General features: G+C 64.3%; 200 protein-coding genes and 3 pseudogenes (1 of these 203 running past the window's edge). 97 read left to right on the forward strand and 106 right to left on the reverse strand.

Annotation, left to right across the window (positions count from 1 at the left end; translation table 11 throughout):
• Positions 1 to 107: 107 nt before the first annotated feature.
• The 6 genes from AB870_RS02645 to AB870_RS02670 all read right to left on the reverse strand — a co-directional run bounded on the left by AB870_RS02645 (position 108) and on the right by AB870_RS02670 (position 5,425).
• Positions 108 to 1,595, reverse strand: a complete 1,488-nt coding sequence (locus AB870_RS02645; protein WP_047906826.1) for an RNA polymerase factor sigma-54 — start codon at positions 1,593 to 1,595, stop codon at positions 108 to 110.
• A gap of 93 nt (positions 1,596 to 1,688) precedes the next feature.
• A complete protein-coding gene (gene lptB, locus AB870_RS02650; RefSeq protein ID WP_047906827.1) occupies positions 1,689 to 2,492 on the reverse strand; it encodes an LPS export ABC transporter ATP-binding protein in 804 nt (267 codons plus the stop codon).
• A complete protein-coding gene (lptA, locus tag AB870_RS02655; protein WP_047906828.1) occupies positions 2,485 to 3,180 on the reverse strand; it encodes a lipopolysaccharide transport periplasmic protein LptA in 696 nt (231 codons plus the stop codon). The genes lptB and lptA overlap by 8 nt, the downstream gene beginning before the upstream one ends.
• Positions 3,177 to 3,854: an LPS export ABC transporter periplasmic protein LptC gene (gene lptC, locus AB870_RS02660; protein ID WP_047906829.1), complete on the reverse strand. Its 678-nt coding sequence runs from the start codon at positions 3,852 to 3,854 to the stop codon at positions 3,177 to 3,179. Before lptC ends, lptA begins: the two co-directional genes overlap by 4 nt.
• Positions 3,855 to 3,878: 24 nt before the next feature.
• A complete protein-coding gene (locus AB870_RS02665; protein WP_047906830.1) occupies positions 3,879 to 4,433 on the reverse strand; it encodes a KdsC family phosphatase in 555 nt (184 codons plus the stop codon).
• An 11-nt stretch (positions 4,434 to 4,444) separates the two neighbouring features.
• Positions 4,445 to 5,425: a KpsF/GutQ family sugar-phosphate isomerase gene (locus AB870_RS02670; protein ID WP_047906831.1), complete on the reverse strand. Its 981-nt coding sequence runs from the start codon at positions 5,423 to 5,425 to the stop codon at positions 4,445 to 4,447.
• Positions 5,426 to 5,625: 200 nt separating this feature from the next.
• Here AB870_RS02670 and AB870_RS02675 point away from each other — a divergent pair, with 200 nt between their 5' ends.
• The 7 genes from AB870_RS02675 (at position 5,626) to phnE (ending at position 13,254) form a co-directional block, all read left to right on the forward strand.
• Positions 5,626 to 7,608: a monovalent cation:proton antiporter family protein gene (locus tag AB870_RS02675; RefSeq protein ID WP_047906832.1), complete on the forward strand. Its 1,983-nt coding sequence runs from the start codon at positions 5,626 to 5,628 to the stop codon at positions 7,606 to 7,608.
• A gap of 48 nt (positions 7,609 to 7,656) precedes the next feature.
• Entirely contained in the window at positions 7,657 to 8,208 is a 552-nt protein-coding gene (locus tag AB870_RS02680) for an adenine phosphoribosyltransferase (protein WP_157112210.1), read from the forward strand.
• An 85-nt stretch (positions 8,209 to 8,293) separates the two neighbouring features.
• Positions 8,294 to 8,908, forward strand: a complete 615-nt coding sequence (locus AB870_RS02685) for a LysE family translocator (RefSeq protein ID WP_047906833.1) — start codon at positions 8,294 to 8,296, stop codon at positions 8,906 to 8,908.
• A 113-nt stretch (positions 8,909 to 9,021) separates the two neighbouring features.
• Positions 9,022 to 9,777: a DeoR/GlpR family DNA-binding transcription regulator gene (locus AB870_RS02690; protein WP_047906834.1), complete on the forward strand. Its 756-nt coding sequence runs from the start codon at positions 9,022 to 9,024 to the stop codon at positions 9,775 to 9,777.
• A 564-nt stretch (positions 9,778 to 10,341) separates the two neighbouring features.
• On the forward strand, positions 10,342 to 11,217 hold the full coding sequence (phnC, locus tag AB870_RS02695; protein WP_047906835.1) for a phosphonate ABC transporter ATP-binding protein: 876 nt from the start codon (positions 10,342 to 10,344) through the stop codon (positions 11,215 to 11,217).
• A 69-nt stretch (positions 11,218 to 11,286) separates the two neighbouring features.
• Positions 11,287 to 12,255, forward strand: a complete 969-nt coding sequence (gene phnD / locus AB870_RS02700; RefSeq protein WP_047906836.1) for a phosphonate ABC transporter substrate-binding protein — start codon at positions 11,287 to 11,289, stop codon at positions 12,253 to 12,255.
• Positions 12,256 to 12,447: 192 nt separating this feature from the next.
• A complete protein-coding gene (gene phnE, locus AB870_RS02705; protein WP_047908718.1) occupies positions 12,448 to 13,254 on the forward strand; it encodes a phosphonate ABC transporter, permease protein PhnE in 807 nt (268 codons plus the stop codon).
• A gap of 65 nt (positions 13,255 to 13,319) precedes the next feature.
• Here phnE and AB870_RS02710 read toward each other — a convergent pair whose 3' ends face one another.
• The 7 genes from AB870_RS02710 to phnG form a co-directional block, all read right to left on the reverse strand.
• The gene (locus tag AB870_RS02710) at positions 13,320 to 14,465 is read right to left on the reverse strand and encodes an alpha-D-ribose 1-methylphosphonate 5-triphosphate diphosphatase (RefSeq protein WP_047906837.1); all 1,146 of its coding nucleotides are present in this window, start codon (positions 14,463 to 14,465) and stop codon (positions 13,320 to 13,322) included.
• 16 nt (positions 14,466 to 14,481) lie between these two features.
• Positions 14,482 to 15,195 (reverse strand): phosphonate C-P lyase system protein PhnL, encoded by a 714-nt coding sequence (phnL, locus tag AB870_RS02715; RefSeq protein WP_047908719.1) that lies wholly within the window; start codon positions 15,193 to 15,195, stop codon positions 14,482 to 14,484.
• Between the two features lie 104 nt (positions 15,196 to 15,299).
• The gene (gene phnK, locus AB870_RS02720) at positions 15,300 to 16,073 is read right to left on the reverse strand and encodes a phosphonate C-P lyase system protein PhnK (RefSeq protein WP_047908720.1); all 774 of its coding nucleotides are present in this window, start codon (positions 16,071 to 16,073) and stop codon (positions 15,300 to 15,302) included.
• Between the two features lie 35 nt (positions 16,074 to 16,108).
• Positions 16,109 to 17,107: an alpha-D-ribose 1-methylphosphonate 5-phosphate C-P-lyase PhnJ gene (locus tag AB870_RS02725; RefSeq protein ID WP_084663254.1), complete on the reverse strand. Its 999-nt coding sequence runs from the start codon at positions 17,105 to 17,107 to the stop codon at positions 16,109 to 16,111.
• The gene (locus tag AB870_RS02730; RefSeq protein WP_047906838.1) at positions 17,104 to 18,387 is read right to left on the reverse strand and encodes a carbon-phosphorus lyase complex subunit; all 1,284 of its coding nucleotides are present in this window, start codon (positions 18,385 to 18,387) and stop codon (positions 17,104 to 17,106) included. The genes AB870_RS02725 and AB870_RS02730 overlap by 4 nt, the downstream gene beginning before the upstream one ends.
• Entirely contained in the window at positions 18,387 to 19,022 is a 636-nt protein-coding gene (gene phnH / locus AB870_RS02735) for a phosphonate C-P lyase system protein PhnH (RefSeq protein ID WP_047906839.1), read from the reverse strand. Before phnH ends, AB870_RS02730 begins: the two co-directional genes overlap by 1 nt.
• Position 19,023: 1 nt before the next feature.
• Positions 19,024 to 19,515 carry a phosphonate C-P lyase system protein PhnG gene (phnG, locus tag AB870_RS02740; RefSeq protein WP_047906840.1) on the reverse strand — a complete coding sequence of 164 codons (492 nt, stop codon included), beginning with the start codon at positions 19,513 to 19,515 and terminating at the stop codon, positions 19,024 to 19,026.
• 92 nt (positions 19,516 to 19,607) lie between these two features.
• On the opposite strand from phnG, the gene phnF reads away from it, so the two are divergent.
• The 3 genes from phnF to phnN are packed head-to-tail and all read left to right on the forward strand — an operon-like array spanning position 19,608 to position 21,696.
• Positions 19,608 to 20,369: a phosphonate metabolism transcriptional regulator PhnF gene (gene phnF, locus AB870_RS02745; RefSeq protein ID WP_047906841.1), complete on the forward strand. Its 762-nt coding sequence runs from the start codon at positions 19,608 to 19,610 to the stop codon at positions 20,367 to 20,369.
• Positions 20,366 to 21,127 (forward strand): DUF1045 domain-containing protein, encoded by a 762-nt coding sequence (locus AB870_RS02750; RefSeq protein WP_047906842.1) that lies wholly within the window; start codon positions 20,366 to 20,368, stop codon positions 21,125 to 21,127. The genes phnF and AB870_RS02750 overlap by 4 nt, the downstream gene beginning before the upstream one ends.
• A complete protein-coding gene (gene phnN, locus AB870_RS02755; protein WP_047906843.1) occupies positions 21,124 to 21,696 on the forward strand; it encodes a phosphonate metabolism protein/1,5-bisphosphokinase (PRPP-forming) PhnN in 573 nt (190 codons plus the stop codon). The genes AB870_RS02750 and phnN overlap by 4 nt, the downstream gene beginning before the upstream one ends.
• A 50-nt stretch (positions 21,697 to 21,746) precedes the next feature.
• Here phnN and AB870_RS02760 read toward each other — a convergent pair whose 3' ends face one another.
• Entirely contained in the window at positions 21,747 to 22,358 is a 612-nt protein-coding gene (locus AB870_RS02760) for a TetR/AcrR family transcriptional regulator (RefSeq protein ID WP_047906844.1), read from the reverse strand.
• Positions 22,359 to 22,382: 24 nt separating this feature from the next.
• Positions 22,383 to 22,922, reverse strand: a complete 540-nt coding sequence (locus AB870_RS02765; protein ID WP_047908722.1) for a dihydrofolate reductase family protein — start codon at positions 22,920 to 22,922, stop codon at positions 22,383 to 22,385.
• A 264-nt stretch (positions 22,923 to 23,186) separates the two neighbouring features.
• Between AB870_RS02765 and AB870_RS02770 the strand changes: the two genes are divergently transcribed.
• The 3 genes from AB870_RS02770 (at position 23,187) to purU (ending at position 27,665) form a co-directional block, all read left to right on the forward strand.
• Entirely contained in the window at positions 23,187 to 25,676 is a 2,490-nt protein-coding gene (locus AB870_RS02770) for a GcvT family protein (RefSeq protein ID WP_047906845.1), read from the forward strand.
• A 104-nt stretch (positions 25,677 to 25,780) separates the two neighbouring features.
• Positions 25,781 to 26,632, forward strand: a complete 852-nt coding sequence (locus AB870_RS02775; protein ID WP_047906846.1) for an NUDIX hydrolase — start codon at positions 25,781 to 25,783, stop codon at positions 26,630 to 26,632.
• Positions 26,633 to 26,792: 160 nt separating this feature from the next.
• On the forward strand, positions 26,793 to 27,665 hold the full coding sequence (purU, locus tag AB870_RS02780) for a formyltetrahydrofolate deformylase (protein ID WP_047906847.1): 873 nt from the start codon (positions 26,793 to 26,795) through the stop codon (positions 27,663 to 27,665).
• A gap of 114 nt (positions 27,666 to 27,779) precedes the next feature.
• Here the strand turns inward: purU and AB870_RS02785 are convergent, their stop codons facing one another.
• The 6 genes from AB870_RS02785 to AB870_RS02810 all read right to left on the reverse strand — a co-directional run bounded on the left by AB870_RS02785 (position 27,780) and on the right by AB870_RS02810 (position 35,332).
• Positions 27,780 to 29,150: an MFS transporter gene (locus AB870_RS02785; protein ID WP_047906848.1), complete on the reverse strand. Its 1,371-nt coding sequence runs from the start codon at positions 29,148 to 29,150 to the stop codon at positions 27,780 to 27,782.
• Between the two features lie 259 nt (positions 29,151 to 29,409).
• On the reverse strand, positions 29,410 to 29,901 hold the full coding sequence (locus tag AB870_RS02790; protein ID WP_084663256.1) for a DUF488 domain-containing protein: 492 nt from the start codon (positions 29,899 to 29,901) through the stop codon (positions 29,410 to 29,412).
• Between the two features lie 96 nt (positions 29,902 to 29,997).
• Complete coding sequence (locus tag AB870_RS02795; protein WP_047906849.1) at positions 29,998 to 31,131, reverse strand: 2-aminoethylphosphonate--pyruvate transaminase; 1,134 nt, start codon at positions 31,129 to 31,131, stop codon at positions 29,998 to 30,000.
• 134 nt (positions 31,132 to 31,265) lie between these two features.
• The gene (locus tag AB870_RS02800; RefSeq protein WP_084663258.1) at positions 31,266 to 33,080 is read right to left on the reverse strand and encodes a putative 2-aminoethylphosphonate ABC transporter permease subunit; all 1,815 of its coding nucleotides are present in this window, start codon (positions 33,078 to 33,080) and stop codon (positions 31,266 to 31,268) included.
• A gap of 5 nt (positions 33,081 to 33,085) precedes the next feature.
• Positions 33,086 to 34,180 (reverse strand): putative 2-aminoethylphosphonate ABC transporter ATP-binding protein, encoded by a 1,095-nt coding sequence (locus AB870_RS02805; RefSeq protein ID WP_157112211.1) that lies wholly within the window; start codon positions 34,178 to 34,180, stop codon positions 33,086 to 33,088.
• 111 nt (positions 34,181 to 34,291) lie between these two features.
• A complete protein-coding gene (locus AB870_RS02810; protein WP_047906851.1) occupies positions 34,292 to 35,332 on the reverse strand; it encodes a putative 2-aminoethylphosphonate ABC transporter substrate-binding protein in 1,041 nt (346 codons plus the stop codon).
• Between the two features lie 397 nt (positions 35,333 to 35,729).
• On the opposite strand from AB870_RS02810, the gene AB870_RS02815 reads away from it, so the two are divergent.
• From AB870_RS02815 to AB870_RS02835, 5 genes are all read left to right on the forward strand, one after another.
• Positions 35,730 to 36,446, forward strand: coding sequence for a phosphonate utilization associated transcriptional regulator (locus AB870_RS02815; RefSeq protein WP_047906852.1), 717 nt, complete (start codon positions 35,730 to 35,732; stop codon positions 36,444 to 36,446).
• A 112-nt stretch (positions 36,447 to 36,558) separates the two neighbouring features.
• Complete coding sequence (gene phnA / locus AB870_RS02820; protein ID WP_047906853.1) at positions 36,559 to 37,812, forward strand: phosphonoacetate hydrolase; 1,254 nt, start codon at positions 36,559 to 36,561, stop codon at positions 37,810 to 37,812.
• 101 nt (positions 37,813 to 37,913) lie between these two features.
• Positions 37,914 to 39,368: a phosphonoacetaldehyde dehydrogenase gene (phnY, locus tag AB870_RS02825; protein WP_047906854.1), complete on the forward strand. Its 1,455-nt coding sequence runs from the start codon at positions 37,914 to 37,916 to the stop codon at positions 39,366 to 39,368.
• 337 nt (positions 39,369 to 39,705) lie between these two features.
• Positions 39,706 to 41,523, forward strand: a complete 1,818-nt coding sequence (locus AB870_RS02830) for a Na/Pi cotransporter family protein (RefSeq protein WP_047906855.1) — start codon at positions 39,706 to 39,708, stop codon at positions 41,521 to 41,523.
• Positions 41,483 to 42,031, forward strand: coding sequence for a phosphonate degradation HD-domain oxygenase (locus tag AB870_RS02835; RefSeq protein WP_047908725.1), 549 nt, complete (start codon positions 41,483 to 41,485; stop codon positions 42,029 to 42,031). Before AB870_RS02830 ends, AB870_RS02835 begins: the two co-directional genes overlap by 41 nt.
• Positions 42,032 to 42,147: 116 nt before the next feature.
• Here the strand turns inward: AB870_RS02835 and AB870_RS02840 are convergent, their stop codons facing one another.
• The 5 genes from AB870_RS02840 to uvrA all read right to left on the reverse strand — a co-directional run bounded on the left by AB870_RS02840 (position 42,148) and on the right by uvrA (position 48,329).
• Positions 42,148 to 42,543, reverse strand: a complete 396-nt coding sequence (locus AB870_RS02840; protein WP_047906856.1) for a RidA family protein — start codon at positions 42,541 to 42,543, stop codon at positions 42,148 to 42,150.
• Positions 42,540 to 43,547 carry a threo-3-hydroxy-L-aspartate ammonia-lyase gene (locus AB870_RS02845; RefSeq protein ID WP_047906857.1) on the reverse strand — a complete coding sequence of 336 codons (1,008 nt, stop codon included), beginning with the start codon at positions 43,545 to 43,547 and terminating at the stop codon, positions 42,540 to 42,542. Before AB870_RS02845 ends, AB870_RS02840 begins: the two co-directional genes overlap by 4 nt.
• Positions 43,544 to 44,218: a helix-turn-helix transcriptional regulator gene (locus tag AB870_RS02850; RefSeq protein ID WP_047906858.1), complete on the reverse strand. Its 675-nt coding sequence runs from the start codon at positions 44,216 to 44,218 to the stop codon at positions 43,544 to 43,546. Before AB870_RS02850 ends, AB870_RS02845 begins: the two co-directional genes overlap by 4 nt.
• Before the next feature lie 117 nt (positions 44,219 to 44,335).
• Positions 44,336 to 45,364: an AI-2E family transporter gene (locus AB870_RS02855; protein ID WP_047906859.1), complete on the reverse strand. Its 1,029-nt coding sequence runs from the start codon at positions 45,362 to 45,364 to the stop codon at positions 44,336 to 44,338.
• Between the two features lie 100 nt (positions 45,365 to 45,464).
• Complete coding sequence (uvrA, locus tag AB870_RS02860) at positions 45,465 to 48,329, reverse strand: excinuclease ABC subunit UvrA (RefSeq protein WP_047906860.1); 2,865 nt, start codon at positions 48,327 to 48,329, stop codon at positions 45,465 to 45,467.
• Between the two features lie 501 nt (positions 48,330 to 48,830).
• Between uvrA and AB870_RS02865 the strand changes: the two genes are divergently transcribed.
• The 15 genes from AB870_RS02865 (at position 48,831) to AB870_RS02930 (ending at position 65,255) form a co-directional block, all read left to right on the forward strand.
• Positions 48,831 to 49,994 carry an MFS transporter gene (locus AB870_RS02865; RefSeq protein WP_047906861.1) on the forward strand — a complete coding sequence of 388 codons (1,164 nt, stop codon included), beginning with the start codon at positions 48,831 to 48,833 and terminating at the stop codon, positions 49,992 to 49,994.
• Positions 49,995 to 50,024: 30 nt separating this feature from the next.
• Positions 50,025 to 50,531, forward strand: a complete 507-nt coding sequence (locus tag AB870_RS02870) for a single-stranded DNA-binding protein (RefSeq protein WP_047906862.1) — start codon at positions 50,025 to 50,027, stop codon at positions 50,529 to 50,531.
• A 312-nt stretch (positions 50,532 to 50,843) separates the two neighbouring features.
• Positions 50,844 to 51,164, forward strand: coding sequence for a DUF4148 domain-containing protein (locus AB870_RS02875; RefSeq protein WP_047906863.1), 321 nt, complete (start codon positions 50,844 to 50,846; stop codon positions 51,162 to 51,164).
• A 153-nt stretch (positions 51,165 to 51,317) separates the two neighbouring features.
• On the forward strand, positions 51,318 to 52,631 hold the full coding sequence (locus AB870_RS02880) for a TolC family protein (RefSeq protein WP_047906864.1): 1,314 nt from the start codon (positions 51,318 to 51,320) through the stop codon (positions 52,629 to 52,631).
• Positions 52,632 to 52,640: 9 nt separating this feature from the next.
• Complete coding sequence (locus AB870_RS02885) at positions 52,641 to 53,909, forward strand: efflux RND transporter periplasmic adaptor subunit (protein ID WP_047906865.1); 1,269 nt, start codon at positions 52,641 to 52,643, stop codon at positions 53,907 to 53,909.
• Positions 53,910 to 53,925: 16 nt separating this feature from the next.
• Entirely contained in the window at positions 53,926 to 57,159 is a 3,234-nt protein-coding gene (locus AB870_RS02890) for an efflux RND transporter permease subunit (RefSeq protein WP_084663264.1), read from the forward strand.
• A gap of 9 nt (positions 57,160 to 57,168) precedes the next feature.
• Complete coding sequence (locus AB870_RS02895) at positions 57,169 to 57,852, forward strand: heavy metal response regulator transcription factor (RefSeq protein WP_047906866.1); 684 nt, start codon at positions 57,169 to 57,171, stop codon at positions 57,850 to 57,852.
• Positions 57,849 to 59,312, forward strand: a complete 1,464-nt coding sequence (locus AB870_RS02900; RefSeq protein WP_053059538.1) for a heavy metal sensor histidine kinase — start codon at positions 57,849 to 57,851, stop codon at positions 59,310 to 59,312. Before AB870_RS02895 ends, AB870_RS02900 begins: the two co-directional genes overlap by 4 nt.
• Positions 59,313 to 59,421: 109 nt before the next feature.
• Complete coding sequence (locus tag AB870_RS02905) at positions 59,422 to 60,108, forward strand: GntR family transcriptional regulator (RefSeq protein WP_047906867.1); 687 nt, start codon at positions 59,422 to 59,424, stop codon at positions 60,106 to 60,108.
• A 392-nt stretch (positions 60,109 to 60,500) separates the two neighbouring features.
• Positions 60,501 to 61,568 carry a TauD/TfdA family dioxygenase gene (locus tag AB870_RS02910; RefSeq protein WP_047906868.1) on the forward strand — a complete coding sequence of 356 codons (1,068 nt, stop codon included), beginning with the start codon at positions 60,501 to 60,503 and terminating at the stop codon, positions 61,566 to 61,568.
• A 67-nt stretch (positions 61,569 to 61,635) separates the two neighbouring features.
• The gene (locus tag AB870_RS02915; RefSeq protein ID WP_237170032.1) at positions 61,636 to 62,535 is read left to right on the forward strand and encodes an ABC transporter substrate-binding protein; all 900 of its coding nucleotides are present in this window, start codon (positions 61,636 to 61,638) and stop codon (positions 62,533 to 62,535) included.
• A 13-nt stretch (positions 62,536 to 62,548) separates the two neighbouring features.
• Positions 62,549 to 62,833, forward strand: a complete 285-nt coding sequence (locus tag AB870_RS26240) for a hypothetical protein (RefSeq protein ID WP_047906869.1) — start codon at positions 62,549 to 62,551, stop codon at positions 62,831 to 62,833.
• A gap of 48 nt (positions 62,834 to 62,881) precedes the next feature.
• Positions 62,882 to 63,688 (forward strand): amino acid ABC transporter permease, encoded by an 807-nt coding sequence (locus tag AB870_RS02920; RefSeq protein ID WP_197683853.1) that lies wholly within the window; start codon positions 62,882 to 62,884, stop codon positions 63,686 to 63,688.
• A 13-nt stretch (positions 63,689 to 63,701) separates the two neighbouring features.
• A complete protein-coding gene (locus tag AB870_RS02925; protein WP_047908729.1) occupies positions 63,702 to 64,445 on the forward strand; it encodes an amino acid ABC transporter ATP-binding protein in 744 nt (247 codons plus the stop codon).
• 111 nt (positions 64,446 to 64,556) lie between these two features.
• Positions 64,557 to 65,255 carry an HD domain-containing protein gene (locus AB870_RS02930; RefSeq protein ID WP_047906871.1) on the forward strand — a complete coding sequence of 233 codons (699 nt, stop codon included), beginning with the start codon at positions 64,557 to 64,559 and terminating at the stop codon, positions 65,253 to 65,255.
• A 10-nt stretch (positions 65,256 to 65,265) separates the two neighbouring features.
• On the opposite strand, the gene AB870_RS02935 is transcribed toward AB870_RS02930, so the two are convergent.
• The gene (locus AB870_RS02935) at positions 65,266 to 65,742 is read right to left on the reverse strand and encodes an Lrp/AsnC family transcriptional regulator (protein WP_047906872.1); all 477 of its coding nucleotides are present in this window, start codon (positions 65,740 to 65,742) and stop codon (positions 65,266 to 65,268) included.
• Positions 65,743 to 65,943: 201 nt separating this feature from the next.
• On the opposite strand from AB870_RS02935, the gene AB870_RS02940 reads away from it, so the two are divergent.
• Genes AB870_RS02940 through AB870_RS02950 form a run of 3 tightly spaced genes read left to right on the forward strand, consistent with a single transcriptional unit; the run spans position 65,944 to position 69,715 of the window.
• The gene (locus AB870_RS02940) at positions 65,944 to 67,218 is read left to right on the forward strand and encodes a Zn-dependent hydrolase (protein WP_047906873.1); all 1,275 of its coding nucleotides are present in this window, start codon (positions 65,944 to 65,946) and stop codon (positions 67,216 to 67,218) included.
• A 38-nt stretch (positions 67,219 to 67,256) separates the two neighbouring features.
• On the forward strand, positions 67,257 to 68,504 hold the full coding sequence (locus tag AB870_RS02945; protein WP_047906874.1) for a diaminopropionate ammonia-lyase: 1,248 nt from the start codon (positions 67,257 to 67,259) through the stop codon (positions 68,502 to 68,504).
• A 32-nt stretch (positions 68,505 to 68,536) separates the two neighbouring features.
• The gene (locus AB870_RS02950; RefSeq protein WP_047906875.1) at positions 68,537 to 69,715 is read left to right on the forward strand and encodes a M20 aminoacylase family protein; all 1,179 of its coding nucleotides are present in this window, start codon (positions 68,537 to 68,539) and stop codon (positions 69,713 to 69,715) included.
• A gap of 21 nt (positions 69,716 to 69,736) precedes the next feature.
• Here the strand turns inward: AB870_RS02950 and AB870_RS02955 are convergent, their stop codons facing one another.
• Complete coding sequence (locus AB870_RS02955; RefSeq protein ID WP_047906876.1) at positions 69,737 to 70,510, reverse strand: GntR family transcriptional regulator; 774 nt, start codon at positions 70,508 to 70,510, stop codon at positions 69,737 to 69,739.
• Positions 70,511 to 70,765: 255 nt separating this feature from the next.
• Here AB870_RS02955 and AB870_RS02960 point away from each other — a divergent pair, with 255 nt between their 5' ends.
• The gene (locus tag AB870_RS02960; protein ID WP_047906877.1) at positions 70,766 to 72,220 is read left to right on the forward strand and encodes a 2-hydroxymuconic semialdehyde dehydrogenase; all 1,455 of its coding nucleotides are present in this window, start codon (positions 70,766 to 70,768) and stop codon (positions 72,218 to 72,220) included.
• 95 nt (positions 72,221 to 72,315) lie between these two features.
• On the opposite strand, the gene AB870_RS02965 is transcribed toward AB870_RS02960, so the two are convergent.
• The 3 genes from AB870_RS02965 to AB870_RS02975 all read right to left on the reverse strand — a co-directional run bounded on the left by AB870_RS02965 (position 72,316) and on the right by AB870_RS02975 (position 76,252).
• On the reverse strand, positions 72,316 to 73,512 hold the full coding sequence (locus AB870_RS02965) for an aminotransferase-like domain-containing protein (RefSeq protein ID WP_047908730.1): 1,197 nt from the start codon (positions 73,510 to 73,512) through the stop codon (positions 72,316 to 72,318).
• Positions 73,513 to 73,682: 170 nt separating this feature from the next.
• Positions 73,683 to 75,182 carry an L-piperidine-6-carboxylate dehydrogenase gene (gene amaB, locus AB870_RS02970; RefSeq protein ID WP_047906878.1) on the reverse strand — a complete coding sequence of 500 codons (1,500 nt, stop codon included), beginning with the start codon at positions 75,180 to 75,182 and terminating at the stop codon, positions 73,683 to 73,685.
• Between the two features lie 44 nt (positions 75,183 to 75,226).
• On the reverse strand, positions 75,227 to 76,252 hold the full coding sequence (locus AB870_RS02975; protein ID WP_047906879.1) for a DUF1338 domain-containing protein: 1,026 nt from the start codon (positions 76,250 to 76,252) through the stop codon (positions 75,227 to 75,229).
• 175 nt (positions 76,253 to 76,427) lie between these two features.
• Here AB870_RS02975 and AB870_RS02980 point away from each other — a divergent pair, with 175 nt between their 5' ends.
• Positions 76,428 to 77,363: a LysR family transcriptional regulator gene (locus AB870_RS02980; RefSeq protein ID WP_047906880.1), complete on the forward strand. Its 936-nt coding sequence runs from the start codon at positions 76,428 to 76,430 to the stop codon at positions 77,361 to 77,363.
• Here AB870_RS02980 and AB870_RS02985 read toward each other — a convergent pair.
• Both AB870_RS02985 and AB870_RS02990 read right to left on the reverse strand, forming a co-directional pair.
• Positions 77,348 to 77,995, reverse strand: coding sequence for a YitT family protein (locus tag AB870_RS02985; protein ID WP_047906881.1), 648 nt, complete (start codon positions 77,993 to 77,995; stop codon positions 77,348 to 77,350). The two genes, AB870_RS02980 and AB870_RS02985, sit on opposite strands and share 16 nt — an antisense overlap.
• A 143-nt stretch (positions 77,996 to 78,138) precedes the next feature.
• Complete coding sequence (locus tag AB870_RS02990) at positions 78,139 to 79,236, reverse strand: branched-chain amino acid aminotransferase (protein WP_047906882.1); 1,098 nt, start codon at positions 79,234 to 79,236, stop codon at positions 78,139 to 78,141.
• Positions 79,237 to 79,685: 449 nt separating this feature from the next.
• Here AB870_RS02990 and AB870_RS02995 point away from each other — a divergent pair, with 449 nt between their 5' ends.
• Positions 79,686 to 80,048, forward strand: coding sequence for a hypothetical protein (locus AB870_RS02995; RefSeq protein WP_047906883.1), 363 nt, complete (start codon positions 79,686 to 79,688; stop codon positions 80,046 to 80,048).
• 33 nt (positions 80,049 to 80,081) lie between these two features.
• Here the strand turns inward: AB870_RS02995 and yfcF are convergent, their stop codons facing one another.
• The gene (yfcF, locus tag AB870_RS03000; protein ID WP_047906884.1) at positions 80,082 to 80,726 is read right to left on the reverse strand and encodes a glutathione transferase; all 645 of its coding nucleotides are present in this window, start codon (positions 80,724 to 80,726) and stop codon (positions 80,082 to 80,084) included.
• A 171-nt stretch (positions 80,727 to 80,897) separates the two neighbouring features.
• On the opposite strand from yfcF, the gene AB870_RS03005 reads away from it, so the two are divergent.
• From AB870_RS03005 to AB870_RS03030, 6 genes are all read left to right on the forward strand, one after another.
• A complete protein-coding gene (locus AB870_RS03005) occupies positions 80,898 to 81,806 on the forward strand; it encodes a LysR substrate-binding domain-containing protein (RefSeq protein ID WP_047906885.1) in 909 nt (302 codons plus the stop codon).
• A gap of 106 nt (positions 81,807 to 81,912) precedes the next feature.
• Positions 81,913 to 82,833: a LysR family transcriptional regulator gene (locus AB870_RS03010; RefSeq protein WP_047906886.1), complete on the forward strand. Its 921-nt coding sequence runs from the start codon at positions 81,913 to 81,915 to the stop codon at positions 82,831 to 82,833.
• Positions 82,834 to 83,127: 294 nt separating this feature from the next.
• Entirely contained in the window at positions 83,128 to 83,991 is an 864-nt protein-coding gene (locus tag AB870_RS03015) for a VOC family protein (protein ID WP_047906887.1), read from the forward strand.
• A 19-nt stretch (positions 83,992 to 84,010) separates the two neighbouring features.
• The gene (locus AB870_RS03020) at positions 84,011 to 84,733 is read left to right on the forward strand and encodes a class II aldolase/adducin family protein (protein WP_084663268.1); all 723 of its coding nucleotides are present in this window, start codon (positions 84,011 to 84,013) and stop codon (positions 84,731 to 84,733) included.
• 141 nt (positions 84,734 to 84,874) lie between these two features.
• Entirely contained in the window at positions 84,875 to 86,215 is a 1,341-nt protein-coding gene (locus AB870_RS03025) for an MFS transporter (protein ID WP_047906888.1), read from the forward strand.
• Positions 86,216 to 86,400: 185 nt separating this feature from the next.
• On the forward strand, positions 86,401 to 87,495 hold the full coding sequence (locus AB870_RS03030) for a porin (RefSeq protein WP_047908732.1): 1,095 nt from the start codon (positions 86,401 to 86,403) through the stop codon (positions 87,493 to 87,495).
• Between the two features lie 94 nt (positions 87,496 to 87,589).
• Here AB870_RS03030 and AB870_RS03035 read toward each other — a convergent pair.
• Positions 87,590 to 88,639, reverse strand: a pseudogene (locus tag AB870_RS03035) (aldo/keto reductase).
• A 345-nt stretch (positions 88,640 to 88,984) separates the two neighbouring features.
• On the opposite strand from AB870_RS03035, the gene AB870_RS03040 reads away from it, so the two are divergent.
• Positions 88,985 to 89,956, forward strand: coding sequence for an AraC family transcriptional regulator (locus AB870_RS03040; RefSeq protein ID WP_084663270.1), 972 nt, complete (start codon positions 88,985 to 88,987; stop codon positions 89,954 to 89,956).
• Positions 89,957 to 90,020: 64 nt separating this feature from the next.
• On the opposite strand, the gene ligD is transcribed toward AB870_RS03040, so the two are convergent.
• Positions 90,021 to 92,534, reverse strand: a complete 2,514-nt coding sequence (gene ligD / locus AB870_RS03045; RefSeq protein WP_047908734.1) for a DNA ligase D — start codon at positions 92,532 to 92,534, stop codon at positions 90,021 to 90,023.
• 8 nt (positions 92,535 to 92,542) lie between these two features.
• The gene (gene ku, locus AB870_RS03050) at positions 92,543 to 93,511 is read right to left on the reverse strand and encodes a non-homologous end joining protein Ku (RefSeq protein ID WP_047906889.1); all 969 of its coding nucleotides are present in this window, start codon (positions 93,509 to 93,511) and stop codon (positions 92,543 to 92,545) included.
• 314 nt (positions 93,512 to 93,825) lie between these two features.
• On the opposite strand from ku, the pseudogene AB870_RS03055 reads away from it, so the two are divergent.
• Together AB870_RS03055 and AB870_RS03060 are read left to right on the forward strand one after the other, a co-directional pair.
• Positions 93,826 to 94,356 (forward strand): annotated as a pseudogene (locus tag AB870_RS03055) (hypothetical protein); the annotation flags it as partial.
• Between the two features lie 262 nt (positions 94,357 to 94,618).
• Positions 94,619 to 94,870, forward strand: a complete 252-nt coding sequence (locus AB870_RS03060) for a zinc ribbon domain-containing protein (protein ID WP_064674755.1) — start codon at positions 94,619 to 94,621, stop codon at positions 94,868 to 94,870.
• Between the two features lie 37 nt (positions 94,871 to 94,907).
• Here AB870_RS03060 and AB870_RS03065 read toward each other — a convergent pair whose 3' ends face one another.
• The 6 genes from AB870_RS03065 to gtdA form a co-directional block, all read right to left on the reverse strand.
• Positions 94,908 to 95,816, reverse strand: a complete 909-nt coding sequence (locus AB870_RS03065) for a 2-hydroxyacid dehydrogenase (RefSeq protein ID WP_047908736.1) — start codon at positions 95,814 to 95,816, stop codon at positions 94,908 to 94,910.
• A gap of 164 nt (positions 95,817 to 95,980) precedes the next feature.
• A complete protein-coding gene (locus AB870_RS03070; RefSeq protein WP_047906891.1) occupies positions 95,981 to 97,324 on the reverse strand; it encodes an MFS transporter in 1,344 nt (447 codons plus the stop codon).
• 139 nt (positions 97,325 to 97,463) lie between these two features.
• Positions 97,464 to 98,687 (reverse strand): 3-hydroxybenzoate 6-monooxygenase, encoded by a 1,224-nt coding sequence (locus AB870_RS03075; RefSeq protein ID WP_047906892.1) that lies wholly within the window; start codon positions 98,685 to 98,687, stop codon positions 97,464 to 97,466.
• A 40-nt stretch (positions 98,688 to 98,727) separates the two neighbouring features.
• Positions 98,728 to 99,369 (reverse strand): maleylacetoacetate isomerase, encoded by a 642-nt coding sequence (gene maiA, locus AB870_RS03080; RefSeq protein ID WP_047906893.1) that lies wholly within the window; start codon positions 99,367 to 99,369, stop codon positions 98,728 to 98,730.
• A 9-nt stretch (positions 99,370 to 99,378) separates the two neighbouring features.
• On the reverse strand, positions 99,379 to 100,077 hold the full coding sequence (locus AB870_RS03085; protein ID WP_047906894.1) for a fumarylacetoacetate hydrolase family protein: 699 nt from the start codon (positions 100,075 to 100,077) through the stop codon (positions 99,379 to 99,381).
• Between the two features lie 107 nt (positions 100,078 to 100,184).
• Positions 100,185 to 101,222 (reverse strand): gentisate 1,2-dioxygenase, encoded by a 1,038-nt coding sequence (gtdA, locus tag AB870_RS03090; RefSeq protein WP_047906895.1) that lies wholly within the window; start codon positions 101,220 to 101,222, stop codon positions 100,185 to 100,187.
• A gap of 199 nt (positions 101,223 to 101,421) precedes the next feature.
• Here gtdA and AB870_RS03095 point away from each other — a divergent pair, with 199 nt between their 5' ends.
• The 3 genes from AB870_RS03095 (at position 101,422) to AB870_RS03105 (ending at position 104,134) form a co-directional block, all read left to right on the forward strand.
• Positions 101,422 to 102,372 (forward strand): LysR family transcriptional regulator, encoded by a 951-nt coding sequence (locus AB870_RS03095; protein WP_047906896.1) that lies wholly within the window; start codon positions 101,422 to 101,424, stop codon positions 102,370 to 102,372.
• 125 nt (positions 102,373 to 102,497) lie between these two features.
• Positions 102,498 to 103,079: a Holliday junction branch migration protein RuvA gene (gene ruvA / locus AB870_RS03100; RefSeq protein WP_047906897.1), complete on the forward strand. Its 582-nt coding sequence runs from the start codon at positions 102,498 to 102,500 to the stop codon at positions 103,077 to 103,079.
• Between the two features lie 146 nt (positions 103,080 to 103,225).
• Positions 103,226 to 104,134: a LysR family transcriptional regulator gene (locus AB870_RS03105; protein ID WP_047906898.1), complete on the forward strand. Its 909-nt coding sequence runs from the start codon at positions 103,226 to 103,228 to the stop codon at positions 104,132 to 104,134.
• Positions 104,135 to 104,142: 8 nt separating this feature from the next.
• Here the strand turns inward: AB870_RS03105 and AB870_RS03110 are convergent, their stop codons facing one another.
• The gene (locus AB870_RS03110) at positions 104,143 to 105,459 is read right to left on the reverse strand and encodes an MFS family transporter (RefSeq protein ID WP_047906899.1); all 1,317 of its coding nucleotides are present in this window, start codon (positions 105,457 to 105,459) and stop codon (positions 104,143 to 104,145) included.
• A 527-nt stretch (positions 105,460 to 105,986) separates the two neighbouring features.
• Here AB870_RS03110 and AB870_RS03115 point away from each other — a divergent pair.
• Positions 105,987 to 106,934, forward strand: a complete 948-nt coding sequence (locus tag AB870_RS03115; RefSeq protein WP_047906900.1) for a 2-hydroxyacid dehydrogenase — start codon at positions 105,987 to 105,989, stop codon at positions 106,932 to 106,934.
• 3 nt (positions 106,935 to 106,937) lie between these two features.
• The gene (locus tag AB870_RS03120; RefSeq protein ID WP_047906901.1) at positions 106,938 to 107,669 is read left to right on the forward strand and encodes a GntR family transcriptional regulator; all 732 of its coding nucleotides are present in this window, start codon (positions 106,938 to 106,940) and stop codon (positions 107,667 to 107,669) included.
• Between the two features lie 34 nt (positions 107,670 to 107,703).
• Here the strand turns inward: AB870_RS03120 and AB870_RS03125 are convergent, their stop codons facing one another.
• The 11 genes from AB870_RS03125 to AB870_RS03175 all read right to left on the reverse strand — a co-directional run bounded on the left by AB870_RS03125 (position 107,704) and on the right by AB870_RS03175 (position 120,289).
• Entirely contained in the window at positions 107,704 to 109,428 is a 1,725-nt protein-coding gene (locus AB870_RS03125) for an ABC transporter ATP-binding protein (RefSeq protein WP_047906902.1), read from the reverse strand.
• Between the two features lie 64 nt (positions 109,429 to 109,492).
• Complete coding sequence (locus tag AB870_RS03130) at positions 109,493 to 110,272, reverse strand: SDR family oxidoreductase (RefSeq protein WP_418303992.1); 780 nt, start codon at positions 110,270 to 110,272, stop codon at positions 109,493 to 109,495.
• A gap of 5 nt (positions 110,273 to 110,277) precedes the next feature.
• Positions 110,278 to 111,876: a class I adenylate-forming enzyme family protein gene (locus AB870_RS03135; RefSeq protein WP_084663272.1), complete on the reverse strand. Its 1,599-nt coding sequence runs from the start codon at positions 111,874 to 111,876 to the stop codon at positions 110,278 to 110,280.
• A 40-nt stretch (positions 111,877 to 111,916) separates the two neighbouring features.
• Positions 111,917 to 112,828, reverse strand: a complete 912-nt coding sequence (locus tag AB870_RS03140) for an ABC transporter permease (RefSeq protein ID WP_084663274.1) — start codon at positions 112,826 to 112,828, stop codon at positions 111,917 to 111,919.
• Positions 112,829 to 112,863: 35 nt separating this feature from the next.
• Positions 112,864 to 113,856 carry an ABC transporter permease gene (locus AB870_RS03145; RefSeq protein ID WP_047906904.1) on the reverse strand — a complete coding sequence of 331 codons (993 nt, stop codon included), beginning with the start codon at positions 113,854 to 113,856 and terminating at the stop codon, positions 112,864 to 112,866.
• Positions 113,857 to 113,869: 13 nt separating this feature from the next.
• A complete protein-coding gene (locus AB870_RS03150) occupies positions 113,870 to 115,519 on the reverse strand; it encodes an ABC transporter substrate-binding protein (protein ID WP_047906905.1) in 1,650 nt (549 codons plus the stop codon).
• 93 nt (positions 115,520 to 115,612) lie between these two features.
• Complete coding sequence (locus AB870_RS03155) at positions 115,613 to 116,053, reverse strand: PaaI family thioesterase (RefSeq protein ID WP_047906906.1); 441 nt, start codon at positions 116,051 to 116,053, stop codon at positions 115,613 to 115,615.
• Positions 116,050 to 117,066 carry a quinone oxidoreductase family protein gene (locus AB870_RS03160; RefSeq protein WP_047906907.1) on the reverse strand — a complete coding sequence of 339 codons (1,017 nt, stop codon included), beginning with the start codon at positions 117,064 to 117,066 and terminating at the stop codon, positions 116,050 to 116,052. Before AB870_RS03160 ends, AB870_RS03155 begins: the two co-directional genes overlap by 4 nt.
• Before the next feature lie 133 nt (positions 117,067 to 117,199).
• On the reverse strand, positions 117,200 to 118,306 hold the full coding sequence (locus AB870_RS03165) for a M14 family metallopeptidase (RefSeq protein WP_047906908.1): 1,107 nt from the start codon (positions 118,304 to 118,306) through the stop codon (positions 117,200 to 117,202).
• Entirely contained in the window at positions 118,303 to 119,163 is an 861-nt protein-coding gene (locus tag AB870_RS03170; protein ID WP_047906909.1) for a VOC family protein, read from the reverse strand. The genes AB870_RS03165 and AB870_RS03170 overlap by 4 nt, the downstream gene beginning before the upstream one ends.
• Positions 119,164 to 119,416: 253 nt before the next feature.
• Positions 119,417 to 120,289 (reverse strand): LysR family transcriptional regulator, encoded by an 873-nt coding sequence (locus AB870_RS03175; protein WP_047906910.1) that lies wholly within the window; start codon positions 120,287 to 120,289, stop codon positions 119,417 to 119,419.
• 194 nt (positions 120,290 to 120,483) lie between these two features.
• Here AB870_RS03175 and AB870_RS03180 point away from each other — a divergent pair, with 194 nt between their 5' ends.
• The 6 genes from AB870_RS03180 to AB870_RS03205 are packed head-to-tail and all read left to right on the forward strand — an operon-like array spanning position 120,484 to position 124,903.
• Positions 120,484 to 121,344 (forward strand): transporter substrate-binding domain-containing protein, encoded by an 861-nt coding sequence (locus tag AB870_RS03180; protein ID WP_047906911.1) that lies wholly within the window; start codon positions 120,484 to 120,486, stop codon positions 121,342 to 121,344.
• Positions 121,345 to 121,355: 11 nt separating this feature from the next.
• Complete coding sequence (locus AB870_RS03185) at positions 121,356 to 122,045, forward strand: amino acid ABC transporter permease (RefSeq protein WP_047906912.1); 690 nt, start codon at positions 121,356 to 121,358, stop codon at positions 122,043 to 122,045.
• Complete coding sequence (locus AB870_RS03190) at positions 122,035 to 122,748, forward strand: amino acid ABC transporter permease (protein ID WP_047906913.1); 714 nt, start codon at positions 122,035 to 122,037, stop codon at positions 122,746 to 122,748. The genes AB870_RS03185 and AB870_RS03190 overlap by 11 nt, the downstream gene beginning before the upstream one ends.
• The gene (locus tag AB870_RS03195) at positions 122,745 to 123,704 is read left to right on the forward strand and encodes an agmatinase (RefSeq protein ID WP_047906914.1); all 960 of its coding nucleotides are present in this window, start codon (positions 122,745 to 122,747) and stop codon (positions 123,702 to 123,704) included. Before AB870_RS03190 ends, AB870_RS03195 begins: the two co-directional genes overlap by 4 nt.
• On the forward strand, positions 123,701 to 124,447 hold the full coding sequence (locus tag AB870_RS03200) for an amino acid ABC transporter ATP-binding protein (protein ID WP_047906915.1): 747 nt from the start codon (positions 123,701 to 123,703) through the stop codon (positions 124,445 to 124,447). The genes AB870_RS03195 and AB870_RS03200 overlap by 4 nt, the downstream gene beginning before the upstream one ends.
• Positions 124,448 to 124,489: 42 nt before the next feature.
• Positions 124,490 to 124,903, forward strand: coding sequence for a RidA family protein (locus tag AB870_RS03205; RefSeq protein WP_174554712.1), 414 nt, complete (start codon positions 124,490 to 124,492; stop codon positions 124,901 to 124,903).
• Positions 124,904 to 124,954: 51 nt separating this feature from the next.
• Here AB870_RS03205 and AB870_RS26245 read toward each other — a convergent pair whose 3' ends face one another.
• The 3 genes from AB870_RS26245 to AB870_RS03220 form a co-directional block, all read right to left on the reverse strand.
• On the reverse strand, positions 124,955 to 125,545 hold the full coding sequence (locus AB870_RS26245) for a hypothetical protein (protein WP_157112213.1): 591 nt from the start codon (positions 125,543 to 125,545) through the stop codon (positions 124,955 to 124,957).
• A 287-nt stretch (positions 125,546 to 125,832) separates the two neighbouring features.
• Complete coding sequence (locus tag AB870_RS03215; RefSeq protein WP_047906918.1) at positions 125,833 to 126,159, reverse strand: winged helix-turn-helix transcriptional regulator; 327 nt, start codon at positions 126,157 to 126,159, stop codon at positions 125,833 to 125,835.
• A 134-nt stretch (positions 126,160 to 126,293) separates the two neighbouring features.
• The gene (locus tag AB870_RS03220; protein WP_047906919.1) at positions 126,294 to 127,025 is read right to left on the reverse strand and encodes an ABC transporter substrate-binding protein; all 732 of its coding nucleotides are present in this window, start codon (positions 127,023 to 127,025) and stop codon (positions 126,294 to 126,296) included.
• 403 nt (positions 127,026 to 127,428) lie between these two features.
• Between AB870_RS03220 and AB870_RS03230 the strand changes: the two genes are divergently transcribed.
• The gene (locus AB870_RS03230; protein ID WP_047906921.1) at positions 127,429 to 127,632 is read left to right on the forward strand and encodes a hypothetical protein; all 204 of its coding nucleotides are present in this window, start codon (positions 127,429 to 127,431) and stop codon (positions 127,630 to 127,632) included.
• Here AB870_RS03230 and AB870_RS03235 read toward each other — a convergent pair.
• Both AB870_RS03235 and AB870_RS03240 read right to left on the reverse strand, forming a co-directional pair.
• A complete protein-coding gene (locus tag AB870_RS03235; RefSeq protein WP_167362668.1) occupies positions 127,593 to 129,005 on the reverse strand; it encodes a mechanosensitive ion channel family protein in 1,413 nt (470 codons plus the stop codon). The genes AB870_RS03230 and AB870_RS03235 overlap by 40 nt on opposite strands.
• 486 nt (positions 129,006 to 129,491) lie before the next feature.
• Positions 129,492 to 130,472 carry a hypothetical protein gene (locus tag AB870_RS03240; RefSeq protein ID WP_335645727.1) on the reverse strand — a complete coding sequence of 327 codons (981 nt, stop codon included), beginning with the start codon at positions 130,470 to 130,472 and terminating at the stop codon, positions 129,492 to 129,494.
• Positions 130,473 to 130,704: 232 nt separating this feature from the next.
• On the opposite strand from AB870_RS03240, the gene AB870_RS03245 reads away from it, so the two are divergent.
• Positions 130,705 to 132,240: a sensor domain-containing diguanylate cyclase gene (locus AB870_RS03245; protein ID WP_053059540.1), complete on the forward strand. Its 1,536-nt coding sequence runs from the start codon at positions 130,705 to 130,707 to the stop codon at positions 132,238 to 132,240.
• Positions 132,225 to 133,637 carry a DUF2252 domain-containing protein gene (locus AB870_RS03250; protein ID WP_047906922.1) on the forward strand — a complete coding sequence of 471 codons (1,413 nt, stop codon included), beginning with the start codon at positions 132,225 to 132,227 and terminating at the stop codon, positions 133,635 to 133,637. The genes AB870_RS03245 and AB870_RS03250 overlap by 16 nt, the downstream gene beginning before the upstream one ends.
• A 78-nt stretch (positions 133,638 to 133,715) precedes the next feature.
• Here the strand turns inward: AB870_RS03250 and AB870_RS03255 are convergent, their stop codons facing one another.
• The gene (locus AB870_RS03255) at positions 133,716 to 134,087 is read right to left on the reverse strand and encodes a response regulator (RefSeq protein ID WP_084663280.1); all 372 of its coding nucleotides are present in this window, start codon (positions 134,085 to 134,087) and stop codon (positions 133,716 to 133,718) included.
• Between the two features lie 230 nt (positions 134,088 to 134,317).
• On the opposite strand from AB870_RS03255, the gene AB870_RS03260 reads away from it, so the two are divergent.
• On the forward strand, positions 134,318 to 135,106 hold the full coding sequence (locus tag AB870_RS03260) for a DUF2092 domain-containing protein (protein ID WP_047908742.1): 789 nt from the start codon (positions 134,318 to 134,320) through the stop codon (positions 135,104 to 135,106).
• Positions 135,107 to 135,110: 4 nt separating this feature from the next.
• Positions 135,111 to 135,629, forward strand: coding sequence for a hypothetical protein (locus tag AB870_RS27025; protein WP_047906924.1), 519 nt, complete (start codon positions 135,111 to 135,113; stop codon positions 135,627 to 135,629).
• A 53-nt stretch (positions 135,630 to 135,682) separates the two neighbouring features.
• Here AB870_RS27025 and AB870_RS03270 read toward each other — a convergent pair whose 3' ends face one another.
• Positions 135,683 to 137,596, reverse strand: coding sequence for a sensor histidine kinase (locus AB870_RS03270; protein ID WP_157112214.1), 1,914 nt, complete (start codon positions 137,594 to 137,596; stop codon positions 135,683 to 135,685).
• Between the two features lie 11 nt (positions 137,597 to 137,607).
• Positions 137,608 to 137,751 (reverse strand): hypothetical protein, encoded by a 144-nt coding sequence (locus AB870_RS26255; RefSeq protein ID WP_157112215.1) that lies wholly within the window; start codon positions 137,749 to 137,751, stop codon positions 137,608 to 137,610.
• Between the two features lie 523 nt (positions 137,752 to 138,274).
• Between AB870_RS26255 and AB870_RS03275 the strand changes: the two genes are divergently transcribed.
• The 3 genes from AB870_RS03275 (at position 138,275) to AB870_RS03285 (ending at position 142,164) form a co-directional block, all read left to right on the forward strand.
• Positions 138,275 to 139,378, forward strand: coding sequence for an HAD family hydrolase (locus tag AB870_RS03275; RefSeq protein WP_047906926.1), 1,104 nt, complete (start codon positions 138,275 to 138,277; stop codon positions 139,376 to 139,378).
• Between the two features lie 321 nt (positions 139,379 to 139,699).
• The gene (locus AB870_RS03280; protein ID WP_047906927.1) at positions 139,700 to 141,046 is read left to right on the forward strand and encodes an MFS transporter; all 1,347 of its coding nucleotides are present in this window, start codon (positions 139,700 to 139,702) and stop codon (positions 141,044 to 141,046) included.
• A 137-nt stretch (positions 141,047 to 141,183) separates the two neighbouring features.
• Positions 141,184 to 142,164, forward strand: coding sequence for a M14 family metallopeptidase (locus AB870_RS03285; protein ID WP_047906928.1), 981 nt, complete (start codon positions 141,184 to 141,186; stop codon positions 142,162 to 142,164).
• 28 nt (positions 142,165 to 142,192) lie between these two features.
• Here AB870_RS03285 and AB870_RS03290 read toward each other — a convergent pair whose 3' ends face one another.
• From AB870_RS03290 to AB870_RS03300, 3 genes are all read right to left on the reverse strand, one after another.
• On the reverse strand, positions 142,193 to 143,641 hold the full coding sequence (locus AB870_RS03290) for a GntP family permease (RefSeq protein WP_047906929.1): 1,449 nt from the start codon (positions 143,639 to 143,641) through the stop codon (positions 142,193 to 142,195).
• Positions 143,642 to 144,661: a patatin-like phospholipase family protein gene (locus tag AB870_RS03295; protein ID WP_047908743.1), complete on the reverse strand. Its 1,020-nt coding sequence runs from the start codon at positions 144,659 to 144,661 to the stop codon at positions 143,642 to 143,644.
• A 418-nt stretch (positions 144,662 to 145,079) separates the two neighbouring features.
• Entirely contained in the window at positions 145,080 to 145,508 is a 429-nt protein-coding gene (locus tag AB870_RS03300) for a winged helix-turn-helix transcriptional regulator (RefSeq protein WP_047906930.1), read from the reverse strand.
• Positions 145,509 to 145,663: 155 nt separating this feature from the next.
• On the opposite strand from AB870_RS03300, the gene AB870_RS03305 reads away from it, so the two are divergent.
• Positions 145,664 to 146,671 (forward strand): LLM class flavin-dependent oxidoreductase, encoded by a 1,008-nt coding sequence (locus AB870_RS03305; RefSeq protein WP_047906931.1) that lies wholly within the window; start codon positions 145,664 to 145,666, stop codon positions 146,669 to 146,671.
• Here AB870_RS03305 and AB870_RS03310 read toward each other — a convergent pair.
• On the reverse strand, positions 146,668 to 147,936 hold the full coding sequence (locus tag AB870_RS03310) for an NAD(P)/FAD-dependent oxidoreductase (RefSeq protein ID WP_047908744.1): 1,269 nt from the start codon (positions 147,934 to 147,936) through the stop codon (positions 146,668 to 146,670). The genes AB870_RS03305 and AB870_RS03310 overlap by 4 nt on opposite strands.
• A gap of 120 nt (positions 147,937 to 148,056) precedes the next feature.
• On the reverse strand, positions 148,057 to 148,890 hold the full coding sequence (locus tag AB870_RS03315) for an aldo/keto reductase (protein WP_047906932.1): 834 nt from the start codon (positions 148,888 to 148,890) through the stop codon (positions 148,057 to 148,059).
• Between the two features lie 596 nt (positions 148,891 to 149,486).
• Between AB870_RS03315 and AB870_RS03320 the strand changes: the two genes are divergently transcribed.
• The gene (locus AB870_RS03320; RefSeq protein WP_047906933.1) at positions 149,487 to 150,059 is read left to right on the forward strand and encodes a cytochrome b; all 573 of its coding nucleotides are present in this window, start codon (positions 149,487 to 149,489) and stop codon (positions 150,057 to 150,059) included.
• 21 nt (positions 150,060 to 150,080) lie between these two features.
• Here AB870_RS03320 and AB870_RS03325 read toward each other — a convergent pair whose 3' ends face one another.
• From AB870_RS03325 to AB870_RS03335, 3 genes are all read right to left on the reverse strand, one after another.
• Positions 150,081 to 152,348 (reverse strand): TonB-dependent receptor family protein, encoded by a 2,268-nt coding sequence (locus AB870_RS03325; RefSeq protein ID WP_084663284.1) that lies wholly within the window; start codon positions 152,346 to 152,348, stop codon positions 150,081 to 150,083.
• A gap of 299 nt (positions 152,349 to 152,647) precedes the next feature.
• On the reverse strand, positions 152,648 to 153,115 hold the full coding sequence (locus AB870_RS03330) for a DUF2946 family protein (protein WP_047906934.1): 468 nt from the start codon (positions 153,113 to 153,115) through the stop codon (positions 152,648 to 152,650).
• 270 nt (positions 153,116 to 153,385) lie between these two features.
• The gene (locus AB870_RS03335; RefSeq protein WP_084664057.1) at positions 153,386 to 154,090 is read right to left on the reverse strand and encodes an OmpW/AlkL family protein; all 705 of its coding nucleotides are present in this window, start codon (positions 154,088 to 154,090) and stop codon (positions 153,386 to 153,388) included.
• A gap of 241 nt (positions 154,091 to 154,331) precedes the next feature.
• On the opposite strand from AB870_RS03335, the gene AB870_RS03340 reads away from it, so the two are divergent.
• On the forward strand, positions 154,332 to 156,893 hold the full coding sequence (locus tag AB870_RS03340) for a penicillin-binding protein 1A (protein ID WP_418303993.1): 2,562 nt from the start codon (positions 154,332 to 154,334) through the stop codon (positions 156,891 to 156,893).
• Here AB870_RS03340 and AB870_RS26260 read toward each other — a convergent pair.
• Complete coding sequence (locus AB870_RS26260) at positions 156,814 to 157,290, reverse strand: hypothetical protein (RefSeq protein WP_157112217.1); 477 nt, start codon at positions 157,288 to 157,290, stop codon at positions 156,814 to 156,816. The genes AB870_RS03340 and AB870_RS26260 overlap by 80 nt on opposite strands.
• Before the next feature lie 61 nt (positions 157,291 to 157,351).
• On the opposite strand from AB870_RS26260, the gene AB870_RS03345 reads away from it, so the two are divergent.
• The 3 genes from AB870_RS03345 to AB870_RS03355 all read left to right on the forward strand — a co-directional run bounded on the left by AB870_RS03345 (position 157,352) and on the right by AB870_RS03355 (position 160,741).
• On the forward strand, positions 157,352 to 158,308 hold the full coding sequence (locus AB870_RS03345; RefSeq protein ID WP_237170034.1) for a LysR family transcriptional regulator: 957 nt from the start codon (positions 157,352 to 157,354) through the stop codon (positions 158,306 to 158,308).
• Positions 158,309 to 158,457: 149 nt separating this feature from the next.
• On the forward strand, positions 158,458 to 159,348 hold the full coding sequence (locus tag AB870_RS03350) for a class I SAM-dependent methyltransferase (RefSeq protein ID WP_047906936.1): 891 nt from the start codon (positions 158,458 to 158,460) through the stop codon (positions 159,346 to 159,348).
• 187 nt (positions 159,349 to 159,535) lie between these two features.
• Entirely contained in the window at positions 159,536 to 160,741 is a 1,206-nt protein-coding gene (locus tag AB870_RS03355) for an NAD-dependent formate dehydrogenase (RefSeq protein ID WP_047908748.1), read from the forward strand.
• A 207-nt stretch (positions 160,742 to 160,948) separates the two neighbouring features.
• Here the strand turns inward: AB870_RS03355 and AB870_RS03360 are convergent, their stop codons facing one another.
• Entirely contained in the window at positions 160,949 to 161,668 is a 720-nt protein-coding gene (locus tag AB870_RS03360) for a glutathione S-transferase N-terminal domain-containing protein (protein WP_047906937.1), read from the reverse strand.
• A gap of 491 nt (positions 161,669 to 162,159) precedes the next feature.
• On the opposite strand from AB870_RS03360, the gene AB870_RS03365 reads away from it, so the two are divergent.
• Positions 162,160 to 162,987, forward strand: coding sequence for an alpha/beta fold hydrolase (locus tag AB870_RS03365; protein ID WP_047906938.1), 828 nt, complete (start codon positions 162,160 to 162,162; stop codon positions 162,985 to 162,987).
• Positions 162,988 to 163,165: 178 nt separating this feature from the next.
• On the opposite strand, the gene AB870_RS03370 is transcribed toward AB870_RS03365, so the two are convergent.
• The 3 genes from AB870_RS03370 to hppD all read right to left on the reverse strand — a co-directional run bounded on the left by AB870_RS03370 (position 163,166) and on the right by hppD (position 167,162).
• Positions 163,166 to 164,362 carry an amino acid aminotransferase gene (locus tag AB870_RS03370; RefSeq protein WP_047906939.1) on the reverse strand — a complete coding sequence of 399 codons (1,197 nt, stop codon included), beginning with the start codon at positions 164,360 to 164,362 and terminating at the stop codon, positions 163,166 to 163,168.
• 180 nt (positions 164,363 to 164,542) lie between these two features.
• Complete coding sequence (locus tag AB870_RS03375; protein ID WP_047906940.1) at positions 164,543 to 165,928, reverse strand: amino acid permease; 1,386 nt, start codon at positions 165,926 to 165,928, stop codon at positions 164,543 to 164,545.
• 160 nt (positions 165,929 to 166,088) lie between these two features.
• Positions 166,089 to 167,162 (reverse strand): 4-hydroxyphenylpyruvate dioxygenase, encoded by a 1,074-nt coding sequence (gene hppD / locus AB870_RS03380; RefSeq protein WP_047906941.1) that lies wholly within the window; start codon positions 167,160 to 167,162, stop codon positions 166,089 to 166,091.
• A gap of 323 nt (positions 167,163 to 167,485) precedes the next feature.
• Here hppD and AB870_RS03385 point away from each other — a divergent pair, with 323 nt between their 5' ends.
• Complete coding sequence (locus tag AB870_RS03385; RefSeq protein WP_047906942.1) at positions 167,486 to 167,965, forward strand: Lrp/AsnC family transcriptional regulator; 480 nt, start codon at positions 167,486 to 167,488, stop codon at positions 167,963 to 167,965.
• Here the strand turns inward: AB870_RS03385 and AB870_RS03390 are convergent.
• Positions 167,936 to 169,246, reverse strand: coding sequence for an MFS transporter (locus tag AB870_RS03390; protein ID WP_237170035.1), 1,311 nt, complete (start codon positions 169,244 to 169,246; stop codon positions 167,936 to 167,938). The genes AB870_RS03385 and AB870_RS03390 overlap by 30 nt on opposite strands.
• A 528-nt stretch (positions 169,247 to 169,774) precedes the next feature.
• Here AB870_RS03390 and leuA point away from each other — a divergent pair.
• The gene (gene leuA / locus AB870_RS03395) at positions 169,775 to 171,487 is read left to right on the forward strand and encodes a 2-isopropylmalate synthase (protein WP_047906943.1); all 1,713 of its coding nucleotides are present in this window, start codon (positions 169,775 to 169,777) and stop codon (positions 171,485 to 171,487) included.
• A gap of 174 nt (positions 171,488 to 171,661) precedes the next feature.
• On the opposite strand, the gene pcaF is transcribed toward leuA, so the two are convergent.
• The 3 genes from pcaF to AB870_RS03410 form a co-directional block, all read right to left on the reverse strand.
• The gene (pcaF, locus tag AB870_RS03400) at positions 171,662 to 172,864 is read right to left on the reverse strand and encodes a 3-oxoadipyl-CoA thiolase (protein WP_047906944.1); all 1,203 of its coding nucleotides are present in this window, start codon (positions 172,862 to 172,864) and stop codon (positions 171,662 to 171,664) included.
• An 88-nt stretch (positions 172,865 to 172,952) separates the two neighbouring features.
• The gene (locus AB870_RS03405; protein ID WP_047906945.1) at positions 172,953 to 173,603 is read right to left on the reverse strand and encodes a 3-oxoacid CoA-transferase subunit B; all 651 of its coding nucleotides are present in this window, start codon (positions 173,601 to 173,603) and stop codon (positions 172,953 to 172,955) included.
• A gap of 24 nt (positions 173,604 to 173,627) precedes the next feature.
• Positions 173,628 to 174,305, reverse strand: coding sequence for a 3-oxoacid CoA-transferase subunit A (locus AB870_RS03410; RefSeq protein ID WP_047906946.1), 678 nt, complete (start codon positions 174,303 to 174,305; stop codon positions 173,628 to 173,630).
• 295 nt (positions 174,306 to 174,600) lie between these two features.
• Here AB870_RS03410 and AB870_RS03415 point away from each other — a divergent pair, with 295 nt between their 5' ends.
• Positions 174,601 to 175,419, forward strand: coding sequence for an IclR family transcriptional regulator (locus AB870_RS03415; RefSeq protein ID WP_237170036.1), 819 nt, complete (start codon positions 174,601 to 174,603; stop codon positions 175,417 to 175,419).
• Between the two features lie 114 nt (positions 175,420 to 175,533).
• On the opposite strand, the gene AB870_RS03420 is transcribed toward AB870_RS03415, so the two are convergent.
• The 3 genes from AB870_RS03420 to AB870_RS03430 all read right to left on the reverse strand — a co-directional run bounded on the left by AB870_RS03420 (position 175,534) and on the right by AB870_RS03430 (position 178,724).
• The gene (locus tag AB870_RS03420; protein ID WP_047906948.1) at positions 175,534 to 175,743 is read right to left on the reverse strand and encodes a DUF2783 domain-containing protein; all 210 of its coding nucleotides are present in this window, start codon (positions 175,741 to 175,743) and stop codon (positions 175,534 to 175,536) included.
• Between the two features lie 115 nt (positions 175,744 to 175,858).
• Positions 175,859 to 177,610 carry an FAD-dependent oxidoreductase gene (locus AB870_RS03425; RefSeq protein WP_047906949.1) on the reverse strand — a complete coding sequence of 584 codons (1,752 nt, stop codon included), beginning with the start codon at positions 177,608 to 177,610 and terminating at the stop codon, positions 175,859 to 175,861.
• Between the two features lie 154 nt (positions 177,611 to 177,764).
• Entirely contained in the window at positions 177,765 to 178,724 is a 960-nt protein-coding gene (locus AB870_RS03430; RefSeq protein WP_047906950.1) for an MBL fold metallo-hydrolase, read from the reverse strand.
• Between the two features lie 249 nt (positions 178,725 to 178,973).
• On the opposite strand from AB870_RS03430, the gene AB870_RS03435 reads away from it, so the two are divergent.
• The 3 genes from AB870_RS03435 to AB870_RS03445 all read left to right on the forward strand — a co-directional run bounded on the left by AB870_RS03435 (position 178,974) and on the right by AB870_RS03445 (position 182,434).
• A complete protein-coding gene (locus AB870_RS03435) occupies positions 178,974 to 179,813 on the forward strand; it encodes an IclR family transcriptional regulator (RefSeq protein WP_237170037.1) in 840 nt (279 codons plus the stop codon).
• A 70-nt stretch (positions 179,814 to 179,883) separates the two neighbouring features.
• Positions 179,884 to 180,753 carry an IclR family transcriptional regulator gene (locus AB870_RS03440; RefSeq protein ID WP_084663288.1) on the forward strand — a complete coding sequence of 290 codons (870 nt, stop codon included), beginning with the start codon at positions 179,884 to 179,886 and terminating at the stop codon, positions 180,751 to 180,753.
• Between the two features lie 343 nt (positions 180,754 to 181,096).
• Positions 181,097 to 182,434, forward strand: coding sequence for a histidine-type phosphatase (locus AB870_RS03445; RefSeq protein ID WP_053059543.1), 1,338 nt, complete (start codon positions 181,097 to 181,099; stop codon positions 182,432 to 182,434).
• Between the two features lie 70 nt (positions 182,435 to 182,504).
• Here the strand turns inward: AB870_RS03445 and AB870_RS03450 are convergent, their stop codons facing one another.
• Positions 182,505 to 182,885 (reverse strand): tautomerase family protein, encoded by a 381-nt coding sequence (locus AB870_RS03450; protein WP_047906952.1) that lies wholly within the window; start codon positions 182,883 to 182,885, stop codon positions 182,505 to 182,507.
• Positions 182,886 to 182,968: 83 nt separating this feature from the next.
• Here AB870_RS03450 and AB870_RS03455 point away from each other — a divergent pair, with 83 nt between their 5' ends.
• Entirely contained in the window at positions 182,969 to 183,826 is an 858-nt protein-coding gene (locus AB870_RS03455; RefSeq protein WP_047906953.1) for a LysR family transcriptional regulator, read from the forward strand.
• Between the two features lie 25 nt (positions 183,827 to 183,851).
• On the opposite strand, the gene AB870_RS03460 is transcribed toward AB870_RS03455, so the two are convergent.
• Complete coding sequence (locus AB870_RS03460) at positions 183,852 to 184,505, reverse strand: glutathione S-transferase family protein (RefSeq protein ID WP_047906954.1); 654 nt, start codon at positions 184,503 to 184,505, stop codon at positions 183,852 to 183,854.
• Positions 184,506 to 184,858: 353 nt separating this feature from the next.
• Between AB870_RS03460 and AB870_RS03465 the strand changes: the two genes are divergently transcribed.
• Together AB870_RS03465 and AB870_RS03470 are read left to right on the forward strand one after the other, a co-directional pair.
• On the forward strand, positions 184,859 to 185,779 hold the full coding sequence (locus tag AB870_RS03465; protein ID WP_064674757.1) for an alpha/beta hydrolase family protein: 921 nt from the start codon (positions 184,859 to 184,861) through the stop codon (positions 185,777 to 185,779).
• A gap of 29 nt (positions 185,780 to 185,808) precedes the next feature.
• On the forward strand, positions 185,809 to 186,336 hold the full coding sequence (locus tag AB870_RS03470; protein WP_084663290.1) for a MarR family winged helix-turn-helix transcriptional regulator: 528 nt from the start codon (positions 185,809 to 185,811) through the stop codon (positions 186,334 to 186,336).
• Here AB870_RS03470 and AB870_RS03475 read toward each other — a convergent pair.
• From AB870_RS03475 to AB870_RS03485, 3 genes are all read right to left on the reverse strand, one after another.
• Positions 186,330 to 186,779, reverse strand: a complete 450-nt coding sequence (locus AB870_RS03475; protein WP_064674758.1) for a hypothetical protein — start codon at positions 186,777 to 186,779, stop codon at positions 186,330 to 186,332. The genes AB870_RS03470 and AB870_RS03475 overlap by 7 nt on opposite strands.
• A 254-nt stretch (positions 186,780 to 187,033) precedes the next feature.
• Positions 187,034 to 188,413 carry an MFS transporter gene (locus AB870_RS03480; protein WP_047906955.1) on the reverse strand — a complete coding sequence of 460 codons (1,380 nt, stop codon included), beginning with the start codon at positions 188,411 to 188,413 and terminating at the stop codon, positions 187,034 to 187,036.
• Positions 188,414 to 188,740: 327 nt separating this feature from the next.
• A complete protein-coding gene (locus tag AB870_RS03485; RefSeq protein ID WP_047906956.1) occupies positions 188,741 to 190,288 on the reverse strand; it encodes a glucan biosynthesis protein G in 1,548 nt (515 codons plus the stop codon).
• A gap of 331 nt (positions 190,289 to 190,619) precedes the next feature.
• Between AB870_RS03485 and bglX the strand changes: the two genes are divergently transcribed.
• Positions 190,620 to 192,950, forward strand: a complete 2,331-nt coding sequence (gene bglX / locus AB870_RS03490; protein WP_157112429.1) for a beta-glucosidase BglX — start codon at positions 190,620 to 190,622, stop codon at positions 192,948 to 192,950.
• A 32-nt stretch (positions 192,951 to 192,982) separates the two neighbouring features.
• Here bglX and AB870_RS03495 read toward each other — a convergent pair whose 3' ends face one another.
• Complete coding sequence (locus AB870_RS03495; protein WP_047906958.1) at positions 192,983 to 193,894, reverse strand: LysR family transcriptional regulator; 912 nt, start codon at positions 193,892 to 193,894, stop codon at positions 192,983 to 192,985.
• Positions 193,895 to 193,988: 94 nt separating this feature from the next.
• Between AB870_RS03495 and AB870_RS03500 the strand changes: the two genes are divergently transcribed.
• A complete protein-coding gene (locus AB870_RS03500; RefSeq protein ID WP_047906959.1) occupies positions 193,989 to 195,098 on the forward strand; it encodes a tartrate dehydrogenase in 1,110 nt (369 codons plus the stop codon).
• Here the strand turns inward: AB870_RS03500 and AB870_RS03505 are convergent.
• On the reverse strand, positions 195,065 to 196,483 hold the full coding sequence (locus tag AB870_RS03505; protein ID WP_047906960.1) for an LLM class flavin-dependent oxidoreductase: 1,419 nt from the start codon (positions 196,481 to 196,483) through the stop codon (positions 195,065 to 195,067). The genes AB870_RS03500 and AB870_RS03505 overlap by 34 nt on opposite strands.
• Positions 196,484 to 196,696: 213 nt before the next feature.
• On the opposite strand from AB870_RS03505, the gene AB870_RS03510 reads away from it, so the two are divergent.
• The 3 genes from AB870_RS03510 to AB870_RS03520 all read left to right on the forward strand — a co-directional run bounded on the left by AB870_RS03510 (position 196,697) and on the right by AB870_RS03520 (position 198,678).
• Entirely contained in the window at positions 196,697 to 197,845 is a 1,149-nt protein-coding gene (locus AB870_RS03510) for an ABC transporter substrate-binding protein (RefSeq protein ID WP_084663294.1), read from the forward strand.
• Positions 197,846 to 198,100: 255 nt separating this feature from the next.
• On the forward strand, positions 198,101 to 198,397 hold the full coding sequence (locus AB870_RS03515; RefSeq protein ID WP_157112219.1) for a helix-turn-helix domain-containing protein: 297 nt from the start codon (positions 198,101 to 198,103) through the stop codon (positions 198,395 to 198,397).
• A 50-nt stretch (positions 198,398 to 198,447) separates the two neighbouring features.
• Positions 198,448 to 198,678, forward strand: a complete 231-nt coding sequence (locus tag AB870_RS03520; RefSeq protein WP_064674759.1) for a hypothetical protein — start codon at positions 198,448 to 198,450, stop codon at positions 198,676 to 198,678.
• Positions 198,679 to 198,730: 52 nt separating this feature from the next.
• On the opposite strand, the gene AB870_RS03525 is transcribed toward AB870_RS03520, so the two are convergent.
• Entirely contained in the window at positions 198,731 to 199,654 is a 924-nt protein-coding gene (locus tag AB870_RS03525; protein WP_047906962.1) for a LysR family transcriptional regulator, read from the reverse strand.
• A 114-nt stretch (positions 199,655 to 199,768) separates the two neighbouring features.
• Here AB870_RS03525 and AB870_RS03530 point away from each other — a divergent pair, with 114 nt between their 5' ends.
• The gene (locus AB870_RS03530; RefSeq protein WP_047906963.1) at positions 199,769 to 200,875 is read left to right on the forward strand and encodes an NADH:flavin oxidoreductase/NADH oxidase; all 1,107 of its coding nucleotides are present in this window, start codon (positions 199,769 to 199,771) and stop codon (positions 200,873 to 200,875) included.
• A 104-nt stretch (positions 200,876 to 200,979) separates the two neighbouring features.
• On the opposite strand, the gene AB870_RS03535 is transcribed toward AB870_RS03530, so the two are convergent.
• The 6 genes and pseudogenes from AB870_RS03535 to AB870_RS25465 all read right to left on the reverse strand — a co-directional run bounded on the left by AB870_RS03535 (position 200,980) and on the right by AB870_RS25465 (position 210,147).
• Positions 200,980 to 202,509 (reverse strand): gamma-glutamyl-gamma-aminobutyrate hydrolase family protein, encoded by a 1,530-nt coding sequence (locus tag AB870_RS03535; protein ID WP_167362669.1) that lies wholly within the window; start codon positions 202,507 to 202,509, stop codon positions 200,980 to 200,982.
• Between the two features lie 811 nt (positions 202,510 to 203,320).
• Complete coding sequence (locus AB870_RS03540) at positions 203,321 to 204,571, reverse strand: sensor domain-containing phosphodiesterase (protein WP_047906964.1); 1,251 nt, start codon at positions 204,569 to 204,571, stop codon at positions 203,321 to 203,323.
• A gap of 251 nt (positions 204,572 to 204,822) precedes the next feature.
• A complete protein-coding gene (locus AB870_RS03545; RefSeq protein ID WP_047906965.1) occupies positions 204,823 to 206,118 on the reverse strand; it encodes an MFS transporter in 1,296 nt (431 codons plus the stop codon).
• 231 nt (positions 206,119 to 206,349) lie between these two features.
• On the reverse strand, positions 206,350 to 207,678 hold the full coding sequence (locus tag AB870_RS03550; protein WP_047906966.1) for an MFS transporter: 1,329 nt from the start codon (positions 207,676 to 207,678) through the stop codon (positions 206,350 to 206,352).
• A gap of 67 nt (positions 207,679 to 207,745) precedes the next feature.
• Positions 207,746 to 209,341: pseudogene (locus tag AB870_RS03555) on the reverse strand (GMC family oxidoreductase); the annotation flags it as partial.
• A 7-nt stretch (positions 209,342 to 209,348) separates the two neighbouring features.
• A protein-coding gene (locus AB870_RS25465) for an IS5 family transposase (RefSeq protein WP_418303967.1) occupies positions 209,349 to 210,147 on the reverse strand; the annotation gives its coding sequence in 2 pieces (ribosomal slippage) (positions 209,349 to 209,877 and positions 209,876 to 210,147; 801 coding nt in all).
• A gap of 501 nt (positions 210,148 to 210,648) precedes the next feature.
• Here AB870_RS25465 and AB870_RS03570 point away from each other — a divergent pair.
• Positions 210,649 to 211,536: an IclR family transcriptional regulator gene (locus AB870_RS03570; protein ID WP_047906968.1), complete on the forward strand. Its 888-nt coding sequence runs from the start codon at positions 210,649 to 210,651 to the stop codon at positions 211,534 to 211,536.
• A gap of 4 nt (positions 211,537 to 211,540) precedes the next feature.
• On the opposite strand, the gene AB870_RS03575 is transcribed toward AB870_RS03570, so the two are convergent.
• Positions 211,541 to 212,329 carry an IclR family transcriptional regulator gene (locus AB870_RS03575; protein WP_047908758.1) on the reverse strand — a complete coding sequence of 263 codons (789 nt, stop codon included), beginning with the start codon at positions 212,327 to 212,329 and terminating at the stop codon, positions 211,541 to 211,543.
• Positions 212,330 to 212,565: 236 nt separating this feature from the next.
• Here AB870_RS03575 and AB870_RS03580 point away from each other — a divergent pair, with 236 nt between their 5' ends.
• Positions 212,566 to 213,552 carry an AAA family ATPase gene (locus AB870_RS03580; RefSeq protein WP_047906969.1) on the forward strand — a complete coding sequence of 329 codons (987 nt, stop codon included), beginning with the start codon at positions 212,566 to 212,568 and terminating at the stop codon, positions 213,550 to 213,552.
• On the forward strand, positions 213,549 to 215,300 hold the full coding sequence (locus tag AB870_RS03585; protein WP_047906970.1) for a cobaltochelatase CobT-related protein: 1,752 nt from the start codon (positions 213,549 to 213,551) through the stop codon (positions 215,298 to 215,300). Before AB870_RS03580 ends, AB870_RS03585 begins: the two co-directional genes overlap by 4 nt.
• Positions 215,301 to 215,313: 13 nt before the next feature.
• Here the strand turns inward: AB870_RS03585 and AB870_RS03590 are convergent, their stop codons facing one another.
• The 5 genes from AB870_RS03590 to AB870_RS03610 form a co-directional block, all read right to left on the reverse strand.
• Positions 215,314 to 216,081: a TSUP family transporter gene (locus tag AB870_RS03590; protein WP_047906971.1), complete on the reverse strand. Its 768-nt coding sequence runs from the start codon at positions 216,079 to 216,081 to the stop codon at positions 215,314 to 215,316.
• Positions 216,078 to 217,118 (reverse strand): phosphate acetyltransferase, encoded by a 1,041-nt coding sequence (gene pta / locus AB870_RS03595; protein ID WP_047906972.1) that lies wholly within the window; start codon positions 217,116 to 217,118, stop codon positions 216,078 to 216,080. The genes AB870_RS03590 and pta overlap by 4 nt, the downstream gene beginning before the upstream one ends.
• 77 nt (positions 217,119 to 217,195) lie before the next feature.
• A complete protein-coding gene (gene xsc, locus AB870_RS03600) occupies positions 217,196 to 219,028 on the reverse strand; it encodes a sulfoacetaldehyde acetyltransferase (RefSeq protein ID WP_418303983.1) in 1,833 nt (610 codons plus the stop codon).
• A gap of 234 nt (positions 219,029 to 219,262) precedes the next feature.
• Positions 219,263 to 219,652, reverse strand: a complete 390-nt coding sequence (locus AB870_RS03605; RefSeq protein ID WP_047906973.1) for a nuclear transport factor 2 family protein — start codon at positions 219,650 to 219,652, stop codon at positions 219,263 to 219,265.
• A 32-nt stretch (positions 219,653 to 219,684) separates the two neighbouring features.
• Positions 219,685 to 221,115, reverse strand: coding sequence for an NAD(P)/FAD-dependent oxidoreductase (locus AB870_RS03610; protein WP_047906974.1), 1,431 nt, complete (start codon positions 221,113 to 221,115; stop codon positions 219,685 to 219,687).
• A gap of 270 nt (positions 221,116 to 221,385) precedes the next feature.
• Between AB870_RS03610 and AB870_RS03615 the strand changes: the two genes are divergently transcribed.
• The 5 genes from AB870_RS03615 to AB870_RS03635 all read left to right on the forward strand — a co-directional run bounded on the left by AB870_RS03615 (position 221,386) and on the right by AB870_RS03635 (position 227,210).
• Positions 221,386 to 221,586: a DUF3311 domain-containing protein gene (locus AB870_RS03615; RefSeq protein WP_047906975.1), complete on the forward strand. Its 201-nt coding sequence runs from the start codon at positions 221,386 to 221,388 to the stop codon at positions 221,584 to 221,586.
• 54 nt (positions 221,587 to 221,640) lie between these two features.
• Positions 221,641 to 223,059 (forward strand): sodium:solute symporter family protein, encoded by a 1,419-nt coding sequence (locus AB870_RS03620; protein WP_047906976.1) that lies wholly within the window; start codon positions 221,641 to 221,643, stop codon positions 223,057 to 223,059.
• A gap of 26 nt (positions 223,060 to 223,085) precedes the next feature.
• Positions 223,086 to 224,753 carry an amidohydrolase gene (locus AB870_RS03625; protein ID WP_047906977.1) on the forward strand — a complete coding sequence of 556 codons (1,668 nt, stop codon included), beginning with the start codon at positions 223,086 to 223,088 and terminating at the stop codon, positions 224,751 to 224,753.
• Positions 224,750 to 225,748, forward strand: a complete 999-nt coding sequence (locus AB870_RS03630; protein ID WP_237170039.1) for a CobW family GTP-binding protein — start codon at positions 224,750 to 224,752, stop codon at positions 225,746 to 225,748. The genes AB870_RS03625 and AB870_RS03630 overlap by 4 nt, the downstream gene beginning before the upstream one ends.
• 337 nt (positions 225,749 to 226,085) lie before the next feature.
• A complete protein-coding gene (locus AB870_RS03635; protein WP_157112221.1) occupies positions 226,086 to 227,210 on the forward strand; it encodes a hypothetical protein in 1,125 nt (374 codons plus the stop codon).
• Between the two features lie 160 nt (positions 227,211 to 227,370).
• Here AB870_RS03635 and AB870_RS03640 read toward each other — a convergent pair whose 3' ends face one another.
• From AB870_RS03640 to AB870_RS03650, 3 genes are all read right to left on the reverse strand, one after another.
• Positions 227,371 to 228,774 carry an amino acid permease gene (locus tag AB870_RS03640; protein WP_047906979.1) on the reverse strand — a complete coding sequence of 468 codons (1,404 nt, stop codon included), beginning with the start codon at positions 228,772 to 228,774 and terminating at the stop codon, positions 227,371 to 227,373.
• Between the two features lie 205 nt (positions 228,775 to 228,979).
• The gene (locus AB870_RS03645; protein WP_047906980.1) at positions 228,980 to 229,795 is read right to left on the reverse strand and encodes an ABC transporter permease subunit; all 816 of its coding nucleotides are present in this window, start codon (positions 229,793 to 229,795) and stop codon (positions 228,980 to 228,982) included.
• A gap of 151 nt (positions 229,796 to 229,946) precedes the next feature.
• On the reverse strand, positions 229,947 to 230,686 hold the 3' portion of the coding sequence (locus tag AB870_RS03650) for a taurine ABC transporter ATP-binding protein (RefSeq protein ID WP_047906981.1). The gene runs 79 nt beyond the window's last position; 740 of the gene's 819 nt are visible here — the last part of the coding sequence; the start codon falls outside the window, past its right edge; the stop codon is at positions 229,947 to 229,949.

Below are 230,686 nucleotides of genomic sequence, written 5' to 3' on the forward strand. Positions count from 1 at the left end.
CAGTGTCGACGCTGACGCTGGCCGGCATGAGCGCGAGCCATTGACGTGACGCAATGTCGCACTGCGGCGTAATGCCCCAGCGGCCAACATGGCGCACCAGGACTGTCCTACAAAGATTTGCGCAAGTTCACTGCGGGAATTCGCATGGCCTCGCGGTATTTCGCGACCGTTCGCCGCGCCACCACAAAACCTTGCTCTGCCAGCAGTTCCGCGATTCGGCTATCGGAAAGGGGGCTCTGCGGGTCTTCTGCTCCTATGAGTTGCTTGATGAGTGCGCGGATAGCGGTCGATGACGCAGCGCCTCCGGCTTCCGTTGCCACGTGCGATCCGAAGAAGTACTTAAGCTCGAAGGTCCCAAATGGAGTGAGCATGTACTTACTCGTCGTCACCCGTGAAATCGTGGATTCATGTAAACCCAGCGTATCAGCAATCTCGCGTAAAACCAAGGGCCGCATGCCGATTTCGCCATGCGTGAAGAAGTTCTTTTGACGCTCGACAATGGCCTGCGCCACGCGCAGGATCGTATCGAAGCGTTGCTGGATGTTCTTGATAAGCCAGCGCGCTTCCTGCAACTGCTGTTGGAGGTTGCCCGTACCGGGATCGTTCCGGTTGTTTCGCAGGATCCGCGCGTACATTTCGTTGATGCGCAGACGCGGCATGACCTCCGGATTGAGCTCGGCCGTCCAGCCGCTGCCTTGTTTGCGCACGAGTACGTCGGGCACAACGTAGTCGGCCTGCGGCGCACCGTAAGCGGCCCCCGGGAACGGATCGAGCGAACGAATGAGCTGATGGGCGGCGCGCAGGCTGTCTTCGCTCACGCCCAGCAGGCGGCGCAGCCGGGTGTAGTCGCGCGCGGCGAGCAATTCCAGGTGATCGGTGACGATGCGAAGCGATAGGGTGCGCACGTTGCTTGCCGGCAGCCGCTGGAGTTGCAGACGCAGGCATTCGGCGGGGCTGCGCGCACCCACGCCCGCCGGGTCGAAACTTTGCAGCAGTGCCAGCGCGGCGTTGATCTCTTCGGTCTCGAGCGCCAGTTCCTCGGGCATTTCCGCCTGAATCTCGTCGAGCAGCGAGCCGAGATAGCCGTCTTCGTCGAGCGATTCGATCAGGAATTCGACCAGTGCGCGATCGCGCGGCCCCGCCTTGGTCAGGCGCAGCTGGGCCAGCAGGTGTTCACGCAGGTTGGGGTGATCGACGTGGAGTTGCGGGCGCGCATTGTCGTCGTCGTCCGACGCACTTCCCGAGCGGGCAAAGTCGTTCAGGCTCCAGTCGCTGCCGTTGTCCTGCGCGCTGTCGTCGAAGCGGGCTTCGCCGTCGAGTTCGCGGGTTTCGTCGCGGCCGTTGGCCGGCTCGGCGCTGTCGTTCGAGCTGCTCGACGGCGTGGTCCGCTCGCTGCGCAGCGACCCGTCGGTGCCGACACGTACCGAACCCGCGAGCCAATCGTCCTCGCGTTCGAGCATCGGGTTCTGCGTGAGGGCGTGCTCGACTTCCTGTTGAAGTTCGAGCGTCGACAGTTGCAACAACCGGATCGATTGCTGCAACTGCGGCGTGAGGGTCAGGTGCTGCGAGGTGCGGAGTTGAAGAGTCGGTTTCATAGCGGTCTCGCCTTCATTGTAGAGGCTTTGTCACGCCAACGGAACCGGCCTGGCCTCCTATCGGAGGCAGGGTTTACATGCGAAAAATTTGCTTTACATCCGGAAATTTTCGCCCAGATACACGCGGCGGACGCTTTCGTCGGCAACGATCTGGTCGGGCGTGCCGGCAGCGAGTACCGAGCCTTCGCTGATGATGTACGCATGGTCGCAGATGCCAAGCGTCTCGCGCACGTTGTGGTCGGTAATCAGGACACCGATGCCACGGTCCTTCAGGAAGCGCACGATCCGCTGGATTTCCAGCACGGCGATCGGGTCCACGCCCGCGAACGGTTCGTCGAGCAAAATAAAACGCGGCTGCGTGGCCAGCGCACGGGCGATCTCCACGCGACGACGCTCGCCGCCCGATAGCGACATGGCCGGATTCTCGCGCAGATGGCTGACCTGAAGCTCGTCGAGCAGCGATTCGATGCGGCGCTCGATCTCGTCGCGCTTGAGCGGCTTGCCTTGCGCATCCACCTGCAATTCGAGTACGGCGCGGATGTTGTCCTCGACCGTGAGCTTGCGGAACACCGACGCTTCCTGCGGCAGATACGACACGCCCATGCGAGCGCGCTCGTGAATCGGCAGCTCGCTGATGAGGTTGCCGTCGAGCTGGATCTCGCCGTCGTCGGCGGGCACGAGCCCCACGATCATGTAGAACGACGTCGTCTTGCCCGCGCCGTTCGGCCCGAGCAGTCCCACGACCTCGCCGCTTTTCACGTCGAGCGAGACATCCTTGACGACGGTGCGTGCGCCGTACTGCTTCTTGAGCGAGCGCACCACGAGCGCGCTCGGCTTGCCCGACGGGCCGGCGCCCGGATGGGCGGTCGAGGGGTTGCTGTTGGCAGAATTACTCACGCGGATTCCCGATGTTCTTGGAAGGCGACAGCGGCGGCAGATCCCCCTTGGGCGCCGCGGCCGGCTTGCTTGCGCCGGGCGGCGTGCCTTGCGTGCCGGTCGCGTTGCGCGGGGCCAGCGTGGCACGCACGCGGCCGTTCGGATTGTTGGGGTTGACCTGGTCCGGGCCGCTGTTGGCCGTGTAGACCTCATTGTAAGTGTCGTACGTGATGACGCTGCCATGAATCTCGTCGAGCACCTTCGTCCCGCCGGCCAGACGCTTGAGCGTGGCCTGCGTGGTGAGCGTGGCGACTTCGGTCTTGCCGTTGTAATAGATCGTCTGGCCCCAGCCGTCGATGTACTCGTCGAGACCGTCGCGCTTCTGGCGCATATAGGCGAGCGGGCCGCCCGGCTTGTAATACGCCGTGGCGTACTGGTAGCCCTCCGGATCCTGGGTCACTTCGACGCGATCGGCCTTGAGGAGAATCGTCCCCTTGGTCATCGTCACGTTGCCGGTGAAGATGTTGACCTGCTTGAGGTCGTCGTAGCTCATGTGATCCGACTCGATATTGAGCGGCTTGTCACGGTCGGCGCGTTCGGCGTGGGCGAGCGGCGAGGCCAGCGCGCCGAGCATGGCAAAGGCGGCCGCCAGCGCGCGCAGGGCACGCAGCGATAGGGATGCGGGTCGCAGGTGAAGGCGATCGGTCATGGGGTCTTGGAGCCCTGTTTGGTCGGAGGTGGCGCGCTCGGCGCGGTGGGCGCACCGGACTGGCCGGGCGGCGGCGGACGGTTTCCGCCCAGCTCCGCCGGCTGGATCGTGCCGTGGACATTGCCGAGCAATTGTACGGCGCGCGAGATGTTATTGAAAATCATGCCGTCGCCGTACATCACGGAGGCGCCGCGAAAGAGCTGCACCGGCTTTTCCGTGCGGACGATGTCTTCGTTCACGAGCACCTGGAAATGCTCCGAGAGCGCGCGCATTTCCGGATCGCGAGGCCCGGGCTGACGCACCACGACAGCATCGTCGTACAGATCGACGACCGACATGTCGGCGTTAAGCGTGCCGCGCTTGCTCGTCGCGGTCACTTCCGGCTGATCCGGCGTGAACGCGCGCACGGCGGGCATCGTCATGGCCGTTGTCTGATCGTCCTCGAAATGCGTCATGTGAACGGAGTTGACGCGGTACTGCGTCGTGCCGTTCGGCGACAACATGGAAATCACCATGTCGTCCGCATAGTAGTCGGGGATGTGTTGCTTCACGTACGGCGCGCGATCGGCGTCCGAGGGCAGCGTGCGTTGCACGAGCCAGTACGTGCCTGCCGCCAGACCCGCGAGCACGACGATGGCGATCAGCGAAGCCGGAGACACGCGTTGAATGGCCATAAGTGGATCGGCTCCCTCGGTGCGTCAGGCGAGCGCTTCGGCGAGCAGGGCGTCGTAACGACCCTGTGCGCGCAGCACGAAGTCGCACATCTCGCGCACAGCCCCTTCGCCGCCGCGCGTGCTCGCAATCCAGTGGCAACGCGCCTTGACTTCGGCGTGTGCGTTGGCCGGGCACGCCGCGAACCCCACGCGCGTGAGCACCGGCAGATCGGGCCAGTCGTCGCCGATATGGCCGCAGACGTCGGCCGTCGCGGACACCTTGGCGCACAGGTCTTCGAACGCGGCACGCTTGTCCTGTACGCCCTGATAGACGTGCGCCACGCGCAGGTCGGCGGCGCGTCTGGCGACGATGTCGGACTGACGTCCGGTAATGATCGCGGTGACGATGCCCGCTTCGGCGAGCAGCTTCAGGCCATGGCCGTCGAGCGAATCGAAGGTCTTGATGACTTCGCCTGCCGGGCCGTAGCGCAGACCGCCGTCGGTCAGCACGCCGTCGACATCGAACACCATCACACGCAGGCGCGCTGCGCGCGCAGTGGCGGCGGCAGCGTCGAAGAGGGTATTGCCGGGATGACTCATGGACAGGAAACTCACACGACCTTGGCGGCGAACAGGTCGTGGACGTTCAGCGCACCGACGAGGCGGTCGTTCTCGGTCACGAGCAGTTGCGTGATGCCGAAGCGCTCCATCAGTTCGGCGGCCTCGGCGGCAAGGTGGTCGGGGCCGATCGTGCGCGGGCCGGCCTTCATGACGTCGGCGAGCTTGAGCGAAGTGAAATCGAGCGTTCGCTTGAACAAACGGCGCAGATCGCCGTCGGTAAAGATACCCACGACGCGGTCGTCGGCGTCCACGATGGCGGTCATGCCGAGTCCCTTGGCGGTCATCTCGATGAGGGCTTCGGAGAGGCTGGCATTGCTGTTCACGCGCGGAATCGCGTCGCCCGTGCGCATCACGTCGCGAACGAAGGTCAGCAGACGTCGGCCGAGTGCGCCGCCCGGGTGCGAGCGGGCGAAGTCTTCGGCACCGAAGCCGCGGGCGTCGAGCAGGGTCACGGCGAGCGCATCGCCGAGTGCGAGCGCGGCCGTGGTGCTGGCCGTCGGAGCAAGACCCAGCGGGCAGGCTTCCTTTTCGACGTGCGCGTCGAGGTGCACGTCGGACAGGCGGCCCAGACTGGACGCGGCATTGCCGGTCATGGCGATGAGTTTGGCGCCGATGCGCTTGATCATCGGCAGGATACTCACCAGTTCGCCGGTTTCGCCGGAGTTCGACAGGGCGACGACGACGTCGTCGGCGGTGATCATGCCCAGATCGCCGTGGCTGGCTTCCGCCGGGTGGACGAAGAAGGCGGGCGTGCCGGTGCTGGCGAACGTGGCGGCAAGCTTGCGGCCGATGTGGCCGGACTTGCCCATCCCGGTGACGACGACTCGTCCCTTGCAGGCGAGCAGAAGCGAGACCGCTTCGAAGAAGCTGTCGTCGAGGTGCGCGGACACGCGTTCGATGGCGTCGGCTTCAATGCGCAACACCTCCCGGGCGACCTCTAGTGCCCGGCCTGGATTGATTTTCGCTATCATGCGCGGAGTATATCAAAACGGACGTGGCATCGAAGGACAGCCGCGCCACGCCTGGCCTTGCGCCTTTCGGGACATCGCCTGAAGCGTTCCGGTTTCCGTTCCCCGGCCCGCCGCCCGGACGTAATCTGGCACGGCCCTTGCATGACACTCGCAAGACAACGCACTTCGCCGACTCTGTATCAGGAAACCGACCTTAGCCGATGGCATCGCCGCTCGAACTCACTCTCGTTCTGTTGTTTGCCGCCTGTGTCGGGGTGGTGCTGTTTCGCATGCTTCATCTGCCGCCGATGCTCGGCTATCTCAGTGTGGGCATCGTCATCGGGCCGCACGCGCTGGGGCTGGCGTCGGATTCGCAGCGCGTGCAGTACCTCGCGGAGTTCGGCGTTGTCTTTCTGATGTTTTCCATCGGCATCGAATTTTCCCTGCCGAAGCTCAAAAGCATGCGCCGGGTGGTGCTCGGACTCGGCGTTTCCCAGGTATTGGGGACATTGCTCGTTGCGGTCGGGCTCGGTGCGCTCGTCAACCTGTTCTGGTCTTTTTCCTGGCAGGCATCGGTCGCGCTGGGCGGCGCACTGGCCATGTCCTCGACGGCCATCGTCACCAAGATGCTCGCCGAGCGGCTCGAACTCGAGACGGAGCATGGCCGCAACATCATGGGTGTGCTGCTGTTCCAGGATCTGGCGGTGGTGCCGTTGCTGATCGTGATCTCCGCGCTCGGGGGCAACTCGAAGGCGCTGGTGCTCGCGCTCTCGCTCGCCGCCCTCAAGATCACGGGCGCGCTCGCACTGCTGTTATGGCTCGGTCAGAAGCTGGTCGGGCGCTGGTTCCACATTGTGGCGGCGCGCCGCTCGCAAGAGCTCTTCATGCTCAACCTGCTCCTGCTCACGCTGGGCCTGGCCTACCTGACCGAGCATCTCGGGCTGTCGATGGCGCTGGGCGCGTTCATTGCGGGCATGCTGATCGCCGAGACGCCCTTCCGCCATCAGGTGGAAGACGACATCAAGCCGTTTCGCGACGTGCTGCTCGGCCTGTTCTTCATCACGACCGGCATGCTGCTCAATCCGGGCATCGTGCTCAAGCAGCCGCTTCTCGTGCTGCTGTTCTTCGTTGGGCCGCTCATCGTCAAATTCACGCTGATCGCCGGGCTGGCGCGCCTGTTCGGCAGCCCGCCGGGCACGGCCATCCGCACCGGGCTGGGGCTGGCGCAGGCCGGCGAATTCGGTTTCGTGCTGCTCAATCTCGTGATCGACCGCAATCTGCTCGACCCGTCGCTCTCCCAGGCGGTGCTCGCCGGCATGCTGCTCTCGATGCTGTGCGCGCCGTTTCTCATCATCAACGCCGATCGCATCGCACTGCGCTTCGTCGCCAACGAATGGATGATGCAGTCGTTGCAGATGACGAAGATCGCCACGCAGAGCATCAAGACATCGGGGCACGTCATTATTTGCGGCTACGGCCGATGCGGTCAGAACCTGGCGCGCATGCTCGAACAGGAGGGCATCGGCTACGTGGCGCTCGACCTCGACCCCGACCGCGTGATGGAAGCGGCAAGCTCGGGCGAAACGGTGGTGTTCGGCGACGCCGCCCGGCGCGAGGCGCTCATCGCGGCCGGGATTCACCGCGCCGCAGGGATCGTGGTGACGTACGACAGCACGCCGGCGGCGCTCAAGGTGCTCGCGCAGGTGCAGGCGCTGGAGCCGACGTTGCCCGTCGTCGTTCGGACCGTGGACGACACGCATATCGACGACCTTATCGCCGCGGGCGCGACCGAAGTCGTGCCGGAGATCGTGGAGGGCAGCCTGATGCTGGCGTCGCACGCGCTGGTGCTCATGGGCGTGCCGATGCGGCGCGTGTTGCGTCGCGTGGCGCAGGCGCGTAACGAACGCTATAGCCTCTTGCGCGGCTACTTCCATGGGTTGGACGACGAGGACGAAGGCGGCGAGCGCGAGCAGGTCCGTCTGCAATCGGTGCCGCTCACGCTCAACGCCGACGCCATCGGACGCACACTGGGCGAACTGCGGCTCGACAAGCTCGGGGTGACCGTGACCGCGATCCGCCGGCATGGCATTCGGGGCGTGGAGCCGGTCGCGGAGACGCGTCTGATGGCCGAGGACATCGTCGTGCTGCGCGGGCTGCCCGACAAGCTCGTCGAGGCCGAGGTGCGGCTGCTCGGACGCCACTAGCTGGCATAATGTGGCGTGTTCCCCATCAGCACCCCACGAAGGATCCCCGTGCAGATCGACGAGTCCCCTGCCGCCTATATCAAGAGCCAGATTCGCACCGTACCGGACTGGCCCGCCCCTGGCGTGCAGTTCCGCGACATCACCCCGTTGCTCAAGAACCCGCGTACCTTGCGGGTGCTCATCGATGTGTTCGTGCACCGCTATATGGCGCAGCGTCCCGATTACGTCGCGGGCCTCGACGCACGCGGCTTCATCCTCGGCTCGATCCTGGCGTACGAACTCAACATCGGCTTCATCCCCATTCGCAAGAAAGGCAAGCTGCCGTATCAGACGGTCACGGAGGAGTACGAACTGGAATATGGCAGTGCGACGGTCGAAATTCATGCCGACGCCTGCGGCCCGGGCGACCGTGTGTTGCTCATAGACGATCTGGTGGCCACGGGCGGCACGATGCTTGCCGGCAAAAAGCTGCTGGAGCGGCTCGGCGCGACGGTCATCGAAGGCGCGGCCATCGTCGACCTGCCGGAGCTTGGCGGTTCGCGCCTGATCCGCGACGCCGGTCTGGATCTATTCCTGCTGTGCTCGTTCGAAGGCCACTGAGTCCGGCCTCGCGCCGCGCCCATCCACCTCCCGGCCACTGCCGTTTTCCGGCGTCGGCGGCCGATTTTCCGAACCGGACACCCCGATGCCCAACCTCTGGCTCTTCTTGCTGACCTCGGTGGCGATCACGCTCGCGCCGGGGCCTGACAACATGCAGGTCATCGCGCGCGGCATCGCACAGGGGCGCCGGGCGGGGCTGGCCGCCGCGGCGGGTTTCACTTTCGGCTGTTTGTTCCATACGACGATTGCGGCAGTCGGTCTGGCCGCCGTGTTGCGTTCCTCGCCGTGGGCGTTCGAGGCGATCAAACTGGCGGGCGCCGCGTATCTCGTCTGGATCGGGGTCAGGGCGCTGCGCGCGCGGGGCGCGCTGGCAATGGCGAATGACGCCACGCCGCAACCGCTGTCCGCTGTGTTTCGGCAGAGTGTGTTCGCCAACATGCTCAACCCGAAGGTCACCCTGTTTTTCCTTGTGTTTCTCCCGCAGTTCGTGAGTGCCCACGCCGCTCACCCAGGCTGGCAGATGCTGCTTCTGGGCTGCGTGTTCATGGCGCAGACCATTGTCGTGTTCAGCGCGTATGGCTGGTTTGCCGGAGTGCTCGGGACGTGGCTCAAGCGCCGTCCCGGCGCGGGCCGCTGGCTTGATCGTGCGGCCGGCGCCATCTTCATCGGTCTGGGGTTGCGCGTCGCGCTTCAGGGATAAGCGCGCGTGAGTGCAGGGCGAAGGCGCGGGGGCGACGCCGTCGAGTCTTCGTTGCCGCATTTGCCCTCATGACTTCGCTCAGAAATTCGTGGTCCAACTGATATTGTCCGAACATGCTTGCCGAACAACGCCAACAATACGTGCTCGAACAACTTGCCAAGACCGGGGCGCTGGCGATCAGCGATCTGGTACGGGAGCTGGGTGTCTCGCGCGAGACCGTGCGACGCGACCTCAATACGCTTGCCGCTCGCGGGCTACTGCTCATGACGCACGGCGGGGCGCTGGCGGCCGATCGCAGCGAGCCCGACTGGACGCTGCGCGAGAATGTCAACGCCGTGGGCAAGCGCGCCATCGGCGTGCGCGCCGCGGAACTGGTGCCTGATGGCGCGTCGGTCATCATCGATTACGGCACGACCACGCGCGCGGTTGCGCAGGCCTTGCTCTCCAAGCATCGTTTGCGCATCTATACGAACGACTGGCAGATCGCGCGCCTGCTGGGGCGGCATCACGATAACCGGGTAACGCTGCTCGGTGGTGAGTTGCAGGACAACGAAGACGCCGTGCAAGGCTGGGACGCGATCAACCAGATTGCGCAATACCATGCGGATTTCGCTTTCATCGGGGTGGGCGGCGTGACGGAGGACGGCAGCATCACCGACTTCAACCGCGCGGCTGCCGAGTTGCGTGCGCGCATGCTGCTGTGCGCGAACGTCTCGGCCGTCGTCGCCGATCACACCAAGTTCGGTCGCGTGACACCCGTGCGTATCCGGCACTTCGAGGCTGCGCGCTATCTCATCAGCGACGCCGCGCCGCATAAGAGCATGCTCGCCCAACTGCGTGCGCGCGGCCCCGAACTGCTGATTGCCTGAGCTTTCTCCCGCCGCGTGCGGGCGGCCGCGCGACGGCGCCGCAATACCGGCGTCATGTCGTCAGGGGCCGCCACGGCACGCCACAGGTCGCCAAAACCTCCCCAATACTTCCCCAATACCTTCTGGCCGCAGCAGCGCCTCGTCTGTCAGGTCTCGTCGTCCGTACCTTTTGGCGAGCCTTGCGGCACAGTCTTTTCGACGCAGCTTCGCCTGCCCGCGGCTTCCCCACGCATTGCCGAAAAGATGTAGACAAAGTCGTCCCGAGGTGACCTGTGCGTCGTCGCGCAATTTCGTCGCCGCCGACCGTCACGTGCTCGCAACAAAGCGGAGCGTGTCATTCAGATTGCATCCAAATCGTTGACTTGATGAGGATTTTTGCCGCTCGGGAAAAAGCTCGTCGATTGTCACCGTGTTGTCATCCAGCCTTTCTAGACTGCGTTCACTTTTGGCACAAATTGCCACAAAACAGCTAGTCGAGCGATGCGGGCGGCGCCGGTCCCCATGGATGGGGCGTGCATCGCCGCGCATCGGAGCCGGCCGGCGATCTGGACTGACAGGTGAACCGTGGACGAAGCGATTCGAATCGAGCGACTGACCAAGACTTTCGGAAGCGGGCGCCGTGCGCTCGACGAAGTGGGGCTCAAAGTCATGCCGGGCGAAATGGTGGCCCTCATCGGGGCGTCGGGCTCGGGCAAATCGACGCTGATGCGTCATATCGCCGGCTTTGTCGCGGCCGACCAGCAGCCGGGCAGCATCGAGATTCTCGGCCGTCCGATTCAGCGCGATGGGCGCATCGTGCGCGAAGTGCGCCAGATCCGTCGCGATATCGGGTTCGTCTTCCAGCAATTCAACCTCGTCGGGCGTTTGCCGGTCATCACCAACGTGTTGACGGGGCTGCTCGCTCGTGTGCCGCTGTGGCGCAGCCTCATGTTTCGCTTCACGTCGGCGGAGCGTCAGGCTGCACTGGGCGCGCTGGCCGAAGTCGGTATCGCCGATCTGGCGTTTCAGCGCGCGAGCACGCTCTCGGGCGGTCAGCAGCAGCGTGCGGCACTGGCGCGCACGCTCGTGCAGGGGGCCAAGATCATTCTCGCGGACGAGCCGATTGCCTCGCTCGATCCCGAGTCCGCACGCAAGGTAATGGACATGCTCGCGCGCATGAATCGCGATCACAAGCTCACGGTCGTCGTCTCGTTGCATCAGGTGGACGTCGCCATGCGCTATTGCGTTCGCACGGTGGCGTTGCATCAGGGCCGTGTGGTGTACGACGGCCCGTCCTCGGCGCTCACGCCGGACTTGCTGCGCCGTTTGTATGGCGTGCAGGCGAGTGAGTTGCTGAACGAATCGTCCGACGCGCCGGAAGGGGCGACGGGGGACGCCAACGCGAAGCCGGCCGGGGCCGAAGCGCCGTTCCTCACCTCGATGTCCCTCAGCCTCACGTGATTCGCGCATCCCTTTTCCAAAACCTCATCCAAGCCTGCCAAGGCTTTATCTGACCAGGAGCACGCTCTCATGAAACTGTGGAAATCCCTGCTGGCCGGCGCGGCCATGATCGCCTCGGTCGCGGCGGCACACGCGCAGGAAATCAATTTCGGCATCATCTCGACGGACTCCAGCGCGGCACTGCGTCAGCGCTGGCAGCCCCTGATCGACGACATGGAGAAGCAGACCGGACTGAAGGTCACGCCGTTCTTCGCCACCGACTACGCCGGCGTGATCGAAGGCATGCGCTTTAACAAGGTCCAGTTGGCATGGATGGGCAATAAGGGCGCGATGGAAGCGGTCGATCGCTCGCAGGGCGAAGTCTTCGCGAAGATCATCTACGCCGATGGCACCGAAGGTTACTACTCGTTGCTGATCTCGAACGCATCGAGCCCATACAAGACGCTCGACGACGTGATCAAAAACGGCAAGAAGATCAACTTCGGTCTGGGCGATCCGACCTCGACGTCGGGCACGCTGGTGCCGGGCTACTACGTGTTCGCGAAGCACAACATCGATCCGCGCACGTACTTCAAGACGGCCCGCAGTTCGAACCATGGCGCCAATCTGATGGCGGTCATCAACAATCAGGTGGATGTCGCGACCAACAACACCGAAGAACTGAACAAGCTCGAAGCGACGCAGCCCGAGAAGGCCAAGCTCGTGCACGTGATCTGGAAATCGCCGCTGATTCCGTCGGATCCGCTGCTGTGGCGCAAGGACCTGCCGGACGGCACGAAGAAGAAGATTCGCGACTTCTTCCTTGCCTATGGTAAGGACGCGCACGAGAAGGAAGTGCTCAAGAACATCTACAACTACGGCGGCTTCCGTGCGTCGTCGGATGCTCAGCTTCTCCCGATCCGTCAGCTCGAACTGTTCAAGCAGAAGGTGCAGCTCGAACAGGACGCCAACGTCGATGCCGCCAAGAAGAAGACGCAACTGGCCGAGCTCGACAGCAAGCTCGCAGCGCTCGACAAGGAACTGAGCAAGACCAAGTAAGCGCCGGTATGCGCCGGCGGACGTGACGCAACGTCCCCGGCGCAATGCGCGGCAATCGTTGACGACATAGATTCCAGCGATGGCGGGTCCGGGACTTCGGGCCGCCATCTCCTCAGCGGTCCGATTTTCCACCGGCTTCCCGGGCATCGTTCACGGGCATCGGCCGAGCCGGTATGACTCGTGGTACTCGACATGAACACCAGCGCATCCATTACAGCCAACGACCGACTGCCGGGCGAGCCGCCCAAACGTTCGTGGCTTTCCCTGTTCGGTTGGGGCATCTTCTTTCTGGTCCTGGTGTGGTCGTGGGGCGGTGCCGACATGCGTCCGCTCGATCTGATTCGCGACTCCGGCAACATGAGCCAGTTCGCGCACGACTTCTTTCCTCCTGACTTTCGCGAATGGCGGGTGTACGTCCACGAAATGATCGTGACGATCCACATCGCCGTGTGGGGCACGGTGCTTGCGGTGCTGTGCTCGATTCCGATGGGGCTGCTGTCCGCGTCGAACATGGTGCCGGCATGGGTGTATCAGCCGGTGCGTCGCGTGATGGACGCCTGCCGCGCGATCAACGAAATGGTCTTCGCGATGCTCTTCATCGTCGCGGTGGGGCTTGGCCCGTTCGCTGGTGTTCTTGCGCTGTGGGTGCATACGACGGGCACGCTCTCGAAGCTGTTCGCCGAGGCGGTCGAAGCGATCGATCCGCGTCCGGTCGAAGGCGTGCGCGCCACGGGGGCGCGCGCCATCGACGAAATTCTGTACGGCGTGCTGCCGCAGGTCATGCCGCTGTGGATTTCGTACACGCTGTACCGTTTCGAGTCGAACGTGCGTTCGGCGTCGGTGGTCGGCATGGTCGGCGCCGGCGGGATCGGCGTGGTGCTCTACGAAGTGATTCGCAGCTTCCAGTACGCGCAGACGTGCGCCGTCATGGTCATCATGGTGATTGTGGTGACGTGCATCGACGTCTTCTCCGCACGCGTGCGCAAGATGGTGATCTGACGATTCGGATGTAACGAACGAAAAAAGGCCGGACGCGGCCTTTCTTCGTTCCACGAGGCCGCGCATCAGGCGATGCGCTGTCCCGTCATATACGTTTCGCGCGGAATGGGCGGCATGCCGGGGCGTACGGCAACGCGCACCATATCGGCACGCAGGCCCGGCCGGATGCCGCCGCGATCGGTCAGACCCACCGACTGCGCCGGATTCCACGACACCGTGCGCATGGCCTTCGACAGCGTCCAGCCGTGCGCCGCGTGATCGTTGTGCAACTGGAACGCCGCTTGCAACAGGCTCGCCGGCACGTAATCCGACGACAGAATGTCCAGCACATCCTCTCGCGCGAGTTCCGCTGCCGCCACATTACCCGAGTGCGAGCCGCCGCGCACCACGTTCGGCGCACCCATGATGACGCCGATCGACTTGTCGTGCGCCGCGCGCGCGGCAACGAGCGTCGTCGGAAATTCGGACAGTGCGACGCCGTCACGCCCGGCTTCTTCCACATGTTCGAGCGATGTGTCGTCGTGACTCGCGAGCGGCAGACCACGCTCGCGGCTCATCGCGACGATGGTGCGACGATGCGCAATGGCGTACTTCTCCTGCTGTGCTTTCAGGTCCGCGAGCATGGCGTCCCACTGCGCGTCCGGCACCTTGCCGTTGCGCTCATGGTATTGACGGTGCAGCACCGGGTCGTGCCACTGACGTTGTCCCGGCGTGTGATCCATCACCGATACGAGACGCAGCAGCGGGTGATCGCACATGTCGGCAAACGTATCGGCGGCGTCCTGCGTCGCGATTTCACAGCGCAGATGCAGGAAGTGGTCCGCACGGAAAAGACCGGCCGCAATGGTGTCGAGCAGCGCCTGCCCGCACTCGACCTGCACTTTGCGGCTGCGCAGGCCGGACGCGTCACGCTCGCCAATCACCAGCGAGTCGAACACGGTCGTGATGCCGGCGGCGGCGATCTGCGCGTCGTGGATCGCGAAAGCGGCGTGCGTATTCCAGTACACGCCCGGACGCGGCGCGAGGTGCTTCTCCAGATTGTCGGTATGCAGCTCCACCAGGCCCGGCACCAGATAGTCGCCCTCCCAGTCGATGGCCTCGGCCGCTTGCGTCGTGCCTTCCTCCACGGCGTAAATGAGGCCTTCGCGCACTTCGACCACGCCGTGGAAGGTCGTGTCGGGCGTGACGATGCGAGCGTTCTTGATAAGCATGGACAGACTCCGGGGATCAATGAGCGGGACGAAGCACGGGGCGCATCGCGAGCGTGCGCGTCGCCACTTCGTCGCGGGTGGCCTCGTCGTGGAAGATGCCGACGATGGCGCTGCCCGCGGCACGGGCTTCGGCAATCAGTTGCGCGACCACGGCGCGGTTGTGCGCGTCGAGCGACGCCGTCGGCTCGTCGAGCAGCAGCACGGGGGCGGTGGCGATCAGCCCGCGTGCGATGTTGATGCGCTGTTGCTCGCCACCGGAGAACGTCGCCGGTGCGAGCGTCCAGAGACGTTCGGGAATGTTCAGCCGTGCCAGCAGGTCGCGCGCGCGCCTGGCAGCCTCGGCGTCGCCATGCCCCAACCGGCGCAGCGGCTCCGCCACGATGTCCAGCGTGCTCACGCGCGGGATCACGCGCAGGAACTGGCTGACGTAGCCGAGTGTGGTGCGGCGCACGGCGAGCACTTCGCGCGCGCTCGCGGCGCTCAGGTCGACCCAGCGCCCGCCGCGTCCGGTCCGGGTGGCGTCGTGGCGAATCTCGATGCGTCCCTCACCCACGAGGTAGTTGCCGTAGAGGCAGCGCAGCAGCGTACTCTTGCCCGAGCCCGAGGGGCCGACGAGCGCAACGCACTCGCCGCGCCGTACCGTCAGATCGACACCTTCGAGTGCCGGAATGGCCACGCCGCCCTGCGCGTGCAGACGGAAAGTCTTGTGCAGGCCCTGAGCGCGCAGCATGACGTCGTCCTCGCGTGTGCCGAGGGTGAGCGCCGCGTCACAGGGCGAGGTGAACGTGGTGGACGTGGCGGAATTCGCGAACGAAGGGAGAAGAGTTCCGGAGTTCATACGGGCAGCACCGAGGAAACCAGCAATTGCGTGTAAGGATGTTGCGGATCGTCGAGTACCTGATCGGTGAGCCCGGTCTCGACCACGCGCCCCGCCTGCATCACGATCAGACGATGGGCGATGAGACGCGCCACCCCGATATCGTGCGTGACGATGATGGCGGCCAGATGAAGGCGCTCCACCAGCGAGCGCAGCAGATCGAGCAGGCGTGCCTGCACCGACACGTCGAGACCGGCGGTCGGCTCGTCCATGAACACCAGCCGCGGTTCCGTCACCAGATTTCGCGCAATTTGCAGACGCTGCTGCATGCCGCCGGAGAACGCGCCGGGCATCTCGTCCACCCGCGCGGGGTCGAGTTCGACCTGTGCCATCCAGTGACGCGCCTTCTCGCGAATGTCTCCGAAGTGACGCGCCCCGACCGCCATCAGCCGGTCCCCGATATTGCCTCCGGCGGATACGTTCATGCGCAGTCCGTCGCGCGGGTTCTGTTCGACGAATCCCCACTCGGTGCGCAGCAGGCGGCGCCTGTGCGCTTCGTCGAGTGCGCTCAGGTCGTGCAGCGTGCCGTCGATGCCGCGATAGTGGAGGGAGCCGGCATCGATCTCGTGACGCAGGGCCAGCGCGTTGAGCAACGTCGACTTGCCCGACCCGGATTCGCCCACGACACACACCACTTCGCCGGGCCAGAGATCGAACGTCACGTCGGCACAGCCGACCCGCTCGCCGTAATGCTTGCCAAGGCCCGTGACGCGCAGCAGCGGTGCGTCCATGGTTGCGGTACCTGGCGCTTTATCCGTCGCGGCGTTCATGTGCGCTCCCCGGGTGCCCGAGCGGGCGCTGCAGTCGTTACATGAGTCGTTGCATGCGCCGGTACGCGAGCAGGCGTACGCACCGGTGCGTGCGCCACGCCGGTCATGCCGGCCGAGGCGCGCTCGCCGCAGTAGTCGCTGTCCGAGCACACATACATGCGCGTGCCTTCGTCGTCGGTGATGACTTCGTCGAGAAAGCTCTCGGTCGCGCCGCACAGCGCGCAATGGGCGTCCCACTTCTGGATCTCGAACGGATGATCGTCGAAGTCGAGGCTCTGCACCGGCGTGTACGGCGGTATGGCATAGAGACGTCGTTCGCGTCCCGCGCCGAAGAGTTGCAGCGCCGGGTTCATATGCATCTTGGGATTGTCGAATTTCGGAATCGGTGAGGGCGACATCAGATAACGCCCGTTCACGATGACGGGGTAGTCGTAGGTCGTGGCGATGGCGCCGTGACGCACGATGTCTTCGTACAGACGCACGCGCATGAGGCCGTACTCACCGAGCGCGTGCAGCTTGCGCGACTCCGCGATGCGCGGCTCCAGGCGATACATCGGCTCGGGCATCGGCACCTGGTAGACTAGGATCTGGCCGTCGGTGAGCGCCGCTTCGGGTATGCGGTGACGTGTCTGGATAACGCTCGCCTGCGTCGTCTTCGTGGTGGTGGCGACCCCGGCCGTGCGCGCGAAGAAACGGCGAATGTTCACGGCGTTGGTCGTGTCGTCCGCGCCCTGGTCGATGACCTTGAGCCTGTCGCCGGCACCGATCACGGCGGCGGTGACCTGAATGCCGCCTGTGCCCCAGCCATAGGGCAGCGGCATTTCGCGGCTGCCGAACGGCACCTGATAGCCGGGAATCGCGACCGCCTTGAGCAGGCTGCGTCGAATCATGCGCTTGGTGTGCTCGTCGAGAAAGGCGAAGTTGTAGCCGTCTGCCGTCGTCGCGCCGGGCGCTGCGGGGTGGGGCGTGTCCTGCCATGTGGCGGCGTCGTTCATGCGGCCTCCTGAGTGGTCCGGACAGCAGGCGCGACGGCATCGCCTTCGGGCTGCATTCCGTATTTCGCGGCGTGCTCCGCGCGCAGACGGCGCACCAGTTCCAGCTCGGACTGGAAGTCGACGTAGTGCGGCAGCTTCAGGTGCTGCACGAAGCCCGAGGCTTCCACGTTGTCGCTGTGGTACAGCACGAATTCCTGTTGCTGGGCAGGCGAGTTGGCTTCGTCGCCCAGTTCCTTCGTGCGCAGCGCACGGTCGACCAGCGACATGGCCATCGCCTTGCGTTCGTTGTGACCGAAGGCCAGTCCGTAGCCCTGTGTGAACTGCGGCGGCGTCTGCCGATTGCCACCGAACTGCGTGACCATCTGGCATTCCGTCACGGCGATCTCGCCGATGTCGATGGCGAAGCCGAGTTCTTCGGGTTCGATTTCGATGCGCACCTGCCCGATGCGGATCTCGCCGGCAAAGGGGTGGTCGTTGCCGTAACCGCGTTGCGTCGAATAACCGAGCGCCAGCAGGAAACCCTCGTCGCCGCGGGCGAGGTTTTGCAGGCGGGCGGTGCGCGAAGCTGGTGTGAAGAGCGGCGAGTGCACGAGGTCGTGCGGTTCGGGATCGCTGCTGTCGGTGCACAGCGCTTCGAGCAGGCCGTCGCGCTTCATGATGTCGGTCACGCGCGTGGTAGCGGCAATGGGCGGAACGTCGGGAACGTCGGGAACGTCCGGGGCGCTGGCCTCGCTCGCGGACGGTGCCGCGTCTGCTGTCTGCTTCGCGGTGTCGGTCGCAACGTCCACCGCCGTCCGCGCCGCCGAGGCAGCTCCCGTTCCGCCGGCCGTACCGCGCATCTCGCCCGGGAGCGCCGTCCCCGGCATCTCACCCTCGGCCAGCAGGGCGAAGTCGAGCAGGCGTTGCGTGTAGTCGTACGTGGCGCCAAGCACCTGACCGCCCGGCACGTCCTTGAATGTCGCGGAGATGCGGCGCGACAGACGCATCTCCGCCGTATCGATGGGCCGGGTGGTGCCCAGCCGTGGCAGCGTCGTGCGATAGGCACGCAGCAGGAAGATCGCCTCGACGAGATCGCCCGCTGCCTGCTTGATCGCCAGCGCGGCAAGCGTTTCGTCGTACAACGCGCCTTCGCTCATCACGCGCGAGACGGCCAGACGCATCTGTTCCCGGATCTGGGTCACGGTCAGCGCAGGGATATCGGGATTGCCGCGTCGCGCCCTGGCGAGCAGATCCCACGATTGTTCGATGGCGCGCTCGCCACCTTTGACTGCGACGTACATCAGCAAACCTCCACGTGCGTGGTGCGCGGCAGCCCGAGCACCGAGTCGCCTGCGGCGATCAATAAATCGAGGCCGGCCGGAAAGCGCGGCGCGAGTGCGGCGCGCGCCTGCCAGAAGCCGGCGTCAAGCGCGCCGACCGTGACGTCCGCGTGCGTCTCGATGCCTGGGCCGCGCAGACGCAGACGCAGTCCGCCGTCACCCGCGTGGCCTTCGGCAAGGGTGGGCACATCGACGATCAACGTGGTGCTGTGTTCCGGCGACCCGGCAGTCCCGAACGCGAAGCGCTCGAGCGCCGGGCAGCGGGCGGGATCGGTGAGCAGTGCAAACTGCGCCGTCGCGAGTTCGGCTTCGCCACCGAGCAGCGGCGCACCGGTGTGAAAGCGCAGCGCGCTCGATACTTCGGTGAGCGGCGCTTGCAGCCATACTGGCGTGGTGGCGTCGGTCAGCGCGAGGAGCGTGGCGCGCGCGGCTACGCTCGCTTCGGCGCTGTGCGCGAGGCGTTTGCCGACGCTGCGCAGTTGGCCTGGGCGCGCGAGCGCATCGAGCACCGCGCGAAAGACGCCCTGGGCGTCGTGGACCGGATCGGCGAAACCGGGTTGCAACGCCGACCAGTCAGGCATCCGTGCCGTCGACATTTCAGGCCTCCCGGACCATGGTGAAGAACTCGACGCGGCTCGCGGCCGTGTCGGCGTCACGCTGCTCGGCGGCAGCCGTCAGGCGTTGCGAGATCGTGGCGAGCGCACCGGCGGCGAGCGCGCTGCGGTACAGCGGCATCTGCATGAGGGCATCCAGACGCGCCACGCGCACGGCGCGCTCGCTGTCGCGTCCGAGCACGTAGCCGGTGCCTATCACGCCGTCCTGCTGTCGCAGGGTGCAGCGCGTGACGGTCGTCTCGCCGAGGTTGAAACGCTCGCCGCTGCCGCCCACGCGGCCCTGCACCATCACGAGGCCGGTCTGCGGCGCGCGCAGCCAGACGAAGGGTGGCGCGTCGGGACAATGGGCGATGGCGTCGTCGAGTTCGTCGCGGGTGGCGCGCGCAAGCAACGCCAGCCACCTGGCACGCTCGGGCCGCGTCTGCCGGGCAGCGCCGTCCTCGTCACGCGTAGTGTCGGAAGATGTGATTCGCATGATTGTCTAGTCGTATAGACGTGTGTATGATCGCAATAATTTCGGCAAGCGGAATTCGCGACCTCATTACAACTTTCCGGGGTGTCAATTTGATGACAGCGCAACTCGAACGTGGCGCCGGCGTTGCGGTCTGGCGGCAAATTGCGCAGATTCTGGCGACGGAGATCGGTGAACGACGCTATGGCGAAGGCCTGCCGGACGATCGTCTGCCGAGCGAGACGGAGCTTGCGCAGCGTTTCGGCGTCAACCGCCACACCGTGCGCCGCGCGATTCTCGGACTTGCCGAGCAGGGCCTCGTGAACGTCGAGCATGGCCGCGGCACGTTCGTGCAGGCCGCAGCCATCGGCTACGTGATCGGGCGCCGTACCCGTTTCACCGAAAACCTCTCGCAGAACAATCTGAAGACGGCGCAGCGGATCGTCTCGGCCCATAAGGTCAAGGCGGAAGGCAGCGTCGCGCAGGCGCTCGGACTACGCGCGGGGGCATTCGTCTATCGCGTCGAACTGGCGCGTCGCAGTCTCGACGCCCAAGGCATCGAGTTGCCGCTGGCCTACAGCGAGAACTGGTTCTCCGCATCGCGCTTTCCCGACTTTCCCGACGTCTTCGAGCAGCACGAAACCATCAGTGCCGCGCTCGCCGTGTTCGGCGTGAAGGATTACACGCGTCGGGAAAGCCGCATTGGCGCACGCATGCCCGATGCCGACATTGCGCGTCATCTCGGGATCAATCGTCAGCAACCGGTGCTGAGTGTGGAGAGTACCGATGTGGACGAGGCGGGCAAGCCGATCAAGTACGGTATCGCCTATTTCCCGGCCGATCGCATGCAACTCGTGGTGCAGGGGGAAGCGCAATGACTGCCGGATCGGCGCAAGCGCGGTGGCGCGCGCTCGACCTTCGCAGCGCGCGCGTTGCCATCTACTACGCACCGCCCGCGGGCTCGTGCTGGTGGAATGAAGGTAGCCGCTGGCTCGGGCGCGACGCCGCCTCCGGCCGGGCGCTTCACGCGCCGAGCGTGCCGGGGCTTTCGCGTTCGCTGCACGATCTGACCGCCGAGCCGCGCCGCTACGGTCTGCACGCGACACTCAAGGCGCCGATGCGTCTCGCCCCGCACGCGCAGTTGAGTGATCTGTCGGAGATTGCGGCGACGTTGGCCGCGCGTCATGCGCCTTTCGATCTCGTCATGCACACGGACGTGATCGGCACCGAAAATGGCAAGCGCCCGGGTTTCGTCGCGTTGCGTCCCAAGGCGGGGCTGGCGGGTGAAAAGACCATCGACGCTTTTGCTGCCGAGTGCGTTGAAGCCTTCGAGGCCATGCGCGCGCCGTTGAACGAGGCGGAACTGGCGAAGCGAAATCCGCATCTGCTGACGTCGCGTCAGCGCGAGTTGCTCGACCGTTGGGGCTATCCGTACGTGTTCGACGAGTTCCGTTTTCACGTGACGCTGTCCGATCGCGTCGACGCCGCCGACGCGACCCTCATCGTCGACTGGTGGCAGCCTCGGGTGCAGGCGCTCGGCCCGATGCGCGTCGACGGGCTCGCCATCTTCGTGCAGCCCGCACCCGGCGAGGTCTTCCACTGCTTCGAGCGTTTTGCTTTCGGGAAAGCCGCATGAACCGCGCACGCCTGTATTACGTGATGGGGCCGTCGGGCGCGGGAAAGGACTCGCTGCTCGCTTACGCCCGAAGTCGGCTCGATGGTGCACGCGCCGACGCCGTGCCAGTGCTGTTTGCGCATCGCTACATCACGCGCGCGCCGTCGGAAGGGGAGAACCATATCGCGTTGTCGCACGCCGCGTTTGCGTTGCGGCATTCGCTCGGATGCTTCGCACTTGACTGGCACAGTCACGATTGCCGTTACGGAATCGGCATAGAGATCGACGCCTGGCTGGCCGCTGGCGCGAACGTCGTCGTGAACGGTTCGCGGGCGTTTCTCGGGCAAGCCGTGGCGCGCTACGGCGAGCGGTTGCATCTCGTGGAGATTCGCGTGGACCCCGTGGTGCGCGCGATGCGGCTGGCCAGTCGCGGACGCGAAACCGGCGAGGCGCTCGACAGACGTGTGGCGCACACCGTGTCGTGGATACCGCCCGAAGGGATCCCGCTCTCGGTGGTCGACAACAATGGCCCGCTCGAAGCGGCTGGCGACCGGCTCGTCGCCATACTGATGTCGCAGGCGCCGCACTGAGTCGCGAAGCGATCGCTTCTGCCGCCGGGGCGTGCGCGTAGCGCCGGCGATCAGGCGGTGCCCGGGAAGTTGCGGCCGGCGGGCGACCTCGGGGCCGCCAGTCCGTCCAGAAGACAGTCGAGCGCTTGCCGGTAGGCGCTATCGTCCGGTGCCGGCAACGCGCCGGCGTGGTCGTTGTGTGCAAACGGCAGGCCGCTGCCATGTGCATGATCGATGAGGATGTCCCGCCAAAGCTCGGGAGCCGTCGTCATGGCGCGCAACAAGCCGGTCAGACGGTCGGTGATCCGCCGCGTCACACCGGCAAACGCGCGGGGTGTCGCGAAAATGGCGAGGGTCAGTTGCGGATGGCGGCATACGGCGTCGTGATAGCGGATCAATATTTCCCGGATTTCCGCGCGGCACGTCAGGCCCGTCTCGATCCCCTCCAGCACGCTGGCATAGACCTCGTCCGAGACTGCACGCAACAGCCCGGCGTGATCGCCGATGTGGTGATACAGGCTCATGGGCGTGACGCCGAGCCGGGCGGCGAGCGCGCGCATGCTCAGTCCCCGTCCGCCCTCGCCCCCCTCGCTCTTTTCGTCGAGCAACGCGAGCGCCGTCGCGACGATCGCCTCTCGCGTGACGCCAGTGCCCTGCGCGGGTCTTCCACGCGGCCGTCTCATGCCATGGTCCTCATGCCACCGCCCTCATGCCGTCACCACGCGGTAAGTGGACTGCACCAACCCCGAAGGAAAGCAGCGGCTGGCGACGAGTTGCATGTCGATGTCCTTCGTCAACGCACCGAACAGTGGCTTTCCCGCGCCGATCAGCAGCGGCACCGTGGTGACGACGAGGTCGGCGATCAGTCCGTCGCGCAGAAACGACTGCACGGTTTGTCCCCCGTCGACATAGATCCGTTGGACGTTTTCCCGCGCGAGCGCGTCTAGCAGCGCACGAGGGGGCAGGTCGGAAAAGCGCACCTTGCCCTTGAGCGCTTCCGGCACAGGGGTGCCTGCCAGTTGCGTCGAGAGCACTGTCACGGGCAACTCGTATGTCCACGGTCCCATGGCGCGCACCTTCTCGTAAGTGCCGCGCCCCATCACGATCGCGTCCTTGTCGGCAATGAATGCGGCGTAACCGTGATCCTCGGCGGGATCGTCGCGTTGCAACAACCAGTCGATGTCGCCGTCGGGCCGGGCGATGTAGCCGTCCAGACTCGTGGCGATGAACACGTGGGCGGTCGTCATGATGTCCAATTTTATTTATACGTCGTATATTTTTTCGTAAACTCACGATGAAAGCAAGCCACAACAGGGCGGACGGAACCTTGGGAGCGGCGCAGGGCGAGATGAAGCGACATGGGTGTCACCCATGTGTCGTCGCTTCTCTGTTGCAATAAGTGTTGTTATGTTGCAAATTATTGCAATGGGCGTGAAGGTCGCGTAGTCTGGCGCCATCCCCCACGACAATTGCCCGGCGTTGGCCGGTGCGAGCCTTTTCGGAGCCAGTCCATGCCCTCAGCCATGCCCACCCATGCCCGCGTCGTCATCGTCGGCGGCGGTATCGTCGGTTGTTCCGTCGCGTATCACCTCGCCAAACTCGGCTGGTCGGACGTTGTCCTGCTGGAGCAGGGGCAACTGTCCTGCGGCACGACGTGGCACGCGGCCGGGCTCGTCGGACAATTGCGCTCGCAGGAAAGCATGACGAAGCTCATCCGCTATTCCACCAAGCTGTACAGCGAACTGGAAGCGGAGACGGGGCTGGGCACGGGGTGGAAGCAATGCGGCTCGCTGTCCGTGGCGCGCAGCCAGGAGCGCATGACACAACTCAAGCGCACGGCGGCCGTCGCGCGCGCTTACGGCGTGCAATGCGACGTGATTTCGCCGCGCGAGGCTGGCGAGTTGTGGCCAGTGATGCGCACCGACGATCTGGTCGGCGCGGTATGGCTGCCCGGCGACGGCAAGGCCAACCCCACGGATCTCACGCAGGCCCTGGCGCGAGGGGCGCGCAGCCGCGGCGTGCGCATCGCCGAGAACACGCGGATCACACAGATTCATACGGCGTCGCCCAACGGCATACCCACGGCGACGGGCGTGTCGTGGCGGAACAAGGCGGGCGAGAGCGGGCGCATCGACGCCGAGATCGTCGTGAACTGCGCGGGGCAGTGGGCCAAGGCCGTGGGGCGCATGTGCGGGGTTACCGTGCCGCTGCACTCGGCCGAGCACTATTACATCGTGACGGAACGTATCCCGGGTGTGCACACGGACCTGCCGGTCATGCGCGACCCGGACGGCTACATCTATTTCAAGGAAGAAGTCGGCGGTCTGGTGATGGGCGGCTTCGAGCCGAATGCGAAGCCGTGGGGCATGAACGGCATTCCGGAGAATTTCGAGTTTCAGTTGCTGCCCGACGACTGGGACCAGTTCGAAATCCTCATGGAGAACGCCCTCATCCGGGTGCCGGCACTGGAGACGGCGCAGATCCGGCAGTTCTACAACGGGCCGGAGTCGTTCACGCCGGATAACAACTTCATTCTCGGCGAAGCGCCCGAGTTGCGGAATTTCTACGTCGGCGCAGGCTTCAATTCGATGGGCATCGCGTCGGCGGGCGGCGCGGGCATGGCGCTCGCCGAGTGGATCGTCGCGGGCGAGCCGACGATGGATCTCTGGCCCGTGGACATCCGCCGCTTTGCCGGTTTCAACGGCAACGACACGTGGCTGCACGATCGTGTGAAGGAAACGCTCGGCCTGCATTACGCCATGCCGTGGCCGAACCGTGAACTGGATACCGCGCGGCCGTTCCGCCGCTCGCCGCTGTACGCAACGTTGCTCGACAAGGGGGCGTGCTTCGGCAGCAAGATGGGATGGGAGCGGCCGAATTTCTTCGCGCCGTCGCCCGCCGAGGCAAAGATCGAGTACAGCTTCGGGCAGCAGAACTGGCACGCGTGGAGTGCGGCGGAGCATCGCGCATGCCGCGAGGCGGTGGCGCTTTTCGACATGAGTTCGTTCTCGAAGCTGCTCATCAAGGGCCGTGACGCCGAACAGGTATTGCAGACCCTGTGCAGCAACGACGTTGCCGTCGCGCCGGGGCGCACCGTCTATACCGCCATGCTCAACGAACGCGGCGGCTACGAGTCGGACTTCACGCTCACGCGACTCGCTCCCGATCGATACCTCATGGTGACAGGCTCCGCGCAGGCGGTACGGGACATGGATTTTCTGGAGCGGCGCATCGCAAGCCTGCCCGGCGACCCACGCTGCACGGTGGTCGACGTGACCGGGCAATACGCCGTGCTCGCGCTCATGGGGCCGAACGCTCGTGCGCTGTTGCAGCAGGTCTCCAAGGCCGATTTCTCCAACGAGGCGTTCCCGTTTGGCTCAAGCCGGGAGATCGATCTCGGCTATGCGACGGTGCGCGCGACCCGTCTGACCTACGTGGGTGAACTTGGCTGGGAACTGTATGTGCCGGTCGAATTTGCGGTGGGCGTCTATGAGGCGCTGCATGCGGCAGGCGGGGCTTTCGGCCTGAAAGACGCGGGCTATTACGCGATCGATTCGTTGCGCATCGAGAAGGGCTATCGCGCATGGGGGCGGGAACTCACGCCGGACGTCAATCCGGTCGAAGCGGGGCTGACGTTCGCCTGCAAGCTCGCAAGCGATATCGCGTTCACCGGACGCACGGCCGTCGAACTCGCCAGATCGAAGGGGGCGAGGCGCCGGCTCGTGAGTGTGGCGCTGGACGGCGCGGGCGACCGGATGCTTTGGGGCGGCGAGGCTGTGCTGCGTGACGGACAGCCTGTCGGGTTCATCTCCTCGGCGGCGTTCGGTCATACCGTCGATGCGCCGGTGGGTCTCGCGTTCCTCACGAATCCGGACGGGCCGGTGACGCCCGAATACGTCGACGCGGGCCGCTATCAGGTCGACCTTGCAGGCGAACGACTCGACGCTCGCGTGCAGCTGCGCGCGTTGTACGACCCGAAAGGCGAGCGCGTGAAGGGGTAGGTCACAAAACCGCTGCCACGGCGAACTCGCCGCCGCTTCTGTAAAATGCCGCTTTTGCCTCGTTTTCGTGCGTCAGTGTCTGGCGCGCGTCCGGTCTTCGACGTATGTCTTTTGCCTGTATTGCGGCGGCACGCCGCTTCGACGACAGAGCGCATCTGCCGCTCGTGATCGGCTCGCAGCGTTATGGATGGATTCGCCGTAGCGATGTCGAGTCGCTGTGCCGCTGGCCCGACGTGTTCGAGATCAGCTCGCTCGCCGTGCGTATCCATCCGCGTCACGACACGTGCGACGCGCGCACGGCGGCGCTTGCGCCCGTGATCGAGACGCTCGCCGCCGAGGGGCGCATCACCGGGTGGCGCAACGAGCGTTACGCGATCCGCCAGCGTCTTTACGACGCGCCGCTCGCATGGATCGAACGCGCCGCCTCCCGCTTTTTCGGCACGCGTACGTTTGCCGTCCACGTGAACGGTTACGTGCCCGCCCGTTTCGTCGGTGAAGCGCCGAAGATGTGGATCGCGCGCCGCAGCGTGCTCAAGGCGACCGACCCCGGCTGCCTGGACAATGCGGCCGCGGGCGGGATCGGAAACGGCATCGGCGTGGGCGACACGCTCGTCAAGGAATGCTGGGAAGAAGCCGGCATCCCGGCGTATCTGGCCAACGAGGCGCGCCCGGGCCGTACGCTGCACATACTTGCGGAGATTCCGGAGGGTGTGCAGTCCGAGCAGATTTTCGTCTACGATCTCGCGCTGCCGCGCGGCTTCGTTCCCGAAAATCAGGACGGCGAGGCGAGCGCCCACTGGCTGTGCTCGGCGGGGAACGTACGCGACGTGATCGCGCGCGGCAAGATGACCGTCGACGCGAGCCTCGCGAGTCTCGATTTCCTGCTGCGCGAGGGGGCGATTCGCGCGAAGGACTGTGCGGGTATCGAGGCGCTGTTCAAGCCGGCGGACGAGTAAGCCCGGCATTTCGACGATGGGACGATGGGGCGGTGTGTCGCCCCGGCGCCCGGCGCCAGGCACCCGGCGAGTGCGCGAGCGAGCGTGTCCCGGGCCTGCCGACCGAGTTCATGAATTTCAACACTGCAACGACATTGCAAGCCTTTGCCCAGGAGCAACCATGGCACCGATCGAAAATAGCTACATCCTGAAGTTGTCCTGCCCGGACCGTCCCGGCATCGTCCACACGGTGGCCGGTTTCCTGGTCGAGCGCGGCGGCAACATTCTCGACTCGGCGCAATTCAACGATCGCTTCACGGGCGGCTTCTTCATGCGCGTGCATTTCCAGCAGTTGCCCGGCGAGAGCGATCTGGCGTCGTTGCAGCGCGATTTCGCGCCGTTGGCCGAGCAGTTCGAGATGCAATGGGAACTGGTCGACGCGTCCATCAAGCCGCGCGTCATGCTGATGGTCTCGAAGATCGGTCACTGCCTGAACGATCTGCTGTTCCGCTACAAGACCGGGCAACTGAACATCGAGATCCCGGCGATCGTCTCGAACCACAAGGATTTCTATCAACTGGCGGCGAGCTACAACATTCCGTTTCATCATCTGCCGCTGATGAATGCGACGCCCGCATCGAAGGCCGCGCAGGAAGCCAAGGTGTTCGAGCTGGTGCAGGAGAACAACATCGACCTCGTGGTGCTCGCGCGCTACATGCAGGTGCTCTCGAGCGACCTGTGCAAGAAGCTGGAAGGGCGCGCCATCAATATCCACCACTCGTTCCTGCCGAGCTTCAAGGGCGCGAAGCCCTACTATCAGGCGTTCGACCGTGGCGTGAAGCTGATCGGCGCGACGGCGCATTACGTGACGTCCGACCTCGACGAAGGCCCGATCATCGAGCAGGAAGTCGAACGTGTGGATCACACGATGGACCCGGAGCAACTGACGGCCATCGGTCGCGACGTCGAATGCGTGGCGCTCGCGCGCGCCGTGCGCTTCCATGCGGAGCACCGCATTCTGCTCAACGGTCACAAGACCGTGATTTTCCGCTGAACATGCGCTGATCGACAGGCCGGCGCCCGGGCGGTCCGCCAGGGCCGCCCGGCCGAGTCGGACCGCTCAGTCCCCCAGTCCCCCAGCCCCCCAGCCCCCCAGCCCCCCAGTCCGCTAAGTTCGCTGCGCCAGTTCGCTGCCTGCGTCGCGAGCGAGCCGCGCAATCGAGATCGTCGAACTCACGGCGATCAGCCCCACCACCAGGAAGGCCCACGGGAAGTCGGCGGCGGCGACATGGTCGCGCCCGTGCAGCCAGGAAGATGTCTGCAACACCGCCGCACCGATCGTGATGCCGAGCGTGAGCGACACCTGCTGTGCAACGCTGGCGAGGCTGGTGGCCTGGCTCATGCGATGGCCGGGCACGTCCGCATAGGAAATTGCGTTCAGACTCGTGAATTGCAGCGAGCGGAAGCAGCCGCCGAACAGCAGCGTGCCGAGAATCACCAGGTGCGACGTCTGGCCGGTGAAGAGTCCATAGCCGCCGATGGTTGCCGAAGCGATCAGCGCATTCGTCATCAGTACCCGGCGAAAGCCCCAGCGTCTGAGAATGCGCAGCGAGAGCGTCTTCATGAACATGGCGCCTGCCGCCGAGATGAAGGTCAGCGCGCCGGACTCCAACGGTGTCATGCCAAAGCCCAGTTGCAGCATCAGCGGTAGAAGAAATGGCGTTGCGCCCACGCCGATGCGGAACAACGTGCCGCCCGCGACACCGGCACGGAACGTGGGAATGCGAAAGAGATCGAGGCGCAGCAACGGGTGGTCGAGCCCCTTTGCGTGACGGAGATATGCCGCGAGCAAGGCCGCGCCGAGGGCGACGAGTCCGAGCGCGAGCGGCGTGGGGATCAGATGACGGCCGATGGTCGACAGCCCGAGCATCAGAATCGAGAGTCCGAACCCCGACAACAGGAAGCCCTTGACGTCGAGCGGCGGGACTTCGTCTTCATAGAGATCGGGGATGAATTTCGTCGCGAGAATGAAGCCGAGCACCCCGATGGGAATGTTGATGAAGAAGATCCAGCGCCAGTGCCAATAGGTCGTGATGAAACCGCCGAGCGGCGGCCCCAGGACCGGCCCGACCAGCGCGGGAATCGTGAGGTAGTTCAGCGCGCGCACCATGTCGCGCTTCTCGACGGACTTGAGCAGCGCGAGACGCCCGACGGGCACCATCATCGCGCCGCCCACGCCCTGCACGAATCGCGCGATCACCAGTTCGGGAAGATGGGTCGAGATGCCGCAGCAGATCGAGCCGAGGACGAACACGCCGATGGCGGTGCGAAAGACATTGCGTGTGCCGAAGCGATCGGCGATCCAGCCGCTCACCGGAATGAAGACGGCGAGGCTGATGAGGTACGTCGTGAGAGCGAGCTTGAGCGTGATCGGACTCTCGCCGAGATCCTGTGCGATCAGCGGCAGGGAAGTGGACAACACGGTGGAATCCATGTTCTCCATGAACAGCGCGCAAGCGACGATCAGTGGAACGAGCATGAGGCATGACGTTGCCGGCGCGGCAACGGAAGTAAGCAAAGCAGCGGGAAAAACGCGAGAGAACGGGCGCACAATGCCCGGCGCGTCATCGGCGTTCCGAAAACGCTCCCCGGTGTTATAGCAAATTTCGGCTTTGCCCGTCTCGCGCGCCGGCAAAGCGAGCCTCCGTGCGCTTTTTCGGCGTTATCCCGTCGCGACGCGTCGTTTTGAGAGATGGAATGCCGTGTCGATTCCCAATACAGGGTGATGGCCGATGCGCTCAGTGCGCCTGCAGAAAGTCACGGAGCACGTGCAGATGGGTATGCGCCTCGTCGTCTTCGAGGCGATGGGCGGCAGTGAGCAATGTCACCGGGCCCTCGGTCAGGCGCGTGCGCAGTTCTTGCAGCATGACGTTATGGCCGGCGTCGAGTTCGGCCAGTTCGGCAAGGAACCGGTGGCGAAATTCGTCGAATTGGTCGGGATGCTCGTGAAACCACTTGCGCAGCGGCGTGCTCGGCGTTACGTCCTTTGCCCAGAAGTCGATGTGCGCCTTGACCTTCGCGAGACCTCGCGGCCACAGGCGGTCGGCAAGCACGCGTTGTCCGTCCGCGGGCTCGGGGGTGTCGTACGCGCGTTTGAACCGAATGTCGACGTGCTTGCCGCCGCGCTGACTTCCGGGCTTTTCAGACGTTCGGGACTTTGCGGACTTTGCCGGCGCGGCGGCATTGGTTTTCGTCTGCGGTTTTGCGTCTGTGGCTTTCGATGACGGCATGAGGGACAGCCTCCGGAAGGGCAGCGCGCAGGGGCGCGACACCCGAGAGCTTACCGGAGGCAGCCGCGGCACGCGAGCGCCGCGCTCGGGCGATCGCTAGGCGGCGCGCGTGAGCGGCGCGACCTGACGGATGCCCAGCGAGGCCAGCGACTGCGAAATCGCCGTGACGACATTGCGCATTTCGTTGTCGTCGATGGCGCCGATGCATCCGACGCGGAACGTCTCGATCTGCGTGAGCTTGCCCGGATAGAGGATGTAACCGCGCTCGCGCACCGCTGCGTAGAACGCCTTGAAGTCGTACTTACTGTCGGCCGGGGCGTGGAATGTCACGATGACCGGCGCCTGCACCTCCGGGGCGAGGAACGGCCGGAACCCCAGTGAGGCCATACCGTCCACGAGCGTCCTGCAGTTTTTCCGGTAGCGCTCCCCGCGCACCGGTTGCCCCCCTTCGCGCAGGAATTGATCGACCGCGGCACGCAACGCCGCGACCACGTGCGTGGGCGGCGTGAAGCGCCACTGGGTCGTCTTCTGCATATAGACGTACTGATCGTGCAGATCCATCGCAAGCGAATGGCTGTTGCCGCCGCTCGCTTCGAGCACCGACTTTTTCGCGATGACGAATCCCATGCCCGGCACGCCTTCGAGGCATTTGCCGCTCGCCGCGATGAGGGCGTCGAACGGCATCGACCGGACATCGATCTCCACGGCGCCGAACGAACTCATCGCATCGACGATCAATCCCTTGCCGTGCTTCTGGCAGACACGCGCGATTTCCGCGAGCGGATTCAGAACGCCGGCGCCGGTCTCCAGATGCACCTGCGCCACGTGCGTGATCGACGGATCGCGCGTGAGCGCTTCGTCGATGGCCGCGGCGCCGGCAGCCTGATCCTCGGGAACGGGCAGGGCGACGGCCTCTCGTCCGAGATAGCGGCAGATTTTCAGAATGCGCTGGCAGTACGCACCGTTATCCGGCACGAGAATGCGGGCGTTACGCGGCGTGAGCGTGCCGATGGCCGCTTCGACCGAAAATGTGCCCGAGCCTTGCAGCGGCACGCAGACATAATCCGCGCCGCCATGCACGATGTCCACGAGGTCGCGGCACAGCGAGGCGGTGATCTGGTTGAACTGGGCGTCCCATGAACCCCAGTCGCGCAGCATGGCCTGTCGGGTGGCCGGCGACGTGGTGAGCGGGCCGGGGGTGAGCAGAATCGGTTCCTGACCGAGAATCATGACCGCCTCCTATCAAGCGGGGAATGAAGCGAAGGACTGAGCGAATGACGATGCAAACGAAATAGCGAATACAGGCGCGAACGGTTCCGGCGAAAGCATGGATGACTTCATCGGCTTCAACAGTGTCCTGGCCCTCAGTGGCCGTTGCGTGCCGGGGCGCCCTGCGTCGCCGACGGCCGCCGCCAGGCCTGCGTATAACGTTCCACCACGATCTGAACGCCGTGATAGAGCAGACACACGAGCATCGAAGTGAGCACGACGAGCGTGGCCATGGCGGCTGCCGGTCCGATGGAGCCGGTCTCATCCATGTTGACGATGGCGACCGAGGCGAGCGACGTATCGGCCGAGTAAAGGAAGACGACCGCCGAGACCGTCGTCATGGCGTTGACGAACAGGTACCGGCTGATGTCAATGATCGACGGCAGGCAGATCGGCGCGGACACTCGCCAGAACGTGCGGTAGAACGGCACCTTGAGCGACGCCGACACGTATTCGAATTCCGGGTCGATCTGCTTGAGTGCCGTCACTGCCGTGAGATGGCTCGACGAGTAGTAATGCACGACGTTGACGATCACCAGAATGGCGAGCGTGCCGTACAGGTTGTGCAGCGGATTCGCCTCGGAGACGAAGAAGAAGATATAACCGAGGCCCAGCACCAGCCCCGGCACGCCCATCGGCAGCACGGCCATCATGCGGATGAAGCCGCGCAGCCACACCATGCCGCGTGTCTTCTCAAGCAGATAGGCGATGACGAAGATGGCCGCCGTACCCCACACCGCGCACCAGAATGCCATCTGCAAGCTGTTCACGTACGAATCCACCGCACCGCTCTCGACGAGACCGAACCGGTAGTGGCCGAGCGACAGACTGAAGTTGTACGGCCAGAACTTCACGAACGACGCGTACACCGCCATCCCGAGGATGGCCAGCATGATGGCCGCCATGCCCCAGCACATTGCCGCCATGACCCAGTCGAACCCGCGCGCGGGTTTCGGCACGTAAGGCACGGCGCGCGCACTGAGCAACGCCTGCTGCTTGCGTTGCACGACCGAATCGACGAGATACGTGATGCCCACCGGCACCAGCAACACCAGACCGACGACCGCGCCCTTCGAAAAGTCCTGCTGACCGATCACCAGTTTGTAGATGTCGGTCGCGAGTACGTTGAAATCGCCGCCGATGACCTTCGGAATACCGAAATCGGAAATCGCATAGGTGAAGACGATCATCGCGGCACTGATAACCCCGTACTTCGCGCCCGGCAGCGTAATGGTGAAGAAGCGGCGCAGGGCGGGAGTGCCAAGGGCGTCGGCGGCTTCGTAGAGTCGTGCGTCCGTGAGTGAGAGCGCAGTGATCAGGATCATCAGCGCATGCGGGAACGTGGCGTTCACGAGCGACATCACGATGCCCAGCGGCCCGTAAATGTCCACGTCACCCATGAACGGACGCAGCAGCCCCTGATTGCCGAACCAGAAGATGAACGAGATGGCGGGCAGCAGCGTGGGACCGAGAATCGGAATCAGAGCGATGTTGCGCAGCAGGGTCTTGTGGCGGATGCAACTGCGCGTGAGGGCATACGCGAAAACGAAGGCGAGTGGCACGGTGATGCACGTCGTCACCATCGAAATCCACACGCTGTTCCAGATCGAGCCGAACAGCGCGGGCGAATGAAAGTACTCGCGGAAATGACGTAAGCCGACGAAGTGGCCGTCGTTATCCTGCACGCTCTTGACGAGAATCGCGGCCATCGGAGTGAGCAGAAACAGCACGCCGGCAGCCGCCGCGACGAGCAGCAGTGCCTGTGCGAGACGATCGGTCCAATGCGACGCAAGGCGCACCGGGCGCACCGCGCACGGCGGCGGACGGTCGGCCAGGCTCTGCGGCGCCTGTGCCGCTTGCGGCTGGGCGCCCTGCGCGGCGCTATCGAGTGTCGAGGATACGGAGCTCATCGTGACTACCCCTGACGGAAGACGCGCACGGCGGCGCTCGGCACGGCAAAGCGCAGCGCACCGCCGGTGGCCGGTTGCAGGGCCTGCATGTCCGCAGGCGAGAGGTCCGCATAAAGCGGGTGATCGCAGGCATGCATGCGCAGTGTCACGCGCGAGAACGCCCCGAGGAATTCGATCTTCTCCACGGCGCCGTCGAACACGTTCGCTTCGTCGTCGAGATCGTCGAGATCGCGCACGCGTACGTCTTCCGGGCGGAAGAAGACGCGAATGTCCTCGCCGGAACGGCAGCCGTTGAGCGTGCCGCAGGTGAGTTCGTACTGCCCCACGCGTACGCGCCCCGCGTCGCCCAGACGGGCGGGCAGGATGTTGGTCTTTCCGACGAAGTCCGCGACGAACGGCGTGGCCGGATGCTGATAAATTTCCCCCGGCGTTCCCACTTGCTCGATGACGCCCTGATTCATGACCACGATGCGATCGGCCATGGAAAGCGCCTCTTCCTGATCGTGGGTGACGAGGATCGTGGTGATTCCCAGGCGCTGTTGCAGGGCCCGGATCTCACTGCGCAATCGCACCCGGACGCGGGCGTCGAGCGCGGAGAGCGGTTCGTCGAGCAGCAGCAGACCAGGCGACGTCGCAAGCGCGCGCGCAATCGCAATGCGCTGTTGCTGCCCGCCTGAGAGCTGGCCTGGGAATTTGCCGCCCGCATCGGGCAGCCCGACCATGGCCAGCAGTTCGGCCACGCGCGCTTCCCGTTGCGCGCGTGGCACACGCCGGTTCGTCAGTCCGTAGGCGACGTTCTGCGCGACGCTCAGATTCGGAAACAGCGCGTACGACTGAAACACGATGCCGTAGTCGCGCTGCATGGGCGGCAGCAGGGAGATGTCTCTCCCGTTTTGCGACAGCGTACCCTGCGTCTGCGCTTCGAGCCCGGCAATGATGCGCAGCAACGTGGTCTTGCCGCAGCCCGACGGGCCGAGAAAGCAAAGCATTTCACCGCGCCGCACCGTGAGGTGAATGTCTTGCAGGACCACGGTGTTGTCGAACCGCTTGTGAATGCCGGCAAGTTTCAGATACGTGCTTTGATGCTGATCGTCGCTCATTCGGGGGACCTCCTGCATGTCGTTGCGTGGCGTGGCCGGACGCGACGCCGGTGGCCATCGCCCGGCGTCGCTCGAACGTCACTCGGACGTTCATCGGAAGTTAAGCGTTCTTCACTTCTTTTCCGATTTCGCGCCGTAACGCTTCTGCCACTCGGTCAGCACGGACTCCCGGCTCTTCGCGATCTCGGTGAAGTCGTTCTTCACGAGCAGATCGGGATAGTTCTCGGGAATCGTCTCGAACTTCTTTGCTACCCCCGGATATGCCACGATGGCCCAGTCCTTCGCGTACATCTGATTCGCTTCCTTGCTGACGAGCCAGTCCATGTAACGCTTGGCGGCGTCGAGCTTCCTGGTCGTCTTCACGATCCCCGCGGCTTCGATGTCGTAGCCGAGGCCTTCCTTGGGGAATACCAGGTCGATGGGGGCGCCGGCCGCCTTCGTGCGGTGCGCGTTGAATTCGAACGAGATGCCGATGGGATATTCGCCCGCGCCGGCGTCGCGGCACGGCTTGGAGCCCGAGTGCGTGTACTTGACGATGTTCTTGTCGAGCGCGTCCATGTACTTCCAGCCGCCCTCCTTGCCGAACATCTGAAGCCATGCGGTGACGTCGAGGAAGCCCGTGCCGGACGTGGCGGGGTTCGGCATCACGATCATCCCCTTGTAGACGGGCTTCGCGAGGTCTTCCCACGACGTGGGCTTCGGCAGGTTGCGCTTGGCCGCCTCGACCGTGTTGAAGCACACGGTCGCTCCCCACACGTCCAGACCGACCCATGACGGCGGGTTCGCCTTGTCGCTGTAGGCGCGTGTGAGCTGTTCGAAACCCTTCGGCGCGTATGGCGTGAGCAGACCTTCCTGCTTGATGAGTTCGAGACTCGACGCCGCGAGCCCGGCGATTACGTCGGCCTGCGGATTGGCCTTTTCAGCCAGCACCTTTGCCGTCACAACGCCGGTCGAGTCACGCACGTATTTGATCTCGATGTCCGGATTCGCTTTCTGGAACGCCTCGGCATACGGACGCATGACTTCCACTTCCCACGCGGTGTAGACGGTGAGCGTGGTCTTGGCGAGCGCGTGGCCGGCCTGCGCGGCGCAGACAAGTCCTGCGGCGAGGGCGGCGGCGGCACGCATGGCACGGCGCAAGGATGAATTCATGGATGGCTCCTGTGGGTCGCGATCACGGTCGCGTTGTGGGTACGGGCAAAGCCTTCTGTGAGGCGATCTGTTGCATGTTATTGGCAAATTATGTCGTTTTCTTGAAACCCTTGGTGTTTGTCATCTGGTCGTCAAATACCTCCAATAGTATGGAAATCGTTGATTCAGATAGGGTTTTGTCGTTGCCGCAACCGACTTACCCGAGCGTGTTGCAAAACCAGTCTGCAATGTCGGATGTGTTTTGTTGACAATCTACAAATTACTGTGCTTGAATGTCAACAACAAAAATAATCACGTGATGCCACAAATTGCCACGCGCCCATGCGATGACGGTTTGTCCCCCGATGTCACCGGCGTCGCGCGACTGCACCAGCGTCCAGAGATAAGGAAGACCGGTATGACCCCGAAGCCCACGTCGCCAACGGCAATCGAATTGTTGCAGAGCCAGTCGCTCACCACGCTCGTCCAGCACGAGATCGAGCGCCAGATCATGGCGGGCACGCTCACGCCCGGCACCAAGCTCAATGAGATCGAGGTGGCCGGTCGTCTCGGCGTGTCGCGCGGTCCGGTGCGCGAGGCATTCCGTGCGCTCGAAGAAGCGGGGCTGCTGCGTACCGAAAAGAATCGCGGCGTGTTCGTGCGGGTCATCTCGCTGGAAGAGGCCGAGGAAATTTATGCGCTGCGGGGTGTGCTCGACGAATACGTCGCCCGCACGCTGGCAGAGTCGATCACGTCCGAGCAGCTCATCCGGCTTCGCGAGTCGGTCGAGGCCATGCATCACGCGGTGGAGGCGGGCGACAGCGAGGCCTATTACCAGTTGAACCTCGCGTTTCACGACACGCTTGTCTCGATGGTCGGCAACCGCAAGCTGATGGATACCTACCGGCGTCTGGTCAAGGAGTTGAGCCTGTTTCGTCATGAAGCACTGACGGGCGATTCGTCGGCGCCGCCGAAGTCCGAGCGCGAACACCGGGACATCGTGAGCGCGATTGCGTCGCGCGACCCCGAGCGCGCGGCACAGGTCACGCGCGACCATCTGGTGCGCGGGCGCACGCGCATTCGCGAGATGCTGGCGCGCGCACCGGGCGCCGCAGCGCAGGCGAAGGCCGGCTGAGCGTTGAAGATTTTGCTTTGTTGAGATTACGGCCGTAAGCGCAGCATTCGCGGTGGCGAGAGATGCGCGACGTCTGCCCAGGTCACCCGAATAGTTCTTGAGGAGAATCGACGTGAATCAGCCCGCACAGATCCAAGTGAACGGCCGTCAATACCGCTTGCCGCAGCAGCCGACCGTCATCGTATGCGTCGACGGTTGCCAGTTCGAATACATCGAAGCCGCCGCTGCCGCCGGCGTCGCGCCTTATCTGAAGCGTCTGCTGGCCGAGGGCGCCGTGTTCAAGGGGGACTGCGTCGTGCCGTCCTTCACCAATCCGAACAACCTGTCGATCGTGACCGGCGCCCCCCCCGCCGTCCATGGCATCTGCGGCAACTACTTCTTCGACCCCGACGCCGACGGCGGTCGCGGCAAGGAAGTGCTGATGAACGATCCGGCCTACCTGCGCGCGGACACTGTGTTCGCCGCGGCTGCCGACGCCGGCGCCAGCCTTGCCGTCATCACGGCCAAGGACAAGTTGCGCAAGCTGCTGGGTTATCGCATGAAAGGGATCTGCTTTTCGTCGGAGAAGGCCGATCAGGTCACACTCGAAGAGAACGGCATCGAAGACGTGCTCGGCCTCGTGGGCATGCCGGTGCCCGACGTCTACAGCGCCGAACTCTCGGAGTTCGTATTTGCAGCGGGGGTGCGCCTGCTGGAGACGCGCCACATCGACCTGATGTACCTCTCGACCACCGATTACGTCCAGCACAAATGGGCGCCGGGCACCGAAGGCGCGAACGCTTTCTACGCGATGATGGACAAGTACCTTGCGCGCATGGACGAACTTGGCGCGGTCATCGGGCTCACGGCCGATCACGGCATGAACGCCAAACACGATCCGAAGACCGGCGAGCCCAACGTCATCTATTTGCAGGATCTGCTCGACGACTGGTTCGGCAAGGGCGTGGAGGCGGGCGGCGCGCGCGTGATCCTGCCGATCACCGATCCGTATGTGGTGCACCACGGCGCGCTCGGCTCGTACGCGACGATCTATCTGCCCGCGAACGCCGATCGCGACGCCATTCGCTCGCGCCTCGCGGCGCTGCCGGGCATCGAAGTCGTGCTCACCAATGCCGAAGCCTGCGCGCGCTTCGAACTGCCGCCCGACCGCGTGGGCGACCTCGTTGTCGTGAGCGATCAGTCGGTCGTGCTCGGCACGAGCGCCAGTCGCCACGATCTGTCGGGCCTGACGGTGCCGCTTCGCTCGCACGGCGGGATCTCGGAGCAGACCGTGCCGCTGCTCTTCAATCGCAAGACCGAGGGCATTCCGGGCAAGGCGCGGCTGCGCAACTTCGACATTCTCGACGTGGCGCTCAACCACGTTTGATGCCGGACCGAGCCAGATGAAGTAAGAGCCGGCGTCGCCCGAACCTTTTCGCGATGGCGACGCCCGGCCCCTGTCCAGTTGGAGACGCTGTGGAGAACCCCATGAACGCGCCGCACAAGTTGCATCCCGAGTTCCGCGCCGAAGCGCTTCGCATCGGTGGCGAAAAAGTGACCCGTGAACGGATCATCGAAGTGTTCAATCCGTATTCGGGCGATCTGGTCGGCACGGTGCCGAAGGCCTCGCTCGACGACGTGCGCCGGGCATTCTCGATTGCCAAGCAGTATCGATCGACGCTCACACGCTTCGAGCGAGCCAACATTCTGGACAAGGCCGCGGCGTTGCTGCGCGCGCGCACCGCCGAGGCCGCCGCCATCATCACGATGGAGTCGGGGCTGTGCAAGAAGGACGCCGTCTACGAAATCGGTCGTGTCGCAGACGTGCTCGGGTTCGCCGCCGGTGAAGCCCTCAAGGACGACGGGCAGGCGTTCTCGTGCGACCTCACGCCGCACGGCAAGAAGCGCCGCGTGGTCACGCAGCGCGAGCCGCTGCTGGGCGCGATCTCGGCCATCACGCCGTTCAATCACCCCATGAATCAGGTGGCGCACAAGGTGGCGCCGTCGATTGCGACGAACAACCGGATGGTGCTCAAGCCGTCCGAGAAGGTGCCGCTCTCGGCCTATTACCTTGCCGATACGCTGTACGAAGCGGGGCTGCCGCCGGAAATGCTGCAAGTCATCACGGGCGATCCGATGGAGATTGCCGACGAGATGATCACGAACGAGAACATCGACATGATCACGTTTACCGGGGGCGTGTCGATCGGCAAGTACATCGCGTCGAAGGCGGGCTACCGTCGTATCGTGCTGGAACTGGGCGGTAACGATCCGTTGATCGTGATGGAAGACGCGGATCTGGATCGCGCGTCGGACCTCGCCGTGCAGGGGTCGTACAAAAACTCCGGACAGCGCTGCACGGCTGTCAAGCGGATGCTCGTCCATCGCGACATCGCCGCGCAGTTCACCGAACTGGTCGTGGAGAAAACGCGCGCATGGAAGTACGGCGATCCCGCCGACGGCGCAAACGACATGGGCACGGTCATCGACGAGGCGGCCGCCCGCCTGTTCGAGGCGCGCGTGAACGAAGCCGTGGCACAGGGTGCACGCCTGCTCGTGGGCAATAAGCGCGAGGGCGCGCTGTATTCGCCGACGGTCATCGATCGCGTCGATCCGAAGATGACGGTCGTGCGGGAGGAGACCTTCGGCCCGGTGTCGCCGATCCTCACGTTCGGCAGCATCGACGAGGCCATCGCCATGTCCAACGGCACCGCCTTCGGCTTGTCCTCGGGGGTGTGTACGAACCGGCTCGACTATGTGACGCGCTTCACCAACGAGTTGCAGGTGGGCACGGTCAACGTCTGGGAGGTGCCGGGATATCGCATCGAACTGACGCCGTTCGGTGGCATCAAGGATTCGGGGCTCGGCTACAAGGAAGGTGTTCAGGAAGCGATGAAAAGCTTCACGAACACAAAGACCTTTACGCTGCCGTGGGGAATCTGAGCAAGATATCCACAGGCAAGGGGACGGACAACCCGCCACGCGAACCGGCCCGGACGGCACGGCCGGCGAACCTCCCGGGCGGTCTGTTCCCCTTGCGCAACAAGGCCTGACAGAATGTGCGCAAAAATTGTGACAAATTGATGACACGATTGTTGCGGTGATCGATTTGGTGTACGGTGTACCGATTGGGGATACGCATGACGCGCAGACTTCATACGCATCCCGACGCCAGTGTTGGACTGACGCGGGATGCCGGTTTGGCAAACCAGTGCGTGCGTCATGCGGGTGGCGCAATGCGCTGCCCGTCCCGTCGACAATAAGATCACGGAACACTGGCATGCTGACACTGCTCAACCTTCTCTCCGGCGTGGCGATGCTGATCTGGGGTACGCACATCGTGCGCACCGGGGTCCTGCGCGTCTACGGTGCCGATCTGCGGCGTATTCTGTCGCACAGCATCTCCAATCGTTTTCTCGCGTTCGCGGCGGGCGTACTCGTCACCGGCCTCGTGCAAAGCAGCAATGCGACGGCGCTCATCGTGTCGTCGTTCGGCGCGCAGGGGCTGATCGCTCTCGCTCCGGCGTTGTCCATCATGCTTGGCGCGGATGTCGGCACGGCGCTCATGGCGCGGATCCTGACGTTCGATCTGCACTGGCTCTCGCCGCTGCTGATTTTCTTCGGCGTTATCTTTTTCCTCTCGCGCAAGCAGACGCGCGCGGGTCAGCTCGGTCGCGTGTCCATCGGGCTGGGCCTCATCATCCTCGCATTGCAACTGATCGTCGGCGCGACCACACCGATGACCGAAGCCGCCGGTGTCAAGGTGCTGTTCGGCTCGCTCACGGGCGACGTGATGCTCGATACCCTCATCGGCGCGTTGTTCGCGATGGTGTCGTATTCGAGCCTCGCGGCGGTGCTGTTGACGGCAACGCTGGCGTCGTCCGGCGTGATTTCGCTCAAGGTGGCGCTGTGTCTCGTGATCGGGGCGAATCTGGGCAGCGGCATGCTGGCGATGCTCACCTCGGCGGGGCAGAATGCCGCCGGTCGCCGCGTGGTGTTCGGCAGCCTCCTTTTCAAGCTGATCGGCTGTCTGATCGTGCTGCCGTTCGTCGACTATGCGCCAATGCTCGTGAGCTGGCTCTCGGACGCCCCCGCGCAAGCCGTCGTCAACTTTCACGTGTTGTACAACCTGGTTCGCTGTGTGGTGTGCCTGGCGTTCACCGAGCCGATGGCTCGCCTGTGCGTGCGGCTGCTGGCGGAAAAGCCCGAGGCCGACGGCGTGACCCGGCCGCGTCATCTGGATGAAAGTGCGCTGGAGATGCCGTCGCTTGCGCTGGCCAACGCCACGCGCGAGACGCTGCGCATGGGCGACATCATCGAGCAGATGCTCAACGGACTGCTCTTCGTCATCAAGAGCAACGACGTGGCGCGCGCGAGAGAGACGCGCCGGCTCGACGACGACGTCGACCATCTCTATACCGCCGTGAAGATGTATCTCACGCGCGTGTCGCGCGAGAACCTCAGCGAACAGGACAGCCGCCGCTGGACGGACATCATTTCGCTCACCATCAATCTGGAACATGCGGGCGACATCATCGAGCGCATGGTCGTCGAAGTCGAAGAAAAGAAGATATCGCACAAGCTGTCGTTTTCCGAGGCCGGGTTGCAGGAGATTTGCGACATGCACGCGCGGCTGGTGACGAACCTGCAACTGGGCTTGTCCGTGTTCCTGAACACCGACCTCAAGAGCGCGCAGCGGCTAATGGCCGAGAAAGAGAGTTTCCGCGATCTCGAGCGCGCCTATTCGTACACCCACCTGAATCGTCTGGCGGGACAGTCGGTACAGAGTATCGAGACGAGCTCGCTGCATCTGGACATCATCAGCGACATGAAGCGTCTCAATTCGCTGTTCTGCTCCACGGCCTATCCGGTGCTCGACGATGCCGGCGCGCTGCGCAAGAGCCGCATGCGCGACAAGCCGAAGGACGGCAAGGACATGAAGGATCCGAAGGCGCCCAAGGAAAACAAGGCGTCGAAACTGGTGGCGCTTGCCGATGTCGCGACGGCCGCCGCCGGGGCCGCCTCAATTGCTCGCGACGACAACGAGAGTTCTCACGATGGCCCTGAGCCTGCCGGACATCCGCACCCTGTTCGATAAGTTCGGTTCGATCGCGTACAGCGGCGAACCCGTCACCCAACTGGAGCACGCGCTGCAAAGCGGCGCGCTTGCCGAGAGCGAGGGCGCCGACGAAGCGCTCGTCGCTGCCAGTTTTCTCCACGATCTCGGCCATCTGCTCAATCTTCAGGGCGAAACGCCCACCGAGCGCGGGATCGACGATCTGCATCAATACTACGCACTGCCTTTCCTCAGGCCGCTCTTCGGCGATGCGGTACTCGATCCCATCCGTCTTCACGTGGACGCGAAGCGTTGCCTGTGCGCGATCGACCCCGAGTACTACGGCAACCTGTCCGCGGACTCCGTGCGCAGTCTGGCGTTGCAGGGAGGCGTGTTCAGCGACGAGGAGGCGACGGCCTTTCTCGCTCGCGAGCACGCCCAGGCCGCGCTGCGCCTGCGTCGCTGGGACGACCGCGCGAAGATCGCGGGCATGCGCACGCCTTCGCTGGACCACTACATGAATGTGCTGGCGCGGGTAACGCTTCAGTAAATCTCGCGCGAGCGGCCGGACCCAATGGCAAGCCGCGCCAGGGCATTCGCTGCCCTGGCGCGGCTTCGTCGATTGCGCCGTGGTGTTGCGATTCGCGCAGTTGTGATTCGTGGCGGCTAGCCCGCCAGCGCGGTCGCCTCGATTTCCACGGCGACACCGTGGCTCAGCGCAGGCACCGGCACCACGCAACGCGCAGGTCTCGCATCGCCGGCCCAAGCGGCGTAGACCTCGTTGAACGGCCCCCAGTGATCGACGCTCGTGACATACACGCGAACCTGCACCAGGCGGCTGATGCCCGAGCCGCACGCGGTGAGAATCGCCGCGACGTTATCCAGCGCCTGCTTCGCCTGCACTTCGAACGGTGCGCCGCTCAGACGCTCACCCTCCGGCGTGATCGGCAACTGGCCCGAGACAAACACGAAGCCATTCGCGCAAACGCCGTGCGAATAGTGACCTCGCGGCGGCTGCATTGTCGGTACGTTGACCGATTCGATGCCACGTTCCTGCGTCATGCCACGTCTCCGAGAGTGAGTCTGGCGAACCGCGCGAGATCGACGTTGCCACCCGAAAGGACAATGCCGGCGCGCTTGCCGCGTACGTCGATCTTCCCATGCAGCACCGCCGCCGCGGCAAGGCAGCCTGTGGGCTCGACCACGATCTTCATGCGGCTGGCGAAGAACTGCATGGTGCTGACGAGTTCGTCGTCGGACACCGTGAGGATGTCGTCGACCAGCGAACGAATGACCGGGAACGTGTATTGGCCGAGATGCTGCGTCTGCGCGCCGTCCGCAATCGTGCGTGGCGTGTCGATGTGAACGACCTTGTCCGCACGGAAACTCTGCTGACCGTCGTTGCCCGCCTCGGGCTCCACGCCATAGATTTCGATGTTCGGATTCAGCGCGCGTGCGGCGACCGCGCTGCCTGAGAGCAGCCCGCCGCCACCCAGGCACACGACGAGAACGTCCAGTTCGCCCGCGTCCTCGATCAGTTCCTTTGCCGCCGTTCCCTGTCCGGCCATGACATGCGGATGATCGTAAGGCGGAATCAGCGTCATGCCGCGCTCGGTCGCCAGGCGGCTGGCCAGCATTTCGCGGTCTTCCTGATAGCGGTCGTACAGAATCACTTCTGCGCCGTAGCCGCGCGTGGCGTCGACCTTCATTTGCGGTGCGTCATGCGGCATGAGGATGACGGCCGGCACGCCCAGCTCACGTGCGGACAGGGCGATGGCCTGCGCATGGTTGCCCGACGAGAACGCCAGCACGCCCGCGCGCTTTTGCTCGGCAGTGAATTGCGAAATCGCGTTATAGGCGCCGCGGAATTTGAAGGCGCCCATGCGCTGGAAATTCTCCGCCTTGAAGAAGAGGCTCGCGCCGGCCATGGCGTCGGCGGTGCGCGACGTGAGTACGGGTGTGCGATGCGCCGCCTGGCGAATCCGGTCATGCGCGGCAACGACGTCGCCATACGTGATCGCCAGCGGGGTCTGGGGGGCGCAGGGAGGCTGCGTGGGGGTCGTCATGACGCACCTTTCGGGTCGGAGAGATAGGTGTACACGGTGGATCGCGCGACGCCCAGCGTGCGCGCGACTTCGGCATGCGCGTGACGCAGATCGAGCAGCCCGCGTGCTTCGATAAGACGGATCGCTTCGCGGCGTTGCCCGAGCGTGAGCGCCTGCGGCGTGGTGTTGCGCTGCGCCGCGAATTCGGCGATGAGCGGGGCGATGTCGTCCAGACGCCGATTGGAGAGCGTCTCTTTGACCGATGCCGGTGCCTGATTCGGAACGTTCACCAGTTGCTGAACGCTCGCTGCGGCAGCCGCCAGCATGGAGATGTCCATGTTCAGGCAAATGGCCGCCACGTACTCGCCGCTGCTGTTCTTCAGCCCGATGGACGTGCTCTTGGCCGGGCGCCCATCCGGAAACCGGTTTGCGTAGTTGGCGATGACTTCGGGAAAGGCCGGATCCGCAATACGCGCGAGCCCCATCTCCGTGACAGCGTCGCCCGGTTCGCGGCCCGACAGATTGTTGGCGATGGCCACGATGGCATGGTCGGGATTGGTCAGGTCGTGCAGCACCACTTCGACGAGTGGTGCGAACGTCTGGCCGAGCGCTTCGACGATTTTGCGCCCTTCACGCAGCAACAGCGTGTTCTCGTCGAGCTTGCCGGCGGCGGGAGTTTTTCCGGATTTCATGATTTTGACATTATGTCATTGGTCGACGAAATGTCAAATCGACGTCAAAGGTTACGCCCGGCGCCGGTCCGTCGCGAAAGGCGACTGCCGGCAGCGGGCGTTTGCGGCGGCTACGGCTCACACGAGCTGCTTTTCCGCCAGTTCGCTCCTGAGGTAGCCGTAATAGATGGGTGCGGCGATCAGTCCCGGCAATCCGAACGCGGCCTCCAGCACGATCATCGCCAGCAGCAATTCCCACGCGCGCGACTGAATCTGGGTGCCGACGATACGGGCGTTGAGGAAGTATTCGAGCTTGTGGATGACGATCAGAAAGACGAGCGCCGCAATCGCCACGTACAGCGACACCGACAGGCCGAGTACCACGATGAACGTGTTCGAGATCAGATTGCCCACGACCGGCAGCAGGCCGACCACGAACGTCACGACGATCATCGTCTTGCGCAGCGGCAGGTGAATGTCGAACAGTGGCAGAATGCCGATCAGAAAGATGCCGGTGAACAGCGTGTTGATCGCGGAGATCTTCACCTGCGCAAAGACGATGCGCCGGAAGGCGTCGCCGAACAACGTCACGCGACGTGTGAGGGCCGCGGCGAGCGGCCGCATGTGGTGCACGGGGCGCACCGACGACAGCGCCACGAGTGCGCCCAGCACCAATCCCACGACGATGTGCACCATTGCATTGAGCGCCTCCTTGCCGACGAGCGACATCTCCTGCGTGTGGTCTTTCAGAAAGCCCGTAATCGCCTGATGAATGTCTTCCCCGTCCGCGGGAAGCCGGTCGGTCACCCACATCGGCAGTTGCGAGCGCGCCTGCTCGACCGCTTCCATCATGCGGCCGTTGATGTGTTCGAGATGTCCTGCATCGCTGCGAAAGAAGGTGATGATGCCGAAGATCAGCGCGGTCATCAGCGCGACGATGAGCGCCGACAGGAGTGCCACGGCGACGAGCCGCGCGCGCTCGCTGGAAATGCGTAACTGCAGACGCGGCCCCAGCACGTGGACGAGCTGATAGACCACCATGCCCGCGAGTACCGCCGACAACAGGTGGATGCTAAGTATCAGCCAAAGGGCGCCGGCGGCGAAGACATAGCTTGCCAGTTCGACCCAGAAGTTGCGGTCCGGAGTCCAGCCAGAGCGCGGTTCCATGAGATGACGTCCTTAAAAAATCCTCGCGCCGCGGTGCGGCCGGCGAGGCACGAGCGGCGCTTCGCGAGCGCCCGCCCGGCTTCCCTTCTTGCCTTGCGTCTTACTTCCCGCGCGTGAGCAGCGGCGCGAGATACTTGCCGGTGAAGCTGGCCTTGCTCGCGGCGACCTGCTCGGGCGTGCCCTGTGCAATGATCTGCCCGCCGCCCGCACCGCCTTCCGGCCCGAGATCGATCACCCAATCCGCCGTTTTGATCACGTCGAGATTGTGTTCGATGATAACCACGGTGTTGCCCTGATCGCGCAACCGGTGAATCACCGTGAGCAGCAATTCAATGTCGTGGAAATGCAGGCCGGTGGTCGGTTCGTCAAGGATATACAACGTTCTGCCGGTATCGCGCTTGGACAGTTCCAGCGACAACTTCACGCGCTGTGCCTCGCCGCCCGAGAGGGTGGTGGCCGACTGGCCGAGACGGATATAACCGAGGCCGACATCGAGCAGTGTCTTGAGCTTGCGCGCCACGACCGGCACGGGCTTGAAGAACTCATGCGCCTGCTCGACCGTCATGTCGAGCACTTCCGAGATGTTGCGTCCCTTGTATTGGACTTCCAGCGTCTCGCGGTTGTAACGCTTGCCGTGGCAAACGTCGCACGGCACATACACGTCCGGAAGGAAGTGCATCTCGACCTTGATGACGCCATCGCCCTGACAGGCTTCGCAGCGTCCGCCCTTCACGTTGAACGAGAAACGGCCCGGATCGTAACCACGTTCCTTGGCTGTCGGCACGCCCGCGAACAGTTCGCGAATCGGGGTGAACAGTCCCGTATAGGTGGCGGGATTCGAGCGCGGCGTGCGACCGATAGGCGACTGGTCGACGTTGATGACCTTGTCGAAGTGCTCCAGCCCGTCGATCTGTTCGTACGGTGCCGGTTCGGCCGACGAGCCGTACAGATGGCGCGCCACGGCGTGATACAGCGTATCGTTGATGAGGGTCGACTTGCCCGAGCCGGAGACGCCCGTCACGCACGTGAGCAGACCGACCGGCAGGTCCAGATTGACGTGCCTGAGGTTGTTGCCCGTGGCATCGACGATGCGCAGATAGTCCTCGCCCGGCGCACGACGCTCGGCAGGGACTTCGATGCGGCGCGCGCCCGAGAGGTATTGGCCGGTCAACGATTGCGCCGACTTCTCGATCTGTTCCGGACTGCCCTGTGCAATCACCGTCCCGCCGTGAATGCCCGCGCCAAGCCCCATGTCGACGACGTAGTCGCTCGCGAGAATCATGTCTTCGTCATGCTCGACCACGATCACGGAGTTGCCGAGGTCGCGCAGATGCTTGAGCGTGCCGATCAGGCGATCGTTATCGCGCTGGTGCAGACCGATGGACGGCTCGTCGAGCACGTACATCACCCCCGTGAGACCCGAGCCGATCTGCGACGCCAGACGGATGCGCTGCGCTTCGCCGCCCGAGAGGGTGTCGGCGCTGCGCTCCAGCGAGAGGTAGTCGAGGCCGACGTTATTCAGGAACGTCAGGCGCGCCACGATTTCCTTCACGATCTTGTCGGCGATCTCGCGCTTCGATCCGTGCAGCACCAGTTCGTGGAAATAGCCAAGTGCCTCGCGCAGGGGCAGGTTTCCGATCTCGTAGATGGCACGGGCCTGCTTGTCCTCGCCCACCTTGACGAAACGCGCTTCGCGGCGCAGACGGCTGCCCTCGCAATCGGGGCACGCCCGATTGTTCTGATACTTGGCGAGTTCCTCGCGCACCGCGACCGAATCGGTTTCGCGATAGCGCCGCTCCAGATTCGGGATGATGCCTTCGAACGCGTGCGAGCGCACCGACGTGCGGCCTTTCTCGTTGACGTACGTGAACGGAATCTCCTGCTCGCCCGAGCCGTACAGCACGATCTTCTGGGTGTCTTCGGCGAGTTCTTCGAACGGGGTATCGACGTCGAAGTCGTAGAACGCCGCAAGGCTTTGCAGCATCTGGAAGTAAAACTGATTGCGCCGGTCCCAGCCCTTGATCGCGCCGGACGCAAGCGAGAGCGCCGGAAACGCGACCACGCGCTTCGGATCGAAGAACGTCATCTGACCCAGCCCGTCGCACGTCGGGCACGCCCCCATCGGGTTGTTGAACGAGAACAGGCGGGGTTCGAGTTCTTGTAACGAATACGAGCACACCGGGCAAGCGAATTTCGAGCTGAACACGTATTCCTTGTCGGTGTCCATTTCGAGCGCGACGGCGCGGCCGTCGGCCAGCCGCAGCGCTGTCTCGAACGATTCGGCCAGACGTTGCTTGAGATCGGCGCGCACCTTCACGCGATCGATGACCACGTCAATGGAGTGCTTCTCCGTCTTCTTGAGCTTGGGCAGGGCCTCGATGTCGTACACGCGCGCCGTGCCTTCGTTGGCGGCGCCGCCCCCCGAGCGGATGCGAAAGCGTACGAAGCCCTGCGCCTGCATCGACTCGAAGAGGTCCGCATGCTCGCCCTTGCGGTCGACGACGATCGGCGCAAGGATCATGAGCTTGGTGTCTTCGGGCAACGCGAGCACGGCGTCGACCATTTGCGAGACGCTTTGCGATTCGAGCGGCAGGCCGTGATCGGGGCAGTAGGGGGTGCCCACGCGTGCGTAGAGCAGCCGCAGGTAATCGTGAATTTCAGTGACTGTGCCGACGGTGGAGCGCGGGTTGTGCGACGTCGCCTTTTGCTCGATGGAGATCGCCGGCGACAGGCCTTCGATCAGATCGACGTCGGGCTTTTCCATCAGTTGCAGGAACTGACGGGCGTACGCCGACAGGCTTTCGACGTACCGGCGTTGACCTTCCGCGTAAAGCGTGTCGAAAGCGAGCGACGACTTGCCGGAACCCGACAGGCCGGTGATCACCACGAGCTGGTGGCGTGGCAAGTCGAGATTGACGTTCTTGAGGTTGTGGGTGCGAGCCCCACGAATACGGATGGTTTCCATTGACGGTTCCGGGTCGTCGCCGAGGAACCCGCGCGGCGAATTGTCGCGGGGCGGGCTCCGGTCCCCAAGCGCCTGAATTTCCCGGGACGTCGGGCTGCGCCGGCACGGCGGTGGCCGGGCATCGACGCGGCAGGCGGCGGGAGCGGTCGGGCGGGCCGCTGGGGGAAATCAGGGCGGCTAAACCTGCTAATATACCTAAGTTTGATTGCCGGGGCTGATCCCTGCTGACGAGCTGTCTCGGGCGGTTCGCCGGCAAGGAGGACAGATGGGGACGAACCGCCCGGTTTCCAGAGGCCGGCGCCCGCCCGTGGCCGTAGGACGGAAGACGGTTTTCGCATGCCTGCCGCCAAGTCCGCCGCGGCGGCCGGCGAACCGGACGTCCAGGCGCAATCATCAGACAATTCCGAAGCCGCACGCGCTTTTTCCATCTCTCAGGACGTAATGTCTACTGATTCCGTGACTTCCGCTTCTCCTGCCTCGACACGCGGCCGAGGTGGCCGCATGACCCCGCTAGAAGTGCGCGCCAGTGCGTCGCTCGCGGGGATTTTTGCACTGCGCATGCTCGGCCTGTTCCTCATCATGCCGGTATTTTCGGTCTTCGCGCAGACGCTTCCGGGGGGCAACAACACGTTCCTCGTCGGTCTGGCCATCGGCATTTACGGCCTGACGCAGTCCCTGCTGTACATCCCGTACGGATGGGCGTCCGACCGTCTGGGCCGCAAGCCGGTCATCGTTTTCGGGCTCATCGTGTTTGCCGTCGGCTCGCTGGTCGCGGCAATGGCGCACGACCTGACGTGGATCATCGTCGGCCGCGCGATTCAGGGGTCGGGGGCGATTTCGTCGGCCGTCATGGCTTGCGTGGCGGACCTGACGAGCGACGCAAACCGCACCAAGGCGATGGCGATGATCGGCGGCAGCATCGGCGTGTCGTTTGCCGTAGCGATCGTTTGCGCGCCCTTCCTGTATCAATGGCTCGGCATGAGCGGCCTGTTCTCGGCCATCGGCATTCTCGCGGTGCTGGCGATCTTCGTGGTGCTCTGGGTGGTGCCCACGCCGCCCGTTCAGGCCAAGTCAGGGCCCGCACCGTTCTCGGAAGTGCTGCATCACCCGGAACTGCTGCGGTTGAATTTCGGCGTGTTCGTGTTGCACGCGACGCAGACGGCGCTGTTCGTGGCGATGCCGCGCATGCTGGTTGCCGCCGGACTGCCGGTTGCCCAGCATTGGGAGGTGTATCTGCCGGTGATGGGGCTGTCGTTCGTGGCGATGGTGCCTGCGATCATTGCGGCGGAAAAGCGCGGCCGGATGAAGGCGGTGCTGCTCACGGCGATTGCGCTGGTGGCGGTGGCGCAGGTGGCGCTGGGCGGGTTGCCGCCGACGGTCGGCATGATTGCCGTGGTGCTGTTTGTCTACTTCCTCGGCTTTAACGTGCTCGAAGCGTCGCAGCCGTCGCTGGTGTCGAAACTGGCGCCGGGCCAGCGCAAGGGTGCCGCTGTCGGGGTGTACAACACGACCCAGGCGCTCGGTCTTTTCTGCGGTGGGGCGCTAGGGGGTTTTCTGATGACCCACTACGGTCAAAACGCAATCTTCCTGACGTGTGCGGTCGGCGCAGTCGTGTGGCTTATAATCGCCGCACCGATGAGGACGCCAGCGCCTCGTCAATCCTGATCGGATTTCAGCAATACCGGAGAAAGATTTATGGCATCAGTCAACAAAGTGATTCTGGTCGGCAATTTGGGCGCCGACCCCGAAGTCCGCTACATGCCGAGCGGCGATGCGGTTGCGAATATTCGTCTGGCCACGACCGACCGTTACAAGGACAAGCAGTCCGGCGAATTCAAGGAAATGACGGAATGGCACCGGGTGTCGTTCTTCGGTCGCCTTGCCGAAATCGTGAACGAGTACCTCAAGAAGGGTTCGTCGGTGTATATCGAAGGCCGTATCCGGACGCGCAAGTACCAGGCGCAGGACGGCACGGACCGTTACAGCACGGAAATCGTGGCTGACCAGATGCAGATGCTCGGTGGTCGTGGCGGTGACGGCGGCGGCGGTGGCGGTGGCTACTCGCGCGGCGGCGGCGACGAAGGCGGTGGCGGTGGAGGCGGTTACTCGCGTGGCGGCGGTGGCGGCGGTGGCCGTCAGCAAGCGCCGGCCAAGCAGTCCGGCGGCGGCTTCGACGACATGGACGACGACATCCCGTTCTGACGGACCCGTTTGCCGTCAACGCAAACCAGCCCCGGGGCCTTGCGCCGCCGGGGTTTTTTATTGTTCGTCGCCTGTGCGTTGGGATGGTGCCGCGCATGCTCGTGACCGCACCGGCGTATCTCGCGCGGGCGAGCGCCTCGTTCGCCCGCCGTCTGCCTGCCCGCGTCGCATCCCGCGGCGGGCTGTCCACCCACATGACAAAAATGTAATCCCGCGTTAATGCTGGCGTTGGTGAGCGCTCCTTACGATGGTACCCAACAGGCCTGGCAAGCCGGTTGTTTCCTTACCACTCTCAACATAAGGAGTACACAAATGCAAAAGCGCCTTCTTCTGTCTATCGCCGTGGGTGTGGGGCTGGTGATTTCAGCTTCCGTTCAGGCCACGGCGCGCTACGACAACAACCTGCCGATGTTCGAATCCGGCGCAGCGGCGAATCGCGCAGACATCGAAAAGCAGATCCGCGATGCGCACGCCAGCGGCGTTCCAGTCGTCTCCAATCTCAAGGCGCTGCAATCGTCCCAGTCGCCGTCGCGAAAGACGCGCGCGCAAGTTCGCGAAGAACTCGAAGCCGCCGCGCAACAGGGGCTGCTGAATCAACACGATACGGTGTACCCGCGCACCGCGACAAACTGACCGCCAGGCGCAACCCGGTTCGCCCGGATCAGCGCCGACTCTCCCGATTTTTCCGATCACGCGATGTCTGTCGCGTCACCTTGTCTCGCCCCGCCGGTCCGTCGGCCCGCAGTCAGGGCCGTCCCGGTTCGGGGACGAACTGGACATTTCGCCATGAAGAAGTTGATTGTCTCGCTATGTCTCGCGACCAGCGGCCTGAGCCCCATGGCCGCCCGCGCGCAGCCCGTTGCCGCCGCATCGGTGAAGCCCATCGGTGCCGAACCCGGACTCACGCTCGGACAAGCCATGCGGATCGCCCTGGAAAACAATACCGTGCTGCGTCTGGCACGGCGGGAAGTCGATGCACAAGCCGGCGCCCGGATTCAGGCGGGCGCGCGCCCCAATCCCGAGTTCTCCGTGGTGCAGGAAGATTTCCGCAGCACGTCGCGCACGACTACCGCACAGGTGACGCAACCGATCGAACTCGGGGCCAAGCGCCGCTACCGCATCGAAGCGAGTTCGGCCGCACAACGCGCGGCGATGTTCGATGCGCAGACGAGCGAAGCGACCGTGCGAAGCGAGGTGGTCACGCGGTATTTCGAGACGCTTGCGGCTACCGAACTCGTGGCGCTCGCCGACGAAACGGCGAAGATCGCCGAAGAAACGTTTGCGGCAGCGCAGCGCCGGGTACTGGCCGGGAAAGTCTCGCCCGTCGACGAAGGGCGCGCGCAAATCGCCGCCGACAACGCGGGGATCGAGCGCATGAGCGCACAAGCCGCGCTCACGCGCACACGCGCGCGCCTCGCGCAGTCGTTGGGCATCGGCGAAGCCGAGCTGCCGCGCGATCTGGCGGGGTCGCTGGAGACGCTTCCGCAAGTGCCTGGCTGGTCCTCGCTCGTCGCCGCGTTGGAGACGACTCCCACGTTGCAGTCGGCCAGCGAAGAAATCGTTCGACGCAGCGCCCTGGCGAAGCTCGAGAGCGCACAGCGTGTACCGGATGTGAGCGTCTCTTTGGGACTCAAACGAGTGAGCGACGGTGCACGCGTCGATAATCAGGCCGTCGTCGGACTCTCGATTCCCTTGCCGATCTTCGACACGCGCCGGGGCGCCACGATGGAAGCGGCCCAGCGTGCCGAAATGGCGCGCGACGCTTACCTGGGCGTGCGACAGCAACAACGGACCGCGTTGCAGGACGCGCACGCCGAATTCGTGTCGATGCGGGATGCAAGCGTGCGGCTGCGCGAGCAGATACTGCCGCAGGCACAGACCGCCTACGACGCCACGCGCCGGGGCTTTCTTCTGGGGAAATTCGGCTTTCTCGATGTGCTCGACGCACAGCGAACGCTCGCGCAGGCCCGCTCCCAATACATTGCCGCCGTCGCGCGGGTCTACAGCGCCTATGCATCGGTCAGCCTCGCTGTCGGTGGCTCGGTCGATGGTGTCGCGCTGCTGACGGCCGAAAAAATCACGCAACCGTCCATTCAATGAGGATCCACTTTGCCACGAGCCAAAACGAAATTTGCCATCGGCGCCGTCGTCGTCCTGTGTATCGGCGCGGGCGTGACGTTCATGCGCGCGGAACGCTCCGGTGCGTCGACGCAAAGCCGGCCGCCCGTTGTCGATGCGGCAGCGCGCACTAATCACGACGGCCATGTCGACACGGAAAAGGGCAATGCGAAGGCGGATGTCCCCGGCAGACCACACGATGAAGCGCAGAACGAGGCGCACGATGAAGCGGGCATCGTGAGCATGACACCCGCACAGGTGAGCGCTGCGGGTATCGACGTGAAGCCGGCCGGCATGGCCCGTATTGCAGAGCAGATGGAATTGCCCGGCGAGATCCGCTTCAACGAGGACCGGACGGGACATATCGTGCCGAGGGTGAGCGGCGTGATCGAGCGGGTCAATGTCAGTCTGGGACAGCAAGTGAAACGCGGCGAGGTACTCGCCGTAATCTCCAGCACGCAGGTATCCGAGCAGCGTGCCGAACTGCTCACCGCGCAGGAGCGGCGCGCCGTCGCGTGGAAGACGTTCGAGCGCGAGAAATCGCTTTGGGAGGAAAAGATCTCGGCGGAGCAGGATTTCATTCAGGCGCAGCAGGCGCTGCGCGAGGCCGATATCGCCGTGCGCAATGCAAGCCAGAAACTGGGCGCCGTGGGCGCGGACAAGGGCAGTGCCGGTGCGATGAGCCGGTTGGAACTGCGCGCGCCTTTCGACGGCACGGTGCTCGAGAAGCATGCCACGCAGGGAGAACTGGTGGCCGACACCGCCAATCTGTTCACGATCTCCGATCTTTCGACGGTCTGGGCCGAAATTGCGGTGCCGGCCCAGTCGCTGGGGGTGGTGCGCGTCGGCACGCCCGTTACCGTCGGTGCAACGGCTTTCGACTCGCAGGCAAAGGGAACCGTCGCGTATGTCGGCTCGCTGCTCGGTGAGCAGACGCGTACCGCCACGGCCCGCGTGACATTGCAAAACCCGGATCGCGTCTGGCGTCCCGGGGTATTCGTGAATGTCGTCGTGGGAACGAACGAAGCCCGTGTGCCGGTCGCCGTTTCGGCCGATGCGCTCCAGAACGTGCAGGGGCGCACGGTGGTCTTCGTCAGAACCGCCGACGGCTTCAGAGCGACGCCGGTCGAGACCGGTCGCAGGGATGGCGAATTCGTCGAGATCGTAAACGGCCTGCCGGCCAACACGCCTTATGCCGCGGCAAACAGCTTCATCCTCAAGGCGGAACTCGGCAAGAGCACCGCAGAGCATGGCCATTGAGACCGGAGAACGAAGCATGTTCGAACGCATCATTCAATTTTCCATAGGCCATCGCTGGCTGACGCTCGTCATCACGCTCGCCATTGCCGCTGCCGGTGTATTGGCCTATCAGCGGCTGCCGATCGATGCGGTGCCGGATATCACGAACGTTCAGGTGCAGATCAACACCAACGTGCCGGGATATTCGCCGCTGGAAGCCGAGCAGCGGGTCACGTTTCCGATCGAGTCCGCGATGGCGGGGTTGCCGGGGGTGACGCAGTCGCGCTCGATGTCACGTTACGGACTGTCGCAGGTCACCGTCATTTTCAAGGACGGCACCGACATCTATTTCGCGCGACAACTGGTCAGCGAACGCATCGCTCAGGCCAAGGAGAAACTGCCCGCCGGCATCAACCCGGAAATGGGACCGATCTCGACCGGGCTCGGCGAAATCTATCTGTGGACGGTGGAAGCCAGTGCCGATGCACGCAAGCCGGACAACACCCCATACACGCCAACGGATCTGCGGGAAATACAGGACTGGATCATCAAACCTCAGTTGCGCGGTGTTCCCGGCGTAACGGAAATCAATACGATTGGCGGCTATGCAAAGGAGTATCAGGTCGCGCCGGATCCCGCGCGGCTCGCTGCCTACGGGTTGACGCTCGCCGAAGTCGTGCGCGCGCTGGAGCGCAACAATGCGAACGTGGGCGCCGGCTACATCGAGCGTCGCGGAGAGCAGTATCTGATACGCGTGCCTGCGCAGGTGCGCGATACGGACGACATCGGCAACGTGGTACTCAACAACGTCAACGGCGTGCCCATCAAGGTCAGGGACGTCGCGCAGGTCGGCATTGGCCGCGAACTTCGCACAGGCGCGGCCACCGAGAACGGACGGGAAGTCGTGCTCGGCACCGTCTTCATGCTCATCGGTGAGAACAGCAGAACCGTCTCGCGCGCGGTGTCGGAGAAGATGGTGTCGATCAACAAGGGGTTGCCGCCGGGGGTCTCGGCGATTCCCGTCTACGACCGGACGACGCTCGTCGAAAAGGCGATTGCGACCGTCAGGAAGAATCTGCTGGAAGGCGCCGCGCTTGTCATTGCTGTCCTGTTCCTGTTTCTCGGCAATCTGCGCGCGGCATTGATCACGGCGCTGGTGATCCCGCTGGCCATGCTGATGACCTTCATCGGCATGGCGACCACCCGGGTGAGCGCGAATCTGATGAGTCTGGGGGCACTCGACTTCGGCATCATCGTCGATGGCGCCGTCGTGATCGTCGAGAACTGTATACGCCGGCTCGCCCATGCCCAGCAGGCGTTCGGGCGGCCGCTCACGCTGCGGGAAAGACTCGCGGAGGTCTTCGCCGCGGCACGGGAGGCGCGACGTCCGTTGCTTTTCGGGCAGGCCATCATCATGGTCGTGTACCTGCCGATCTTCGCGCTCACGGGCGTCGAGGGAAAGATGTTTCACCCGATGGCGATGACGGTGGTCATGGCGCTGGCCGCTGCCATGGCGCTGTCGGTCACGTTCATTCCGGCGGCCGTTGCGGCGTTCATCGGCCATCGCGTGTCGGAAAAGGAAAATCGCATGATGAGTCTGGCAAGGCGCGTGTACGAGCCGGCGCTCGACTGGGCGCTGTCGAACGGACGCGCCGTATTGCTGGGAGCCAGCGTGACGGTCGCGTTGACCTTTGCCCTGGCGACGCGGCTCGGCAGCGAATTCATGCCGAATCTGAACGAGGGCGATCTCTCCATTCAGGCGCTGCGCATTCCCGGCACGAGCCTGACGCAGTCGGTGCAAATGCAGCAGCAACTGGAGAAGGCGCTCGTGGCGCAGTTGCCCGAGGTGGAGCGCGTGTTCGCGCGCACCGGGACTGCGGAAGTCGCCTCCGATCCGATGCCGCCCAACATTTCCGACGGCTACATCATGCTCAAACCGAAAGACGCCTGGCCCGACCCGAAGAAAACGCGAGAGCAACTCATCGACGAGGTGACGCGTGTGGCCCGATCGATTCCCGGAAGCAACTACGAGTTCTCGCAGCCGATCCAGCTTCGCTTCAACGAGTTGATTTCCGGCGTACGAAGCGATGTGGCCGTCAAGGTATTCGGCGACGACATGAACGTGCTCAACGATGTGGCCGGGCGCATCGCCGCGCGTTTGCGGAGCATCGAAGGCGCGACGGAAGTGAAGGTCGAGCAGACGGCCGGCTTGCCGATGCTCACGATCAACGTCGACCGGGAAAAGATTGCCCGGTATGGCGTGAATGTTGCCGACGTGCAGGACACCGTGGCTGCCGCGCTGGGCGGACAGACGGCCGGCACGCTGTTCCAGGGCGACCGGCGCTTCAGTATCGTGGTGCGCCTGCCCGATACGTTGCGCGAGAACATCGATTCGATTCGCCGTCTGCCAATTGCCCTTGCACGTGCGCAAGCGGATACGGGAACGACTGCAACGGTGGCGGCAGGCAGTCGCACGAGCGCCCTCCCGGCGTTCATCCCGCTGTCCGAAGTCGCGACACTGGATCTGGCGCCCGGGCCCAACCAGATCAGTCGCGAGGACGGCAAGCGCCGTATCGTCGTAAGCGCGAACGTCCGGGGCCGCGATCTGGGGTCGTTCGTCGAGGCGGCGCGCGCCGAGGTGGAGAAGGTGAGTGTTCCGGCCGGATACTGGACTGCGTGGGGCGGCCAGTTCGAGCAGCTTCAGTCAGCATCGAACCGTCTGAAGGTCGTGGTGCCGGTCGCGCTCCTGCTGGTCTTCGGGCTGCTTTTCGCCATGTTCGGCAATCTGCGCGACGGGCTGGTGGTTTTCACCGGCATACCGTTTGCGCTCAGCGGCGGTCTGATCGCGCTGTGGTTGCGCGCAATGCCGCTCTCGATCACGGCGGCGGTGGGGTTCATCGCCTTGTCGGGTGTCGCGGTGCTTAACGGATTGGTGCTGATATCCTTCATTCGCAGTCTTCGCGAGAGCGGCCATGCGTTGGCGGACGCGGTCCGGGAGGGTGCGCTCGCGCGCCTTCGGCCGGTGCTCATGACGGCACTCGTCGCGTCGCTCGGCTTCGTGCCGATGGCGATCGCGACCGGCACCGGTGCGGAAGTTCAACGTCCGCTGGCCACGGTCGTCATCGGAGGCATCCTCTCGTCGACCGCCCTCACGCTATTGGTTCTTCCCGTGCTGTACCAGATGATTTGCCAGCGTCGTGCCGGGCAGCGGCGCCCGCGAGTGGCCGAATGGCAAGCCTGCGGGGCGAGCGAGCAAAGTTCCAATTCGTGAGAGCACAACATGCGCATCCTTGTCGTCGAAGACGAATTCAAAACCAGTCAATATCTGAAGAAAGGGCTTTCCGAGGCCGGGTATGTCGTCGATGTCGCGAACGACGGCATCGACGGCCTGCACATGGCCGTCGCAGGCACCTACGATCTCGTCATCCTCGACGTCATGCTGCCGGGCAAGGACGGTTGGGAGGTGCTCACGCAACTGCGCGCGCAGCACCACACCGCCGTGCTGTTTCTCACGGCGCGCGACGATCTCGGCGACCGCGTCAAGGGGCTCGACCTCGGGGCAGACGACTACATGACCAAGCCGTTCGCCTTCGCCGAACTGCTCGCGCGCGTGAGAACGATTCTGCGCCGCGGGCGCACGCGCGAACCGGACGTACTCAAGGTGGGCGATCTCGAACTGAATCTGCTCGGACACAAGGCGATACGTCAAGGCGTGAGCATCGCACTCACGGCAAAGGAGTTCTTGCTGCTCGCGCTGCTCATGCGGCGTCACGGGGAAATTCTGCCGAGAAGCCTGATTGCGTCGCAGGTCTGGGACGTCAACTTCGATAGCGATACGAACATCGTCGATGTGACGATGCGGCGCCTGCGCACGAAAATCGACGACGCCTTCGAGCCCAAGCTGATTCATACGGTTCGAGGCATGGGGTACGTGCTTGAGGTTCGCGGCGAGGTATCCTCATGAGCACGATGGACCACGCGCGGCGCACGCGTTCGTTGAGGGCGCGCCTCACGGGCCTCATCGCCGGATGCATCTTCGGTGTGCTGGCGCTCATGGCAACCTATCAATACTTCGCGCTGGCCGACCAGTTGCGCGCCCGCGCGAGACAGGACTTGCTGGCCACCGTCGCGGCGCTGCGCACCGAGCTGAACGGCGTCACGACGAAGCAACAGATCGGCGCGGACCCGCGTCGATGGTATGACGCGACGCACGGACACCAGAACCTCGATTTCGCGGTGCTCGACGCCAACGGTACGACGCTGATCGCGAGCCGTGGCTACCTCGCGCCGGCGACGTCGTTGTCTCACGTGGCGCACCAGCGCGTGCCGCGCGAGAACGACGTGCAAAAAGTACGTAATGCTTCGCTCGGCGTGCGGCTGAGATACATTGCCGCCGACGGTCTTGTCGGTGGCCGCGGCGAGCGTGTCACGATCGTCGTTCAACTCGACCCGCGGGAGCAGTTGAGCGTGCTTTCCGGCTTTGCACTGACCGCCATCGTGGCACTGACCATCGGCACGCTCATCGTCGGCGCGATGACGTACTGGCTCGTCACGATAGGCCTGCGGCCGCTGCGCACGCTGACGCGGGCCGCGGAACAGGTATCGAGCGAACGGCTGGGCGCACCGCTGACCGACGACGATACGCCGGCCGAACTCAAAGACCTGTCCCACGCGTTCAACCGGATGCTGGCGCGCCTGAACGATTCGTTCACGCGGCTCTCGCAATTCTCGTCCGACCTCGCGCACGACTTTCGGACGCCCATCTCGAACATGATGGGCGAGGCGCAGGTCGCGCTCACGCGTGAGCGCACGGCCGCCGAGTACAAGGCGATTCTGATTTCGAACATCGAGGAGTGCGAGCGGCTGTCGCACATGATTTCGTCGATGCTGTTCCTCGCCCGGGCGGAGTCTGCGCACACGGAACTCAGGAAGGAGGCGACTGCGCTGGAGGCAATCGCCGTGTCGCTGGCGGAGGATATGGCGCCGATGGCCGAGGAAGCGGGCGTGGCCATCGAGGTCGTCGGGCAGGCGACGGCAGCCGTCGACGGCGTGCTCGCGCGGCGCGCGCTCGCCAATGTCCTCGTCAACGCCATTCGTCACTCCCGGCCCGGCTCGGTCGTTTCCATGAGGTGCGCGTCGTCGCCCGAATGGACGGAGGTCGGCATTCGCAACGTCGGCGACGTGATTGCGCCGGAGCACTTGCCACGCATCTTCGACCGTCTTTACCGCGTCGATCCGTCGCGCCATACCGGTGGCGACTCGCGCGTCGGCGGTGCGGGGCTGGGGCTCGCCATCGTCAAATCCATCATGGCGCTCCATGCGGGGACTGTCAGTGCAAGCAGCGACGCCGTCGCCGGGACCACGTTCGTGCTCCGGTTCCCGACGGGCATGCCGCCGGGCCCGGCAGGGAATTCGCGATGTTGAGGAGCGGACCGTATCCCCGTGCCTGTCGCCTTGTCACAGAAACGTATACGGAATATTGAAATTGTATAATCGCCAGGTGATTCCCCCGGCCTTTGACCGACTCCCCTCCGTGACCCAATTCGCCAACGCCGACCCTGCAGCCACCGCCAAGCCGGCATCGCTATCGACCGCGGAGCGCGCCTACGAAGAAATTCGCCGGCAGATTCTGTCGGGCGAGTTGCCGGAGGGCGCACCGATTCGTCAGGACGAAATCGCAGCGCGAATCGGCGTGAGCAAGATACCGGTGCGCGAAGCGCTGATGCGTCTGCAATCCGAGGGCTGGGTCTCGCTCAGGCGCAACGCGGGCGCGTTCGTCACACCGCTCACGGTCAACGACTGCGTCGAGATGCTCGACATGCGCGTCGCGCTCGAATGCCGCGCGTTGGAGCTGGCCGTGCCCAACATGGCGCCGAGCGATCTGGCACTGGCCGAAGCATTGCTCAAGCGCTACGCGAAGGCGGACACGCCGCAATCGTGGAGCGATCTGAACCTCGCTTTCCATCAGGCGCTTTATGCACCGGCGAATCGACCGCGTCTGGTCGCAACCGCGCAGGCCGCGCAGGAGCGCATGGGGCGATTCCTGCGTGCCCACCTGTCCGCCGTCAACGATCATCAACGCTCGACCGACGAGCACATCGCCATCCATCGGGCATGCGCCGCCGGAGACACCAAAACCGCCGTGCGTCTGCTGCGCAAACACCTCGAACAAACGCAACGCGAAGTGATGGCGTTTTTCCGCCTGAGCGGGAAGATCTGAACTGAATTCGCCTCCCGGCTGCATCGATGCCATTCGCATCGTCTCGCGCAAAATCGTATACGAAAATAATAAATCATATACGGCCACATTTTTATTCGCGTATAGTCGATGTGACCGGGGTAATGGGTGCCCGGATATTCGGGCAGTCCCGCGTGGGCCTTTGGCCCGTCACTTGTCTCGCCTGTCGTCTGCCAGTGGGGCGCTGCATGCGCCCGTGCTGCGATGTAGAGCGCACCTCGGATGCCTTGCCGCTGTGTTGTTTTCCAGGGCTAGGACTTTCCCTGATCCGACGCAACCCCTGATTGCCGGCATCGAAAGACCGGGTGTAATGTATTTACATGTATATACAACAAAGACCGAACTACCAATCAACATCTGTCAGGAGGGTTTTCATGTCCGAGTCGAAGAGTCTTCAGGGCGCCGCCGTCTGGCGCGGTGCCGAAATGGTGAACAACGACCGTTGGGTCAAGACGTTCCCCGCCGTGGTGCTGAACCAGATCGATGCCGCGCTCGAACAGACGCGCAACGTCGAGTGGCGCAACGTCAATCGTCACAACTTCCCGCTGCCGGATGCGGGTGCGTTTTTCGACGATGTCCGCGAAGAACTCGAAAACGGTTCGGGCATGGTCAAGATTCGTGGACTGGACGTGAGCCGCTACAGCGCCGAAGAACTTCGTCGTATCTGGTACGCACTCGGCGCGCATCTGGGCACGCCGATGTTCCAGAACTGCCGCGGCGAAGTCATGCGGGAGATCAAGGACGAAGGCATGGGCGTGGGCGCCAGGCTCTATGGCGCCACGGTCGACAGCTCGGGCAAGCCATTCCTTTCGTCGGGTGCACGTACGCTCTCGCCGGGCCAACTGCGCTTTCATACCGATCGTTGCGACGTTGTCGGCCTGCTGTGCGTGCGTCAGGCGTCCGAAGGCGGCGTGAGCAAGCTGGCGAGCAGCGCCACCGTCTACAACGAGATGCTCAAGCGCCGTCCGGACCTGCACGCGCTGCTGTGCAAGCCGATTCCGCGCAGCCGCTTCGGCGAGGAGGCCGGTGGCGAGCACGTCGCCTACGACCTGCCGGTTTTCGGCGTGCGGGACGGCAAGCTGACGAGCCACTTCTCGCTCACCTATATTGAGAACGCCCAGATGCTGCCGGGCGTGCGCAAGCTCACCGATGCCGAGCACGAAGCGATCCAGATGCTCATGGCACTGGCCGAAGAGGAATGCTTCCAGATGCGCTTTGCGCCGGGCGACATCCAATTGCTGAACAACCACATCGTGTATCACGGCCGTACCGCCTTCGTGGACGACGCACAGACGGGGCAGGACCGCATGCTCATGCGTCTGTGGCTGTCGATGCCCAATTCCCGTGCGCTGCCGGAAGACCACGCCGTCCTGTGGGGCGACGTCGGTCCTGGCAGGCCGCACGGCGGTATCGCCCAGCCGGCCACCGCACTGCCTGTTTAACGTTGTGATGCACTGAAGCCGCGCGCCCCCGAAACCACAAACGCAAGACGCAAGGAGAGACTTCCCCATGAATCCGATCGAACGGCAAGACAAGAAACGCGCAAACCGCAAGACCCCCCGCCTGCGCACGCTGCTCATTGCGCTCGTGCTGGGCGGGCTCGGCCTTGGTGCCATGTCCACGGCCGCCACGGCCGCCCCCGATTACGGCAACTGCCAGGTCACCGGCACGCGCGGTTCGATCAAGCTCGAAACGGTGACGCCGGGCGCACTGTCGGTGCGTCCCGTGCTGCCTGCGCCGGGGTGGTGGAACGGCGATTCTCCCGACACCATCAAGGACGGCTTCGAGTACTGCATGGCCGCGAACATGGCCTTTCGTGCCGGTCTCGACCGCGTGATCGTGGTGAACCGCTCGTTCGCGCAAGTGGTGACGGGGCAGGCCAGGGGCTTCGACATCGCACTGAGCGAAATCACCGTCACCGACGAGCGCAAGAAGGTCGTCAACTTCACCGATCCGTACTTCAGTTCGGATCAGGGCGTGCTGGTGAAGGCGGGCACGAAGGTCGACAAGGACAGCATCAAGAAGATGCGTCTGGGTGTGAAGCAGGGCACCACGATCCTGCCGTATCTGACAGACAAGGTGAAGGTTGCCGAGCATCCGAAGGTCTACACCGACGCCGGGGCCATGTATGCCGCGCTGGCCGCCGGTCAGGTCGACGCCGTGCTGTACGACACGCCGAATGTGCTCTCCATCGCGAAGAAGTCGGAAGGCCGCTTCGAAGTCGTCGGCCGCTACGACACCAGCGAACAATGGGGCGGTCTCGTCAACAAGGATTCGCCGAACCTCGCCGCGTTCAACAAGCTGATCGCCGAGATGAAAAAGGACGGCACGTTCGACCGTCTGGCCACGCAATACCTTGTGCCGAGCCTTGGTGCCGATCCGGCGAAACTGCCCGTGTTGACGCCGTGAGGTCGCCAGGACCATGAGCCAATCCACTCAAAAGGCGCCGGGGGCGATCCTCGGCACCATGGGCCGCGAGCGTCGCCTGAACATCGGCGGCATGCCCTCGGCGCCCACGGTGCTGTGCCTGTGCGCGTTGCTGGGGGCGGCCATTGCCGTGGCCAGCGGTGTGTACACCATCGCCGCACTCCGTGAAGGGCTGCTCGCCAACCGGCTCGACGGCTGGTGGGTCCCCGCGGGCACCGTGCTGCTGGGTCTCGCCTCGCTGCTCGTGCTCCTGCCGCTCGCGCGCGCGTATGCGCGCTAACGGGATTTCAGGCGCGCCACGTCGCGTCGCGACATCGTCGCGGCACGCGTGGCGAAGTCGGAAGCCGGGGTGCAAAGCTGGATCGCGCTGGGCTATACGCTTGCGCAACTCATCGTCGTGCTCGCGTTGCAGTTCGTGCTGGCGAACAATCTGGCGGTGGCGAAGACGTTCTTCCTCGTACCGCTCATCGTCAAGACGTTCCCGCTCGTTCTCGACGCCTTCTGGGTGAACGTGAAGATCTTCCTGATCGCGGAAGTCTTCGTGCTGATCTGGGGGCTGGTCGTGGCGCTCGCGATGTTCGCACCGGGCAATGCCGGCAAGCCGTTGCGTTTCATTGCGACAGCCTATGTCGACATCTTCCGCGCGATGCCGGCCGTGCTGGTGATCTATCTGGTCGGCTTCGGCCTGCCGCTGACTGGCGTGCCGATCCTGAAAGACCTGTCGTTGACGACCTACGTCGTGATCGCGTTGACGCTGACCGTCGGCGCCTACGTGGCCGAGATCTACCGCGCCGGTATTCAGGGCGTGCACTGGTCGCAGGTCGCGGCGGCGCGCTCGCTCGGGCTGTCGTACACGCAGACGTTGCGCTTCGTGGTGTTGCCGCAGGGCATCCGGCAGATCATTCCGCCGCTGCTCAACGCGTTCATCGCGTTGCAAAAGGATACGGCGCTCGTGAACGTGGTCGGGGTGATCGACGCTTTCAACCAGTCGATGGTGATCGCGTCGAACCACTACAACCTGTCGGCGGCGACGACCGTGGCCATTCTGTTCATCATCATCTCGATTCCGCAGGTACGTTTCGTGGAGCGGATGGCAAAACGCGACCGTGCGCGCATGCGTGCCGGCGGCGCCTGAGGAGCGAACGACCATGTCATTCATCGAGATTCGCGACATTGCCAAGTCGTATGGCGACGTGCCGGTCATCAACGGTCTGGCGATGACGGTGGAGGAGCATCAGGTGGTGTGCCTGATCGGTCCGTCCGGTTCCGGCAAGTCGACGCTGTTGCGCTGTATCAACGGGCTGGAGCCCATCGACGCGGGAGAGATCCTCGTGCACGGTGAGCGCATCACCGGCCCGGGCGTCGACGTCAACTCGCTGCGCCGCGACATCGGCATCGTGTTCCAGGGATACAACCTGTTTCCGCATATGACCGTGCTGGAGAACGTGACGCTGGCGCCGATCCGTGTGCTGAAGCAACCCCGGCGTGAGGCGGAAGATCGCGCGATGGCTTTGCTGGAGCGCTTCAGCCTGGCGCACAAGGCGAACGAATACCCGGACCGCATGTCGGGCGGGCAGCAGCAACGCGTGGCCATCGTGCGGGCGCTGGCAATGGACCCGATGGTGTTGTTGCTCGACGAGATCACGTCGGCGCTCGATCCGGAACTGGTGTCCGAAGTGCTCAATATCGTGCGCGATCTGGCGCACGAGGGCATGACGATGCTGCTTGCCACGCACGAAATGGGCTTTGCGCGCGAAGTGGCGTCGAAGGTTTGCTTCCTGTGCGATGGTGCCGTTTGCGAGGAGGGGCCGCCGGAGCAGATTTTCGGCGATCCGCAGCAGGAGCGTACGCGCGCCTTCCTGCGCAGCATCCGTCAGGCGAAGCGCTTGTAATCCCAGGGTGCGCGACGATGGACAAGCCCCGCAGACCGGTGAGGTCTGCGGAGCTTGCGTCAGGTGCGCGGGTAAAATCGGGAGTTTCCATCGACCGCTCCCATCCGCCGCATGCTCGGAAAAGCCTTTTCCCCATACGAATCGACGATTACCGCGGTGCTCGACATGCTGGGCCTCGCCGCACAGGCCGACAGCGACGACGGCTCGCATGACTGGTCGCATCTGATTCGCGTATGGACGCTGGCCAAGGAGATCGCGGCGAGCGAAGCGCAGGGGGCGCATGGACCGGATACATCCGCCGTCGATCTGGAAATGCTCGCCGTTGCGACCCTGCTGCACGACTGTGTCGCAGTCGAGAAGAACGATCCGCGCCGTGCGCAGGCATCGCGCCTGTCGGCCGATAAAGCGCGACAGATCCTGCACGCGATGGGCTGGCCGGCCGGGCGTATCGATGCCACGGCACACGTCATCGAAGCGCACAGTTTTTCCGCCGGGATCGCGCCGCGATCGCGCGAAGCGGGGATTCTGCGCGACGCCGACCGGCTCGACGCCATCGGTGCCATCGGCATTGCCCGGACGTTCTACGTGGCGGGCCGGATGGGCTCGCGTCTCTATGATCCGATGGACCCGTTCGCGACGGATCGCTCGCTGGAAGATCGCCGCTTTGCGCTCGATCACTTCGAGGCGAAGCTCTTTCATCTGGCCGACGGCCTGACCACCCCCGCGAGCAAGGCCATTGCGCAACGGCGTGTGGCGACGATGCGCATGTTCGTCGACATGCTGCGCGAGGAAATCGGCGCGGTGTCCTGAGCGACGCGCGTCAGGGCGCAGCAACGGCATCGAGCGGCACTTCCAGCCCGACTTTCACGTTGCTCATCGCGACGAGCGTCTTGAAGCGTTTGACGTTGTTGCTCTCGAAGAAGAGGGTACGCGTGAGCGCCGTGTACTGCGCCATGTTCTGCACGACCATGATGACCACGAAGTCGCACTCGCCCGCGACGTAATAGCACTGCTGCACCTGCGGACAGGCGAGAAAGCTGCGTTTCATCGCGTCGAGCAAGTCGAGCCGCTCGTTTTCGACTTCCACTTCGGTGATGATCGTGAGCGGATAGCCTACCTGCGCCGGGTCGACCAGCGACACCGTCTTGCGGGTCACGCCTTCGTCGGCAAGCTTCTTCAATCGCCGATTCACAGCGGCGGATGACAGATTCACCTGTGTGCCCAGCGCATGCTGCGGTGTCGTCGCATCTTGTTGAATCGCGGCGAGCAAGGCGATGTCGTAGCTGCCGAGGCTCATGGTGCGCAATAAAAATTCGTTTGGAACGCCAAAAACGCGCAAATCGTACGCGCTTCCCGGAATATTATTCAGCCTGTCCGATGATACTCCCGCAGCGGCGACTTCCACGGTTTTCCTGCTGCGAGTCGTCGTCCGCCAAATCACTGTCCCTTTGTCCTCCCTCTGCTCTAACCCGATTCTGCAAGCACCACCGACTCGCTCATGTCCGACACGAAATCTCCCGCCCTCCGTCTGAACGGCCCTGTCCTGTTGCAACAATTGCGCGAACTCGGTGAGATTGGCGCCGACCCCGTCGCGGGCGGGCGGACTCGCGTGGCGCTTACGGACGACGAGAAGGCCGGCCGCGATCAGCTCGTCGCATGGATGCGAGAACTCGGTCTCGACGTGCAGATCGACCGCATCGGCAACATCTTCGGCACGCTGCCGTGCGCACCCGGGGCGAGAGACGCCGCCGGAGCGATGCCACGCCCGCTGATGATGGGCTCGCACATCGACACCGTCATCAACGCGGGCGCGCTCGACGGCTGCTATGGCGTACTCGGCGGCCTGGCTGTCGCGCGTGCGTTTCGCGACGCCGGTATCGTGCCGTCGCGCCCTATCACCGTGGTGGCGTTCACCAACGAGGAGGGCGCGCGCTTTCACCCCGACATGATGGGCTCGCTCGTGCACGCGGGCGGTTTGCCCCTTGACGAAGCGCTCGACGCCATCGGCACGGACGGCGCCCGTCTCGGCGACGAACTCGTGCGTATCGGCTACGCCGGGGAGATGGCGCCGGGCACGCTGGTGCCCCACGAATACCTCGAACTGCATATCGAACAAGGGCCGATTCTCGAGGCGGAAGGGCTGGAGATCGGGGTCGTGGAGAACTTGCAGGGCATCTCATGGCAGCAGATCACCGTGCAGGGCAACGCGAATCATGCGGGCACCACGCCGACGCGTCTACGCCACGATGCCGGTTACGTCGCGGCGGCCACCGTGGCCGAGCTGCGCCGCATTGCCGTGGAGTCGGGGACGACCCTTGCCACCGTCGGGACGATGCAGCTTGAGCCGGGCGTCATCAACGTCATCCCGCGCAAGGCAGTCTTTACCGTGGACATGCGCGATCCGGACGAGCAGCGCCTCACGCAGAGCGAGGCGCGCCTGGCCGATTTCCTGACGAAGACGGCCGCGCAGGAAGGCGTGCGCATATCGACGCAGCGCCTCGCGCGCTTCGAGCCGGTGATGTTCGACGCGGAACTGACCGCCGCCATCGAAGCCAGTGCGAAGCGCCTGGGCCTGTCGTACAAGCGCATGACATCCGGTGCCGGTCACGACGCGCAGATGATTGCGCGCATTGCGCCGGCAGCGATGATCTTCGTGCCGAGCCGTGGCGGCATCAGCCACAACCCGCGCGAACATACCGACGACGCGCAGCTCGTGCGCGGAGCCGAGGTGCTGCTCGACGTCGTTGCGCGACGTCTCGGCGCCGGGCAATGACGCCCCCTTGAACAATAGCAATACCCGGAGAGCCCCCCATGTTTTACGTCAATCCTCATGCCATGCGTGGGCCGTACCCGGCCGACCTTCAGACCATCATGAGCATCGCTCGTGCGCAGCAAAGCCGCGAATGGCTGTCGCATTGGGACGGGCTCGTCCCCGGCAGCACGCCGCTGCGCGCGCTGCCGGATCTGGCTGCCTCGCTTGGCGTGCGCAGCGTGCTGGTGAAGGATGAGGCCCTGCGCTCCGCGCTCGGCAGCTTCAAGGCGCTTGGTGCGCCGATTGCGCTGGTGCGTCTGCTGCTGCGCCGGTTCGAAGGGCACGGCTTCACGGCGCGCTCGCTGCTGAACGGAGAACATCGCGACGCGCTTGCCGCTGCGGGCTTCACCGTCGTCAGCGCGACGGACGGCAATCACGGACGCGCGTTGGCCGCCGCCGCGCAAAGCATCGGCTGCCGGTGCGTGATCGTCCTGCATGCGCAGGTGAGCGTCGAGCGTGAGCAGGCGATTGCCGCCTACGGCGCGCAGATCGTGCGCATCGCCGGTAACTATGACGACTCGGTCGAGGAAGCGGCGGCGCTTGCCGAGCGTAACGAGTGCAAGGGCTGGCACGTGGTTTCGGATACGTCCTACGATGGATACGAAATCATTCCGCGCGACGTGATGCAGGGTTACGCCGCCGTGGCGGCCGAAGTCTCCGAAGCGCTGGACGGCGATGCATCGCCAAAGGATGCGGCGTGTCCCATCACGCATGTCTTCCTGCAAGGCGGCGTGGGTGGTCTGGCGGCGGGGATCGTCAGCTACCTGTGGGAGCGTTGGGGCGTGTGGCGTCCGACGTTCGTCGTCGTCGAGCCGGAGCAGGCCGACTGCCTGTATCAGAGTGCGATGGCGGGGAAGGCCGCGTCGGCGTCCGGCGCCGTCGATTCCGTGATGGCCGGATTGGCGTGTGGCGAGACATCGCCGCTTGCATGGCGTTTCCTGCAACCGGCGGTGGACGCGTTCATGACCGTGACCGATGCCCAGGCTGTGGACGCGATGAAGCGGCTCGCGACCGGCACCGGCAACGATGTGCCGTTCGTCGCGGGAGAGTCGGGCGTTGCCGGGCTCGCCGGGCTGAGGCTTGCGGCGGCAACGCCTGCGATGGCCTCGGCGCTCGGCCTCACGTCCGGCTCGCGCGTGCTGCTCATCAACACCGAAGGGGCGACGGCGCCATCCGTCTACGCGGATCTCGTGGGGGAGTCGGCAACGTCCGTCACGCAACGCCAGCAGGCGTGGCTCGCACGCTAACGTCACGATCGATCTCGGCAAAGGGGCTACGTATGCTTCAGGACACCGCACAAGATAAATATTTCGCCGACGCGCTGACCGGTTGGCGGCACGCTTTCCATCGTCTGCCGGAGACAGGGTTCGAAGAGGTGTCGACGTCGCAATCGGTCGCGACGATTCTCGAAAGTCTGGGTCTGGACGTGCATCGCAACATCGGTGGCACCGGCATCGTGGCGAACCTGCGCGTGGGAGACGGCAATGGCGCGATCGGCATTCGTGCCGACATGGACGCGCTGCTGATCGCCGAACAGGCCCCGGGCCGCGAATACGCGTCGCAAGTGCCTGGCAAGATGCACGCCTGCGGCCACGATGGACATATGTCGATGGTGCTCGGCGCGGCAAGGTTGCTTGCCGAATCGCGCGACTTCAACGGCACCGTGCGCTTCATCTTCCAGCCCGCCGAGGAGCACGGTCGCGGCGCGAAAGCGATGATCGCCGACGGGCTGCTGACGCGCTTTCCCATCGATGCGATCTACGGCGTGCACAACATGCCTGGCATTCCGGCCGGGCGTATCGCCACGCGTGCCGGCGGCATCATGGCGAGCGAGGACAACTTCGTCATCCGGATTCGCGGCAAGGGAACACACGCGGCGCGGCCGCATATGGGCATCGATCCGCTGGTGATCGGCGCGCAGATCGTCGTGGCGCTTCAGACCGTGGTCTCGCGCAGCGTGGATCCCGGACTCTCGGCGGTGGTGTCGTGCACCGAGTTCGTGACCGACGGCATTCGCAATGCGATTCCGACGAACGTCGTCATCAAGGGCGATACGCGCAGCTATACGCCGGACGTCCAGCAACGGATCGAGACGCGCATGCGCGAGCTGTGCACGGGCGCCTGCGCCATGTACGGCGCACACTGCGAGTTCGAGTACACGCACGAGTTCGCGCCGACGATGAACTGGGCGGAAAACACGGCGCTTGCCGTGCGCGCCGCGAAGACAGTGGCGGGAGAGGCGATGGTGGACGCGGACGTGGCCCCGATGATGGCGTCCGAAGACTTCGGCGTGTTCTTGCAGCATGTGCCGGGCAACTTCGCGTTCATCGGCAACGGCAGCGGCGACGAGCCGGGAGCGATCCCGCTGCATAACGCCTGCTACGACTTCAACGATGCAATTCTGCCGCTCGGCGCGCGCTACTTCGCGCAGATCGCGCGCGACAGCCTGCCGCGTTGACGGACGGCGTGTCGCGCTGCACTAACGATCTGTGCGATCCGCGCGAACCGCGCGAACCGCGGCAAGCGGTACGGTCCCGGCGTTGACGACGGCGTCCGGCAGTTCGCGCACGGCTTCGAGCGTCTTGCGGATGTGCGCCGCGAGCAGGGCGGCGGCCTTATCGGCGTCGCGCGCGAGGCAGGCGTCGAAGATCGCCTGATGCTCTTTGTGCACGTCGCGCGGCACCGGCCGGTGCGTGATCGATAACCGCCGATAGCGCTCCGACTGGCGATAAAGAATCGCCAGGAAATGATGCAGCCAGCGCGACGGGCACGCGCGAATCAACACTTCATGAAACGCGCGGTTGCGGACTTCCCACTGTGCGAATGTGCCGCCGTCTCCGGGCTGGCCGCTTCCCTGATCGCCGAGCCGTTCTTCGGCCAGCGTGAGCAGGTGGAAGGCACTCGTCAGATCGGCTTCCCACGTGTCGTCCCCGAGGGCAATCGACTGGCGTAACGCTTCCGTCTCCAGTTGCACGCGCGTCTCGGTGATGTCGATGAAATCGGCCAGCGAAATGGGCGTGACCCGAAAGCCGCGATGACCATGCTGCACGACGAGCGCGTCGGCCACCAGTAGCGCCAGCGCCTCGCGCAATGTCCCCGCCCCAACGTCGTAACGATCTTTCAGATGCTCGACCCGCAGCTTCTCGCCGGGCGCGAGATGCCCGGCGACGATGTCGCTACGCAAACGCATGTAGGCGCTTTGCGCCAGCGTTGCATCGGCGCTCGGGGCGGAGGATCGGGGCGCACTGTGCATATTTCGGACGAATCGGAAGTGAAAGCGATTGACGGACGTGCCGGGATTATAAGCAGCTTCGTCGGGATTTTCGCAAAATTACCAAATAATCGATATAAATAAAAATTCTCGAGAAAATGTTGACGCGGGCCGGTTGCGGGATTTATCGTGTGCTCCGTGCCGACGTCGCGCGTGACAGAAACGAGCGAAACATGACGCAATGCCACGAAGCGCGACGTTGTCCCGCCTTCCATTCCGATATAACGAGCGTGAGACATGAAGCATTTCCAGAACTTCATCAATGGTGAGTGGGTATCGAGCGCCCGCACCTTCGAGAATCGCAACCCGGTCGACAACAGTCTTATCGGTCACGTGCATGAGGCCGGGCGCGCCGAAGTCGGCGCCGCCGTGCAAGCCGCGCGCGCCGCGCTCCACGGCCCATGGGGCAAGATGACGGTCGCGCAGCGCGTGGAACTGCTGCACGCGGTGGCCGATGGCATCAACCGCCGCTTCGACGATTTTCTGGCCGCCGAAATCGCGGACACGGGCAAGCCGTACAGCCTCGCGAGCCATCTCGACATCCCGCGCGGTGCCGCGAACTTCAAGGTGTTCGCCGACATGATCAAGAATGTGCCGACGGAGTCGTTTGCCATGACGACGCCCGACGGCGGCAACGCGCTGAACTACGGTGTGCGCACGCCGCGCGGTGTGATCGCCGTCGTCTGCCCGTGGAACCTGCCGCTGTTGCTGATGACGTGGAAGGTCGGCCCTGCGCTGGCGTTCGGCAACACCGTCGTCGTCAAGCCGTCGGAAGAAACGCCGGCGACGGCCACGCTACTCGGGGAAGTGATGAACGAAGTCGGCGTGCCGGCCGGGGTGTACAACGTTGTGCATGGCTTCGGTCCCGACTCGGCGGGTGCGTTCCTCACGGAACACCCGGGTGTGAATGGCATCACCTTCACCGGCGAGACGCGCACGGGCGAAGCCATCATGAAGGCGGCGGCCCACGGCGTGCGTCCCGTGTCGTTCGAGCTGGGCGGCAAGAACCCGGGCATCGTGTTTGCCGATGCGGACTTCGACAAGGCCGTTGCCGGCATTACGCGCTCGGCGTTCGATAACAGCGGTCAGGTGTGCCTCGGCACGGAACGCGTGTACGTGCAACGCCCGATCTTCGAGCGCTTCGTCGCGGCGCTCAAGGCACGTGCCGAAGCGCTGAAAATCGGCGATCCGTATGCCGAGGGGACGAACTTCGGTCCGCTCGTCTCGCAAGTCCATCGCGAGAAGGTGTTGTCGTACTACGAGAAGGCGCGCGAGGAAGGCGCGACAGTCGTGACCGGTGGCGGCGTGCCGGACATGCCGGCATCGATGAAGGAAGGCGCGTGGGTACAGCCGACGATCTGGACGGGACTACCGGAGACGGCATCGGTCATCCGCGAAGAGATCTTCGGCCCGTGCTGCCACATCGCCCCATTCGACACGGAAGAGGAAGCGATCGCAATGGCGAACGCCACACCTTACGGTCTGGCGGCCACAGTCTGGACCCAGGACGTGAGCCGGGCGCATCGCATGGGCGCGGCACTGGAAGTGGGCGTGTGCTGGATCAATGCCTGGTTTCTGCGCGATCTGCGTACCGCGTTCGGCGGCGCGAAGCAGTCGGGCATCGGCCGTGAAGGCGGTGTGCATTCGCTGGAGTTCTACACCGAGTTGCGCAACGTTTGCCTGAAGCTGTAAGCATCCAGCCAATAACAGGGTCTCGCCAGCCGTCGCTTTCGGGACGCTTGGCGAGGTCTTCGCCGTTGATGCGGTGCGTTTGCCTCGCTTGCGTATCACCTACCTGTCGCTTCCATCGCCCGCGCCAGACGCGCCACGCCTTCCTCGATCGCCGTCACGGCCGGCGCTGCAAACGACAGACGCAGCGACGCCTCGTCCGCCTGCTCGGCAAAGAACGCCGTTCCCGGCACGAACAGCACTTTCTCGGCAATCGCGTTGGGCAACAACTCGCTGGTTTTCACGGCAGCCAGCTGCGCCCATACGAACATGCCGCCTTGCGGCGCGTGGAACCGGATCGCGTCGCCTAGCCTGTCGCCGAGCGCAGCGCACATCGCTTCGCATTTGAGACGGTAGGCCTCGGTAATCTTCGGCAGGTGGCGTGTCAGCGACCCCTCGGCAAGATACTCGGCGGCGACGGCCTGCGTCCACGGCACACTGCACAGATCCACGGTCTGCTTGGCGACGACACAACGCCGTGCGATCTCCGGTGGCGCCACCGTCCAGCCCACACGCAACCCCGGCGCGACGATCTTCGACAGGCTGGAGAAGTGCACCACCCAATGGCGCGACCCGGGGACTTCCTCTGTCAGGCCGAGCATTGACGGCACCGGGTCTCCCGCAAAGCGCAGGTCGCCGTACGGATCGTCCTCGACGATCACAAAGCGGTATTCGACGGCCAGCTTCAGCAGTGCGATACGGCGCTCGCGCGACAGCGTCGCGCCCGTCGGGTTGGCGAACGTCGGCACCGTGTACAGCAGCTTCGGCACTGCAATCTTGCCCTCGCGCAGCAACCCACCCAGATGATCGACGTCCAGACCGTTCGCATCGACAGGCACCGTGACGATCTTCGCCTGTTGCAGACGCAGCGCCTGCAACGTCGCGGGATAGGCGGGCTGTTCGGTGACGACCACGTCGCCCGGCGCGACCATCACGCGCAGCAGCAGATCGAGGCCTTGTTGCGAACCCGTCGTCACCAGCAGTTCATCGGATGCGCACGGCGAACCGCGTTGCGCCATGAGGGCGATGAGCTGTGCCTTGAGTTCGGCAAGACCGTCGGTGGGGCCGTATTGCAGGCAGCGCGTGGGCAATGAGTAGGCGCGCGCCTGTGCGGCGGCCAGACCGTCGACGTCGAACAGGTCGCTCGCCGGATAACCGCCCGCGAACGAAATCATGCCCGGCTCGGACAGGTATTTGAACAGTTCGCGAATCGGCGAGCCTGCCGGATTGGCGAAGGGGGAAGTGAATGCGTACATGTGGGCCTCGCCATGCATAGCGTGACGTGAGTGTGCTGCCGGGGAAGCGGTTGCGCCGGGCGCGACGATGCGTCCGGTACCGGGACAATTTGCGGCGGCGCCGGGTGTCGTTCATCGTCGCGAAGGAAGACGTTGACGACGTTCGGCGCCGCGGCGCAGCTAGCGCGACTTCACTCGATGGAGAAGTCGATGCCTTGCGCGAGCGGCAGGGCAGAGGAGTAGTTCACGGTGTTGGTCGCACGGCGCATGTAGCCCTTCCACGCGTCGGAGCCCGACTCGCGGCCGCCGCCGGTTTCCTTTTCGCCACCGAACGCGCCGCCGATTTCCGCACCGCTCGGGCCGATGTTGACGTTCGCGATACCGCAATCGCTGCCGGCCGACGACGTGAAGCGCTCCGCTTCGCGCAGGTCGTTCGTGAACACGCACGACGACAGGCCGTGCGACGAGGCGTTGTTGGCGTCGATGGCCTGGGCGAAGTCGCTGTACTTGAGCACGTAGAGAATCGGTGCGAACGTTTCCGTGAGCACGACTTCCGTTTGCGACGGCATTTCGACGATTGCCGGCTTCACGTAAAAGCCGCCTTCGTTGCCCGCCACGGTGTGACGCTCGCCGCCCGTCACCTTGCCGCCCTCGGCGCGCGCCTGATCGAGGGCGTTCTGCATGCGCCTGAACGCGCCTTCGTCGATCAGCGGCCCCATTAGCGTGCCGCGCTCCAGCGGGTTGCCGATAGCGACCTTGCCGTACAACGTCTTCAGACGCTCGACCGTCTTGTCGTACACGCTCTCGTGTATGAACAGGCGGCGCAGCGTGGTGCAGCGCTGACCGGCGGTGCCCACGGCGGAGAACAGAATGCCGCGCAGGGCAAGTTCCGGATTGGCGCTTTCGGTCACGATGCCGGCGTTGTTGCCGCCGAGTTCGAGGATGGAGCGGCCGAAGCGGCGCGCGACTTCCACGCCGACCTTGCGGCCCATTTCCGTACTGCCCGTGGCGCTCACGATGGCCGAGCGCGGATCGGCGACGAGGGCTTCGCCAACGTCGCGACCGCCGATGACCAGCGCCGTCAGGCCTTGCGGTGCATCGCCGAATTCCGCGATGACTTCCTCCATCAGCCTGTTGACGGCCAGCGCGGTCAGCGGCGTCTTCTCCGAGGGCTTCCACACGACGGCATTGCCGCAGACGAGCGCGAGCGCAGCGTTCCACGACCACACGGCGACCGGAAAGTTGAAGGCGGAGATGACGGTGCAAACACCCATCGGATGCCACGTCTCGGCCATGCGGTGACCCGGGCGCTCCGAGGCGATCGTCAGACCGTACAACTGACGCGACAGGCCGACGGCGAAATCGCAGATGTCGATCATTTCCTGCACTTCGCCCAGACCTTCCTGGAGAATCTTGCCGGCTTCGAGCGTGACGAGCGCGCCCAGCGCTTGCTTGCGCTCGCGCAGCTTTTCGCCGAGCAGACGGACGAGTTCGCCGCGGCGCGGGGCCGGCACATTGCGCCATGCGGTGAAAGCGGTTTGCGCGCGTGCGAGCGCGGCCTGAGCGTCGGCCACCGAAGCGCTGGCTACGCGGCCGATCAGTTCGCCGTTGATCGGCGAATGCACGGCGATGTCGCCCGTCTCGGCCAGTTTGGCAATGCCCAGTTCGTTGAGGATGGAAGTCGCGTTCACGTGAGTACCTTTATGGAATTTGCTGAAAATCTGCGCGTTGGCCGTTACCTGGCGTTGGCCGTCATCTTGAAAATGCCTTGTGCGTTGCCTGCGTCGAAGCGCAGATCGAGCTTCCAGCAGCGCTTGGCGGTGTCGTACTCGCGATGGCGCGTGATGAATTCGTAGAACGAACCCGGCACGTCGCGCGTGACGATCTCGCCGTTCTTGCCGCGGAATTCGCGACGGACGGTGTCGGCGCGATACGCCGTCTGGAAAACGCGCCCCGAGCGCGAGCGCTCGACTTCGGGCTTCATGGGGCGTCCCTTGGCCTTCTCGGCCTCCGAGAGGGCGAAGACATCTTCCACGCGGTCCGTTGCATGGTTGAACGCGTTGCCTTCGGTCGAAATCCATGCCATTTCGGCCGATTCCGCGAGCAGCAGTTCGTAGTCGGCCTCGCTCGGAATGTCATGCTGACGAGCGAACGCGCCCACGATCACCGGCAGCAGTGCCTGCGCACTTTCGAGCGGCAGCGTCCCGTCGCGTTCCAGTTCCCACAACTGGCCGATGGCGGCCGGCGTCAGCGGGTCCTTCGACGTGCCGACCACGCGCGACACGGCTTGCTGGAACGTCTCGGAGAAGCGCTCCGGATGCAACTCGCTCACAAAGAACTGCGAGATTTCCTCCGGGCAGTCCTCATGCGCGTAGGCGCGCCCGGTCATGCCGAGGCGATCGAGCGGGTAACGGCCGTTCGGCCGGAAGCCGAGCGGGCGCAGAATCCGCGTGAAGGCGGCTTCGCCCGGCGGCAGCGCACCGTTGTGCTCCCAGCGCACGGTGCGCAGTGCTCCATGGTCGAAGTACACGCCGCCCCCGGCGGCAATCGCTTCTTCGGTATAGGTGCGGCCGTTTTGCGAGCGCTCCAGCAACCCTTCGAACAGGGCCATGTTCATCGCCTGCGCCAATTCGGCGCGGGTGACGCGGCCGAACTCGAAGTCGGCCAGGATCGACGGGGAATTGAGCGTGGCGAAAAGCACGCCGGTACGGGCCTTCCCGATCAGGGAAACCAGCAGCGACTCCACATTGGCATTGCGCATCGGTTTGTCTCGCAGGGTGGGCGCCGGTCTTGCGTGCCGGACGGCGCCGTGGGGTGTCGGGGCATGGCAGGCGCCATATCGCATCCGGCCATCTTGCAGTGACTGCATTATTGGAATGGATGCGGTTGGCGTAAAGCGAGATAAAATTGCCACTTGATGCGTTTTTGGAATCAACATGCGCAAATTCAAGACGCCGGGCACAGCAGCCCTATTGGCTTTCGAAGCCGCCGCCCGGCATGAAAGCTTCACCCATGCGGCGCGCGAGCTGTTCCTGACCGAGAGCGCCGTATCGCGGCAGATCGCCACGCTGGAGACGCAACTCGGCGTGCGCCTGTTCGTGCGCGCCAAGCAACGGGTGGTGCTCACGCGCGCCGGCCGGCTGTACGGCACGCAGGTGCGGCGCACGCTGGAGCAACTGGATCGCGACACGCTCGCCATCATGGCGCACGGCAGCGGCGGCGGTTATCTGGAGTTGGCGGTGCTGCCGACGTTTGCGTCGGAATGGTTGATTCCGAGAATGAAGGACTTCGACGCCCGGCATCCGGACGTGCGGGTGAACATGGGAGTCCACACCGACCTGTTCACCTTTGACGAAACGCACTTCGAAGCGGCGATCCACTTCGGCCAGCCGACATGGCCGGGCACGTCGTCGGATTATCTCTTCGGGGAAGAGGTGGTGCCGGTATGCCGGCCGTCGATCCTGAAGGGGCCGGTACGCACGGCCGCTGACTTGCTTGCGTATCCGTTGCTGCACTCGACCACGCGCCCGAGCGCCTGGACCCAATGGTTTGCCGAGCAGCATATCGAAGACCATCGCGCGTTGCAGGGCGTGCGCTACGAGCTGCATACGATGCTGATCGCCGGGGCCGCGGCGGGACTGGGCATCGCGCTGGTGCCGAAGTTCTTCGTCGAAGGGCAGTTGGCCACGCTGGGTCTCACGATTCCGTTCGACGTGAAGAGCGTGGCCGAGTCGGCCTACTACCTCGTCTACCCGACGGAGCTCACGCACGGGCAGCCCCTCAGCGTGTTCCGCGAGTGGCTGCTCGATCAGGCGAAGGCTTATCGGCCGACCTACCGTCCCGATTACCGCCCCGATCACCGGCCGGTATAGCGTCCCGGCTTGTGCCACGCCACGACCATGGCGCTCATGGCGACGGCCGACAGGGCCGACCAGGCGACACGGCCCGACGGCATGACGCTCAGCGATACGAGCAGAATCGTCGCATCGATGCACACCTGCGTGATGCCGGCATTGATGCCGCGCTCACGTTGCAGCCACAACGTGACGATGCCCGTACCGCCGACGCCCGCGCCGTGACGCGCCAGGGCCAGAATGCCCATGCCGCACAATGTCCCGCCCACAAACGCCGCGAACAATGGGTTGACGAAGGCGACGTTGAACGTTTGCGGCATGGTCGCAAGAGCGAAAGTAATGCCGAAGCTCGCGATCGTGGACTTGAGCGCGAAGCGCGCTCCCATCGTGAAATACGCGAACAGGAAGAACGGTATGTTCACCAGCGTGAAGATGGTGCCAACCGGTAGCGGAAAGACGTAAGAGGCGAGCAGTGCGATGCCTGCCACGCCGCCGGTGACCAATCCGGCAGCCTTGAGCAGCACCAGACCGACCACCACGAATGCCATGCCGATGACCATCGCATAGATGTCTTCGGGCACGGAGTGCGGAACGCCGATTGTGTCGGTTGCCGCAACGGCACCGGATACGGTGCCCGTGTCGTGTTTCATGATCTGTAAGTCAGGAACAACAAGACGGCGCGCCCCGACTCTCCTGATGTCGTGACGCGCCGCCGGAGATTTCCCGCGTCGCTGTCTCGGGCGACGCGCAGCTTCACAGCTTGTTATGTCGATGCAATGACGCCGGCGCGCAATTACGCGACGTGATGCACCCAGCCGAACGGATCGGCGACCTTGCCACGTTGAATGCCCGTGAGCTGGTCGCGGATACGCTTGGTGACCGGGCCTTCACCGCCATCGGCGATGTTGAATTCGCCGTTGGCGTGACGCACCTGACCGATCGCCGTGACGACCGCTGCGGTACCGCAGGCAAACGTTTCCTTCACGCGCCCGCTCGCGGCGTCGGCTTGCCATTGGGCGAATTCGTACGGCGCTTCGTTGACCGTGAGGCCTTCGCGACGCGCCAGTTCGATGATCGAGGCGCGGGTGATGCCCGGCAGGATCGTGCCCGAGAGCGGCGGCGTCTGGAGCGAGCCGTCGTCCATCACGAAGAACACGTTCATGCCGCCCAGCTCTTCGATCCAGCGGTGCTGCGCGGCGTCGAGGAACACGACCTGATCGCAGCCCTTGGCGCTGGCTTCCGTTTGGGCGATGAGGCTGGCCGCGTAGTTGCCGCCGCATTTGGCCGCGCCCGTGCCGCCCGGCGCGGCGCGCGTGTACTGGTCGGAGACCCACACGGTGACGGCCGACTTGCCGGCCTTGAAGTACGGCCCGACCGGGCAGGCGATCACGCAGAAAATGTACTCATGGGCGGCACGCACGCCCAGGAAGCTCTCCGAGGCGAACATGAACGGGCGGATGTAGAGGCTGCTGCCTTCCGAGCCGGGGATCCATGCGCGATCGATGTCGACCAGCTTTTCCACGGCTTCGAGGAACACGGCTTCCGGCAGGTCGGCCATCGACATGCGTTGAGCCGACTCGCGAAAACGTCGCGCGTTGGCCTGCGGACGGAACAGCGAGATCTTGCCGTCTTCGCCGCGATAGGCCTTCATGCCTTCGAAGATTTCCTGCGCGTAGTGCAGCACGGCGCACGCCGGGTCGATCTGGAACGGACGGCGGGCTTCCACCTTCGCATCGTGCCAGCCCTTGCCTTCGGTCCAGCGGATCGTGACCATGTGATCCGTGAATACGCGGCCGAACACCGGGTTGGCCAGTGCGGCGGTGATCTGGTCGGCGGGGGTGGGGTTGGCGTGCGGCTCCACGACAAAACGCAATGGGTTATCGGCGCTCATGTTTCTTCAGTGTCTCGGCAGAGGTGGCTTGAATCGTCAGTGCCGTTAACGTAAACGGCAAGGTGGCGATATTTTCCTCCTTTCGGGGCCTGCCTGTCGACTGAATTCACCGCTTCTCACGTCACGACGACCTTCTTCCGGCAACGGCGCCGAAAAATATCGAATATTGGGCGATTTTTGCGAGAATTGTGCGCGGTTGACCGAAATTTGCGTTGGCGGCCCGACCGTCATGGACGTGGCCGCGGCAGGGTAACAGTGTGTAAAAAAACATTTCCGCACACCGGGCGCACGGGACTCGACATTTAATATCGGAAGCGCATGATGTCGGGAGCGCTGCCGGTGGCGGCAACGCAAGCGGTATGCCGCCCGTGCCACGGAGTGCCGTTCGGTACTTTCCGGTGCCGGCGCCGGACGTTCCCACCCGATAAGCGCAAAGGGAGAGAAGACGCATGAAGTCGACAACGATTCGGATGTTGCGCGCTTACCTGCTCGTGGCTTCGCTGGGAGCCGTCTGTATCGATGCCTGCGTGGTGATCGCCATGCTCGTGTTCGACGTGCCGGAGCGCATCTTCACCTCGGCCGATTTCCGGATCGCGATGGCCGCCTCATTGCTGCTGTTGACGCTAGCTGCGCGATCGGCGGCCCAGGCGGCCTTCGAGGCGGCGCTCGCGAGCCGTCACGTCACGCTGGACGGCGAGTGCCGGCGAGGCAGGGTCGCCATGCGCGACGACTGCCCTCACCGGCTGCTGGTCCTGCTCCATGTCCGTATCCACGGCCAGCAACTGGCGATGAGCGGAGTGAGCGGAGCCTGAGCGCGGAGCCCGCTCAATGAGGCTCACACCCCATCACGCAAGGGGCGGGCGCGTCATTGCAATCCACGCTTGCACCGCCGGATGCAGGAACTGCCGGCGTGCGTACTCCGCGAGTGCGGGCGGCACGACATCGTCGTTGTACACCAGGCGATTGAGCATGACCGCGAGGTCGACGTCGGCAATGCACCACTTGTCGAAGAGCGACATGCGGCCGTCGGGCAGCAGGCTCTGCGCGATGGCGATCAGTTTGCTCGCGGCGGCGTAACCGGCATCGGTCAACGGTTTGTCGCTCGGACGGTAGAAAATCACCTGCGTCGACCGGTCTTCACGCAGGGCGCCCAGATCGCTGCGCAGCCATGCCTGGACTTGCCGGGCACGGGCGCGCTCGCGCACGCCGGCCGGATACACGGGAACGTCGGGCGAAATCGCTTCCAGATATTCGTCGATGGCCGACGACTCGGACAAGGTGAAATCGCCGTGCACAAGGGTCGGCACCCGGCGTGTAATCGACATGTCGGCGAAGCCGCTTTCGTGATGCGCGCCCTGATCGAGATCGACGGTGCGCAGATCGAACGGAATACCTTTCTCGCGCAGCGTGACGAAAACCGACAGGGCGTAAGGGCTGGTGAACTGTGCGTCGACGTAGAGCGTGAACGATGCGGGGACAGCGGCTGACACGGTGGACTCCTGTAGAGAAAACGCGAAAGGCGATACGCTTCGCGCACGCCTATCTTGCCGTACTCGCGCGGTGATAAGCTACTGCACAAATCGAAGGCGAGCCGTGAGTCATGCTCACAGCTTGCCGTCGCTGCGTCCACCGTCATCCGTCCCTGATTTCTCCCGCGTCCCATGACCTCCGAGCTCCGTGCCCGTCCGCCGCTGGCGAATCTCGAAACCGTTTGCCTGGTAGCGCGTCACGGCTCGTTCACGGCGGCCGCCGACGCCAGCGGTCTCACACACGGCGCGATCAGCCGCCGGATCGCCGCCGTCGAAAACTGGCTGGGTTGTGCGCTCTTCGAGCGCCACGCCCGGGGCGTGAGTCTGACGTGCGACGGGCAGCGGTTCCTGGGACGCATCGAACATGCGTTCGATGTGATCGATGCGGCGGCCGATCAGTGGCATCAGTCGCGCAAAGTGCCGGCCGTGCGGCTGAGCGTTGTGCCGTCGTTTGCCAAACTGTGGTTGCTGACACGGTTGCCATCGCTTGAAGCCGGTGAGCCGCACATCGACATTCAGGTCACGACAGAACATCGCAATGCCGACGTCGGTGCGGGCGAAGTCGACATTGCGCTGCGCTACGGGCGCGGCGGATGGGCCAGTGTCGATGCCGAGCCGTTGATGAGCGAGACGCTGTACCCCGTCGCATCGCCTGCCGTGGCGAGGCGCCTGAAAGGCGCGAGCGCGTCGGAGATGCTCGCCATGCCGTTGCTGCACGATTCCGACCTGACCGGCTGGCGCGCGTGGTGCGGCGCGCAGGGCGTGTCGCTGCGCCCGCGTGCGCGCGATCGTCGCTTCGAAGACTACACGGTCGTGCTCGCTGCCGCCGAAGCCGGGCTGGGCATCGCGCTTGCCCGTGCGCCGCTGGCGCATCACTGGATCGCACGCAGCGGTCTCGTGCGCTTGTCCGACTTCGAGGTCGCATGCCCGTTGCAGTATCACGTCGTGACGGCCAAGCGCGAGAAGCGTCCCGAGGTGCTCGAAGTGATCGCGCGTCTGCATGCCCGCGCCCGCGAGGATGCGCAAGGCGCGCGCACGTGAATACCACGAGCGCGACGGTATACATGGGCGGGGTTTCCCGCACTGCCCGCGCGGCGGCGCGTTGCCTAAAATGCGGGACGCTTTTGGCAGAACTGCACGGCTGGGGATGAACTTACGCTCGCTCGATCTGAATCTGTTGCTCGTGTTCGAGTCGCTGCTGCGCACGCGCAGCACGACGATCACGGCCGAGGAACTGAACCTCACGCAGTCGGCGGTGAGCAATGCGCTCAAGCGGCTGCGACTGGCGTTCGGAGATCCGCTGTTCGTCAAGACGCCGCAGGGCATGCTCCCGACCGACCTCGCCAGCTCGCTGGCGGGACCCGTCACCGAAGGCCTCGGACTGATCCGCGGCGCCATCGAAGCGCCGCAGGACTTCGTTCCCGCCAGGGCGCAGCGCACTTTCCGTCTGTATCTGAGCGATATCGGCCAGCTGATCTTCATGCCGAAGCTCATGGCCACGCTCGCGGTGGAGGCACCCGGCGTGCGCATCGTCACCGTCGACACCACGCCGCGCGAAGCGCAGAACGCCATGGCGATGGGCGACATCGATCTCACGCTCGGACTGTTCACGCGCTTCTCGGCGGGTTTTCATCAGCAGCGCCTGTTCCGCGAGCATTACGTCGCGCTCGTGCGTGAGGGTCATCCCACGATCCACGGCGAACTGACGGTCGAGAGTTTCCTCAACGCCGCGCATGCCGTCTATCGCCCGACGGCCGGACACCACGACGTTTTCGAGACGGCCGTCGAGCAGTGGTTCGCCCGCTCGGGCCATCAGCGCCACGTTGCGTTGCGCATGGCGCATTCGATGGGACTCTCCGCGCTCATCGCCGCGAGCGATCTGGTGGTGTGCGTGCCCACGCGCCTGGGCCGCGCTCTCAAGGTCAACGCCGGACTGCAAACATACGCGCTCCCGTTCGACGGTCCTGAGTTCGACATCTCGCAACTCTGGCACGAACGTTTTCACACCGACGCCGGCCATCGCTGGCTGCGCAACACGATCTTCCGCCTGTTCCACGGCGAAGACTGAGCCGCTTCGCCGGCTTGCCGCCCTCTCCGGCGCCCACGTCCGCCCGCCTGATGCGAGTGACGCACTGCCCGGCGCCATGCTGCATGCCTGATTCACGCCGTAAATACCGCGCATTTACGTAATTTGTTGGCGTCATGTGGCGCGCGTCCTTATCGTATCTCTCACGACACCGACGTCGTCGGGCTTAAGTCATGGAGCTTAAGTCACGGAGCTGAAGTCATCGGGCTGAAGTCATCGATCCGACGTCGCCGGACAACCGTCCGGAACACGAACAATATCCGCAGGAGACAAGCGGTGATCAATCTGCACGACATTCGTTACGTGCGGCTGGGCACGTGCGACCTCGAAGGTGCCACGCGTTATGCGCGCACCATTCTCGGGTTGCAGGAGGTGCGTCGCGAAGCCGGGCACGTATTCCTTCGCAGCGACAGCCGCGATCATTCGGTGTGCTACTTCGAAGGTGATCCGGCCGACCACACGGTGGCGTTCGACGTCGCCAGCGAAGCTCATTTCGATGCCGCCGCGGCTCAGCTCGACGCCATGCGCATCGAGTTTCGCCGCGGCACGCGCGACGAGGCCGACCTGCGTCGCGTGGGCGATTTCCTCACGTTTCGCGATCCCACGGGCAACCGGATCGAACTGGTGTTGCGTGCGGCGCAGACGGGACGCGGCTATCACGGCGAGCGCGATGCGGGCATCGATTCGTTTAGTCATGTGGGCCTGTGCACCACCGATGCACGTCGCGACGAAGCGTTCTGGACGAGCGTGTGCAACGCACGTGTGTCAGACCGCATCGGAGACGCACCGCTGCTGCGCATCGACGAAGTGCATCACAAGATCGCGCTGTTCCCGGCCAGGCGAGCGGGCATCCAGCACGTGAATTTTCAGGTGAACGGCATCGACGACCTGATGCGCTCGTGGTACTTCCTGCGCGAGCAGGGCGTGCCGATTCGCTTCGGCCCGGGGCGTCACCCGACGTCGCACGCGATGTTCCTGTACTTCGCCGGGCCGGACGGCATGGTCTACGAGTATTCGACGGGCGTGCGCACCATTGCGCCGGAAGACGAGGCGACCTATGTGCCGCGTCAGTTCCCGTTCGATCCGACCGGGTTCTGCATGTGGGGCGCCAAGCCCGAGATTCCCGAGTTTTCGTCCTGACCTGTCCGGCGGTATATCCATGAATCGAACCACGCTCGACGCTGCCGGCATTCCGACCTTCGCCGGCATCGACGACCTTGACCGTGCCGTGCGTGTCGCTGCCCGCACGCTCGCTCGCGCCGGGTTGGCGCACGCCTACGGGCATTGCAGCGCACGCATCGACGCCGGGCACTTCGTCGTCTGCGCGGCGCGTCCGATGGGACTGATCGGTGTCGGCGAGAGGGGTACCGTCGTGCCGATCGACGCACCGCTGCCCGACGGCGTGCTGGGCGAAGTTCGCCTGCATCAGCACATTTACCGCGCGCGTCCCGCGATTGGCGCCGTGGCGCGCACCATGCCGCCCCGGACGATGTCGCTCTCGACGCTGCGCCGTACGCCGCGCGCACTGCACGGCCCGGGAACCTACTTCGCTCCGGGCGTGCCGCTGTGGGACGACCCGCAACTGATCCGCTCCGACGAGCAGGCCGCTGCGGTCATCGACACGATGGGCACGAACGCCGCTGTCGTGATGCGGGGCAACGGTGCGGTCGTCGCCGCCGATACGCTCGAAGCGATGGTCGCCCTCACGTGGTACCTCGAAGATGCTGCACGTGTGGACCTCGACGTGCTCGCACTCGAAGCCACCATGCCCGCCGCCGTGCTCGACCCCGCCGAATGTGCGGCGCGCGCCACGCGTTCGGGCCGGATCATCGAACGCATGTGGGAGTACCTGTCGGCAGGCGATCCCGAAGTGCACACATGACATCAGCGTTTTCGATGTAACCGCCCCCGGCGCGCCCGGCGCGCACTCAACCGGCAGCGGAGTCGTTACAGAGCGTCGCATCCAAGACAGACGCCACGACCCGCCGCTCAGTCTGCGGTCGTGACCGCACAGGAGACAGACATGGAAATATCCGCCTTGATGAACCGCAGGGGCATTACGCCGTTTCAATGGCGTGTGATCGCCCTATGCTTTCTGATCGTCACACTGGACGGTTTCGACACCGCCGCCATCGGTTATCTCGCCCCGGCAATTCGCAGCGAATGGGCGATGGCGACGACGAGCCTCGGCACGGTGTTCGGCGCCGGACTTGGCGGCCTGATGCTCGGCTGCTTCATCTTCGGCCCGCTTGCCGACCGCATTGGTCGCAAGCGCGTGCTGATTCTCTCGGTGGTCCTGTTCGCGCTCGGCAGTATCGCGTCGGCGTACGTGCATAGCCCGACGGAGCTGGCCGTATTGCGCTTCATCACGGGCATCGGCCTCGGTGGCGCCATGCCCAACGCCATCACGCTCAGTTCGGAATACTGCGCCGAGCGCATGCGCTCGTTACTCGTGACGGCAACCTTCTGCGGTTTCACCCTGGGTTTCGCCGTTGGCGGCGAGATCGTTGCGCAGACGCTGCCGCACATCGGCTGGCGCGGCGTGCTGATCGCCGGTGGCGTGGTGCCGCTGCTGGTGGTGCCGGTCCTCATGCGCTGGCTGCCGGAGTCCATGCGCTATCTGGCGGCGCGAGGCGACCGTGGCGAGCAACTGCTGGCAATCGCGCGTCACATCGACCCGGCGCTCACACGTATCGACCCTGAAGCGGCGCCCGCGGGCGCGGCCAGCTCGGCGGTCGGCGGATTGTTCACGCGTCGCTACTTCGTGGGTACGCTGCTGCTCTGGGCGACGTACTTCTGCACGCTGTGCGCGTTCTATCTGCTGACGAGCTGGTTGCCGCTGATCGTCAAGGATTCGGGCTACACGCTCGCGGAAGCAGCGCGCATCGGCGCGATGCTGCCGCTCGGCGGCACGGTCGGCGCGGTGATGATCGGTTTCGCGATGGACCGCACGAGCCCGTACCGCGTGCTGGCCGCGTCTTATGTGATGGCGGGCATTGCGCTGTGCATTCTCGGGTCGGTCACGCATCAGGCGGGCTGGCTGATGGTCGTCGTCTTCCTCGCGGGCTTCGGTGTGGCGGGGTCGCAAACCGGTGCCAATGCCCTGACGGCCGCCTATTACCCGACCGCCTCGCGAGCCACTGGCGTGGCGTGGGCGCTCGGTGTGGGGCGTCTCGGTTCCATCCTGGGGTCGAGCCTCGGCGGTGTGCTCATCGCCACGGCGTCGAGCACCGCCCAGGCCTTCCAGATCGTGGCGGTCCCCGCATTTCTCGCAGCGGGTCTCATGCTGGTAATGCGCCGTCGCGTGGGGCGCAACGGTTCGCTCGACACGTCGGCGGCCAATCCGGCGCCCGGCACCGTCTGACAGAAACTCAAGGGCCAACGTCGCGCGTTGGCCCATGACGTACCCGCCGCAGCGCGCGTCCCCCGACGCCTCTGCAGCGGCGCTGCAAACTGACCGGCACAGGTCAGGCCACCACACGTATCCATGGAGACATCACCGTGACCCACAAGGGACTGCCGGCGCTCGCGCTGGCTGCCGGCCTCGCAATGGCCGCCACTTCCGCCTCGGCCCAGAGCGTGACGCTCTACGGCATTCTCGATACCGGCATCGAATACGTCTCGCATGCCGGCGCCAACAACAGTTCGCTGGTGCGCATGCCCGCCAACACGGGTTCGCTGCCCTCACGCTGGGGGGTGCGTGCAGACGAGGATCTGGGCGGCGGTCTGCGCGCGTTGTTCATGCTCGAGAACGGCTTCAACGTGCGCGCGGGCGATCTGAATCAGGGCGGACGGCTGTTCGGGCGTCAGGCGTGGGTCGGACTCTCGAATCAATACGGCACGCTGTCCATCGGCCGTCAGTACTCGATGACGTTCTGGGCGTTGGCGGACGCGGATATCCTCGGCCCGGATCTTTACGGCAGCGGCTCGCTCGACAGCTACATTCCCAATGCGCGCAGCGACAACACGATCGCCTACAAGGGCGTGTTTCAGGGCTTGAGCATCGGTGCCACTTACTCGTTCGGACGCGACAGCGGCGGAACCGGCAATTCGCCGGGGCAGGGCACTTGCGCCGGCCAGACGCCGGGCCAGATGACGGCATGCCGTCAGATCTCCGCGATGCTGAAATACGACACGGCGTGGTTCGGCGTGGCCGGTGCGTGGGACGAGCAGCGCGGCGGTGCCGGCGCGGCGGCGAACTTTTTCAACGGTGCGGCGGCGGTGCCGCTCACGAGTTCGTCGGACAAGGACACGCGCTGGCAGTTGAACGGCTATGTGAAGGGCGGCAACTGGAAGGCGGGCGCGGGCTGGCTGGGCCGCCGAGTGCAGACGGCGGCCGCCGCGGTGGCGGACGTCAATTCCGACATGTTCTACATCGGCGCGCTGTATCAGTTCACTCCGGCATTTGCCGTGGACGGCGAGGTCTTTCGCATGCTCAATGCGCGCCAGAATGCGCGTGCGACGATGGCGACGTTGCGCGGCACGTACTTCCTGTCGAAGCGCACGGCGGTGTACACGCAACTCGCCTGGCTGGGCAACAGCGAGCAGGCGGCCTATTCCGTCAGTTCCGGCGGCGCGGGCGGCTCCCCGACTCCGGGGACCAGCCAGTTGGGGGTGAACGTGGGCATGCGTCACACGTTCTGAGGCCGCACATTCCGGCAACTTGAGGTAACGCCGGCATGAATACGGCGCACCGTGATGGCGGTGCGCCGTTTGCCGCCGCCGGCGTGCGCGCCGCTTACAGCAGGCCGGCCTCGGCGAGTTGCGCGCGACGCGGGTCGCCCTGACGCGAGAGCATCCAGCCCGGATACTCGCTCGGCAATGCGCTGGCCGCGTTGATCGCCGAAAGCTCGCGCTCGCCTAGCGTGACGCGCGTGGCGGCGATGTTGTCATCGAGCTGATCGGCCCGCTTGGCGCCGATGATGACTGTCGAGACGACCGGCTGGGCGAGCAGCCAGGCCAGCGCGATCTGTGCGACCGACACCCCCTTTTCGGCGGCGATGCCGCGCATGACGTCGATCACGTCGTAGGCGCGCTCCACATTGACTGGCGGGAAGTCGAAGCTCTGGCGGCGTGCGCCGTCTTCGGACTGGCCGTCGCGTGTGTACTTGCCTGAGAGCAGACCGCCGGCGAGCGGACTCCATACCATCAGGCCGATATTTTCGCTGCGCAGCATCGGCACGATTTCGCGTTCCAGATCGCGTCCCGCAACGGTGTAGTACGCCTGAAGCGAGGCGAAGCTCGCCAGATTCAGACGCGCCGAAATGCCCAGGGCCTTGGCGATTTGCCACGCGGCCCAGTTCGAAACCCCGACGTAGCGCACGTGTCCCTGACGCACCAGCGTGTCGAGCGCGCCGAGCGTTTCTTCGATGGGGGTGGCCGGATCGAAGCCGTGGACCTGATACAGATCGATGTGATCGAGTTGCAGGCGTTTGAGGCTGGCCTTGATGCCGTCCATGATGTGATAGCGGGACAGACCGCGCGAGTTGCCGGTTTGGGCGCCGGTCACGCCGAAGACCTTCGTGGCGACGACCACGCTGTCGCGCGGCACCTTGAGGTTGCGCAACGCCTAACCGGTGAGGCTCTCCGACTGGCCTTCCGAATAGACGTCTGCCGTGTCGATGAAGTTGATTCCCGCGTCGAGTGCGCGGCCCACGAGGGCGTCGACATCGTTCTGCTGCAGTTGCCCGATCTTGCTCCACATATCGCCTTGTCCGCCGAAGGTCATCGTGCCGAGGCACAGTTCCGAGACGAAGAGGCCGGTGTTGCCGAGTTTCCGTTGTCGCATGGTATCGCTCCATTGAATTTGCCGCCCGTCGCAGGCCGCCGCCGTGGGGATGACGGCATGCACGGGATGGGAGGCATTATGCGCGCCGGGCTATCGGGCAAGCAGTACCCGTTCCTGCGCATTTCCTGCCTGATCCTGCAACCGGACGATCCGTGCCGTTCGTCAAGGGTGCGCCCGGTCGATTCTTGCCGGATTCTCCGGAATTCCTGCCTGTTCTTGCCCATCCTCTGCCGGAGGATCGGGCAATTTTTCCTGACAGGCGTATCCTGTGACCGATCGAGGCTGCGCCGTCGCCCCACGGCGCTCATGCGCAGCCGACCGGGTTCGAATTCAGGAGAGACCGTCATGCATCTCGTCAAGACATCGCCTCGCGAGGCGGCACCCGCGAAGGCGATCTCGCACGATCCGTCGCACGCGGCGCGTGCCGAGCTGGTGCAGTTGCTTGAGCGCGCGACGCGCGGTCTGGAGGGCACGTCGCCGACGGCGGTCGAGGGCCTGCTCGTGCATCGCGTGTCGCATCCGGGCGGGCCGAAGCCCGCGTTGCAGCAACCGGCGTTTGCGGTCATCGCACAGGGAGAGAAGCGTTTGCAGATCGGCGAGGAGCATTACGCCTACGATCCGATGCATTACCTCGTCTCGTCGGTGCATTTGCCGGTGGTGGCGCAGGTGTCGGGGGCAAGCGAGCAGTCGCCGTATCTGGGCATGCGGCTCGATCTGGTGGCCGACGACATTGCCTCGCTCATCGGCGACGAGCATCTGCCGCCGCCCGCCACGGCGCCGTGCGGGCGCGGCCTGTACGTCAATCGGCTCGATGCGGCGTTGCTCGATGCAGTGCTGCGTCTTCTGCGCCTGCTCGACACGCCGCGCGACATTCCGATTCTCGCGCCGATGATCAAGCGCGAGATCATCTACCGGCTGTTGATGAACGGACAAGGGGTGTTGCTACGTCAGATGGCGTTGCAGGACAGTCAGATGAACCGCATCGCGAACGCGGTGCGCTGGTTGCGCGAGCACTATGCCCAGCCATTGCGTGTACAGACGCTGGCGCAACAGGTGCACATGAGCGTGTCGTCGCTGCATCACCATTTCAAACTGGTGACGGCGATGAGTCCGTTGCAGTATCAGAAACAGTTGCGCTTGCAGGAAGCGCGACGCCTGATCTTCGCCGCCGACATCGCCGTGGCGGCCGCGGCGCAGGCGGTAGGCTACGAGAGCGCTTCCCAGTTCAGCCGCGAATACGCCCGCGTGTTCGGCGAAGCGCCGCTAAGAGACAAGCGACGCTGGCTACAGGATGGCGATGTGGCCACCAGGAGCTAAGCTCCGGTTCGCGGCATACCCGGTCATATCCGCTTCGTCCGTCGGTTGGCTCACGTGCGCTGCCTCAATCCCCCAGCCGGTCCAGCATCGCTTTCGTCACCCGTTGTTGCGCGGCCTTCCCGTAGTCCGCCCACGGGTCCTGCTTCAGGGCTTCGAGGCGCTCGACGGCGTTGCGCACGGTCCATGCGTCGGCACCGGGCAATGCGGACAATTCGTCCCAGTGCACCGGCATCGAGACGGCCATGCCTTCGCGCGCGCGGGCCGAGTAGGCGCACACTGTCGTCGCGCCGCGGTAATTGCGCAGATAGTCGATGAAGCACTTGCCCACGCGATGCTTCGGGCCCATCGTCGCCGTGAAGCGATCCGGGAAAACACGGGCCATGTGCTTTGCCACGGCTTGCGCGAATCCCTTGGCCATTTCCCACTCGTGGCGTCGCGCCAGCGGCGTCACCACATGCAGTCCCTTGCCGCCGCTGGTCTTGACGAAGCCGATCAGGCCCAGTTCGTCCAGCAGCCCGCGAAGGAGTTGCGCGCCTTCGACAATCTGCCTGAACGCGATGCCCTTGCCCGGGTCCAGGTCGAATATCACGCGGTCAGGGCGCTCGATCAGATCGCTGCGGGCATTCCACGTGTGGAATTCCATCGACCCCATTTGCACCGCGCCGACCAGACCCGTCGTGTCGTCGATCTGCATCAGCGGTTCGTGATCGGGGTCGAGCGACGCGTCGAGCCTGTGCACGCCGGCGATCGTCTTGGCCGCGTGCTTCTGGAAGAACATCTCACCGCCGATGCCCTCGGGCGCACGAAGGACCGCCACGGGACGGCCGGCGAGATGGGGAAGCATCCACGGGCTGACGGCGTTGTAGTACTCCGCCAACGCCGCCTTGGTCACGCCCGAATGGGTGTCCATCACGCGATCGCCGTGCGAAATCTTCACGGGCAGCGCAGACCGGGTTGTCGACGTCTGCGATTTGGCCTTGGGCATGGAGGGCGTCTCCTTTGAATTGGCGGACCCATTGCGGCGTATCTCCCGGCGAATGTCCTTCGCCGGCTTGTCCGTGCGCAAGGCGACGAACGAGGCCTGGCGCACATGGGCGTCGCGCGTCCACTCGGCGAAGCGGACTTCCGCGACGAGCGTCGGGCGCACCCAATGCACTGGCGCGCGACCGCCCGGGTGCGGCGCGGGGAATAACGGCGGGTTTGCCGTTTCGACGGCGTCGAGTTGCTTTCGCATGCGCAACAGCGCGCCGGTATCGAAGCCGGTGCCGACCTTGCCCGCGTAGCGCAGCGTCTTGCCGTCGCTGTCGTAATAGCCCAGCAGCAGCGCACCGAATCCGTGTCGCGCCCCCGCCGGTTCGGTGAATCCCACGATGACGAACTCCTGGCGCTGCGAACACTTCAGTTTGCGCCACGCGTCGCTTCGTGCACTGACGTAGGGCGAATCGTCGCGCTTGACCATGATGCCTTCGAGACCCGCCTCGCACGCACCATGCCACAGCGACACGAGCTCGCCAGTCACCGGCTGGAGCACGCGAACCGCATCCGTCTGCCTGCCTTCGAACAGGCACGCGAGCGTGGCCTGGCGCTCGCGCAGGGGCGTCTCGCGCAAGTCCTGTCCGTTGCACCAGGGCAGGTCGAAGACATAAATGACGATGTCGCTCTGCGCGTTTTCGTCGAACGCACGCTGCAATGCCTGAAAGTCCGGCAAGCCGTGTTCGTTCGCGACGACGGCTTCTCCGTCAAGCCACGCATTGGGCAGCCCTCGCTTGCGCAACGCGTCGACCGCGGGCCGAAAGCGATGTGTCCAGTCTTGTCCCGAGCGGGTGAAAATGCGAATGTCGTCGCCAGCAATGCGAATCAGAATGCGATAACCATCGAGTTTGAGCTCTGCATGCCACCCGTCGGACGTGGGTGCCTGATCGACGAGTGTCGCCAACATCGGACGCATGTCGTCGGGCGGCTTTGCCGAGGACTTGCGGGTGACGGCCAGCGGCTTCGCCTTCGCTTTTGCCTTCGTCCTTGGCGTAGCCCGCGGCGCTGGCGCGGCTTCGTCGTGCCGATGGATCAGCAGCCACTGCGGCTGGCGGGCCGGCTTGTCGGTGCGCACGAGCGTCCAGTGGCCTGTCAGGCGCTCGCCATGCAACGTGAACGACAACTTCCCGTTGGCGTAGTCGCGCTTCGCGTTGCCGTCGGGCGTCCACGTGCCGCTGTCCCAGATGTCGACGTGGCCCGCGCCGTAGTTGCCAGCGGGAATGTCGCCTTGGAAATCGGCGTACGCCAGCGGGTGATCTTCGACCTGCACGGCCAGACGCGGACGCGTCACGTCCGGGCTTGGCTGCTTCGGCAGCGCCCACGAGCGTAGCGTGCCGTCGAGTTCGAGGCGGAAGTCGTAGTGCAGGTGACTTGCGTCGTGACGTTGGATGACGTAGCGAAGCGACCGAGTGTTCGCGCCGCGCTTGCCGCGCGGCTCGGGCGTCGCATCGAAGTTGCGTTTGGCGTCGTAGGCGGCAAGCGGGTCGGCCGGCGTGCCGCGTCTTGTCTTCGCGGTGGCGGGCGGGTGCGTGGGGCGTCTGGGCATCGCCGTGCTCACTTTGACTTTGCGGACTTGCCAGTGGACTTGCCCGCTGACTTGGTGCCGGATTTACCGCCTCGTGCGGCAGTCTTCCTGGCAGCCGTCTTCCGGCTCGCCTGCTGCTTCGGCATCTTCTCTTCGACGTCCTCGGCAGCCTCCGCTCCTGCGGCTTCGCGCTTGCCCTTCGTTCCGAGGCTCTGCTTGAGCAGGGCCATCAGGTCGGAGACGTTCCCGCTGCTGGCGAGCTTCGGTGCGCTGGCTTCGATCTGCGCAATTTCGCGCGTCTGGCCCGACGCGATCTTGCGGTCGATGAGGGCCTTGAGGTCGTCCTGGAACGTGTCGTGATAATCGCCCGGCCGCCACGGTCCCGACATCTCGTCGATCAGCCGGATGGCCATGTCCAGCTCGCGCTCGCCGGGTGCCGCCAGCTTTTCGAGCTTCTCCTTGGTGAGCCCCACTTCGGCGGGGTCGCGCATCTCGTCCTGCCAGCGCAGCGTGTCGAGCACGAGTGCGTCGCCCGCCGGCGCGAGCACGGCAAGGTGCGCCCGCGTATGCATGACAACGCGCGCGATGCCGAGCTTGCCCGCCCTGATGAGCGCCGCGTGCAATAGCGCGTAGGCCTTGGCACCGCCGCGCTCGGGCACGAGGTAATACGGCGTGTCGAGATACATGAACGAGACGTCCGTCGCATCGACGAACGCGAGAATATCGACCGTTTGCGTTGCCGCCGGATTGGCCGTGCGGATCTCGTCGTCGCTGAGCACAACGTAGTTGCCCTTCTCGTACTCGTACCCGTGCACGATCTGGTCGCGCGGCACTTCCTTGCCGTTCTCCTTGTTGACGCGCTTATAGCCCACTGGCGACATCGTACGTTTGTCGAGCCAGTCGAGGTCGAGCTTGTGCGTCGTCGAAGCGGGAAACAGCGTAACCGGTACGTTGACCAGTCCGAAGCTGATGGCACCTTTCCATATCGCGCGAGCCATAGATGCTCCCAATGTGGCGTTCGATGCGTGGTGGAAGTTGACGTCCCGGGACACCGCAGTGTGTGGGCCACGAGTGGTCAGTATGTGCGGATTTGCCAGTATAGGCCGCACCCTTTGATGCGGCGACCCCGGATGCGGCGCAATTGCCGCATGTCGTTGCGATTCGTCGCATGCCGGGACGGTTCCCCGGCATTGATTTTCTCAATGTGTTCGTACGGTCCGTAAGGATTCCTTGATGAAACAAACCGGTGAACTCCTCATCCCATCTGGAAAGATCCGCGAAATTCACCCGAAACCAGTTCAGGGAGGTTGCGATGGCGATGATCGTGGCAGGGCGCTTTACAACGTTCGATCAGGCGAATCTCGTGGCCAGCCGGCTCTACGACCGCGCTTTCCGGCCGTCGGATGTATCCGTCTTTTTCCTCAATCCCACCGGCCAGCACGCCAAATTTCCGATGGGGGGCGACGTCGACGCCCACGCCGCAGCGCGTCCGGCAGGAAAGGGCGCCGCACAGGGCGTGATTGCCGGGGGCGCGTTCGGGCTGGCGTTGGGCGCGTTGCTGTTCGTCACCCTATGGCGATTCTGGCTCGTGCCGGTCGTCGGCATGATGGCGGGCGCGTATCTCGGGGCGTTTCTTGGCGCACTCGCCCGCATGCGAAGCCGCGAGCGGGTGCCGGCGCGCGAGGCAGGCATGAGAGACGCGGGCGTGATGCTTGCCACTCATGTGAGCGAGTCCACGGCAGACACGGCCATTGCCGTGCTGCGCGATGCGGGCGCCGCCGAGATCGAACGGGCCAATGGGGTATGGGAGGGCGGCGAATGGCGCGATTTCGATCCCGTCAAACGCGCCCATGATGTCAACGCCGAGCGCGCGGAGGATGCCCCCGAATTGCGGGCCGAGCCAACGGTAGGTGTCGCGGCGAACGACCGGGCGGCCGCGCCCGGCGAGCCGGTCGACGCCACGCGCAAAAGTCCGCGCCGCACCGACTGGCTGTAGCGTCGATCGCGACCCCCGGGTGTCCTCGCTACGGGGCCGGAATGCGCGGGACTTGAGGGCACCGTCCACGGACTCGCGTGCTTACACGATGAACGAAAAGGAGCCTGACATGTTGTCGATCCACACCGGTTTCGTCGTCTGTCCTACCTGCAAGACACGCTTTTCCGTCGTTGCCAGTGAGCCGACTGTACAGTCGCTCCATGACTATCTCCATTCGGATGCCGAAGTGAAGTGTCCGACTTGCGATACCGTGTTCGCGGCGGGAAGTGCCCGCAGCAGCATTGAGTTCGAGCCCGTCAACGACGGCGTGACGCTGTCGCCGTCGCCCGAGAGAAGTATCGACGGGCTCGACAATCACTGAGTCGCGGAGGCGGCGGTCGCGAGTCCGGAGCGGTCGTTCACAGCGGCGTCAACACGGCTTCGCCCGCCTGATACCGGCGCGTATTTTCCAGGAACATGGCAAGGGTCGCCGCTTCCGCCTCGGGCGAGCGGCCGGTGACGTGCGGACTCAGCACAATGTTCTGCAAATCGATGAGCGCGGCGGGCGGCGACGGTTCGCCTTCGTAGACGTCGAGACCCGCGCCTGCGATCACGCCGCGGCGCAAGGCATCGGCGAGCGCCGCGGTGTCCACGACACTGCCGCGGCCGAGATTCACCAGATAGCCGTGTTCGCCGAGGGCGCGCAGCACGTGCGCATCGATCATGTGATGCGATTCGGGACCGCCCGGCGCCGTCACGACGAGAATGTCGGCCCATTGTGCGAGCGACAGCACGTCGTCGAAGTACCGGTAATGCGCGGGCAGATCCTCACGACGATTGCGGTTGCGGTAACCGATCTGCATATCGAAGCCTTCGCCGCGTTTGGCGAATTGCCGCCCGACCGCCCCCAATCCCACGATCCCGAGCTTTTTGCCGGCAACCCCGGGTTGCATCGGGAGTGCGTCGCGCCACACACCCTTGCGGCAGGCCGCGTCGTATTCGGGGATGCGACGGATGACGGCGAGCAGCAATGCAAAGCCCTGATCGGCAACGGTCGGTGCATTGGCGCCCGCGCCGTTGACGGCAACGATGTTGCGCGCCCGCATGGCCGGCACGTCGAGATTCTCGTACCCCGCACCCAGCGCGCTGACCAGCTCGACATTGGGCAGGTGCGCGAGTTCGGCCGCGCTCATGCCGCGTGAGCCGTTGGTGAGTACGAAGCGCACGCGCTCGCCGTCCGGGCCCCAGCCCCGCGGTGTGGGATGGTGGCTTGGGCGGTAGATCACGTCGAACCGGGTTTGCAGTTCGGACAACTGCTCGGGGTGCATCGGGATAATGACCAGCAGGGGAGGCAGCGACACCTTCAATCTCCGTCAGGGGGAATGTGGATCGACGGCATCGGGCGCCGGGCAGGCGACACGCCTTCGCCGTCAGACCACACTCTATCCCGATCCGCGGTGGATTGCGCACCGGCCTGCGGATCCCCCCGGTCTCAGGCGGTCGCTTCGAGGGCGACGGCCGTTTGACGGCGGCGCAGACGTCCGAGGGTGAGCATGGTGAGACCCGCGAGCACGGCAGGCACACCGATGGCTGCGAACAGCGCCGGCATCGACCAGCCCATGGCCAGCATCGACGCCCCGCCCACCGACCCGACCACGGAGCCGAGACGCCCGACACCGTTGGCCCAGCTCACGCCGGTCGCGCGGCAGTCCGTCGGATAGAACTCGGCGGACAGCGCATTGGCCCCGACCTGACCGCCGGAGACGCAGAACCCGGCCCAGAACACGGCGACCGACGCGAGCACCGGCGAACTGGCCAGCGGGCCGACGGCGGCCACACATGCACCGGCCAGCACGTAGGCGGCCGCGAGCACGTAATGTGGGTTGAAGCGGTCCATCAACCAGCCGAGCACGATGGCGCCCAGCGTGCCGCCGACCTGGAACATGGCGGTGACGATGGCCGCGTTGCGCAGCGTGAGGCCGTTCGTGCGCAGCAGCGTCGGCAGCCAGCTCGAGAGCAGGTAGATGACGAGCAGGCTCATGAAGAACGTCACCCAGAACAGCAATGTGCCACCCAGCAGTTCCGGTTTGAACAGATGGCGCACCGGCGACGTCGCCCCCGGTTTGGCTGCCACGTTGAAGGTCGCGCCCCGCAGATCCTCATGCGGCGCGATGCGCTGGAGCGACGCCGCCACACGCTGCGGCGACTTACCTGCCATCACGAGGTAGCGCACCGATTCCGGCAGCGCCCGCATCAGAATCACACCGAGCACGATAGGCATGACGCCGCCCACGATCAGCACCGAGCGCCACCCGAACGCCTCGATCAGTCCGGCGGATGCCAGGCCGCCGAGCGCGGAGCCGAGCGTGAAGCCGCAGAACATCGTGGTGACGAGGAACGAGCGACGCGAGTCCGGGCAGTACTCGGAGGTCAGCGTAATCGCATTGGGCATGGCGCCGCCCAAACCCAGGCCTGTGAGAAAGCGCAGGGCGATGAGTTGCCACAACTCCACCGACCACGCCGATGCGAGACTCGCCGCGCCGAAGAACAACACCGAGAAGATGAGGATGGTCTTGCGACCCAGCTTGTCGGCGAGCGGCCCGAACAGGAACGCACCGGCCATCAGACCCGCCAGGCCTGCGCCGAACAGCGGGGCGAGGTGCGCGGGGGAGAGCGACCATTCGGCGCGGATGGCAGGGGCGATGAAGCCGATGGCGGCCGTGTCGAAGCCGTCGATCGCAACGATCAGGAAACAGAGCACGACGATCATCATCTGGAACGGCGAAATGCGATGCCGGTCGATGAACGCCGTCACGTTGATGGGACTGACTGGCATGGGGTGTCTCCTCAAAGGTGCCAGAAACCGCGCGACGGCATAAAAGCGTCGCGCGGCGGGGCCACTCGCGGTTGTTGTTTTGATTCCGCTGAATGGCTGATACGGGGAAATCCCGCGTTACGGTGAATCGATGAACCGGTTAGGCGCCGTTCAGCCACGGCGTTTGCGACAGGCAGTTCTCCGCGCGCCAGCCGTGCAGCCATTGCAGGGCGTCGTAGAACTGCGTTTGCGTGCGTCCCTGCCAAAGCGAATTGCGTACCCAGCGATCCACGCCCTTGGCGTGATAGACGCGCCCCATGTCACGTGCGCCGTACAGCACTCGCGCAGTGCGGGGGATACGGGTGTATTCGTAGCGACGGAACGCGTCGGTGAAGTCGCCGTTGGCTGCGGCGTACGCGGCGCCGAGCGTCACGGCGTCTTCCAGCGCCTGGCAGGCGCCCTGTGCGATGTATTGCGTCATCGGGTGCGCGGCGTCGCCGAGAATCGTCGCGCGACCGAAGCTCCACTGCTCGACCGGATCGCGGTCGGCGGTGGCCCAGCGTCGCCACGACGTCGGGCGGTCGAGCATCTGATGCGGCAGGGCGTCGATACCTTCGAAGTACGACAGCACTTCCTCCTTGCTGCCGTCGCGCACTCCCCAGACTTCCTGCTCGCGGCTGTGGAACGTCACCACAAGGTTGTACTGCTTGCCGCCGCGAAGCGGGTAGTGCACGAGGTGGCAGTGCGGCCCCGCCCATACGACCGGTGCGTTGACCTGCAAATCCTTCGGCATGTTCTCGACGTCGACCACCGCGCGATAGACGACATGGCCCGTCACGCGCGGTTCGTCGCCGATGAGTGCGGCGCGTACGGCGGATTTCACGCCGTCGCAGCCGATGACCGCATCGGCCGTATGGCGCTCGCCGTGCTGATCCGTGACCGTGACGCCGTTCGTGTCCTGATCGAGCGAGACGACGCGCGTCGCCGTGCGGAACCGGATCAGCGGGTTGCGCTGCACGGCTTCGAGAATCGACAGATGGATGTCCGCGCGGTGGATCACCGCGTACGGATTGCCGAAGCGCTCGCGATAGGGCGCGCCGACGTCGACTTCCGCGATGATGCTGATGCTGCGGTCGATGGCGTCGCGCAGCGTGATGTGGTCGGTGAACACCGAGCGCGCGCGTGCCGCTTCGCCAACGCCGAGCGCGTCGAGCGCGGCGAATGCGTTGGCGGCAAGCTGAATGCCTGCGCCGATTTCACCGATGGTTTCGGCCTGTTCCAGCAGCTCGATGTGCACGCCCCGGTTGGCGAGGGCGAGCGCCGCGGCCAGACCGCCGATGCCGCCGCCCACGACGAGCGCTTTGGGTTGATGGGATTGCGTCATGCTTGTCTCCTCGGGCACTTTCCGCCCTTGCTGCTCATACTTACGTCGTGTAGTCCGGTTGGCGGTTCGGCGCGGCCGCAACGAAGGCGGGATGCGTTTCCGCCCGGGCGTACACCGCCATCGCGCGCGGATACGCCGACAGGTCGCAGCCCATGCGCTGCGCGTTGGCGATCTGCGGAATCAGGCAGACGTCGGCGAGCGTCGGCGTATCGCCGAAGCACCATGCGCCATGGCCGTGCCGGGCGAGCAGACGCTCCACGGCGGCCATGCCCTCGGCCACCCAGTGGCGGTACCACGCGTCCTTCTGTTCGGCGGACAGTGCGAGCGGCCCCTGCAGATACTTCAGAATGCGCAGGTTGTTCACCGGGTGGATGTCGCAACTGATGAGCATCGCCAGTTCGAGCACGCGGGCGCGCGCTTCGATGTCCTGCGGCACCAGCCGCGTCTCGGGATACTTGCCGTCGAGATAGTCGATGATCGCGAGCGACTGGCCCAGCGAAAAGTCGCCGTCGACGATGGCGGGCACGGTGGCCGACGCGTTGACTTCGTCGACATACGGCTGCGCGCGGTGCTCGCCGGCACGGATGTTGACCGGCAGGGTGTCGAACGCGAGCCCCTTGAGTGCAAGCGCGATGCGTACGCGGTACGACGTCGAGCTATTGAAGAAGCTGTAGAGCTGCATGACCACGCCTCAGACCACGCGCACCGTAATCTCGCCGAGTCCTTCCACGGCCGTGACCATCGTCTCGCCCGCCTTGACCGGACCGACGCCTTCGGGCGTGCCGGTGTAGATCAGGTCGCCCGGTTCCAGACGGAAGAATTGCGACAGATACGACACTGTCTCGGCCACCGACCAGATCAGATGGGTGATGTCGCTCTTTTGCTTCTGCACGCCGTCCACCGTCAGCGAAATTCCGGCCTTCTCGATGTGACCGACGCTCGACACCGGGTGGATCGGGCCAATGGGTGCCGACGCATCGAAGGCTTTGCCGATTTCCCACGGACGGCCCATCTCGCGCATCTTCATTTGCAGGTCGCGCCGCGTCATGTCGAGGCCCACGGCGTAACCCCACACGTGTTCCAGCGCCTGGTCGAGCGGGATGTCCGAGCCTGCCTTGCCGATGACGGCGACCAGTTCGGCTTCGTAGTGATAGTTGTTCGTCTGCGCCGGATACGGCAATTCCAGCGTGTCGCCGTAAGCGACCGGCAGCACGGCGTCGGCCGGCTTGCAGAAGAAGAACGGCGGTTCGCGATCCGGATCGAAGCCCATTTCGCGGGCGTGAGCGGCATAGTTGCGGCCAACGCAATACACGCGGCGCACGGCGAACTGGTCGTTGCTGCCGACAACCGGAATGCCGACGACGGCGGGCGGAGTGAAGACGTAGGACATGGTGATTGACTCGTCGAATAAAAGTGAAGACGGTAGCCGCGCGCGCTGCCCGATTCCGGGCCCGGTACGCGTGGCGGATGTTTATCGTTCGCTCGGCGCGGGCAACTTCAGGCGCGCGACTCGCGCAGCAGATTCAGCGCCGCGAGTACGGGGCGGTCGGAGTAGCTGAACAGCACGGCATCGTCGAGCGCGGCAAGCTGGACCGGCGCCCACGACGGCACGACGAAGTGATCGCGCGGCTCGAACTGGAAGACGTCGTCGCCGATACGCACGGTGCCGCGGCCCTCGACGACCGAGAACACGGTGGCGTCGGTGCTGCGATAGGTCTTGCCCTGGAAGCCGGCGGGCAGGTATTGCATGAAGGTGGCCATCGTCGGCATCGGCCAGCCGCCGGTCGCGGGGTTGACGTAGCGCAGCTTGATACCGTCCCATGGGTCGAGTTCGCCGTTGCGGTACAGCGTGTCGAGCGCCTCGCGCGAGCGGGCATACGGATAGCTGAAGATCGGCGACGTCGGGTCGCTCACCTTGTGGTGTACCGGCAGCATGTTGTAGCCGTAGCGCGCGAAGCTGTCGCCTTCGGGGCGCTGCACGGGCTGCTGCGATTCGGGGTAGTTCTCGGCGAAGCCCGCGTCGAAGTACTGGACGAGCGGAATGTCGAGTCCGTCGAGCCAGACGACCGGCTCGCCGTCCACCGGATTGCCATGGTCGTGCCACGTCCACGACGGCGTGATGATGAAGTCTCCCGGGTGCATCGTGGTGCGCTCGCCGTTGACCGCCGTCCATGCGCCGCGGCCTTCCACGATGAAGCGCAGTGCCGATTGGGTATGACGGTGGCTCGGGGCGATCTCGCCCGGCAGAATCAATTGCAGTCCGGCATAGAGCGAGCCGGTGATGCTCGACGAGCCCGGGGTGCCCGGGTTTTGCAGGATCAGCACGCGCCGTACGGCTTCTTCGGCGCTGATGACGCGTCCCGCTTCCATGACCAGGGGCCGTACTTCGTTGTATTTCCAGATGGCGGGCACCACACGCGGGCGCGGCTGCGGCGGCACGAGGCTGTGGAGCGATTCCCACAGCGGGGCCATGTGATTGCGGCCAATGTGTTCGTAATAGGCAGCGCGCTCGGCGCTGGGGGCGCGGTCGGACATGCTTGTCTCCATGTTGGATGGGAGCCCGGTTCGCTTGTCTGGCAAGCGCAGCCTTGCGGGTATGCCGTGGCTTTCGGGTCTATGCATAGCGTTATACTCGGCGAGACATATTCTTTGAAATGAATTAATCATCGGATCCATACGAAAAAACGTATGGGTTGGGGGTTTCGGGGCGCCGTCGGGCGTTTGGAGAGCGTGTATGGATTGGACCCATCGTTTGCGTCTGCGCAACTTGCAGATGCTGCTGACCCTTGCGCAGACCGGCAACATGAGCCAGTCGGCGACCCTGCTCAACACGACGCAGCCCGGTTTGTCGAAGTGGCTCAAGGACCTGGAGGACGACATCGGCCTGCCGTTGTTCGAGCGTCAGGCGCGGGGCTTGCGTCCGACCTCGTACGGCGAGGCGTTGATCGAGCATGCGCGGCGCATCGAGGCCCAGCTCGACACGGCCCGCGACGATCTCGACGCCATGCGCGAGGGCGGTAGCGGTCTGGTGGCCATCGGCACGTCGGGCGCGTCGTCGGCGGATACCGTGCCGCTCGCCGTGCTGTTGCTGCTCCAACGCATGCCGCGTGTGCAGGCGCGCGTGGTCGAGAACACGATGGACCGGCTGATGAACCAGTTGGCGCATAGCGAAATCGATATCGTGGTTGGGCGCTCCGCACCGGAGTTGCAGGACCGGAACGTGCGCGCCGAGGCGTTATATCTGGAGCCGCTGCACTTTGTCGCACGCACGCGCCATCCGGTGTTTTCGCTCGCGAAAGTGGACTGGCCGGACATGCAGCGATACCGGTGGGTGGTCTGGCCGCGCGGCACACCGATTCGCAACGCGTTGGAGGCAGCGCTGGCCGAAGCGGGTTATCCGTTGCCGAACGACACAGTGGAATCGAATTCGACGATCCTCAACCTCACCCTGCTCAACAACAGCGACATGATCGGTCTGGCGTCGCACCGCACGGCCAGCCGGCTGCAGGCGCTCGGGGCACTGCGCATCGTGCCGCTGCGTCTGGCCGGCTTCGGCGGTGTTTCGATGTACTGGCGCGACGACGGCGCCAATCGCGCGGCGGTGACCGAAGCGCTCGAATGCCTGCGTTCCGCGGCGACCCGCTCGACCGGAGATCTGGTCGAAGGCGTCGAGGGCGAGGGCTGAGCCCACGACGCCGCCTCGTGAAGGAAGCGGCGACGCGGGCGCGCAAAGCCGCATCCCAAAGACCAAAGCACAACGGGCGGTTTGCTAAACTTGCCGCCTGTCGAAGTCACTCTCTCGGGGCGTCAATGATTGGCCGCATCTCCGGCACGCTGCTGGAAAAGAACCCGCCGCACATCCTGGTCGATTGCCAGGGCGTGGGGTACGAAATCTCGGTGCCGATGAGCACCTTTTTCAACCTGCCGAACGTCGGTGAGCGTGTCGCTCTGCTCACACAGTTCATTGTGCGCGAAGATGCGCAATTGCTCTTCGGCTTCGGCTCACAGGACGAGCGCAATACCTTCCGCGAGCTGCTCAAGATCTCGGGCGTTGGCGCGCGCACTGCGCTGGCGATTCTGTCGGGCATGAGCGTGAGCGACATCGCGCAGGCTGTCACGCTGCAGGAGTCGGGGCGTCTGACCAAGATCCCCGGCATCGGCAAGAAGACCGCCGAGCGCCTGCTGCTCGAACTCAAGGGCAAGGTCGGTGCGCAACTGGGCACGGTGGCAGGCGCGGCCGCACCGCATGACCACAGGAGCGACGTCGTCAACGCGCTGCTGGCGCTGGGCTACTCCGACAAGGAAGCGCTCGCAGCGGTCAAGACCGTGCCCGACGGTACGACCGTTTCCGACGGCATCAAACACGCGCTCAAGTCGCTCTCGAAGGCGTGAATGTCTCCGGCGCTCGTCACGTGAGGACGCCTGGCGGCCACGCCGGCGCCCGCGACGGGCATGGAGACCGAAAGCCAGGATCGAAGCCGGGAGGGAAACCGGGATGAAGACCCGGCCCGGAACAGAAACGAACGCGAGGTGATCGTATGCAACTGCGATGGCTGGAGGACTTTGTCGAACTGGCACGCACGCGCAGCTTCACGCGGGCGGCGGAGAACCGTTTCGTCACGCATCCGGCGTTCGGGCGTCGCATTCGTGCATTGGAAGAATGGGTTGGCACGCGTCTCGTCGAGCGCAGCAAACCGCTTGAGCTGACCGCGGCCGGCACGGTATTCCTCGACGCGGCCACCAACGCGCTCGACATTCTTCACAGTGCCCGCACGCAGTTGCAGGACGCGGCTCCCACGCTCGAAAACAATCTGAAGATCGCGACCGGGCGCACGCTTGCCGCCACATTCTTTCCGGATTGGTACGACGAGACGGTCTCGCGCATCGGCTTCTTCACCGCCACGCTGTCGACCGGCGGCGCGGAAGAGGCCATCTTGCGGCTCGCGGCCGGCGAAGTGGATTTGCTGATCGTCTATTCGAGCGCGCACACGCGGCTGCTCATCGATCAGGAACGTTTCGACTGGTTGAGCGTGGCGCGCGAAGTGCTGGTGCCCGTGAGTGGGCTGGACACCAGGGGGCGGGCGAAGTACCGGCTGGCGGGCGGACCGTCACCGATCCCGTGGCTTGCGTTCACGCGGACGCTGACGCTGCGCGCCGTGCTGGCCCGCCATCTGGCGGAGATGCCGAACCGTCCGATACTCAAGCCCGTTTATCAGGCCGATTCGTATGAGGCCATCCTGGCGATGGCGCGGCGCGGCGCGGGGATTGCGTGGTTGCCGCAGCGTCTGGTTGCCGACGACGTCTCGCGCGGCACCCTGGCCATCGTGGGTGGCAAGGACTGGCAGATCGGCTTCGACATTGCGCTCTACCGGCGGCGTCACCAGCCGCATCACGTGCTCGATGCCATCTGGCAAAGCGCACGCGCTGCCGCCGGTGACGACGCCTGAGCGCCGGATCAATGCTCGTGGTGCAGGTACTTCGCCTGACGCGGCAGGCGCAGGCTCACCAGGAACGCCAGCACCATCATGCCGGTGACGTACCAGTAGAACGTCGGCTCCATGCCGGCCTTCTTGAGACCCAGCGCAACGTATTCGGCGGAGCCGCCGAAAATGGCATTGGCCACGGCGTAGGCCAGACCGACGCCCAGCGCGCGCACTTCGATCGGGAACATCTCCGCCTTCACGATACCGCTGATCGACGTGTAGAAGCTCACGATAGCGAGCGCCAGACAAATCAGAACGACCGCCACGGCCGGACTTTGCACCGTCTTTAGCGCCGTGAGGATAGGCACTGTCGCAATCGCGCCGAGCGCACCGAACAACAGCATGTTGTTACGCCGGCCAATCTTGTCCGAAAGCATGCCGAAAACCGGCTGCATGCACATGTAGATGAACAGGCATCCCGTCATGATGTAGCTGGCCGTCTTGATCGGCATGCCTGCCGTGTTCACCAGATACTTCTGCATGTAGGTGGTGAACGTGTAGAAGATCAGCGAGCCACCGGCCGTGTAGCCGAGCACCGTGAAGAAGGCGGCCTTGTGATGACGGAACAGACCGGCGATCGACCCGGCGTCGCGGTTGGTACGGCTCGCCGCCGTGGACGTTTCATGCAGCGTACGACGCAGCATCAGCGCCACCACCGCGGTGATCGCCCCGACCACGAACGGAATACGCCAGCCCCACGCCTTGAGTTCGGACTCGTTGAGCAACTGCTGGAGAATCACGACCACCAGTACGGCCAGCAACTGACCGCCGATGAGCGTCACGTACTGGAACGACGAGAAGAACCCGCGGCGGCCCTTGAGCGCCACTTCGCTCATGTAGGTCGCCGTCGTGCCGTATTCGCCACCGACCGACAGCCCTTGCAGCAAACGGGCGAACAGCAGCAGTGCCGGTGCCCAGTTACCGATGCTGGCGTACGTCGGAAGGGCCGCGATCAGCAGCGAACCGAAGCACATCATCATCACGGAGATGACCATCGAGTTCTTGCGGCCGTTGCGGTCGGCGATACGGCCGAAGATCCAGCCCCCGATCGGACGCATGAGGAAGCCGGCGGCAAACACGCCCGCGGTGTTCAGCAACTGGGCCGTCGGGTCCGAACTGGGAAAGAACGCCGGCGCGAAGTAAATCGCGCAGAAGGCGTAGATGTAAAAGTCGAACCACTCGACCAGATTGCCCGACGAGGCGGCCACAATCGCGAAGACGCGCTTGCGGACTTCTTCGGGGGAGGGAGGGGTGCCGGTTGCGGCCTGGGATGTCGCTGTGTCTCTCATTTGTACTGACGATGGGGGCATCGCGTGAATAACTACGTTTGCAACATGACGCAGACGGCCCCGTTCACCTCATAAGCATTTCATATACGAAGGAACAAGCTATCGCGTCGCGGGGGCGGCCCAACTATAGCGGGTGCCGACGGCGCCAGACAATGCCTGCACGGCACATCGATTATTGTGAATATCGCAACAATCGACTGAATTGTTGCGTCGCAGCATGAGGATGAAGCCCGTACGGCGGACGTGTGCGGGCCGCCGGCGGGTGTTTTGCCGCGCGCGGCCGGACTTCGGAAATCCCGAATTATTTTTTCCGCCCGACGCTGCCTGACACCGCCCAAGGTCGCTTGACGCCGCTTGAAGCCGTTCGCGCCTCGCGCCTTATGCCCGGACGCTCGGTGCATTCCTGCCGCCCTTTCATAAGCTTTTCGATAACAAATACTTAGCCGGGCGCGAGGTGCCCGGTACGATGAGATGCCGCTCCCTCCTGAAGCCCTGGCGCCAAGGCGCGAGGCGCAATCTCCGAAGTCATGCAAGGCGATACGTTATTGATCAAGTCGGGCGGCGCAGCCGCGCTCACCGAATGGCAACACCATTTCGCGCGGCTGCTGCCCGGCCTGCGCGTCTACGGCTGGGACGATCCGTTCATCGACCCGCGCAGCGTCAAGTACGCGCTGGTCTATCAGCCCGATCACGGACGTCTCGCCCATTACCCCCGTCTCAAATTGATCTTGAGCGCCGCGGCAGGCGTCGATCACATCCTTGCCGACCCCGCATTGCCTGCCAACGTGCCCATCGTGCGCATGGTGACGGACGAGACGCGCGAGCGCATGAGCGACTTCGTGACGTTCGCCGCGCTGGCCATCGTGCGGGACATGCCTGCGCTCGTCGTTGCCCAGCGCGAAGGACACTGGGCCAACGAACTGACCGGGCGGCTCGCACGCGACACGCGCGTGAGCGTGCTCGGCCTGGGCGAGCTGGGCAGTGCCGTCGCCCGGCGCCTTCACGCGAACGGCTTTCGCGTGAACGGTTGGGCGCGCACGCCCAAGGCGCTCGCGGGTGTGAACGTCTTCGCCGGCGAAGATCAGTTCGATGCCCTCATCGCCCAGACCGACATTCTCGTCAATCTGCTGCCGGACACGCTCGCCACGCGTGGCATTCTCGGACGCAGGCTGTTCGCGCGATTACCGGCAGGCGCGAGCATCATCCAGGTCGGACGCGGCGCGCACCTTGACCGGCAGGCGCTGATCGATGCGCTCGACAGCGGCCGGCTGCGCTCGGCCGTCGTCGATGTCTTCGACGTGGAGCCATTGCCGCCGGAAGATGCGCTGCGTCGGCATCCGAAGGTGCTCGTCACGCCGCACATTGCGTCGACGGTCTCGTATGCGGCACGGGCGCGGCAGGTGGCCGACGTGCTCGGCGCGCACGCACGCGGCGCGCCGCTGCCGTTCGTCTACGACGCCATCCGGGGATACTGAGCCATGCCGGGCCCATCGCGCGATCCCGAAGACGCTGCCGCCCTCGCCCGGGGGGACGACGCCTACGAGCGCATCCGTCACGACGTGCTGACCTGCGTGATCATGCCGGGTGCCGTGGTGAGCGAAGCGGAATTGATGCGGCGATACGATATTGCGCGCACGAGTTGCCGGGTGGCACTCGTGCGGCTGGTACACGAGGGATTCGCACGCGCGATTCCGAGGCAGGGCTATCGCATCTCGCCGGTCACGCTGGCGGACGTCGAAGAAATTTTCACGCTACGGGCGCAACTCGAACCGATGGCCGCGCGGCTCGCTTGCGGCAACGTCGACACGGAACTGCTTCAGCGGCTCGATGAAGCGTGCGAGGCGCCGTTTGCGGACAAGCCCATCGATCATCAGATCGAGTGGTTCCTGCACACCAACCGCAAGTTCCACCTGACGATTGCGGCCGCAAGCGGCAACGCGCGGCTCTATCGCACACTCGCCGGCCTGATGGACGACATGGCGCGTCTGGTCTCGCTCGGCTTCGGCGTGCAGGGCGTGCGCCCGCGCATCGAGCACGACCACGAGAGCATCATCGGGGCGTTGGTAACGGGCAATGCGCCGCGCGCGGAAGCGCTCGCGCGGCAGCACATCGAAACGTTTCTCCAGCAAACGAAGGAGCACGTCTTCGCGAGTCTGTCGGCGTCGGGCACCTGGTTGCCGTATCTGTCGATTGCCGATCTGCGCAAGTAGATCGGCGGCCACGGGCATGCGCGCCATCGCGGTGTCACGTCATCATGCCGCTGTGAGCCCGCGGGGCTGCGTTGTCGTGCCTTGCCGGCGGCTGCGTCCGGCTGTCTCGACCACGGCCTGGAATCGCGTCGAGCAACGCGCGTGTGTAAGGATGCGACGGCGACCGGAAGATCCCCGCGGTGTCGCCGTACTCCACCACGCTGCCCGATTTCATGACGGCCAGCGAATCGCACAGTTGCGCTGCGATGCGCAAGTCGTGCGTGATGAAGATCATCGACAGTCCCAGCTCGGCTTTGAGCCGGGCAAGCAACCGCAGTACCTGTGCCTGCACCGAGACGTCAAGGGCAGACACCGGTTCGTCGGCGACGAGCACCTTCGGCCGCATGGCCAGTGCGCGAGCCAGGCCGATACGCTGACGCTGCCCGCCGGAGAATTCGTGCGGGAAGCGATCGAGTGCATCGGCGCTCAGGCCGACAAGCTCGAACAGTTCCCGCGCATGCGCGTGCGCCTGACGTGGCGGCTCGCCGCGCGCAATCGGTCCCTGCGTGACGATGTCCCCAACACGCCGGCGCGGATTGAGCGAACTGAACGGGTCCTGAAACACCATCTGAATATCGAGCGCCCGGCGACGCGCCCCGGCATCGAGCGACCCGGACGCCAGATCCGTGTCGCGGTAGAGAATGCGCCCGGCGTCGGGCGTCATCAGACGAAGGATCGAGCGCGCGAGCGTCGATTTCCCCGACCCGCTCTCGCCCACGATGCCCAACGTTTTTCCGCTACCCACATCGAGACTGACGTCGCGCAAGGCGGGCGTGTGCGCCTGCGCTTTCGCGCCAAGCCAGCCATGCTTCGCGTACGTCTTGCGCAGTTGTTCGACACGCAACACGGGAAGCACGGGGGGCACGGGCCCGGCGCCGCCGAAAGCCGCCGCGGGAGCCGCCGCCGTGGGGGCTCCCGCCCGCGACGCCGGCGGCAACGCCGGTACCGCTGCGATCAGGGTGCGCGTGTATTCGTGCGACGGGTGCGTCAGGATCGTCTGTGCGGCGCCTTGCTCGACGATCTCGCCGTGACGCATGACTGCGACACGGTCCGCGATCTCGGCCACGACGCCAAAGTCGTGCGTGATGAAGAGCACACCGGTCCCCTTGCGCTGCTGTAGCTCGCGAATGAGGGTGAGGATCTGTGCCTGCGTGGTGACGTCGAGCGCCGTGGTCGGCTCGTCGGCGATCAGCAGTTCGGGTTCGAGCGCGAGGGCCATTGCGATCATGGCGCGCTGACGCTGCCCGCCGGACAGTTCGTGCGGATAGCGTTTGGCGGCGTCGTTGGGCGACGGAATCTGCACGGCGTCCAGCCACTCCAGCGTGCGGGCCCGGATGGCGCTGCCCGGCAGTCGCGTATGCGTGCGGTAGACCTCGGCGATCTGGTCGCCGATCGTGCGCAGCGGGTTGAGGGCCGTCATGGGTTCCTGAAAGATCATGCCGATGCGTGAGCCCCGCCAGCGGCGGCGCTCGGCGTCGGGCAGCGCGAGCAGATTGCCCGCGCCTTCCCAGGCGATACGGCCGCCGCCGACGCGCACACCCGGCGGCAGCAGACCCAGCAGCGTACTGGCGGTCATCGATTTCCCCGAGCCGCTTTCCCCGACCATGCACAGGATTTCGCCACGCGCGAGCGAGAACGAGACGTCGTGAAGCGCATGCGCACGATCCGCATTGGGCGGCAGGTCGAGCGTGAGATGTTCGACGTCGAGAAGTGTCGTCATGATGGCTGTCCGTGGGTGTGGCAACGATTCGCAAAGAAAGAGGTGAGAGCGCGGGGTGGGCCGCTCAGAGGCGTTGCCCGCCGCTCGCGTCGATGGCTTGACCGGTGATCCAGCGTGCGGCGTCGCTGGCGAGAAACGCCACGATGTCCGCAATGTCGCGCGGCTCGCCAACGCGACCCAGCGCCACCGTCTGCGCTATCGCCCGGCTGGCGACCGGATCGCTCGCCCGCTCGTTCAGATCGGTGGCGGTCGCGCCCGGGAGCACCGCGTTGACGGTGATGCCGCGTGCCCCCAGGTCGGCGGCGAGCGACAGCGTCAACGCCTCCAGTCCGGCCTTCGCCGGCCCGTACACGCTCATCTCCGGATAGGCGGCGCGCGTGCCGATCGACGAGACATTCACGATGCGGGCGCCGTCCTTCAGATGCTTTAGCGCGTGCTGGATGAGGAAGAACGGCGACTTCAGATTGACTTGCAGCACCCGGTCGAAGTCCTCCGGTGTCACGGCATCGATGCGCGCGCGCAGTCCGACGCCGGCATTGTTCACGAGGATGTCGAACTGCGGCAGCAGATCGTGCGCGAGCAGCGCGCCGCTCAGGCGCTCGACGAGCAGCCGGGCGCCATCCGCAGACGACAGATCGGCCTGCAGGGCGAACGCCCGCGCCCCGCCGGCCACGAGTTGCGCGACGAGTGTTTCGGCATGCGTCGATGCGGTGTTGTAGTGCACGGCGACGGTGGCACCGCGCGCGGCGAGCGCCGTGGCGATGGCGCGCCCGATACCACGGCTCGCCCCGGTGACGAGCGCAATTTTCCCGTCGAGACGGATCGGGTCCCGAAATTCGGACAGCAGACTCATGATGCGATGGCTCCGGCAACGGAAGGGTGGTGGGGGCGGGCTGCGGTGTCCGGCCCGGTGTCTGCCGCGTCGCGCTGCCCGCTCCATCCCTGCGTGGCTTCGAGGGCACGGGCCCGTTGCAGCAGCGCGTGGCGATCGACCTTGTTGGTCCCTGCCCATGGCAGTTCGGTGACGAACGCCACGCGACGCGGATGTTGGTACGCCGGTCCGTTGGCCAACGCATGCTGCTTGAGGGCATCGACGCTCAGGGTGCTGCCGGGCTGACGGACGACGAATGCCACAGGCACGGCCGCGCGCTCCTCGTCGGGCAGCGGCACGACGCTGGCCTGACGTACTTCCGGATGTGCCTCCAGCAACTTCTCCACTTCGACCGGATAGATGTTCTCGCCGGCGCAGACGAACATGTCGTCGGCCCGTCCCACGAAGTAGAAAAAGCCGTCGGCGTCGCGACGCATCACATCGCCGCTGTAGTACCAGCCGTCGTCGAGCACTTGGGCCGACTTCTCAGGCAGCCGGTGGTACCCGCGCATGACCGCAGGATTGCGCATGCACAGCACGCCTTGATTGGCGTGCGGACCGTCGACGAGCTTGACTGCGCCGGGCGAGAGCGGGTACCCGAGGGCGAGCGGCGGCAGCGCGATGCCGTCCGGGTGCGGTCCGAAGATGCTCGGCCCGGCTTCCGTGGTTCCGTATCCATGATGGATGTGAGTCTCGGGAAATGCCGCCTGAATCCGGGCGAGCAACGCCATACTCATGGGCGCCGAGCCGAGCATCACGCGCTTGAGCGAGGAGACGTCGCGCCCGGCGAGGGTCTGCGGGTCCCTGACCAGACGCGCGAACATGGTCGGCACAGCGCTCAGCACGGTAATGCGGTATCGCTCCAGCGCGTCGACGTAGGACGTCACCTCGAACGACGGCAGGATCACCAGCGTGCCGTTCACCGAGAACGCACGCTTGGCCATGAACAGCCCGTTCATGTGGAACAGGGGCTGGGCGAGCAGATAGCGCTCGGCCGACGCGTCCTTCGGGCGCACGTACGTCGCCCCCAATGCCCAAAGCTGGCCGGCATGCGTGAGCGGCACTCCCTTCGGCTTACCGGTGGACCCCGACGTGTAGAGCATCTGGGCGACGTGGTCGTCGCCCGGCCGAATCGCCTCGAAACGGGCCGGGCGGATCTGCGTGGCAAACCCCTCAGGGCCCTCGTCGTCGAAGTCGATGACCGGCACGCGCGAGGCGAACGCGTCGCGCCGCGCCCCGTCGACGAACGCCAGCGAGATGCCCGCATCGTCGATCACGTAATCGAGAATGTCGCGCGACTGCTTGATGTTGATCGGCACCGCCACGTAACCGGCGCGCATGATGCCGAAATAGGCGATCAGATACTCGGCCCGGTTGAGCGATGCGATGGCCACGTGCGCGCCTTCCGGCAGGCCGCGCGCGCGCAATGCCGTTGCGACACCGTTCGCCAGACGATCGATGTCGGTGTGCGTGTAAGTGCGTGGATGGCTTTCGTCGCGCAAGTCGACGATGGCCGTCGTGTCGAGATTCAGCGACCGGTCGACGAGGTCGCCAAGGTTATGCCAGCGGTGAGTCATAGGTTCGGTAACACGTAAAGGTTCTTGGAGATCGCCGCGTTCAACGCTTGCGCAATGCCGGGTTCAGGGCATCGTTCATTCCGTCGCCAACGAGGTTCAGTGCGAGCACGGCGAGCATGATGGCGAGGCCCGGTTCGGCGCACAGGTACCAGGACGAGCGAATCAACGTGCGGCCTTCGCCGATCTGGCGTCCCCAACTGGCGATGTTCGGATCGCCCAGTCCGAGAAACGACACGACCGACTCGTAGAGGATCGCGCCGGCCACGACCAGCGTGCCCATCACGAGCACGGGCGGCAGGGCGTTCGGCAGGACTTCGCGCAAGGCGATGCGCCACGGCGAGAGCCCGACCGTACGGCACGCCTGCACGAACTCGCGGGACTTGAACGAGAGACACTCGGCACGCGTGAGCCGGGCAATGGCCGGCCACGACACGAGGGCCACGGCAATCACCGTGTTCTCGATGCGCGGACCCAGCATGGCAACGATGGTGAGTACGAAGACGACGTTCGGCACGATCTGGAACAGTTCGGTGACTCGCATGAGCACTTCGTCGATCCAACCGCCCCACCACGCCGCGACAGCCCCGATGGACACCCCGATGAGGGTGGCTGCCGCACTTGCCACGAGGCCGATGGCGAGGGTGGCGCGCGCGCCGTGTGCGAGCATGGCGGCGATGTCGCGGCCAAGGGCGTCGGTGCCCAGCGGGTACTGCCATTGCTCGAATGGCCAGATCTCCGGCGCGGCGACGATTCGCAGCGGGTCGCCCGGGTACCACCATCCGGCGCAAAGCGCGACGATGGCGATCAGCGCGAGCAGTAACGCGCCGGCCACGGCGCCTGCGTGGCGGGAGAATTGCTGCCATGCGCGGGCGCCACGCCTTGTGGCGCGCGGCAGGTCGGAAGCAGCGCTCGCGGCGAGCGCGTCGAGGGCGGATTCGGCAGAGGACGTCATAGGGAATGCCAGTTCATTACGGTCGGGCGCGGGCGTCACGACGCCTGGGTCCGAATGCGGGGGTCGACCCGCGTGTAGATCAGATCGACGGCGATGTTGGCAACGATCACCAGCGCGGAGCTGAGCAGGAGAAGTCCCAGCACCACCGGGTAGTTGCGGCTCATCACGCTGTCGAACAGCACGCCGCCGATGCCGGGCCAGCTGAACACGGCTTCGACGACGATGCTCCCGCCGAGCACCGTGCCCAGTTGCAGACCGAGCAGCGTGACGACCGGCAGCATCGCGTTGCGCACCATGTGCCGCGCGATGACGGCGCGGCGCGTGAGGCCCTTCGCCTGTGCGGTGCGCACGTGGTCCTGACGTGCGACTTCAAGCATGGAGGCGCGCATGACGCGAGCGTAGGTGGCGGCGTAAAAGAGGCCCAGCGTGAGCGCGGGAAGCGCGAGATGGTGCAACACGTCGAGCGACGCATGCCATGCACCGGCGATACCCGTGCCGTAGTCCATGCCGATGGTCGCCATGCCGCCGACGGGAAACCAGCCGAGCTTCACCGAGAACAGAATGATGAGCATGATGCCGAGCCAGAAGCTGGGCGCGGCGAAACACACCACGGCGGCCACGGACACGAGCGTGTCGCGCCACGTATTCACGTTCACGGCGGCGACGACGCCGGCGGCCACGCCGACGATCACGGCGATCAGCAGGCTGGCCAGCATCAAGACCAGCGTGGCCGGCATGTGCGCCATGATGACGTCGAAGACCGGCAGATTGTGGCGATACGAATAGCCGAGATCCAGGTGGATCACCGAGTCGATGTAATGCAGCAGTTGCTGCCACAGCGGCTTGTCCATGCCGTACGTCACGCGCAGACGTTCGATCAGCGCCGGATCGGTCACCTGCTGTTCGGCCGTCATCACGTCGAGCAGGGTGCCCGGTACCGACTGGATCAGGCAGAAGTTCATGACGATGACGCCGAGCAGCAGCGGCACTGCCTGAAGGACCCGGCGCAACAGCAGACGCGTCACCATGGCAGCCGTCTCCTCACGACGCGAGCCAGACGTCGGCCAGCGCGTCGCCCTGCACGTTGGCGCTGGTCGTCGCCTGACGCACGTTCACGCGCGAGAGCGTGAACGACTCCATCTCGACGAGCGGCACCAGCGGCACGTCGGTGGCGGCGAGCCGTGCGAAGTCGTGCGCGAGTGTCCGGCGCTTCGCGTTATCGGTCTCGACGGTGAGCTTGTCGACGAGCGCGTCCATCGCCGGGTTCGAGTAACCGGTCGCATTGCGGAACGCCGCGCCCTTGACGATGCCGTCGGTCGTGAAGAACTGCGTCACCACCGGCACCAGCTCCAGTGGCGCGGTGAAGTTCGAGACCGCGATGTCGTAGTCGTAATCGCTATAGATGCGTTTGAGGGCTGTGGCGCGGTCGAGCGAATCGAGCTTTACCGTGATGCCGATGTCCCGCAAGGCCTGCTTGAGGTACTGACCGAGCTTCGCGTTTTCTTCGAACCACGCGGCGGCGACCAGATTGACCGTGAAGCGCGAGCCGTTCTTGCGGGGCAGTCCGGCGGCGTCGAGCAGGGCGTTCGCCCTGGCGGGATCGAACGGGTATTTCGGTACATCGTCGGTGAAGAACAGCGCATTGGTGCGAAAGATCGGGGAGACGGCGGGCTTGCCGCGCCCGAAGTAAATGGTGTCGATGATGAACTTGCGGTCGATGGCGTGCAGGATCGCCTGACGCACTTCCCGGCGCTTCACATGCTCGCGCCGCTGATTGAATTCGACGGTGACGGTCCATGCCGCGTTCTCGTAACCCTTCGTCTCGACGGCAATCTTGCCGGTCTTCACGAGCCGGTCGATGTCGCGCGTGGGCACGGGATTGGAGAACGCCACCTGCAACTCGCCCGTCTCGAGCGCGGCCGAGCGCGATGCGGGATCGCTCCACCAGCGGATGACGAGTTTTTCGGGATACGGTTGCGCTGCGTTCCAGTAATGTTCGTTGCGCGTGTAAGCGACATGGCTGCCGCGCACCCACTGACCGTACTTCCACGGACCGGTGCCGACCGGCGCGTTGTTCAGCGGGTGGGTAATGATGTCCTTGCCCGCATACAGATGCTTCGGCACGACCACCTGGTACTGCCCGGCGAGAATCGATTTGAAAAAGAATTCCGGCACCGGGCTGGAGAATTCGAGCTTGACGGTGTGCGTGTCGGTTGCGCTCACGCGCTTGAGCGACTTGAGCGCGACGCCCGCGGCGATCGGTTTCCAGTGTTCCTGCACGTTGTAGACGACGTCGTCCGCCGTGAACGGTTTGCCGTCGTGCCACAGTACGTTCTTGCGCAACGACACGGTATACGTTCTGAAGTCGGCCGACGCGCGCACGTCGGTCGCCAGCACCGGCTGGAATGCGAGCTTCTCGTCGATCTTTAGCAGGCGTTCGAGAATTTTCGTCGACGTCATGAACGGACTGGAACCGCCGCCGCCCGGCACGAAGAGCGCCTGGGGTTCGAGCCCGCCCCAGCTTGCCACGAGCGTGCCGCCGCGACGCGGCGCGGCATCTGCGGCGAGAGCGCGCGTGGGCGACACCAGCCAACCGCCTGCGCCGGCGAGGGCGGTCGAGGTGGTGGCCAGTGCGCCGCAGGCGCTGCGATAGAGAAACTGACGACGGGACAGACCCCGGGACTTGCGCATAATGAACTCCGAAAAACCCGGCGCCCGCGCGATTTTCGCTGGCGCCTTCAATCTTCCAAGCGGTGACACGGATAGCCGGCGGTGGCCGACGGGTCAGGCGGCGGGCAAGGTTGCGTAGCTCGCTCTGCCGATGGCGACGAGCGCGCCTTGTGCGTTGAACAGATCGACGTCCGCCACACCGATGCTCTTGCCCAGCCGGCGCACGCGCGCGACCGCCCGAAGATCGGTATCGATTGCCGGGCGCAGATAGTCGACGCGAAAGTTGACCGTCGGCAGACCGCGCCCGACGAGCATGCCCACCGCGAAATCGCCGACCGTGTCGATCACGGCGGCGAGCGGGCCGCCATGCCACTGGCGTGTGCCTTTGCCGCGCTCGAACGATTCCTTGAAGGGGATGTCGACTTCGATGATCTGTGCGTCGTGATCGAGGGACGTGACGCGCATGCCCAGCCAGGCGATGAACGTGGAGTTGTCGAAGGCCTTCTGCACCTGTTCGACGCCAAGCGTTGCCGGGGTGTTGGGTGCCGTGCTCATGCGCCCACCAGTACCTTGCCGACGACCTGGCGGTTTTCGAGCGATGCCAGCGCCTGCGCGCCGTCTTCCAGCGGCCATTTTCTGTCGATCAGCACACGCAGCTTGCCGCTGGCCACCAGATCGAGGAGTTCATGCAGGTCTTCGCGTTCCCAGCCGTTCGAGCCGCGAATCTGCAGCTCGAACGTCCAGATGAAACGCAAGTCCTCTTTCGGGTCGAAACCGGCCGTCGCACCGCAGGTGAGCACGCGTCCGCCCTGGCGCAGGGTGCGCAGCGAACGGGTCCACGTGTCGCCGCCGGTGAAGTTCACTACCACGTCAACGCCACCGTTGTTGGCCGCCCCGCGCCGGCGCGCCGCCTTGCCGTAGCGCGTGCGCACCACCTCGACGAAGTCTTCCTCGGTGTAGTAAATGATGTCGTCGGCCCCCAGCTCGCGCAGGCGTTCGCCCTTCTCGCGCGAACCGGCGCAGGCGACGACCTCCGCCCCGGCCAGCTTGGCGAGTTGCACGGCGCACACGCCCACGCCGCCGCTGGCGCCGAGAATCAGCACGCGCTCACCTGCCTTGATCTGGCCAATGCGCTGCATCATGCGCAGCGCAGTGCCGTAGGCGACCGGCAACGCCGCGGCATCGTCGAACGACACGCTGTCCGGCAGGCGCACCAGTTGATGCTCCGGCACGCGGCAGAATTCGGCCAGACCGCCGTGTGTCGTTTCGCCGACGAGACCGCCCGTTACGCGGTTGATCGGATCGACCAGCACGCGCTCGCCGACGGACCAGCCTTTTACGCCGGGACCGATGCTGGCGATCTCGCCTGCGACGTCCAGTCCGATGATGACCGGGAACGGCAGCTTGATGCCGGGCATGCCGCGACGCGTGAAAACGTCGTGATAGTTCAGCGACGAAGCGCGCACACGCAGCACGACCTCGCCTTCGCCCGCAACGGGATCGGGGAAGTCGGTTTCGAGTTTCAGGGCGCTGTTGTCGCCGTGTTCACGCAATACGATGGCTTTCATTTCGGGTCGAGAGTCGATTTCGGAATGAGCGCGCCCCTCGGGCAGACGCCGATCCTTGTTAAAAAGCGGAAAGAGGTGTGTCGTTCCGGACGCCGGGGTGCGCGAGGCCAATGGACTCGCGCGCCCCGCGTGTCTATGCGCGCGTGGCGAGTCCTTGCAGCGCCTGCGCGGTGATCTGCAAACCATGCGTGAGCACACTGTTGCGCCACACGGAAGAGACCGGCACGAAGGCATCGAGCACGTCGGCGCGCAACTGCGCGTCGCGCACGGCGTCGGGATGTACCCGGGCGCGTGAGCGCAGCCATTGATCGAGCCGGTTGGCCAGACTGGCGTTTGCGCCGCGCGTGCCGAATTCGACCACCGCGCCGATGACCGGGCGTCCCTTCGCAAACTGCTCCACGCCCCGGAACACGAGCCCCTGATAATCGGGGCGTTGCAGCCCGTGCGGACGTTGATCGAGTACGCGCTGCGCGCCCCACCAGCGAACGGCCTCGCGCTGTTCGTCGCTGCCCTCGGCGTTAAAGCACAGGAAGAACGGCGCGCCGTACTCTCCGATACCCGTATGCCAGTCGATCAGGCCGATACGCTGCGCTTGCGACAGCTCGCGCTCGACGATCGTCTGCAATGTGAGGTTGGACCATTCGCGCGCGCGTCCACCGTAGATGAGCCCGTCGGCGTGTGTGTACTGGCCGCTGGCCAGCGTATTGAACAGTGCGTCGGGGCCATGCTCCGCGCGAAAGGCGTCGATGGCGAGCGAGCTCTGTGCCAGCCCCTCGGTCGTCCATTCGGCGGGAATCAAATGGTCGTGCAGCGACGCGTAATGCGGATTGACCGGATGCGGCCGATCATGGTCGATGAAGTTGCGATTCAGGTCGACGTTGTTCTCGGTGGTGCGCGTGGTGTGCGCGAAACCGTAAGGATTGATCGCGTGTACGAAGGTCACGGCGACGTCGGGCGGCAGTGTCCCGGCGGCATGCGCGAGCCATGCCGTCTGCACGGCGGAGCCTGCACCGCCTTCGAGGCCGTGCGTGCCGCTGATCGCCAGCAACTGGTGCGGTGCATGCGCCGCGCCGAGCCGGGCGACGTCCACGCTGAGTTCGCCGCCATCCGGCGCCTTGGCGCTCGGGTGTACGTATGACGTCAGCGTCGCGCCGGCGCGGTCGGCGGCGGCGCGAAAGCGTTGTCGTGCGTGCGCATAGTCGACGCCGAATACCTGCCACCAGGTCGGTTGCCCGCTCATGCCGCCTCCCCTTCGACGAACTGAAGCGCCACGTGAAAGCCATACGCGGCCGTCACGAGCACCGAGCCGTCGTCGAGCGTCGTCCACGGCACACCGTTCTCGCGCAGCGTGGCTTGCGTCTGGGTGAGGGAGCGCGTGCGCAGGATCAACGCGACGCTGCGCTCGCTGCCGTCGTCCGTCGTCTCGACGTTGCCGAAGCGCCGTGCTGCTTCTCGCGGCGTGACGAAGTGAACGCGGGCGCGCCCGGCCGCGAACGAATACCCTTCGTCCCCCGTGGCGGTGAGGATGCCAGGGCCGAAGACACGGTCGTAGAGCGCGGCGGTCGCCGCCGGGTTCGGCGACGCGATCACGAAGCCCACGATGTCCGTCGTGCCGTTCGGATGATCGCGCCATTCGTCGCGCCAGACGTGCTCGGGTGTGAAGTGATGGCAGAAAAACGTGCGGCCGTTGCGCACGAGTTCGCTGGCCAGTCGCACGGTGCGAAAGCGTGCGTTCTGCGTGGTGCCGTCGGGCAGACGTACCGGGCGGAAGAACTCGGCCGGCGTTTCCACGCCGATGCCCCGTGCCTGCAAGGCTGTGAACAGCCCGTGCGAATCCTGCGTCTTGAAAACCAGCCCGGTCAGTCCGGGCGGCGCTTGCGTGACGTCCGGCCGCGCGGTGGACTTGCCTGCCTCGTAGCCGAGCAATTCAAGATAGTTTTCGCCGAAGATCGCCAGATGGTTGCTCGTGCCCAGCGAATGATGACCACGCTCGGTCAGCGCGAAGCCCAGGCGGCGGTACGTATCGACGGACGCTTCGAGTTCGCCCTTGACGTTGATGACGACGTGATCGAGAACCGGTGCGGGGAGCTGGCTCATACCTGATCTCCAATGCGTTGACGTTGGGACGAAACGATCGAAGCAGGGGACACGAACGAGGGCAAGGCGGTGACGAACACCCTTGAAACAGAACGGCTGGACACGACAGCTCCCGGCAGAAAAAGGACGACTTGCCCATTCTAGAAGCGTGCCGGCGTGAGTCCAACTGATGCTTTTTGCTTTGCTTAGTGCCACACGTGCGGTTGTGAGGCGCTCACGAGCCGCGAGCGATTCCCGGGCGGTACGTCCCGTCTCATTCTTGCGGATGGAACTGCGCCAGCAGGTCCAGAAACAGGTCGAGCGCGCGTGTCCTTGGCCGTGACGCTTCCGTGATCGCACTGATCGCGTTCTCATATTCGGGCCCCGACGGCACCCGTGCCAGCGCATGACGTTTCGCAAACGACGCGGCGTAATATCGCGGCAGCAGCCCGACGTAGTGGCCCGAGAGCACCAGCATGGCCACCGCCTCCAGGCCCGACGCCGTCGGGCCTCGCGTCAGTCCCAGCGTATTGAGCGCCTCGTGCACGAACGGCTGCGTGCGGTAGACGAGCGGCAACGTCGAGGCTTGCGCAAGGCGATGCCGCGCCACGTACAACTGGTGACGCTCGATGAACAGCGGCTGGTAGTGAAAACCGGCCTCGCGCCGGTACATTCCGCGTATCGCAATCTGCACACGACGCTCACGCAAGGCCAGATCCAGCTCGTTGAACGTCATCACCGTGAGTTCGACCTTGACGTCGGGCGCCTGCGTCTTGAGCGCGTCGAGCGCCTCGGGGATGTGGCATCCCACGTCGGACAGAATGTGCTCGACCATCCCGATGGAGAGCGTGCCCGAAAGGACGCCGCGCACGGCATCGATCTCCGGACGGATTCGCTCCAGCGACTTCAGTGCGTCGCGCGCCAGTTCCAGCGCGACTTTGCCCGCATGCGTGAGCACGAACCCGGACGGGCCGCGTTCGCACAGTCGTGTGCCCAGCGTCTGCTCGACCTCGCGGATGTGCCGGCTGATCGATGCCTTCGACATGTTCAACTGCTTCTCCGCGGCCGCAAAACCGCTGGCCTGCGCCACCGCACAGAAGATGCGCAACGAGCGCAAATCGCGTTCGCTGAAATCCCGATTCGCCATGGCCTTTCCCCTGCCGTCCCGGCACGGATCGTTTGCCGATCGCGCCTCACAAAAGGTTTCGTTTTTTGAAACCATACCAATAAAAAAATCATTTTTCATGATCTTTTTGCCCGCATACATTGGATTGCAGAGGCGCCACACACCGGTACGTGCCGGACGCGCCCGTCAGACAACCCCGAAACGCGAGGCGAGCAATGAAGACCTGGACCAGACGATCCTTTGTAAAGGCGGCGCTTGCATCGAGCGCCGCATTGACGCTGCCGGCCGTGCCGACATTGGCCTTCGCCGAAGGCGGCACGCTTGCCGACATCAAAAAGCGCGGCAAGCTGACAGTCGGCACCGAAGCGGCGTACGAGCCGTTCGAATTCGTCGAAAACGGTCAGGTGGTCGGGTATGGGCACGACGTGCTCCAACTGATGGCCGCCAGGCTTGGCGTCAGGCTCGAACAGATGAATCTGCCGTTTCAGGGCCTGCTGCCCGGCCTGATGTCGCACAAGTTCGACTTCGTGGCGACGAGCGTGGGTATCACGCCGGAGCGCGCCAGGCGCTTTGCCTTCAGCCAGCCGGTCGGTGTCGTACGTTCGGTGCTGATGGTGCGTGTGGACGAGACCGCGATCAAAAGCGACATGGACATCGCCGGCAAGACCATCGGCACGCAGATGGGATCGTCGTCGCAGCCGGTGGCGGACGAATTCGAGAAGGAGCTGAAGGCGAAGACGGGCAAGGGTTACGCAGGCACGCGTCTGTTCCAGGCATATCCGGATGTCTCGAACGCGCTCGCCAACAAGACCATCGACGTGGCGCTGATGCCGTCGAACATCGCTGCCGTGCAGATGCGCAAGCAACCGAACGTGTTCCGCATCGCCGGTTCGATCGGCCAGCCGAAGCTGCTCGCGTGGGTCGCGAATCCGAACGACCTCGAAATCCGCAAGTTCATCAACGACTCGCTCGACGAGTTCCGCGCCAACGGCAAGCTCGCGGCGCTGCAGCAAAAGTGGTTCGGCGCACCGATGGACACGCCGCGAGAGAACTACCTGCCGCAAGGCGCGATTTGACGGCCGCCGCCATGTTCGATGCACTGGGGATGGGAGCGATGAGCGGCGTGATCGAACCGTTTCTCGAAGGTGTCGTGTCGGGGACGGCCACCACGCTGGCGGCCTCGGCAGGTGCCTTCGCGATCGGACTGGGTCTGGGGATCGTGCTGCTGCTTGCACGTATCTCGCCGTTCGCGCCACTGCGCTCGCTCGTGGTGCTGTGGGTCAGCCTGATTCGCGGCACCCCCGCGCTGATTCACATGCTGATCGCCTACTACATGGTCCCGGCGATGTTCGATATCTCGATCTCGCCGGTCACCGCGGGCGTGGCGGCGCTGGCCTGCAACACCAGTGCCTACATCGTCGAGATTCTGCGCGGCGCGCTCGGCACGATCTCGTACGGACAGCGCTGCGCGGCGTACGCGATGGGCATGCGCGGCGCGCAGGTCTGGCGCCACGTGCTGTTGCCGCAGGTCATCTACCGCGCGATTCCGCCGCTCACCAGCGAATTCACGATCCTGCTCAAGGCGTCGTCGCTGATGTCGATCATTGCCGTACCCGAGCTGGCCACCGTCGCGCGCAACGCCACATTGCAGACGGACTTGCCGCTGCAGGTCTTCGCGATCACGGCAGCGGTGTACTTCGTGCTTCTGTTCTGTATTTCGGCCGCGTCGCGCGTGTGCGAGCGCCGCGTCTCCAGGATGCTGCCCCATGGCCATTGATTTCTCCGTCGTCAGGGAAGCCATTCCCGTCTTGCTCGAAGGCCTGCGCGTCACGGCCGTCGTGAGCCTCATCGGCATACCCATCGGTGTGGTGATCGGGATTGCCGGCGCTTACGCAGCACAGTCGCGCACGCTGTTGCGGCCGGTGGCGCTGGCTTACGTCGAACTGGTACGCAACATTCCGTACCTGATCCTCGTCTACCTGTCGTTCTTCGGGCTGCCGAAGCTGGGCATCGGCGCGTCGGCCATGGCGGTAGCCGTGGGGTGCACGGCGTTCTACACCGGTGGCTATTTCTGCGAAATCCTGCGCGCGGCGTTGCGCAGCGTGGCGCGCGGGCAGACACACGCGGCGCTATCGCTGGGCATGACGTATTGGCAGACACAGCGCCACGTCGTCGCGCCGCAACTGTTCGGCTTTCTCATCCCGCCGACGACGAGCCTCGTCATCATGATGTTCAAGGACTCCGCCATCTTTTCGGTGATGAGCCTGCCGGAGATGACCTATCAGAGCAATCTGCTCACGGCAAACACTTTCGCTTACGTCGAAGTGCTCGGCACGACGGCGTTGATCTACTGGCTCAGCAGCGTGTTGCTGGCCGGTGTTGGGCGACGTCTGGAAACCGTTGTCGGGCGACGTACCCGCACACCTGACGTCGTGCCCCTCACGACACTCTCCGCCAAAGGAAAAGGACAACTCTCATGACGACTTACACCGTCGCACCGCGCACCGGGCATCCGACATTGCTGTACTCGGAGCTCGATCTCGACATCGACAATCTCAAGGCCGACATCGCCGTGCTCGGCATGCCCTACGGCGCGCCTTACGCGGCGTCCGATTTCAGCAACGATCAGACGAACGCACCGTCCGCGATTCGACAGGCGACGGACCGCGTCGTGCGCCGCCCGGAGCACTACGACTTCGATATCGACGGCCCGCTCCTGCAAGGGCGCAACGATATCCGCTTCGTCGATTGCGGCGACATCGTTCCCGATCTGTCGAAGCCGGGCGAGCATTACGCCCGCGCCGAAGCCGCCGTGCGCCGCATTGCCGCGGGCGGCGCGATGTCCATCGTGCTGGGCGGCGACCACGGCATTACCACGCCGGTGCTGCGCGGCCTGGACCAGAAGGGACCGATCACCCTCGTGCACATCGACGCCCATCTGGACTGGCGCGACGAAGTGAATGGCGTGCGTGAAGGACTGTCGAGCCCGATCCGGCGCGCCTCCGAGATGGCGCACGTCGATCGCATCATTCAGATCGGTCTGCGCGCGCAGGGCAGCGGGCGTCCCGCGGACCTCGCCGCGGCGCGCGAATACGGCGCGGAGCTGGTCACCGCGTACGAATTGCACGACATCGGCATGGACGCCGTGCTCGACCGGATTCCCGACGGCGGCAACTACTACCTGACCATCGACGCGGACGGTCTGGATCCGTCGACCATGCCGGCGGTTGCGGGTCCGGCGCCCGGCGGCGTGACCTTCGTGCAGGCGCGCAAGCTGATTCACGGGCTGGTGCGCAAGGGGCGCGTCGTCGGTATGGACATCGTCGAAATTCAGCCGGAGAAGGACGACGCCAACCTGATTTCCTGCGTGACGGCAGGCCGTCTCATCCTCAACCTGATCGGCGCGTCGATCCGCGCGGGACACTTCGACAAATGAGCACTGCGCAACCCATCATCGAGATCCGCGGCGTCGATAAATGGTACGGCGCGCACCACGTGCTCAAGCAATGCTCCACGCATGTCGGCAAGGGCGAAATCGTGGTGGTGTGCGGGCCGTCCGGCTCGGGCAAGTCGACACTCATCAAGACTGTCAATGCGCTGGAGCCGTTTCAGAAGGGCGACGTCGTCGTGGCGGGAACGTCGCTGAGCGCGAAGTCGACGGACCTGCCGAAGCTGCGCAGCAAGGTCGGCATGGTCTTTCAGCACTTCGAGCTGTTTCCGCATCTCGATCTGACGCGCAATCTCACCCTCGCGCAACAGATCGTGCTCGGGCGCGACGCCGGCGCCGCGCGCACCAAGGCGCGGGCCTTGCTCGATCGCGTCGGCCTGTCCGCGCACGCGCACAAATATCCCGGCCAGTTGTCCGGCGGTCAGCAGCAGCGTGTCGCCATTGCGCGGGCGCTCTCGATGGACCCCATGGCGATGTTGTTCGACGAGCCGACGTCCGCGCTCGACCCGGAAATGGTCAACGAAGTCCTCGACGTGATGGTCGCGCTCGCGCGCGAGGGCATGACGATGATGGTCGTCACGCACGAAATGGGTTTCGCGCGACGCGTGGCGCATCGCGTCGTTTTCATGGAGGACGGTGCGATTGTCGAGGACACTCCGACCGACGTGTTCTTCAACGAGGCCGCCAGCCCGGCCGCCCAACGTTTTCTCTCGAAGATCCTCGCACACTGAGCGAGGCCCTCCGATTTCACCGAGACTCGACACCGAAACATCATGACGCACACCCAAATTCGCAAGTTCAATACCCGCGATACCTACCCGGAGCAAAAGCTCGACAACGACTTGTGTCAGGCAGTGATCGCCGGCAACACCATTTATCTGCGTGGCCAGATCGGTCAGGACCTCGACACGCGCGAGTCGATCGGTATCGGCGACGTCACCGCGCAGACCGAAAGGGCGATGGCGAACGTGAAGATGCTGCTCGACGAATGCGGCAGCCAGCTCGCCGACATCTGCAAGGTCACGGTCTACATCGTGGATCCGCGTTATCGCGAGGCGGTCTACAACGTGATGGGGCGCTGGCTCAAAGGCGTGTTCCCTGTGTCGACGGGCATCGTGGTGCAGGCGCTGGCGCGCCCGGAATGGTTGGTGGAGATCGATGTAACGGCAGTGAAGCCGGCGGCATAAGCGCCATCGGAAGGCGGCAAATCGCCGGCCATCGTCATTTCGTCCTGCCGATCAGAAGCGGCGCTTGACGTACACGGTTGCGCCGAGATCCTTCTGGCGCAGAATCGGAATCTTCGCGCTCGCGGAGATCGTCCAGTCCTCTGTCTTCAGCGACAGGCCGCGTTTCGGATCGGAGCCGAGCTTGTCGTCGCTGTTGTTCCATTGGACAAGCGACAACTGGGGCGACCGGTTCGGTCCGATGCTCAGATAGCTGCGCGAAGTATTGGCGGCGGCCGCGGCGTCGGCCGCGGGTGTCGATTCGAGCCAGTTCGCAGGCCGGGTGTCGTCGCCGTGCACCGCACTGTTGACCGCCTCGATGCGCGTATAGAGGAACGCGTTCGTCTCGGTCGCCGTCATCCGGTCGACACGCTCGGGTGTCTCCGGACCCTCCCGGCCGAACGGGTACAGCGTCACCGGGACGGCCGGCACCGCTGCCACGGATACGGGGGGAGGCGGTGGCGGGACACGTACGGGTAGCGGTGACGGCCCAAGGTTGGCCATCATCATCCGTTCGGATGAACCCGAGTCGGCGCCCTCGGCAATCGCCACGCCGCTAAGCGTGACGACACAGGCGCCTATCATCCATTTGTTCAGGCACGTCATGGACATGCCTCCCGTGAAGGAATGGAAACGCTATTCCACTGGCCCCATTTTTACCTTCGTACGGCGCAATGCGTGACGCTTTCGAGCTTCGTAACACGAACCGTCTTGAGCGGTTTTCCTGCACCGTATGCAATTAGGAAGTGTAGTCAGTCATTTGCATACCGCTACCCCAATTTGTACCGGGGGGTGCCGCGTGCGGCTCACGCGTGTCGCACAGGCCCACCGGACGTGTGCTCCACGCGTGCATACCACGCATGACTTCGGGTATATCCCGACGGCTTGCGTAATCAAAGCTTCCCGTCGCGCGCCTTGAGCCAGAGTCCGAACGTTTTCACCACTTCGACCACCGGCCGCAGGCGTTCGCCGTCTTCCGACAACGCATATTCGACTTTGACCGGCGAGCCCGGATACACGGTGCGCCTGATAAGTCCCGCGTCTTCCAGTGCACGCAGGTCCAGCGTCAGCATGCGCTGTGAGATGCCGGGCACGTCGCGCCGCAAGTCGTTGAAACGCTTGGGACCGTCGAGCAGGCAGGAGACGAGGGGCAGACGCCAGCGTCCCCCCAGAATGCGCATCGATTCCTCCACGGAACAGCCCGACGGGTTCTCCTTCATGGCACGCTCACATCTTTAACAGTAAGTATATTTTTTATACTTACATGACATTTTAGTGCCCTCGTCACGCCGATCATGTCGAATATCGAGAATAGCTCGCATCGCTTTCGCAACGGGTGCGGCGATGCCGCCGCTCACGCCGCGGGTGCGACGCTAACGCCCGTAATCCCGTGGCGCTTCATCGCGTCCTCCACGAAACCTTCACGTTTCATGTCTTCCACGAATGCCTTTAGGTAGGCCGACGCAGCTTCGCCGCGCGTGATCGGCAGGCCCATGGCCTGACGGATTTCCATGAAACGTTCGTCCAGCAGGCGGTATCCGCTCAGATGCGCGATGTCCTGCTGCAACTGTTGCTTTACGCCCGCCGCCACTTCGCATCCGGTTTCGATGAACGTCTTGATGACGGCGGGCGACGTGGGCGCGCGAACGATTTGCGCGTGTTGCAGTTCGCGAGTGAGGAACAGGTCGTAAGCGCTGCCCTTGCCGACGACCACGCGCGTGCCGGCCTGGTCGACATCCGCGTTCGTTCCGACGGGTGAATTCTCGCGCACGAGGTAGAAGCCTTCGATGAGGAGATACGGTGCGGTGAAGCCGATCGTGGCGGCGCGGCGCGGGTCGATGGCGAAGAAGCCGACGTCGGCCTGTTCGTTCGTGATCGTCTCGACGGATTTCCCGGCGGCGTCGACCACGACCAGTTCCAGCGGCACGCCGAGACGTTTCGCTAACGCCCCGGCCAGATCGACCGAGATACCGATGGGCCGGGACTGGGCATCGGTGCCGGCGAGAATCGGGTTGCCAAGGTTGATGCATGCACGCAGCACGCCAGTCGGGGCAAACGCGGCAAGTGGGATCGAGTCGGGCGTCATGACGAAGGGTCAACAAGGAAAGAAGGGGCTGAGATGGAGAATACCGGCAATCCCGGGGGCGCGGGCGGGCACGATCGTTCGTCAACTGAACAATCCCAGAGCCCGGGTGGTCTCGATGGCTTCTCTGCGACTACGTACGCCAAGTTTGTCGAAGATCCGCTGCATGTACCACTTGACTGTTCCCTCGTTATCACGTTCCCCGCGCATCGGACGTGGCGGTCTGGCGGTACACCGCAGAAGTACTGCCGGCGCTCGCAGACGAGGACATCGCCAAAGGCGCGGGAGAAATGACGCTGGTGGCGCCGATTCCGGCGGCGGCCAACGCTGTTGCTCATGCCATTGGCGCACGGATTCGCGACCTTCCGGTGACGCCGGAGAAAATTCGCAAGGCGCTCAATCAATCATGAAAACAAAGACCCTGAAGCTGACGATCAACGGCAAAGTCTACGGGCCGACAGCGATCCCGGAGCATCTGATGATGGTGGACTATCTGCACGAGTACGCGCGCTTGCCCGGCGACGCTCTGGCCGTTGACTCCCCCTTTCCCAACAGCGACCGCGACGCGTGTCATGCTTTGGCATCGTGCGTCTCGCCCGGATCGCTCTGAGGCATTGCGGGCGCCGGCGCCCACCCTCCCGGCGCAATGACAACCGGCGCCTCCGGTTGCTCCTCGAAATGCGGCGACATGATTTGCACGCCGAATTCGTTGAAGACGTCCACAATCTGGCTATGAAGCTCGCTTAGCATGACGAGGCGTTGCACGGGGTTCACAGGGGCAACATGCAGGTCGTATTCGATGTAAAAGTCCGACAGGGCGCGCTGCAGGACCAAGGGCGCAGGGGATTGCGCCACGCTGCGCGTTCGTGCCGCTGCCAGACACAGCATGGCTTGCACCTGTCGCCATGGCGTGTCGTAACCGATCGTCACCGACGTGCTCACCAGGGCTGGCGCCTTGCCGTCGCGACTTGAATAGTTGTGCACAATGGCCCCGACGACCACCGCATTGGGTATCGTGACTTCTTCCTGCCTGACGTTCGTCAATTTGACCGACAGGGTGTCCACGCTGACCACCACACCCGCCGTATCGCCGATCTGCACCATGTCGCCCGCCTGGAACGCCCGGCTGTAAGTGACGACAATGCCGCTCATCAGTTGGTTGACGATGCCCGCCGAGCCCAGGGACACCATAAGACCGAGGAGCACACTCAACCCCTTGAACACGTCGCTTTGCGCACCGGGGAAATAGGGGTAAGCGAAGGTCAACGCGAGGGCCCACACGACGATGGCCACGATTCGGCGCGAAGCGTCTGCGGTGTCGGGATGCAAACCGGGTACGTTGAGGTGGCGCTGCTGGATTGCCGAGAAGACATTATTGATGAGATTGTGCAGCGCCCGTGTCAGAACAAAGATGACGGCGATCGCAATGAGCCCCGGGATTGCATTGACGATGCCCAGCGCGAATGTGTTGAGCAGGTTCCAGAGGAAGCCGCTGAGGCGCTCGCCCATCGGTTCCGACACTGGAAAGCGTTCCAGCACGTAAATAAGATAGACGTAGATCAGCGCGGCCACGAAGAAAAGGAAAAGCAGTTGCACGATCTGCCGTGCCAATTGGAATGCCGAGCCTGTCCAGTCGAACGTCTTTGAAGTACGACGAAGCAAGTGCGCTTCGACGGCATATTGGATGCGTTCCTGAAGGCGGCTTTGCAGCCGCCCGGCAGTCCACACGAGTATGACCAGCACCGCTGTCGCCAGCAGCGACAGAAGTATGCCGCGGATGATGTTAGGCCAGTGCAGTTGCGCCTGCCGGGCCGCTAACGCGACATCGAGCCGCGTCTGGGTTTCGCTTGCGATCACGTCAAACGGCCGGCTGTCGGCCTCGTCGACATCCCCTTCGAGCAGGGCAAAGAGAATGCGGTCGCCACGTCGGAAGACGATACCGCGATTTTGTCCCAGCGACCCCTGTACGGCCTGCGTGGGCAAACGCAGGATGCTCTCCGGCAAGCCGTCGAGTACCGCGTAGGAGCGCTCGGCGCGCTGCTGTGGTGTGGCCCCACCAAGCGAGGCGCGGAATGTCGCGATAGGGCGATCCATATATCGGAGGTCGGCGGCGGGTGCGTCCTGTGCGGCGCCCGGATGCGAAGCCTGAGCCGATGCAGTCGGAACGCCCGTGAGCATCAGCAGACATGCCAACAGCGACACCGACAGGCCTGCGAGCACGCCGCCCATTTTCCGGCCTAATGATCGCATCGTGCCGCTTCGCATTCTGACGGCAGAATTCGCGTGCGTAGCCATGCAGATCATCATGGATGCTCCTGATTGAAATACCACGGCGGACCCGACGCCATTCTCGCGCGAAGTGCGATGCCCCGGGGGGCAAATTGGTTGCCCTAAACCCCGATGGCGTGTGCGCGCGTCCGGCGCAAGACCGCGGGCCCGAGTCCATTTGACGGGCAGCGCGGTGGCAGCTCAGAAGCTCATGGCGAATCCGAAAGAGACGCCTTGCACGTTGCGTCCGAAGACGTAACGGGCCATGAGCCGCGTACGTGTGACAACCACGGGATACTTGCTGCTGTCCAGCTCCAGCCCAACCCCCAACGACGTCAGATTGTTGAAACCCAGAACGCCGGCGCTATCGCCGAAATACTGCGAATAGGCCGCCTCGAGCACGTAGCGCACCGGCCGGTCGAGCGCACGCAGGCCGGTCGGCGCACGCCAACGCGACCAGAGGCTCAATTGCTGAGCGTTGGCGTTACCCTGTACGCCCGCGGACGAGCTGCCGAAGCTGCGCAGATGAATGTTCGTCAGACGCAGTTCGACGTCGATCTCGTAGGCCTCGCGATAGTGCTCGAAGTCGAGCATGAGCGATCCGCCAAGGCCATAAGCGTTCAGCGCGCCATTCTTGAGAAATTGCGTATCGAGATCGGTCGCGCGGTCAAGCAGGGTTTCGCCGACGCGCAGGTCGCTCACGACCCGGCCCAGGCTGCCGTTCAAAATGGGGCGAAGCACCAATTCGTCTGCCAGACGGAAGTCCCATCCCACGCCGACCGTGGTGCTAAGCGTGTTCCACCGCACCGGAAGCGCCCGGGACTCGGAGCCGTCCGAGGCGATGAACGTCGGATCGTAACGACTGTAGGCGAGCGTGCCCTCCAGGTAGAGCGGAAACGAACGGCTGATCGTAAAGCCGCCGCCAAGCTGTGTCTGCCAGAAGCCGGGATTGCCCGTCGATCCGTTATTGATCGACAGCGAACTCGTGGTGACATCGGGCACGGTCGTGTAGCTCATGATCGCCAGCACGCTGTTCGCATGACTGCGCACGTCGGTGCCGACACGCAGCGGCGTGGTCTGGGCGAGCGCCGCAGGGGCGGCCACCGTCAGGCAGGACAGGGCGCCGAGCAGGGCAGGCCAGATGGCGGGTGGCCAGCGAAGATTGCGCCGGGTTCCACACACACGGGCGCGCTTACTCGTATGTCGTGTCGCCGCCATACTCCACTCGCGTCGTTGACGTTGCAGTGCACACTAGTCGCCGTGAGCCATTGTCGCGGCTGCCCCGCTCGTAGACCATCGGTGTCTGGGGCAACGGCATTGCCCGAACGGGCAATACCGTTGCCCCCATTCCCGATAGCCCGGCGCCGCGATTGCGAAAAGAATGAGGTCACGTTGCCATGGTGCGCACGGGAACATGAACTCGCCCCCTACTCCACATCCTCCATCGCGAACCGCCGGCCGCTGGTTCGGTGCGCTCGGCCTGACGGTCGTGGCCGCGGGTCTCGCCGTGGTCATCGTGGTTGGCGTGCGCGCGACGCTGCTGTATGAAGGCCGTGTCGCGGTGCGCGACGACGCGCGCGAGGCGAACCTGCGCGTGGCCAGGCTCGTGGCACGGGTGGTGGGCGATGACATCGCGACCTGCGCACTCGGACTCAATATGCTTGGCGCAGCCGGTCGTGGCGATCCGGGCGTACAGCTGTCGAACTGCCGGGCGAGGTTCGGTCAACCGGCAAGCGCGCAGGCCCGGACGGACGCTCAGGCGGTGGTCGTGGCCGAAACGGGTCAGGTCGTCTATGAAGCGCTGCCCTCAACAAGTTGCCTCGATCTTCCCTTCGTCCAGCGAATCGTCGACGCGCGGCGGCAAGGTGGCAGCGACACACTTTCAATCTCCACATCGCCGGCGTTGTGTCCGCAGAGCGCCGGGCGCGGTTTGTTGATAACGCACAGCATCCGGCGCGATGACGGTGCGTTCGCAGGTGTGGGCATCGTCACGATCGACGCTCGCTATTTCTCGCGCCTGTTCGCGGGACTCGCGCCGGGCACGCGGGGTGTCGTTTCGCTATTGCGTGGTGACGGCACGGCGCTGGTCAAGTCAACGGCGGCCGGCATATCCGTCGCGAGCGATGTGCCCGCCTCGGCGAGCATGGGCGCATCGACTTCGGCGGTCGCATCCGGGGAGTCCGCTGCAACCTCTGGAGCCGACGGCGAATTCCTTTACGTCAGGCAGCCGGTGCCGGGCTTGCCGATGCTGATCGAGATTCGGGCGCCCAGGAGCGAGATATATGTCAGATGGCGCGAGCGCGCGCTGTGGGTGGGAGGGCTGACGGCGGCACTCGGCGCGGCCTGTCTGATACTCGTCGTCCTGCTCCGGAAACAACGCCAGCGGCGCCATGCCGCCGAACTCGAACTACAGCGACTGGCGAGCACGGATCCGCTGACCGGGTTGGCCAATCGGCGCACACTGGACGAGGCTTATGACCGGGAGTGGCGTCGCTCGATACGCGAGCGCGTGCCGCTGTCGTTGCTGTTTATCGATGTGGACCATTTCAAGACATTCAACGACCGGTATGGCCACCCCGCAGGTGACGACGCACTGGTTGCCGTGAGCCATGCCATCGGGGAATCGATCCGGCGCCCCGGCGATTTTGCCGGGCGCTACGGCGGCGAGGAGTTCATGGTCGTGTTGCCGAATACGGAATCCCGCGGTGCCCGGGACGTTGCCGAGCGCGTACGTACGGCTGTGAGCTCGGCTGCGATCGTCCATGAGGGCACACCGCATGGCCACATAACGGTCAGCATCGGCGTTGCCTCTACCGGAGGGCTGCCGGCGGGCAAACCCGAAGTGCTGCTGCAAGCGGCGGATGAAGCCCTTTACGCGGCCAAGAGCGGCGGACGCAATCGCGTCTGCATTCATGTGAGCGCAGGAGGTGAGCCATGCCCGTTGATTTGACTTTGGAGCAGCGCAGGGCCGCAGGCAAGATGGCGCGTGAGCGCCTGGCGCGTTCTGCGCAGGCGGATGTCGGCAACGTGGACCGCGATCCCGTGACGTTGCTGCGACAGAACAGCGCTGGCCGGGTCGACGCGCTGGTGCCGCTGCGATTCGGACGGATGTCTGTTTCCCCTTTCACGTTCTATCGCGGCAGCGCCGTGCTTCAGGCGCACGATCTGGCGAGAACTGCCACGACAGGGTTCCATTTCCCCATCTGCGGCGATGCCCATCTGATGAATTTCGGCGGTTTCGCTACACCGGAGCGGCAACTCGTCTTCGATCTCAACGACTTCGACGAAGTCGCCCCCGGCCCATGGGAATGGGACCTCAAGCGGCTTTCGGCCAGTTTTGCCATTGCCGGCGAGCATATGGGCGTGGACCGGGGCACGATCAAGGATATCGTGACATCTGCCGTGCGCGAGTATTGCGAGCGGATGACCGAGTATGCAGGCTACAGCGCGCTCGATCTCTGGCACGAGATTGTGACGTTCGACCGGATGGCGGAAACCGCCGTAACAGGTGAGGGGCGGCGTCTGATTCGAAAGACGGCGGAGAAGGCTGCTGGCCGTTCGCACGAGGCGTTGCTCGGCAAGATGGCCAAGCGTGTGGATGGCAAGTGGATCCTTCAGGATGCCCCGCCTGCCCTGTTTCATCCGTCCGGTCCCAATTCATTGCTGGGCAACGCGAAGGCGTGGTCGGACACCAAGGCCTGGAAGGGGAAGCTCGCACAGGCCTTCGACGAGTATCTGGGCACGTTGCCGGTCGACAGGCGTGCGCTCATCGATCAATTTCAGCTTCAGGACATTGCGTTCAAGGTGGTCGGGGTCGGCAGCGTGGGCACGTTCTGTCTCGTCATGCTGTTCGTCGACGCTCACGGCAAGCCATTGTTCCTGCAAGTCAAGGAGGCGCGCGAATCGGTCGTATCCCGCTACTTCCCGACAGGCAAGGTCACGCACGAGGGGCTGCGTGTCGTTGCCGGCCAGCGCTTGCTGCAAGCCGCAAGCGATGCATTTCTTGGCTGGACGACCGGACCCAATGGCCGCAATTTCTACTTCCGTCAGCTGCGCGACATGAAAATATCGGCCGACGTTGAACGGATGAGCGACACGATTCTGTCGGGTTACGCGCGCATTTGCGGCTGGGCGCTCGCGCGGGCGCATGCGAAGTCGGGGGGCATGGCGGTCGAAATCTCGTCATATGCGGGCGATGGGAAGCGTCTGGCCGACGCGATGACCGAGTATGCGCTGGCTTACGCGACACAGAACGAGAAGGACTACGAGACTTTCATTCGCGCCTGCCGCTCGGGAAAGCTGGTCGCACGCAGTGACGAGGACATGGCCGCAGATTTTCGCGTATAGCGCCTATAGCACCTATAGCGCGTGCTGCGCAAACGGCATGCGCGCGTATCCATGCGCATGCCGGTCAGCCTGCAACGATCATGTTCGCTCCTGCGCGGCCCGCTCGATTGCCGACAACAGGTCGCTTCCCAGGAACGGTTTGGTCAGTAATTCGCGTCCGCCCGCACACCAGATCTCGTTTCGCGTAGCCTCGTTGCCGTATGCGGTAACGAATACGGCCGGCGGGCGAGGGTGCGGCAAGGTCTGATAGAACACCGGGCCGCGAAGTCCCGGAAGCTGCACGTCGACGACCATGCAATAGACCGTACGCAGGCATTCGGCGACCCCTTCGTCCTCCGCACTCGCGAAAGCGCGCGTGCGGTACCCGGAGATTCTCAGCAGGCGCTCGACCGCGCGACGCATCCCGGTGTCGTCCTCAAGAATCGCGATTAGCTTCCTTGACGTGGTCATAAGGCGGTCGTATCCATATGAGGATATTGTTCGTCGCAAATCGGAACGGACGCCATCGGGACTTGGGGCAATTCGGATTCCCCGTCGGGCAATTTGGGGCAATCGTCTTTGCTTTGTCCGCTCCACGCGCTACATTGATTTCAATGCGTTCACCGCCCACCGGTGCATCGACATACGGCATTTCACATCACCTTTCCGTCACGAGTATCGCTGCCAGTCGAGGAATGACAATGAGACGACAAGTGTTGGCAATTTCGGTGCTGCTAACGACATGTGTGGCATCGACCGCAACGATGGGGTGGGCGCAGCAGGGAACGCCCGAGCGTGCGTCATCTTCGCCGGCAAGCAACGTCGACCCCGATGCGGTTCAGGCGCTGCACACGATGGGAAGCTATCTGCAATCGCTCCAGCGATTTCGCGTGATGACGGATCTGACAGGCGAGCGTGTGCTGGCCGACGGGCAAAAGCTCCAGCACAACGCGCGGGCTACGCTCGAAATCGATCGACCGAATCGACTGCGCGCTGTCATGAAGAGTGCGCGTACGGAACGCGAGATATTCTTCAACGGAAAGGTCGCAACGCTGTTCTCACCGCAGCAGAAGTACTACGCCTCTGTACCGTTCGAGGGCACGGTCGGCCAGCTGGTCGAGGCGCTGCGAGCGCGATACGGCGTGGAGCTTCCGCTCGCCGACCTGTTCATGTGGGGTACCCCCGAGGCCCGGAATCAGACATTCGACTCGGCGATGTTTGCGGGACAGGATTATGTCGGGAACGATCTGTGCGATCACTACGCATTCCGGCAGCCGGGTATCGACTGGCAGATCTGGATCACTGGCGATGACAAGCCCCTGCCACGCAAGATCGTGGTGACACGCACCGACGACGACGCTCGTCCGCAGTCGGTGTCGCTATTGTCCTGGCAACCCGGCTTTTCCGTCAAGCCGTCGACTTTCGACTTCCGGCCGCCCGAGGGCGCGAAGCGGATCGAAGCCGTCAAATTGCCAGCCAACAAGGGGTGACCTCATGAAAACACGACTCTCCCCCCTGATCCGGTTTTGCGTGAGCGCAACGGCGACGGTGTGCCTTCTTGCCCCGGTGCCGCCATCGGAGGCCGCCGGCCGTGATGGCCGCGGGGCGCATGCGCGCGGCCACGGCGGCGGTAACGCCGGTCAGCACACCGCTCAGCGCCAGAATGCCGGCAATCGGCAACCCGACGCCCGCACGCGCAACGTGCGCAACACCAGCGTGAACAATGTGAATAACGTGAACAACGTCAACGTCAACCGCAATGTGAACGTGAATGTCGACAATCACGGCGGCTACTATCACGGAGGTTGGGACGACGACTATCATCCGGTCGCAACGGCTGCGGCGGTCACGGCTGCCGTAGGGGTAACGGCAGCCGTCGTGGGATCGGTGGTGCATTCGGTCCCTGCGAACTGCGTGCCCGTGAACTACCGCGGCATGATCTATCAGCAATGCGGCAACACGTGGTATCAACCCCAGGGAACCCAATTCATCGTGGTCAATCCGCCCTATTGAAACGTGCGCGGCCCGAGGGTTCGGGGACTGGCGGGGCTTGCCGTGCGACGAGATCAAACGTTTTCCGGCGCATCGGTGTGGCGAAGGGTGTGATCGGCACCGCTCGAGGCGAGCGGCAACCAGAGCGTGAATTCGGTCCCGCCGCCGGGGCGGGGGCGGGCAGAGATGTTGCCTTTATGGGCATCGGCGATCGAGCGCACGATCGAGAGTCCAAGTCCCGTGCCGCGTTCCTTGGTCGTGTAGAACGCTTCGAACAGGCGCTCGACGTTCGTGTCTTCGATGCCAACGCCGCGATCTGCGACGACAAGCTCGACGGCGTCCTCGACGAGGCGTGTCGTGACGGATAGTTCCCGGTCCTGCTGCTCGGCGTTCTCCATCGCATCCATGGCGTTGACGCACAGGTTCAGTAAGATTTGCTGCAACTGCACCTGGTCGGCGAGCACCTGAGCATCGCGTGTGCCGAAGGCCGTGCGAAGCACGATGCCGCGGCGTCGTGCTTCCGGGTGCACAAGTGATATCGCGCGCTCCAGCACGGCATCGAAGGCGACCGGTGTGAAGGTGATCGCCTGTTTTTGCAGCAAGGCGCGCAGACGCACAATCACGTCGTGCGTGCGAAGGGCGTCGCGCCTGACATCGGTCAGAATCTCCCGTAATTCGGAGGCGTTCGGACCTTCGCTCTGCATCATGAGGTCCGCCGCGTCGATGTTGCTCAGAATCGCGCCAAGCGGCTGGCCGATTTCGTGAGCGATGGACGCGCTCAACTCGCCCACGGTCGCAATGCGCGACGCGCGGGTGAGGTCGGCGCCGCGTTTCATGGCATCGAGTTCGGCACGGCGCCGCTCGCGGCGCTGATTGAGCATGGCCAGAATCGTGATGGCCTGAGCACCAATGACGAAAATCACCACGGCGATTTCCTTCCAGTACTCCCGATAAGGCGAATGAGGGGCGTTGAGCCACTTACAGTCGGGACCCAGCGCGCTTTCCGAGATGCCGAGCCTTCGCAGCACCGCGATGTTGGCCACGCACCGGGCAGGCAGTATGGGCAGCGTTGATGCTCCGACATCGGGACGCGTGGTGCCTGCGTCTGCCATTAGCATTCTCGCGGCGACCTCACCCGTGTTGCGGCCGTTCTCCGCAAGGTCGTACACGGCCCCCGCCGCGGCACCGTGTTCGATGTAGTTGGCATACCAGCCATATATAGGCACAGGTGCATCTCCTGCAATCTTGTCGATCAACTCGAACGGGAAGTAGCGCCGGCCCTCGTTATCGCGATACTGCGTGCCATAAAGCACGGCACTTGTGTGCTTGTCGAGCCGGGCGAGCCTCGTTCGGAGTTCCTGTGCCGACATGCCTTCCCATCGCTCGATGGCGGCCCATTTCCGCCCATTGACCGCGGCCGCTTCGACGATCTCGTCGGAGAATCGCCTGTCCATTTCGGCGCTGCCACCGATTACGACCAGGTGCGTGGCGCTCGGCTGTAGCGCACCGATGATGGCAAGTGTCTTCCCGACCTCGATTCGGTAAGGGATCATCACGAACGTCTGCGGGAACGCACTCGTCTTGCGCAGCCACGCTTCGGGCACGCTTGTCACAATGACCGGCGTGCCGGGCCAGATGGCTTCGTGGTGCGTACGGGCGAACTCCGCGGCGTAGTTGCCAATGGCAATCACGAGGTCGATACGCTGTCCCGCGTATTTCTTCCTGAGCAACGCGAAGAGCTCCGGGGTAAGGAGGTCGCCCCCAAATCGAAGCCCGTCCAACGTGTCGAGAAATGTTTCGGTGCCAAGCGGCAGCGCGGCGTTCAAGACGGTGCGGATGGCCTGCGTCTGCATCAATACGGCAGCCTGCATGGGGTCGCCACCGGTGAGAAGCACCACTTTCGGAGGTTCGGCGCTCCGCGCGTCAGGCGCGACGACGCCACATGTGACGACGACCGCCAGCGACACGGCGACTCGGAACGCTCGCATGAAGGCACCGTTCACAGCGTATTTGCGAAGGCGTGGCGAGACTCGGCACCGGCGCGCGTACCGGTGTTTCCGGCACGTGGCAATCCCGTCAACGACGTGGGGACCGAAGCGTCGTCGTCGACGATATGCACTACCGAATCACGGCTGAAGTTCATAGCTTCTCCGCATGGCACCGGACAGTTAAATTTCCCCCGAAATTGCGGTATTTCTGTGTAGGAATAATTCTTGTGAAGTAATAAAAATTACTTAGGCATACACGTTAATTGAGTATTTGTATTTCTAGATGAATTCGCGCAGAAATATCCCAGTTGTCCGAGCGTTTTCAATTGATAGCATCCTTCGGTGACTTCGTAAAGCCGGGATTCCAGTCATCCCTCGCCGATATTGATACGTGAGGCAACAAGCGATTGTCCGGGAGCCTGTTTCCCATTTGGCTTCATAGGCCGGAAATATTGCCCCGCAGGGGAATTGGCTTGCCCTAAATCCCTATGGCGCCGGCTTCTCGTCCGTGAGGAAAATGCGGGAAATCATATGGGAGCTACGACATCTTCATGAATAACTACACTGGGCATACCTGAACGCTTCCGACGTTACATGCCCTGAACCATCGAAAACCCCCGATCGTTCGGGACCAGTGCATGCAGCGGCTCATTGTGGTCTGAGTTGGCGAGGGAAACCATGCAATTTGAAACGAACGGCAGCGCGCCCCGGCGTCTGCATCATCTGTTGACACGATGGATTATCGGCGCCTGGATAGTCGCGATGATGGCGGCGTGTGCCAACCAGACGACGGCGCCAGTGCCCGATGCGAGCCGTAATACGCCCGCGGCGTACGCTACAGGGTCCTCGGCCTCAGTGTTGCCGTCGTGGCGGGACGGCAGCGCGCGCCATGCGATTCTGACGTTCATCGCGAACGTCACGCGCGAGGGTTCTGCAACGTTTGTACCGCCCGAAGCCCGGATTGCCGTATTCGATAACGACGGGACGCTCTGGAGCGAACAACCTGCCCCGTTCCAGTTGCTGTTCATGATCGATCGATTGAAAGCGGCCGCCCCGGCGCATCCCGAGTGGCAACGCAGTTCGGCGTTCAGGGCGTTAATGGCCCACGACGTTTCGGCGCTGTCAGAGCACAGAAAAGAACTGCTGCAAATGCTCTCTGTTGCAAATAGTTCAATGACGACGGATGAATACGATCAATCGATTCGCTCGTGGCTGACCAGCGCGACACATCCAACGCTTCACCGGCCGTATACGGAGCTTGTGTATCAGCCGCAACTTGAACTGCTTGATTTACTACGGGCAAATGGATTTCAGGTATGGATTGTCTCTGGCGGTACTGCGGAATTCATGCGCACGTGGGTCACCGAGGCTTACGGAATTCCGCCGGATCGAGTCGTCGGGACTCAGGAAAAGCTAACGTACGAGATGCGCAATGGGAAGGGCGTGCTGGTGCGCCACCCCGGTTTTGATTTTGTCGACGACGGCGCGGGCAAGCCGGTTGGAATTTTCCGTGCAATCGGCCGGAGGCCCATCCTCGCGTTCGGTAATTCCGACGGCGATCGGGAAATGCTTGAATACACAGCCACCGGACCCGGGCCGAGCCTCGCACTTCTCGTTCATCACGACGACGCCGAGCGTGAATTCGCTTACGACCGGAAATCGTCGTTGGCACGCCTCGACAAGGCGTGGAACGAAGCCGTTGAACGTGGATGGGTCGTCGTCAGCATGAAGCGGGATTGGGCGGCGATATATCCGATGCCGAAGTCTGCTTTGGCGAAATAACCCGGGAAAAGGTCCGGCGCGAAGTCAATCCCTCTGATCGAGCGCATGCCATCACCTGATCGCGGAAGAACAGGCCATATATATCCGACGGGATAAAGTGCAAGATATCGATGACGTAATAGGCGAGCAACCGGTGGCGTGGTTCGAGACACGAGTGCCGCCCCAATCAGCACCTGCACGTGCCGAATCGGCACGAAGCGGCATTTTCCGCCGCCTACACTCCGCTTCCTGAGACTGGCAGATGGTCCCGGCGCGCCGCCCTGGCGTTTGCGGGACGTCCATACATCGACTTTCAACGCCAGCGATCTAGAGGAGCACGGAATGACCGGTAACACCAAGCCCCACAACCCGTGGCGGGAAATCTGCGCCGCGAGTATCGGCAACGCACTCGAATTCTACGATCTGCTGATCTATGGCTACTTCGCCATCGTCATCGGTCAGTTGTTCTTTCCCGCGCACGACGCCACCACGTCGCTGCTGCTCTCCGTGGGCACGTTCGGCATTTCGTTCGTCACGCGCCCGCTCGGCTCGATCATTCTCGGCAGCTACGCCGACCGTGCCGGCCGTAAGGCATCGCTCACCGTGTCGATTGGCTTGATGATGGTCGGTACGGCCATGATCGCGTTTGCTCCGACCTACGAACAGATCGGCATTCTGTCGCCGCTGATGATCATCGTCGCGCGTATGCTGCAAGGCTTTTCGACCGGCGGCGAGTTCGGCGCCGCCACGGCATTCATGGTCGAGCACGCCGACGCCAAGCGTCGCGGCTTCTTCGCCAGCTGGCAGATGTCCACGCAAGGCCTGGCGACGGTGCTCGCCGCAGGTGTCTCGGCGCTGCTGAGCCTGTTGCTCACCGCCGATCAACTGAGCGCGTGGGGCTGGCGTGTCGCCTTCGCGGTGGGCCTGCTCATCGGTCCGGTCGGCCTGTACATTCGCCGCAATATCGACGAAACCGCCGACTTCAAGAAGCTCGGCGAAAAACAGCGCGAGAAGTCGCCGCTGCGCGAAGTCTTCGGGCGCGACCGCGTCAACATGTTGCTCGGCGCAGGCGTCGTGGCCGCTGCCACGGCATTCAACTACGTTCACAAGCTCTACATGCCGACGTACGCCGTCAAGCAACTGCATATCCCGGCGACGTCGTCGTTCATCGGCGCCGTCGTGACCGGCATGATGCTCATGATCGCCGCGCCGGTCGTGGGCCATCTGTCCGATCGCTTCGGCCGTATTCGCGTGATGCTGTGGGCGCTCGTCGCCGTGGGCGTGACGACGTATCCCCTGTTCGTGCTGCTCAACCGCCATCCGACATTCCAGACGTTGCTGATGGTGCAGGCGCTCGTGGGTCTGCTCATCGCCGTGAGCCTGGCACCCCTGCCCGCGCTGCTGGCCGACATCTTCCCGACGAGCAAGCGCGGCACGGGGCTGGCGCTGTCCTACAACTTCTCGGTGACGCTCTTCGGCGGCTTCGCCCCGCTGATCGTGACCTGGCTGATCGACGACACGCAGAACAAGCTCGCACCGAGCTTCTACGTGATGGCGACGGCCGTGCTCAGTATCGCCGCCGTGACGGCGCTCGCCCGCCGCGTGCGGGCCGGCAAGATCGCTGGCGTTACCGGCACTCCCGGCCCGGCCGGCACTACGCACGGCACGCCGCGCGCCACGAAGGCCTGATGACGGCCTGATGACGGCTGGAAGGCCGCCCGTTCCCAACCCCCATGCACTGATTCGAGCCGCAACGACGACGTCCGCATTTCCCCTTGCGCGACGTCGTCTCTTTTTTCCTGCGGCATCTCTGCGGAGCCTTATCCATGACCACGCTCGAAGCGATCCGCGCCGCCTTGCCGGCGTACCCCATCGAAGTCTCGTTTCCCGATATCACCCGCTGGCGCGAAGGCAATACGGGCGTCGACTATCTGCACACGTTCGATAGCGGCAAGCCCGGCAAGCACGTGATGATTCTCGCGCTCACTCACGGCAACGAAGTGAGCGGCGCCATCGCGGTCGATGCGCTGTTGTCTTCGGGGCTGCGGCCCGTGTCCGGACGCCTGTCGCTCGGTTTCGGCAACGTCGGGGCGTACGAGGCGTTCAGCGCGCAGAATGCCGACGCCACGCGCTTTCTCGACGAAGACATGAACCGCGTGTGGACGGTGTCGACGCTCGACGGCGACCGCCAGAGCCGCGAACTCACGCGTGCGCGCGTCATGCGCCCGTTCATCGATACGGTAGATCTACTGCTCGATATTCACTCGATGCACGAAGCGTCGGCGCCGCTGATGATGACCGGGCCGCTCGAAAAGGCGATTGCACTGGCAGCCGAACTGGGAACGCCGGAACACGTCATCATCGACAAGGGCCATGCCAACGGCACACGCCTGCGCGATTACGGCGGCTTCGGCGATCCGGCCAGTCCGAGGAATGCGCTGCTCATCGAAACGGGACAGCACTTTGCCGCAAGTGCGCGTGACGTAGCGCTCGACAGTACGGCTCGCTTCCTGCTGCATGCGGGGGTCGTGACCGAGGCAGCTGTCGCTGCGTTCCTCACGCAGACGCCGGTGCGCCAGAAATTCGTCGAAATCACGCAGCCGGTCGTGGCGCGCTCGATGGACTTCCGCTTCTCGCAGCCCTTCACCGGCCTGGAAGTCATCGAGAAGGCCGGCACCGAGATCGCGCGCGATGGCGACGAGGTAATCGTCACGCCGTACGACAACTGCGTGATCGTGCAGCCTTCGATGCGTCATCTGGGCGTGAACGTAACGATGATGCGGCTCGGCCGTTTGCTGGATCGCTGAGCGGGCCGGACGCGGCGTACCGCCGCGCTCAGAACGTCCCCAGCAGCGAGCCCACGACGATCACTGCAACGAGGGCGATCAGCGCGCTTACGATGCTCGTCATGACGATGTCGAGATAGCTCTCGCGGTGCGTACTGCCGCACACGGCCAGCAAGGTGACGACCGCGCCGTTGTGCGGCAGGCTATCGAGCGTGCCCGAGGCGATGACCGCCACGCGGTGCATGAGCGCGGGATCGATGCCGTGTTGTGCGGCGAGGCTGACGTAGGCGGGCCCGAGCGCGTCCAGCGCAATGGTTAGCCCGCCCGAGGCCGAGCCGGTGATGGCGGCCAGCAAATTCGCGGAGAGTGCGAGCGAGACGAGCGGCCCGCCGTCGATGGAGAGTACCCAGTCGCGCACCACTTCGAAGCCCGGCAGCGCGGCGATCACCCCGCCATAACCGACGAGACTTGCCGTACACATGATCGGCAACACGGACGCGTTGGCGCCAGCGTCCATGGTCTTGCGAAGCGCGGGCAGACGCCGCCATTGCAGCGCTACGAGTACGAGAATGGCGCTTGCCAGCGCCACGCAAACGCCCCATACGCCCGCCACGCTCTGCAACGTGATGCCGCCCCATTCCGGCTGCGCGAGGAAGCTGGCGTCCAGCCGTGGAAAAACGATCACGTTCATCACGAAATTGCCCGCGATCACGACGAGCAGCGGCAGGGCGGCGGTGACGATGCCGGGCAACACGTCGTTGCGATGGCCTTGTTCGATCTCCGCCGGATCGAACTCGCGCGCGACACTGGCGCGTTCGCGCACGACCGTCGGGTCGGGCGCCTTGTCCCAGACTTCCTGCTCGGCGTAACCGTGCCCGGCGTGACGCGCCTGTGCCTCGCGCCACGACAGCCACCACAGACCTGTGCCCAGCATGATCGCCGACGCCATCAATCCCAAACCCGGCGCGGCGAACGGCGTGGTGCCGAAGAAGGGCATCGGGATGGCGTTCTGAATGGCGGGCGTACCCGGCATGGCGGACATCGTGAAGGTCGACGTTCCCAGGGCGATGGCGGCGGGCATCAATCGTACCGGGATGTTCGCTTCGCGAAAGAGCGCGTGCGCCATCGGTGCGAGTACGAAGAACGCCACGAAAAGGCTGACGCCCCCGTACGTGACGAGCGTACCGCCAAGCACCACGGCGAACATGGCGCGCCGCGCACCGAGCTTGTCGGTCAGGAATGCGGCGATGGACCGGACTGCACCACTGTCTTCCATCAACTTGCCGAACAACGCACCGAGCAGGAACAAAGGGAAGAACTGAGCGACGAACCGCGCGGCGTTCTGCATGAACGTCTGGGTCCAGTGCGCGAGCATCGGCTCGCCCGAGAGCGCGGCCGCGAGCATGGCCGCGGCAGGGGCGAGCAACAGCACGCTCCACCCGCGATAGGCCAGCCAGACGAGAAGTGCGAGCCCGATCAGAATGCCGGCGAGCTCCATTCAGGGCGCCTCCTGCAACGGGTCGAGGTCAAGCGAGGAGCGATGGCCGAGGTCGGCGCCGTGGGCGTGGAGGAAAGCGTCCGCACAGCGGCGCCCCTCGTCGCGCAACATCACGAGGAAGTCCCATTCGGCCGAGAGCTTGGACGAGTAGCCGAGCGTCGTCATCAAGTCGCTCGCGATCCGGTGCATCCGCATTTGCGCCCAACGCCGGCCTTCGTCGCTGCCGGCGTCCACCACCTGACGCAGTACCGCGATCATCCGCAATTCCTTGAGCAGCGTGGCGTTGAACGAGACTTCGTTGACGCGGTTCAGAATCTCTCGCGCCGAGCGCGGCACTTCGTTGCGCTCGACCGGGTTCACCTGCACGAGGATGGTGTCGCACGACGCGGTCTCGCGCACCAGCGGCGTGATCGACGGATTGCCTGCGTAGCCACCGTCCCAATAGGGTTCGCCGTCGATGTCGATGGCGCGGTAGAGCATGGGCAGGCAGGCCGACGCGAGCAGGACATCCGGCGTGATCTCCGCGTTGCGGAACACGCGGCCGCGTCCCGTATGCACGTTCGTTGCGGTAATGAAGAGCTGGATGGGAGAGTCGTCGGAGGCGCTGGAAATGCCGTCGAAATCGATGTGATCGGCCAGCAAACGACGCAGCGGATTGAATTCGAGCGGGGCCAGATCATAGGGCGACACGACGCGTGCCGCCAGATCGAAAAACATGAAGAACGGTGAGTTATCGAGCGACCAGCGGCCAAGCACGATGTCGAGCGGGGTGCGTCGCAAGGGACTGAACCGCCCGGCGTGAGCCACGTCTCGCCAGAACTGTTCGAGCGCGCCGCGCGCGGCGTCGGGGCCGCCGCGGGCGTAGCCGGTAGCGAGTACGGCCGCGTTCATGGCCCCGGCGGACGTGCCGGAGATGCCTTCGATGTGGAAGGGCGCGTTGGCGGTGTCGTGGGAGATCGCTTCAAGCAGTCGGTCCAGCACGCCCCACGTGAACGCACCGTGCGCGCCGCCGCCTTGCAGCGCGAGGTCGACGGGGAGCGTAGTGCGACCGGTCGCGCTGGCGCGGGTCGACGCGCGAGTGGCGCGGGCGGTTTTGGCGCGGCCGACGGCGCTGGCAGTGCTGCCGGCGCGTGCGGGCCGATGCATCGACTTAGTCGGTCTGGTCGATTGCGTCGATTGCGCCCGTTGGGTGGATGGCGAGCGTGGCATGATCCCTCGGCGATGCGGCGTCACGCAGGTAAGCGCGGGCCGCGGGGGTCGTTACGAGAGTACGGTTGCAGCAGGTACGCAGTTTGCGCTGCAACATAACCACTGTCTCAGATAAATATGAATTGGGCAACCTCACGGGGAGCGAGGTTTTCGGATACGAACGCCCAGACCACAGGGTGGAACGCGGTACGCGCGAATCCGGTGGCGGCGGCCGCCACCCGGGCAAACGTCAGGCGGCGTGCGGAACCTGGGCGTTGTCGACATCGCTGGTATCGGCACCGCCCGCGCTGTCTTGCGACGGTTTGCCGCGACGCAAACTCAGCTGCGCGAGCACATCGGCGTGCTGATTGCCCCATCGGTACAGCATCTCGATCGGCTCGATGAACAACTCGCCGAGCGGGGTGAGCGAGTATTCGACCTTGGGCGGCACGACCGCGTAGACCTCGCGGTGGATCAGCCCGTCACGCTCAAGCTCGCGCAACGTTTGCGTAAGCATCTTCTTGGAGATCCCGGGCAACCGGCGTTGCAACTCACCGGTACGCGTCGTGCCGCACTGCAAGGCGTAGAGCACCATGCTCGTCCACTTCACGCTGAAGAGCTCCAGCACGCGACGCGGCACGCAGGTTTCCTCGAAGACGAAAGGTTCGGGTTTGCTCATGGTAACCAAATGGTGACTATTCAACTAAAAGGTGCCTACTGGGGGTTTTGACCCTTCGTCACTATACTTTGTGACGATAGTGCGCGTCACCCCACGAGCGTGAGCTTCCAGACATCGAACGGGGATTCGCCGCGCGCGAGCAAACGGAGAACCCAATGAGCAGTTTGTCGAAAACAGCCATCTCGATGCTGGATCTGGTGCCGGTGCGCGCCGGCGGTACGGTGGCTGAGGCCCTGAAGCAGTCCACCGAACTGGCCCAGCACGTCGAACGTCTGGGCTTCACGCGATTCTGGCTGGCAGAACACCACAATATGGATGGCATCGCGAGTTCCGCGACCTCGCTACTGATCGGTCATGTGGCAGGCAAGACGTCGCGCATTCGCGTGGGCTCGGGGGGCGTGATGCTGCCCAACCATCCGCCGTTGGTCATTGCAGAGCAATTCGGCACGCTCGCCGCCCTGTACCCGGGACGCATCGATCTCGGACTGGGGCGCGCACCGGGCGCCGATCAGGCGACAATGCGCGCGCTGCGCCGCGATCGTCTGGGCAGTGGCGACGACTTCCCCGAACAGGTCGCCGAACTGCGGGCATTGCTTGCACCGGCACAACCGGGGCAGCGACTCGTCGCCACTCCTGGTGCGGGAAGCGATATTCCCGTGTGGCTGCTCGGCTCATCGCTTTACTCTGCGCAACTCGCCGCGCATCTCGGCTTGCCGTACGCGTTCGCTTCGCACTTCGCGCCGCGTTTTCTGTTCGACGCGATCCGCATCTACCGTGAGCTTTTCCGTGCGTCGGCCGTCCTCGACAAGCCATACGTGATGGTCGGCGCACCGGTCATTGCCGCGCCAACGGATGAAGAGGCCGCGTTCCTCGCAACCTCGTCGCAGCAGAAAATCCTGGCGCTCATGCGCGGGCAAAGTCTCAAGCTGCAACCGCCGGTCAACGACATGGACGAACGCTGGGACCCCGCGGAGCAGCATTCCGTGGAAGCCTTCCTCGGGGTCGCCGTCGTGGGCGGGCCGGAGCGTATCAAGGCAGGTTTGTCGGATCTTGTCGAGCGCACGCAGGCCGACGAATTGATGCTCGTCACCGACATCTACGATCCGGCACTGCGCCTGCGCTCGTGCGACATTGTGGCGTCCGTCTGCCTGTCGTCGCGCTAACGGAACCGGCCGATGGAGAACGGCGAGAGGTCAAGTGTGGGCCGGTCGCCGTTCACGAGCCCGGCGATGGTGCGTCCGGTTGATGCGGCCGCTGTCAGCCCGACATGGCCGTGCCCGAAGGCATAGAAGGCGTTGGGCACCTTCGACGCCGCGCCGAGCACCGGCAGCGAGTCCGGCGTGCTTGGACGAAAACCTTGCCAGCGCGCACCGTCCACCGATTGCGTCGACTTCGCGCCTTGCACGGCCCCCGGAAACATCTTGTGAAGCTGCCGGATCAGCAGATCGGCGCGCCGCCAATTCGGCGGTGCCTGCAAACCTGCGAGTTCGACCGTGCCGGCACCGCGCAGACGGCCATTCATCGGCGTGGCAAACAATTTGCCCTCGGCCCACATCACCGGCCGTGACGGCATCTCGTCGGGCGTGGGAATCTCCACGTGATAGCCGCGCTCGGTATCGAAGACGATGCTGTCGCCGAGTTGCCGCACAAACGGCGCCGACCACGCGCCCGCCGCGACGACAACGGCGCTTGCTGCTTCGCGCCCCTTGTCCGTATGCACGGCAACGGCTCGTACACCGTTGGTTTCAATCGCCGTGGCCGAGGCATCGACGACACGACCGCCGCGCGCCACGACCTGAGTCGTCAGACGTGCCAGCAGCGCGCCGGGGTCGGACGTGTGCCCCGTCTCGCTGATGTAGCGCGCGCCGATGAAGTCGTTCGACAGCGTTGGCTCGAATTCGCGAAGCGCTCCCGCGTCCAGCGTTTCGATCTGCACGCCGTTCTCCCGGCGCAACGCCATTCCGCTTTCGTCGCCCGACATGCCGCTCTGGCTGGAATAGGCAATGAGATAACCCTTGCGTGTGACGAGATCGTTCGCGTTGGCGTCGTCGAGCAGCGGCTGATAGGCGTCGAGCGCCGGGCCGAGCAGGGCGCGCAGCGCGCGCGCCTGCGCGGAGACTCGTGCCGGTTGACTGGCCGCGACGAAGCGCAGGAGCCACGGCACCATGCGCGGAAGGTAACGCCAGCGCAGCACGAGAGGGCCGTCGGGTTGCATCAGCCAGCCAGGCACCTGCCAGAGCACGCCGGGCATGGCGATGGGCACGACCGAGGAACCGTTGATGCAACCGGCATTGCCAAGTGAGGCCGCCTGACGCGCCGACTGCCGGTCCACGACGGTGACGGTGTGTCCGGCACGCTGAAGATAGGCGGCGGTACACACGCCGACCAAACCGCCCCCGATAACGACGACGGGACGCGAATCGCTCATGAAGCCGTCCTGCAAGAAATCGAAAACGCCTAGTGTACTGCGGGACTGCGCCGTGCACATAAGGTGAGCGCTTGCATCATCGGCGAGCGCCTTCCCGGCGTGTCGTCGAACCCCTCGTCGTCAGATCATTTCCAGCGGACGTTTGCGAGACGGCGCTTCGAAGTGATGATCGAGCAGGGCAAGTTCTTCCGCCGTCAGTTCGATGTCGTGCGCAGCGCGATTGGCCCGCACGTGCGCTTCGGTCCCGGCCTTCGGAATCGCAATGACTCCGGGCCGGCTCAAGACCCAGGCGAGCGCGATCTGCAACGGTTCGACATGCCGTTTGCGGGCAATGTCGCCCAGCACGCCGGAAGTCGGCAGCCTGCCTTGCTCGATGGGCGAATAAGCCATCATCGGCAGCTTGCGTGCTGCGAGCCATGGCGCCAGATCGTATTCGGGGCCACGTCGCGACAGGTTGAACAGCACCTGATCGGTGGCGCACGCATCGCCGCCGTGCGTGTCGAACAATTCCTCCATGTCGTCCGTATCGAAATTGCTCACGCCCCACCGGCGAATCTTGCCGGCATCGATCAACGCTTCGAAGCCGGCAATCGTGTCTTCGAGCGGCACGTCGCCCCGCCAGTGCAACAGATAGAGATCGATGCGGTCGGTGCGCAGGCGCGAGAGACTTCGCTCGCACGCGGCAACCACACCGTGCTTCGAGGCGTTGTGGGGGTAGACCTTGCTCACGAGGAACACCTCGTCGCGCAGGCCGTCGAGCGCTTCGCCAACGAGACGTTCCGTCGCGCCCTCGCCATACATTTCGGCGGTATCGACCAGTGTCATGCCGAGCGACACGCCAAGACGCAACGCTGCGATTTCCTCGCGACGCCGCTCAGGCTTTTCGCCCATCATCCATGTGCCCTGACCGAGCACCGGTACGGTGTCGCCTTGAGGGAAAGTGTTGTTTCGCATGATCCGTCCTCCTGGATTTTTTGTGACCGATTTTGTGACCATTATCTGCCTGCATGTCGAGCGATGACCAGTGCGGTGAGGGTTGCACGCAACACTTCGAGGTGTGGTCCTATCTTTCGGATCGGATTCGTCCTAGACAGGGGGCAGACAACGCCGCTTTTGCATTCGTACCCCCGATCTCTCGGATAGTTCACAGACCTTTCGGCGAATTGCCGCGATAACCTGATTTCACCGATGCACATTGCGAATGTTGCTCCGCAGCGAGACGGCTCGGTGATGGCTCCCGCGATGTGCGTCGGGTCTTGGGAAGGCGGACGGAAATTAATTCGCTTCGAACGAAAAAAGAAAGCCCCGTGGGCGGGGCTTTAAAGGCCGACCGGCGGTGCGTCGGCCAAGGAGGTTCGTCGGTTGCGCATCAAGGAAGGGTCTTGCGCGTCGAGGCCATGTTGTCGACATTGCCGGGCCGCCCATGGGGAGGAGGAATCCGAATGTGGTGCGAAAGATGAGTAACAAAATGTGACGATTTGCGACCTTTTCGTGACATGGCGGTAACGCGATAATGGGGCACCCCAACACAGCAGAGGAGTGCCCCCGAGATGGTCAAAGCGATCAAGTTCCAATCCTTCGGCTCACCGATTACGGCCGTCGAGCGCTACGCGCCGCCGGCGATCTTCTTTCACTGGGCTGTTGCGCTGCTGATCGTGATCGCGTATGCGGCGGTGATCGCGAAGGGATACCTGCCAAAGGGAAGTGCGCCGCGGGCATTGTCCATGACGATCCATGAGTGGGCAGGGATTGCGGTGTTAATACTGGCCGTGCCGCGATTGTTGTGGCGTCTGGTCAGGGGGGCGCCGGGGGCGTTACCCGGTCAGGGATGGCCGGCGCGTTTCGGCTCGGCAGCGGTGCACTTGCTGCTTTATGTATTTCTGTTTGCGCAGCCGGTGCTGGGTTATCTCACGCTCAACGCCGGTGGGCACGGACTCACGATTCCGGGGCTTGACATGGCGTTGCCGCAGTTCATCGATAAGGACGACGAACTGCGCCGGTCGATCAAGGACATCCACGAAACGCTGGGAAGCGCGTTTTATTGGGTTATCGGGCTGCACGCGCTCGCGGCACTCTGGCATCACTACTTTCGACGCGACGATACGCTGCGTCGCATGCTCTGAGCTGCGTGCCCCCGTGCACTCCTAGAACGCGAACCGCATGCCCGCGAACACGCTGCGCCCGTCGCCGGGGTAGAACACCGCGGTGTTCGCGGTTCGGGCATCGGTCACGGTGCTGAAGTCGGATACGTAGCGCTTGTCCGTCAGGTTGCGAGCATCGACATAGAACGTTACACCGCGCTGAAGCAGATACGACGCCTGCAAGCCAATCAGCGTGTAGCCGGGAACGCGCATTGTGTTCGCATAGTCGACCCACGCACCGGTCGGTACCCAGTCGAGCGACGCGGCGATCTGGAAGCGATTCGTCAATGCGTAGCCCAGTGTGGTGCGCAACACGTGCGTCGGCACGCCCGCGATCCGGTTGTTGCCGTACTGCGGGTCGTCGCGGAAGCGGAAATCGCTGTAGTTCCAGAGTTGCGACAGCGTCACGCGATCGCCCGTGGCGACAATGTTCTTTAACAAATCGACCGAAGCGCCGACTTCGAGCCCTTGCAGCACCGTCTTGTTCGCGTTGAAGGTGGCGGCCGGGACATCGGGGTTCGTTGTGTACTGGAGCAACTGATCGCGCACGAGCGAGCGGTAGGCCGTCACGTCCCACGCCACCCGATCGAGCTTGCCGCGCGTGCCGGCTTCGATCGTCCAGGCGTGTTGCGACGCGAGTGGAACGAAGCGGGAAGTCGCGCCGAAGGTTTGAGAAAGATCGGTGAAATCGGGCACGTCGGCGCTGCGCGTGACATCGATGAACGCCTGAACGTCCTTGCGCGGTTCCCAGAGCAGACCGATTTTCGGATTCACACCCGAGTAGGCGGCGCTCGTCGAACGATAGTTGAGGTCGCCGGGCACGCCGCCATAGTCGATGTACTGACGTACGTCACGATAGGCTTTGGCGCCGACCATCAACCCGAGCGTCGGAAGGAAGAAGAGGCGATTCTCGAAATACGCCTCGTAGTTGTACGCGCTCTGACGCGAATCGAGCGTTTGCGCGCCACGGTTGCCATTCACGTTGACGTACTGATCGGCCTTCGTATTGCCGCCGAAGAAGCGCGCGCCGACGATCAGGTCGTTGCGCATGCCGGCGAGCGTCAGGTTGGCCGTGTAACGCGGTGCGACGCCGTATGTCCAGCCGTCCTGATCGATGACCTGAAAGATCGGGTGATACAGGCTCTTGTGAATGACCCACGAAGCGATGTCGAGCTGGCCGACGTCGAAACGGATCGTGGTGAGGTTGCCCAGCCGCTCGGTGCGCGTATTGCGCGCCTGATCGCCGGAGATGGCGGAGGCCGCGGCTTTCGTCGGATTGTTGAGGGCGTCGAACAGCGACAACGTGCCGGGCAGCTTCTGGTCGACGATGTACGCGCCAAAGAAGAAGCGCGTTTCGACGCGTGGCGAAAATTTGTAGCCGATGTTCGCGTTGATCTGGGCATAGTTGCCCTTGGCGTGATCCCGATAGCCGTCGGAACGATTCAGGGTGACGGTGGCAAGCGCGTCGAGCGGGCCGAAGATGCGCGACATCTGAGCGCTCGCCCGCACGGTGCCGAAGCTGCCGCCTTCGAGACGGAACTGATCGGGGGCCTCAGCCGTGTAGGCGGTCGGTGTGACGAAGTTCAAGGCACCGCCGAGCGTCGTCGAGCCGTAAGTCAGGCCGTTTCCGCCCTTGTAGATCTCGGTCGAGCGCAGACCGATCGGGTCGATCTGATAGTAGTCGCCGCTGCCGTCGGCCGAGTTGGTAGGAATGCCGTCCTGCAAGAGTTCGAGACCGCGCACGTGGTAGCCGCGCGCAATGCCCGAGCCTCGGATCGATACGCGCAGTTCCTGACCGTACCGGTTCTGCACGAATACGCCCGGGCTGTCCTTGAGCACGTCGCGCAGGTTGAACGCGTAGGTGTCGCGATACGCATCGGCATCGACGAAACCGACCGAACCGGCCGTCTGAAAGAGATTGGCTTTCTGCTCCTCGACGCTCGGCGACGTGAGTGATTCCGGCGGTGCGGTGACTGTCGTGGTTGGCAGTGTTGTGACCGGCGCGGCACTGCCCTGTGGTGCGGCCGGGAGATCTGCTTGAGCTACCCGCAACGCGGACACCGGGGCCGCGGATGCGGCCTCGGTCGCCGGCGAACGTGGCGGGGTCTCGGCGCGCCCGCCCGCGTGGGTGGCGGCATGTGTCGCGTCGACGGCAACGCTCAGGCCAGTCGAGGCGGGATCGTTAGTGAGTGCGTGTGCGGCGCTGCCCAGTGAAGCAAGGGCGAGCGCGATGGCCGTTTGCAACGGCTTCTGCGTGATGGAACGTGACATGAGTGTCTCTCTCGCGACCGCGCGACGGTCGCCTGATGATCGTGAGATGACGAACGCGACGCGTGCCATGCGGGCGTGGTGTCTTTCGGAACCTCGTGACGGACGGACGACGTCACATGGCGTCATACAGCGTCACGCGAAATCCGCATGATGTTCGTACGACACTGATAGGCGAGGCACGAAAGACGGTGCGAGCCAACGAAGCATGGTGCGTTCGACAGGAACCGCTGCATCGGCGAGCCAAGGCGGGCCGTGCTGGCGGTCAGGGGATCAGACGGCGAGAGAGGGCGGCGCGCGGGCTAAGGCGTCGGAGAAGCGGGCGCGCGGGAAATGCGACACCAACGCCGGGGGGCGGCATCGATGCGAGCCCGCGCGACGGGCGGGGGGGTATGGAAATCGGTAGTGACGAGCGGCTGGTGAGCCCACAGGGCACAGTAGCCGCACTTCTCCCAATGGCCGGCAGCGGCAAGGGAAGGGTCCCCGCCACCATGGCTGCTGTGATGCGCTGCGGGTTGCCCCTGGACTTGCGGGGCCTGCGCATCGTCGTGCCCGTCATGGCCGTCATGTGCCGGCTCGCGCCGGGCGTCGGCGCTCGGTGCGGTGTTTGTCCCCGCTGCGGCCTGAGTGCCCTGTACCGTGCAATAGACCGCGAACGGGTCTTCCTGCATGGCGGCTCGCCACTGCGCAATCGCAGGCATGAGCGCTGCCAGCAGGATCGCCATCAAGGCGATTCCGATTGCGACGCGATGCTGACGGAGCTTGCGCATGCCTTGACCGGTAAGAAGGAAGCGAGGCGCTCATGTCACGACGTCATGACGTCATCACGGAATCGCAAAATCGAGAAATCGAGAAATCGAGAAATCGAGAAATCGGATGCGAGCGAACCTCGGGGAACCAGGCATTGTAGGTGCTGTCGTCGCATTGCGTAAATGCTTTGCGTTCTCATGTAGGGAGGGCGCGACAATTTGACGCATCGATCCGTGTGAACAAAAAGGGAGCGCCACGGCCCCCCAGCGCGTGGCGCCCCGCACCGGATATCAGAACTTCATCCCAACACCGACGCCGACGATCAGCGGATCGATGTGCAGCGTGCCGAGATCGGTTCCGGCCAGCGAGGTATCCGTCTTCATCCAGATTTTCTTGATGTCGACGTTGAAGAACAGGTATTTGGTCATCTGAATGTCCACACCGGCTTGCAATGCCGGGCCGACGCTGTGGTTCCTGATTTCGATGGGCGTGCCGCCGGCGTTCAGATTGCTGTTCCAGAAGCGGGTGTAATTGATACCCGCACCCACGTAGGGACGCACCTTGCCGGCATGGTTGAAGTGGTACTGAAGCAGCAGGGTCGGCGGCAGCACATTCACACCGCCGAGATGCCCGAGGTTGGACGTGAGTTGATGGCGCGACATGCCGAGAATGAGTTCGACGCCCACGTTGTCGAGAATCATGTACGTGAAGTCGAGCTCGGGCACGATCGCGTTGTTCACCGTGACGCCGAGCGTAGGCAGCACGCTGCCGCTCGCATGCGAGTCGGGCATGATCCCGATGGCGCGAACGCGCGCAAGAATGTCGCCGGCATAGACGCCCTGCGCGCTGTTCTTGATGAAGCCGGGAGTTGTCGCTGTGTCAGGTGTGCCGCGAGAGGTCTGGGGCGGGGTCTGTGCGCAGGCAGAGCCGCTGAACACGGCGTTACCGGTGAGCAGTGCCGCTGCGATGGCCACGGCACCAAGGGAATGCTTCATGATGTTTTCCAAAGTCGTGAGTGAGCACGGCCGATGGTAGAAGCGCGTCGTGCCGACGCCTTTGATGCGCATCAAGAGCGAGAGAGTGCGAACCGCTGGTGCGACAAACTGTCGCGAACGCCGGATGGCGGCCCCGGTCGCCGCCGTCGCGCGAGTGAGCGGCGGGTTTTGGTAGGATGCGGACTTTGCCACGCTGTCCCTCATCGTGAAGCGCCCGATTTCGTCGCTGTTTTCCTCGCTCCTGCATGCCGCCGCTCAGGCGGGCCGGCATGGTCTGCGTCTTCTGCAATCGCTGCAGCCGTATGCCGTTCGGGTTGGGTATCACGTGCGGCATCCCACGCGTCGGGGTGTACTGATCGCTATCGCCGCGCTGCCGTGCCTGCTCGTCGGCTACACGCTCATCCTGATTCCGTTTACGCCGGGCATTCGCGATATCCGCCGCGCGAAGGTCGATCGGCCGGCGCAGGTGCTATCCGTGGATGGCAAACCGATTGCCGAATTCCGGCCGTCGAATCGCGAGTGGGTGTCGCTCAAGGACGTATCGCCCAATGTCGTCAAGGCGCTCATATCGACGGAAGATCACCGCTTTTACGAGCATCACGGCATCGATCTGAAGCGCACCGCGGGGGCGGCGCTGCACACGTTCTCCGGGGACCGTCAGGGCGGCTCGACCATCACTCAGCAACTCGCGCGCAATTTGTATCCGGACGATATCGGCCGCGCGCCCACGCTCACGCGCAAACTGAAGGAAGCGATTACCGCGCTCAAGATCGAGGCGCTCTACACCAAGCCGGAGATCCTCGAGACGTATCTGAATACCGTTCCGTTCCTGTACAACGCGTTCGGCATCGAGATGGCGGCGCGCACGTACTTCGACAAGTCGGCGGACCAGTTGGATGTCGTTGAAGCGGCCACGCTCGTCGGCATGCTCAAGGGCAACAGTTACTACAACCCCGTCATCAACCCGGAGCGCGCGCTGCAACGCCGCAACACGGTGCTCGCGCAGATGGTGAAGTTCGGCGATCTGGACGCATCGAAACTCGCCGCGCTGCAAAAGCGTCCCTTGCGCATCGACTTCGAGCGCCAGACCGAAGCGCCGGGACCCGCGCCGCACTTCGCGCAGCAATTGCGCAAATGGCTGATCGGCTGGGCCGATCGCAACGACTACAACATTTATTCCGACGGTCTGGTGGTGCACACCACCATCGACTCCCGCTTGCAGACGATGGCGACGCAGGCGCTCACGCGTCAGGCGAATCAACTGCAAGGTATTGCCGACGCGAACTGGTCGGCCCGAGGCGGATGGCGCGACAACACGGTCCTGGTACAGGCCTTCGTGCGGGAGTCGGCAGAGTATCGCAACGCGGTCGCAGGCGGCGAGGCGCCGGAGGCGGCAATGAAGCGTCTGTTCGCGGACAAGCCATTCATGCAGAACCTGCGCGAGACGAAGACGCGCTTGCAGGCAGGCTTCCTTGCCATCGATCCGCGCACGGGCGAGATTCGTGCGTGGGTCGGAAGCCGCGACTTCACGACCGACCCGTTCGATCACGTTCAGCAGGCGCGCCGTCAACCCGGATCGACGTTCAAACCATTCGTCTATGGTGCTGCCTTCGTCAAGGGACGCAAGCCGGACGACACCATCGTCGATCAGCCTGTGGAGATTCCCCTTGCGGGAGGCGAGATCTGGCGGCCGAGCGACGACACCGCACCGACCAACAAGCCGATGAAGCTGAGCGACGCGCTGGCGCAATCGCGCAATACCGTCACGGCGCAGTTGATGCAGGATGTCGGTCCCTCCCGGGTGGTCGGTCTGGCGCGGGCGATGGGCGTGCGAGAAAGCAGGCTCGACGCGGTGCCGTCGCTGGCGCTTGGCACCAGCCCTGTCTCGCTCAAGGAGATGGTGGCCGCGTACGGCACTATTGCGGACGGCGGCGAGTATCGTGAGCCGACGATGGTCACGGAGATCACCAACGGCGATGGCGAAGTGTTGGCGACGTTCTCGCCGGCGCGTCCCGAGCGGGCGCTCTCCGAGGCCGACGACTACACCTTGCTCGACACGATGCGCGGTGTCGTCAATCGCGGCACGGGCAACGCGATTCGCACGCGCTTCGGGATTCGCGCCGATGTTGCGGGCAAGACCGGCACGACGCAAAACAACACCGACGGCTGGTTCATTCTGATGCAGTCGCAGTTGGTCGCAGGTGCGTGGGTGGGCTTCAACGACAGCCGTATTACGTTGCGCAGCGATTATTGGGGACAGGGCGCGCACAGCGCATTGCCAATCGTCGGCGACGTCTTCTCACGGGCGCTGCGGGCCAGGGTGATCGACGGAAATGCGAAGTTCGAGGCGCCGGATAACCATCACTGGTACAGCGATTTATGGACGCGGGCCTCGGATTGGGTGACCGGCCTTTTTGCGAAGAAGCCGGAGCCCAGGCAGAAAGCGCAAGTGAAGCGCCAGGCGAGCGCGCCGGCACCGGCAAATGAGACCGGCGCGCAGAAAGCCGCGAACCCGGCCAACGCGTCGGCGCCCACCCCCGACACCGCCAGCGGCCCATTGCCCGTGCCGATCGCCTCGGCCGTACTGGCGCAGCCGGACGATGCGTCGCCGGCGAGTACACCGGCACCGCATGGGACTACGATTCCGGGGGTGCCGGGCGAGTGGAATGGGCCGGGGGGCGTGCCACCCGGCACGTCGATGCCCTCGGCCCCGACCGGCGGCGTCATCCTGTCGCCGCCGGTCCCATCACAGAATCCGCCGCAGAACCCACAGGTGTCCCCGGCACCCGCACCGGCACAGTAGAGGACCCGGCAAGCCGCGCATCAGGTGTCTCACCAAGCACCTCAACAATCGCCTCACCAAACGCCTCACCAAGCGCCTCACCAAGCACCTCAACAAACGCCTCAACAAACGCCTCAACAAACGCCTCAACAAACGCCTCAACAAACGCCTCAACAAACGCCTCAACAAACGCCTCAACAAGCACCTCAACAAGCACCTCAACAAACGCTTCACCAAGCGCCTCAACAAACGCCTCACCAGACACCTCACCAGGCACCCCACCAGGCGCTTCAACGCGCGCCTCACCAACCGGCAGGGCGATCCTCTCGGCGACGGCCACATCGACGGGGCCTTGGCGACTGCCGCACCCCACATCGCTGCCCGGCGCGCGCCGGGCGGGATTCCCCATAACAGTCATGCCGCATTCTCATGACTGGCTCGTCATCGCTTGCGCTATATTCATAAAGATATAGCGATGCATGAAATGCACTCGCCGCGGTATCGACGGCGCAAAGGGGGCGCGATCCATGTTCATCCGGCAGTTGAGCTATCTGGTGGCGCTCTCGCAGGCGCAGCATTTTCGGCGGGCGGCAGAGTTATGCAACGTTTCGCAGCCCACGCTCTCCGGCGCCATTCGCAGCATCGAGGAAGAATTCGGGCTGCCGATCGTGCGGCGTGGCCGTCGCTTCGAAGGGTTCACGCCGGAAGGCGAGCGCGTACTGGCGTGGGCGCGTCAGGTGCTGGCCGATTGCGAGGGCTTGCGTCAGGAGGCGAGTGCGAGCCGCCGCGAGGTCTCTGGATGCCTGCGTATCGGCGCCATTCCCACTGCTTTGCCGCTCGTGCCGTTGTTGACCGATGCGTGTCTTCGCGCATTCCCCGGCATGCGTCACGAGGTCTGCACGCTGTCCGCGACACAGGCTCTGCGACAACTCTCGGAACTCGATCTGGATGTGGGGTTGAGTTATCTCGACGATCCGCGTCTGCGCGAGTTCGAGACCATCTCCCTGTTCCGCGAGCGGTATGTGCTCATTGCACGCGACGAAACGGCATTGGCAGGACGCACTTCGCTCTCCTGGCATGAGGCCGCAAGGCTGCCGCTATGTCTGCTGACCGGCAACATGCAGTGCCGTCAGGGCATCGATGCGGCGCTGGCGCGCTCGGGAACCTCGGTGTCGCCACGCGTGGAGACGGACTCGCTCATGGCGCTTTACGCGCATGTGCGATGCGCGGGGCTGTACAGCATCGTGCCGCACAGCGTGTTGTGTCTTGCGGAGATGCGCGACGAACTGCATGCGGTGCCGTTGCAACCCGCGCTGTACCGCGAAATCGGCCTGATCCTGCATGAGCGGCAGCCGCGCTCCCCCTTGCTCGACGCGGCGGTGGTGGCGTTTCGCTCGGTCGATCTTCAATCCCGCCTCGACGCGCTGCTGCCGTAAAAATCGCTTGACCTAAAGTCGGCTTGAACTGGCAGACTGCATGATGTGCGCGACTGCCGGACGACTGCCGGATGGATGTCGGAACGTCATGGGGATCGAACGCCGTTCGTCCGGTGCGCACTTCGAACGTACCATCACGAGGTGTACCAATGACAGAACCCGTCAATCAAGATCAGGCCGAGCTATGGAACGGACGCTCGGGCAGCGCATGGGTAGACAATCGCGCGATGCTCGACCGGATGTTCGTGCCGCTTGCGGCGTTTCTCATCGATCGCGCGAATGAAGTGGCGCGACAGGTTCCCTCAGGCCGGGCGCTCGACGTGGGATGCGGCACCGGCGGCACCACGCTGGCGTTGTCGCAGGCCCTCGGCAACACCTGGCAAGTCACCGGGGCGGATATTTCCGCGCCGATGATTGCCGAGGCGCGGGCGCGTTCGTCGCCTCGGTCACCATCGTCACCTTCGTCGCATGGTGGCACGCCGATCGAATTCGTCCGTGCCGACGCGCAGACCCACGCGTTTCCCCCTGCCCATTTCGACCTCGCCGTCTCGCGACTTGGCGTGATGTTCTTCGACGACCCGGTCGCGGCCTTCGCCAACTTGCGCGCCGCCTGCCGTCCCGGCGCATGGCTGCATATGCTCGCGTGGCGCAGTCCCGCCGAAAATCCCTTCATGACGGTGGCCGAGCGCGCCGCGAAGCCGTTGTTGCCGGACCTTCCGGCGCGCCGGCCCGGTGCGCCGGGTCAGTTCGGTTTCGCGGAGCGAATGCGCGTCGAAGACATCATGGCATCGAGTGGGTGGACGAATGTCTCGTTGACGCCAGTCCATTTCGAGTGCTCGTTCGCACAGGCCGATTTGCGCGATTACGCGTCGCGCCTTGGGCCGGTGGGGCTGGCGCTGGCCGGGTTGGCGCCGGCCGAACGAGAGCGCGTCGTGGACCGGCTCGTCGAGGCTTACGCGCCGTTCGTTGCGAACGGCGAAGTCCGTTTCACCGCGGCGTGCTGGCACCTCTCGGCACGCGCGCCCGCCGCGAGCCGTTAGCCGTCAACCGTTAGCGGGCGGGTATCCGGGCGCCCTCGGGCGCGTTGATAGATTTCACCGATCAATCGATCGGCCGGAACGATTTTCCAGACGACACGCATACACCGATCATTGGCCTCAATGCAGCGACGCCGGCATGCGTCGCCCGGCAGACATCTTGCAAAACATCCTTCAGGAGCGAGACATCATGGCCAAGATTGTGTGTGTGCTTTACGACGACCCCGTTACCGGATATCCGAAGACCTACGCCCGCGACGATCTGCCGAAGATCGAGTGCTATCCCGACGGGCAGACGCTGCCTACCCCGCGCGCCATCGATTTCCGGGCGGGCGCCCTGCTCGGCAGCGTGTCGGGCGAGCTGGGTCTGCGCAAGTATCTTGAATCGAACGGCCACGAACTCGTGGTGACGTCGAGCAAGGACGGCGAGAACAGCGTGCTCGATCGCGAACTGGCCGACGCCGAGATCGTCATCTCGCAGCCGTTCTGGCCTGCTTACATGACAGCCGAGCGTATCAAGCGCGCGAAGCGGCTGAAGATGATCGTGACCGCCGGTATCGGCTCGGATCACACCGATCTGCAAGCCGCGATGGAACATGGCATCACCGTCGCGGAAGTTACGTACTGCAACAGCAACAGCGTGGCCGAGCACGTGATGATGACGACGCTTGCTCTCGTGCGGAACTATCTGCCGTCGTATCAGTGGGTGCTCAAAGGGGGCTGGAACATTGCCGACTGCGTCGAGCGTTCGTACGATCTGGAGGGCATGCATGTCGGCACGGTGGCGGCAGGGCGCATCGGGCTGCGCGTGCTGCGGCTGATGAAACCGTTCGGCACGCATCTGCATTACCTCGATCGTCATCGCCTGCCGGAATCGGTCGAGAAGGAGCTGAACCTCACGCACCACACCAGTCTCGAGAGCCTGGCAAAGGTTTGCGACGTAGTCACGCTGAACTGTCCGCTGCATCCGGAAACGGAACACATGATCAACGCCGACAGCCTGAAGCACTTCAAGCGCGGCGCCTATCTGATCAACACGGCGCGTGGCAAACTGTGCGATCGCGACGCCGTAGCGGCCGCGCTCGAAAGCGGTCAGCTCGCGGGGTATGGCGGCGACGTGTGGTTTCCGCAGCCGGCGCCGACCGATCATCCGTGGCGTCGCATGCCGCATCACGGCATGACGCCGCACATCTCAGGCACGAGCCTCTCGGCGCAAACGCGCTACGCCGCCGGCACACGCGAAATTCTGGAGTGCTATTTCGAGAATCGTCCGATCCGCAACGAATACCTTATCGTGCAGGGCGGCAAGCTCGCCGGTGTGGGGGCGCATTCATACAGCGCCGGTAACGCCACAGGCGGTTCGGAAGAGGCGGCGCGCTTCAAGCAGTCGGCCTGATGCCGACACGCACCATCGTCACCCGACTCACCGGACTCGCGTAGTTCTCGCGCCGGCCGGTTCCGGTTCCTGTTGTGCCCGCCGGGTCGTCGGTCCGACGTCCGGCGGGGTAGTGCCTCCTCGTGCAACATCGCGACCTCGGGCCGGCACATCTCGTCGATGTGCCGGCCATTTTTTCGACGCCGCCGAAATGGCTCCGCGCACCGCTCAGGCTGGACGCTTCGGAATGTCCAGCCCGCGCACGACCGCCGCCCGCGCGACGAATGCGCTCAGTGCGCGCTGCACGTTCTTGAAGCGGTCGAACTCGACCAGCTCGCCCGCTTCGTAAAAGCCGACGAGGTTGCGAATCCACGGGAACGTCGCGATGTCGGCGATGGTGTACTCGTCGCCCATGATCCATCGACGGTCGGCCAGACGCGCATCGAGCACGCCAAGCAGGCGCTTCGATTCGGCGACGTAACGATCGCGCGGACGCTTGTCTTCGTACTCCTTGCCGGCGAACTTATGGAAGAAGCCGAGTTGGCCGAACATCGGGCCGACGCCGCCCATCTGGAACATTACCCATTGCAGCGTTTCGTAACGTGCGGCCGGATCCGCGGGTAGCAGCTTGCCGGTCTTTTCCGCGAGATACCAGAGGATCGCGCCGGATTCGAACAACGGCAGCGGCTTGCCGCCTGGACCGTTCGGGTCGAGGATCGCCGGGATCTTGTTGTTCGGATTGAGCGACAGGAATTCCGGCGAGAACTGGTCGTCGGTCTGAAAGCTCACGAGGTGGACTTCGTACGGCAGCCCGATTTCTTCGAGCATGATCGATACCTTCACCCCATTGGGCGTAGGCAGCGAATACAGTTGCAGGCGCTCCGGATGCACGGCAGGCCATTTGCGCGTGATTGGAAACTGGGACAAATCGACGGATTGATCGGACATGGGGATCGACGCATTCGTGATTGAGCGGCCATCGTGCGCCGCGGGACGCTCAATATAACGCCAAGCGCGCCAACGTGCTGCGGACCGCCTCTGCAGTCCGGCCGCCAAAGGGCGAATGCCCCGCGCGCGCCCTGCGCGTGCTTCATGACAGACATGAGACGCCTTGCATGAATCTCGCTCAATTTCGCGTCAAGAAATCTCACCTTGCAACGGCGCTCATCGCGACCTTAAATTGAAAACCTTCGCTCGCGTGGCCTACTCGCCGACGCACGAAGTCTTCTCACGCTGTCCGGTCCGTAATTCGGCGCTTCGTCATGTTGCGCTCCGTCATGGGTCGCCGTGCTGGCGTCACGCGAACTTACGCCTCGCGTCGACGATGCCGTGACGTGGCATCCCGCGCCGCAACGCGGTCATGCCGTCAGTGGCGTCACGTTGCGACACCCGTCGCTACCGTTCTTAGGCCCCATCGCGCATTGCGCAAGGATCACACCATGAGCACGTTCAAGACGAAGGATGGCACCTCGATTTTCTACAAGGACTGGGGCAAGGGGCGCCCGGTGGTGTTCTCCCATGGCTGGCCGCTCAGTGCCGACGCCTGGGACGCACAAATGCTGTTTCTCGCGCAGCACGGCTACCGCGTGATCGCCCATGACCGCCGCGGTCACGGCCGCTCGGATCAGCCGGGTACCGGAAACGACATGGACACTTACGCCGACGATCTCGCCGCACTCGTCGAGCACCTCGATCTGAAGGACGCCACGTTCGTCGGGCATTCGACCGGCGGCGGCGAAGTCGTCCACTACCTCGGCCGTCATGGTACGGCGCGCGCGGCGCAGGCCGTGCTCATCGGCGCCGTGCCTCCCGTCATGGTGAAGTCGGAAAAGAATCCAAACGGCCTGCCGATCGGCGTATTCGACGAGATTCGCGCGAATGTCGTGGCCAATCGCTCGCAGTTCTATCGGGATCTGGCGGTGCCGTTCCATGGGTACAACCGACCGAGCGCAAAGCCGTCGCAGGGCGTGATCGATGCGTTCTGGTTGCAGGGCATGTGGGGGTCGCACCTCGGCCAGTATCTGTGCGTGAAAGAGTTCTCGGAAGTCGATTACACCGAGGATCTGAAGAAAATCGACGTGCCGACGCTCGTGCTGCATGGTGACGACGACCAGATCGTGCCCATCGACAATTCGGGCAAGCTCACTGCGCAGATCGTCAGGAACGCCACGCTGAAGGTGTACCCGGGCGGCTCGCACGGCATGTGCGTCGTCGAGGCCGACAAGGTGAACGCCGACCTGCTGGCGTTCCTGCGCGAGGCGTCGTGACACCGCCGAGCCGTTGGATGCGCAGCGCCTGAGCGCGCTGCACGCATGAAAAAGGGACGGCATGACCGTCCCTTCCGTCGCTTCCGTCCCTTCCCCCGCTTCCGTCGCTTTCCCCGCTTTTTTCACCCGCGCCGTTTCACGTCACGGCGTCCGGACGCGCTCGCCGGGCGCGAGACGCTCAGCCGTTGAGAACCTTGGCGATGCTGTCGGCCACGACAGCCACATTGCTCTCGTTGAGTCCCGCCACGCACATGCGTCCCGAGCGGATCAGGTACACACCGTGTGCTTCGCGCAACACGTCGACCTGGGCCGCCGAGAGCCCCGTGTACGTGAACATGCCGCGCTGTTCCAGATAACGCGAGAGCATGTTGTCCGGCACGCGACCGCGCAGACCTTCGTGGATCGCTCCCCGCATGCGGGTAATGCGCTGGCACATCGTGGAGAGTTCGTCTTCCCACGACTTGCGCAGTTCCGGCGTGCTCAACACCTTGGCGACGATCTTCGCGCCATGCGTCGGCGGGTTGCTGTAGTTCGAGCGCACGGCGCTCGTGAGCTGACCCAGCACGCGGTCGGCGGCTTCCGGCGACTCGCAGATGACCGACAGGCCGCCGCAGCGCTCGCCGTACAGCGAAAAGTTCTTCGAGAACGAGTTGGCGACGAATGCCGGCAGGCCCTGGCGCGCAAGTTCGCGAATCACGAAGGCGTCGGCTTCGATGCCCGAGCCGAAGCCCTGATAGGCCATGTCGACGAAGGGCAGCAACTCGCGCTGCTTGAGCACTTCGATGAGCTGCACCCATTGCGCGTCGTTCAGATCGACGCCGGTCGGGTTATGGCAGCACGCGTGCAGCAACACCACGCTGCGCGCCGGCAGCTTGTCGATGGCGTCGACCATCGCTTCGAACTGCAGGCCGCCCGTGGCTTCGTCGTAATACGGATACGTATTCACGGTGAAACCGGCACGCTCGAAGATGAAGCGATGGTTGTCCCACGTCGGATCGCTCACCCAGACCTGCGAGTTCGGGAAGTAACGCTTGATGAAATCGGCGCCGACCTTGAGCGCGCCCGAGCCGCCGAGCGTCTGCACCGTGGCGATGCTGCCGTTCTTGCGGGCCGGGGAGTCCTCGCCGAACACGAGGCCCTGGACTGCATCGCGGTAGTTGGCGAAGCCGGCCATCGGCAGGTACGGCTTCGGACCGACTTCGGCCAGCAGCAGCGCTTCGGCCTGACGGACCGCGTTCATGACCGGCAGACGGCCCGTGTCGTCGTAATAGATGCCGATGCTCAGGTTGACCTTGTTGGTGCGCGGGTCCTTCGCGAAATTCTCGTTCAGCGAGAGGATCGGGTCACCGGGGTAGGCATCGATATGTTCGAACATGGCAGTTCCTGAAAGACGAAAGAAAGTCGGTAGGGCGGACGTGTCGGTACATCGGTCGGCGCGAACGTCGCAAACGACCGATGATACCGCTAGTGCGGCACTGTCGGGTGGGCGCCGGATAAGCACCGGACAGCGGGGGCCCGGCGCCACATGGGGAGCGCGGATGTCGCGCCGATCGATTTACCGCGTTGCGCTGGCCGGCACCGGCGCGGCGCCGTTTTTCTGACGCAGACGATAGCCGATGCCGAGCACGGTCAGCCATACGGGAATCAGATAGACCGAGATGCGCAGGTCGGGAATCAGGTACATGATGACCAGAATGCCGGCGAGGAACGCGAGGCACAGGTAGTTCGTGAGCGGATAACCGAGGCTCCTGAAATAAGTGGTCTGACCCGCACGGGCCTTGGCACGGCGAAACGCCAGGTGAATCACGCTGATCATCGCCCAGTTGATGATGAGTGCCGAGACGACCAGCCCCATCAGCAGTTCGAACGCCTTGCCCGGCATGAAGTAATTAATGACCACGCACACGGCGGTTGCCGCTGCCGAGACCCCGAGGGCGGCGAGCGGAATGCCTCGCGCGTTGACCTTGAGCAGTGCCCGCGGGGCATTGCCCTGGCCGGCCAGGCCGTAAAGCATGCGGCTGTTGCAGTACACGCAACTGTTGTAGACGGACAGGGCGGCGGTCAGCACCACGGCGTTGAGTACGTGAGCGACGAAGTTGCTGTTCAACTCGTGGAAGATCAGCACGAACGGGCTGCCGCCGGTAACGACCTTCTCCCACGGATACAGCGAGAGCAGCACGCCGAGGGCGCCGACGTAGAAAATCAGAATACGGTAAATGACCTGGTTGGTCGCGCGCGGAATGGAGTGCGAAGGGTCGTCTGCTTCCGCCGCCGTAATGCCGACCAGTTCGAGTCCTCCGAAGGAGAACATGATGACGGCCATTGCCATCACGAGACCGGACACGCCATTCGGGAAGAAGCCGCCGTGTTGCCACAGATTGGCGACACCGGCTTCGGGGCCGGCGTTGCCCGAAAAGAGCAGATAGCCGCCGAAACCGATCATGCCGACGATGGCGGCGACCTTGACGATGGCGAACCAGAACTCCATTTCGCCGTACGACTTCACACTGGAGAGGTTGATCGCGTTGATGACGCCGAAGCACACGAGTGCGGAGACCCATGTGGGAATCGCGGGCCACCAGTACTGCACGTAGATGCCCACGGCGGAGAGCTCGGCCATCGAGACGAGCACGTAGAGCACCCAGTAGTTCCATCCCGAGACGAAGCCCGCGAACTGGCCGCAATACTTGTTGGCAAAGTAACTGAACGAGCCGGCGACGGGTTCGTCGACGACCATTTCACCGAGCTGTCGCATGATGAAGAACGCGACGATGCCCGCGATGGCGTAGCCCAGCAATACTGACGGGCCTGCGGTCTTGATGGTTTGGGCGATGCCTAGAAAGAGGCCGGTGCCGATCGCGCCACCCAGCGCGATCAATTGGATGTGACGATTCTTCAGGCCGCGGTGTAGCGAGCCGTCTTGTGCTGCATTGGTGGACATGTCCGTTCCTTACCCTATCTTCACCACGCGGCGCGCTTCTCTGTTTTCGTTCGATGGGAACGAACCGGAACCGTTTAGCCGCCACGGCGCGGCGCTTGTGACGCCGTCGCCGTGTCCTTTGGGACCGTCCGCACGAGCGGACGGTCATGTCTGCCCGAACTCAGACCTTGAGCGTGCCGCGCTCGATCTGGTCGCGCTCCAGCGATTCGAACAGCGCCTTGAAGTTGCCTTCGCCGAAACCATCGTCGCCTTCGCGTTGAATGAATTCGAAGAACACCGGCCCGAGCAGGGTCTTCGAGAAGATCTGCAACAGCAGGCGCGGCTTGCCGCCTTCGGTCGTGCCATCCACCAGAATGCCGCGCGACTTCAGTTCGCCCACCGGCTGACCATGACCGGGCAGACGGGTCTCGAGGCCCTGGTAGTAGAAGTCGTTCGGAGCCGTCATGAGTTCGACGCCTGCCATTTGCAGATTGTCGATGACCTGGATCAGGTTGTCGGTGAGGAAGGCGATGTGCTGAATTCCTTCGCCGTTGAAGGCCATCAGGAATTCCTCGATCTGGCCGCTGCCCTTGGCCGATTCCTCGTTCAGAGGAATGCGGATTTTACCATCGGGGGCGGTCATCGCCTTGGAAGTCAGGCCCGTGTATTCGCCCGAAATGTCGAAATAGCGAATCTCGCGGAAGTTGAACAGCTTCTCGTAGAAATTGGCCCAGTACGCCATACGGCCGCGATAGACGTTGTGCGTCAGGTGGTCGATCAGACGCAGGCCGTGGCCGACCGGATGGCGATCGACGCCTTCCACGTATTCGAAGTCGATGTCATAGATCGACTTGCCGTCTTCGAAGCGGTCGATCAGATACAGCGGCGCGCCGCCGATCCCCTTGATCGCCGGCAGACGCAATTCCATCGGGCCGGTCTCGATCTCGACGGGTTGCGCGCCGAGTTCCAGGGCGCGAGCGTAGGCCTTGTGCGAATCCTTCACGCGAAACGCCATGCCACAGGCGCTCGGGCCGTGTTCGGCGGCGAAGTAGGCCGCTTCGCTGTTCGGCTCGCGATTCACAATGAAGTTGATGTCGCCCTGACGGTACAGCAACACGTCCTTGGAGCGATGGCGTGCCACGAGGGTGAAGCCCATCTGTTCGAAAATGGGTTCGAGGACGTTCGGCGTGGGCGACGCGAATTCCACGAATTCGAAGCCCATCAATTGCATCGGATTTTCAAACAGGTCGGCCATGATCGTCTCGGCAGGTGAAGTGGTTTGCAGGGATGACAAATAGGGTCGACGCAAAGATTCGAAGAAAGTTGTCGCCGGGCATTCGAACAAGGCGCCGGAACGTGAAACAAAATTGTGCTCGACGTACCGGTGGGTCGGGAAATGCCGGCGAACGTGTTCCGTTGCCCGAAATTCATGCCGCGGCAATGGATTGCCACAACTTTGCGTCATTTCATGTGGGGCAGTGTAAGTGCGGCGACGCAAAATAGGATTTCGTAAGAGCGCTATGGAAACCCTAGGTTATGCACTAATATTTCTGAAGTTGTTTATATGAGGAAATTAAAGTGCAAAACATCGAGATCGATCGGATCGACATCCGTTTGCTGGGGATCTTGCAGTCCAACGGGCGCATTTCGAATCTGGAACTGGCCGAGGCGATCAAACTGTCGCCTGCACAGACGCTGCGCCGCCATCGCCGTCTGGAAGAGATGGGCGTCATCAAAGGCTACGACACCCGGCTCGATGCCCAGCGGCTGGGCTTCAGTGTCGTGGCGTTCGTTCACGTGACGATGGAGCGCGGCCATATCCGCGACCTGTCGAACTTCAAGGGACTGGTCGCGGAACTCGCGCAAATTCAGGAGTGTTTCTCCGTGACTGGCGACATCGATTATGTCCTCAAGGTGGTGGCACGCGATCTGAAGGCGTTGTCCGATTTTCTGCTCGACACGCTCATGCGCATTCCGGGTGTCAGCGCGGTGAAGTCGAGCGTTTGCCTCGATGAGATCAAGTGCACCTCAGCCGTGCCCCTGCAAGCCCTGGCATGATTGGCCGCCACGCGTCGCGAGCCAGGCGCACAGTACCGCCGCCGCGACCATTGCGCAGCCGGCCCATGGCGTGAGCGCAAGCGCATCGATATCGACGAGCGCGCCGCCCGCGCCCGCGCCAAGCGCTACGCCAACGTGCATGGCGGCCACGTTCACCCCCACGTTGGCATCGGCATCGTGCGGTGCCGAGCGAATCAAATGGTTCTGTACCACGGGCGAGATCGACCACGACAGCGATCCCCACACCATCATCGCGACGAGAAAAAACACGGTCTGCCATATGTCACCGTGATAGTGCAGCGCCGCCAGCGGCACGCTCATCATCGCAACGAAGAACAGCGCCGGACAGCCGAGGAGCGACGCGACGGGGCCAACGCGATCCGCCGCCCATCCGCCGAGCCACGCCCCCGCGACCCCGGCCACGCCGAACGCCAGGAACAGCAGACTCATCGTATGGGGCGATGGCGCGAACAGCGATTCCAGGTAAGGCACCAAATAGGCGAACAGCGTGAAGTGGCCGCCGAGCATTGCAATCGTCACGCCCTGCGCTGCGAGACGCCGCGGTTGCGCAAGAGCGCGAACGTAAGTCCGCAGCGTAAGCACCGCGCTCGGAGCGCTCGGCGGCAAGACGCGCCAGAGCACGAAGACAAGCGGCGCGCTGGCGAGGGCGATGGCCGCGAAAACGGCGCGCCAGCCGGCCCAGTGTTCGAGCGTCATGCCCAGCGGCACGCCGAGCACGAGCGAAGCGCTGATGCCCATGAAGATGATGCCGACGGCGCGCCCGTGATACTCGGGCGGTGTGATGTCGGTCGCCAGGCGAGAGCAGAGCAGCACGATGGTGGCGCAACTCGCGGCCATCGCAATGCGCGTGACAAACAGCGCGGCGTAATCCGGTGCCAGAGCCGCGGCGACGTTGCTCAACGCGAAGACCACGAGTGCCACGAGCAGCGCGCGCCGGCGCGAATGCCGCGAGAGCCATGCCGCCATCGTGAAGGCCCACAACGCGAACACGGCGGAGAAGATCGTCGTCAGCTGCCCTGCCGAGGCCGTCGAAACGTTCAGTCCCGTCGCGATGGCCGGGAGTATCCCGGTGCAGATGTTCTCGTCGATGCCGACGAGGAACACCGTCAGCGCAAGCCACCAGACCCGGCCCGTATGCGGGCGTTGGCGCGTGGCCGCGGGGTTCGCGCAGGCGGGCTTTGCCGCAGCGGCGGGCGCAGCAGACGAAGCGGAAGAAGGGGACGAAGGGGACGAAGGGGAAGAAGTCGGAACGGATGTCAAGGCGGTCTCCGATGTCGTGACATGTGCCGCGCGACACCGGGATTGGCGCCGACAGCCGAGCATGTCGATCCGTCGGGTTTCGGGACTGGCCCTTGGTTATCCCATAGGGCGACACGATATCGGAGACGCGCGCGCCGGACAAGTCCCGGGCGGACGGCGTGGGACGGCATGGGACGACATGCCCCGCGCAGCACAGGCATCGCGGACAGCAGATAGACGTCACCATCGCCATCCCATATCGTGGGAATGTCGCGAGGCGACACATCATGGTTGACAGCGCCCAAAAATCTGTGATTTCATGTGCCACATGATCACCGCGCACTTCTCCCTCTCGCTACGACTACTAGCCCGCTCCACCGGGCTTGGTCCGTTGCTGCGCGCGTGCATCGTCTGAATTCCTCACTGAAGCACCGCTGATTTTCCCCAGTTACGCCGACCTGAGCCCCGGTTCATCCAACCGGAGGTCGTAGCTTATCTGCGTCTGTGCGTCGTCCGGTTGACACTTTTGCTGACAATCGAGACACCGCCATGTTGAAAAACCCCGCTACGAAGTATCGTCCGTTCACCCCGGTCAACATTCCCGACCGACAGTGGCCGAGCCGCACCATCACGCGCGCACCGATCTGGATGAGTACCGATTTGCGCGACGGCAATCAGGCGCTCTTCGAGCCGATGGACGCGCAGCGCAAGATGCGCATGTTCAAGACGCTCGTCGCCATCGGCTTCAAGGAAATCGAAGTGGCGTTCCCCTCGGCCTCCGATACCGATTTCAACTTCGTGCGCGAACTGATCGAAGGCGGCCACATTCCCGATGACGTCACGATCGAAGTCCTCACGCAAGCGCGCGACGACCTCATCGAGCGCACGTTCGCGGCCCTCAAGGGTGCACCGCGCGCCATCGTCCACCTCTATAACGCCACCGCGCCCGAATTCCGCCGCATCGTCTTCAATCTCGATCAGCCGGGCGTGAAGGCCCTCGCCGTGTCGGCCGCGAAGACGATCAAGCGCTGCGCCGACGCCGCTCCGGAAACGCAATGGACGTTGCAATACAGCCCGGAAACGTTCACGGGCACCGAACTCGACTTCGCGAAGGAGGTGTGCGATGCCGTCTTCGACGTATGGCAACCGACGCCTGAGCGCAAGTGCATCGTCAACTTGCCGGCGACCGTCGAAATCGGCACCCCGAACTACTACGCCGACCAGATCGAGTGGATGCACCGCAACCTCGCGCGTCGCGATTCGCTGATTCTCTCCGTACACCCGCACAACGACCGCGGCACGGCGGTGGCCGCCGCGGAGCTGGCCGTGATGGCGGGTGCCGACCGTATCGAGGGCTGCCTCTTCGGGAACGGCGAGCGTACCGGCAATGTCGATCTCGTCACGCTCGGCCTGAACCTGTACACGCAAGGCGTGGATCCCGGCCTCGACTTCTCGAACATCAACGAAATCGCCCGCACGTCGGAAGAATGCACGCAACTGCCGGTGCACCCGCGTCACCCGTATGTCGGCGACCTCGTGTTCACCGCGTTCTCCGGCTCGCACCAGGACGCCATCAAGAAGGGCTTCGCCGCCCAGAAGGCGGACACGATCTGGGAAGTGCCGTACCTGCCCATCGATCCGAGCGATCTCGGCCGCACGTACGACTCGATCATTCGTGTCAACAGCCAGTCGGGCAAGGGCGGTATCGCGTATCTGCTGGAGCAGGCGTACGGCGTGCAGATGCCCCGTCGTCTGCAAGTCGACTTCAGCTCGGCCGTGCAGCGGCACACCGACGAGACAGGCGCGGAAGTCACTGCGTCGCAAATCTGGCAACTGTTCCAGAAGGAATACGTGGCGTCGACCGAGCCGGTCGCGTACGTCGGTCACTCGCTCTCGGAGCGCGACGGGCGTCAGCACATCGCCGTGACCATCGACATTCACGGCCAGCGCACGACGGTCTCCGGTGCCGGTAATGGCCCGCTCGACGCACTGATGAACGCCATGCGCACCCCGGTTCGCGTGCAGCACTACGAGGAGCGAGCCCTCACGCAAGGGGCCGACGCCCGCGCGATCGCCATCGCCGAAATGGCGGGCGAGACGATCGTGGGCAGCGCGTTCGGCGTGGGTATCGACGCCAATCTGACGACCGCCTCGATTCGTGCCGTCATCAGCGGTATCAACCGTGCTTACGCGCGCAGCGATGCCCAGACGCAAGGCAAGTTCTTCGATGCCGTGATGCGCGACGTGGCGAAGGCTGTCTGAGCCGTTCGAGCGTCGGGAAACAACAGAAAGAAACAGGAAGAAGGGAAGGAGACAGGGGCAGAGGCGTCCCGCACGGCACCGATCGTGCGCGCGGGACGCCGGGAGCAACGCGGCAGCGCTTACCGGTGTCTGCGCGGGCGCCCGGCCCCCGAAAACATCGGCGGAGTCGTTGTCTTACACCGCTTCGATGGCGATAGCGATGCCTTGGCCGACCCCAATGCACATCGTACACAGCGCGAAGCGTCCACCCGTGCGTTTCAACTGGTACATCGCCGTCGTGACCAGACGTGCGCCGCTCATGCCGAGCGGATGGCCCAGCGCAATGGCGCCGCCGTTCGGATTGACGCGCAGATCGTCGTCGGCCACGCCGAGTTGTCGCAATACGGCCAGGCCCTGGCTTGCAAAGGCCTCGTTGAGTTCGATGACATCGAACTGATCGAGGGTCATACCGAGCCGCGCGAGCAGTTTTTGCGTTGCGGGAGCCGGACCGATGCCCATGATGCGCGGTGCCACCCCTGCCGTTGCCATGCCCAATACCCGGGCACGCGGCGTCAGGCCATGGCGCGCCGCACTCGCCTCGTCTGCCAGCAGCAGAGCGCAGGCGCCGTCGTTGACGCCAGAAGCGTTACCGGCGGTCACGGTGCCATCAGGGCGTACCACGCCCTTCAGTCTGGCAAGCGCTTCCATGCTCGTTGCACGTGGATGTTCGTCGCGATCCACGAGGATCGCTTCGCCCTTCTTCTTGGCGATGGACACCGGTGTGATTTCTTCCGCCAGCGTGCCGTTCGCCTGTGCGCGCGCCGCCTTTTCCTGCGAACGCACGGCAAAGCGATCCTGATCTTCACGGCTGATGCCGAAATCGGTCGCCACGTTCTCGCCCGTCTCGGGCATCGAATCCACGCCGTACTGCGCCTTCATCAGCGGATTGACAAAGCGCCATCCGATGGTCGTGTCGAAAATTTCCGCCTGACGCGAAAACGCGCTCGCCGCCTTGCCCATCACGAATGGCGCGCGGCTCATGCTTTCCACGCCGCCGGCGATCATCAGGCCCGCTTCGCCCGCCTTGATGGCGCGCGCAGCCGTGCCGATGGCGTCCATGCCCGAGCCGCACAGGCGGTTGATGGTCGCACCGGGCACGTCTTGCGGCAGGCCCGCGAGCAGCGACGACATGCGCGCCACGTTGCGATTGTCTTCGCCCGCCTGATTGGCGCAGCCATAGATCACGTCGGCGACCTGCGTCCAGTCGACGTTGGCGTTGCGCGCCATGAGCGCCTTGAGCGGGATCGCGCCGAGATCGTCGGCACGCACCGACGACAGGGCGCCGCCGTAGCGGCCGATGGGGGTACGGATCGCGTCGCAGATAAAGACTTCACTCATTTGCCTACCTCATCGAAATCGAAAAATCGCCGGGCGCATCACAACATCGAAGGCGTCGGATGTCCCGGCGTGGGTGTCTTGTGCGGTGTCAGGCAACGGCCGGCGAGGGCAGCAGCGTCACACCGGTCACACGTTGCAGTTCGTCGAACGTGAGGCCTTCGACCATGTCGATGACGCGCAGGCCTTCGGGCGTGACGTCGATCACGGCGAGGTCGGTGTAGATGCGCGTAACGCAACCCACGCCGGTGAGCGGATACGTGCACTGTTCGACGATCTTGCTCTCGCCCTGCTTGGTCTGGTGTTCCATCATCACGAACACCTGCTTCGCGCCGCTGGCGAGGTCCATCGCACCGCCGACCGCGGGGATCGCGTCGGGGGCGCCGGTGTGCCAGTTGGCGAGATCGCCCGTTTTCGAGACCTGGAACGCGCCCAGCACGCAGAAGTCGAGGTGACCGCCGCGCATCATCGCGAACGAGTCGGCGTGGTGAAAGAACGCGCCGCCCGGTTTGAGCGTGACGGGTTGCTTGCCGGCGTTGATGAGGTCCTCGTCCTCTTCTCCCCTGGCGGGGGCCGGGCCCATGCCGATCACACCGTTCTCGCTCTGGAGAATGATTTCCTTTTCGGCGGGAAGATGATTGGCGACGGCGGTCGGCAGACCGATGCCGAGGTTCACGTAGGCGCCGTCGGGAATGTCCTGGGCGACGCGGGCGGCCATCTGGTCGCGGGTCAGTCGGTTCATGTCTTGCTCCGGTGCAGATGGGGATCAGGCGTGTGGGGTGCCGGGCACCGCGACCACGCGTTGAACGAAGATGCCGGGCGTGACCACGGCTTCCGGATCGAGCTCGCCCAGCTCGACGACTTCGCTGACCTGAACGATGGCGCACTTCGCCGCCGTGGCCATGATCGGGCCGAAGTTGCGAGCGGTCTTGCGGTACACGAGATTGCCCCAGCGATCGCCCTTGAGCGCCTTGATGAGCGCGAAGTCGGCGTGGATCGGCGATTCCAGCACGTACGATTTGCCGTCGATCACGCGTGTTTCCTTGCCTTCGGCGAGCAGCGTGCCGAAGCCGGTCGGCGTGAAGAAACCGCCAATGCCGGCGCCCGCGGCGCGAATGCGCTCGGCGAGGTTGCCCTGCGGTACCAGTTCCAGCTCGATCTTGCCGGCACGGTACAGGCCGTCGAACACCTGCGAGTCGGTCTGGCGCGGGAACGAGCAGATGATCTTGCGCACGCGTCCGGCCTTGAGCAGGGCCGCCAGGCCCGTCTCGCCATTGCCGGCGTTATTGTTGACGATGGTCAGGTCTCGAGCGCCTTGTTCGATGAGGGCGTCGATGAGCGCCGAGGGCATCCCGGCATTGCCGAAGCCGCCAATCATGATCGTCGCGCCGTCGTGAACGTCCGCGACCGCGCTGGCGAGCGAGTCGTAAATCTTGTTGATCACAGGTGCCTCCTGGGCATTTCCATCAAATCCGTAGGCTGACGGGTTGTACGCCCGCGCCCCTGAGCGCTGTCTCGCGGCGATCGCGTCTTGTCACGCAGCCTCGTCCGGTTCACAATGTTCTTATAGCGAACAAATATTCGCTATAAGAACAGCGTAAGCCTTACCTCGTCGGGCGTCAAGCGAGGGGTCTCCCGAAGCAAGGGGGCCGGGTATGTCGTGAGATCGTGCGTCTCGCACGGTAGTACCGGCGCTGCAAATCCATTACGCTTGCCGTTCACGCCAAGATTGCCGACCCATGCCTCACATGACCTCTGCGACGACCGACACGACCGAACCGACCGAACCGACCGACAAGAAGCCTGGCGACTCCTATGTGCAGTCGTTCGCGCGCGGGCTGGCGGTGGTCAAGGCGTTCAATGCCGCACGCCCGGCGCAGACTCTCTCGGAAGTTGCGCAGGCGTCTGGCCTCACGCGCGCCGGGGCGCGCCGCATTCTGCTTACACTCGAAGCACTGGGGTACGTGCGCAGCGAAGGGCGGCTGTTCCGTCTCACGCCGCGTATTCTGGATCTCGGGTTTTCCTACCTGACCTCGATGCCGCTGTGGAATCTGGCCGAACCGTTCATGGAAGCGCTGGTGCAGCAAGTGCAGGAGAGCAGTTCGGCGTCGGTGCTCGACGGCGATGACATCGTCTATGTGTTGCGTGTGCCCGTGCGCAAAGTGATGTCGATCAACCTGTCGATCGGCAGCCGGCTGCCCGCGTGGTGCACGTCGATGGGACGTGTCATGCTCTCGGCACTGCCGGACACCGAACTCGATGCCGCCCTTCGCCGTGCCGATCTGCGGGCGCACACCGGGCGTACGATCACGGACATCGGCACCCTGCGCACGCGCATTCTCGACGTGCGTGAGAAGGGATGGGCGCTGGTCGATCAGGAACTGGAAGAGGGACTGATTTCGATTGCCGCGCCGATTCGCAATCGCGCTGGCCAGGTGATTGCGGCGATGAACGTGAGCGGTCAGGCGAACCGGACATCCGCAGCCGAAATGGAGGCAAAGTTCCTCGCGCCGCTGCAACAGGCGGCGCAAAAGATCTCACAACTGGTGGTGGTGTAGTGCGTCGGTGACGCCGCGCGAGCGACGTCGCGACAAAGACGAAGGGGCGCCCGGTATCGAGCGCCCCTTCGTCGTTCGCGGGCGGCGTGGGCCGGCGGCGTGATGCGCCGACGGTCACTGCGCCGCGTTACCGAGTGCGCCGGCGCGGGCGAGACGAATCGCGGAAAGCAGCGTGTCGTGGTCGCCGACCTGATTGGCGAGCAGCAAGATCAGTTGTGCGTTGGCGGCCTGACTTTGTGCATCGTCGAGATCGCGATGCATGTCGATCAGCGCTTCGTAGAAATCGTCTGGGCGCGTCAGACGCGGTTGCGTATCGAGTGCCATGGGTATCTCCTTCCTGCGTAATCCGTGCGATAGCTAGCGGTGAACAAGTCTCGGTGAATCCCGGTGAATGCGAGGGAATCCCGGTCAGTCGTGGCAAGCGCGGCGTCGCCCGCGATCAGGCCGCACATTGCAGCGGTGCGACTTCCGGCACCGTGCGCCCCAGAGCGCGCTCGCGTGCGGCGGCAATCGCCTCGGCGTCGACGGCACGCCAGCGGGCGCATACGTGCTGGTCCGGGCGAATCAGATACACCGTGCCGGGCGCGGCGTCATAGCGCTGCGCCGCGAGGCCTTCCGTGTCGTGCCAGACAGCGTGCGTGTCATGCACGTCGAGCGCGGCTTCGGCATCCGGCGTGACGAAAATGGGGACGACCGGCACCGCGTCGTTGGCCAGCGCTTCGAGCGCGGTCAGCACCGGGGCGTCGAGCGAGGAGGGCGCACCGAACACCAGCGCGACGAAGCGGCCCCCCAGACGCGGCAGCAGCCAGCCCTCGCGAGCGTGGCGCGAGAGCGGGGCATCGACGCATGCGGCACCCGGCGTCATGCGCCCCGCGAAGGTATCGCGCTCCGCGGTGTTCAACGTCGACTCGTGCAGCACGGCCGGCACGGACAGACGTCCGCTATTGACGAGCTGACGTGCAAACGCGTGGTCGCGCGCGAGGGTAAGCACGGCGTCGCGGAACACGCGCGAGACCGGGCTCTTCGGCGTGATGAAATCGGTCGAGCGTGTGGAGTTGCGAATGTTCTCGTCGGCGGCGAATTCACGTTCGCGGGCGTAGGTGTCGAGCAGTGCGTCGGGGGCATGGCCCGCCAGAACGAGCGCAAGTTTCCACGCGAGGTTTTCCGCGTCCTGCACACCGCTGTTCGCGCCGCGTGCGCCGAACGGCGACACACCGTGCGCGGCGTCGCCGGCAAACAGTACGTGGCCGTGGCGGAAGTCGTCCATGCGCAGGCACGAGAACGTATAGACGCTCACCCATTCGAGCGTGAATTTCGCATCGGGGCCGAGCAACGCCTGCACGCGAGGAATGACACGCTCCGGCGCTTTCTCCGCGACCGGGTCGGCGTCCCATCCGAGCTGGAAGTCGATACGCCAGACGTCGTCCGGCTGGCGGTGCAGCAGCACCGACTGATTCGGATGGAACGGCGGATCGAACCAGAACCAGCGTTCGGCCGGGAAGTCCGCCGTCATCTTGACGTCGGCGATCAGGAAGCGATCCTTGAACGTGCGGCCGTGGCTGTCCACGCCGATGAGCTTGCGTACCGGACTGCGCGAACCGTCGGCCGCCACGACGTAGCGGGCGGTGGTCCGATATTCGCCATCGGGTGTCTCGACCGTGAGCGTGACGCTGGCGTCCGCCGCGCCGGGCGTGCCTTGCTGCGTAAGCCCGACGACCTTGTTCTTCCATCGGATCTCGATGTTCGGCAGTTGGCACGCACGCTCGAACAGATAGCCTTCGACGTAATACTGCTGAAGGTTGATGAACGCCGGGCGATGGTGCCCCGCTTCGGGCAGCAGATCGAAGTTGTAGACCTCCTGATCGCGCAGGAAAACGCGGCCCACATTCCAGCGCACGCCTTTTTCCACCATGCGCTCGCCGCAGCCCAGACGGTCGAAGATGTCGAGCGTGCGTTTGGCGAAACAGATCGCGCGCGAGCCGGTCGAGAGCGTGCAATCGTCGTCGAGAACGATCACGGATACGCCTTGCTGCGCGAGGTCGATGGCGGTGGCCAACCCGACCGGGCCGGCGCCGACCACGATGACCGGATGCACCGCCGGGGGCGTTGCCGCGCCGGACACGGCGCTCCCGGACTGTTCGGCACACGGCCGGTAATCGAACGTCAGGCGCTGGTAATCGATGCTGCTCATGCAAAGTCTCCATCGACGGCACCGTACCGGCGCGCGTGCATCGGCGGGTGACGTTTTTCTACTTCTGTTTTTGCTTTGTACTTGTCGTTGCCGGTGCGACGTCAGGCGTCGCGCCGGCGTTTCGCTACGACGAACCCTGTGCTCGCCGTCGCCCTCAGTCCTGAAGGGCGGCCCACATTTCCTTGTCGCGCTGCGCGGTCCAGATACGCGGATGCGTGATGCCGGCGGCCTCGTCGAACGCGCGCGTCACGTCGAACGGCAAACAGTGTTCGTAGATGAAGACGTGACCGAACTTCGGGTCCATCTTGCTGCGCGTGAGCGCCATCGCACCCTTGAGGTCGAGCTTCTGTTCGACGGCCTGTTTGCCGGCTTCGAACAGCGTCGTCACGAAATCCTTGGTATAGGCGAGTCCCTTGGCCACTTCCTCCGGCGTGGTCAGTGCGGGGCCACGGCCCGGCACGAGCTTCTCGGCACCCAGGGCGGCAAGCGCGTCGAGCGTGGCGGGCCATTCGGCGAGTTGTGCGTCACCGGTGTAGCAGGCGGCGTCGTACTCGACGAGGTCGCCCGAGAACAGCACCTTCTGCGACGGCAGCCACACCACCGTGTCGCCCTTCGTGTGGCCCGAACCGAGGTGCGCGATCTTGACTTCGAGCTTGCCGAGGAACAGCGTCATTTCCTTCTCGAACACGAGCGTCGGCCACGTGAGGCCCGGCACCGTTTCGACGCCCGCGAACAGGCGCGGAAAGCGTTCGATTTCCGACTTCATGTCGGCTTCGCCGCGCTCGACGATCATCTCGTACGTGCCGCGGCTGGCGATCACTTGCTGCGCACCTTCGGCGAAATAGGCGGACGCACCGAGCACGCGCACTGCGTGATAGTGCGAAAGCACGACGTACTTGATCGGCTTGTCGGTGATCGTGCGGATCTTGGCGATGAGGTCCTGCGCCATGGCGGGCGTGGCCGTTGTGTCGACGATCATTACGCCGTCGTCGCCGATGATGACGCCGGAGTTCGGATCGCCCTCGGCCGTATAGGCCCAGGCGTTTTCCGACAGTTGGGTGAACGTGACCTTCTTGGCTTCCAGGTCGGCTTGCGAGGCGAATGCTTTGGCCATGCTTGTCTCTCTCTTTTGTCTCGTCTGCGGGGAGGGTGCTGCGGGATGATGAGGGCATCTTACGAAACGCGCGGAATATTTGTCAATGACAAATCTGATTGTTATTTGCTAATGTTGCGGTGTTGTCGATCAGGACACCGTCTTGCTGCGGGTTAACCCTTTGACATTGGGCGAATCCACGGGAATCCGTGCGCCGACTTGTTTAAAATCTAGGCCATTTTTCCGAGGGAGCGTGTCTCCCAAGACTGCATGAACCGAATTCCGATGGACGGTAATGCCGGTGCGAATGACGCGAAGGGACAGCCCGGTCAGCCCGCTCGCGCCTCGCGCGGCGTGCAAAGCGTGGATGTCGCGGCGCGGGTGCTACAGGCGCTGGCGCGGGCGCGCCGCCCGCTGGGCCCGGGTGATCTCGCAACGCTCGCCGGGTTGCCGCCAGCGCAGGCGCACCCGTATCTCGTGAGTCTTACGCGGCTGGGGTTGCTCAAACGCGACCCGATGTCGGGCGATTACGCGCCGGGACCCATGACGCTGCGTCTCGCGCTGCTGCATCTCGAAAACGACCCGGCATACCGCGCCGCCGTGCCACGCGTGGTGACGTTCGCCCGCGAGACGGGGTTTTGCGTGGCCATCTGCACGAGCGCGCCTCAGGGGCCGGTCGTCGTGCATTTCGAGCGCGCGGCCTTTCCGTTGCATGTGAACCTGCACGTGGGGTCCGTGATGTCGCTCACCACCACCTCGACCGGACGCGCCTTTTGCGCCTTTACCCCAGGCGAGCGGTGGCCGCAGGCATGGCACGAGCAGATGCCGGATGTCGATGGCGAACGAAAGCGGTTCGACGCGCTGCTCGACGAGACGCGCGAGCATGGCTTGTCGCGCAGCGTGAATACGCCGAGTCCCTCGGTGAGCAGCCTGTGCGCACCGGTGTTCGACGCGAGCGGACGTCTGCGTCTGGCACTCACGGCCATCGGCCCGACGGCGGCGCTCGACGTAGCCTGGGACGGTGCGGCCGCCAATGCCCTGCGCGCCACGGCGAGCGCGATTGCGTCGCACATCGACGTGGCGGGCCACGACACGGAGCCGCTCGCATGAGCCCGTCGCAGCGTTATCGTGAAAACTTCTGGGCGAGCGCAGTGCCGGGCGGCGAAGATGAGGAGGACGCATGAGCGCGACGCACAACCGTAGCGAATCCGGCGTGGCGCGTGACGATAGCGTGAGCGCGAACGCCAAGCCGCAGCGTGGCATTCAGGCGCTCGAGAGCACCGGCGTGCTGCTGGAGGCATTGGTGGCGGCGGGGCGTCCGTTGCCCCTTAACGCGTTGGCGCGCGACGCCGGGATGGCGCCGGCGAAGGCCCATCCGCATTTGGTGAGTTTGCAACGAGCGGGCTTGTTGTCGCGAGACGCGAACGGCAATTTCGAAGCGGGCGGCCTGAGCCTGGCGTTGGGCCTGATGGCATTGCAACGCCTTTCGCCGACTGGCGAGGCCGAGCCGGAAATCCTCGCGCTCGCGCAGGCAACGGGACTGTCGGCGGCGATGGCCGTGCTCGGCCCGGTCGGCCCGACCGTCGTTCGTCTGGAGGAGGCGATGCGTCCGCAGCATGTGAGCTTGCGCATCGGCACCGTACTCTCGCTCGTGAACACGGCCATCGGACGCACGTTCGCGGCTTTCCTGCCGACGCCGGTCCTCGACGGCATGCTCGGGCAGGAGCCGGTTCGCATGGCGGGTCTGGGCGCGGAGGGGCACGCGGCGACGCCGCCCGCCGATTACGGCGTGCGCCTCACGGCGATTCGCGACCGGCGCTTCGATACCGCGCTGAGCAACCCGGTGCCCGGCATCGACACGATTGCCGTGCCGGTATTCGACCACACGGGCGAGGTCATCCTCGTACTCGCATTGATGGGCTCATCGGGCAGCTTCGAGACATCGTTCGACGCAGCGCCGTCGCAAGCCTTGCGTGCGGCCGCGCACCGGCTCTCGTGGCGTTTCGGCGCAGTGGGCCGAGCCCGCGGCATGGCTGACGAGTTGCGCTGACCGGGCGTCGTCGCGGTCCGGTGGGCGGCCATCGGGGAACGTCCGCGCGCATGGACGGCGGCGAGGGTGCCGATGCGTGGCCAAGCGACGTATTTCCACCACTTTTGCCATCGTGTTTAGGGAATGGCGGATGCGCACGGTAAGATGAACGTCAACGCTGTCCCCGTCACCCCGACCCGTTGCCATGACCGCTGCCATGCCCTGCGTGATGACTCGTGATTCCGTTCGATCCCTCGAAGTTGCAAACGCTCGTGAAGGCGCTGCCGTTCGCTCGCAGCGCATACGGCGTGGCGACGGGTGGCACAGACGAGTCGCGGCGTGGGCGGGCATTGCCGCGTTGAGTGTGCTGAGCGCCTGTACGACGCAGGGCCCGGCGCCCGCCGATCCCGCCAAACCGCCGGAATCGGCGGCCCGTATCGACGGCATGCCCGCGGACTGGACGCTCGTCTCCGCGGTGATCGTCAGCCGTCACGGCGTTCGCTCGCCAACCCATGCGCATCCTCCCCTGGACAAATTGAGCCCGGACGCCTGGCCGGGCTGGCCCGTGCCCGCAGGCTATCTGACGGCACGCGGCGGCTCGCTGGCCGAACGCATGGGGCGTTACTACGGCGATTGGCTGCGCGCGCGACGCGTGTTGCCTGACGGCGCATGCCCCGCCCCCGGCGTTGTGTACGGATGGGCCGACATCGATCAGCGCACGCGCGAGTCGGGGAATGCCTTGCTGCAAGGCATCGCCCCGGGGTGCGGCATGCGCACGTCGCATCAGGCCGATCTCACGACTTACGACGCGGTGTTCCAGCCGGTGGCCGCCGGCGACTGCCCGCTCGACCCGGGCGCGGCGCGCGGGGCGATCGAGGCGCGTCTGGCCCCGGACGGTGTCGCCGGACTGAACCGGCGCTATGCCGCATCGCTTGCCCGCATGGGCGAAGTGCTGGACTACGCGCATAGCCCCGCATGCGGCGCACCGGGCGGCTGCAAGCTGGAGGACGTGCCGACGCGTTTGCGTGTCGAGGGCGACGGCAGCGGCGTGACGTTGCGCGGTGCGTTGGGAAGTGCCGCGAAGGCGTCGGAAGTCTTCCTGTTGCAGTATGGCGAGGGGTTGCCCGACAACGCGGTCGCGTGGGGACGGATTCGTGACGACAAGGACTGGGCGCTGCTTCTGGCCGCTCACAACGCCCAGCGCGATCTGCTCAACAAGACCCCGTATCTGGCGACGACCAACGGCACACCGCTGTTGGCCACGGTGCTCGACGCGCTCACGCGCGCCGAGGCAGCCGGGGCGTCGCCGGCTGCGCCGGTGCGCGGCCCCGTCGTGCCTGCGGGCAATCGTGTCTACGTGCTCACGGGGCACGACACGAACATTGCCAATCTCGCGGGCATGCTCAAGCTCGACTGGCAACTGACCGGTCAGCCGGACAACACGCCGCCCGACGGCGCGCTCGTTTTCTCGCTGTGGCGCAACCCGGCAGGCGAGCCGTTCGTTCGCGTGGAGTTCGTGTATCAGTCGATGCATCAGTTACGGCATCTCACTGCGCTGTCGCTCGACGAGCCTGCCAGGCGCGAGACGCTGACACTCTCCGAATGCACCGGCGGGCCGGACGGGAAGGCTTGCCAATGGCCGGCGTTCGCGCAGCGCGCGAGGGCGGCGTTGTCGCCCGCCTGTCTGGAGGGCGTGAAGTAACATCCACGCGCAAGCGGCGCCGTTCGGCAGGCTTACCTCAGCCCTTCCTCAGGCCTTCCTCAGGCCTTCCTCAGGCGTATTGCGCGATCCCGTTGCCGAGCGACCAATTTTCTTTCTCGACCTCTACGAGACTCACAAATACGTCCTCCTGACGAAGGCCGGGACTGTCGGCGAGCCGCTCCGCGATCCGCCTGAACAGTGCTTTCTTCTGTTGCGTGGTGCGCGTGTTGTTTGCGGTGATCTGGATGAACACGAGGTCGTCGCTTCGACTGACGCCGAGATACGACGCGCCATAGCGGAAGTTCGCCGCGTCGTGCTCCGTCATCGCCATGAACTGGTCGTCTTCCGGCACGTTAAAGGTGTCGCGCATGGCGCCATACACGCCGTCGAAGATCGCCTGCCGGTACGCGGCCGTCTTCCCCGAGCGCAGTGAGATATGAACGAGTGGCATGGTGGTTTCTCCTCTTGTTGACCCGGTCGATCTTAACTATTCTGTTTGCTTATTTGCGGTTATTTCAACGATAAGCATCGGAAATGATTGAGCGCCCTCTCGACCTGGATGCGGTCAAAGCATTCGTCTGTGTTGCCGAACTCGGCAGTTTCACGCGTGCGGCGGAAGCCATGCAGACGACGCAGGCTGCCGTCAGTCTGAAGTTGAAGCGTCTCGAAGACAGGCTGGGGCTTCGTCTTGTCGAGAGAACGCCCCGGTACGTGGAGCTATCCGCGAAAGGGGTGACCTTTCTCGAGCACGCTCGCGAACTGCTCGATGCCCATGAGCGCGCACTGGGTGCGTTTGCCGGCGTTCGCCAGCGTCTGTCGATCGGTGTGAGCGATCACGTTGCCGGACCCGAACTGCCTGCGCTGATTGCGAGGATGAATGCGCAGGATCCGGAGTTGTCGATCGACGTGCGGATTGCGTCGTCGGGCGACCTGTTGCAGAGCTTCGACCGGCGTGAGCTGGATGCGGCGATTGTTCGCCTGCATGCCGGACGGGACGACGGCGAGATGCTTGCCGAGGAAAGCCTTGGCTGGTTTGCGTCGCCGCATTGGCAGCATCGCGCGAATGAACCGTTGCCGATTGCGACGCTTGCGGAGCCATGCGGGGTGCGCGTGATGGCAGGGCGGCTTCTCGATGCGGCCTCGGTACCGTGGCGCGAAGTCTTCGTGGGAGGCGGCGTGCCCACGGTGGCAGCGGCCGTGATGGCGGGCCTCGGCGTGGCAGCACTGGCGCCGCGCATGCTGCCGTTCGGCGCGCTCGACGTCGGCGAGAAACTCGGACTTCCCGAGATCCCGCGTCTGCCCGTGCTGCTGCACACACGCGTCAGAGAAGGACGCGCCCACGATGCCCTGGTGACGCTGTCGGCGGCGTTTCGGAGTGTGGTGAGAGGGTAGGACTGAGCCCTGCCGATTCCGCGGCTCACACCAGCGGCGCGACAAGTCCTTCCGTCTTGATCGCGCGCTGGACCGCAGGCCGCGCCAGCATCTGCTGCAAATACCGGCCGAGCACCGGCCGCTCGCGTGCCGGCTTCGCAAAATTTCGTGTCCAGCGGCAGAGCATGAACGCATAGGGATCGAGGATCGTGTATTGATCTCCCAGCATCCATGGACCGTTGTTCATCCTTAGGTGGGCTTCCAACAGGTCGAGCAATGCGCCGATCTTCGATTCGGCATGGGCCTGCACTTGCTTCGCGGCCTGCGTATCGCCCGTGTCCACCCACCGGTGCGGGTAAAAGTAGACGATCAGTGTCGATTGCAGCGTGTTTGTCAGCCACATGAGCCACTTGTAAAACTGAGCGCGTTCCGGCGTTGCCAGCGACGGAGCCAACCGGCTTTCGGGGTGGGCGTCTGCCAGATGCAGGCAAATGGCGGCCGCCTCATAAAGCACCATGTCGCCGTCGACCAGCACCGGAATCAAACCGTTCGGGTTCAAACGCAGATAGTCCGTGGACTTGTGTGCGTTTTGCTCGCGATCCACGAGCGCCATTTCGAAAGGCTCCCCGATTTCCTCGAGAACGATATGCGGCGCCATGCTCGCGTTGCTGGGGTAATAGAAGAGTTTCCTGGTGGTCATGTCAATCGCCGGTTCAAAGTTTCCGGATTTTCGGGGACACGACATCGGCATGATTTCCATGCCGACGCGATGCGTGACAATACCGCATCCGGCACCGATATGGCGAACGCCGTGAGAGGGCGTCTCACAACAGTCGTTAATGCCGGCATTCGACACCGAACCGTCCGGCCACGATGGTGGTTCCGCCATGAACCGCTCGCGCGCCCGCGCCTCTGCTCCCGTGGATGTCCTCTAATTTGGTTCGTGCGCGAAATAAACTGCGTCATATAATTCGTGTGCGAAATAAATATCAATGAACCCTTTCACTGACAGGCGCCCATTGCCCCCGGCATGCGTGTGCCGGGAGTTGTGTCATGCCATCGCTGGATGTCGAAATTGCCGCCGTCGACGGGTATCCGCTCGGCGCACATGTCTGGTACCCGGACGACTTGCCCGCCAGCGGCGTCGTGCTGATCCATCCGGCAACCGCCGTGCCCGAGCGGTTGTACTTCGCGTTCGCGCAATACGTTGCCCGGCGCGGGCTGATTGCGCTCACCTACAGCTATCGGGGTGTCGACGGATCGCGCCCGGCGTCGCTGCGAGGTTTCAAGGCCCGTATGCGCGACTGGGCCGATCTGGATGTCGAGGGCGTGACGCACTGGGCGTGCGAGCGTTATCCGGCGCTGCCGCTTTACGCCGTTGGTCACAGTTTCGGCGGCCACGCCATCGGGTTATGCGAAAGCTCGAATCTGTTGCGCGCTGCGGTGCAGATCGCCTCGCACGCCGGAGCCATGCGCGTTGTGGCGAACCGTCGCGAGCGCGCCAGAATCACCGTGCTCATGCACTGGATTGCTCCCCTGCTCGCCCGCGCGACGGGCTTCATGCCGGGCAGCCGTCTCGGCATAGGCGAAGATCTTCCCAAAGATGTGTTGCTCGAATGGAGCGCATGGACGCGCCTGTCGAATTATTTCTTCGACGACCCCACCCTGGACGCCGCATCCCGCTTCGCCCGCGTGCGCACGCCGATCCTCTCGTTGGGGTTCGACGACGACCTGTGGGCAACGCGTATGGGCATCGACATGCTGGTTGCGCGATTTCGCCGCGCGCCCGTGACGCGGCGTGAAATCCGTGCCGGTCTTTCGGAATCCGGGGCGATCGGGCATATGGGATACTTTCGCCAACGTTCCGGCGCGTTTCTCTGGCCGGAAACCGTCGACTGGCTACTGTCGACGGGCATGCGGAATGCCGCGGGCGTGGCTCCGGGTGCTGCCGCTCCATTGACATCGAACCATTGACATCGACTTCCACGGACTGACTCAACGGAATGCCTAAAACTCCTGCGTCCCTTCCGAAGACTGCGAGCAGATCGACGTCGAGCGCGACGCCCGGCAAGGGTGACAGGGGCGACGACGTCACCGCGGCGGAGGATCGCCGCCTGCTGTTCCTGCTGAACGTCGGCCAGCGGCGCGTACAGCAGTGGATCGACGCGCGCTCGGTGGACAGCGCGGGCGTGAGCGCCGCGCAGGCGGGTGTGCTCTTTTACTTGCTGCATCACGAAGATGCCCTCGTCGGCGAAGTCGGGGCGGCGTTGCAACTGTCCCCGTCGTCGATGACCGGGCTGGCGAACCGTATGGTCGCGGCAGGACTGCTCACGCGACGCGCCGACGCGGCAGACGGACGGGCCACGCGCTTGCGCGTGACGGCTGCCGGACACAAGGCCATCGTCCGCGCGCGCGACGTCCTCGCCGAACTCAACCCTCTGCTGCACGACGACTTCACCGAAGCGGAATTACGCGTCGTGGCGCGCTGGCTCGGCAACCTGCAAAAGCGCTTCCCCGCCGAGGGTCAGTGAATCGCGAGCGCGTTCGCCTGCGCGTTGGCGACGCCTGCCGTCACGTTCACGCCGATATTGCCCGACGCACCCATCAGCGCCCGGTCGCCGAGCGACGCATTCATCGCGCCGGTCACGCTCGCCGCATTGCGGATCGTCTGACGGGTATCGACGTAGAGGTGCGTGGCGTTTGCCAGCGCGATCTGATTCGATTGCACGTTGAGGGCCCCGGCCGCGACATTCACGCCGAAGTTGCCATGCACATCGCGCAGTGCGCCGGCGCCAAGCGTGGCGACGGCTGCCGGACGCCCCGTGAAGACCGCATCGCCGGCGATCGTTTGCCGGGTGGAGAGCTGGACGGCGTTGGCGTCGTCGGCAGAGGCAGCAGGGGCAGCGGGGGCAGTGAGGGCTGGAGCGCAGACAATGGCCAGCACCAAAGGGCTCAGCAAAGTGAGACGCGGCATGTTGGTCTTCCCCAGATCGTCCGTTGGGACGGATATCTGGATAACGGCGCCTGAGGCGCTCGGGTTGAATGATTTTTCGTGTGCCGCATTCGCGCCGGGCAACTGTTGCCGTGCCCCTGCACCGACGTGTGCTTCACAGAAAGCCGCAGTCGTTCCCGTGACTGCCGCGGCGCGAATTCTCGCATGACGGCAAGCGACTGTGCCGTCATGCGAATCGCAATATTTCGTACCCGAACCGATCTTGACGCGCGAGATTACGCAGGTTCTCCCGCGCCGTTCGCCAATCCTGCCGAATCGTTTCGCGACTGTGCTGCCGCCTGCTGTTGCACCGACGCCGATTTCTTGTGGTCGATGAGCAACACGGCGAGCACGGCGATGACGGCGGGAATCGCGATTGCCATAAAGTTTTGCTGCAACGGCAGCGACATGTTCACGAGCACACCGATCACGATGGGCGCGAGAATCGCACCGCTGCGTCCCACACCCGACGCCCATCCGATACCGGTGCCGCGCGCGGCCATCGGATAGAACTGGCCTGCATACGCGTATGTCACGATCTGGGTACCGATGGTCGACGCACCCGCCAGACCGACGAGCACGAAGAGCACCGGCGTGGGCACCTTCACACCGAGCAACGTGATGGAGACGGCGGCGAGCGCGTACATGCCGACCAGCACGTACTTGATGTTGAAGCGATCCGCGAGCCAGCCGCCGCCGATGGCGCCGAGCATCGCCCCGAAATTCAGCACCAGTACGAACGTGAGTGCCGAGCCGAGACTGTAGCCGGCCGTTGCCATGAGCTTGGCGAGCCACGAGCTGAGTGCGTAGACCATGAACAGACACATGAAAAACGCCACCCACAGCATCGCGGTACTCAGGCCGCGACCCTCCTGGAACAGGCGCGAGAGCGGCGCCGCCTGCTTGCGATCCGTGCTCGGCAGCGCGAACTGGTCGTTCGACTGCGCGACATACGTCGGGGAGAGTCGGCCGAGCACCTGTTTGAGCGTGTCGAGGCGTCCCGTGCGAATCAGGAACGGCATCGATTCCGGCAGCGCCTTCATCGCGAACGGCACGAGCAGCGCGGGCGCGCCCGCTGCGAGAAACACCGACTGCCATCCATACGATTCGATCAGTCCCTTGCCGAGCAACGCAGCGAGCATGCCGCCCACCGAGTACCCCGAGAACATGAGCGTGACGAGCGTGCCGCGCAGACGTCGCGGCGAGTACTCCGTCATCTGCGCGACGACGATGGGCATGACGCCGCCGATGCCGACACCGGCGAGAAAACGCGTAATGGAAAAACTGACGGGCTCATGTGTGAGACCCGCCGCGGCGGTGAATAGCGAGAACATCAGCACGCAGATGGCGATCGCTTTTCGACGGCCGATGCTGTCGGCCACCATGCCCATCACGATGGCCCCGAACATCATGCCGAACAGCGCGGAGCTGACCATGAAGCCGGCGCTGGTGGCGTCCACGTTCATCGCTTTCATGATCGACGGCAGTGCAATGCCCGCGACCGCGAGGTCGTAGCCGTCAAAGATGATGATGAGTGCGCACCAGAGCAGTATGCGCCCGTGATAGCCGTTCAGGCGCGCTTCGTCGGCCAGATGATGTACGTCGATATGTCGCATGCGGGTGTCTCCATAACGAATCCGCCCTCCGTCGAAACGCGGAGGGTTCTGATTTCTGTTGACCGACGCAAGCGGCACCGAGGCCGGGCTTCACCATCAAAGATGAAGCCAACCACCTCTATGGACGACGAAGGGTGGCTATTTATGCAATATTGTGCATGCAGTAAACGCGAAATGGCCGTCAACTGCAAGGCAAATTTGCGGTTGCTAGGGTTTTACATGAGAAAACGCCGCTCGTAAGTAATTGTTTAATTGCGGCGAACGACGATGCGGGAGAGGTGGAGTATGCGGCGGCAGATGCCGCCGCACGGGTAGGTTCAATGCAACTTATTGCCTGGTGACGGAGAGCGGCGGGAGTTGGTAGCTCCAGGTTTCGCTCACGGCCTTCCCGCCGGAGACGAGTGCGGCACGCAGTTCCACGACCTTGGCCGGGTCCTTGACCATGACGCGCAGGTTCAGGCGCATGCCGTGCGTGACCGGATTCGGTTGCAGCGTCTGTTCGATGATGCTGGCGTTACTGCTCACGCTCACCTGCGGTGTGACAGCGCCGGCGGGCAGACTCGCGAGCGGGCCGCCGTCGAAGTCGACGATCAGGCCGGTACTGCCGTCGAAATGACGAATCAGATTGGCCTGCGTGATCTCGCCCGCCGTGCGAAGCGTCTGCTTCACCCACGCCAGATTGCGCTCGACGATGCCTCGCTCGTTCATCGTCCAGCGAATGTTGTAGTCGGCCTGCAACGGCTGGCCTTTGGGCGGGAGTTGATCGGGCGTCCAGAATGCGCCGATGTTGTCGTTGGTCTCGTCCGGTGAGGGAATCTCGACCAGTTCCACGTGTCCCTTGCCCCAGTCGCCCTGCGGCTCGACCCATGCGCTCGGACGCAGATCGTAACGGTCCTTCAGATCTTCGTATTGCGAGAAATCGCGCCCGCGCTGGAGCAGCCCGAAGCCACGCGGGTTCGTCACCTGAAACTGGCTGATGGCGAGGTTGCGCGGATTGTTCAGCGGACGCCAGATCCATTCGCCGTTGCCCGCATGTATCGCCAGCCCGTTCGAATCGTGCAGCGCCGGACGGAAGTTGTACGGGTCGCGCTGCTGGTTCGGCCCGAACAGGAACATGCTGGTGAGCGGCGCGATCCCCAGCTTCGTCACCTTGTCGCGCATGAAAACGCGAGCCTGCACCTTGAGTACCGAGTCCTCCCCGGGCGTCAGGTCGAAGCGGTACGCACCGGTCGCGCGCTTCGAATCGAGCAGCGCGTAGAAGACGAGATGCTTGTCGCCGGCATTGGGCCGCTCGATCCAGAACTCGCGAAACGCCGGAAATTCCTCGGCAATCGGCAGACCGGTATCGATGGCGAGGCCGCGCGCCGACAGGCCGTAGATCTGGCCCTTGCCGATGACGCGGAAATAGCTCGCGCCGAGCACGCTCATGATTTCGTCGAGCTTGCCGGGTTCGTTGATGGGGTACAGCACGCGAAAGCCGGCATAGCCGAGATTGTGCGTCGCGCTGCGGTCGAGCTTGAGATCGCCGAAATCGAAGCGGTTGCTGTCGTACTTGATTTCGTCGATCTTCGCGTTGCTGCCGCTGCCGACGATCTCGTTGATCTTCACCGGCGTGCTGAACTGCATGCCCTGGTGGTAGAAACCGAGCTTGAACGCGGTGGGCTGATCGTTCCATTCGAACGCTTCGCGGCGCGGTTGAATCTTGATGTAATCGCCGAACTGCATCTTGGCGAATGCCGGCGTGAGGTTGCTCGCCGCAGCTTCGTAGGGTTTCTCGGAAAGCGCCTTGGCGCGGGCGGTCACATCGTCGAGGGAGAACGCATGGGCATGCGCGGCACCCAGCAGTGCCGCACCGGCCAGGAGCGTGGACACCATCGCGCGAGCGCGTCGTTGCCAGGACATGGCGGGGGAAAACAGAACCACGAATTTCTCCGGTAGTTGGGGGCTTGGCGGCGACGCTACGCGGTGCGTCCCGTTGGCTCAGCCTTGTGCGGACCGGACCCTTGGCACGTCACGGTTCCCGCGCAAAACGAAGCGAAATCGCTTACAAAATGCCAATTGTGGCAAAGTATCGCACTTCGCGTTACGCATTCCGCATTCTGCCCGGTCAGGTCTCGACGGGCGGGATCGCGTAACTCCAGTTGATACGGCGGGAGGTCGACTTCGGACGCCCCGTCGCGCCACATTGGATTGCCATCAAATGAGAATGTTCTCCGCACTGGCTCTCGCAGCCAGCCTCGTGGTAGCGCCGGCCTTTGCCGGCGCCGCTCAAGCCTCGGACAATGCCAGCGAGCGCGACGTTCCCGTCGCGATGCCTTCGGCGTGGGCCAAACAGCAGTTCATCGACGATCTCATCGCGCGCATGACGCTCGAAGAGAAGATCGGCCAGTTGCGTCTGATCAGCATTGGTGCGGAGATGCCGCAGCCGCAACTCATCAAGGAAATCGCCGCCGGTCGTGTCGGCGGCACGTTCAACTCTGTCACGCCCAGCGAGAACCGTCCGTTGCAGGACGCGGCCGTCCGGCAAAGCCGTCTGAAGATCCCGATCTTCTTCGCATACGACATCGTGCACGGTCATCGCACCGTGTTTCCGATCAGCCTTGGCCTCGCGTCGAGCTGGGATATGTCGGTGGTGAAGCAGGCTGCACGCGTGTCCGCCATCGAAGCCAGCGCCGACGGGCTCGACGCGACCTTCGCGCCGATGGTCGATATTTCACGCGACCCGCGCTGGGGGCGCACGTCGGAAGGCTTCGGCGAGGACCCCTATCTGGTCTCGCAAAGTGCGCGCGCCAGCGTGCAGGGTTTTCAGGGCACGTCGCCGGCCAACCCGGACAGTCTGACGGCGTTCGTAAAGCACTTCGCGCTGTATGGCGCGGTAGAGGGCGGTCGTGACTACAACGTCGTCGACATGAGTCCGATGCGCATGTATCAGGACTATCTGCCGCCGTATCGCGCCGGTATCGATGCCGGGGCCGGCGGCGTGCTGATTGCGCTGAACTCGGTCAACGGCACGCCCGCGACGTCCAACAAATGGCTGCTGCAAGACCTGCTGCGTGGCGAATGGGGCTTCAAGGGTGTCACCGTGAGCGATCACGGCGCCATCGAGGAACTGATGCGCCACGGCGTAGCGAAGGACGGTCGTGAAGCCGCCAGACTCGCCATCGAGGCCGGCGTCGACATGAGCATGGCCGATCAGCAGTACCTCAGGCAACTGCCCGATCTCGTGAAGTCGGGCGATGTGCCGATTCGCTACATCGACAACGCCGTGCGCGAAGTGCTCGGCGCGAAGTACGACATGGGGTTGTTCGCCGATCCCTATCGCCGCATCGGCCGTGCCGGAAACGATCCGGAGGACGTGAACGCCGAGAGCCGGCTGCATCGCGACGCCGCGCGCGACATTGCGCGCAAGTCGCTCGTGCTGCTCGAGAACCGTCACGACACGCTGCCGCTCAAGAAGGGCGGCAAGGTCGCCGTGATCGGCCCGCTCGCGGATTCGAAGCTCGACATGATGGGCAGCTGGTCGGCCGCAGGCAAGCAGGCGCAGGCCGTCTCGCTGCTGCAAGGGGTGCGCGACGTGCTCGGCACGACCGCGCAGGTGAGCTATGCGCGGGGCGCGAACATCACCGACGATACGCGCGTCGTGGAGTATCTCAACTTCCTCGACTGGGACAACCCGGAGGTCGTGCAGGACAAGCGTACGCCGCAACAGATGATCGACGAAGCGGTGCAGCTCGCGCGCAGCGCCGACACACTGATCGTTGCCGTGGGCGAATCGCGCGGCATGTCGCACGAAGCCTCGAGCCGTACGAGCCTGATGCTGCCGGGCAGTCAACTGGCGCTGTTGCAGGCGCTCAAGGCGACGGGCAAACCGTTGGTCGTCGTGCTCATGAACGGCCGCCCCCTGGATCTGAACTGGGCGAAGGCCAACGCCGACGCCCTGCTCGAGACCTGGTACGCGGGCACGGAAGGCGGTCACGCGATTGCAGACGTGCTGTTCGGCGACTACAACCCGTCTGGCAAGCTGCCGATTTCGTTCCCGCGCTCGATCGGTCAGATTCCCACCTATTACAACCAGTTGCGAATCGGCCGGCCGTTCACGCCGGGCAAACCGGCGAACTACACGTCGCAGTACTTCGAGGAAGACGCCGGCCCGTTGTATGCGTTCGGATACGGCCTGAGCTACACGACGTTCGATGTTTCGAAGGTCAGCCTCTCGGCCAAAACGATGACCGCGGGCGGCAAGCTCGACGCGAGCGTCACCGTGCGCAACACGGGCAAGCGCGAAGGCGAGACGGTCGTGCAGTTGTATTTGCAGGACGTGGCCGCATCGATCGTGCGTCCGGTCAAGGAACTCAAGGGGTTCCAGAAAGTGAGCCTCAAGCCGGGCGAATCGCGCACCGTGCATTTTGCCATCGACGGCAGCCTGCTCAAGTTCTACAACGCGAAGCTGCAATACGTGGCCGAGCCGGGCGAATTCAACGTGCAGATCGGGCTGGACTCGCAGCACGTCGAACAGGCGACGTTCACGCTTGAGTGACGTCGCCGCCGGTCGCGCCGCGTCGTATCGGTTCAGGCCTGCGTCTGAAATTCCCCGGCAAGGAATTCGACGCAGGCGCGCACTTTGGCCGACGATGCCACGCGCGACGGATACACCGCCCATACGTTGGCGGGCTGCGTGACGTCCGGCAGTACCTGCACCAGTTCTCCGCGCGCGATCAGTGCGCCCACATCCCACATCGAGCGCAGCACGATGCCCTGCGCGTCGAGCGCCCACTGCACGGCGACTTCGCCGTGGTTCGTCGAGAGCGGCCCTGTCACCTTGAGAGAGACTGCCTCGCCGCGTTGCTGCAATCGCCACATCCCGAACGGGTGGTCGCGCTCCTTGATGACAATGCAGGCATGCCCCGCCAGATCGCTCAACTGCCGCGGCGTGCCATGCGTTTTCAGATAAGCGGGGGACGCGCACAACACGCGATGGTTGTCCGCAAGCTTGCGCGCGATCAGATGCGGTGCGATGTCGTCGCCGATGCGCACGTCGAGGTCGTAGCCTTCCGCCGCCACGTCCACGATCCGGTCGAACAGATCCAGCCGCACATTGAGTTGCGGATGGCGCGCGCGCAGCCGCGACATGGCGGGGGCGACCACGTGACGCCCGAAGCCGAAGCTGCTCGACACGCGCAACGTGCCGCGCGGCACCTGACGCGTGCTCGACACGTCTTCCAGCAGATGATTCACGTCGTCGAGAATCTTCTCGGCCCAGGCGTAGACCCGTTCTCCGGCGTCCGTGATCGCCACGCGCCGCGTCGAGCGGTGCAGCAAGCGCGTGCCGAGGTCGGCTTCGAGCATGCCCACTCGCTTGCTCACGTAGGCGGGCGAGACACCCAGCGCCTCCGCGGCGGCCGAGAAACTGGCGCGACGCGCGACCTGACAGAACACGCGCAGATCGTCGAGATTCGGATGGACAGGAAGGGGTTTATTCACGATTCGTGGATAGTGGATTAACCGGTTGGGGGATTTTATCCGGGTTGGAATGGAATAACCTAGCGGCATCCCTCAAACGTCCAGGAGTCTGACCATGACCGAAACGGCCCAACGCGCGCAGCGTCCGTTCAAGATCGCCGTGATCCCCGGCGATGGCATTGGCAAGGAAGTGATGCCCGAAGGCCTGCGCGTGCTAGACGCCGCCAGCCGGCGCTTCGGCATTCCTCTGGAATACCGGCACATCGAGTGGGCCAGTTGCGATTACTACGCCACGCATGGGCAGATGATGCCGGACGACTGGAAGCAGCAGCTCGAAGGCGTGGACGCCATTCTCTTCGGCGCAGTCGGCTGGCCGCAGACCGTGCCCGATCACATCTCGCTGTGGGGCTCGCTGCTCAAATTCCGTCGCGAGTTCGATCAGTACATCAACCTGCGCCCGGCGCGTCTGTTCGACGGTGTGCCGTCGCCGCTGGCGAACCGCAAGGCGGGCGACATCGATTTCATGATCGTGCGCGAGAACACCGAAGGCGAATATTCGTCGGTCGGCGGTGTGATGTTCGAAGGCACGGAGCGCGAATTCGTCGTCCAGGAGTCGGTGTTTACGCGTCACGGGACGGAGCGCGTGTTGAAGTTCGCGTTCGATCTGGCACAGCAGCGCGAGCGCAAACATGTGACGGTCGCGACCAAGAGCAACGGCATTTCGATTTCCATGCCGTGGTGGGATAAACGCGCTGCCGAGACGGCCGCCCGGTATCCGGACATTACGTGGGACAAGCAGCACATCGATATTCTGTGCGCGCGCTTCGTGCTCAATCCGGATCGCTTCGACGTGGTCGTCGCGTCGAATCTGTTCGGCGACATTCTGTCGGACCTCGGCCCGGCGTGTACCGGCACCATCGGCATTGCGCCGTCGGGCAATCTGAATCCGGAAGGCAAGTTCCCATCGCTGTTCGAGCCGGTGCATGGCTCGGCGCCGGATATTGCCGGCAAGAACATCGCCAACCCGATCGGCATGATCTGGACCGCGGCCATGATGCTCGACTTCATCGGCCGCGGCGAACGGCGTACGCGCGACGCCCACGATGCAATCCTTGCCGCAATCACGCAGATCATCAAGGACGGTCCGCGCACCGGCGACATGGGCGGGCGCGCGAACACGACCGAAGTCGGTCAGGCGATTGCGGCCGCGGTGTCGGCAGGCTGAGTTCCCGGAATTGCACTGCCCGCCGCCCAGGCACCGTCGCGCGGCGCTCGCTCCTCGAAGTGACGATTGGGCACCGGCGGCACGCCGAGATTCTCCCGGAAGGTGCGTCCTTCGTACCGGGTACGAAACAGGCCGCGCCGCTGCAATTCCGGCACTACCCGATCCACGAATGAGGTAATACCCACGGGCGCGCTCGGAAACATGATGTTGAAGCCGTCGGCCGCACCGGTTTCGAACCAGTGCTGAAAGTCGTCGGCAATCGATTCGGGCGTGCCGACCAGCACGCGGTGCCCGCCGCCGGTGAAGCGCGTGTAAAGCTCGCGCACCGTCGGCCGCTCGCGGCGAATCCAGTCCACCAGCAGCTTCTGGCGGCTCTTGTGCGAGTTCGTCTCCGGCACGTGGTCCGGCAGCGGCACTCTGGCATCGAAGGGCAGCGCGCCGAGATCGATGCCAAGGCTTGCGTAGTTCATGAGCGCGTTAAGGACGACCGCCGGATCGCGATGCGACAGCAGGCTGTCGTAAATGTCCTCCGCTTCCGATTGTGTGCGCCCGACGATGGGCGAGACGCCCGGCAGAATGAAGATGTGCTCGGGTCTGCGGCCATACTTCAGCGCACGCGTTTTCACGTCCGCATAGAACGCGCGTGCCTCGTCGACGTCCTGTGCCGCCGTGTAGAGCAATTCCCCCGCGCGCGCCGCCAACTCGCGTCCGGCCTCGCTCGATCCCGCCTGCGCAATTACCGGCCAGCCCTGCACGGGGCGTGGCGCGCCCAACGGCCCCCGTACGCGGAAGTGCTTGCCGCGATGGTCCAGCGTGCGGATTCGCGACGGATCGGCCCATTGGCCGGTGACCTTGTCACGGGGGAAGGCGTCGTCGGCGTAGCTGTCCCAGAGACCGGTCACGACATCGTAGAACTCGTTCGCGCGTTCGTAGCGCACCGCGTGATCGACGTGGTCGTCGCGGTTGAAGTTCTGGCCGCCGCCGGTGGATGTCACCAGATTCCAGCCTGCACGTCCGCCCGAGAGATGATCGAGCGACGCAAACGCGCGCGCCACGTTGTATGGCTCGCTGTAGGTCGTGCTGACCGAGGCGACGAGGCCGATGTGCTGCGTCGCACCTGCCAGTCCGGCGAGCAGCACCACGGGGTCCCAGCGCGGTGCGCCAGGACTGTGGGCCAGCGCGACGGGGTCGGTCGAGACGAAGAGATTGTCGAAGAAGAACAGGGCGTCGAAGCAGCCGCGCTCCAGTTCCTGCGCGTAGTGACGATAGCGCGCGAATTGCGAATAGGCGTCGGTGTCGGTATCGGGGTGGCGCCAGCTGTCACCCTGTACGCCGGAGCCCGACATATAGGCACCCAGCCGAAGCTTGCGGGCAGATTGGCTCATGGGCTTGCTCTCGATCGATGTCGGTGGACGATCACGATAAGCGAGCCCTCCGCCTCGCGGCAAACAACGAAATTCGATAAGCAAACTCACATAAGCTAACGCGTGTTCGCCACGCTATGAATCGCATCAATCGATGGTTGGGGATCCCCGTAAGCCCGCCTAGACTGGCACATCCTCCACTTCTCCGGCCGCGCTTGCACGTGGCGACATGACATGACGACCTCTGCCTCCCATGCCGCTGTGCAGGAAAATCCCGTACTCGACGCGTTCATCGCCGCGTCCGCGATTGCCTTTGGGCTGTACGTCTCGCCGCCGTCTCGCGCGGCGATGGTGCGCGCCGCGTTGGCGCGCACGGCAAAACGCGATTTGCGCTCGCGCGCCCGGCAGCAGTGGCCGATGTGGCGTGCACGGCTGCGTCGCGGTGTCGCGGTGGCGCTGAGCGTGGCCGCGATCCTGCCGTTCGCGAGCAAGGCGGCGGACAAGCCGGTGCTCGTGGTCGGCGATCAGGCGTACAACGCGCAGAGCCTCTTCGAAGCCTCCGGCGCTTTGCACGACGCGCCGTATACCATCGCATGGAAGCAGTTCCCGGCGGGCACGCCGGTGATCGAAGCGGTGAATGCGGGCGCCCTCGATATCGGTCTGCAAGGCGATGGCCCGGTGCTGTTTCTCGCGGCGCAGGGCGCGCCCGTCAAGGTCATCGGCATCTATCGCGACAGCCCGGATAGCGTGGTGCTGCTCGCGGGGCCGCACACACAGATCAAGACCGTGGCCGACCTGAAGGGCAAGACGGTCGCGGTAACGCGGGGGGGATGGTCGCAGCAACTGGTGCAGGCCGCGCTCACGTCGGCCGGACTGCCGCTCGATGCGGTGAAGTATTCGTACCTCGCATCCGTCGATTCGGCCGCGGCGTTGCAAGCCGGGAAGGTCGATGCGACGGCGACTTGGGAGCCATACGTCACGCGGTTGCGTCAGGCCGGCGCGCAAACCGTGGTGACGGCGCGCGGCCTGATCGCGGCGCAGAGTTATCTGTCCACCACGCAGAAGGTCATCGACAGCAAGCGCGAGTTGCTGGGGGATTTCGTCCAGCGCTATCAGCGTGCGCGTGAATGGTCGCTGGCGGATGCGAAGCACATCGAGCGCTACGCGGACGTCTGGGCCGCGAAGTCGCGCGTCGATCCGAAGCTGGCGCATCAATGGTTCAGCACGTCGCGCATTCGCTACGAACCGTTGACGGACACGGCCATCGCCGAAGCGCAGAAGAGCGTCGACGACTTCGTCAAAACCGGCACGCTGACGAAGGGCTTCGACGTGCGCGGTCTCTTCGATACGTCGTTCAACAAGTTCACGCAGGCGGCGCGGTAGGTGAGTTGCATCGCGCACAATTAGCACGCAAGCCACCCTGGCGAATGACCCGCGAGAGCTACAATGCACGCCAACCGGCGGGCAGCCCGCCTCTCAGGGGAATTGCGTGTCAGCCAGTGCTCCCAGTGCGCCGTATCACGGCGCGCAAACCGTCAGCCGTCACGTCGTCATCGTCGTGTTCGACGGCGCTGAAGTCATCGACGTCTGCTGGCGTCGATGTGCACCGCCACGGACGTGTAGCACGGCCGTGTGTTCGTGCGCGACGGGGATCTCTGGACGTCGGGCGGCGTGACCACCGGCATCGACATGGCGCTCGGCATGATCGAAGCCGATCTCGGCCGCGAAGTCGCGATGGATATCGCCCGCGATCTGGCGTTGTTCGTGCTGCGCGGTGGCGCAGAGTCGCAGGTGAGCCGTTCGCTGGTGTTGCAGCAGGGCGCGACGTCGCCGGTGCGCGATGTCATCGCGTGGATCGAGAGCCATCTCGATGCCGACCTCAGTGTGGACGCATTGGCCGCCGTCGCCCGCATGAGTCCGCATGAGTCCGCATGAGTCCGCGCCATTGACAGGGCAACGACGTCGTGCGTCGGCGCGCCATACCGTTGCCCGATAGCGTCCAGAGTCTCGACGCATCGAGCCGAAATGCCGCGCTGGCATGCTTTGCCGACCAGTCGGCGACACCGAGCGCATGCGCAACGTCTATCGCGCGCTTCTCTCCGGCGAACCCTTCCACCAGCGCCAACGACAGCGGCAACGACGCACTGGCCCCGGTCGTCGTGACGATGCGCAAACCCGGCATCAGCGTAACGATTCCTGTCGAATTCCCGCAATGACAACGATGCCGCACTTCCTGCCGGCGGAGCCGTTGACGGGGCACCCGGTATCTCAGGCGCTCGCGCGCTGCAACACCTTCTCGCCGCCGAACGCACGCGGGCGCGGCGCATCGACGCGCTCGCGCAGCAAGGCGACCGCGCGTTGCGCGCGCGCCGAGAGCGGCCATTCCGCGCGATGGATCAACCACAGCGTGTCGACCACCGGCGGGCCGCAGTCCACGACACGGATGGCGTCCTGCGACGCGAACGCCTGCCGCGCGTACTGCGGGATGACGGTGAACCCAAGACCGCGCGCGACGTACTCGAGAATCAGGCTGATCTGGTTCGTGCAGCCCTTGCACGGCAGACTCTGCACCCCCGGATTGCCCGGAAAACGGCGGCTGAGCAAACGCGTCGACATGGCTTCGCTGTCCGGGTGTTCGATGAAGCCGATACGCTTCAGATCGTCCCACGTGTGGACATCTTCCCCGGCCGGCACCACCAGCTCCAGCGGCTCCTGCGTGAACGGCGTGGCTGTCAGTCGCGGATCGTCGGGACGCAACGTCACCAGCCCCAGTTCGAAGTGGTTCTGCAACACGCCTTCGAGCACTTCACGATCCGGCGCGAAACGATGTCGCACCGCCATCGCCGGATTGGCCTGCTGCATGTCGAGCAGGATCGGACACAAGTACAACCCGATGCTCCCCGGCGTGATGAGCGTGACGTTGCCGCACTCCTCGTTGGCATCCTCCAGACTGGAACGCAAGTGCCGGGCTGCGCACTCCACCTGTTCGCAGTAAATGAGCAATGCCTTCCCGGCGGGCGTGAGTTCGACGGCGCGCGGACGCCGCACGAGCAGCGTTCCGAACTCCTCTTCCAGATGTTTGATGTGCTGGCTCACGGCAGCCTGGGTGAGACCGAGATGGTCAGCCGTGCGCGTGAAGTTGCCCAGCTCGGCGAGCGTGGCGAAGGATTTGAGCCACTGAGGATTCACCATAATGAACTGTTATCGAATCGATAATTTGTAGATAGTTTCCATTATAGCGATGTGAGACTACCATGGCTCACGTCGATTGCCCCTGCGGCAACACCCTCCGAACCGAGAACCCTCATGTCTGCTCTGTTTTCCCCGTTTGAACTCAAAAGCGTCAAGCTTCGCAACCGCATCGCCATTCCGCCGATGTGCCAGTACAGCGCCGTCGACGGCCTGACCAACGACTGGCACTTCGCCCATTACGCCAGTCTGGCGCGCGGCGGGGCGGGACTGGTCATCGTCGAGGCGACTGCCGTCTCGCCCGAAGGCCGCATCACGCCGGGATGCACCGGTCTGTGGAGCGACGAACAGACGGCCGGTATGGCGCGCATTGCTGCGGCGATCAAGTCGCACGGCGCGGTGCCAGGCATCCAGATCGCCCACGCGGGCCGCAAGGCCAGCGCCAACCGCCCATGGGAAGGCGACGATCACATTGCCGAAGACGACCCGCGCGGCTGGCCGACGCTCTCGCCGTCCGCAGTCGCTTTCGGCGGCGACCTCGGCAAGGTGCCAAAGGCCATGACGCTCGACGATATCGCACGCGTGAAGGCCGACTTCGTGGCCGCAGCACGCCGTGCGCTTGCCGCTGGCTTCGAATGGCTGGAACTGCACTTTGCCCACGGTTATCTGGCGCAGAGTTTCTTCTCGCTGCACGCCAACCATCGCGAAGACAATTACGGTGGCGACCTTGCCGGCCGTAGCCGCTTCCTGCTCGAGACGCTGGCTGCCGTGCGCGAAGTGTGGCCGGAGCACCTGCCGCTCACCGCGCGTTTCGGCGTCATCGAATACGACGGCCGCGACGAAGAAACGCTGGCGGAATCGATCGCGCTCGCGCGTCAGATGCGCGAAGGCGGACTGGATCTGCTGAGCGTGAGCGTGGGCTTTTCGACACCGAATGCGAACATTCCCTGGGGTACGCCGTTCCTCGCACCGATTTCGGCGCGCGTGAAAAACGAAGCGGGTATTCCGGTCGCATCGGCCTGGGGCATCGACGACCCGGTCGTTGCGAACCGCATCGTGGCCGACGGCCAACTGGATCTCGTGATGGTCGGCCGCGCCCATCTGGCGAACCCGCACTGGCCGTACTTCGCTGCGCGCGAACTCGATGAGAAGCGCCCGACGTGGGTGCTGCCCGCGCCGTACGCCCACTGGCTTGCGCGCTATCGCGCGCCGCGCGCCGCCTAAGCCGCATGAAGTCAGCCCGACGAAGTCGGTCATAGCGTCTCCTGAAACGCAACGCCCCCGGACGTCGAAGAACGCCGGGGGCGTTGCGTTTGCGCTTGCGTTCGTCAGACGGCAGAGGCGGACGGGGGCTTGGCGCGAGGGCCTTTCAATTCGCCGATAACCGCTTGCTTTGCGCGGTGGGCTTGGGCGGCATCGGAGAAGATTTTCCAGAAAATCTGGTTGGCGGAAGACATCTGAAGGCTCTCACGGGGAGGGACAAAGCTCTTTGGCGCTCTGTACATGGGTTCTGTCCTGAAAAACTCCGGATGGAATTGCAGCATAAGGGCGGGCACTGCTCCGGCATGAGGGCTTTCAACCGCCTCGACCAGTCCTTCGTGTACGACAGAGGGTTTCAGATGCTCGACAAGCGACTGCGCGGATACGGGGATCGCCTGATGGTGCGACACCACGCTGGCGAGCGTCTCGCGCATGGCTTCGCCGTATATCCCATTTCGGCTGCCCGGCGTCAGATCGAAGTCTCGCTTGCCACGCTGACCTTCAACGTTTTGCCGCATTTTCGCGCCGAAGTACACATTGACCAACTGGAAGCCGCGGCAAATGGCCAACATTGGAATACCCCGATTCAGGGATTCGCGCAGTAGCGCCAACTCCAGCAGAGAACGCCGGTAGTCGCTCCCCGGCCGGGGGATCTCTTCCTCCTCGCCATACAAGGCTGAAGGAAGATCCTCACCGCCAGGCAGCACGATGGCATTGACGTTAGCGCTCAACGTTTTTGCCTTTGCCGTAATGCTGGTCAATTGCGCGAATGTCTCAGGGGCGTCGTCGACGATGCGCAGCAGGCGCTGGGCGATAGGGAGGTCGCCGGCCGCGCCCACTGCGACCCGCTGCCACACGATGTCAATCTCATGGTCGAATTTTCTACGATCGATCGAAGGCGAGCGCATGGCGATACGCAGCGGGATCATGTTGGCGACCTGGTCGAGCTTCACGAGGACCCTGGGAATCGATGTGCCGCGATCCTCGGGATCGATCAGCAGGACAGCCGTCGGCTTGGTTAATCCGACAGTCTTGCGAGAGTCGCAATCGACATCGAAATCCTGCAACACATCGAAGAACACCGAATTCTCCAGATGGCTGTTTCGAATCGACGAGCCGCTGACTTCGGCGTTCAGGAAATGGGTTCCGGCCATCGTGACAGTGTCAAATCGGGAGTCCAGAATTCGTGCGTTTTCAAAGCTCCCGATGACAAGGTCGCACCGTTCGAAACTGACGCCGTCGAGCGAAGCGCACGCCATCATGACTTCACGCATGATGCAGTCCTGGAACAGGCAGTTCTCGAACGAGGTGTTGATGAACGACACGTTCCTCAGATTGCATGCGACGAATTGGGTGTCCGAAAGATGCGACTCATCGAAAGCGCACCAGTCGATCGTGCAGTTGAAGAACTGCACGCCGCTGAGTCTCGCGTGCATCAGCGGTGTGTCGGCGTCAAGCGTGATGCATGACAATTGCGTCGAGAAGCCGGCCGCTGTCAGGCACGCTGCCACATCCAGAGGCGCGCCTTCGCCACGCTTGCTCGCATCCATGAGACACGACAGAAACTGCGTCTGCGATATTTGCGACATCTGCGACATCTGTGCTACGGCCGGCGGCGCTCTGCGAGCGCTCCCGGAGTGAGTCACGGATGTGGATGCCTGGCTTCGCGCACGCGCAACGCCATGCGAACAGACCCGGGGAAGGTGATGCCGCGTTTCGGCAAGGAGGGCGGACAGCGAGTCGTCGTCGACGTTCCGGGTAAAGGGTATCGGGGCCACCCGTGCCGCGCCGACTTGATGCTCCAACGTCCCGGCCGGTGGCGTGCCGGGCCTGCTCCCCAACCGGGTTTGCTGCGTGCCGGACGTCAGACGCTCCTTGAGTGCCCTCTCCTGCAACGGTGTCAGGTTCAGCGCTCGTGCGTCTGTGATAGTGCAATGCACGCTTTCGAACTCACGGCGAAGTTGTGTCGAAGCCGGTAAAGTGCGACGGGATTCCGGATGTACCGAGGGCGGGGGCGAGGCAATGGCAGGTTTTACGTCAACGAGGGTCGCAGCGATAGGCGATTCGAACGCCGGGGAGCGATCCGGCTGGAGGGGGGCAGAGAGCGAGGCGAGCTGGGCGCCTGTGATTTCGACGCTGGGCATTTTCACGACATTCCATAACGAGTATTCGGAGGTGCTGACAACCTTTGCGTTTTTGCGTTACGGCGCTTGCAACGCGGAAGTCTTTGATGACTCGCTCGTGAATGCTGTTCCTGCCCAGCGAAAAGATGTGACGATCGCGCGTCGTATGGTTGTGCAAAGTCACGAAGGTGAATCGGGGACGGTCATGTCCCGCCATTTCGAGCGGGAGTTCACCCAACGTGTCGAAGGGACGGCGAGGACGTGGCGACGATTGACAAGCCCTGCGTCACCAGTTGATATCCACGCAAAGCACATGAAGCCCCTGCCTGGCGGGCGACGCGATAGAGGCTGTCACGCACAGATGCGCTTCATTGATCGAGAGATACGGGGACGTGAAATGCACTTCGCCCGGTGCGCGCATTGCCTCGATGAAGTACGGGCGCCGTGCCCAGTTCGCCCCCTCCGAATGCAACAGCGGACGGAAGCGCTTGGCGCGCTGCGACGAGTGGCTGTGCGGCAGCACGTTGTCGCCGATCTGGCGTCCGGCGGCGTCGAGCAGGAAACATCGCGCCGCATCGGGCAGCGCGAGCAGGTCGTGCGTCGCGTGACGGATGTCCTGCCCCTGCGCGAGGCGCGCCGCCGCCGCTTCGATACCTGCGATATACGGCGCCAGTCGCGCATGTTGCGCGCGCTCGCGCTCCACGAGTTGCGTGCGAAGCGCGGTCGACAGCGCGTCCATCCGTTCGGCAGCGACCTTCGGGGGCACGGGGTCGAAATCCGGCGCCGCGAAATACTGGCCCTGCACGAAATCGACGTTGCATTCCAGCGCGATCAGCGCTTCGCGCTCGGCCGTGAGGCCGCCCATCATCACGAGTTGGCCCGATTCGTGCAGCAGTGAGACGAGGCCCGGCAGCACCCGCGCGAGATGCGTTTGCTCTGTGGCCTGCGCCAGAATGCCGCGATCGAGCACCACGATGTCCGGTCGCAGATCCCACACGCGATCGATGTTCGAATGCTTCGCGCCGAAGCCGCCCAACGCGATCAGAAAGCCTGCCTTGCGCAGACTGCCGACGATGGCGCCGAAACGTGGCGTGTCGCCGCCGGCCTGCTCGGGCACTTCGAGTACCACGCGCTGTGGCGACAGGCCGGTGGCCTTGAGCGTGGCGATGAGCGCATCGCCGTACACCGTGTCCATCAGCGCGGCCGGGTGCAAATTGAGGAAAAGCCACGCGTCGCGGCTGTCGAATTCGTGAAAATTGCCCAGATGCAGCGACTCGGCGAGGCGCCCCAGCTCCAGCATGTCGCCATGCCGCGCCGCCATCGTGAAGACCTCGTGCGACGGCACGTGGCGACCCTGGGCGTCGTGCGCCCGCAGCGAGGCGTGGTAGCCGATGGCGCGCCGGTGCGAGACCGAAAACACCGGCTGGAAGACGCTGGAAATGGTGAAATCGCCGTAAATCACGATGCGCCGGGCGTCTTCGGCTGCCGTGAGTCGGGGCGGCAATAGTCCGGGGGCGTCGAGATCGGTCATGGGCATGGTCGTAACAGGCGCGGGCGCGGCAAGGATATGTCAAGAATAGGAGAGCAAGAAGCGTGCTCAAAGGCGCGCGCTATTGTCCCCGATTTTTTCGCCGGTTTCCGCCTGTCTTGTGACGCGTCGCACCAGAGATCGCCACTAACGCACCAAGTTGGGGCGTCGGTATTGGCCGTGGCGGCGCTTGCACCTGCGGGATGAGCGCCCCGTGCACCGCGTACCTTCGCCTGTCAGTCCCTCAGTCTCCCGGGCCGTCACGGTGCCAGCATCTGCGCCCGTCGCGCCACGCGGGCCAGCGCCAGCGCGCACACGACGTTGAAGACGTGCAGACCGCCCGAGCCGAGTACCGTCACGACCACGGAGGCGATCATCGGGCCGAGCAGGCCACCGACCGAGAACAGGATGAGCAAGGTCGCGCTCACGCCGATACGCCGTTCCGGTTCGGTACGGTCGTTCACATGGGAGACGATCAGGCCGTACTGCGTGAAGTTGACGGCCGAGAACAGGAACATCAGCACGAAGACGAGCCAGTGCGCCTGAATGAAGATCAGCGGCGCGCAGAACACGGCCGAGGCAATGGCCAGACGCCGTGATACCGTGCGGCGATCCATGCGATCGGACAGGCGTCCGACCGGCCACTGCATGAGCAGGGCGCCGAACAGCGCCACGCCCATGAGCGTCGAGAGACTGCCGATGGAAAAGCCGATGCGCGTGAGGTACACGGGCATCATCGCGTAGAACGCGCTGTACAGAAAGCCCGCCAGAATGCACCCGGGAATGGCGATGGGCGTGGCGCGCGCCATCTCCGCGATGCTGTCGAACAGGCTCATTGCCGGCTGCTTGACGAGACGTTCGTCGGCAACGCGTGTGGGCCAGCCCTGCATCAGCGTGATCGGCAGGATTGCCGCGACGAAGAGCCCCGCGACGAGCGGCAACTGTCCTTCGCTACCCGCCTCGCCAATGTTGAGCAGAAACTGTCCGGCGCTGACCGCCAGATAGTTGATGGTCAGATACGAGCCGAAGACGCGCCCGCGCATGGTGTTCGGCACCGAACCGTTGAGCCAGCTCTCCACCGTGGTGTACATGCCCATGAGCGCCAGCCCGGTGCCCACGCGCAGCAGGCATAGCAACACCATGGACTCGCTCACGGCGAAGCCCATCGCGAACAGCGCCGCGAGCGCCGTGAAGGCGACGAATGCGCGATGCTGGCCGATGCGCTCGATCAGCGAGCGGTTGTAGAACGCGCCGAGCAGAAAGCCCGCGTAATAGCACGACTGAATCACGCCGATGGTAAACGTCGACGCGCCGTACTTCAGGGCATGAAAGGGGACGGCGGTAACGAAGAGGCCATTGCCGACGACCAGCACGCCATAGCCCAGCAAGATACCCATGAGCGCGGGATAGACGCTGATGGGCAGGGGAACGGCGTCCGCCGGGGCGGGGCCGGGGGGCGTGGAGGGCGCACCCAGCAAGGAGGCTTCCGATAACGGTCCGGGACGATCGGACTCGTCTTCGGCGATGGCGGCATCAAGCGACGGATCTCGCTGCATTCGTGTTCGTGTGATTGGCGGGCCGGAGAGCAGGGGGCAAAGGCTTGCACCGGCCTTCATGATCGCACGAGATGACGCTCAGGCGTACTGATCGGTGTCATGGCGAATGCGTTGCGCGCAACAAGCGAAGGGCGTGTCCCGGTAAAGGACACGCCCTTGTGATCGCGACGTCTGCGTCGCTTCGTGCGTCATGTTTGCCCGGCCGTCGCCGGGTTCCCGCGCGGCCTTCGCTCAATGTTCCGTCACGCCGGCCCCGTGCCAAACATGCCGGCGGCGCTTGCGACTGCCGATCCACGCGGCGCACAGCGCACTGACGAGACCCGCGACCAGCACGTAGATGCAGATCATCCACGGCTCGCCGCCGTTCTTCTGCAACAGGTACGTGGCGATGATCGGGCTCAGGCCGCTCGCGAAGATGCCCGAGAACTGATAGACGAACGAGATGCCGGTGTAGCGCACGCGGGCGTCGAAGAGTTCGGAGAAGAGGGCGGCTTCCGGACCGTAGACCGACGCGTAGACGACACCCAGCGGAATCACGATGGACAGCCACACGAGCATCACGTTGCCGCCGCTCGCCTTCATCAGCCAGAAACCCGCGAACGACGACAGGCCGGTGGCGAGCGAGCCCCAGAAGTAGATCCGGGTGCGGCCGATGCGGTCCGAGAGCTTGCCGAAGAACGGGATCGTAAAGACCATCACGAACGCGGCGGCCATCACTCCCGTGAGCGCCTCGGTCTGCGAGAGTTTGAGCGTCTGCGTCAGGTAGGCGATGGAGAACACGCCGAAAATGTTGAAGAACACGCCGTCGATGAAGCGCGCGCCCATGCCGGCAAGCACGTTGCCGGGGTTTTTCGTAAGCACCTCCGCAATCGGAATCTTGATCTCGGTGCCGGCCTTCTTGATCTTCGAGAATTCCGGCGTTTCCATTACATTGAGGCGAATGTACATGCCGATGGCGACGAGCCCGACCGACAGGAAGAACGCGACACGCCAGCCCCAGGCGAGGAACTGCGCGCTCGTCAGCGCATACGACAGCACGGCCACGACACCGGAGGCGAGACACAGGCCGAGGGCCAGCCCGACTTGCGGAATGCTGGCGTAATAGCCGCGCTTTTCCTTCGGCGCGTACTCGAACGCCATGAGCACCGCCCCGCCCCATTCGCCGCCCAGTCCGATGCCTTGCAGCACGCGCAGCAAGAGCAGCAGCACCGGCGCCCACAATCCGATCTGTGCGTATGTCGGCACCAATCCGATGAGCATGGTCGCCACGCCCATTATTGTGAGCGTCATGACGAGCATGCTCTTGCGTCCGAGCTTGTCGCCGAAATGCCCGAAGATCACACCCCCGAGCGGACGGCTCAGGAAACCGACCGCGAAGGTGCCGTAGGCGAGCATCGTCGAGACGAGGGGATCACCGCCGGGAAAATACAGCTTGTTGAACACGATGCCGGCGACGACACCGTAGAGGAAGAAGTCGTACCACTCGATGGTGGCGCCGATGAGGCTGGCGACGACGACACGGCGCATCTGCCGGGCGTCGGTCTTGGTCGATGCATTCATGGTTGTCTCCGAATCTTGTGAATCTTGTAATGGTTGGGGGCTGCTTTCGCTGATGTCGCTGTTGTGACTACACCGCCAGGGCCACTTCCGCCCGCGCCTCCTTGCTGCCGCGGATTTCCTGCGTGCCCGGCGCTTGCTTCCTGTCTTCGAGAATCATGTCCGCCGCCTTCTCCGCGATCATGATGGTCGGTGCATTCGTGTTACCCGAGACCAGCTCGGGCATGATCGACGCGTCCACGACCCGCAGCGCCGAGAGACCGTGAACGCGCAGACGGTCGTCCACGACCGCCATGCTGTCGCTGCCCATCTTGCAGGTGCCTGCCGGGTGATAGATCGATTGGCTGAACTGGCGCGCGGCCTGAAGCAGTTCGTCGTCGCTCCGGTACTGCGCGCCGGGAACGAACTCGCTGATGATGTGTGGTGCGAGCGAAGGCGCGGCCGCAATGCGGCGCGCGACCTTGATGCCGTCGATCACCACGCGATGATCGCGTTCGTCCGACAGATAGTTCGCGTGAATCGCCGGGTATTGCAGCGGATCGTTGGAACGAATCTCGACGCTGCCCCGGCTATGGGGGCGCAACTGGCAGACGGACGACGTGAAGGCGGAGAAGCGATGCGCGCCTTTGCCCGGCTTGTCGGCCGACAACGGCTGCATGTGGAACTGGATGTCGGGACGCGCGAGTTCGGGACGCGAGCGCGTGAAAATCGTCACCTGGCTGGCGGCGAGAGTGAGCGGACCGGTGCGCAACAGCGCGTATTGCAAGCCGATGAGCGCTTTGCGCAGCGGATGGTTTACCTCGTCGTTCAGCGTGCGTTCGCGGGTCTTGAAAACGAGGCGTACCTGCAGGTGATCCTGCAGGTTCCGGCCGACGCCGGGCAACGCGTGACGCAATGCAACGCCGGCTTTGGCGAGCACCGTGGTCGGGCCGACGCCCGAGTTCTGCAACAGTTGCGGCGAACCGATGGCCCCGGCCGCGAGAATCACTTCGACGCGCGCTCGCGCCTTCCTGCGCTGACCGTCCTGCAAATATTCGACGCCCACGGCGCGCTTGCCTTCGAAGAGCACACGGCAGGTCTGGGCGCGCGTCTCGACGATCAGATTGGGGCGGCGCCGCGCGGGCTTGAGAAAACCCTTGGCTGTGCTCCAGCGAAAGCCCTTGAAGGCCGTCTGCTGGAAATAAGCGACGCCTTCCTGCGTGGCGCCGTTGTAATCCTCGTTGAAGGGAATGCCGATGTCCTTCGCGGCGGCGATGAAGTGTTCCGCAATCGGGCGGCGCAGACGCAGGTCCGAGACCTTCAGCGGGCCGCCCACGCCGTGATACTCGTTCGCGCCATGTTCCTGATCTTCCGATTTGCGGAAGTAGGGCAGCACGTCGGCATAACGCCAGCCGCGATTGCCCAGCGCGGCCCAGCGATCGTAGTCCTCGCGCTGCCCCCGCACGTAGAGCAGGCCGTTCAGCGAACTACTGCCGCCGAGCACTTTGCCGCGCGGCCAGTCGATCCGGCGGTCCGCCACGTTGGGGTCGGCCTCGGTGCGGTAACACCAGTCCAGTTCCGGGTCGTGCATGGTCTTGAAGTAGCCGACCGGGATGTGAATCCAGGGATTGCTATCGGGGCCGCCGGCTTCGAGCAGCAGCACCCGGTTCGCGGGATCTGCGCTAAGAGCCGGTTTACGATCTCCTGAGCAGCAGTGCCAAAAAGGCGAGATGGACAAACTGCAAGCTGGTGTTGAGCAAACGCTCACAGTTCTTCCATAAGCGCCGGTTCTTCTCCAGCCAGGCGAAACTGCGCTCGACGACCCAACGCTGCGGCAGGACCTTGAAAGTATGCAGTTCGCTGCGTTTGGCGATCTGCACCGTGACCCGCTCGCCCAAGATCTCGCGCACGCCCTGCGCGAAGGGTTCGCCCACGTAACCGCCATCGACCAGCACACTTTGCACCTGTCCCAAGCGAGGCTTGCCGTGCTCGAACGCCAGCAACGCTCCTTTGCGATCGGTCACCTCGGCAGTGGTTACCGCCACGGCGTGCGGCAAGCCCTGCGTGTCTACGGCAATATGACGCTTGATGCCCGACACCTTCTTGCCCGCGTCATAACCCTTATGCGCTGCCGTGTCAGTGTTCTTCACGCTCTGCGCGTCCACGATCAAGAACGTCGTGCTGGCGCTGCGTCCCTGTCTTGTGCGCGCCGCGCCAACCTGATTTTTTGAGTGCCTGCTCCAGCACGCTCACGCCGTGCTGGTCAGGCTGACTCCATTTGCTGAAATACGCGTAGACGGTTTGCCACTTGGGAAACTCGCTGGGCAAGAAGCGCCATTGGCAACCTGTACGCAACAGATACAGCACCGCGCAAAACACCTCGTACAAGTCCACCGTCGTGGGCTTCGTGCGCCGGCGCACGCTGCGCAACAGCGGCTCGATCTCCGAGAACTTCTCTCGGCTTATGTCACTCGCGTATTTCTTTCTCGTCATCCTCGAATTATCAGGGATGACCAGAAGATCGCAAACACGTTCTAAGACGATTCGCGAGTACGCATCCTGCCGAGCCCGCACCGACGATCAGATAGTCGACCTCATGTTCCATACCGCCTGTCTCCTGCATGGGAATGTCTCATCGCCATGGCGCGGCCATTGCCGCGCGAGGGGATGAAACGATTCGTTTCGGTTTGTTTCGATCCAATGTCGGCGAGCGATGGACAATTGCCAAGCGAAAAAATGCCGATGACGGGAAACTGAAACGGATTTCGCGCTTGCTGTCTCAGAACGAGGCAATTGCTGCGGCGCATCTGCGGGGTTTTACTAAGGCTGTCGCCGTGTGGGGCGACGCGTGCGGCGGGAGAGGCGGGAGAGGCGGCCACGGACTTCAACCCGGTCACGGGGTAATCCCGAGGCTGATGGCTGTCGAATAATTGGTATATTTTGTTTCTTTTATTGATCGACGGAATTCGGGGCGAGCGACCCAGGGAGGTATCGATGCAGGCAACGCGCGACTCCGGCGCGCTGGACGACGGCGATCTGCGTGCGAGCGAGGCGGCGCGCAATCTGCGCGCGCTCGCCGTCATCGAACGTCTGGCCATGGCCGGACAGCCGTACACCCTGTCGCAGTTGGCGTCGCGTCTCGCGATCCCGAAGGCCACGCTCATGCGGTTGATCGAGGCGCTGGAAGTGTGCGGCTACGTCTCGCACGTGCCCGATTCGCGCGGCTCGGAACGCGGGCTGTCGCTCGGCCCACGAGCGGCGCGGCTCGCGCTCGTCACGCTGGCAAACAACAACTTCACGCGCGCGGCGCGCTCACTCCTGCGCACGCTGGTCGAGCGGGTCGGCGAAACGGTGAATCTCACCGCGCTCGATGGCGACGAGGTTCTCTACATCGAGCGCGTGGAGACGAACGAACCGCTGCGCATGCAGATGCACCCGGGCATGCGCGTGCCCTTGCATTGCACGGCGAGCGGCAAGTTGTTCCTGTCGCAGATGCCGGCGGCCGAGCGCCGTGCGGTGCTCTCGCGCCTGACGCTCAAACGCATGACGCCCAGGACGATCACCGATCCCGGCCTGCTGGAAGCCGAACTGGATCGCCTCGCCGGGCGCGGCATCGGCATCGACAATGAGGAGTTCGTGCGGGGCATGGTGGCCGTGGGCGTGCCTGTGCGGGCGCCCGACGACGGCCATGTCCGTGCCGTGCTGGCCGTGCACGGCCCGACGGCGCGCGTGACGCTGGAGCAATTGACGGGACTGGTGCCGACGCTGCGCGACACCGCGATGGCGCTCGCTCCGCTGCTCGACTGGCAGCGCGCGGGCAAGGCGCAGGCATTGGCGAAAAAGGCGGAGGAAGAAAGCGCAGAGAGGGCGAAGGCCCTCTGACGCTTCAGAACGTCTTCGCGAGTTCCTTGGCGGCTTCCTGAAGACGCGGCACGAAGTCCATCGCCTTCGATAGCGAGGTGCGCGACACTGGCGCGTGCACTGCCACGGCGGCGATACACGCGCCGTCTTCCTTGAGCACGGGCGCCGCCACGCAGGCGATGCCCAGCACGAATTCCTCGTTATCGACGGCAATGCCCTTGCGCGCGATGCGATCGAGTTCGCTCTCCAGTAATTCGGGGTCGGTCAGCGTGTTGGGCGTGAAACGTTGCAGTTTCATGGCGCGCAGCAGCGCGGCGCGTTGCTCGCGCGGCATCATTGCAAGTAGCAGCTTGCCGCTCGCACTGCTGTGCGCGGGCACGTGCGAGCCGGGCTTCAGATCGAGACGAAGCGGCCACGGCGCTTCCATGCGGTCGAGATAAAGCACCTCGGTTTCATGCAGCATCGTCAGGTTGCACGTCTCGCCGAGATCGGCCACGAGACGGCCCAGAATCGCGTGACGCATACGGCGCGCACCGGCCTGCATCATCACGCCCAGACTCAGTTGCGCCAGACGCGGCCCGATCACGTAAGCATTCTTCTGACCCGGCTCGCGAATCACCAGTCCGCCCGCTTCGAGCGAACCGAGCATGCGGTGCAGCGACGCCTTGGGCATCTGGATGTCATGCGCCATATCGGCGAGCGAGACGGGCGCGTCGGCAGCCACGAGATATTCCAGCAGCGCGAATGCCCGAAGGGTCGGGGTATCCGCCTTGCTGTCCTGCGGGGAGTCGTGGCCAATCGCTACGTCGTTCATATGCGCCGTTCCGGAAAATGGATCAGCGGTATTGTACCCAAACAGGTTGTCGACCGGCATTGACAAGGTTCCGATACATGGAAGTTCGTTGCGATTCGGTTTCAGTTCGTTCGAATCTAGACGAGCTATCGGGGATCGTCAATCGGTGTTTTAATTATCCGGAACGAATTGTTTCTAAAAATGGTTAACGCTATGATGCACCGACACCGTTTTTGGAAAGGGATGGAGACGCCGTGATGGAGACCGCAACCCAACAACCGGATCGCACTGTCGATGCCCGCGCCGTGTTCGGTATCGAGACCGATCTTCAGGTGCCGGCGTTCAGCGAGCGCGACGACCATGTGCCCGAGATCGACACGGCGTACCGCTTCAATCCCGACGTGACGCTGGCGATTCTGGCCGGATTCATGAACAACCGCCGCGTGATGGTGCAGGGCATGCACGGCACAGGCAAATCGACGCACATCGAGCAGGTGGCGGCGCGTTTGAACTGGCCCTGCGTGCGCGTGAATCTCGACGGGCACATCAGCCGTCTCGATCTCGTGGGTAAGGACGCCATTGTCGTGCGCGACGGCCATCAGGTCACCGAATTCCAGGAGGGCATCGTGCCGTGGGCGCTGCAACGCCCCGTGGCGCTGATCTTCGACGAGTACGATGCCGGCCGTCCCGACGTGATGTTCGTGATTCAGCGCATTCTGGAGCGCGACGGCAAATTCACGCTGCTCGACCAGAACCGCGTGATCCATCCGCATCCCGGCTTCCGGATGTTCGCCACGACGAACACCGTCGGTCTCGGCAACCTGAACGGTCTGTATCACGGCACGCAGGTGCTCAACCACGCGCAGATCGACCGCTGGAACGTGGTGGCCACGCTCGACTATCTCTCGCGCGAAGACGAAGCGGGCATCGTGCTCGCACGCGTGCCGGCACTCGACAACGACGCGGGACGCGCGCTCGTCGGCTCGATGGTCAGTGTGGCCGAACTCACCCGCAAGGGCTTCGCGACGGGCGACCTGTCCACGCTCATGTCGCCGCGCACGGTCATCAACTGGGCGGAGAACGCCGGCATCTTCCACGATGCGGGGCTGGCCTTCCGGCTCACGTTCCTGAACAAGTGCGACGAAGCGGAGCGCCCGGTTGTGGCGGAGTACTACCAGCGGGCCTTCGGCCGCGAGTTGCCGTTGACGGACGGCGGCCGCTCGCTGCTGGCCGGTGCGTCATGACGCGAGGGTCGATCTCCGAGCGCGAGGCGGCACAACGCGCCGCGCGCGGCGAAGCGCTGTGCGCCGCGACCGTGCGCGCCCTGACCGGAGACGCTGCCCTGCACTACAGCGGCGCACGTCTGTGCAGGAACATGCGGCCATTGCCCCTGCACGCGCCGCATCTGCAAACCCTGCCTCCCCCTGCCGACCCGCTGATGACCATGCGCGGCGCTGCCGACGGCGCGGCCCTTCGGCTTCGCCACAGCGACGCCGCGTTGCATCGCACGCTGCAACCGGACGCGTCGCTGGAGCGCCTGCTTTTCGAACTGCTGGAGCAACTGCGCTGCGAGACCTTCATTCCGCCGGGCATGCCCGGCATCGAGGCTAACCTGCGCGACCGTTTCGAAACGTGGTCGCGTGCGATGCACGCCACGGGGGTGGCCGAGAGTCACGTCGGCCTGCTGCTCTACACCGTGGCGCAGATGAGCTGGTCGCGGCTCACCGGCCATCCGGTCGTCGAGGACACGGAAGGGCTGATCGAAGCCACGCGCATGGCCATCGCACCCCGCATTGGCGGGGCGCTCGCCGGCATGCGCCGCACGCGCACCGATCAGGCGGCGTTCGCCGCCTTCGCGCGCGAATTGGCCGCCGATATCGCGGCACTGATTCGTGCGGCGGGCGGTGACGCGCAGGAAGACAATGCGAAGGACGACGAGGACGCCGGGGGCGTGCGCAACGCGTTCTCGCTGTTTCTCGACTTCGATGAGCAGGAAGACGACGGGATCACGCTGGCGCATTCGGGCGACAGCCGCGTGCTCAAGGCGTCCGGACAGGGTTACCGTGTCTTCACGAATCGTTACGACCGCGAACTGTATGCGGGCACGCTGGTGCGGCGGGCGTTGCTTACCGAATTTCGCGAGCGGCTCGACGAACGGATCGTCGCGCAGGCGATCAACGTTGCCCGACTCGCGCGTGCGCTCAAGGCGGCGCTGGCCGTGCCGCAGCGCGACGGCTGGTCGTTCGGCGAGGAACAGGGGCGCATCGATGGGCGACGTCTCGCGCAACTGGTCAGTTCGCCCGCGGAGCGGCGGCTTTTCCGCTTGGAAAAGCACACATTGCTTGCCGAGTCGATGGTGAGTTTCCTCATCGACTGTTCCGGCTCGATGAAGGCGCAGATCGATGCGGTCGCGATGATCGTCGACGTGCTTTCCCGCGCGCTCGACGCCGCCGGTGTGACCAACGAGATCCTCGGATTCACGACCGGCGCGTGGAATGGCGGGCGGGCACGCGCGGACTGGCTCGCGCGCGGCAAACCGCGCTTTCCTGGCCGTCTGAACGAAGTCTCGCATCTGATCTTCAAGGACGCCGTCACCAGCTGGCGACGCGCGCGCACCGACATCGCGTCGCTGTTCAAGGCGGATCTGTTTCGCGAAGGGGTGGACGGCGAGGCGCTCGAATGGGCGTGCGAGCGTTTGCGCTCGCGCAGCGCGAACCGTCGTGTGCTGATCGTGATTTCGGACGGCAGCCCGATGGACGCCGCCACCAACCAGGTCAACGACGAGCACTATCTCGACCATCATCTGCGCGAAGTCGTGGCGCAGCAGCAGGCCCGGGGCGACGTGGAAGTGCTGGGTCTCGGCGTCGGCCTGGACCTCAGTCCCTACTACCGCAACTCGCTGGCGCTGGATCTCACGTCGTTGCCGGACATGACAATGCTGGCGAAGCTCGCCGACTGGATCGGCAGTGGCGGGCGTCGCGGCAACGCCTGACCTCGGCGCCGCATCACAGCATCGCTGTCAACGCGTCGATCGTCAGATGCGCGCCGAGCAGAATCAACGTGACAAACGCGAGCCGCCGCGTTGTGGTCCCCGATAGCGGCGGCGGGTGACGACGCGCGAACAAGGTGGCGAACGTCACGACGGGCAGCGCGATGGCGGCCTGCCACCACATCGACGCGGGCAATTGCCCCGCCAGCGCGCTATAAGCCGTGCGGATCGAGGCGGTTACCGCGAACAGCAGAATCAGCGCGCAGCGAATCTGCACGAGCGTGAGCGGCTGCCGGTAAAAGTAGAAGATCAGCGGCGGCCCGGAGATTCCGAACATGCCGCTCAGAAGGCCGCCGAAGATGCCACTGAAGAAGAAGCCCGCGTCGCCCGCGCGCTCGGTCCGGGGCGCAGGCCGGATCGCCGAACCGATGCCGCCGTAAAGCACGACAGCCCCCAGCAGCAAATGCAGAATGTTGGACGCCGTGCCATTCAGGTAATCGAACAGCAGCACGCCGGCGACGACCGACGGCACAATGCCCAGTGTCGCCGCGCGCACGGCGCGCCAGTCGATCAGATGCCACGTGCCCGGCAGGGCGAGCGCGCTGTTGATGAGCGTGACCAGACTCACCAGAATGGCGACACTTGCAACCGGCGCCAGCCCGAACCCGCTTGCCCCGCCCAGCACGATCATCCCCAGGCCGAAGCCGGTGACCGTCTGGAAATACGTCGCAAACCCGAGCAACAGCATCAACGGCAGCGACGCCTGAACCGCTTGCCACGTCATACCCGGAGGGCGAGCGGCGAGGTTCCGGTCAGCTTGGCGCGCGCGGCCTGTGCCTGCACGCAGGTCACGCCGATCACGTAATAGATGTCGTCGGCGCTGCATCCGCGCGAGAGGTCGTTTGCGGGACGATTCAGGCCCTGCAACAGCGGACCGATGGCCTTCGCACCGCCGATGCGCTCCGCGAGCTTGTAGCCGATGTTGCCCGCGTCGAGACTCGGAAAGATCAGCGTGTTGGCGTGTCCCTCGGTTTGCGAATGCACGACCTTGCGTTGCGCGATTTCCTCGACGATGGCCGCATCGAGTTGCACGTCGCCGTCGATGGCGAGTTGCGGACGCGCCTGCTTGACCAGATGCGTCGCCGCCACCACCTTGTCGACTGCGGCATGCTTCGCGCTGCCGCTCGTCGAGAAGGAAAGCATCGCTACGCGCGGCGGTTCCATGAGCAGGGCGCTCGCGCTATCGGCCGCCGCCAGTGCGATCTGCGCGAGTTGCTCCGCATCCGGATCCACGACGAGCGCGCAGTCCGAGAAGATGAGCCCGCCCTTCATCGTGTGAAAAGGTTCGCAGAGCATCATCAGGAAAAAGCTCGACACGAGCTTGAACGACGGTTGCACGCCGATGATCTGAATCGCCATGCGCACGACGTCGGCCGTCGTGTTGACCGCGCCCGCGACGGAGCCGTCGGCGTGACCGAGGCGCACCATCATGTTCGCGAACCCCAGCGGCGAGCGCATTGCTTCGGCGGCCTGATTCCGCGTCATCCCCTTTTTCGAACGGATGCCATACCAGATGTGCGAGAACGCTTCGGTCATGTCCGACGTTGCCGGATCGATCAGTTCCATGCCGGCGAGATCGATACGCGCGGCGCCGGCGGCGCGTTGCGTTCTGGCGATGTCGCCGACGAGCACGATGCGTGCAATGCCCTCGCGCGTGGCGCGTGCCGCCGCGGTGAGCACGCGCTCGTCCTCCGACTCGCACAACACGATGCGCATCGGTGCGCGGCGCGCGGTATCGATGATGCGGTTAATGGCTTTCATGATGTCGAAAAAATAAAAAAAGCGCCCCCGGCACCCACAGAGCCGGGAGCGCTGTCACACGAAAAACCGCTACCGCGTCAGACGTAGTCCTTGTACTTGTCGAGCATGCGCACCGGCTTGGAGAGCGCGTCGCGGCGGAACGGATCGCCCAGTTCGCGAGTACACATGATTTCGATGATGGTCGTCTTGCCGTGATTCATCTGAAGATCGATGGCCTTCCTGAGCGCCGGGCCGACATCTTCCAGACGATCGACCACGATACCTTCTGCGCCCATCGCGCGGGCGATGTTGGCGAAGCTCGGGCTTTCCAGCTCACCGGCGACGAAACGGCGGTTGTAGAAGTCCACCTGGTTCTTTTTCTCCGCGCCCCACTGACGGTTGTGGAAGACCACGGCCGTGACCGGAATGTTGTGACGCACACACGTGAGCGTTTCCATCAGGCTCATGCCCCACGCGCCGTCGCCGGCGTATGAGATCGCCGGACGGTGCGGTGCGGCGACCTTGGCGCCGATGATCGTCGGGAACGCATAACCGCAGTTACCCCAGCTCATTGCCGCGAAGAAGCTGCGCGGCTTGTTGAAGCGCAGATAGCTGTTGGCGACCGAGTTGATGTTGCCGATGTCGGTCGAGACCATGACGTCTTCCGGCATCGCTTTCTCCAACTCGCGCAGCACCTGACGCGGATGCAGATAGTGGCCGCCGTTGAAGGTCTTCTCGTGCTTCTGCTCTTCGATCATGTCGAGGCTGTACGGATCGCGCTCGTGGGTCCACTCGTCGAGTTCCTTCTCCCACGCCGCCTTCTCGGTCGCGATCTGATCGGCGCGGGCGGCGCGCGTGGCGTCGCACGCGAGCGTACGCCCGGCCAGACGTTGCGATAGCGCGACGGCCGCGGCCTTGGCGTCGCCGCAGATACCGACCGAAATCTTCTTCACGAGACCGAGCATCTTGTGATCGGCGTCGATCTGGATGATCTTGGCGTTCTTCGGCCAGTAGTCCAGACCGTGTTGCGGCAGTGTGCCGAACGGTCCGAGGCGCGAGCCGAGCGCGACGACCACGTCGGCCTGGGCGAGCAGCTTCATGGCCGCCTTCGAGCCTTGATAGCCGAGCGGGCCGCACCACAGCGGATGGTTGGCCGGGAACGAATCGTTGTGCAGATAGCTGTTGACGACCGGCGCGCCAAGACGTTCGGCGAGTGCCTTGCACTCCTCGATGGCGTCGGCCATGACCACGCCGCCGCCGGAGATGATGACCGGGAACCTGGCCTGTGCGAGCAGTTCCGCCGCTTCGTTCAGACGCTCTTCGCCGCCGGCGCCACGGTCCAGGCGTTGCGGACGCGGGATTTCGGTCTTGATCTGACCGTAGAAGTAGTCACGCGGAATGTTGAGCTGCGTCGGACCCATTTCGGCCATCGCGCGATCGAAGCAGCGGCCGGTGAATTCGGCCATGCGCGCCGGATGCGTCACGTGGCCCTGATATTTCGTGAACTCCTGGAACATCGGCAGTTGCTTCGCCTCCTGGAAACCGCCCAGCCCGATGCCCATCGTGCCCGCTTCCGGCGTGACGATCACGACCGGGCTGTGCGCCCAGTAAGCCGCGGCGATGGCGGTGACACAGTTGCTGATGCCCGGACCGTTCTGGCCGATCACCACACCGTGGCGACCCGACACGCGGGCATAACCGTCGGCCATGTGACCGGCGCCCTGTTCGTGTACCACCGGAATCAGACGAATGCCGGCCGGCGCGAAGATGTCCATTGCATCCATGAAGGCCGAGCCCATGATGCCGAACATTTCGCTCACGCCGTTGGCGACCATCGTTTCGACGAACGCTTCCGAAGGCGTCATCGTTTGCGGACCGGCATCGGAAGCCGTCATTTGCTGGGTGGCCGTAGCCGGATCTTTGGCATTCATGGGTGTCTCCAGTGAAAAATAAACGGAACAAATAATTCCGATTTCGTTTGCTTGTATCGAAATCTAGGGGATTAAATTGCCTTGGTCAATTGGTGTTTTTATTATTTGGTACGTTTTGTATTGAAAAATACAAACATCGCATCCCCCATGCCCGACATACGGCGGGCCGCCGGCGTCCAGAAAAAATGCCCCGGCAAGCGGGGCGGGCAATCCGGGCGTGCCAGGGCGGGGGCGTCAGAACGCCGGGCGGTCCTTGCGGAATGCGTTCTTCACTTCGATCTTGCCGTCGCGCAGGGTGAAGACGTCGACCATGCGCGCTTCGACGCGCGTGCCGTCCGCCTTCGTGCCGCGGAACGTCGATTCCGAGACGCCGCGATCGCCCGCGACGAAGTGTTCGCCTTCCGTCCACGATGCATCGGGGAAGGTCTCCCACGCGGACTGGAACGCGGCGCGCACGGCTTCGCGGCCTTCGAAGGTGCGCCCCAGCATGTCGGGCCCGGCGACCGCGTGGAAAACGCACGTGTCGGTCATGCAGGCCATGAGGGCGTCGATGTCGTGCCGGTTCCAGGCGTCGTTGAATGTCGTGAGCAGACGGATGGCGGCGGAGTCGTTTTGAGTCGTCATTGCAAATTCCGGAGTTCGAGGAAGGACCGATATCAACGCGCTTCGTCCTGCGCGTGGTATCGCTGATAGAGAAAGCGCTGGCCGATGCGACGGAACGGCGCGAAGCCTTCCCATTGCACGGTGCCGAACACGTTCGGGTATTGCAGCGCCGAGTCGTAGATCGGCAGTGTCCACGACGGATCGCGCTTGCCGGCGATGCGCTGGGCGAGACGGCGTCCGGCGTGCGCGGAGAACGACACGCCGTTGCCGCCGTACCCCATGGCATAAAAGAGGCTCTGGCGTGGATCGGGCTGCGTCACGCGCGGCATCATGTCGTGGCTGACGTCGACCCAGCCCCACCACGAGTACTCGATGCGAATGCCTTTGAGTGCGGGGAACTTGCGATGCAGGCCTTCGACGAGCACCGCCATGTGTTTCGGGTTCTGCGCATCGGCGCCGGTAATCGAGCTGCGGCTGCCGATCTGCAAGCGGTTATCCGGCAGCAGCCGATAGTAGTAACGCAGCGTGCGCGTGTCGGTAATGACTTCATGCGTGCGGAAGTTCGTCGCTGCAATTTCTTCCGGCGTGAGAACACGGGTGACGAGCGAGTTCGACAGAATCGGCATGATCTTCGAACGTAGCGCTTTGGTCACGTCGTTGCGAGTGTAGCCGCCCGTGGCGAACGCGACCGCCTTGGCACGCACCACGCCGCGCGGCGTGCGTACGTGATGCACGCCGTTGATCGTCTCCACCCCGAGCACCGGTGTCGAAGGGTGCACACGGGCGCCGAGCGCGCGCGCCATGCGCAGATAGCCGAAGGCGAGTTTGAGCGGATGCACGCCGATGCCGTCCGGCTCGTGCAGGGCGCCGCAGTTCTCCTGATCGTCGACGTATTGCTCGCTGACTTCCTCGCGCGAGAGGATGCGGGTGTCGTAGCCGAAGACCTCGCGCATCACCTTCGCCTCGTTGCGCAGAAATTCCATCTTGCGCGCACGATGGGCGATGTAGAGATGCCCGCCCGGTTGCGGATCGCACTCGGGCACTTCGGCGATGAGCGATTTGAACGTGTTGAAGCCTTCGCGGATTTCGGCGTCCAGACGCAGCGCGGTTTCCTTGCCCCAGCGCTCGATCCATTGCGAGCGGTAAAGGCGTCCGCTCGCATTCTGTCCCTGACCGCCATTGCGGCTGGTGCAGCCCCAGCAGGTCTGGTTGGCTTCGAGCACGGTGGCGCGAATGCCATGCTCGCGAGCGAGGAAAAGGGCGGTGGACAGACCGGTGAAGCCCGCGCCGACGATGACCACGTCGACATCGGCATCGCCGGCGAGCGGACCGTCGTCCTCGGGCGGCTCCCCCGCGGTGGCAACCCAATAAGTGGGCGCGTAGTCCATGCCGAGACCGGGGCCGGACGAGACTAACGGATCGTAAAGCGGATCGTATGGGGATGCGCAGCGACGATCCAGCGCGAAGGATTCAATCGTACCCACGTTAGGCTCCTGACGAAAATGAGCCAATACTGCCAAGAACATTTTTCCCGGATTAGTACCACCGCGAACTTGTGATGGTGCCAGCGCGAAGCGGCGCGTGCGCGGCGTTTCCGGACTTGGGGGAGTCGCTGCCTGGCACCAAACTTTTGTGCGATGTGGCTCTAAACGGCGCGATTTTTGGCTGGGGATACTGGGCCAGACAGCGGGCCTCTGGCTGCCATCCGGCGGTGCGGTCCATGCGAACAATGCGTCGCGAAGCGGAGACAGAACATGTTCAGATTGCTGATTGGCCTCGGATTGCCGTATCTCGGCGTTGTGGGATTGCTGCCGTGGGCGGCGTCCGTGGAGCGGTATGTGCTCGGCGTGCCGTTCATCTACGGCTGGATCTTCCTGTGGTTCGTGCTCACGTCGGCCTGCCTCTGGCTGTGCTGGACGCTCTTCGACCGGCACATCGTCGAAGACCCGGCGTGATCGCGCTGGCGATCGTTCCTTCACGAACCCCCACGAATTCCGGAGATTGCGTCGATGGCAACCCTCATATTTGCCGGCTTCATCCTGTTGTCGGTCTATCTCGCCTTGCGTGCGCGCGGTGGGCGCGGCCCGCAAAGCGTGCATGATTTCTTCGTCGCTTCGCGTCAGTTCGGCGCGTGGCTCGTGTTCTTTCTCGCGGCCGGCGAGATCTACAGCATCGGCACGATGGTCGGCTTTCCGGGCGGTATCTATGCCAAGGGGCCGACGTACGGCGTATGGTTCCTCGGTTACATCCTGCTGGCCTATCCCGTGGGCTACTTTCTCGGGCCGAGGATCTGGGATGCCGGCAAGCGCTACAACGCCATCACGCTGCCCGATCTGTTCAAGGGGCACTTCCGGAGCCGTTTTCTGGAACTGGTCGTCGCGGTGACGGCCATCGTCTTCCTGCTGCCGTGGGGGCAGTTGCAGTTCACCGGCCTGGTCGCGGCGCTCAAGGGGCTGGGATGGAATTTCCAGCCGCTGTGGCTCATCTGCTTCTCGGCCATGCTGGCCTTCGTCTACATCGCGATTGCCGGGGTGCGCGCATCGGCCTATATCGCCGTGCTCAAGGACGTGCTGATGGTCGCCGCCATTGTCGTGACCGGTGTGGCCGTGGCATGGGAGGCGGGCGTGACGCCGGTGTTTCAGGCCGCGAGCGAGCACGTGAGCAACGCCATGAGCACGCAGCAGCTGACCTTCGCGATGACGACCATCGTGTTCCAGTCGCTGGGCATGTACGTGATGCCGTTCGGCGTGCAGAACTTCTTCACGGCAAAGAGTGCCGCCACGATTCGCCGCACGCAGGTCGCCATGCCGCTGTACATGCTGATGTACCCGTTCCTCGTATTGGCGTCTTACTACGCCATCAGCCGGAACATTGAACTGGCGTCGCCCAACGAAGCGTTCTTCGCCGCCGTGACGCAGTTGCTGCCGTCGTGGCTCGTCGGTCTGGTCGCGGCGGGCGCGGCGCTCTCGGGGCTGCTGGTGCTCGCCGGCATCTGTCTGGCGCTGGGGCCCATCGTCACGCGCAATATCCTCTCGGGCATGCCTGAGCATCGGCAGAAGGCCAGCTCCAAGGTGGTCATTGTGCTGTATCTGCTGGGTTCCATCGTGCTCACGCTGCTCACACCGAACCTGATGCTCACGCTCATCAACATGGCTTACTACGGGGTGACGCAGTTCCTGCCCGGTGTGATCGCCGTGGTATTGCGCATGCGCGTGCGTGCGACGGCAGTGGCTGCCGGTGTGCTGGCCGGTCAGGGCCTTGCGCTCGTGCTTTACTACAAGAACCCGGACCTCGGCGGCGTGAATCTCGGACTGATCTGCCTGGTCGTCAATGTGGCGGTGATGACGGTGCTCAATGTGCTGCTCGGCGGCCGTCGTGCGCACGCCATGGACCCCGGCGTGGGCGCGCTTTCTCCTTACAAGAAATAACGATGACTGACGCAATGAACCGAAGGATGACGGACAACGGCGACACTTCTGCCAGCCGGGACGACATTCGCGTGTACGTCGCCCGCAAGATCGTGACGATGAACCCGGCGCAGCCGGTCGCCACGCACGTGGCCGTGTGCGACGGCCGGATTCTCGCCGTGGGCGGGCTCGACGACGTGCGTCGCTGGACCGACGCCGCCCCCATCGAGACGCTGCGCGACAAGGTGCTGATGCCCGGACTCGTCGAAGGACATTGCCATCTGATGGAAGGCGCGATGTGGGACGCCGTCTATGTCGGGTACTACGACCGGCGAGGCCCGGACGGACACTTGTGGGAAGGCCTGAAGACCCCCGCCGACGTGCTGGCGAGGCTGCTCGAAGCCGAGCGGCGCATCGCCGACGATCACAAGCCCTTGCTCGCCTGGGGATACGATCCGATCTTTTTCGAGGGCACGCCGCTGGTGGCGCGCGACATCGATTCGGTATCCATGACGCGTCCCATTGCGATTCTGCATGCGAGCGTTCATCTGATGAATGTGAACACGGCGATGCTCGAACTCGCGGGCATCGACGCAGACACGGACGTCGAGGGCATCGTCATGGGCGGCGACGGCGAGCCCACAGGCGAATTGCAGGAGTTCGCCGCGATGTTTCCGGTGTATCGCGTGATCGGCGAAGGGTTGTCGATTGCCGCGAGCGAAAGCCCGCGCGCGATCTGGAATTTCGGACGCGTCGCGCAGTTGGCGGGGGTGACGACGGCCACCGATCTCGTGAACGATCTGACTCCCTCGGGCAATGCCAATCTGCGTGAAGCGACGGCCGACCCGGCATATCCGATTCGCATCGTTCCCGCGTTCGCGCCGCAGCGATGCCCGGAAGGCGGGCCGCAACGCGTGCTCGACGCGCGCGAAGGCAACACGGACAAACTGCACTACGGCCCGGTCAAATTCATCGTCGACGGGTCGATTCAGGGATTCACCGCGCGCCTGCGCTGGCCGGGATACCACAATGGCAAGCCCAACGGGCTATGGCTCATTGCGCCGTCGCAACTGGTCGAAACCTTCCTGCCGTTCCACGCGGCCGGGTTGCAACTGCACATCCACACGAACGGGGACGAGGCCACCGAGGTTGTGCTCGATGCCATCGAGACATTGCTGACGCAGCACCCGCGCACGGACCATCGTCACACGTTGCAGCACTGCCAGATGGCCGACGTCGCGCAACTCACGCGTGCGCAGCGACTCGGCATGTGCGTGAATTTCTTTGCGAACCACGTCTATTACTGGGGCGACGCACACTACGAACAGACGATGGGACCGGATCGCGCAAACCGCATGGACGCTGCCGAAATCGCCCGGCGGATCGATCTGCCGTTTGCGCTGCATTCGGACGCCCCCATCACGCAGCTCAACCCGCTGTTCACCGCCTGGTGTGCGGCGAAGCGCGAAACGTCCTCGGGCCGCGTGCTGGGCGAGTCGCTGCGCCTGCCGCTCGACGATGCGTTGCGCGCCATCACGCTTGGGGCGGCATTCTCGCTCGGGATGGATCATCTGATCGGCAGTATCGAAGTGGGCAAGTACGCCGACTTCGCCGTACTGGAGGCCGACCCGTATGAGGTCCCCCTCGACGACCTTCGCCAAATGCCCGTGTGGGGCACCGTAGTCGGTGGCGAGATCTTCCGCGCACCGGCATGATGACGGCGCCCGCCCCCGATGCCGCGCCCGGTGCGCCCGCCGCACGGCCGCCAGTGCCGATGATCGTACTCGGCGGCTATCTCGGCGCCGGCAAGACGACTATCGTCAATGCGCTGCTTCGCAATGCCGATGGTCTGCGCGTGACGGTGCTCGTCAACGATTTCGGCGCGATCAACGTCGATGCCGCGCTCATCCGCGAGCGTGGCGACGACGTCATCGGGCTGGAGAACGGCTGCGTGTGCTGCACCATCGGCGGGCGTCTGGTCGAAACGTTGATTGCCATCGGCGAACGCGCGCAGCGGCCGGATTTGCTGGTGATCGAGGCGAGCGGAGTCTCCGATCCGATGCGCATCGCGCAGGTCGGATTGCTCGACAAGGCATTCCGGCTGCATGGCATTGTGGTGGCGGTGGATGCGAGCGGCATCGATGCCACGCTGGCAGACCGGTACGTTGGCGACATCGCACGCAAGCAGATCCTGGCCGCCAGCACGCTCGTCATGACGAAGACCGATCTCGTCACGCCGCAGTCGTTGCAGGAGACGATGACGCGGCTTGGCGAACTCGGTGCGACGCAAATCGCCGTTACGTCAAGGAACGGCGAGGTGCCGCCGGCAATTTTCTTTCCGGAACATGCCCTTGCGCTGACGGGGCTGCTGAGTCCCCGGCCGATGGGTGTAGCCAGCCGCGCCTTGCCCGCGGGACTTCGGAGCTTCGTCTGGGAGGCCGACGCCGTGCTGGAACGGCGCCGTCTGAAAGCGGCGCTGACCATGTATCCCGGCAAGTTGCTGCGCGCGAAGGGGGTCGTGAATCTTGCGCCGGCGGGCATGACGGAGATGCACGTCGTCGGCGCACGAGTGGCGCTGACGAAGCACCCGCAAATGGCATTGCGTGCCTCGTCGATCGTCTTCATCGGCGTGCTCTCGGACAACGAGATTGCCCGTGTGTACGACGCCTTGCGCTCGGCTTGCATCGAGTTTTCGCCCGGCCCGGCCTAGATACCCGGTGCACTCGGCGTCCATCGCACCGTAGTCCCGCGCGCGCCGCGCGAGGTTGGGCGAAAGACGTCTGCGAAGCTGGCGAAAAATGAAAGGTTGCGCCCCGACGCGAGGCGCAGACTGGGCGCATCCGTGTCTTACGACGAGCCCACCGTCCATGGAAAATTCAATTCAGTCTCCCGCCAGGAACTTCCCTGTGACGGGGTATCCGGGCATGCGCCTGAGCGACGAGCGGGTCGCCGTGCTGGCGCAGTACAACGAACGCCTCGAGAACGGCCCCCCCCTCACCGACGCTCAGTTCGCCGATTTCATGCGGCGTTTCCGGTATCTCGGACCGTTGGACGCCATCGTGCGAACGCTCACCGGCGAGGCCAAAAAACGCATATTGTCTTGTGCGGCCCTTTGCCACGTCGCGGCATCGGGTCTCGGGCGCGATTATCTGAACCGCCACCGCGTCCTGCATCTTGCCGACCGCGACTCTGCCGAGTTTCTGAGCGCCGTGCCGCCCGACATCCTGAGGAACATGCTGGCCAATGCGAGCATCGGCGATCGATGCATGATCGTTCTGACATTGCCGGAAGTCGGATTGAGGGTGTCGCCGGGCGCCGCGTTTTTCGGAAGCGGCGAGCACGCCCTGTCGGTCGGCAGCGCGAAGATGCTGCTGATCGAGGAGCAGGCGGATGGCACGTCCTTGCTGGAGAAATTCGCCGGCGCGATGCAGCATGTCGGCGCACCGATATCCGATATGGCGGTATGGAACGCGTGGTACGCGTTGATCCGCAAGTGCATCGACGACAAGGCGGTCGGCAGTCTGCATGGGAGCGAACAGATTCACTCGGCCTTGGGAAAGGCGCTGAAAGGTCTGATTCGGCGGGTATCCGGCGATGTCTATCGCGACCCCGAGCCGTTTTGCGTGCACGAGGCGCTGAAGTTCTGTGTCGAAGCCTACAGCGCCGCGGGCGACTGGAAGGGGTGCGGGAAGGCCTATCTCGATCTTGCCAACCATTACCGGGCGCACGGTGAGCGCGACCTGGAAAGCAACTGTTATCGCCTGGCGAGGGTGCAATTCGTACGCGGTGTGGAGGCGCTGTGGGGGCAGTCGCGAACGGAGGCGATGAAATGCTATGAACTTGGGCGGGAGGCATGCCGGCGGGACGATAACGCCGCGGCCGAGCGGGTGCTAAAGCGGCTCATGGATACCCTGAAGGAGGAAGACGCGGCGTCCGTCAGAGCCACGTTGCAAGGGCGCGTCGATCAGGTTGAGATGGAACTGAGCGCGATTCGTCAGGAACTCGATCTGGCGAACAGGCACGACGCGCGGGCGCTGTGGGACGCGAGGTCGAAACGCGGTGAAATGAACACCGTGGCGCATAACCTTCCGCCTCATGAACCACCCTACGAGTCACCCTACGAGCCACCTCACGAACCGCCCCGCGAACCACCTTCGGATAGCGCTCGCTGACGACTTGCCCCGCACTGCGCCGAGATTGCCGATCGCGCCCTGTTCACGACCGCCGGTGCCGCAACGCCGGGACCGGGTACGACATGTCGTGTATCGCCCGGCCGGATGACGCAGGCCCGCCATCCGACCGGGCATCATCAACCGATCTCAGAGGTGGAATTCAGAGGTCGAATTCCGGATCCTGCGCGCGCAGCTTGCGCCAGATCGACCGTACGGTGAAGGCGAGCAGCAGCACCGTAAGGCTCACGACCCCGAGCGCCAGCGGCGTGCGCTGATCGGGGAGGAAGGCCATGGCCCCGACGATGGACAGCATGCCCGCAATGGCGACCCAGGTCAGATATGGGAATCCCCACATGCGCACTTTCAGCTTGCCCGGCGCTTCGCGTTCGAGTCGCTTGCGCAGTTTCAGTTGCGAGAAGGCGATGAGTACGTAGACGAAGATCGCGACGGTGCCGTACGAATTCACGAGAAAGGCGAAGACTGTATCCGGAGAGACATACGACATGACCACTGCCGCATAGCCGAACAGCGTGCCGGCGAGAATCGCCCGCACCGGCACGCCACGCGCGTTGAGCCTGGCCAGCGAGCGCGGTGCGTCGCCTCGGCGCGTGAGCGCGAACAGCATGCGCGAGGACGCGTACAGTCCGGAATTCAGCGCCGAGAGCACCGCCGTCAACACGACGGCGTTCATGATGTGCGCCGCGGCCGGAATTCGCATGGCTTCGAGGGCGCTGACATACGGCGTAGCCATGCCCGCCGAATTCCAGGGCACGAGCATCACCACCAGCAGGATCGAGCCGACGTAGAAGAACAGCACGCGGCCGATCACCGAGTTCGTCGCGCGGGCGACGGCCTGCTGCGGTTCGGCAGCTTCGGCGGCGGCAATCGTCACGATCTCCGCACCGAAGTAGAAGCCGGTCGCCGCCACGGCGCCCGCCATGACGGGGCCGATGCCGTTCGGCATGAAGCCGCCGTGCGAGAGCAGATGGCCCGTGCTTGCCACGGCGCCCGGCCACATCCCGAAGACGAACAACGCGCCAAGGAACAGGAAGACCACGATGGCGGCGACCTTGATCGAAGCAAACCAGAATTCGAATTCGCCGTAAGACGCCACGGAGACGAGATTCGTGAGCGTGAGCACCACGAGCAGCGCGAGGCTGATGGCCCAGGCGGGGATGTCCGGCAACCAGAACTGGATCAGATTGGCGCCGGCCACCGCTTCGACCGCGACCACGATCACCCAGAAGTACCAATACATCCAGCCGGTCAGAAAGCCCGCCAGCTCACCGCCGACGGGCTTGTCGTTCCACGCGAGCCGCGCGTACTCGTAGAACGAGCCGACAGCGGGCAGCGCGCAGGCCATCTCGCCGAGCATGCGCATGACCAGCACGACGAGTGCACCGGTAATCAGAAACGACAACACGGCCGCCGGGCCGGCGGCGTGGACCACGACGCCGCTGCCGACGAACAGGCCCGCGCCGATCACGCCGCCCAGCGCGATCATGCTCATGTGACGTTGTTTGAGGCTCGATTGCAGATGCGCTGCGTTGTCACGATTGGCCATGGCAACCTCCTGTGACCGGCGACTGGCTGGGGGGGATGACGACGAGGACTGCAACGAGGGGGGTACTGCCGATGAATGTCTCAACTGCCACACAACCTCCTGAAGACTTGGTTCGACGGCAGGTGCGGCGGCGTGGGAATGGGGGGCGCCGCCCTGCGTTCTCTTTTGATGACCGGCTACGACCAGCGGAACCGCTTGTTTCCGATCAGATCCTGCCCTTCCATGGCACCAGCACGCGTTCGAGATAGCGCATGATGAGATCGAAGCCGAAGGCGAAAAAGCCGATCACGATGATCCCCATGATCACGATGTCCGACGCGAGGAACTCCGCCGCGTTGAGCACCATGAACCCGAGGCCGCTCGATGCCGCCACCATTTCGGCGGCCACCAGCGTGGTCCAGCCCACACCGATACCGATGCGCATGCCGGTAAAAATTTCCGGCAGCGCCGATTTGACGATCACGTGCATCACGATCTGACGCGGTGAGGCGCCCATCGAGTACGCCGCGTGAATCTGCTCCATCGACACCGAACGCACACCCGCGCGTGCCGCGATGGCCAGCGGGGCGAAGATCGCCAGATAGATCAGGAAGACTTTCGAGAACTCGCCGATGCCGAACCAGATGATGACCAGCGGCAGATACGCCAGCGGCGGCAGCGGACGGTAGAACTCGATGGGCGGGTCGAAGATGCCGCGTCCGATGCGCGACACGCCCATCAGAATGCCCACGGGAATCGCCGTCACACACGCCAGTGCGAACGCACCGAACACGCGATAGAGGCTGGCGAGCGTGTGCTGCCACAGGGTAGAGCCGGCGAAGCCTTCCGTAGACACCTGGATGAATTTCTCGACGATGGCGCGCGGGCCGGGCAGGAACAGCGGCTTGATCATTCCCGACGACGTGATGGCCACCCACAGCAGCAGCAGGGCGACGACGGTGACGACACTGATCGCGAGGCTCGGACCCTGGCCGGGCGCGCCGAACGATTCGCCCGCCTTGACCGGGCGCGGGGCGAACATGCGCGCGACGAAGCCGCGATGGCGAGGGGCGCGCGGCGCGTCGCCGGGGCGTTGCCTACCGCCGGCAGGCGTGGAGGCTGCCGACGTTGCGGACGGCGCGTGAGGGTTGGTGGCAGGTTTGGTCATCATGATGGCTTGTCTCCGGCGCGCGTCAGGCCGCAACCGTGCCGGCAGACGAGCTCTGCCCGGCACGCTCGTCGCCGTAGATGATGCTGAGCACGGTTTCGCGCATGGCGATGAAATCGGGACTCGACTTGATGGCTCGCGCATCGCGGCATTCGAGATAGCGCTTGTTGAAGTCGAGTTCGTAGGTGTGCGTGATGCGCCCCGGCCGGGGCGACATGACAATCAGACGGCTCGCGAGGAACAGCGCCTCTTCCACGCTGTGCGTGATGAAGAAGATCATCTTTTGCGTTTCGCGCCACACGTCGAGCAACAGTTCCTGAATGGTTTCGCGCGTGAGGGCGTCGAGTGCGGCCATCGGCTCGTCCATTAGCAGCATCGACGGATTACAGGTCAGTGCGCGTGCGATCCCCACGCGCTGCTGCATGCCGCCCGAGAGCTGATAAATCATGTGATTGTGGAAGTCCTGCAAGCCGACGAGCGCGAGATTGCGCGCGGCGCGGGCGCGGCGCTCTGTTTTGGGAACGCCTTGCAGTTTCAGACCGAACTCGGTGTTCTCCATCACGCTCAACCATGGCAGCAGGGCGTGCTTCTGGAACACCACGCCGCGATCCGCGCCGGGGCCTTCGATGGGCGAGTCGCCTAACAGCAGTTCGCCAGACGTCGGCGCGATGAAACCGGCCATCAGACTCAGCAGCGTGGTCTTGCCGCAACCCGAGGCGCCTAGCGCCACGACGAAGTCGCCGGGTGCGATGGTCAGATCGACGT

The sequence above is a fragment of the Pandoraea faecigallinarum genome (assembly GCF_001029105.3).
Taxonomy (GTDB): Bacteria; Pseudomonadota; Gammaproteobacteria; order Burkholderiales; family Burkholderiaceae; genus Pandoraea; species Pandoraea faecigallinarum.

Bases quoted from the DNA above. Each gene is read 5' to 3' on its own strand.
- AB870_RS02990 (WP_047906882.1), bottom strand. From the start codon at position 79,236: ATGAGCGCCGATAACCCATTGCGTTTTGTCGTGGAGCCGCACGCCAAC.
- AB870_RS03440 (WP_084663288.1), top strand. From the start codon at position 179,884: ATGAGCGCGACGCACAACCGTAGCGAATCCGGCGTGGCGCGTGACGAT.
- phnD (WP_047906836.1), top strand. From the start codon at position 11,287: ATGAAACTGTGGAAATCCCTGCTGGCCGGCGCGGCCATGATCGCCTCG.
- AB870_RS03190 (WP_047906913.1), top strand. From the start codon at position 122,035: ATGGCCATTGATTTCTCCGTCGTCAGGGAAGCCATTCCCGTCTTGCTC.
- AB870_RS02765 (WP_047908722.1), bottom strand. From the start codon at position 22,922: ATGACGACCGCCCACGTGTTCATCGCCACGAGTCTGGACGGCTACATC.
- AB870_RS03115 (WP_047906900.1), top strand. From the start codon at position 105,987: ATGCAAGGCGATACGTTATTGATCAAGTCGGGCGGCGCAGCCGCGCTC.
- AB870_RS03285 (WP_047906928.1), top strand. From the start codon at position 141,184: ATGACCACGCTCGAAGCGATCCGCGCCGCCTTGCCGGCGTACCCCATC.
- AB870_RS03470 (WP_084663290.1), top strand. From the start codon at position 185,809: ATGCCTAAAACTCCTGCGTCCCTTCCGAAGACTGCGAGCAGATCGACG.
- phnY (WP_047906854.1), top strand. From the start codon at position 37,914: ATGAACGCGCCGCACAAGTTGCATCCCGAGTTCCGCGCCGAAGCGCTT.
- pta (WP_047906972.1), bottom strand. From the start codon at position 217,118: ATGAAAGCCATTAACCGCATCATCGATACCGCGCGCCGCGCACCGATG.
- AB870_RS02950 (WP_047906875.1), top strand. From the start codon at position 68,537: ATGCTTCAGGACACCGCACAAGATAAATATTTCGCCGACGCGCTGACC.
- AB870_RS03590 (WP_047906971.1), bottom strand. From the start codon at position 216,081: ATGACGTGGCAAGCGGTTCAGGCGTCGCTGCCGTTGATGCTGTTGCTC.
- AB870_RS03205 (WP_174554712.1), top strand. From the start codon at position 124,490: ATGACGCACACCCAAATTCGCAAGTTCAATACCCGCGATACCTACCCG.
- AB870_RS03030 (WP_047908732.1), top strand. From the start codon at position 86,401: ATGGCCGCCACTTCCGCCTCGGCCCAGAGCGTGACGCTCTACGGCATT.
- ruvA (WP_047906897.1), top strand. From the start codon at position 102,498: ATGATTGGCCGCATCTCCGGCACGCTGCTGGAAAAGAACCCGCCGCAC.
- AB870_RS26245 (WP_157112213.1), bottom strand. From the start codon at position 125,545: ATGACGTGCCTGAACAAATGGATGATAGGCGCCTGTGTCGTCACGCTT.
- AB870_RS03640 (WP_047906979.1), bottom strand. From the start codon at position 228,774: ATGGCCAATCGTGACAACGCAGCGCATCTGCAATCGAGCCTCAAACAA.
- AB870_RS03320 (WP_047906933.1), top strand. From the start codon at position 149,487: ATGGTCAAAGCGATCAAGTTCCAATCCTTCGGCTCACCGATTACGGCC.
- AB870_RS02845 (WP_047906857.1), bottom strand. From the start codon at position 43,547: ATGACGACCCCCACGCAGCCTCCCTGCGCCCCCCAGACCCCGCTGGCG.
- AB870_RS02975 (WP_047906879.1), bottom strand. From the start codon at position 76,252: ATGCGCAATGCCAATGTGGAGTCGCTGCTGGTTTCCCTGATCGGGAAG.
- phnK (WP_047908720.1), bottom strand. From the start codon at position 16,073: ATGGACGCACCGCTGCTGCGCGTCACGGGCCTTGGCAAGCATTACGGC.
- AB870_RS03630 (WP_237170039.1), top strand. From the start codon at position 224,750: ATGATGACGGCGCCCGCCCCCGATGCCGCGCCCGGTGCGCCCGCCGCA.
- AB870_RS02670 (WP_047906831.1), bottom strand. From the start codon at position 5,425: ATGATAGCGAAAATCAATCCAGGCCGGGCACTAGAGGTCGCCCGGGAG.
- AB870_RS26240 (WP_047906869.1), top strand. From the start codon at position 62,549: ATGAGCCAATCCACTCAAAAGGCGCCGGGGGCGATCCTCGGCACCATG.
- AB870_RS03140 (WP_084663274.1), bottom strand. From the start codon at position 112,828: ATGACGTCCTCTGCCGAATCCGCCCTCGACGCGCTCGCCGCGAGCGCT.
- AB870_RS03075 (WP_047906892.1), bottom strand. From the start codon at position 98,687: ATGACGCAATCCCATCAACCCAAAGCGCTCGTCGTGGGCGGCGGCATC.
- AB870_RS02830 (WP_047906855.1), top strand. From the start codon at position 39,706: ATGCTGACACTGCTCAACCTTCTCTCCGGCGTGGCGATGCTGATCTGG.
- AB870_RS03135 (WP_084663272.1), bottom strand. From the start codon at position 111,876: ATGACTCACCGCTGGCATAACCTTGGCGACCTCGTCGACCGGTCGCTG.
- uvrA (WP_047906860.1), bottom strand. From the start codon at position 48,329: ATGGAAACCATCCGTATTCGTGGGGCTCGCACCCACAACCTCAAGAAC.
- AB870_RS03215 (WP_047906918.1), bottom strand. From the start codon at position 126,159: ATGAAGGAGAACCCGTCGGGCTGTTCCGTGGAGGAATCGATGCGCATT.
- AB870_RS02870 (WP_047906862.1), top strand. From the start codon at position 50,025: ATGGCATCAGTCAACAAAGTGATTCTGGTCGGCAATTTGGGCGCCGAC.
- AB870_RS02935 (WP_047906872.1), bottom strand. From the start codon at position 65,742: ATGAGCCTCGGCAGCTACGACATCGCCTTGCTCGCCGCGATTCAACAA.
- leuA (WP_047906943.1), top strand. From the start codon at position 169,775: ATGTTGAAAAACCCCGCTACGAAGTATCGTCCGTTCACCCCGGTCAAC.
- AB870_RS02875 (WP_047906863.1), top strand. From the start codon at position 50,844: ATGCAAAAGCGCCTTCTTCTGTCTATCGCCGTGGGTGTGGGGCTGGTG.
- AB870_RS03530 (WP_047906963.1), top strand. From the start codon at position 199,769: ATGTCTGCTCTGTTTTCCCCGTTTGAACTCAAAAGCGTCAAGCTTCGC.
- AB870_RS03405 (WP_047906945.1), bottom strand. From the start codon at position 173,603: ATGAACCGACTGACCCGCGACCAGATGGCCGCCCGCGTCGCCCAGGAC.
- lptC (WP_047906829.1), bottom strand. From the start codon at position 3,854: ATGGCCATTCAACGCGTGTCTCCGGCTTCGCTGATCGCCATCGTCGTG.
- lptA (WP_047906828.1), bottom strand. From the start codon at position 3,180: ATGACCGATCGCCTTCACCTGCGACCCGCATCCCTATCGCTGCGTGCC.
- AB870_RS02645 (WP_047906826.1), bottom strand. From the start codon at position 1,595: ATGAAACCGACTCTTCAACTCCGCACCTCGCAGCACCTGACCCTCACG.
- AB870_RS02835 (WP_047908725.1), top strand. From the start codon at position 41,483: ATGGCCCTGAGCCTGCCGGACATCCGCACCCTGTTCGATAAGTTCGGT.
- AB870_RS03615 (WP_047906975.1), top strand. From the start codon at position 221,386: ATGTTCAGATTGCTGATTGGCCTCGGATTGCCGTATCTCGGCGTTGTG.
- AB870_RS03570 (WP_047906968.1), top strand. From the start codon at position 210,649: ATGCAGGCAACGCGCGACTCCGGCGCGCTGGACGACGGCGATCTGCGT.
- AB870_RS03170 (WP_047906909.1), bottom strand. From the start codon at position 119,163: ATGAGCCAGCTCCCCGCACCGGTTCTCGATCACGTCGTCATCAACGTC.
- AB870_RS02930 (WP_047906871.1), top strand. From the start codon at position 64,557: ATGCTCGGAAAAGCCTTTTCCCCATACGAATCGACGATTACCGCGGTG.
- AB870_RS02895 (WP_047906866.1), top strand. From the start codon at position 57,169: ATGCGCATCCTTGTCGTCGAAGACGAATTCAAAACCAGTCAATATCTG.
- AB870_RS03145 (WP_047906904.1), bottom strand. From the start codon at position 113,856: ATGGTGACGCGTCTGCTGTTGCGCCGGGTCCTTCAGGCAGTGCCGCTG.
- AB870_RS03370 (WP_047906939.1), bottom strand. From the start codon at position 164,362: ATGTTCGAACATATCGATGCCTACCCCGGTGACCCGATCCTCTCGCTG.
- AB870_RS03465 (WP_064674757.1), top strand. From the start codon at position 184,859: ATGCCATCGCTGGATGTCGAAATTGCCGCCGTCGACGGGTATCCGCTC.
- phnF (WP_047906841.1), top strand. From the start codon at position 19,608: ATGACAGCGCAACTCGAACGTGGCGCCGGCGTTGCGGTCTGGCGGCAA.
- AB870_RS02815 (WP_047906852.1), top strand. From the start codon at position 35,730: ATGACCCCGAAGCCCACGTCGCCAACGGCAATCGAATTGTTGCAGAGC.
- phnL (WP_047908719.1), bottom strand. From the start codon at position 15,195: ATGCTGCGCGCTCAGGGCCTGCACAAGACTTTCCGTCTGCACGCGCAG.
- phnH (WP_047906839.1), bottom strand. From the start codon at position 19,022: ATGTCGACGGCACGGATGCCTGACTGGTCGGCGTTGCAACCCGGTTTC.
- AB870_RS03040 (WP_084663270.1), top strand. From the start codon at position 88,985: ATGCATCTCGTCAAGACATCGCCTCGCGAGGCGGCACCCGCGAAGGCG.
- AB870_RS03180 (WP_047906911.1), top strand. From the start codon at position 120,484: ATGAAGACCTGGACCAGACGATCCTTTGTAAAGGCGGCGCTTGCATCG.
- AB870_RS03165 (WP_047906908.1), bottom strand. From the start codon at position 118,306: ATGAGCGGGCAACCGACCTGGTGGCAGGTATTCGGCGTCGACTATGCG.
- AB870_RS02665 (WP_047906830.1), bottom strand. From the start codon at position 4,433: ATGAGTCATCCCGGCAATACCCTCTTCGACGCTGCCGCCGCCACTGCG.
- AB870_RS26255 (WP_157112215.1), bottom strand. From the start codon at position 137,751: ATGAACTTCAGCCGTGATTCGGTAGTGCATATCGTCGACGACGACGCT.
- bglX (WP_157112429.1), top strand. From the start codon at position 190,620: ATGTTCTCCGCACTGGCTCTCGCAGCCAGCCTCGTGGTAGCGCCGGCC.
- AB870_RS02965 (WP_047908730.1), bottom strand. From the start codon at position 73,512: ATGTACGCATTCACTTCCCCCTTCGCCAATCCGGCAGGCTCGCCGATT.
- AB870_RS03510 (WP_084663294.1), top strand. From the start codon at position 196,697: ATGACGACCTCTGCCTCCCATGCCGCTGTGCAGGAAAATCCCGTACTC.
- AB870_RS03085 (WP_047906894.1), bottom strand. From the start codon at position 100,077: ATGTCCTACGTCTTCACTCCGCCCGCCGTCGTCGGCATTCCGGTTGTC.
- AB870_RS03500 (WP_047906959.1), top strand. From the start codon at position 193,989: ATGACCGAAACGGCCCAACGCGCGCAGCGTCCGTTCAAGATCGCCGTG.
- AB870_RS03290 (WP_047906929.1), bottom strand. From the start codon at position 143,641: ATGGAGCTCGCCGGCATTCTGATCGGGCTCGCACTTCTCGTCTGGCTG.
- AB870_RS03105 (WP_047906898.1), top strand. From the start codon at position 103,226: ATGCAACTGCGATGGCTGGAGGACTTTGTCGAACTGGCACGCACGCGC.
- AB870_RS02770 (WP_047906845.1), top strand. From the start codon at position 23,187: ATGCCCTCAGCCATGCCCACCCATGCCCGCGTCGTCATCGTCGGCGGC.
- AB870_RS03475 (WP_064674758.1), bottom strand. From the start codon at position 186,779: ATGCCGCGTCTCACTTTGCTGAGCCCTTTGGTGCTGGCCATTGTCTGC.
- AB870_RS02730 (WP_047906838.1), bottom strand. From the start codon at position 18,387: ATGTACGTCGCAGTCAAAGGTGGCGAGCGCGCCATCGAACAATCGTGG.
- AB870_RS02805 (WP_157112211.1), bottom strand. From the start codon at position 34,180: ATGAGCGACGATCAGCATCAAAGCACGTATCTGAAACTTGCCGGCATT.
- hppD (WP_047906941.1), bottom strand. From the start codon at position 167,162: ATGGCCGACCTGTTTGAAAATCCGATGCAATTGATGGGCTTCGAATTC.
- AB870_RS03155 (WP_047906906.1), bottom strand. From the start codon at position 116,053: ATGAGCACGGCACCCAACACCCCGGCAACGCTTGGCGTCGAACAGGTG.
- AB870_RS03605 (WP_047906973.1), bottom strand. From the start codon at position 219,652: ATGACGACTCAAAACGACTCCGCCGCCATCCGTCTGCTCACGACATTC.
- AB870_RS02785 (WP_047906848.1), bottom strand. From the start codon at position 29,150: ATGCTCGTTCCACTGATCGTCGCTTGCGCGCTGTTCATGGAGAACATG.
- AB870_RS03645 (WP_047906980.1), bottom strand. From the start codon at position 229,795: ATGTTCGCCCCGCGCCCGGTCAAGGCGGGCGAATCGTTCGGCGCGCCC.
- AB870_RS02910 (WP_047906868.1), top strand. From the start codon at position 60,501: ATGTCCGAGTCGAAGAGTCTTCAGGGCGCCGCCGTCTGGCGCGGTGCC.
- AB870_RS03005 (WP_047906885.1), top strand. From the start codon at position 80,898: ATGACCTCCGAGCTCCGTGCCCGTCCGCCGCTGGCGAATCTCGAAACC.
- AB870_RS03415 (WP_237170036.1), top strand. From the start codon at position 174,601: ATGCCTCACATGACCTCTGCGACGACCGACACGACCGAACCGACCGAA.
- AB870_RS03310 (WP_047908744.1), bottom strand. From the start codon at position 147,936: ATGAGCGATTCGCGTCCCGTCGTCGTTATCGGGGGCGGTTTGGTCGGC.
- AB870_RS03375 (WP_047906940.1), bottom strand. From the start codon at position 165,928: ATGTCCACCAATGCAGCACAAGACGGCTCGCTACACCGCGGCCTGAAG.
- AB870_RS03325 (WP_084663284.1), bottom strand. From the start codon at position 152,348: ATGTCACGTTCCATCACGCAGAAGCCGTTGCAAACGGCCATCGCGCTC.
- AB870_RS03025 (WP_047906888.1), top strand. From the start codon at position 84,875: ATGGAAATATCCGCCTTGATGAACCGCAGGGGCATTACGCCGTTTCAA.
- AB870_RS02800 (WP_084663258.1), bottom strand. From the start codon at position 33,080: ATGAGCTCCGTATCCTCGACACTCGATAGCGCCGCGCAGGGCGCCCAG.
- AB870_RS03120 (WP_047906901.1), top strand. From the start codon at position 106,938: ATGCCGGGCCCATCGCGCGATCCCGAAGACGCTGCCGCCCTCGCCCGG.
- AB870_RS02675 (WP_047906832.1), top strand. From the start codon at position 5,626: ATGGCATCGCCGCTCGAACTCACTCTCGTTCTGTTGTTTGCCGCCTGT.
- AB870_RS03485 (WP_047906956.1), bottom strand. From the start codon at position 190,288: ATGGTGTCCACGCTCCTGGCCGGTGCGGCACTGCTGGGTGCCGCGCAT.
- AB870_RS03460 (WP_047906954.1), bottom strand. From the start codon at position 184,505: ATGACCACCAGGAAACTCTTCTATTACCCCAGCAACGCGAGCATGGCG.
- phnE (WP_047908718.1), top strand. From the start codon at position 12,448: ATGAACACCAGCGCATCCATTACAGCCAACGACCGACTGCCGGGCGAG.
- AB870_RS02985 (WP_047906881.1), bottom strand. From the start codon at position 77,995: ATGAAACACGACACGGGCACCGTATCCGGTGCCGTTGCGGCAACCGAC.
- AB870_RS03065 (WP_047908736.1), bottom strand. From the start codon at position 95,816: ATGCACCCCGAGCAGTTGTCCGAACTGCAAACCCGGTTCGACGTGATC.
- AB870_RS03270 (WP_157112214.1), bottom strand. From the start codon at position 137,596: ATGCGAGCGTTCCGAGTCGCCGTGTCGCTGGCGGTCGTCGTCACATGT.
- AB870_RS02925 (WP_047908729.1), top strand. From the start codon at position 63,702: ATGTCATTCATCGAGATTCGCGACATTGCCAAGTCGTATGGCGACGTG.
- AB870_RS03095 (WP_047906896.1), top strand. From the start codon at position 101,422: ATGGATTGGACCCATCGTTTGCGTCTGCGCAACTTGCAGATGCTGCTG.
- AB870_RS03150 (WP_047906905.1), bottom strand. From the start codon at position 115,519: ATGCGCAAGTCCCGGGGTCTGTCCCGTCGTCAGTTTCTCTATCGCAGC.
- AB870_RS02725 (WP_084663254.1), bottom strand. From the start codon at position 17,107: ATGAACGACGCCGCCACATGGCAGGACACGCCCCACCCCGCAGCGCCC.
- AB870_RS03365 (WP_047906938.1), top strand. From the start codon at position 162,160: ATGAGCACGTTCAAGACGAAGGATGGCACCTCGATTTTCTACAAGGAC.
- AB870_RS02915 (WP_237170032.1), top strand. From the start codon at position 61,636: ATGAATCCGATCGAACGGCAAGACAAGAAACGCGCAAACCGCAAGACC.
- AB870_RS02880 (WP_047906864.1), top strand. From the start codon at position 51,318: ATGAAGAAGTTGATTGTCTCGCTATGTCTCGCGACCAGCGGCCTGAGC.
- AB870_RS03430 (WP_047906950.1), bottom strand. From the start codon at position 178,724: ATGGCCAAAGCATTCGCCTCGCAAGCCGACCTGGAAGCCAAGAAGGTC.
- AB870_RS03540 (WP_047906964.1), bottom strand. From the start codon at position 204,571: ATGCCCATGACCGATCTCGACGCCCCCGGACTATTGCCGCCCCGACTC.
- AB870_RS02940 (WP_047906873.1), top strand. From the start codon at position 65,944: ATGTCCGACACGAAATCTCCCGCCCTCCGTCTGAACGGCCCTGTCCTG.
- AB870_RS02760 (WP_047906844.1), bottom strand. From the start codon at position 22,358: ATGAGACGGCCGCGTGGAAGACCCGCGCAGGGCACTGGCGTCACGCGA.
- AB870_RS03125 (WP_047906902.1), bottom strand. From the start codon at position 109,428: ATGACGACACTTCTCGACGTCGAACATCTCACGCTCGACCTGCCGCCC.
- AB870_RS03580 (WP_047906969.1), top strand. From the start codon at position 212,566: ATGGAGACCGCAACCCAACAACCGGATCGCACTGTCGATGCCCGCGCC.
- AB870_RS02750 (WP_047906842.1), top strand. From the start codon at position 20,366: ATGACTGCCGGATCGGCGCAAGCGCGGTGGCGCGCGCTCGACCTTCGC.
- AB870_RS03060 (WP_064674755.1), top strand. From the start codon at position 94,619: ATGTTGTCGATCCACACCGGTTTCGTCGTCTGTCCTACCTGCAAGACA.
- AB870_RS03505 (WP_047906960.1), bottom strand. From the start codon at position 196,483: ATGAGCCAATCTGCCCGCAAGCTTCGGCTGGGTGCCTATATGTCGGGC.
- AB870_RS02690 (WP_047906834.1), top strand. From the start codon at position 9,022: ATGCTTGCCGAACAACGCCAACAATACGTGCTCGAACAACTTGCCAAG.
- purU (WP_047906847.1), top strand. From the start codon at position 26,793: ATGGCACCGATCGAAAATAGCTACATCCTGAAGTTGTCCTGCCCGGAC.
- pcaF (WP_047906944.1), bottom strand. From the start codon at position 172,864: ATGAGTGAAGTCTTTATCTGCGACGCGATCCGTACCCCCATCGGCCGC.
- AB870_RS03185 (WP_047906912.1), top strand. From the start codon at position 121,356: ATGTTCGATGCACTGGGGATGGGAGCGATGAGCGGCGTGATCGAACCG.
- AB870_RS03360 (WP_047906937.1), bottom strand. From the start codon at position 161,668: ATGTCCGATCAATCCGTCGATTTGTCCCAGTTTCCAATCACGCGCAAA.
- AB870_RS02795 (WP_047906849.1), bottom strand. From the start codon at position 31,131: ATGATTCTCGGTCAGGAACCGATTCTGCTCACCCCCGGCCCGCTCACC.
- AB870_RS03480 (WP_047906955.1), bottom strand. From the start codon at position 188,413: ATGCGACATATCGACGTACATCATCTGGCCGACGAAGCGCGCCTGAAC.
- AB870_RS03425 (WP_047906949.1), bottom strand. From the start codon at position 177,610: ATGAGCAGCATCGATTACCAGCGCCTGACGTTCGATTACCGGCCGTGT.
- AB870_RS03575 (WP_047908758.1), bottom strand. From the start codon at position 212,329: ATGAACGACGTAGCGATTGGCCACGACTCCCCGCAGGACAGCAAGGCG.
- maiA (WP_047906893.1), bottom strand. From the start codon at position 99,369: ATGCAGCTCTACAGCTTCTTCAATAGCTCGACGTCGTACCGCGTACGC.
- AB870_RS03195 (WP_047906914.1), top strand. From the start codon at position 122,745: ATGACGACTTACACCGTCGCACCGCGCACCGGGCATCCGACATTGCTG.
- ligD (WP_047908734.1), bottom strand. From the start codon at position 92,534: ATGCCCAGACGCCCCACGCACCCGCCCGCCACCGCGAAGACAAGACGC.
- AB870_RS03230 (WP_047906921.1), top strand. From the start codon at position 127,429: ATGAAAACAAAGACCCTGAAGCTGACGATCAACGGCAAAGTCTACGGG.
- AB870_RS03625 (WP_047906977.1), top strand. From the start codon at position 223,086: ATGACGGACAACGGCGACACTTCTGCCAGCCGGGACGACATTCGCGTG.
- AB870_RS02685 (WP_047906833.1), top strand. From the start codon at position 8,294: ATGCCCAACCTCTGGCTCTTCTTGCTGACCTCGGTGGCGATCACGCTC.
- AB870_RS02710 (WP_047906837.1), bottom strand. From the start codon at position 14,465: ATGCTTATCAAGAACGCTCGCATCGTCACGCCCGACACGACCTTCCAC.
- AB870_RS27025 (WP_047906924.1), top strand. From the start codon at position 135,111: ATGAAAACACGACTCTCCCCCCTGATCCGGTTTTGCGTGAGCGCAACG.
- AB870_RS03345 (WP_237170034.1), top strand. From the start codon at position 157,352: ATGAAATGCACTCGCCGCGGTATCGACGGCGCAAAGGGGGCGCGATCC.
- AB870_RS03200 (WP_047906915.1), top strand. From the start codon at position 123,701: ATGAGCACTGCGCAACCCATCATCGAGATCCGCGGCGTCGATAAATGG.
- AB870_RS03275 (WP_047906926.1), top strand. From the start codon at position 138,275: ATGCAATTTGAAACGAACGGCAGCGCGCCCCGGCGTCTGCATCATCTG.
- AB870_RS02810 (WP_047906851.1), bottom strand. From the start codon at position 35,332: ATGAATTCATCCTTGCGCCGTGCCATGCGTGCCGCCGCCGCCCTCGCC.
- AB870_RS03305 (WP_047906931.1), top strand. From the start codon at position 145,664: ATGAGCAGTTTGTCGAAAACAGCCATCTCGATGCTGGATCTGGTGCCG.
- AB870_RS03550 (WP_047906966.1), bottom strand. From the start codon at position 207,678: ATGAATGCATCGACCAAGACCGACGCCCGGCAGATGCGCCGTGTCGTC.
- AB870_RS03260 (WP_047908742.1), top strand. From the start codon at position 134,318: ATGAGACGACAAGTGTTGGCAATTTCGGTGCTGCTAACGACATGTGTG.
- AB870_RS03160 (WP_047906907.1), bottom strand. From the start codon at position 117,066: ATGAAAGCCATCGTATTGCGTGAACACGGCGACAACAGCGCCCTGAAA.
- AB870_RS03350 (WP_047906936.1), top strand. From the start codon at position 158,458: ATGACAGAACCCGTCAATCAAGATCAGGCCGAGCTATGGAACGGACGC.
- AB870_RS02840 (WP_047906856.1), bottom strand. From the start codon at position 42,543: ATGACGCAGGAACGTGGCATCGAATCGGTCAACGTACCGACAATGCAG.
- AB870_RS03450 (WP_047906952.1), bottom strand. From the start codon at position 182,885: ATGCCACTCGTTCATATCTCACTGCGCTCGGGGAAGACGGCCGCGTAC.
- AB870_RS03535 (WP_167362669.1), bottom strand. From the start codon at position 202,509: ATGTCGCAGATGTCGCAAATATCGCAGACGCAGTTTCTGTCGTGTCTC.
- AB870_RS03455 (WP_047906953.1), top strand. From the start codon at position 182,969: ATGATTGAGCGCCCTCTCGACCTGGATGCGGTCAAAGCATTCGTCTGT.
- AB870_RS26260 (WP_157112217.1), bottom strand. From the start codon at position 157,290: ATGACTGTTATGGGGAATCCCGCCCGGCGCGCGCCGGGCAGCGATGTG.
- AB870_RS02890 (WP_084663264.1), top strand. From the start codon at position 53,926: ATGTTCGAACGCATCATTCAATTTTCCATAGGCCATCGCTGGCTGACG.
- AB870_RS03280 (WP_047906927.1), top strand. From the start codon at position 139,700: ATGACCGGTAACACCAAGCCCCACAACCCGTGGCGGGAAATCTGCGCC.
- AB870_RS02850 (WP_047906858.1), bottom strand. From the start codon at position 44,218: ATGAAATCCGGAAAAACTCCCGCCGCCGGCAAGCTCGACGAGAACACG.
- AB870_RS03525 (WP_047906962.1), bottom strand. From the start codon at position 199,654: ATGGTGAATCCTCAGTGGCTCAAATCCTTCGCCACGCTCGCCGAGCTG.
- AB870_RS03585 (WP_047906970.1), top strand. From the start codon at position 213,549: ATGACGCGAGGGTCGATCTCCGAGCGCGAGGCGGCACAACGCGCCGCG.
- AB870_RS02900 (WP_053059538.1), top strand. From the start codon at position 57,849: ATGAGCACGATGGACCACGCGCGGCGCACGCGTTCGTTGAGGGCGCGC.
- AB870_RS02995 (WP_047906883.1), top strand. From the start codon at position 79,686: ATGAAGTCGACAACGATTCGGATGTTGCGCGCTTACCTGCTCGTGGCT.
- AB870_RS03220 (WP_047906919.1), bottom strand. From the start codon at position 127,025: ATGACGCCCGACTCGATCCCACTTGCCGCGTTTGCCCCGACTGGCGTG.
- AB870_RS02980 (WP_047906880.1), top strand. From the start codon at position 76,428: ATGCGCAAATTCAAGACGCCGGGCACAGCAGCCCTATTGGCTTTCGAA.
- AB870_RS03420 (WP_047906948.1), bottom strand. From the start codon at position 175,743: ATGGCACTCGATACGCAACCGCGTCTGACGCGCCCAGACGATTTCTAC.
- AB870_RS03545 (WP_047906965.1), bottom strand. From the start codon at position 206,118: ATGCAGCGAGATCCGTCGCTTGATGCCGCCATCGCCGAAGACGAGTCC.
- AB870_RS03245 (WP_053059540.1), top strand. From the start codon at position 130,705: ATGAACTCGCCCCCTACTCCACATCCTCCATCGCGAACCGCCGGCCGC.
- AB870_RS03110 (WP_047906899.1), bottom strand. From the start codon at position 105,459: ATGAGAGACACAGCGACATCCCAGGCCGCAACCGGCACCCCTCCCTCC.
- AB870_RS03020 (WP_084663268.1), top strand. From the start codon at position 84,011: ATGAATCGAACCACGCTCGACGCTGCCGGCATTCCGACCTTCGCCGGC.
- AB870_RS02955 (WP_047906876.1), bottom strand. From the start codon at position 70,510: ATGCACAGTGCGCCCCGATCCTCCGCCCCGAGCGCCGATGCAACGCTG.
- AB870_RS03070 (WP_047906891.1), bottom strand. From the start codon at position 97,324: ATGCCAGTCAGTCCCATCAACGTGACGGCGTTCATCGACCGGCATCGC.
- AB870_RS03175 (WP_047906910.1), bottom strand. From the start codon at position 120,289: ATGGCGAATCGGGATTTCAGCGAACGCGATTTGCGCTCGTTGCGCATC.
- ku (WP_047906889.1), bottom strand. From the start codon at position 93,511: ATGGCTCGCGCGATATGGAAAGGTGCCATCAGCTTCGGACTGGTCAAC.
- AB870_RS03315 (WP_047906932.1), bottom strand. From the start codon at position 148,890: ATGCGAAACAACACTTTCCCTCAAGGCGACACCGTACCGGTGCTCGGT.
- gtdA (WP_047906895.1), bottom strand. From the start codon at position 101,222: ATGTCCGACCGCGCCCCCAGCGCCGAGCGCGCTGCCTATTACGAACAC.
- AB870_RS03330 (WP_047906934.1), bottom strand. From the start codon at position 153,115: ATGCGCAAGCTCCGTCAGCATCGCGTCGCAATCGGAATCGCCTTGATG.
- AB870_RS02865 (WP_047906861.1), top strand. From the start codon at position 48,831: ATGACCCCGCTAGAAGTGCGCGCCAGTGCGTCGCTCGCGGGGATTTTT.
- xsc (WP_418303983.1), bottom strand. From the start codon at position 219,028: ATGAATGCCAAAGATCCGGCTACGGCCACCCAGCAAATGACGGCTTCC.
- AB870_RS02855 (WP_047906859.1), bottom strand. From the start codon at position 45,364: ATGGAACCGCGCTCTGGCTGGACTCCGGACCGCAACTTCTGGGTCGAA.
- AB870_RS02960 (WP_047906877.1), top strand. From the start codon at position 70,766: ATGAAGCATTTCCAGAACTTCATCAATGGTGAGTGGGTATCGAGCGCC.
- AB870_RS03300 (WP_047906930.1), bottom strand. From the start codon at position 145,508: ATGAGCAAACCCGAACCTTTCGTCTTCGAGGAAACCTGCGTGCCGCGT.
- AB870_RS03335 (WP_084664057.1), bottom strand. From the start codon at position 154,090: ATGAAGCATTCCCTTGGTGCCGTGGCCATCGCAGCGGCACTGCTCACC.
- phnN (WP_047906843.1), top strand. From the start codon at position 21,124: ATGAACCGCGCACGCCTGTATTACGTGATGGGGCCGTCGGGCGCGGGA.
- AB870_RS03255 (WP_084663280.1), bottom strand. From the start codon at position 134,087: ATGACCACGTCAAGGAAGCTAATCGCGATTCTTGAGGACGACACCGGG.
- AB870_RS02775 (WP_047906846.1), top strand. From the start codon at position 25,781: ATGTCTTTTGCCTGTATTGCGGCGGCACGCCGCTTCGACGACAGAGCG.
- AB870_RS02790 (WP_084663256.1), bottom strand. From the start codon at position 29,901: ATGCCGTCATCGAAAGCCACAGACGCAAAACCGCAGACGAAAACCAAT.
- AB870_RS03355 (WP_047908748.1), top strand. From the start codon at position 159,536: ATGGCCAAGATTGTGTGTGTGCTTTACGACGACCCCGTTACCGGATAT.
- AB870_RS03620 (WP_047906976.1), top strand. From the start codon at position 221,641: ATGGCAACCCTCATATTTGCCGGCTTCATCCTGTTGTCGGTCTATCTC.
- AB870_RS03250 (WP_047906922.1), top strand. From the start codon at position 132,225: ATGCCCGTTGATTTGACTTTGGAGCAGCGCAGGGCCGCAGGCAAGATG.
- AB870_RS02945 (WP_047906874.1), top strand. From the start codon at position 67,257: ATGTTTTACGTCAATCCTCATGCCATGCGTGGGCCGTACCCGGCCGAC.
- AB870_RS03010 (WP_047906886.1), top strand. From the start codon at position 81,913: ATGAACTTACGCTCGCTCGATCTGAATCTGTTGCTCGTGTTCGAGTCG.
- AB870_RS03435 (WP_237170037.1), top strand. From the start codon at position 178,974: ATGAACCGAATTCCGATGGACGGTAATGCCGGTGCGAATGACGCGAAG.
- phnG (WP_047906840.1), bottom strand. From the start codon at position 19,515: ATGCGAATCACATCTTCCGACACTACGCGTGACGAGGACGGCGCTGCC.